Source organism: Leisingera methylohalidivorans DSM 14336 (assembly GCF_000511355.1).
GTDB classification, from domain to species: Bacteria; Pseudomonadota; Alphaproteobacteria; order Rhodobacterales; family Rhodobacteraceae; genus Leisingera; species Leisingera methylohalidivorans.
Genome location: NC_023135.1, coordinates 1,405,969 through 1,632,705, shown reverse-complemented (window position 1 = coordinate 1,632,705; position 226,737 = coordinate 1,405,969). Strand labels below are relative to the sequence as shown.

Sequence of the window (226,737 nt, the reverse complement as noted above, 5' to 3'; positions counted from 1 at the left end):
CATCGAACAGATCCTGCGGGATCTTGCGGGCTATGTCGAAGACGACTTCAAACGCTGGGAACTGTTCGACAAGACCCCGCGTGTTGCCAGCCATTCTGATGTCGGTGTGATTGAGCTGATGCCAACCTCGGATGGCGAGGCTTATGGTTTCAAATACGTGAACGGTCATCCAAAGAACACATCCGAAGGCCTGCAAACTGTTACCGCCTTCGGCCTGCTGGCAGATGTCTACACCGGATACCCGGTGCTGCTGACCGAGATGACCATGCTGACCGCTCTCCGTACCGCGGCAACCTCAGCAATGGCGGCCAAGTATCTGGCGCCTAAAGGCTCAACCACGATGGCGATGATCGGCAACGGCGCCCAGTCGGAGTTTCAGACACTGGCGATGAAGGCGATTATCGGCCTGAAATCCGTGCGTCTTTATGACAAAGACACCGCTGCAACCGCGAAATGTGCTCGAAACCTGGAGGGCTTGGGCGTTGAGGTTGTGTCCTGCAAAACTCCGGAAGAAGCCATTGAAGGCGCCCAGATCCTCACAACCTGCACTGCGGACAAGCAAAACGCCACCATCCTGACCGACAACATGGTCGGTAGCGGTGTGCATATCAACGCGATTGGCGGCGACTGCCCGGGCAAGACGGAATTGGCAGCCGGCATCCTCAGCCGCTCTGACGTCTTTGTCGAATACCCGCCGCAAACCCGCATCGAAGGCGAAATCCAGCAGATGCCGGAAGACTTTTCCGTTACTGAACTGTGGGAAGTGATTTCGGGCCAGAAACAGGGCCGCACCGGCGACCGGCAGATCACCCTGTTCGACAGCGTCGGCTTTGCCATCGAGGATTTTTCTGCCCTGCGCTACATCCGAGACCGCATCAAAGGCACTGACTATTTCATCGAGCTGGACATGCTCGCAGATCCGGACGATCCGCGCGATCTGTTTGGCATGCTCCAGCGCGCGAAAAGCTGACCCAATGCAAAGGCGGCCCGTTACCCTGCGGCCGCCAATACTTCCGGCCTCTCAGTCTGCTCGCCGCCTACTGCGGCGTGTGATGACAGTGTCCCAAGAGATTTGAGCGTCTGCCCTTTCAGGGAAAAAGACATCGGCGGAGAGGCCGGAAACCTTACTTTACAAGTACTTGAACACTGTCCCTCAAGCATCCAACTCAGTGTCCCAATAGAGGAAATCCATCCAGCTGTCGTGAAGATGGTTGGGCGGAAACTTGCGGCCGGTATTCCGCAGCTCTTCTGCGCCCGGCCGCCGCGGCGGTTTGCGCAACGACATACCAGCCCGGTGCAGTGATTTGGAACCCTTCTTCAGGTTGCAGGGGCTGCAAGCTGCCACCACATTTTCCCAACTGGTCACCCCGCCGGCCGCGCGCGGCACCACGTGATCAAAAGTCAGCTCTCCCTTGCTGCCGCAATACTGGCAGTGGAACTCATCCCTCAAGAATAAATTAAAGCGCGTGAAGGCCACGCGCTTTTGAGGTTTCACAAAATCTTTCAGAACCACCACAGAGGGTATTCGGATCTCGGTACTCGGACTGTGCACCACCTCGTCATACTCTGCCACGATAGCCACCCGGTCGAGCCAGGCCGCCTTGACCGCGTCCTGCCAGGACCACAAGGACAATGGGTAATAAGAGAGTGGCCGGTAATCCGCATTCAGTACCAGCGCAGGGTGCTGTTTCAGCGCCCCTGGGGATCTGACAAACTCTGCCCTGAAATCGCCATCCATCGTGAACGTCTTCCTCGCCCTGATCTTCCGTTCTCCGGAACCAGAGCGGGGAACCCGCCCCAGCTTATCTTGACTATATATCGTGGTTAGCGCCTGACAAGCCCTGATGATCCACAATATGTCGGGAGCTGCCTAAGCTGATTCCATGTCAGCGGGGTGACAGTTATCCACAAGCTGCTGCGGCGCGGCCCTCTTGCCTTGCCGCAGCCGGCCGCTTATTGCCCTGCCATGACCCGTCTGATCCGCTTCAACAAACCCTACAACGTGCTGCCCCAGTTCACCGACCGCAGCAGCCAGGACAGCCCGCGGGCCACGCTGAGCGGTTACATTGACTGCCCCGGCGTTTACGCTGCAGGCCGCCTTGACCGCGACAGCGAGGGGCTGATGCTGCTGACCGACAATGGCCGGCTGCAGTCCTGGATCACCGATCCGAAGCACAAGATGGACAAGACCTATTGGGTTCAGGTAGAAGGCATTCCTGACGCTCAAGCTCTCAAGTTGCTTGCGGAAGGTATTGATCTTAAAGACGGAATGACCAAGCCTGCCAAAGTTAGGGTGATCGATGAGCCACCGGGTCTCTGGATCCGGACGCCGCCAGTCAGGGTGCGGAAAACCGTCCCCGACAGCTGGATCGAGCTTACCATTCGTGAAGGCCGCAACCGGCAAGTTCGGCGGATGACGGCAGCGGCCGGTCATCCTACGCTTCGGCTGATCCGCTACAGCATTGGCGCCTGGACACTGGACGGGCTTGCACAGGGAGCATGGAACGATCTTGAACCGCCAAAGGTCCCAGGTCCCCCTAAGCCCTCTCGGAAGCCACCGCGCAAACCCAAGGCATCTGCGCCACGGCCGCCGGCAAGTGACAGGCCGCGGCGGCGCTGATATTCTGTCAGCATGCCATCGCAAGCCCCTGCCCCCAACGCCATTCTGGAAGCTGCGCTTTATGTGAATGATCTGGACGCGGCCGAAGACTTCTACGGCCGGATCCTTGGGCTGGAGCGCATCCAACGGATCGGTGACAGACACGTCTTCTTTCGCTGCGGAACATCGGTACTGCTGATTTTCAACGCTGCGGAAACCGAAAAACCGCCTGGTAATCCGCGCTTGCCGGTGCCGCCGCATGGCGCCCGCGGCCCTGGCCATGTGTGTTTCGCGCAGCCACGCAAAGAATTGCTTCAGATGCGTGCGCGGTTGCTGTCCGCCGGAGTGGAAATAGAGGCCGAGTTCGATTGGCCCAGCGGAGCGCATTCAATCTATTTCCGGGACCCCGCCGGGAATTCCGTCGAAATCGCCGAGCCGTATCTCTGGACCCCCTGAAACGCCGGGCCTCCTGAGATGGCTGCAGGGCACCGGAAAACTCGAATTTTCCGGCTATAATTCTGCGCATGAATGTTGCGGCGCGCCAGCGCCGCCGGACCCGCCCTGTTGCAGCCCCAGCGTTGACGGGGCGGCAACAGGGCGGGCGTGCGCCTGAAGGTTCAGAGCCCCAGCTTATCGCGCATGAACGCCAGCGCCACGCTTAACCCATCGGGAGCTATTCCGTGGCCTGTGCCCTTTTGAATATGGGCAAAGACATCCTGAAAACCGGCTTCCTGCAACGCTTCCGCGGCGTCCGGCAAAGATTGCACCGGCACCACATCGTCCTGATCCCCATGCACCAGCAAGACCGGCATCTTGGACACGGCTTCATCCTGCAGCAGCTCAGGCGCCAGCAAGCGGCCGGAGAAAGCAACAATCCCGGCCACCGCGTCCTCGCGCCGCGGCGCAACTTGCAGGCTCATCATCGTGCCTTGGCTGAAGCCGAACAATACAACCTGTTCCGGCAGCACATCTTCGTCCACCATCAGCGCATCCAGAAAGGCATTCAGATCTTCGGCAGCAGCTTGCATGCCGCGCATACTCTCTTCTTCCGAAGAACCGTCGATCCAGGGGATCGGGAACCACTGAAAGCCCATCGGAGCGCCGGCACAGGCCTCGGGCGCATCCGGGGCAACAAACAGCGTATCCGGCAAATGCTCGCCCAAGGGATCCGCCAGCCCCAGCAAATCGGCCCCGTTGGCGCCATAGCCGTGCAGAAACACCACAATCGAGCGGATGCTCCCGGAAACCGGTTCCTTGCGGCCGGCATTGAGTACACGAGTCATCGGATCCCTTCCCTGTCCTTCGCCACCCGGTAATAGGCCCACAGGATGCGCGCCGCAACCGATCGCCAGGGCGACCAGTCTTCGGTCATTTGCCGCAGCTCTCGGTCCTGGGGGCGGGCCGGAAGATCAAACAAGAGCCGCGCCGCCTCCTGCAAGGCCAGGTCGCCAGGGGCAAAGACATCGGCCCGCCCCAGCGAAAACATCGCATAGATCTCAGCCGTCCAATCACCGATCCCCGGGACTTCAACCAGACGTGCAATCACCTCGGCGTCCGGAATGTCCCGCAAGGCATCGAAATCAATATGTGCCTCAGCCAGCGCACGGGCATAGCGAATTTTCTGGCGGCTAAGGCCCGCTGTGCGCAGATCATCATCCGTGGCGCGCAGAATATTACGCGGACCGGTGAGCTTGGCGTCTTTCATCCGCGCCCAGATCGCCGTGGCGGAGGCCACACTCACCTGCTGGCTCACAATCGCACTCAACAGCTCGGCAAACCCATCCGGCTTGCGGCGCAGCGGTAATGGACCGGTCAGTTTCAATGCATCGGCAAACCGGCTGTCGTGCGCGGCCAGCCATTCGGCGCCCTCGGTCACGCAGGCGTCGCATTGGATAATCCGGCCCACCCCCGGCAGGAATGTCTGTCCGTTTGACGCCACGTTACCCCCTGATTACCGGCAGTTGAAAGAAACCGTGATCACAAGGCCAAGCCCGCTGGCTTGCTCCCGTACATATTCACGGCTACGCATCCCATATGACCATGAGCATGACCACCCCCAGCGACACAGTCGCCAAGAAAAACGTTGCCATCCTGGTGCTGGCCCAGGCACTCCTCGGGGCTCAGATGCCGATGATTTTCATCGTTGGCGGCCTGGCCGGGCAATCACTGGCGTCAAACCCCTGCTTTGCCACCTTGCCGATCTCGCTGATCGTAGCCGGGTCAATGCTGGCGGCCACTCCGGTCTCTGCCGTAATGCAGCGCTGGGGCCGCCGGGTCGGCTTTTTCGCAGGAGCCGCCTTTGGCGCACTGGGCGGGCTGGTCGGGGCTTACGGCCTGTACCTTGGCTCCTTTCCCATCTTTCTGATCGGCAGCCTGCTGACAGGCGTTTATATGAGCGCGCATGGCTTCTACCGCTTTGCAGCTGCAGACACCGCGTCCGAGGCGTTCCGTCCCAAGGCGATCTCCTATGTCATGGCCGGCGGGCTTGCGGCCGCCATCATCGGCCCGCAGGTTGTAAAGGCCACCAGTCAGGCCTTTGTTATTCCATTCTTCGGCACCTACTTGGCTGTGATTGCCGTAAACGTTCTGGGCGCCGCGCTGTTCCTGTTTCTGGACATCCCCAAACCACCGGCCCCCAGTGCGGACAGCCCCAAGGGCCGCAGCCGGTTGGAGCTGTTGAAGACCCCGGTGATTGCCGTCGCGGTGATCTGCGCAATGGTATCCTATGCGCTGATGAATCTTGTGATGACCTCAACCCCGCTCGCGGTGGTTGGCTGCGGTTTCACCGAAGGCAACGCCGCGGATGTTGTCACCTCCCACGTTCTGGCAATGTATGTGCCGTCCTTCTTCACCGGTCATCTGATCGCCCGCTTCGGTGTGGAAAAAATCGTAGCGGCAGGTCTGGTTATCCTTGCAGCTGCGGGCGCTGTCGCCTTGCAAGGCGTAGATATTGAAAACTTTTTCATTGCGCTGGTGCTTTTGGGCGTGGGCTGGAACTTTGGCTTTATCGGGGCCACCACAATGCTGGCCGCTGCCCACGAAAGCTATGAGCGCGGCCGGATGCAAGGGTTGAACGACCTGCTGGTGTTCGGCGGGGTGACAATGGCCTCGCTGGCGTCGGGCGGACTGATGAACTGCTCGGGCGGCAGTCCGGTCGAAGGCTGGAGCGCCGTGAACATGGCGATGACCCCCTTCCTGGTGCTGGCGGGCGGCGCGCTGGTGTGGCTGGTTATGAGGCCCAAAGACGCTTGATATCGGCATCCGCTGCAATGAAAAAGGCGCCTCAGCGGGCGCCTTTTTCATTGCAGCGAGGTTACCAGCGCCCGGTGGCGGCCTGCCACATCAAAGCCGTTCTGCGCCGGAATTCACTTTGTCCAAGGGCGCCGTTCGCAACCCTCTCCGGCTTCCGGATAGCCTGTTTCAGAAACGCCTCAGCCTGCCAGCCTGCCAGCAGTGCCGCCCTGGACGTTTTTGAAACCCCGCCGCTGTTGGAGCGGGAATTATAAATCCTGTCCAAACCCTTACGGGCCAAAGCTTTCACGCCATCCATGGTGCCATCCAGCAAGGGGATCCGCTTTTCCGCCGTCAGTTCGGGGATTGCGCGCAGCCAATTGGCAATACCAGCGCCATAGGCGAACCCGCGCACAACGGCCTCATCTGACTGGCCGAGAGATGCAGCCGCCATCCACATCAAAGACCCGCTGGTTTGGTCGATGTAGCTGTCGAGTTCAGCTTCATCCTCAAAGGGATCCTTGTAGATGTCCCATCTCCGCGCCTCCGCCATGCCGTCGATGCAGGCAGCCAGTTCCGGCTTCAGAAGCTGCCCCAGCGGCGTCGCCACATAGTGGCGGCGGACTGAGCCGCCCCCGGCAATCTCCGCACCGGCATCGCGCCACCATTGCAATCGCATTTCGCAGATCATGGTCTCCTGGCTGGCCCTGGGAGCGCGGGCCAGTTCAATATTGAAGGCATAGAGTGCAAACAGCAGCGGGCGGGCCTGGACCGGTGCCGCCATTGTGGCAAGAAACCGGTCCGGGTCTGATTTTTGCACCAATTCCGCGCAAGCGGTCAGATCGGCATCAAACTGCATCCGCCTGCCCGGCCCTGCCGTCATGGACCAGCTTCCAGCGGATTGCGTCCAGCAGCGCCTCAAACGACGCATCAATGATGTTCGGGCTTACGCCAACGGTCGACCAGCGATGGCCCTGGCTGTCTTCGCTGTCAATAATCACACGAGTCACCGCCTCGGTTCCGCCCTGGGTGATTCTCACTTTGAAATCCACCAGCCGCATGTCTTCCAGCTGCGCGGAATACCGCCCCAGGTCCTTGCTCAGCGCCCGCGCAAGCGCGTTCACCGGCCCGCGGTCACTGCCGGTATCATCCAGTGACTCACTGACGGACAACCGCTTCTCGCCATCCACCTTGACCACAACAACCGCTTCAGAAAGGCTGACCATCCGGTTGTATTTATTCTTGCGCCGCTCGACAGTGACCTTATAGCGCTTGACCTCAAAGAATTCCGGAAGCTGGCCCAGTTCATTGCGCGCCAGCAGCTCAAACGAGGCCTGGGCTGTGTCATAGGAGTAACCTTCCGCCTCGCGCGCCTTGATCCGTTCAAGAATCCGCACCAGCGCTGGATCACCTTTTTCAACGCTCAGGCCTGCATCTGTCAGCCGTTTGCGCAGGTTCGACTGCCCGGCCTGGTTCGACATCGGAATGACCCGCGCATTCCCGACCTTGTCCGGTTCAATGTGTTCATAGGTCGACGGATCCTTGAGAATCGCACTGGCGTGCAATCCCGCCTTGTGAGCAAAGGCCGAAGCCCCCACATAAGCCGCCTGCCGCACCGGAACCCGGTTCAGGATATCGTCAAGCATCCGGCTGATCCGGGTCATTCCGGCAAGCGCCTCAAGGCTCACCCCGGTATCAAACTGGCTGGCGTAGGGTTCTTTCAACAACAGCGTCGGGATCAGCGCGGTCAGATTGGCATTGCCGCAACGCTCCCCCAGACCATTCAGAGTGCCTTGGATCTGGCGCGCTCCGGCCTCCATGGCAGCGAGCGAGCAGGCAATGGCATTCTCTGTGTCATTATGGGTGTGTATGCCAAGTTTCTCACCTGGAATTCCGGCGTTGACGACCGCGCTGACGATCCGCTTCACCTCAGATGGCAGTGCGCCGCCGTTGGTGTCGCACAATACCACCCAGCGCGCGCCGGACTCCAGCGCGGCGCGGCAGGCTGCCAGCGCATAGTCCGGATTGTCCTTGTAGCCATCAAAGAAATGCTCGGCGTCAAACAGCGCCTCGCGACCCTGCGCGACGACATGGGAGACTGAGGCGCGGATATTGTCGAGGTTCTCCTCCAGCGTGATCCCCAGCGCATGGGTCACGTGGTAATCATGGCTCTTGCCGACCAGACAGACCGCTGGAGTTCCTGCGTTCATCACTGCCGCCAGCACATCATCATTTTCGGCAGACCGCCCGGCCCGTTTGGTCATGCCAAAGGCGGTCATGGTGGCGCGGGTCTGCGGCGCTTCCTCGAAGAAAGCACTGTCGGTCGGGTTCGCACCCGGCCAGCCGCCCTCGATGTAGTCGACACCCAGGCCGTCAAGCGCCTGGGCGATCTGCTTTTTTTCTGAGGTCGAGAATTGCACCCCTTGGGTCTGCTGCCCGTCCCGCAAGGTGGTGTCGTAGAGATAAAGGCGCTCCTTGGCCATCAGAGCGCCTCCAGCTTGGCGGGGTCAAAACCCGCACCCGGCACCAGCTCTACGCCGGTCTTGCTCATCCGCACCTCAAGGCCTGCGCTAATAAAAGCAGCTTTCAACCGGTCCACTTCGGAAAAGTCTTTGCTTTGCATGGCTGCTTGACGTGCTTCAAAAAGGCGTTCTTCGTACGCTGACAGTTCGATATCCGGCTGACCTGCCCACGCTGGTATTTCCTTACCCATCAAGCCAAGGAACTGCATCGAAGCGCGCAGTGCCACGACATCGTCGGAATGGGATAGTTGATGCAACTCGGCTATCGCGCCAGCGGTATTAAGATCGTCTGCCAAGGCTCCGATAATACCAGGATGAACTTCACCATTATTTAGAGCTTGCTCCGCTTGAGAATACCATTTCCGCAGCGTTCGTTCCGCTTGTTCAGCCTTGCCCGCAGTCCAGTCCATCGGCTTGCGGTAATGGGTCTGCAGGAATACCAGCCGGATCACCTCGCCCGGGTAGCCCTGATCCAGCAGGTCGCGCACGGTGAAGAAGTTGCCCAGGGATTTGGACATTTTCTTGCCTTCGACCTGCAGCATTTCATTGTGCAGCCAGTACCGTGCAAACTCACCTTCCGGATGGGCACAGCAGCTTTGCGCAATTTCATTCTCGTGGTGCGGGAACATCAGGTCGTTGCCGCCGCCGTGAATATCAAAGGTCTCGCCCAGCAGCTCATACGACATAGCCGAGCATTCAATGTGCCAGCCCGGCCGCCCGCGGCCCCAGGGACTGTCCCAGCCCGGTTGTTCATTTGTGGAAGGTTTCCACAGCACAAAATCCATCGGGTTCTTCTTGTAAGGCGCCACTTCCACCCGGGCACCGGCAATCATGTCATCAACCGACCGGCCCGACAGATTGCCATACAGCGCCTTCCAGCTGTCAACGGCAAACAGGACATGGCCCTCCGCCGCATAGGCGTGGCCCTTGGCGATCAGACCCTCAATCATCGCGACCATCTGGGGGATGTATTCGGTTGCCCGCGGCATATGGTCAGGCTGCAGAGCGCCAAGCTCGCCCATATCGTCCAGGAACCACTGGGTGGTTTCCGCGGTGATGTCCCTGATCGGCCGTCCGGTTTCAGCAGCGCGGGCGTTGATCTTGTCGTCTACGTCCGTGAAGTTCCGCGCGTAAGTCACTTGTTCTGCGCCATAAATCTCTCGCAGAAGCCGGTAAAGCACATCAAACACCACTACCGGCCGCGCATTGCCCAGATGCGCGCGGTCATAGACGGTGGGGCCGCAGACATACATCCGCACGTTGCTGGCGTCGATCGGCTCAAAGACCTCTTTCTTGCGGGTCTTTGTATTGTGCAGCTTGATCACTGTGTCCTTGGCTCCCATACCCGGTTCCTTTCCCATGCCCAGCCACAAACGGCCGGCATCACCCATTGCGCGCAGCGCGGGCTTAGCAACTTGTCAGAGAAATGAAAACGACAGAAACCAGCCCGCTGATATATCAGCAGGTAATGCAGCAGATGGTAATGGGGCATTTATGGTTCATGGAGGCTGCTTAACACGCGACATTCAGCCCGCCAAGAGTTTTGCCTCAAATAGCAAGAGCCGCCCGGTCCGGGCGGCCAAGGGCGCGGCGGAACAGGAGTGCCGCGCCCTAATCTTTGAAAGGCTTAGAACTTGTAGGACGCGCGCAGCGACACCGATGTGGCATCGGCACCCACGCCCGAGTTGCCGAACTGGTCGAACTCATGCTCCAGCACTTCGCCGCCGATCTGCCACTGGTCGGTTACCTGATAGGCAATGCCGGCACCGTAGAACTCGCCGGTTTCGCTGCCCAGAGAGCTGTCAGCTTCGGCCACACCACCGGTCACATATGCAAGCACTTTGCCAAAGTCGTAACCGGCCTTCACCTTGGCTCGGGCTACCGAGTCAACAGTTGCGCCGCCGCCCAGGTTTACGTCGGTTGCATCATATTCCAGTTCGCCCCCCAAGACGAAACGGCCGAAATCATGATTGTAGCCGCCGTGGATACCATAGGACGTATCGTCCCCAGTGGCGCCATTGCTGGCGTCCGCATCAAGCTGGCCGACCTGGCCGCCGAGGTAAAATCCAGTCCAGTCGCCGCCATAGTTGGCAACCGGAACAGGCGCCGGAGCCGGAGCGGGTTCAACCACCGGTTCACTTACATTGCCGGCAAAGGCCGCACTGCCCATTACGGCGGCAATGGCTGTCATAGCTACGAAACGAGTCATTCAGACTTCTCCTTTTTAGCAGTCCGAGCGCAAGCTGTGCGCCGATGACTGCTACAAAAGGTTTCCGCACAGGAACTTCCAGAGCCGCGATGATCACGCCCGCTGAACTGGCAGTGACTGGCCGAAAGCCCCCTGACACATGCGTCTTTCCGCCGAAATCCGGAGACAAGAAATTACCAATCCATTGAAACCCGGCCTCCCCGTTCCTAGGGGCGATCACACTGGGACATATGCAAAGGACAAGCTCAGAACCGGAAAGCGGCACGCACCGACAGGGTCTCCCCGCGCGGGCTGGCACTTCCATCCCTTGGTCCGGCCTCGTGGTGCAGCAATTCCCCGGTCACCTGCAACGCGCGGTTCAGCGGAAAACGCATGCCCAGGCCAAACAATGGACCTTGCCGCGATCCGCTGGACGTTTCCGCCTGCACCCCACCCAGGGTGACAAATCCGGTTGCGGGGCCAAAGTCATAGCCTGCATGCAACCGCAGCTGATGGGTTTCTTCCGCTTGCACGGCTGTTGTGAGAAGTCCTGACTGCTCCATCATTACGGTGCCGGACAGGAACATTCCGCCCAGTTGACGGCCAAATGCAAACTGAAAGGAGCGCGCCGTCCCGGCGGTGCCAGCTGCGGCAGAGGCCTCGCCCGAATATCCGGGCTGCGCTGTGCGCCATTCTTCCGCTGCAGATGTCTGAGCAATCAGGGCCGCCACCGCAAAAACTGCAACTAAAGGGCGTCTGCAATTGGCCGTTTTAACCATCGGCTTAACCATCGGCATGTGGCTGTGCCCTTTTGAAATGCGCTGTTTCAGTGCCCCATCCCTAGGAGATCCAATATAGCCGTTAATGCTTAATATTTGGTTCCCGGCGCCACATTGCCAACAATGAAACAGTCAGCGATGCGTCAAAAATCGAGAATGCGCATTAAAAATACTGACATTTCAGGAAATAACAGACGGCTGTTCAGGCCTCACGGCGCAAATGCTCTCAAATGAAAAACATGTCGCTTTTTTCAGCAAGGTCGCTGTTGTGCTAGAAACGGCGCAAAAGCGTGCCAAGTTGCATGGAGTAGAACAGGAGTCCGCATGCAGGGTGAACGCTGCCATGTCAGCCTTATCTGCCGCACCATCGGTGCGGCAAGGGGCCGTGCGGCAAGGGGCCGGCCGCAGTGAGTTGAAGTTTCAAAGCTCCGTCTCCCATCTCTTGAAAGGCTCACATAATGAACGATCAAACCTCCCCGTCCCGCGCTGGCCGTAGCGGCGGGCGCAACGCACGCCGCGCAGCCCGCGCTGCTGGATTGCCGGAACATCTGCGGCCGGTGCGTCCCGGCATGGAATCCACAGCGCTGAAGCTGCTCAGCCAGGCTGACATGGAAAAAATCCACCAGGCAGCCCTGACCGCGCTGGAAGAAATCGGTCTCGCCGACGCGCCGCAGAGCGGCATCGATTATCTGACCTCTGCAGGCTGCATCCTGGGCGATGACGGCCGGATCCGCTTCCCGCGCGCGCTGGTTGAAGATACGATTGCCAGGGCAAACCGCTCCGTCACCCTCTTCAGCCGGGACGGAAAAACCGACCTGCTGCTGTCGGGCGGCCGGGTTCATTACGGCACCGCAGGCGCTGCGGTGAGCGTTGTGGACGTGAACGGCAGGGAGTACCGCGACTCGACCGTGCAGGATCTGCACGACGCCGCGCGCATCTGCGACCAGCTGGACAATATCCACTTTGTGCAGCGTCCGATGGTGTGCCGCGATATCCCTGACAATCTCGAGATGGACTTGAACTCCATCTATGCCACCACTGCCGGCACCACCAAACATGTTGGTGTCTCCTTTACCGAACCGGATTTTGTGAAGCCGGGCCTGGAACTGCTGCACATGATTGCGGGCGGCGAAGACAAATGGCGCGAGCGGCCTTTTGTGTCGAACTCAAACTGCTTTGTGGTTCCGCCAATGAAGTTTGCAACCGAATCCTGTGGAGTGATGGAGGAATGTATCAAAGGCGGCATGCCGGTGCTGCTGCTGTCCGCGGGCATGGCCGGGGCAACTGCCCCTTCGTCCATCGCCGGCGCCATCACCCAAGCGGTTGCGGAATGTCTCGCCGGATTGGTTTATGTTAACGCTGTAAAGCCTGGTGCCCCAGCAATTTTCGGCACTTGGCCCTTTGGCTTGGATCTGCGCACCGGCGCGATGTCCGTGGGCTCCGGCGAACAGGCGCTGCTCACTGCGGGCTGTGCTCAGATGCACAAATTCTACAACCTGCCAGGCGGCGCCGCAGCTGGTGCATCGGATTCCAAGCTGCCGGATATGCAGGCCGGCTGGGAACAGATGTGCTCTGCTGTCATGGCAGGTCTTTCCGGCCTCAACATGGCCTACGAAGCTGCCGGAATGCATGCGTCACTGCTCGGATTCTGTCTTGAGTCGCTGATCCTGGACAACGATTTGCTGGGTCAGGCGCAGCGGTGCGTGCGTGGGATTGAGGTGAACGACGATACCCTCGCGCTTGATCAGATGCGGGCAACCTGCCTGGGCGGACCCGGTCATTACCTGGGCACCGACCAGACTCTTGGCCGGATGCAGATCGACTATGTTTACCCGGATCTGGGCGACCGGACTTCACCCAAGGAGTGGGTCGAACTTGAGAAACCCGATCTGATCCAAAAGGCGGTTGCGAAGAAGGAGAAGATCCTGTCGCAGCGGGCCGCTGCCCGGTTCGATGCTGCAACAGACATGGCAATCCGGAAAGCATTCAACATCCATCTCCCGGCTTAACTTGCTGCATCATATCAGGCGGACCGGAGTTATCCGGTCCGCTTTTTTTGCGGCCAGCTCAAAAACGAACTGCTCTCCGGCACCTTGGGCAAGTTTGTATTTGAAGAGCACCGCGTTCCTGAGTCGCCTGCTTGTCTCAGCCTCTGCCGTCGCTCGAGCCTGCGTATACCGGCATCCCGTTCCTCGCAGGCTTTCGCTTCGGGGTGCAGAACATCACGATGCAATCGGACACGTGCTGCCTGGCTCCCTTGCGGATCCGATAGGAACGCCGCCTGATCCTCCCGGGCATCAGCAAGTCTAGAAAACTCTCGGCGACGGCGTCATCATGACAACTACCGCGGCGGATCATCAAATCATGAAGTTTTTCGGGATCTCAGGAACGAGGTCCGCTCCATGCTGACGAACTGGCTCCTTCGGTCGAGACGAACTGGAAACTTGTCGTTAGGCTTTCGGCGCCAGCCCGCGATGAGCAGGCCTGAAACATACCCCCCAACCCTCTGCCGGCTCTGCGTTGGCCAGCCGAAAGGATAACGACCTCCATGGCGAAAACCACGTTGACCATCATCGGGCAACCGCCCCGCTGGGGCCGTTTCTGAATCGCTTCAATTCAAAATCACACGCGCCTCTGCGGCACAGGTCAGTTCACGCCATAGGTGCCGGTCCCTTGTGTTTTTCTCGTCGCGTCAAGACACCGAAGCCGTGACCTTCGCCTTCGTGCACAGAGAAGGTGCTGTCTTACCCCGACAGGTTTCGAAGCCTCTTTGACCGGCTCGCCCCGCTCGTAGTCCCCGCGATCGCATTCCGTTTAAAACGGTCGCTGACCTTACCGATTCTCTAGATAGTCACCACGCTTCAAGATCGGGGAAGAAAGCGCCCATGAGCCGTTGGCGCTAGTCGGTAGGCGCCGGACCCATCCGCCAAACAAGTTGAAAAAGTTTTACCAAAACCCTTTTCCTACGCGCCTTGGGGTGATAACCTATTGTTAATAAGACAATTTCGCAAAGATTCCTTACAGAAGCACCCATCCATCAAGCAGAAACTTCATGGTATTTCTGCAATTTGATCTTGCGGAAATGAAAAATCCACGGGGCATCGCTGAAGGTTGGACGCAGTAGTTTTGCGGAAATCTACGATTAAGTGGCTCTCACCCTATCAAGCAATGGCCTGCATCCGCGCAAAAGTAACCCACAAAATCACTGCAAAGATTTGGGAAATTGCAAGGTCACCTTCGTGAAATTAACCAAGGTACACTCCAAAAGTGATTTTCCACTAGAATTCAAGCGCTTAGCTCAGCTGCCGATTAACACTTTTGAATCCAACTTCGCCCCCGTACACCCTGTCAGCCCCTGCCGGTCTTTGCAAAAGCACACGGAGGTTCTGGATTTGCATAGATGCAATTCGGAAATGCGTAAATGCAGCGCGCGGCCAGTTCCCCGCGCTGCCTGGCTTTCTTAGAAAAATGCCTGCAGTCCGGTCTGCGCGCGGCCCAGGATCAAAGCATGCACGTCGTGGGTGCCCTCATAGGTATTCACTGTCTCCAGGTTCACCATGTGGCGAATGACATTGAATTCCAGACTGATTCCATTGCCGCCATGCATGTCCCGCGCCATACGGGCGATTTCCAATGCTTTGCCGCAGTTATTGCGTTTGATGATCGAAATCATTTCCGGCGCCGCGTTGGCGGCATCCATCAGCCGGCCAACCTGCAACGAGGCCTGCAAACCCAAAGTAATTTCCGTCTGCATGTTCGCCAGCTTCAGCTGAAACAGCTGGGTGTTGGCCAGCGGACGACCGAACTGCGTGCGATCCAGGCCATACTGCCGGGCGGCGTGCCAGCAAGCCTCTGCCGCCCCCATCGCGCCCCAGCTGATGCCGTAACGCGCGCGGTTCAAACAGCCGAACGGACCTTTGAGCCCTTGAACATGCGGCAAAAGCGCGTCCTCGCCGACCTCAACGCCGTCCATAACGATTTCACCAGTGACAGACGCACGCAGGCTGGCCTTATTTTCAATTTTTGGCGCACTCAGGCCCTTCAGGCCTTTATCAAGCACAAAACCGCGGATCTTGCCGCCGTGGGCTTCGGACTTTGCCCAGACAACAAAGACATCAGCGATGGGGGCGTTGGAAATCCACATCTTGGATCCGGTCAGCCGGTACCCGCCTTCGGTCTTTTCAGCCCGGGTTTTCATTCCGGCAGGGTCCGAGCCCGCGTCCGGCTCCGTCAGGCCGAAACAGCCGATCCATTCGCCGGTGGCAAGTTTGGGCAAGTATTTCTGGCGCTGTTCCTCGCTGCCGTATGCGTAAATCGGATACATCACCAGCGAACTTTGCACCGACATCATCGACCGGTAGCCGCTGTCAACACGCTCAACTTCGCGGGCGACCAGGCCGTAAGACACATAGCCGCCGCCAAGACCACCGTATTGTTCCGGAATAGTCGTGCCCAAAAGGCCCATTGCGCCCATCTCGCGGAAAATTTCCGGATCTGTTTCCTCGTTTTCATAAGCGCTTAGGATGCGCGGTTGAAGTTTTTCCTGGGCGTAGGCGCGGGCCGAAGCGGAAATCATACGCTCGTCTTCAGTCAGCTGATCCTCGAGCCTCAGCGGGTCTTCCCAGTTGAAGCGGCCCAGGTCCGGGGCATCCTTGGCGCGCAGCGCGGGTTTGTCGTTCACTTTATCACCTCAGTGGTTCGAAACTCTTCCAAACCCTAACGGGAGGTAACCGGAAAAAACAGCGAGACTTTCGCAAGAAACCATGACAAGAACTCATACATGAACGTTCCGCGGAAATTCCTGCCATCAATCTCCTCGCTGCGCGCACTGGAGGCGCTGGACCGGCTAGGCAGCGCCTCTGCCGCAGCGGAGGAACTGGCCCTGACGCAAGGGGCCGTCAGCCGCCAATTGCAGACTTTGGAGCGGCAACTGGGGATGGCGCTGGTGCAGCGCGACCAGAAACGGCTGATGCTGACGTCGGAAGCGCAGGATTACGCGGCCGAGATCCGGCAGGCGTTGAACCAAATCGTGCAATCCACCTTGCGGCTGCAAGCCGCGCCGCTGGCGGGCACGCTGAATCTGGCCATTCTCCCTGCCTTTGGAATGCGCTGGCTGATGCCGCGATTGCCGGAGTTTTCCCGGCTGCACCCGGATGTGACCATCAACATGTCGACCCGGTTGGAGCCGTTTAATTTTGGCTCAGAACTCTTTGATGCAGCTATTCATTTTGGTGACGCATCTTGGCCTGGCACGGACTCTCTGCTGCTCAAGCACGAACAGCTGCTGCCGGTCTGCGCACCGCAGCTCCTGGCCGGGCGGCTAATCAGCGAACCAAAAGAAATTCTGAAACTGCCACTGCTGCATATTCAAACCCGGACTATGGCTTGGCGTGACTGGTTTGGTCAGCACGGCGTCGCTACCAGCGGCGATCTGAGCGGTACGATCTATGATCAATTCGCAACCATAACTCAGGCGGCCTTGCATGGGTTGGGAGTCGCTTTGATGCCGGATTACCTGGTGGAACAGGACCTGGCGACGGGCCGTCTGGTGGCGCTGCACCCGGAACCGGTGGAGACAGAAGGCGCATATTACCTGGTTTGGCCGGAGCGCAAATCAACCGCTCCGGCGCTGAAGAAATTCCGCAGATGGCTGGCTGGCAAGGCGCAGCCAGAGGATCCGCTGCCGCGATAAATTCCGCGGCGAAATCAGGGGACGCCATAACTGAGCCCCCTGTGCACCGCCCCTACACGCCTTGATGAATGATCAGCCGAGCGCATATCCGGCGCCGCGCACGGTGCGCACCGGATCACTGCCGCCATGCTGGGTCAGCGCCTTGCGCAGGCGCCCGATATGGACGTCAACAGTGCGGGTATCGACATAGATGTCTCGGCCCCAGACTCGATCCAGCAGTTGTTCGCGGCTCCATACCCGTCCCGGCTTTTCCATGAAAGTAGAGAGCAGTCGGAATTCGGTGGGACCCAGTTTCAACGGGTGTTCCGAACGGCTGACCTTGTGGGTCTCTGCATCCAGCACGATGTCATCATACTCCAGCCGCACCCCGACAGTGGACGGCCGCACCCGGCGCAGCTGGGTGCGCACGCGGGCCATCAGCTCAACCACTGAATAAGGTTTCACCACGTAATCATCGGCGCCGGTTTCAAGCCCGCGGACCTTGTCCACCTCCTCAGACCGGGCCGACAGCATAATAACCGGAATGTTGCGGGTTTCGGCGCGGGTCTTCAGACGGCGACACACTTCAATACCGCTGAGGTTCGGCATCATCCAGTCAAGGATGATGATATCGGGCGTGTCCTCCTCAACCACCAGCAGCGCTTCCTCGCCATGTTCGGCCCGCAGCACGCGGAAGCCGTCAGCTTCGAGGTTATAGGCCAGCACTTCCCGCTGGGCCATTTCGTCTTCTACAACCAGAACAGTGGGCTGATCGGCAGCCATTGGTCAGATCTCCTGCGGTGTGGTTGAGGTGGTGTCGTATTTCTTGCGGTCTTCTTCCGGCTTTTCGCCGGTGACCAGATAGATCACCTGTTCGGCAATCGAAGTCACGTGATCCCCCATGCGTTCGGTATTTTTTGCGATGAAGTGCAAGTGCATACAGGCCGATATGTTGCGCGGGTCTTCCATCATGTGGGTCAGGAACTCGCGGAACAGGGCATTGTACATCTGGTCCACGTCGCGGTCGCGCTCTATCACGTCCCGGGCCAGCTCCACGTCGCGCTGAATGTAGGAATCCAGCGCGTCCTTAAGCATCCGTTCCACCTCGCGCGCCATCCGGCGCAGGGCAGAGGTGCCTTCGCTGATACTTGGTCCCTGGGCCAGAACCCCGGTGCGCTTGGCCATGTTTTTCGCATAATCGCCAATGCGTTCCAGGTTACCGGCAATCTTCATCACAGAGAGCACCAGCCGCAGGTCCGAGGCGGCGGGGGAGCGCAGTGCGATCAGGCGGGCGGTTTCCTCGTTGATCAGCTCTTCCAGCCCGTCAATCGCCTTATCGCCCTGACGCACGGTCAGCGCCAGTTCCTCATCGCGGGTTTCCAAGGCTTGGGCAGCTTCGCGGATGGCGCTCTCAACCAAACCGCCCATTTTCATGATCCGGGCCTGGATAGCCTCCAAATCGCGGTCGAATGCCGATGCAATGTGCTGTTCTACCATGTTGATATTCCTATAGATCAGCCGATCCGGCCGGTGATGTAGCTTTCGGTGCGCGGATCTTCGGGATTTGTGAAGATCTGGCCCGTGGGGCCGAACTCGACCAAGTTGCCTAAGTGGAAGAAGGCGGTCATCTGGCTGACGCGGGCGGCCTGCTGCATCGAATGGGTGACGATCACCACCGAATAGGAGGCGCGCAATTCGTCGATCAGCTCCTCGACCTGGGCGGTGGCGATGGGGTCGAGTGCCGAGCAAGGTTCGTCCATCAACAGCACCTCGGGTTCGGTGGCGACCGCGCGGGCGATGCACAGGCGCTGCTGCTGACCGCCGGAGAGGCCGGTGCCCGGCGCGTGCAGACGATCCTTCACCTCATCCCAGATCGCACCGCGGCGCAGGGATTTCTCGACGATTTCATCAAGTTCGGCCTTGTTTCTCGCCAAGCCATGGATGCGCGGACCATAAGCCACGTTGTCATAGATGGATTTGGGGAACGGGTTCGGCTTCTGGAACACCATGCCAACCTTGGCGCGCAGCTGCACCGGGTCGACGCGGCGGTCATAGATGTCTTCGCCATCTAGCAGGATGTCGCCCGTGACGCGGCAAATATCAATTGTGTCGTTCATCCGGTTCAGACAGCGCAGGAAGGTCGACTTGCCGCAGCCCGAAGGGCCGATGAAGGCGGTGACGGTGTTGCTCTCGATCGCGACGCTTACGTCTTTGATCGCCTGACTGTCGCCGTAATAGACGTTGACGTTTTTCGCAGCGATTTTGATTGGCTGTGTGTCCACGGTGTGTTCCATCAAGGTCATGTCGTTCATTATTATGCCCCTTTTACCAGCGGCGTTCAAAGCGGCGGCGCAGGATCACGGCCAGCGTGTTCATGGTCACCAGGAAGATGAGAAGGATGATAATGCCGCCCCAGGCGCGCTCGTAGAAGGCCGGGTCGGCGCGTTTGGCCCATTCGTAGATCTGCGCTGGCATTGCCGAGTTCGGCGCCAGCAGACCGTCGGCCAGGGTTTCCGGCGCATTGGAGGCGATGAAGCCGACCATGCCGATCAACAGCAGCGGTGCGGTTTCCCCCAGCGCCTGGGCGAGGCCGATGATGGTGCCGGTCAGGATGCCGGGCGCAGCCAACGGCAGCACGTGGTGGAACACCGCCTGCATCTTGGACGCCCCCACCCCCAGCGCGGCATCACGGATCGACGGCGGCACCGATTTCAGCGAGGCGCGGGTGGAGATGATGATAGTCGGCAGGGTCATCAGCGTCAGCACCAGACCGCCCACCAGCGGCGCCGAGGTCGGCAGATGCATGTAGTTGATGAAGACGGCAAGACCCAGAATGCCGAACACAATAGACGGAACCGCGGCGAGGTTGGAGATGTTCACCTCGATCATGTCGGTGAGCCAGTTTTGCGGCGCGAATTCCTCAAGGTAAATCGAGGCTGCAACACCGATGGGCAGTGCCAGCGCCAGAACCACTAGCATCATGAACAGAGACCCCAGCATCGACACTCCGATACCGGCCGCCTCGGGGCGGGCGTCGGAGGCATCGGCGCCGGTGATGAAGTCGAGGTTGAAGGTCTTTTTCAGCACTCCGTTGTCAGCCAATGCATCAACAAGATCCAGCTGTTCGGCCGAGATGTTCTTGTCGTTGACGATGCTCTCCCGGGTCACCCGGCCTTTCAGATAGCCGTCGACGCGGCCAGAGGCGAGGAAGCGGAACTCCACCGTCTGGCCGATCTGGTCCGGGTTGGCGGTCACGTAGTCGCGCAGTTGGGCGGCGGCGTTTTTAGACAGGATGCCGGCCAGCGCTTTGGGTTTGAGGCTGGTCTCAATCCCCAGCTCCGCAACCGCGGCAGTCATCGCGCCCTTGATGATCGGGGCATAGCCGAAAGTGGTTACTTTTCTGATGTCGGTCAGGTTACGGTTGCCTTTCTTGTCGAGTTTGGATTCCAGCAACTCGACCTGAAGCGTCACAAAGGTCTGCTGAAAGGCACCGGTGCCCTTGCTGACGATAGTGGTCACCAAGACCGCCAGCATAAGCAGGCCCGCAGCGATGGCCGCAATGCCATAAGCCTTGAACCGTGTTTCTGCGGCATTGCGTTTTTGGGTATGCGGGGTTTTCTCCAGCAGCGAACCGCCGTGTTCGCGGGGCGCGGCGGGGGATTGGCTGAGATCGGTCATCAGTCGTACTGCTCCCGGTATTTGCGTACAATATAGAGCGCCAGGACGTTCAGGCAGAGGGTCAGGACAAAGAGGGTCAGGCCCAGAGCAAAGGCTACGAGGGTTTCGGGGCTGGCAAAGTCGGTATCGCCGGTCAGCTGGCTGACGATACGGGTGGTGATTGTGGTCATCGACTCCAGCGGGTTGGCAGAGAACTTGGCGATCGCCCCTGCCCCCATCACCACAATCATGGTCTCGCCGATGGCGCGGGAAGCGGCCAGCAGCACCGCGCCGACGATGCCCGGCAATGCTGCCGGAATCACCACCTGGCGCACGGTTTCCGATTTAGTGGCGCCCAACCCCAGCGAGCCGTCGCGCATCGCCTGCGGCACCGCGTTGATGATGTCGTCCGACAACGACGAGACGAACGGAATGAGCATCACCCCCATCACCAAACCGGCAGTCAGCACAGAAGTGGCGCCCGCCATCCATTCAACGCCCAACAGGCCACCCTTGCCGAACACATCCACCAGCGCAGGCCCAACGGTCAGCAACGCAAACAGGCCGTAGACGATGGTCGGGATGCCCGCGAGGATTTCCAGCAGAGGCTTGGCAAAAGCGCGCACCGTACCGCTGGCGTATTCCGACAGGTAGATGGCGGCAAACAGCCCCACCGGCACCGCAACCAACAGCGCGATGAAGGAGATGTAGAGCGTGCCCCACAGAAGCGGCAGGATCGACAGCTCGCTGTCACCGCGGAAGTTGGGTGCCCAGGTGGTGCCAAAGAAGAAGTCAGCCCAGCTGTGCAGGGTAAAAAAGTTGCGGGTCTCGAACAGCATCGACAACACGATGCCGACGGTGGTCAGGATCGCCAACGAGGCTGCGAGGATCAGCAGCGCCATCACCCCGCGCTCCACTACGTTGCGGGCGCGGAAATCCTTGTGGGTGCGGCTGTAGGCCCAGCCGAAACCGCCAAGCGCCAGCAGGGTGACAACCGCGGTCATGGCAGTCTTGCCGGTGGCTGCGAGGTTGCGGAAGGCCTGCGCGGCAGACAGAACCTCCGGGCGAACGTCAGTGCCAAGCGCCACGCCGACCTCACCCAACAACGCCCGCACATCACCGCGGGTGCTGTCGAGGTTGCGGGCCTCATTGCGCGACAGCAGGCCTTGCTCCACCACCAGATCAAGACCTTCGGCAACCCGCCGCACGTCGCTCATCACCAGCCCCAGCGTGGTGCTCTCGGGAACGGCCTCGGCCGGGATCAGCGCCGAGACACGATTTTCGATCAGCAAGGGTTGCACCAGAAGCCAAACCACCAGCACGGTGATAGCAGGCACAAAGGCCGACAGGGCAACATGGCAGCCATAGTAGGACGGCAGGGAATGCAGCTCTCTGGCATCTCCTCCTGCACTGCTGAGCGCGCGTGCGCGCCCCCAGTAAAATCCTGCTGCGGCCAGCGCAAGCAGGAGAACGACAAGCCAGATCGTAGGCATAGAAGGCTCCGTTGGGTGGTAGCATAAAGGCAGAAACAGTGCCGGGCAGGTAACAAGAGCCGGGGCGGTCGGAACCGCCCCGGCGTCACTGGTTCAGGCGCGGGGCAGGATCAGGAGTTGCCGCCCATCACCGCCTCTTGGGTCACGGATTCCTGGGTGTCTGCCAGCTCCGGGTCAGCAACCAGACCGTATTCGGCCAACGGGCCATCGGGGCCGGCAACCTCATCCGCGACGAAGAACTCGGCATATTCCTTGAGGCCGGGGATCACGCCGATGTGGGCTTTCTTGACGTAGAAGTACAGCGGGCGGGACACCGGGTATTCACCGGTTGCGATGCTCTCGGTCGAAGGAACCACACCGGACATGGTCGCAACCTGCAGCTTGTCGGTGTTGTTCTCATAGAACGCCAGACCAAAGACGCCAACGCCGTCGTTGTTGCTCTCGATGCGGGCCAGGGTCTCGGTGTAGTCGCCGTCGATGTCGACGGATTTGCCGTCGGTGCGCAGGGCAATACAGGCTTTCTCAGCCGCTTTCTTGTCGCCGCCGTTGGCCTCCTTGAAGGCGTCAAAGGCGCCGGTGGCTTCGCAACCTGCGAGGACCACCTTGTCTTCGAACACTTCGCGGGTGCCGTGCTTGGTGCCCGGAACAAAGGCCTGAATGTCCACAGCCGGGAAGTTCGGGTTTACATCGGCCCAGGTCTGGTTCGGGTTGTCGACCAGCTGACCGTCGAGCAGAACTTTGTCGGACAGCGCCAGGAACCAGTCGGTCGGGGTGTACTCGAAGGAGTTGGCGTTGATGTCGGAGGCAAACACAATGCCATCATAGCCGATGCGGACCTCGATGATGTCGGTCACGCCGTTTTCCGTGCAGGCGGCGATTTCCTTGTCCTTGATCTTGCGCGAGGCATTGGCGACGTCGATGGTGTTTTCACCGACGCCTTCGCAGAACCGCTTGAGCCCCGCCGAGGAGCCGCCGGATTCCACGACCGGGGTCGGGAAGTCGAAGTTTTCGCCAAAGGCTTCTGCGACAATCGAGGCATAGGGCAGCACGGTGGACGAACCGGCAACCTGCACCTGATCGCGGGCAGCTGCAGCGGTCGCCGATACGGCGGCGATTGCCAAGGTGGAAGCGGTCAGTTTCACAAAGGACATTTGTGTCTCCAAGAGTTTCAATGGTCGATCACCCCGTCGATGATCTTGTGCCCCCTCTTAGAAGCCGCTGATGAGCCTTTTGTGACGCCTGTGTAACAGCTGCATGACAAACCGCGTTCCTGCAGTAAAAAAGTGACACGAAGAAGAAAACCACCGCCGGGTCGTTCGGCGGCAGCTTGGATCGTTTCCTAGCAGCTTCAGGAGCTTATTCCGGCAGGATGACTGTGAAAACGGACCCTTGCCCTAATTCGCTTTCGACCCGCAGCCGCCCGCGGTGGCGGTTGATGATGTGTTTCACAATCGCCAGCCCCAGCCCGGTGCCCCCCATTTCGCGCGAGCGGTGGCTGTCGGCGCGATAGAAGCGCTCAGTCAGGCGCGGCAGGTGCACGGGATCGATTCCCGGACCGTTATCTATCACCTGGACCCGCGCGGCTGCTGCCCGCACGGCCGGGTCCCTTTCGGACCGGCTCAGCAGCACCCGAACCTCATCGCCGCCGTATTTCACGGCGTTTTCCAACAGGTTGGTGAAGACCTGCTGCAGCTGATCCGGATCACCAGTGACCAAGATGCCGCCTTGCGGTGCCTCCAGGTTCATTGACACGCCGCGAGCCTCGGCAACCGGGGCAAGGGTTTTCAGCGTCGATCCCAGATGGGCGCCCAGATCGACGCTCTGCTTTGGCCGCACCCGTTCTTCGCCTTCAACCCGGTTCAGGGATAGGAGATCCCCGACCAGGCGGTTCATCCGGCTGGCCTCACCCTCCATAATCGCGAGAAACCGGTCGCGGGCAGCGGTGTCGTCCTTGGCCGGGCCGCGCAGTGTTTCGATAAAGCCGATCAGGGCAGTCAGCGGCGTGCGCAGCTCATGGCTGACATTGGCGACGAAATCGCGGCGCATCTGGCCGGCCTGCTCACGCTCGGTCACGTCGTCAAAGCAGACCAGAACCGCGCCGCCGCTGACCGCGCCAATACCCGGCACATAGCGCAGCGTGACATCAAAGGTGGTGTCCTGGGCGCTGTCGTTGGCCAGGTGGCGGGCCGTCCGGGGCTCCCGGTCCCGAAGGCAGGCTTCGATCGCAGTTGCGACGCTGGGCTGGCGCAGAATAGTGGCGAAGTGACGCCCCTTCCCCTCCTGGCCCAGCAAGGCGGCAGCGGCGCTGTTCACGGCGATGAAACGTTCGGTCTGGTCCACCAGCACCGCAGGCATCGGGATCGCCGCCAGAAATCCGTCAATCAGATCAGTTGTCATCAGACCTCCGCGTAAATGTTTACGGCCTGCCTAGCGCTGCTGTGTAAAGCTGATGTGGCGGACCCGCACAACCAGCGCAAAAAGCGGCAGACGCCGGCCTGCTTACAGCGGCTTCAGCCCGGCCCGGAAGCGGCGCATGTTGTCCTGATACAGGAGCGCGCTTTGGGTCAGCTTTTCAGCCAGCGCTTCATCCACCTCGCGCACCACCTTGCCAGGGCTGCCCATCACCAGGGAGTTGTCGGGAATTTCCTTGTTCTCGGTGATCAGGGCGCCGGCGCCGATCAGGCAATTCTTGCCGATCCTGGCGCCATTCAGAATGGTGGCGCCCATGCCGACCAGGGTGTTTTCACCGATGGTGCAGCCATGCAGCATCGCCTTATGGCCGATGGTGCAGTTCCTGCCGATGGTCAGCGGGTAGCCAGCATCAATATGCATCACCACGTTTTCCTGCACGTTGGTGCCCTCGCAGATGCGGATTTCCTCGTGATCGGCGCGAATGGTGACACCGAACCAGACCGACGCGCCTGCCTCCATCACCACCTTGCCGATCAGGTTGGCATCCGGGGCGACCCAGGTGTCTTCGTGAATCTGCGGCTGGTGATCCCCTAGTGCATACAACGTCATGACTGCTCCTCGAACTGGGTTTGCAGGGTGCGGACATGGTCCTGAAGCCGGGGCTGCTGAATACGGCGCATGCGCTCGGCTTCGACAATGGTCTTCAGGCGTGCTTCGGTCTCGTCCAGATCATCGTTGACCAGCACATAATCGTAATAACCCCAGTGGCTGATCTCGTCCCAGCTTTTCTGCATCCGTTTGGAAATCACATCGTCGCTGTCCTGCGCGCGGGTTTCCAGGCGCCGGCGAAGTTCAGGGATCGACGGCGGCAGAATAAAGATCGACAGCGCGTGCTTGCCGAGGTCCGAGTTGCGGATCTGGATTTCGCCCTGCCAGTCGACGTCGAACAGAACGTCCTGGCCTGCCTCGATGGTGTCCTTCACCGGCCCCGCAGGGGAGCCGTAGAAGTTACCAAACACATGAGCGTGCTCCAGCATGCCGCCTTCTGCCACCTTCTGGCGGAACTCGTCCTCAGACATGAAGTAGTACTCACGGCCGTGCTCTTCGCCCGGGCGCGGGGCGCGGGTGGTAGCGGAGACCGAGAATTTGAGGCCCGGATCCCAGGCCATGAGGCGGCGGGCCAAGGTGGATTTACCAGCGCCCGAAGGCGATGAGAGGATGATCAAAAGGCCGCGGCGATCCGCCATCAGGACACTCCTTTTCTTATTCTATGTTCTGCACCTGCTCGCGCATCTGGTCGATCACGGTTTTCAGCTCAAGCCCAACCGCCGTCAAGGCGCTGTGCTGCGCTTTTGAACACAGCGTGTTGGCTTCGCGGTTGAACTCCTGCATCAGAAAGTCGAGCTTGCGGCCCACCGCGCCGCCCTTGGCCAGAAGATCGCGGGCAGCGGCAACATGGGCCCCGAGACGGTCCAATTCTTCGGTGACATCGGCCTTGACCGCGATCAGGGCCAATTCCTGGGCCACCCGGTCCGGATCTGCGCCTTCGGCATTGTCCATAACCCGCGCCAGATTGGCCTTGAGCGTTTCACCCATTTTCAGTTTGCGCTCTTCGGCGCGTTCCCCGGCCTGGGCCGTCAGCGCGGCAACCGCCTCCAGCTGGCTGTTAAGGATTTGGGCAAGCGCTGCACCCTCGGCCTCGCGCATCTGCACGAATTCGGCCACGAGGGTTTCCAATTCCCGGCTCAATCGCTTGACCAGCGGCGCCGGATCATCGTCACCCGAGGACTGCTCCAGGACTCCTTTGAAGTTGAGAACTTCGGCGGCAGAGGCCGGGCGGATATCCACCCGGTTCTGCTTTGCAATGGATTGTGTTTCAGCCAGCGACTTGATCACCGATTGCAGAATGGCAGCGTTTATCTGCATCTGCCCGGCGCCGTCTTCGCTGCGCGTAATGCGCAGGGTAAGCGAGACATTTCCGCGCGCAAGAGCTTTACTCAAGGTTGAACGGACATGGATTTCAAGGCCTTCCAGCCAATCCGGCACCCGAAGGCGCAGATCCAGCCCCTTGGCATTGACTGATCGGAGCTCCCAGCTCCAGCTGTGCTGGTCAGCGCTGCCTTGCTCCGAGGCAAAGGCGGTCATGCTGCGGATGGTCATGGGGCTGGCCCTCTTATCGCTGATTATTGGACAGCTCTACTGTCTCGAAAGTATAGGGTGCAAGTGCAATCGCATAACTGCGGGGCGCACAGCGTGTTAACCATTGCTTAAAGAAGTAGTCCAAATTTGAATTATATTGTGTCATCTTAACTTCAGGGTAACCAAACCGGCCCTAAGAGTTAACGCAGCCACCGGTTGCCGAAACAAAAGGGAAGGCCGGGGTTCGAGGGGATGAAGAGATGATTTTTGGCAGCCGCAGCAGTACTGAAGTGACCACAGGTCAGGACAAGGTTGTTTCCATGAACCGCTTCCGTAAGGGCGGCTCGCCATCGCCGCTGCGCCAAGCCGAAGCCTATTGGACCGCGCTGCGCCGCGGCGATGATGTGCCCAGCCGCTCGCAGATTGATCCGCGCGGGCTTGAGAATATCCTGAGCAATACATTCATTCTGGAACGGATCGCGCCTGGCATTGCCCGATTCCGCCTCGCTGGAACGCTGGTGAATGAAATGGCAGGCATGGAGGTGCGCGGCATGCCGGTGACGGCGTTCTTCACCACCGAGGCCCGAAAACAGCTGAGCTCGGCGATGGAGCACATGTTCGAAACACCCGCCATTGTTGAACTGGAGCTGCAAATCGAAGCGCCGCGCCAGCGCGCGCCGCGCGACGCCCGTATGCTGCTGCTGCCTTTGCGCAGCGATCTGGGAGATATCAGCCGGGTCCTGGGGGTTCTGGTCGCGGATGAGGGGGCGACCGCCACCTCGCAGCGTTTCTCGATCTCGTCGATCGAAATGCGCACGGTCGGCAAAGCCGCTGGCGCTGCCGGGTTCAAAGCCAAACCGCGAGACGCAGCTGCCGACAAGCGTCAGGACGCAAACCAGCCTAATCCGGGTTTCGCGGAGACCCAGGCCCGGTTCAAACCCGAACGTTCAATCCTTGACGAGGCCAAGGCGCTTCTGGAACGCAGCCGCACAGGTAAGCTTGGGGAACCGGCGGATACAGTCGCGGCGGCAACGGCCCCGAATGAAGGTAAGCGAAAGGCCGCTTCGCATCTGCGTTTGGTGGTTAACCGGGACTGACAGGCGGGCGCCGCGATACGCCCGCGGCGCAAAAGTATTATCTTTTCAAGTCCAAGGTCATAGCACTTGAAGTGACTGCGCCCCGCGGGAGAACCCCGGGGCGCTTTTTTTGCATGTGCAGTGACCTGGAAAGCCTCGCGCCGTGACAGCGCGCGCCTACTAAGGCCTCAGCCAGCCTGACGGGTGTTCTGCGAGGCCCGCAAAACAGACAGTTCCTCGGCCACCAGGAAAGCCAGTTCCAGCGATTGGCTGGCATTGAGGCGCGGATCGCAGGCGGTGTGGTAGCGGTCGCTCAGGTCCTCATCAGTCACCGCCCGGACACCACCAGTGCATTCGGTCACGTCCTGGCCGGTCATCTCGAAATGCACGCCGCCCGGGATAGTGCCTTCGGCCTTATGAACGCCAAAGAAGTCACGCACTTCGCGCAGAACGCTGTCGAAGGGGCGGGTTTTGTAACCGGTCGAGGATTTGATTGTGTTGCCATGCATCGGGTCACAGACCCAGGTGACATTGGCGCCCTCTTCCTTCACGGCCTTGACCAGGCGCGGAAGATGCTCGCCGGCCTTGCCTGCGCCGAAACGGGCGATCAGGGTCAGTTTGCCTTCTTCGTTCTCCGGGTTCAGGCGCGACATCAGCACCTTCAGGTCCTCAGCCGTGGTGGTCGGACCGCATTTGAGACCGATCGGATTCAGCACGCCGCGGCAGAATTCCACATGGGCACCGTCAGGCTGGCGGGTGCGGTCGCCGATCCAGATCATGTGGCCGGAACCGGCCAGCCATTTTCCAGAGGTCGAATCTAGCCGGGTCAGCGCTTCTTCGTATTCAAGCAGAAGCCCTTCGTGGCTGGTGTAGAAATCAACGGTCGAAAATTCATGGGTGGTGTCGGCGGTGATGCCGGCGGCAGCCATGAAATCGATGGTGTCCTGAATACGGTTTGCAATCTCGCTGTATTTCTGGACTTCCTGCTCATCCGTAAAGCCCAGGGTCCAGGAATGCACCCGGCTCATATCGGCAAACCCGCCGGTAGAGAAGGCGCGCAGCAGGTTCAGCGTTGCGGCGGCCTGGGTATAGGCCTGCAACATCTTTTGCGGGTTCGGAATGCGGGCGGCAGAGGTGAATTCCAGCTCATTGATGATGTCGCCGCGGTAGCTGGGCAGTTCGACGCCATCAATGGTTTCAGTCGGAGCGCTGCGCGGCTTGGCAAACTGGCCGGCCATGCGGCCCACTTTCACGACCGGCACTTTGGCGCCATAGGTCAGCACCATCGCCATCTGCAGCATCACCATGAAGGTGTCGCGGATCGCATCCGCGCTGAACTGGTCAAAGCTCTCGGCGCAGTCGCCGCCTTGCAGCAGGAAGGCTTCACCGCGCCCTGCAGCACCAAGATGCTGTTTCAGGCGGCGCGCCTCGCCGGCAAAGACCAGCGGCGGGAATTTGGAAAGCTGAGCCTCGACAGCATTCAGCGCTGCCGCATCCGTATAGTCCGGCATCTGAACCCGCGGCTTATTGCGCCAGTCCGTTTTTTGCCATTCGCTCATGACTTTATCTCCGCATCAGAGGTCTTTAATTTGTGTTGGGTGTTCTATACAAAATCCGCACCGGGGTGGCCAGTTTAGAATTGCGCCCACTTGACCCCGGGTCCAAGCTGTGAACACGGTTTCCCGACCTGCCGCGGAGCCTGCTGCCGCGGCCCGACTTGTTTCTTGAAGGACCCTTGCAATGCAGACGCCACGCAAGCCTGCTGTTTCTGGAGTTGAGGCCGGCCAGCCGAAGAGGTTCGTCTTTGTGCTGCTCGATAAGTTCACCATGCTTTCCTACGCATCGGCCGTCGAATGCCTGCGGATTGCCAACCGGATGAATGGCGAGGACAGTTATTCCTGGACTCTGATCGGTGAGGGCGGTGAAACGGTGACCTGTTCGGCCGGCACTACGTTCAATCTGGACGGGGATCTGAACGATCTGCACCGGGATGATGTGGTCATGCTGTGCTCCGGCATTGACGTGCAAGAATCCACCACCAAAAAGCTTTTGGCCTGGCTGCGCCGCGAAGCCCGCAAGGGGCTCACAATTGGCGGGCTTTGCACCGCCTCCTACACACTGGCCAAGGCAGGGCTACTGGACGGCAAACGGGCGACCATTCACTGGGAAAACGCCGACAGCTTTGCCGAGGAATTCGATGAGGTTGACCTGACCAAATCGGTCTTTGTGATCGATGGCAACCGGCTGTCCACCGCCGGCGGCACCTCGTCCATCGATCTGATGCTCAAGCTGATAGCTAATGATCATGGCGAGGAGCTGGCCAATGCGGTGGCGGACCAGTTGATTTATTCTTCGATACGGACCGACCAGGACACGCAGCGGCTGTCGATCCCGACCCGCATCGGAGTGCGCCATCCGAAGCTGTCGATGGTGATCCAGATGATGGAAGCCAATATCGAAGAGCCGATCAGCCCGTCGGTTCTGGCGCAGGATGTCGGCATGTCCACCCGTCAGCTGGAGCGCCTGTTCCGCCGTTACCTGAACCGGTCGCCCAAACGCTACTATATGGAGATCCGGCTGCAAAAGGCGCGGAACCTGCTGATGCAGACGGATATGAGCGTGATCAATGTGGCGCTGGCCTGCGGCTTTGCCTCACCGTCGCATTTCTCCAAATGCTACCGGGCGCATTACGACACAACGCCCTACCGCGAACGCGGCAGCAAGGCGGCAACGTACAAGGTGTGACCCGCGCGGCCTGCCTGCCGGTCAACGGGATAGCCTGAACAGCGCGCCTTCGCTTTCCGAAGCAAACCAAATACTACCGTCGGGCGCCTCCTGCACATCACGGATGCGCCCGGTTTCACCGCTGCGAAGCGTCTCCACTTCTTTCAGCGGCCTCCCTGAGAGCCGGGAAATATAGTCGAATTTCAGCGAGCCCACGAAGATATCTCCGCGCCACTCGGGCCACATCCGGCCGGAATAAATCATTATGCCGGACGGCGCGATGGAGGGATCCCAGTACCATTCCGGCTGCTCCATTCCGGGTTTCGCAGTGCCTTCTCCGATTTTGCCACCCGAGTAATGGCGCCCGTAGGAAATCACCGGCCAACCGTAATTGGCACCCTTGCGGACCCTGTTCACCTCATCGCCGCCTTTGGCACCGTGTTCAGCGACCCATAGATTGCCTTGAAGATCCAGCGCCATGCCTTGCGGATTGCGGTGTCCGTAAGACCAGATCTCCGGCTGTGCGCCTTCCGCGCCCGTAAAGGGGTTGCCGGCGGGTACCGAACCGTCGCGGTTAATCCGCACCACCGATCCCTGGTGGAGCCGCAAGTTCTGTGCACTGCGCCGGTCGCCGCGTTCGCCCAGCGAAATGAACAGGCTTCCGTCCCTTGCTTCCACCACACGGGAGCCGAAATGCCGCCCGCCCAAGGCACCAGGCACAGCTTCGAACAGAACCCGAAGGCTCGTCAGGCGCGTGTTGTCCGGTGTCAGCCGTGCAACAGCCAAGGCGGTGCCGGCGCCGCGCCCCTGACGTTTGGCGAAGGTCAGAAAGATCTCTTGGCTTTGCGCAAAATCCCTTGGCACCATCACATCCAGCAGGCCGCCCTGCCCTTCGGCGGCCACGGGAGGCGCCCCTTCAACACGTTGTTTACGTCCCGCACTGACATGAAATAACTGCCCATCCCGTTCTGTCACCAGCAGGCTGCCATCCGGCAGGAAATCAAATGCCCAAGGCACATCAAATCCATCGGCCATCAGCGTTACAACAAGGTTCCCCTGGCTGGTCGGGAGCTTCTCTGCATAAGACGCCGTGCAGACAATCATCAGCATGGCGGCGGCCGTCAAAAGGCGTGAATACTTCAGCATTGAGGTCTTTTCCTTCTTTTGATTCCCCTGTAAATCCACGCCCGCGCTGCATCCGGGGATGCATATAGAGGTGCCGTATAAACCAAGCGGCCCAGGGAAAACTGTTCCGGTTCAATAAGACTTTTCTTTTTGAACTGGCTTGCCTAGGGTCCGATGTGAACATTTTTGTTCCAACAATGGGAGTTTTCAAATGAAGAAACTGCTGATGGCCACCGCGGCCGCTGCGCTGACGGCTGGCACTGCATTTGCCGGCGGCCATGCCAAGGAAGTGAAGCTCGGCATCCTGTTCGGTTTCACCGGCCCGATTGAATCGCTGACGCCGGCAATGGCCAGCGGCGCGGAATTGGCGATGGAGGAAGTCACCAAGTCCGGCAAACTGCTGGACGGCGCGACCGTCAGCTCTGTACGCGCTGACAACGGCTGCGTCGACAACGGCCTGGCTGTTGCCAACGCCGAGAAAATCATTTCTGAAGGCGTCAACGGCATTGTCGGCGGCGACTGCTCCGGCGTGACCGGTGCAGTTCTGCAAAACGTGGCCATTCCGAACGGCATGGTAATGATTTCCCCTTCCGCCAGCTCGCCCGGCCTGACCACGATGGAAGACAATGGCCTGTTCTTCCGCACCACCCCTTCGGACGCACGCCAGGGTGAAATCATGGCTGAGGTGCTGAAAGAGCGCGGCGTGTCGTCGATTGCCCTGACCTACACCAACAACGACTACGGCAAAGGTCTTGCCGACTCGATCCAGGCTGCGTTCGAGGCGGCGGGCGGCGAAGTCACCATCGTTGCCGCTCACGAAGACGGCAAGGGCGACTATTCGGCTGAAGTTGGTGCGCTGGCCTCTGCAGGCGGCGATGTACTGGTCGTTGCCGGCTATCTCGACCAAGGCGGTCTGGGCATCATCCAAGGCTCGCTGGACAGCGGAGCGTTTGACATGTTTGGCCTGCCCGACGGTATGATCGGGGATTCCCTGCCGAAAAACATCGGCCCAGACCTGAATGGGTCTTTCGGCCAAATCGCAGGTTCGGACAGTGAAGGCTCCAAGATTTTTGCTGAAATGGCCAAGGAAGCAGGCTTTGACGGCACTTCGGCCTACGCACCTGAGTCCTACGATGCAGCGGCATTGTTCCTGCTGGCAATGCAGGCTGCCAATTCAACCGCACCTGCGGACTACATGGGCAAGGTTCTGGATATTGCCAACGCACCGGGCGAACCCATCAATCCGGGTGAGCTGGGCAAAGCACTGGAAATTCTCGCCGCCGGCGGTGAGATCGACTATCAGGGCGCAACCGGCGTTGAGCTGATCGGCCCGGGTGAAAGCGCAGGTTCTTACCGCGAAGTGGAAGTCAAAGACGGCAAGATCGAAACCGTCAAATTCCGCTGATAAGCAACTGAAAATACACAGCGAAAGATCAGCCCGGGTTCCGCCCGGGCTGTTCCAAATTAAAAAGCGCCGCGAAATCGCGGCAGGGGATGAAATGTCATGATCGTCGTCGAGGACTTGCATAAGCACTTCGGCGGGTTCCACGCGGTGGACGGCGCTTCGCTGGAAATCGCTAAGGGGTCCATAACCGGTTTGATCGGCCCGAACGGGGCCGGCAAAACCACTTTATTCAATGTAATCGCAGGAGTTCTGCCGCCGACCTCCGGCCGGGTCACTATGGATGGTGAGGATATCACCGGCCTGCCCCCGCACGAGCTCTTCCACAAGGGGCTGCTGCGCACTTTCCAGATCGCGCATGAGTTCTCTTCGATGACCTGCCGGGAAAACCTGATGATGGTGCCCGGCAACCAGTCGGGCGAAACTCTGTGGAACACCTGGTTCGGCCGCAAGCGGATCGCCAGCGAGGAACGGGCGCTACGGGCCAAGGCCGATGAAGTGCTGGAATTCCTCACCATCAGCCATATAGCCGATCTGAAGGCGGGCGAGATCTCGGGCGGCCAGAAAAAGCTGCTGGAATTGGGCCGCACCATGATGGTGGATGCCAAGATCGTTTTCCTGGACGAGGTCGGTGCCGGCGTGAACCGGACCCTGCTCTACACCATTGCCGATGCGATCAAGCGTCTGAATGAAGAGCGCGGTTATACCTTTGTCGTCATCGAACACGACATGGAATTCATCGGCCGCCTCTGCGACCCGGTGATCTGCATGGCTGAAGGCAAGAAACTGGCCGAGGGCACCTTGGACGAGATCAAGGCGAATGAGCAGGTGATCGAGGCCTATCTGGGCACCGGCCTGAAGAACAAAGACAAGCTGGCCAAGGCTTGATGCCTTGGCGCCGCGTTGCCGCCCGGATAGGGGAACGGAGCATATGAATGTCTGAACCATTTTTGATTGGCGACTGCATGACAGGCGGATACGGCAAAGGGCCGGATATCCTGCATGACTGCACGATCGCCGTGAACCCCGGCGAGATCGCCGTAATAGTTGGCCCAAATGGCGCCGGGAAATCCACTGCCATGAAGGCGGTGTTCGGGATGCTGAACGTGCACTCGGGCACGGTGCGGCTGGGCGGCGAGGATATCACCGCGCTGTCACCGCAGGACCGGGTGGTCAAGGGCATGGGATTTGTGCCCCAGACCAGCAACATCTTCACCTCGATGACGGTGGAGGAGAACCTGGAGATGGGTGCGTTTATCCGCACCGATGATTTTACGGACACGATGGAGCAGGTCTATGAACTGTTCCCGATCCTGCGCGACAAGCGCAGCCAACCGGCCGGAGAGCTGTCCGGCGGCCAGCGCCAGCAGGTGGCCGTGGGCCGCGCGCTGATGACCAAGCCCAAGGTTCTGATGCTGGACGAACCCACAGCGGGCGTCTCTCCCATCGTGATGGATGAGCTGTTCGACCGGATCATCGAGGTCGCCCGCACCGGGCTGCCGATCCTGATGGTGGAGCAGAACGCCAAACAAGCGCTTGAGATCGCGGACAAAGGCTATGTTCTGGTGCAGGGGCGCAATGCCTATACCGGCACCGGGAAAGAGCTGCTGGCTGATCCCGAAGTGCGCAAATCGTTCTTGGGGGGCTGATAGATGGACCTTCTCAACGCCCTCGTGGCGCTCACCAACTTTGTTATTGTCCCCGGGCTGGCCTATGGCTCGCAGCTGGCGCTTGGCGCGCTGGGGGTGACGCTGATTTACGGGATCCTCAGATTCTCGAACTTTGCCCATGGCGACACCATGGCGTTCGGCGCAATGGTCACGATCCTGGTCACCTGGGCTTTCCAGTCGATGGGGATCAGCTTTGGCGTGCTGCCGACCGCATTGCTCGCCCTGCCCTTTGGTATCCTCGGCACAATCGGCCTCGTACTGTTGACCGACCGGACCGTCTATAGGTTCTACCGCCAGCAAAAGGCAAAACCGGTGATCTTTGTGATGGTCTCGCTCGGCGTGATGTTCATGTTGAACGGCATCGTCCGTTTCATTATCGGCCCCGGCGACCAGCGGTTTGCGGATGGCGAACGCTTCATCATCACGGCGCGCACCTTTAAACAGATGACCGGTCTGGACGAGGGCCTGGCGGTCAAAACCACCCAAGGCATCACCGTGATCACCGCGATCATCGTGGTCGCGGCGCTGTTCTGGTTCCTGAACAAGACCCGCACCGGCAAGTCCATGCGTGCCTATTCGGATAATGAGGATCTGGCGCTTTTGTCCGGTATCAACCCCGAACGGGTGGTGATGTACACTTGGATGATCGTGGCGGCGCTGGCGACCATTGCAGGCGTTCTCTATGGCCTCGACAAATCGTTCAAGCCCTTCACATATTTCCAGCTGCTGCTGCCGATCTTTGCCTCGGCCATCGTGGGCGGGCTTGGCAATCCGCTGGGCGCGATCGCGGGCGGTTTCATCATCGCTTTCTCCGAAGTGACGATCACCTATGCCTGGAAAAAGGTTCTGACCTACGGGCTGCCTGACGGCCTCTCACCAGACGGGCTGGTTCAGCTTCTTAGCACCGATTACAAGTTCGCCGTCTCTTTTGCGATCCTGATTGTCGTCCTCCTGTTCAAGCCCACCGGCCTTTTCAAAGGGAAAGCGGTATGACCGAGACCATGAAACATACCCTCCTCTTCGTCTTTGTCGGCGTGATGATCCTGCTGGAAGGCATGACGGACTTCCTGTTCTTTTCCGGCTCCTGGAACTCGGCGCTGGTAATCCTGAACATGGGGCTGATCTCGGCTATCATGGCCATCGGGGTGAACATCCAATGGGGGTTCGCCGGCCTGTTCAACGTCGGCATCATGGGCTTTACCGCGCTTGGCGGGCTGGCTGTGGTGCTGACGTCAACCCCGGTGATCCCCGCGGCCTGGTCTTCGGGCGGCGTCAGTATCTTAATCGCGCTAGTCATGGGCGCCATGACCGTGGCTGCCGGGGTGATGATCACCAAATTCATGGCCCCCGGCAAATTGCGGATGCTGGTGCTGGCCGGCATCATGATTGTTGGCTTCTTTGTTTATCGTGCGATCTTTGATCCTGCCGTGGGTTCGGTGGAAGCCATCAACCCGGCGCTGCAGGGCAACATCGGCGGATTGGGTTTGCCGGTGCTGCTGTCCTGGCCTGCAGGCGGCCTGCTGGCAGCCGGGGCTGCCTGGCTGATCGGCAAAACCGCTTTGGGCCTGCGGTCCGACTATCTGGCGATTGCCACGCTGGGCATTGCCGAGATCATCATTGCCGTGCTCAAGAACGAGGATTGGCTGTCACGCGGCGTCAAAAACGTCGTCGGCCTGCCCCGTCCGCTGCCTTATGAGGTGGATCTGCAAAACGATCCTGGATTTGTGGAAAGCGCCGCAGGACTTGGGCTCGATCCGGTTCTGGCCTCGACCATCTACGTCAAGGCAGGCTATGCGCTGATGTTCACCGTGGTGCTTTTGGCCCTGCTGTGGATGGCGCAGATGGCCCTCAAAAGCCCCTGGGGCCGGATGATGCGCGCGATCCGCGACAATGAAACCGCAGCTGAGGCGATGGGCAAGGATGTGACCCGCCGCCATTTGCAGATCTTTGTACTTGGATCCGCCATTTGCGGCATCGCCGGTGCGATGATGACCACGCTCGACAGTCAGCTGACGCCTGGAACGTATAATCCTCTGCGCTTCACTTTCCTGATCTGGGTGATGGTGATTGTCGGCGGTTCCGGTAACAACTTCGGCGCAGTGCTGGGCGGCATGCTGATCTGGTTCTTCTGGATCAAGGTGGAGCCGATGGGCATCCTTCTGATGGAAGTTGTCACCTCCGGCATGGCTGAAGGCAGCGCTCTGAAGGCGCATCTGGTGGAGAGCGCCTCGCACATGCGGCTGTTCACGATGGGCCTGATACTGCTGCTCGTTCTCAGGTTCAGCCCGCGCGGATTGATCCCTGAAAAATGAACCAAGCGCCGCCCTGGAGATACGGGCGGCGCTTTTTGCTTCCTTCTGGTGGAAAATATTCCCGCCGGAGGCATGGGTTTGGCGACAGCCGAACCCATTTTCGATTGTTCAGCGCCCTTTGAACAGGCTGCCGAGAATGCCGCGGACAATCCGGCGCCCGGTCGTGCCCTTCAGTTCCTTTATCACCGCTTCCGACATTGCCGAGGTGAAACTGTCCTTCTTCCGGGTAGCCTTTGCAGAAGACCGGCTGACCCGGGAACCGGAATACCGGCGGGCCGCGTTGAATTCCCGCGTCATCGGCTGCGGGGCCTCTTCCGCTGCGACCTCGGATGCTTCCGCTTCCTGCGCTGCCGCCGCCGCGCGCTGTGCCAGAATTTCATAAGCTGACCTCCGGTCCAGCGGCTTGTCGTATTTTCCAGCCATGTTCGACGCTTTCAGCATGGCCTCCCGCTCCTGCGCCGTAACCGGTCCGAGTTGAGAACTTGGCGGGCGGATCAGAGTGCGTTCCACTACGCCCGGAACGCCCTTTTTCTGCAGCATTGAGGTGACGGCTTCCCCGACGCCAACCTCGCGAATGGCCTCCCCGGTGGAAAAACGCGGGTTCTCGCGGTAGGTTTCCGCCGCCAGTTTCAGGTTCCTGCGGTCCTTGGCGGTAAAGGCGCGCAGCGCGTGCTGGATGCGGTTGCCAAGCTGGCCGAGGATATCCTCCGGCACATCGGCGGGGTTCTGGGTAATGAAATAGATCCCCACCCCTTTGGACCGGATCAGCCGCGCCACCTGTTCAACCTTGTCGATCAGCGCCTTTGGTGCGTCCTCGAACAGCAAATGCGCCTCGTCGAAGAAAAAAACCAGCCGCGGCTTCTCAGGGTCTCCGACCTCGGGAAGTTCCTCGAACAGTTCGCTCAGCAGCCACAAAAGGAAAGTGGAATAAAGCCCCGGTGCGGCCATCAGCTTGTCCGCGGCCAGGATGTTGATCATGCCTTTGCCAGCTGCGTCACAGCGCATCAGGTCGCTTAGCGCCAGCGCGGGCTCTCCGAACAACAGGTCTCCGCCCTGGTTCTCCAGCACAAGAAGCCGCCGCTGAATGGCCCCGATCGAGGCGGAAGAGACATTGCCATACCGCAGTGACAGATGCGACCGGTTTTCGCCGATCCAGACCAGCAATGCCTGTAAGTCCTTCAAGTCCAACAACGGCAGCGCCTCTTCATCCGCAAGCCGGAAAGCGATGTTCAGTATGCCTTCCTGGGCTTCGCTCAGCTCAAGCAGGCGGGACAGCAGCAGCGGCCCAATTTCCGCAACCGTAGTGCGAACGGGATGGCCCTGGGCACCATAAAGGTCCCAGAAAGTCACCGGGAAGGCGTGATAAACATAGTCCGCAAAGCCGATTTTTTGCGCCCGGCTGATGAAGGCGCCATGCAGTTTGCGCTCGGTCGAGCCGGGTTTGGCCAAGCCGGACAGATCTCCCTTCACATCCGCCAGAATCACCGGCACGCCTGCATTTGAAAATCCTTCAGCCAGAATCTGCAGTGTTACCGTCTTGCCGGTGCCCGTTGCACCGGCAATCAGCCCGTGCCGATTGGCATACTTCAATGCCAGTCCCTGCGGCACGACATAATCCTCACCGCCGCCGCCTAGAAAAATGCTGTCAGCCATGCCTGTCCCCTGCCTGTTCTCTTCCCTGTGGACAACAATACAACGTTAACTTTTCAGTGCGATAGTCAATCTTGCCCGCCCCTGCGAATGCGGTTGCCGTGGCGGACATTTCCTCCCTGTCAGACTGGCCGTGCCTTGTGCACGGCCTTCTTTTTCCCGGAAACTGCTGGGAAACCGGGCATTCAACATTGCAAAATTCCGGCAAACCCAGTGATTTCCAACAAATACGAGCTGCATTGCATTTTTTTGAACTTGCATGTTGACCGATGGCCGGCCCTTTCGTAACGTCCTACACAATAACTAAGTCGGCCAGTCCGACGGGGAGACACAACACGAAAAAGGGGGCCATCGGGTTCCCTTTTTTGTGCGGATACAGTGACTTCCGGGCTTGAAACATATTGGGCGGATTCCCCCCTGATCGTTTGTTATCGGCCTGACACCACCCGGCCGGCGTGGTAGACGCAAAACCAGCGTCTTTAGAAAAATGAGGCATTCATGTTGAAGTCCCTGACCCCGATCACGCTTGCCGCAGTGCTGGCCATGAGCGCCCCGCTGGCGGCGCAAGAAACAGCCGCGGAAGAGACCGCGGGGGCGGAATCCGCTGAGCAGACAGAGCAAACGGAATCTACCGCAGATCAGCTTCTGGACCTGGGCGAACCGGTCGCCGACGGCCCCCGGGCTGGCGAACGCTACTCCAAGGAAAAACACGGTGATTGGGATCTGGCCTGCATCAAAACCGAAAGCGGCACCGATCCGTGCTCGCTTCTGCAGGTGCTGGCAGGCCCGCAAGGCAACCCGATAGCCGAAGTATCGCTGTTCCGTATCGAGCAGCAGGGCGGCCAAGCCGTAGCCGGGGCCACCGTCATCGTGCCGCTGGAAACCTTACTGCCTGCCGCGCTGACCATCTCGATTGATGGTGCGCCGGCCAAACGCTACAACTATTCCTTTTGCAATCCGCTGGGCTGCGTGGCGCAGATCGGCCTGACCCAGGGCGATATCGACGCCTTCCGGAAAGGCAAGGAAGCTATCCTGTCGCTGCGCCCGGCGCCAGCACCGGATCAGGTAGTGCAGATGAAACTGTCTCTGAGCGGCTTCACCGCCGGCTTTGACGTGGTGGATGTGGTCAAGCAATAAGCCGCGTTTTCGGTTAAGTGAAAGAAGACGCCGCGCCCCTTTTGGGCCGCGGCGTTTTGCATGACGGGGTCAGATCTTGCGCAGCGCCAGCACCGCGTTGAGCCCGCCAAAGGCAAAAGCATTGGACAGCGCCACATCAACTTTGGCTTCCCGGGCCTCGTTCGGCACCACATCCAGCGCACATTCCGGGTCGGGTTCTTCATAGCCGATCGTCGGCGCAATCACCCCGTCGCGCAACGCCATTATACAGGCCAAAAGCTCCACCGCGCCGGTGCCGCCAATCAGATGGCCATGCATCGATTTGGTGGAGGAGATCATCAGCCTGTCCGCATGCGGACCGAACACATCTGCCACGGCCGCGCATTCGGTCTTGTCATTGGCCGCTGTGCCGGTGCCGTGGGCATTGATATATCCAACATCCGAGGCATCCGCGCGCGCATCCTGCAGCGCGCCGGAAATCGCTCTGGCGGCCCCCTGTTTGCTGGGCATCACGATGTCGGAAGCGTCCGAGGACATGGCAAAGCCGATGACTTCGCACAGGATTTCCGCACCGCGCGCCCTGGCATGCTCATATTCCTCGAACACGAAAATGCCTGCGCCCTCGCCTTGCACCATGCCATTCCGGTTGGCGCTGAACGGACGGCAGGCATCCTTGGACATCACCCTCAGACCTTCCCAGGCCTTGACGCCGCCAAAGCACAGCATGGATTCAGAGCCGCCGGTAATCATCGCCGGGCTCATGCCCGAGCGCACCATCTGGAACGCTTGCGCCATTGCATGGTTGGAAGAGGCGCAGGCCGTGGACACAGTGAAACTGGGGCCCTTGAGGTTGAACTGCATTGACACATGGCCGGCTGCCGCATTGTTCATCAGCTTGGGCACAACAAAGGGATGCACCCGGTTCTTGCCGTCCTCGTAAACGCTGCGGTAGTTCTCATCCAGCGTCTGCATGCCGCCGCCGGAATTGCCCAGAACCACGCCGGCCTTGGCAGACAGATCGCCATGGAACTCAAGACCTGACTGCTCAATCGCCTCTTTTGCTGCAGTAAGAGTGAACTGAGTGAACCGGTCATAAAGGCTTATCTGCTGCCGGTTGAACCGCCCCTCAGCCTCGAACCCGCGGACCTGGCCACCGATGCGGATCGCCAACCGGTCCACATCGCGGAACTGCAGCTCTCCGATGCCGCAGCGGCCTTCGCGCATGGCTTCCAAAGTAGCGGCAACGGAATGGCCAAGGGCATTGATGGTTCCAGCCCCGGTGATGACGACGCGCTTCATCAGCTATATCACGCTTTTTCCAAGATCAGCTTGTCGATACCTGCGACGATTGCCGCGACATTGGAAATGTTGAAATCACTGTTTTCGGGTTCGTTGGCGTTGAAGGGGATCGAAACATCAAATTCTTCTTCAATGGCAAAGATGCTTTCAACCAGGCCCAGGCTGTCGATGCCCAGATCCTCCAACGTGCTGTCAAGGGTCACATCCGACGGCTCAAGAACCGCCTGTTCAGCAATAATTGCAATGACCTTGTCCTGCGTGCTCATATAGAAACCCCCGACGTTTTAGCTGAGGCAGATGTAGTTATTCCGCCGTTACTTGAAAACAGCCTTTTTTAACAATTCGATGTCACGCATCAAACGCGGCAGGCGGCGCTGTGCTTTGTACATCTCAGTGTGGGTTTCCATTTTGACGCCGGGATAGCCCATGATGACCCGGCCGGCCGGAACGTTTGAGAGGATCTTGGTGCCGCCGCCGGCGATCACCCCGTCACCGATGAAAATATTGTCGACCACGCCGCATTGGCCGCCCAGCACCACGTTGTTGCCAATATCGACCGAGCCGGAGATACCTGTCTGGCCGCAAAGCAGGCAGTCATTGCCGACCCGTGTGTTGTGCCCGACATGCACAAGGTTGTCGAGTTTGCTGCCGCTGCCGATCACCGTGTCACGGATAGTGCCGTTGTCCAGCGTGCAGTTAGAGCCGATTTCCACGTCATCTCCAATGGTGACTGCGCCTAACGAGTGGATACGGACCCAGGCCTGTGCCTTGGCTTCACCCTGATCTCCCAATGTTTTACGGGCGTTTTCAGCGCCGGAGACTTCAGGTGTCACATAGGAAAATCCGTCGCCGCCTACCCGGGCACCGGGCTGGGCACGAAAGCGCTTGCCGATGATCGCACGGGCTCCGACCGAGACCATTTCGCGCAGAATGGCATCCTCGCCAATGACGACATCCGTCCCGATGTAACAGTGCGGACCGATGACCGATCGGGCACCGATTTTCGCACCTGCGCCGATGACAGCCAGCGGGCCCACGGTCACGTCTTCGCCAATGTCAGCCGCCGGATCAATGACGGCCGAGGGATGAATGCCAGGAGGGATGCCCTGCCCGCGGTCCAGCATTGCTGTAACGCCGGACAAGGTCATTCGTGGCCGCGGAGCAAAGATGGCGGCCTTCAACCCAAAAGACTGCCAATCCGCCCCCTCCCATAGCACCGCTGCCTGCGCATTGCCTGTTTGCAGGCCTTCGGCATATTTCGGGGCCATGGCCATGGCGATCTGATCCGCATGGGCATCCTGCGGTTCCGCCGCACCTGCAATTTGCAGATCCAGGTCGCCCTGGGCCTCGGTTCCCAGGGACTCAGCGATCTGGCGGATTGTGAACATGGCAGGCCCTTTCAGAATAATCCTGTGTGGGCCTTGTATTTACCCCTGAACGCCAGGCAGCACCACCCCCGCCCGCTCCAGCGCCGCCCAAACTTTGGCGTCGCGGCCATAGACATCGCGGCGGAACTCAGCGCGGCCTTTGCGCGTCACAACCGCCGTCCGGTAGATAATATGAACCGGCACTTTTTGCTCCAGCGCTACCTTGGTTTCCTTGCCACTGCTCAGGATACGGTGGAAGAAATCCTTGGGGTTTTCGCTCTGCTTCGCCAGCAGCGCGTAAGCAAATTCAAACGGTTGCGCCAGACGGATACAGCCGTGCGAGAAAGCGCGCACTTCGCGGGCAAACAGACTCTTCTGCGGGGTGTCGTGCAGATAGATGTTGTATTTGTTCGGGAACATGAACTTGACCAGCCCCAGCGCATTGCGGCTGCTCGGCGGCTGGCGCATGGAAAACGGGAAGTTGCGCGCGTTGTACTGCGAGAAATCGGCAGAGCCGCGGTTCACCACCCGGCCGCGCCGGTCGGTGATCTGGATATGGCCGACTGCATTGGGGTTGCTCTGCAGCTTGGGCAAATACTCCTTGGTGATGATCGAGCGCGGCACGTACCAGCTCGGATTGATCACCATATGCTCCATCTCATCCGAGAACTCGGGGCTGCGGCGGTCATGCGTGTTCTTGCCGATCACAGATCGCGTCTCGAAGGTCACATCACCGTTGTCAACGATCTTGGCAGTGAAATCAGTCTGGTTAACCAGAATATGCCGCTCTCCGCGGTCAGGTTTAAGCCAGCGCTCGCGCTCCATCGCGACAATGATCGATTTCAAGCGGTTGGAGACGGGTTTGTTTACCTCGGTGATCGTGCCTGCGCCCGCCACGCCATCAGTCTCCAAGCCATGATCGGATTGAAAGTCTTGCACAGCCTTTTCCAGCGCCGCGTCATAGCTGCGTGCAGCACTCCGCTGCAGATAACCCATCGCCATCAGCCGGTTCCGCAGGGCAATGACTGCCGGGCCCTGATCGCCGGGTTCCAGCTTCTTAGCATTGACCGCCGGTCCCCAGCCGCCGGCCGCAAGAATCTGCTCCAGCCGCAGTTTTTCGCGCATCAAGCCACGGTATTGAGGTGACACCGGCACCAAGCTACGCATATAGGCATAAGGCTGTTGATCCCGGATGCCTGCCAAAAAGCCGGAACCGTCAACCGTGTGTTTCTTGCGCACCATGCCACCGTCGATCCGCGACGGCACCAGCAGGCCGGTTTGCAGCTCTGTCGCATAATCCACCAGTGCCTGGCTCAGCGCGGCCTCGATGGAACCGATGTCCCGTGTGGTGCGGACGCCCCGCATCTGCTGCATCAGCGCACTGACTTCGGCCGAGCGGTCCGGCAGCCCGTGGGCGCTGGTTTCGTTCAAGGCTGCCAACAGAGCGTTCCGGCGCTGGCGCGATGCCTCATCCGAGCCAGTCCAAATCGCCTGATATCCGTTTTCACGGTAGAATTTGGCCACAGAATCGCTGCCGGAGGCTGCTTCAGCGACAGCTTGGCGGAAAGCCGCCGAGATTTCAGCCTGCGCCGAACTCGCAACAGTCCCGGCAGTCAGGCCGCCCAATGCCAGGGCAAACAGCCCTGCTTTAATCCCCGGCATAAAGTTTCCTGCGGATGCGCGCGTCATAATATCCGGTCCTTGAGCCGATTTTTTCTAATCTTAGCGGTGCCTACCTGAAATTCTGGTAAATGCCAGCCGGTGTTGTCCATTCACAATCGCGAAAAGTTAACATTGATGCACCGATGCCGCGTCTAAGAAGACCTGTAACGACAGTCTTGGGGAAAAGTTCCCTGACCCTCCCCTTTTGCGCAAGAAATTGCCGAAAAACGGGCGATCCATTGTAGCCCGGCAAAGAAATGTTGGAACCTGAATCAGGCTGTGCCATACATGCCGCACGTTAACTAAGACAGTTGGCGAGCCCGTAACATCGGGCGATTAGGCAGGACTAGAAGCGTACGGGACGGCGCAGTGAAAATGGCGAAAACCACGGGCACGGGGATCTCCCGGCGTTCTCTTTTGGGTGTATTTGCTGCAACCGCAGTGGCAGCAGCCCCGACTTTTTCCAATGCAGCAGGCTTTTTACGCGGCGGCGGCGATATCCGCCGGATCCGCATGTATTCTGGCCGCACTGGCGAACGCCTGGATATGGTTTATTGGATTGATGGCCAGTACATCAAAGATGCAGTAAAAGAAGTCAATCACTTCATGCGCGATTGGCGGACTGATCAAGTCAAAGAGATGGACCTGCGCACCATCGACATCATGGCCGCTTCGCACAATCTGCTGGATGTGAACGAGCCCTATATGCTGTTGTCCGGCTACCGCAGCCCGAAAACCAATGCAATGCTGCGCAGCCGCTCGCGCGGGGTCGCCAAAAACTCCCTGCATATGCGCGGCCAAGCTGCCGATCTACGGCTGGCGTCGCGGTCGGTGTCGCAAATGGCCAAGGCCGCCGAGGCCTGTCATGCCGGCGGTGTCGGTAAATACCAGCGTTCGAATTTCGTGCATATGGACTGCGGCGTTGTCCGTACTTGGCGCGGCTAACCATCGTTTCTTTGCGTTGAATGCAAGCCTGCACATCTTGGTGCGGGCTTTTTTATTTCAATACGCCCGCTGATTTAAGTTGCCTGCAGCTGAGCTCATGAATTTGTAAACAGCCGTTTTTTCCCGTTGCAGAGGCAGCGATGCACGGTTATACCCCGCTTTAACGACGCACCTGTAGCTCAGCTGGATAGAGCGCTGCCCTCCGAAGGCAGAGGCCAGAGGTTCGAATCCTCTCAGGTGCGCCATTTCCCGCATTTCCCGCATTTCGCGCAGGCATCGTGCCGGCAGTTCATATTTGGTTACCCGTTTCGCCTATCAATACCTGATGGACGGCAATATCAGGGTGCGGCTGCATGGCAGCTTCCAGTCCTTACACGAAAAAAAACCAATTCCGATGGCGCCCTGTCTCAGCCGGAACCTGCCGTGTGTGATCAGCCTTACTGATGCTCAGGCCGGAGCACTCCTATACAACATCAGCTACCAGGGGTTTGCAGCCTCCCCCCCGAGGGGCAGAGCACATTTGAACTGGCACAGATGCAAACCGTGACAATTTCAGGTATCGGCGAATTTGCCGTAGAAGCGCGCTGGCGTCAAATGGCGAAAATCGGCTTCGCCTTTTTGAGTAAGCGTGGGGCCCGTTTCCAGCTTGTTGCCTACTTTGCCAGCAGCGGCGAGTACCCTGTCTGAAGCGGGTGACCTGCCGCCTAAATGGCAGCAGGTTTCTCAGTGCCGCAGTGCGGCGGTCAATGCTGCCAGTATTTCGCTTTGCCTCTTGGATTTTCCCAGACCTGGCGGCCAAGTCAGCCAATAGCCGTCAATCGTCGGAAGTTCCGGTGCCGGGGCACATTCCAATTGCCCGGACTGCAGCAGATCTGCGGCCAACGCCTTGGACCCCAATACGGCCCCCATGCCAAGCCGGGCGGCCAGGAGTGCATGCGCCATGGAATCAACGGAAACCGGCCCGGTTTCCGGTTCAGCCTCCCCTGTTACCCGGGCCCATTCCGTCCAGCCCGGCCGCTCGCCCCGCAATTCTATCACTGGCAGCTGCCGCCACTCTTCAGCCCGCCCTTGCGCAGTCATCGGCTGAAGCACCTCATTGGCCAGCAGAACCTCCTTCCGCCGCCCCCAGCCCCCGCGGCCATAACGGACATGCAAAGCGCTGTCGGCAGCGTCGTAATCCAGACGTTTTGGCACCGTTTCGATAACCAAACGCAGATCCGGGCAGGCCTTTGAAAACGCTTCAAGCCGTGGAAGCAGCAGCATTTCCAGATGCGATGGAAGGCCCGCAATTCGCAGTTCGCGGACAGTTTGGCTAAACAGGTTCTCGGTGCCTTGTTCCAGCGCCCGCAGGGAGTCTTGCACCAGCGGCAAGTAACTTTCCCCTTCCACAGTCAGAGAAACTCCACGCGCTGAGCGAAGAAACAGCTGCCTGCCCAGCCAGTGTTCCAGGTTGCGGATCCGTTGGCTGACCGCGGCCTGTGTGGCGCCGAACTCTTCTGCCGCTGCTGTGAAACTGCCAAGCCGTCCAGCTGCTTCAAACACCTTCAACCAGTCGAGCGGCGGTAAGCCCTGTTTGGTTGCCTTCTTAGCCATAAGAAAACCTAACTCTGAAACCATAATTTCCGTCGTACACTTGATGGCTTAGCCTCGATATCAACGCAAGGGAGAACCAAGCCAACCGGAGAGATCCCATGCCCCGTTCCGTAACCGCTGACACTTCCGGCAGTTTTCTGACCCTGACTTTTGAGGACGGCCAAGAGAGCCGCTTTCACGCGATATGGTTGCGCGACAATGCACTGGATCCCGACACCCGCGCACCGGGCAACGGCCAGCGCCTGATCACTATCGGCGACATACCCGTGGACATCAGGATCAGCACTGCATTGGTGGAAAACGACGCCCTGACAGTGACCTTCGCGCCCGAAGGCAAGACCGTGACTTTCCCTGATTTTTGGTTGAAGTCACACGCCTATGACATTGAAAAAGAAACTGGATTTGGCCGCATGGCGCCAGGTGTTGAAACCTGGAGCAGCAGTCAGCCCGCCCCAACCTTCGATTGGAACAACGTACAGACGGATCCGGAAATCAAACGTGACTGGCTGGACGCCATCGCCCGGTTCGGCTTTGCCAAGCTGGTGAACGGTCCGGTGGCCGAAAGCGCGGTGATCGACTGTGCTTCGATGTTCGGCTTTGTCCGCGAGACCAACTACGGCAAGTATTTCGAAGTCCGCACCGAGGTAAACCCGACCAACCTCGCCTTTACCGGCCTCGGGTTGCAGGCGCATACCGACAACCCCTACCGCGACCCGGTGCCGTCCCTTCAGATCCTTTACTGCTTAGAGAACTCTGCTGAAGGCGGTGACAGCATTGTGGTAGACGGTTTCCGCGCCGCTGAACGCCTGCGCGAAGAAAACCCCGAAGGCTTTGCCCTGCTGGCCGGCTACCCGGCGCGGTTCGAGTACAAGGGCTCTGATGGCGTGCATCTGCGCTCGCGCCGCCCGATGATTGAATTGTCGCCTGACGGCGAGATGATCGGTATGCGGTTCAACAATCGGTCTTCGGCCCCGTTTGTGGATGTGCCGTTTGAGAAGATGGAGGCTTATTACACAGCCTACCGCCGGCTGGGCGAGCTCATTGACGATCCGGACATGGGCGTTTCCTTCAAGCTGGAACCGGGTGAAAGCTTTATTGTCGACAACACCCGCGTGATGCACGCACGCCTTGGCTATTCCGGTTCCGGGTCGCGCTGGCTGCAGGGATGCTACGCCGACAAGGATGGGCTGCTGTCAACCTTGAATGTCCTGAACGCCCGGTCGGAGGGTTGAACAATGAGCAAGCCGGATTTCAGCACGCTGACCCAGGACAACATTGCCGCCTTTATTGGCGACATCTTTGACCGCCGCGGTGATGAGGAATACCTTGGTGAAGCTGTCACCATGACCGAACATATGCTGCAAGGTGCCACCATAGCGGAAGCCAACGGTCAGCCGGAAGAGATCATCGTAGGGGCGCTTCTCCACGATATCGGCCATTTCACAAGCGAGTTCGGAACGTTCTCCATGGACGACACCAAAGACCGGCTTCACGAGCAGGCCGGCGCCAAGGTGCTGGAACAGTTCTTCCCGTCTGTGATCACCGACTGTGTGCGTTACCACGTGGCGGCAAAACGCTATCTCTGCGCCACCAAACCTGACTATTTCAACCGTTTATCAGAGGCTTCCATTCACTCTTTGAACCTTCAGGGTGGACCCATGAATGCAGAAGAGGTGGCGGAAATGCGAAAGAACCCAAACCTCAAGCAGATCATCGCTGTCAGGTATCTGGATGACGCCGGCAAACGTGCTGATATGGAAACGCCCGATTACTGGCACTTTGCGCCTATGGTCCAACGGATGGTCGACAAACACATGGCCGCAGGAGGTTCCGCGAAATGAGCCAGCCTAAGTACAATTTTGAGGCCAGCTCCAAACCCTCACTGCCTTGGCTGTTAATGGCAGCCGTAATCTCTCCATAAGTGGCAATTGAAAGTTCCCCACCCGGCAGCAGCAGCGCCAATTCCAAACTCCATATTTTTGGAACTGGAGCTGTCGCGGGAAACGGGCCCGATGCTCTGATTACCGAGAGTCTTGGGCGGTCAGGTGAAGGGATGAGGGAGATGGTTTTGATCCACGATTTATGAAGACAGGGGCTGAGTTTCTTGGCCATCGCGCGCATGGTTAGTTCCGCGCGCCGACCTGTGCGCAAATATCTGGAACAGGGCCTGCAAGCACACAGCTATAGCCCGCCCCCCTTCAAGATAGCCTTCTGGCCCCCTACCGAGTTTAACTGGATGAGAGGGTTCGGACCTTTCCCGGCCGGTCGACCCGGCGCTTGCTGCGCGAGATCACGTCCATGGGGCATGAAGGCAGCTACTCGGCACTGAAGCCCTTTCTGTGTGAGCTGCACCGGCCCAGGCGCGCGTCCTTTGCGCAGCGGATTGAGACGCCTCCGGGGAAACCCGCCGGATTGATGTCACGCTGAAGACCGCCAAGCTGATGCCAGTCAAAACACTGGAAGGTTTTGACTTCCCCTTCCAGCCCTTACTTGATCAGGAACGGATTGCCGCGCCGGCGCAGCCGGACTTCATTCGCAACACCGGGGTCGTCCACTTGCAGGGTCTGCCTGGTACCTGTCCATTACCCAGTGCGGCGCAATCCAGTTCTTCCAACCGGTGAATGCCCGTTACGAAAAAGGGGCATGATCCTGACCTCCAATCGAGGCATCGCCGAATGAATGATGTTTTTGGCGACCCAGCCGTTGCCGCAGCGCTATTGGAACGGCTGTTGCGTCACGCCGTCGTTGTCCAGACCGAAGGCGCCTGAAACCGCCTGCGCGGCTACACAGAATTGATACCTGAACGCACCCGCACAAACGCCTCCATCACACCGCCTCCACCGCCAAAACGGCGCGGCTATCCGCCAAAAACGGTGCTGCAAGTCACTGAACCGGCTGACAACCGAAACCGCAAAACTGGGGAGTTTTAGCCTGCCCGTTTTGGGAAAATTTGAGATGCCATTGAAATCCGGCATGAGGTGCCGCTGATCCGGGCGGCCGAGGATAGCTTTACAGGCTATAGCTGCCTGGTAGAAGACCCGGACTCCATTGAAGTCGACAGCGTTCAATGGCCCGTCCAGGCCTGGTGTCCGATTGACGAGGGAACCGGGGATGAAGGCGGCTGGGTCAAGGGCACCTTCCGCTGCAAATGGCGCGGCGATGTTCTTTACGGCGAGAACGAAGCGGTCAATGACAGGTATCTGCCGGGCTAGCCGGCCGACCCGCAGCAGGCGCAGCTGAAACGTCCCGCCGCGCCGCGGTACCAGGTGCTGCTGTGGCACATGAACTATCATCCGGACGGCGGGCAAATGTTCTTTCCGCTGGGTAACAAACCCTTCATCGTGCCTGCCGCTCTGCCGGGGGATGATCTGATGACGGACATGGTTGCCGCCTTTTGGCAAGACGGCTCCAAGGGGCCCTATATCCACCTGAATATCTGGCACGAGGGAAGCTTCCTTTCGAGGACAACCAGCGTTTCCGCGACCACTAGGGAAAGGTACATGCCCAGGTCAATTGGGATGTGGGCAAGGAATTTGGCGTCTACCTGTTCTGCCCGCTGCGCGCGGACAAGATCCAAGGCTGACTTAATGCCCCAGAACATAAAACGGCGCCTCCGGAGGCGCCGTTTTCGTCTTGTTGCTTAACAGGATCAGGCAAACAAATCGTGTGCCAGCTCCAGTGCAGCGATCAGCGTGTCGATCTCTTCCTTAGTGTTATAAAGGCCAAAAGATGCGCGACAGGTGGCGGACACACCCAGATGATCCATCAGAGGGCCGGCGCAGTGGTGGCCGGCGCGGACCGCAACGCCCTTTTTGTCGAGGATCGTCGAAATGTCATGCGCATGGGCGGCGCCTTCCATAGTAAAGCTGAAAATCGCTGCTTTGCCAGGCGCTTGTCCCTGCACGTTGATCCAGTTCAGCCCGGTCAGCCGCTCCAGTGCATAGTCGCGAAGCCCGCCCTCGTGCTTGGCAATGTTGTCCATGCCAAGCTCCATCATGTATTCCAGCGCAACGCCGAAGCCGATGGTTTGCACGATTCCGGGTGTTCCGGCCTCGAATTTCATCGGCGGGTCATTGTAGATGACCTGCTCCTTGGAGACTTCCCTGATCATGTCGCCGCCGCCGATGAAGGGTCGCATTTCTGCCATGCGTTCGGGTTTGATATAGATCGCACCCGAGCCGGACGGACCGTAAAGCTTATGGCCAGTGATGGCGTAGAAGTCGCAGCCGATATCCTGCACATCCACCGGCATATGCACCGCCCCTTGCGAGCCGTCGACCAGTACCGGCACCCCCTTGGCATGGGCGCCCTGAGTAATGGCCTTTACATCCACCACAGTGCCCAGCACGTTGGAGCATTGCGTGACTGCAATCAGCTTGGTCTTGGGGGTAATCGCGTCGATAACTTTTTGCGGGTCCAGGCTACCATCATCCGCCACGTCGACCCATTTCAGCACCACACCCTGCCGTTCGCGCAGGAAATGCCAGGGCACAATGTTGGCGTGATGCTCCATCACGGACAGGATGATCTCATCCCCTGCCTCGAACCGCGGCATCGCCCAGCCATAGGCAACCAGATTGATACCCTCAGTTGTGCCCGAGTTCAGTACGATGGTGTTCTCATCACCTGCATTCAGGAACCGGGAAATAGTACCGCGCACGGCCTCATACTTCTCCGTCGCCAGGTTAGAAAGGAAGTGCAAGCCACGATGAACGTTGGAATATTCCTCGGCGTAGGCCCGTGTTACCGCGTCGATCACCACCTGTGGCTTCTGCGCAGACGCACCGTTGTCGAGGTAGGTCAACGGCTTGCCGTTCACCTGCCGTGCAAGGATCGGGAAGTCGGCACGGATTTTGTCCACGTCATACATGTTCGGGAAGTCCCAGATTGGCTGGACCGATCAGGCCCACGATAAAGAGAAGGGCAAACACCAGGATCATGCTGGCCATCAAAACGACCCCAAGCGACCGCCAGACAGAGCCGAATTTGTGCGCCGAATTGACGAAGTGCAAGAGGATGAAGAACACCATGATGTTCGCCGCAATGTTCAACAAGGCCGCCAGGGCCGGCAAAACCAGGAGCATCGCAACAACAGCAGCGTTAAGACACGCCTGCAGCAACTGGAGCCAGGTCACCAGTGCAAGCAGGGCTGCCAGATTTCCCTGACCGCCCAGCCATCGGCCGGTGGTTGCAAGCATGGCAATAAAGCTGAGTTGCAGCACCAGGATAACCCCGAAATAGGCACCAGGCGCAAACCGAGGTATCAGAACCTCAGGCGGCAGCGGAAACAGCACTTGCTGCAAAGTATAGACACAAGTGTTCAGCACCACAGACAGCAGAAAGCCTGTCCATAGCGCCTCGCGCGGCCAATCCTGTGCCAGGATCTGCTGCGCAGCATCTCGCGGCGATTTCACCGTCAGCAAGGCAAAGGCGGCCAGTGCGTTCATTGATTTACCCAATACCCTTGGATCATGCCGGACACCCAAAACCACAGAAAGACTGCAAACCACAGCGCCCCCACCAGGTTCAAGGCGGGTCCCGCTCCGATAAACCCAGCGACCAGCCCATTCAGCAGCATCAGCGGACTGGCTGCCAGAAAGGCCCAGAACAGTGCCAGCCGTGCGCAATAGGCCTCACCCTTCCCGCCTGCAGCGCGGGCGATCCAATGCGCGGCCAATGCCAGAACGTATAAGATCAGCGGCGCGATAAAGACGATGCCCAGCAGTGACCCGCCCAAAAGCATATTCAGGTCCTGGCCGCTTAGATGCGCCTCGCGCGCCAGCCGCGGCATCTGCGCCACAAAGGTCAGGACGCAGCCGCTGAGCACAAAAATCAGCAGCCGGTCTTCACGCGCGCCCATGTCCAGAAGCCGCGCAAACACCTTGCGCGGCCCCTTATAGGTCGCCGGGATATCCATGGTGACGGACATCAGCGCCGCCGGGCCAGCCAGCCTTCGAGGCGGGAAACGATGTCGGCCGCGATTTCCGCGTCCTCGATCTCTTCCACTGCTTCGGCCAGGAAGGCCAGCGTCATCAGATCGGTCGCCTCGGCGTGCGGAACACCGCGCGAGCGCAGATAGAACAGACCTTCTTCGTCGATCGCGCCAGAGGTCGACCCGTGCGAGCAGGCGACGTCATCAGCATAGATCTCCAGTTCCGGCTTGGCCAGAAACTGGCTGTCTCCGTCCAGCAGCAAGGATTGGGAAATCTGATACCCATCCGTCTTTTGCGCGCCTTCTTTTACCAGGATCTTCCCCTGGAACACGCCGGTTGCACCGTTGCGCAGCACCTTTTTGAAAACCTGGCGGCTTTCGCAATTCACCGCGTCATGGGTAATGAAAACCGTGTCGTCGTGGTGGAAATCGCCATCGCCCACGCATGCGCCTGCAATATGCGCGACCGCGTCATCGCCGGTCAATTCAATCACCGCCTCGTCGCGGGTCAGCACGCCGTTCACGGTCAGAGTGAAAGACTTGAACACAGACTCGGTGCCAAGGCGGGCAAACAGATGCGTTGCCGCACGGCGCTCGTGGTCCCGGCCTTGCGCACGTACAAGATGCAGCTTGCCGCCGTCCGCAATGTCGATCTCCGCGCACTTGTTAAAGCGCGAGGCCGCAGGGCCATTTTCCAAGATCGTCACTTCGGCACCCGTTTCGACGCGAACCACGTGATGCAGGATCGCGTCAGAACTCTCATCCGAGTGCACATAGGTGAAGTTGATCGGCTTAGAGACCTTGCCGGTTACCCGGATGGCAATGCCATCCGTGGCAAAGGCCGTGTTTAAAGCCGCCAGCGGGCGTTCCACCGGGGTTTGCCCACGCGCCTCAAGAACTCCATACAAGTCCTTGGCCCAATGGATATCTTTGCAGCAGATATCCTCAATCCGGTCGATGGTCACACCTTCCAGCGCCAAATCATCCGAGGCTTCAGCGTCAAAGACACCATCGACAAAAACAATGTTCAGACGCTCAAAATCGCTGAACATCGGTGTCTCATCCGCAGCAAACACCGCGGCTTTGACTGCCTCAGCCTGAACCAGCGTTTCGGGACGGGTGTATTTCCAGTACTCATCACGGCGGCTGGGCAGTCCCATGGTCTGGACCCGCGACAGCGCTGCCTGCCGAGCTGCCGTCAGGCAGCCGCTTTCCGGCAGGGTCAGCGCGGACAGCCGCGCCTCTGTTGCGCTTTGCTTGACTTCGGGCAGGGCCATTTACGCCTCCTCTGCCAGGATGCCGGCATAACCGTTGTTCTCGACTTCCAGCGCCAGCTCAGGACCGCCGGTCTTGACAATGCGGCCGCCCGCCAGAATGTGAACCACGTCCGGTTTGATGTGGTCCAGAAGACGCTGATAGTGGGTGATCACCAGGAAGCCGCGGCCCTCGTCGCGCAGGGCGTTCACGCCTTCGGCCACCAATTTCATCGCGTCCACGTCGAGGCCCGAGTCTGTTTCATCAAGGATGCACAGCTTCGGCTCCAGCATCGCCATCTGCAGGATCTCGTTGCGCTTCTTCTCACCGCCGGAGAATCCGACATTAACCGGGCGCTTCAGCATTTCGGCGTCGATCTTTAGAGTCTTGGCCTTGGCGCGGATGATTTTCAGGAAATCGGAGGCCGACAACTCTTCCTCACCGCGGGCTTTGCGCTGTGCGTTCACCGCGGTGCGCAGGAAGGTCATGTTGCCGACGCCGGGGATTTCCACCGGGTACTGGAACGCCAGGAACATGCCGGCTGCGGCACGCTCTTCCGGTTCCATCTCCAGGATGTCCGCGCCTTCCAGCTCAGCTGAGCCGTCAGTGACTTCATAGCCGTCACGGCCCGATAGCACATAGGACAGGGTGGATTTGCCCGAACCGTTCGGCCCCATGATGGCATGCACCTTGCCTGCTTCGACTTTTAGGTCGACGCCCTTCAGGATTTGCTTATCCTCATCTTCAAGCTTGACGTGCAAGTTTTTGATTTCGAGCATTTTTGCCTCTCGCATAGTACTGTTCCGGCAGCCGTTGGCGCCTAGAAGGTTTTTGTGTAAAGCGTCAGGATCTGTGTCAGATCCCGGCGCGGAAGTTGATTGGGAAGCAGTTCGAACCGGGCCATACGGCCGCGGATCTCAACCGGCTTCATCCATTTTTCGACCTGATTGTACAGCGCCCGTCCGGCATAGTCGTCAAACAGCACGGTTACAGGCTTCTCCGTCCGCAGCATGACAGTCAGGAAGCAGGCAGCCCGGAACCGACCGTCAATCAGCACCAGGTCCGGTGCCTCGAAGTGCGGCTGGTCCCAGATCGTATTAGGATACTGATGGAACCGGCGCCACATATCGTTATTTAACGGCCTGCCCCATTTGCCGGTCTTGCCGACATTGGCATGGTGCAGATGCACTTCAGACTTGCTGCCAGCCTGGCGCAGGTACCGCTTCATCATGCGGTACCACATTTTGTCGGACTCGACGGAAAAGATTTTCTTCCCGCTCAGCTCAGACGCCAGAACGGTCGAGCCACCGCTGCCATACTCCAGAATGACACCTGCATCCCGGTAATGACTGCGAACCCACTCGGCCTCTTCAGGCGGCAGAGTAAGCTGCGGGCGCTCGATGATCTGTTCGTCTTTTGCCATTGACCGGCCCCTTAGCCCAGCACCACAGCGGTGCCGCTGGCCGAAACCATAAGCATGGACTGCCCAACCACTTCGTAGTCCAGATCCACGCCCACAACGGCATTGGCGCCCTTGTCCCGGGCACGGTCTTCCAGCTCGGCCAAGGCAGTTTCGCGGGCATCCTGCAGCTTGCTTTCATACGCGCCGGAGCGGCCACCGACGATATCGGTGATCGATGCAAAAACATCGCGCACCACATTGGCGCCCATGATCGCCTCGCCCACCACGATGCCCTTGTATTCGGCGATCTGGTAGCCTTCGACGTTTGGTGTGGTTGTGACGATCATGCTGTTGCTTCCTTGTGACGACACCCCAAGGGCCGGCCTTTAGCCGACCGAGCCTTCGAGCGAGATCGCAACCAATTGCTGCGCTTCCATGGCGAACTCCATCGGCAGCGCCTGCAGCACGTCTTTGCAGAAACCGTTGACCACCAAGGCCACCGCCTCTTCCTCGTCCATGCCGCGCTGCCGGCAGTAGAACAGCTGGTCGTCATCCACCTTGGACGTCGTCGCCTCGTGCTCCACGCGGGAGGAATTATTCTTGACCTCGATGTAGGGAACCGTGTGGGCGCCGCATTTATCGCCGATCAGCAGCGAGTCGCACTGGGTGTAGTTGCGGCTGTCCTTGGCCTTGGGGTGCATCGACACCAGACCGCGGTAGGTGTTCTGCGCCTTGCCGGCAGAGATCCCCTTGGACACGATCCGGGATTTGGTGTTTTTGCCAAGGTGCACCATTTTAGTGCCAGTGTCGGCCTGCTGCATGTTGTTGGCGATGGCGATCGAATAGAACTCGCCCTGGCTTTCATTGCCGCGCAGGATGCAGGACGGGTATTTCCAGGTCACGGCGGAACCGGTTTCAACCTGGGTCCACATCACCTTGGCGCGGTCGCCGCGGCAATCGGCGCGTTTGGTCACGAAGTTGTAAATGCCGCCCTTGCCGTTCTCATCGCCCGGATACCAGTTCTGGACGGTGGAGTATTTCACCTCGGCATCTTCTTCGATGATGATTTCGACCACTGCGGCATGCAGCTGGGCGATATCGCGTGCCGGTGCGGTACAGCCTTCCAAGTAGCTAACATAGCTGCCTTTATCGGCGATGATCAGCGTACGTTCGAACTGGCCGGTGTTTTCCGCATTGATGCGGAAATAGGTCGACAGCTCCATCGGGCAGCGCACGCCCGGCGGCACATAGACAAAAGAACCATCCGAGAACACGGCGGAGTTCAGAGTGGCGTAGAAGTTGTCGGAAACAGGAACCACGGTGCCGAGGTACTTTTTGACCAGCTCGGGATGTTCGCGGATGGCTTCGGAGATCGAGCAGAAGATAACGCCCGCTTCCTTCAGCTCTTTCTGGAAGGTGGTGCCAACAGAAACCGAATCGAAAACAGCATCCACGGCTACTTTGCGGCCCTCGGCGGGCGCATTTTCAGCGCCTTCGACGCCTGCCAGAATCATCTGTTCTTTCAGAGGGATACCCAGCTTTTCATAGGTCGCCAGAAGCTTGGGGTCGACCTCATCCAGCGACTTGGGCTTCACTTCCATCGATTTCGGGCGGGCATAGTAATACTGATCCTGGAAATCGATTTCCGGATAGTCGACCATCGCCCAGGTGGGTTCTTCCTTTTGCAGCCAGCGCTCGTACGCCTCCAGCCGCCAGTTCAGCATCCATTCGGGCTCTTCGTTCTTTTCAGAAATCAGCCGGATAATATCTGTGGTCAGCCCTTTGGGGGCGTATTCCATCTCGATATCGGTTTCCCAACCGTATTTGTAAGCACCGCCAACCTCGCGGACTGCGTCCACGGTTTCCTGGTCAACACCTTCCTTGACTTGGGTCTGGTCCAAAGCGGCCATTGTCATCTCCTCACTCACGCCGCGCGGGCGCGATGTTTCTTTTCTTTTTGCAGCCACGCATCGGCAAAGCGCAGTACGTCTTCTTCTGTTGTTTCCGGCCCCAGCGACACGCGGATTGCGCTTTGTGCCGTGGCCTCGTCATATCCCATTGCGGTCAGCACCGCGCTGGCGCGCACCTTGCCGCTGGAGCAGGCGCTTCCCGCGCTGATGGCAAATCCCGCCAGATCCATCTGCATGACCTGGGTTTCGCCCTTCCAGCCCGGGGTCGCAAAACACAGGGTGTTCGGCAACCGCTTCTGATCCTTCCCGACAAAAATAGTATGGCTTGCGCCAGACACAAGCGCCTTTTCTAGAATATTTCTAAGTTCTGCAACCCTGTCCCAGACACCATTTGCCAGATCTTTTTCCGCCGCTTCAGCTGCAGCACCGAAGCCCGCGATTCCAATGACATTTTCGGTGCCCGACCGGCGGCCCATTTCCTGGCCCCCACCCTTGATCCGGGCTGGCAGATCCGTGCCGCGTTTCATCACCACGGCGCCGGTCCCCTTGGGGCCGCCCAGCTTGTGCGCTGAAATCAGCGCCATTTGGACGCCCAGCCAGTTGAAGGCTACCGGCAACTTGCCAAAGGCCTGGGTCGCATCCGTGACCGCCAGCCCTTCCGGCAGGTGCTGCGCTATACCGGTTTCGGAATTGGCCAATTGCACTGTGCAGGCTGCGGGATCGGTGACCCTGACCGTCCCTTGAGCGCTTACATCAAGATCTTCCACGGTCCAGGCCCGCACCGCATCATGCTCCACTGCGGCACCATGCAGTCCGCGGCCTGCCAAAGCCAACGAGGCACCTTCGGTTGAGCCGGAGGTAAACACAATATCCGCACCGTCCGCACCAAAAGCCGCAACCACCTGCGCCCGCGCCTTCTCAACCAAAGCCTTGGCGGCCCGGCCTTCAGCATGCACAGACGACGGATTGCCGCAAACATCCATCGCCGCAATCATTGCAGCCCGCGCCTCGGGACGAAGGATAGCGGTGGCGTTGTGATCAAGATAAACGCGAGTCATAGAGTCATCTTTTTGCGGATCGCTGCCGCCTCATACGCTGCCCCGCAGCACTTCGCAAAGCTTTCCCGCGTAAATTGTGCGGTATCCACGCCGAGACCGGACAGACGAGGAAGGCGTATTCTTAGCACCTCAATCATCCACCACGGCAAACAGGTTGGGCACAGCCGGGCATGGCGCCAGATCGTTCTTGATGACATCAGACAGGCGGGTCTGGTGCAGAAATACATAGACATGCGCGCTCAGCCCCTCCCACAAGCGGTTGGTTAGAGATTGCGCCCGGCTGCCGGACAACGCGCCCGAAGCTCCCGCCCCCTTGTGCATTGCATCAACCGTTTCATCCACGGCAGACAGCACATCGACCACCCGGATCTCAGACGGTATCATCGCCAGCCGGTAACCGCCGCCAGGGCCGCGCACCGACTCGACCAGCCCCGCACGGCGCAGCTTGACAAACAACTGCTCCAGATACGGCAGCGAGATATCCTGGCGCTTGGAAATGTCTCCCAGCGGCACCAAATTGCCCTGCGGCTGCAGCGCGATATCCGCCAGCGCGACCATTGCATAGCGCCCTTTGGTGGAAAGCTTCATAATTTACCCCTCGAAACCAGGGCGCGAGTGCGAAAACATTGACCTTGCCCGCGTCTGTGCGTATCTCAGCCTGACGGTGCATGGCGAGGCCAGCGCCCTTGATTAGAACTGTTCTAAGATGCCCGACGGAACCCGTCAAGTTTTCTGCCGGCAGTCCCGAGAACGAGAGTAGGATTTGAACCACCCATGCCCGAGGTCATCTTTCCTGGACCCGAAGGCCGCCTCGAAGGCCGCTATCACCCGCAAAAAGAAAAAGACGCCCCGATCGCCATCGTGCTGCACCCGCACCCGCAGTTCGGCGGCACCATGAACAATAAGGTGGTCTACAACCTCCACTATGCGTTCTACAACATGGGCTTCACCGTTCTGCGGTTCAATTTCCGCGGTGTCGGCCGCAGCCAAGGCGAATACGACCAGGGCGTGGGCGAACTGTCGGATGCGGCGTCGGCGCTCGACTACCTGCAGTCGATGAACACCAATTCCAAGCATTGCTGGGTTGCGGGCTTCTCCTTTGGCGCCTGGATCGGCATGCAGCTCTTGATGCGCCGTCCGGAGATCACCGGCTTCATCTCGGTTGCGCCGCCGGCCAATATGTATGATTTCTCCTTCCTGGCGCCCTGCCCGTCTTCCGGCCTGATCATCAACGGTACCTCTGACCGTGTGGCGCCGCCTGCGGATACCGCCAATCTGGTTGGCAAGCTGCATGAGCAGAAAGGGATCACCATCACTCACAATGAGATCGAGGGTGCGGATCACTTCTTCCAAGAGCCGCATATGGACACAATGATCAGCGATGTGTCCGATTATGTGAAGCGCCGCCTGACGGAGAACACCCGCTGATGAGCACGATCGAGACGCTGGCCCAAAAACTGGCGGTCGATACGATCAAGGTGCAGGACGCCAGCGGCGAAGACCGGTTGTATGTGGAGGTGGGCCAGGTTCTGGGCGCCGCCTCCCAGTCGCTGGAAGAAGCGTTCCTGACAGAAATGCGCGTGCGTCTGGCCGAACGCAAGGCGCGCGAGTTTCTCAATCAGAAAATCAGCAAAATTCAAGCGCAGCTTGAAGCGAATGGCGAAGCATGAGCGCCCGGCTGGACGCGCAATTCGCCTTCCTGCTGGAAGCAGACAAGCTTCGCCGCATTGACCGCCAAAACCTGATCATTGATTGCAGCCGACGCGAAAATTCGGCGGAACACAGCTGGCATCTGGCGCTTTATGCGCTGGTCCTGGCCCCGTTTGCATCGCCGGACGTGGATATTTTCCGCGCGGTCCGGATGCTGCTGCTGCATGATCTGGTCGAAATTGACGCAGGCGATCACCCGATTACAGATAATGTCGATTGGGACGCGGTAGCACAGGCAGAGCAAGCCGCTGCCAATCGCCTGTTTGGATTACTGCCCGCGGATCAGGGCGCTGAATTCCTGGACCTATGGCAGGAATTTGAGGCTGCGGACAGCCCGGATGCGAAGTTTGCCAAACAGGTGGACCATTGCCAGCCGATTTTTCAGACGCTCTGCGGAGCCAAACCGCTGGATTGGCATGTCGATGTGGTCCGGCAAAACCTGAACGGCGGGCGCGCTGCAGCGCTGGAGCAGGATTTCCCCGAAGCCTACCACCATGCACTTGCCCTGCTGGATGAGGGGACCGGCTTTGACTGCAGCCGGCTGACCGCCCGCCTGCTTTTCCTGAATGAGGCAGACAAGCTGAAGCTGATCACCCGCGCCTCCATGCTGGGGGATGGGTCCCGGCACGAAAATTCGGCCGAACACAGCTGGCACATCATGCTTTACGCCTGGGTTCTGGCAGAGCACAGCGCCGCCCCGCTTGATCTGGACCGGGTGCTGCAAATGCTGCTGCTGCATGACCTCGTCGAAATCGACGCAGGCGATGCGCCGATCCACGGCGTGATTGATCCCGCAGCCCTCGAGGCGCTCGCCGCCAAGGAAGAAGCTGCCGCAGATCGCCTGTTTGGCCTGCTGCCCGCCGGGCAAGGCATGCCGATGCGGGCCATCTGGGACGAGTTCGAAGCGGCAGAAACCGCTGACGCTGTTTTCGCCAAATCCATCGACCGGGTTCAGCCGGTAATGCTTAACCTGCTGAACGGCGGCGGCAGCTGGGTCGATTATGACGTGAACCTTCCGCAACTCGAGGCGCGGGTTGGCAAAAAGGTCAACCTCGGCGCACCAGGCGTTTGGCGTTCTGTCCGGGACAGGATCGAACCCTGGTTCAGGGAAACCGGTCGCCTTTGACAACAAACTGGGGCAATGCTGCCAGAGAAATAGCGCGCAGGATAATGACCCCCTTCATCCTGCATGGCAACGGATAAGCGCATATGCGGGGTACGGCACCGGCCACGCGTCAGGCTCTCCAGGCAACCTGGCGGCACGTATGACGCAACTTGAAGCAAGCTGTTAACGGGTTCTATTTCCCACCCCGATTGCAAAAATTGGAACGATCTCCTAATACAGCCCAGCGTCAGCGCACCGCGTTTCTTCGCACAGTCATCTGTTCACTGACGCGGCGGCCGAAAACAAGGCATTCTGTGACGCATTAAGACTTCCTGCCTTGCTATGAATACGGTACCGGAGAAAGCAATACCGCTCCGCCAGAGGCTGGGCAAAACGCGCACACGGAGGCAGAGATGCCGGTTCACTACTTCTACCTGATTATCGCGGTTGCAGCAGAAACCATTGGCACTACGGCCCTGCAGGCCAGCCAGCAGTTCAGCAAACTGGGACCGTCGCTGATTGTTCTCGTCGCTTATGCCTTCTCATTCTACATGATGGGGCTGACGCTTAAATTCATGCCGGTCGGTATCGTCTATGCGATCTGGTCCGGGCTTGGCATCCTGCTGATCGCTGTGATCGCTTTCTTTGCCTTTGGCCAGAAGCTTGATCTTCCAGCCGTGATCGGCATGGTGCTGATCATGTCCGGCATCATTATCATTCACCTGTTTTCCCAGTCTTCCACCCATTGATCCGAATTTGCGGCGCCTTTGGACGCATTTCCTCTGGCCTTTATACCGGGTTCGGGCTATGCGCGGCCCAACTTCCTTACAAAGGCGAACTTCATGGACTTGCGCAACATTGCGATCATTGCTCACGTTGACCACGGCAAAACCACTCTGGTCGACGAGCTGCTGAAACAATCCGGCGCCTTCCGCGAAAATCAGGCTGTGGCGGAGCGCGCCATGGACAGCAACGATCTTGAGCGCGAGCGCGGCATTACCATTTTTGCCAAGCCCACCTCGGTCGAGTGGAACGGCACCCGTATCAACATCGTCGACACCCCTGGCCACGCCGATTTCGGCGGCGAAGTTGAACGGATTCTGTCGATGGTCGACGGAGTGGTGCTGCTGGTGGACGCCGCCGAAGGCCCGATGCCGCAGACCAAATTCGTGACTTCCAAGGCGCTGGCCCTAGGCCTGCGCCCGATCGTGGTGTTGAACAAAGTCGACAAGCCGGACGCCGAGCCCGACCGCGCGCTCGACGAATGTTTTGACCTGTTTGCTTCGCTCGAAGCCAACGAAGACCAGCTGGACTTTCCGCACATGTACGCCTCCGGCCGTTCCGGCTGGGCCGACGCGGAACTGGACGGCCCCCGCAAGGACCTGCACGCGCTGTTCAATCTGATCGTTAACCACGTGCCGGAACCGAAGCAGATCAAACAGAAGGACGATGACTTCCGGATGCTGGCCACCACTCTGGGCAGCGATCCCTTTGTTGGCCGCCTGCTGACTGGCCGCGTTGAATCCGGCAAACTGAAGGTCGGCGCAACCGTTCAGGCCCTCACCCGCATCGGCCAGAAGATCGAACAGTTCCGCGTGACCCGCATCCAGGCGTTCCGCGGCCTGGCCCAGCAAGACATCGAAGAAGCGCAAGCTGGGGACATCGTCTCCATCGCCGGCATGGCAAAGGCCACCGTGGCCGACACCATCTGTGCCCTCGCCGTGGATGAACCGCTGGACGCCCAGCCGATCGATCCGCCCACCATCACTGTGACTTTTGGCATCAACGACAGCCCGCTGGCCGGCCGTGACGGCAAAAAAGTCCAGTCGCGCGTCATCCGCGACCGCCTGATGAAAGAGGCCGAAAGCAACGTCGCGATCAAGATCGCGGACACCCCTGGCGGCGAGGCCTTCGAGGTTTCGGGCCGCGGTGAACTGCAGATGGGCGTTCTGATCGAAAACATGCGCCGCGAAGGGTTCGAGCTGTCGATCTCCCGCCCGCAGGTGATCATGAAGGAAGTCGACGGCGTCCGAATGGAGCCAGTCGAAGAAGCCACCATTGACGTGGACGACGAATACTCCGGCGCGGTGATCGAGAAGCTTACCGGCGCCCGCAAAGGCGAACTGGTCGAGATGAAGCCCGCCGGCGCAGGCAAGACCCGCATCATCGCCCATGTACCCTCGCGCGGCCTGATCGGCTATCACGGAGAATTCCTGACCGACACCCGCGGCACCGGCGTTCTGAACCGCGTGTTCCATGGCTGGACCCCGCACAAAGGTGCGATCCCGGGCCGCCGCGCAGGTGTGCTGATTTCTATGGAGAACGGCACTTCGGTTGCGTTTGCGCTGTGGAACCTGGAAGAACGCGGCAAGATGATGATCGGCGCTCAGGCCGACGTCTACACCGGTATGATCATCGGCGAGCATTCCCGCGAAAACGACCTGGAAGTGAACCCGCTGAAAGGTAAAAAACTGACCAACGTTCGCGCCTCGGGCACCGATGACGCGGTGCGCCTGACAACCCCGGTGACGCTGTCGCTGGAAGAGTCGATTGCCTACATCAACGACGACGAACTGGTCGAGGTGACGCCCAACTCTGTGCGTCTGCGCAAGCGCTATCTGGACCCGCATGAGCGTAAGCGGATGGCTAAGGCCAACGCCTGAGAATAGTCAAACGGCGGCAGAAATTTGTGCCGCCGTTTTCTGTTACGCCTAAATCACAGCTGTGACGCTGTCCCCCAAGACCACGCTGCCCGGCTCGACGACTTCGGCGTACCAGCCGCCATGCCCGCGCATCGCATTATAGCCACCATGGCCCAGCATCCCTTCCATCCGCGAGCAAGGCGGACAAGGGCCGGTCAATTACAAAACCGCGCTGCCAACCTGCAGCTTGGCCTTGCGCAAAGCAGCCAGATTTATCTCTGAAATGACAAGGTTCCGGCGCAGTTGCCCGGGCTGTACGCTGTCTAAGCCGGCCAGAGCCGCAATCACCGGCAGATGCTCGGCCTGAATCATGGTTACAGCGCGCTTGCCTTCTTTGGCATGATCGCCGCAAAGACCCGCTGCCGTTACATCCGCAGTTTCTGAAGTCAGGATTTCTTCCCGCCGCGCAGGCCGCAGCCCGATCCACGCCACCCGGCCCTGGCCGGTGTGGCGTTTCAGCATCTCCGCAAAAACGGTGATCGCTATTCGGAGGTTTCCACCACCATCAGTTCCCGCTCGGACGCCCCGCGCGCGTGGCTCAGCGCCTCCTGGTATTCCGGGCTGTGATAACAATCGACCGCGGCGTCGACACTTGGAAATCTGGCCACCACATTGCGCGGGCGCTCCTTGCCCTCCAGCTGCACGAAACGCCCGCCGCGAGCGACGAAGGTGCCGCCGTGCTTGGCGATGGCCGGCCCCGCCAGTTCGGCATACTTGCCGTAGGCATCAGCATCGGTCACGGTTACATGTGCAATCCAGAGTGCAGGCATCGGAGCCTCCCAAGTTATGATATTTCCGGCAGATTAGGCGATTTGCCGGAAAGACCAAGTGTTTTTTTGACCAAATGGTCAGCCAGTCAATACGGCCTCGGCTGCCTTTATCGCCTCGTCAGCGCCGGAGAAATCCTTGCCGCCGCCCTGGGCCATATCCGGACGGCCGCCGCCGCCTTTGCCGCCCACGGCCGGAACAGCCGCTTTCAGCACGTCCACAGCCGAGATTTCGCCAGTCAGATCGTCGGTCACACCGGCAGCCACAGCGACCTTGCCATCCTCCTCGGCGATCAGCAGGATCACACCGGAGCCGATGTTCTGCTTATGTGCATCAATGAGGCCGCGCAGGTCTTTGCCGGACACCCCCTTCAATGCCTGGGCCAGGAACTTCTTGCCGCCGATCTCCTTGGCATCGGCAGCATTTCCAGAACCGCCGCCCATCGCAACCTGCTGTTTGAGGTTCGAAATCTCGTTCTGCAGCGCCTTGCGCTCATCCATCATCGCCCTCAGACGGTCCATGACATCCGCAGGCTGCGTTTTCAGAGCTGTGGCAATCTCTGCCATACGGCCTGCTTCGCGCTCCAGATGCTCAAACGCTGCGGCACCGGTCAGCGCCTCGATCCGCCGTACACCGGCCGAGGACGCGCTGTCGCCGAGGATCACAAATGTACCGATATCGCCGGTCTGCTTCACATGGGTGCCGCCGCACAATTCTATCGAATAAGTGTCGCCATCGTGGCCCTTGCCAGTTGCCGCCCGCCCCATGGAAACGACCCGCACTTCATCCCCGTATTTCTCTCCGAAGAGCGCCTGCGCGCCTAGGTCCCGCGCATCATCCGGGGTCATGATCCGGGTCGAAACAGGAGTGTTTTGGCGAATGAAGTCATTTACTTCTGCACCAACCTTCATCAGTTCAACAGCGCTCATCGCCTTGTTATGGCTGAAATCAAAACGCAGGCGGTCAGCGGCGTTGAGCGATCCTTTCTGAGCCACATGCTCCCCCAGTGCATTGCGCAATGCCTCATGCAGCAGGTGAGTGGCCGAGTGGTTGGCACGGATCCGGCTGCGGCGCTCGTGATCGACCTCCATGGCGGCACCCAAGCCAACGGCAACTTCGCCTCCCGTCACTTCGGCGATGTGCAGGAACAACCCTTCTACCTTTTTGGTGTCGGTAATACGGGCCGCGCCGCCTTCGACGGTCAGCACGCCGCTGTCGCCAACTTGGCCACCGCTTTCACCATAAAACGGCGTTTGGTTCAGAATGATTTGAACCGTTTCGCCCTTGCTCGCCGATTGAACCTGTGCGCCGTCCTTAACGATTGCTGCTACTTGGCCTTCAGCGTTTTCGGTCTCGTAGCCCAGGAATTCCGTAGGCCCGACTGCATCGAGAATGTCGAAGTAAACCTTCACATCCGCCGCTTCGCCCAGGCCGATGCCGCCAGCTCGGGATTTCTCCTTTTGCGCTTTCATCGCCGCATCGAAACCCTCAGTGTCGACCTCGATTTCCTTTGCACGCAATGCGTCCTGCGTCAAATCGAGCGGGAATCCGTAAGTGTCATAGAGTTTAAACGCAGTTTCGCCGGGCAGGACATCGCCCTTGCCCAAGTCGCCCGAGGCATCATCCAGCAGCTTCAGGCCACGGTCCAATGTCCTGAGGAAACGGGTTTCTTCCTGCTCGAACGTCTCTTCGATCAGCGCCTGACCCTGGCCAAGTTCCGGATAGGCCGCGCCCATCTTCTGAACCAGCGCTGGGACCAGCTTGTGCATCACGGGATCAGCGGCACCCAGCAGCGACGCATGGCGCATCGCGCGGCGCATGATTCTGCGCAGAACATAGCCGCGGCCTTCATTCGAGGGCAGCACGCCTTCGGCAATCAGAAAAGAGCAGGACCGCAGGTGATCCGCGATCACCCGGTGATGCACGTTCTGATCCCCGAACGGTTCCGAGTTGGTCACATTTGCCGAAGCTTCGATCAGCGATTTGAACAGATCGGTCTCATAGTTGTCATGCGTGCCTTGCAGCAGCGCGGCAATTCGCTCCAGCCCCATGCCGGTGTCGATCGACTGCATCTCCAGATCAACCATTGAACCGTCGGCGAACTTCTCGTTCTGCATGAAAACGAGGTTCCAGATCTCGATGAAACGGTCGCCGTCTTCCTCAGCCGAACCCGGAGGGCCGCCCCAGATATGATCGCCGTGGTCATAGAAGATTTCTGTGCAAGGACCGCAAGGGCCGGTATCGCCCATCTGCCAAAAGTTATCAGAGGTTGCAATCCGGATGATCCGGTCCTCCGGCACCCCGATCTTCTTCCAGATTTCAAAGGCTTCATCGTCAGTGTGGTAGACGGTCGTGTAAAGCCTGTCCTTGGGAACGCCGAGTTCCCTGGTGATAAGCTCCCAGGCAAAAGGGATTGCCTCGTGCTTGAAATAGTCACCAAAGGAGAAGTTGCCGAGCATCTCGAAAAATGTGTGGTGGCGCGCGGTATAGCCCACATTGTCGAGGTCATTGTGCTTGCCGCCGGCGCGCACGCATTTCTGCGAGGAGGTCGCGCGTTTGTAATCGCGGCTCTCAACCCCGGTAAAACAGTTCTTGAACTGCACCATGCCTGAGTTGGTGAACATCAGGGTCGGGTCGTTGCGCGGCACCAGCGGGCTGGAATCCACCACTTCGTGCCCCTGTTTGGCAAAGTAGTTCAGAAAGGTTGAGCGGATGTCGTTGAGCGTCGGCATATACAGGATCTCTTGCGGGCTTAAAATAAGCGTTCCGGGCAGGTTTACCCCCCAGCCGGCGCACTGTCTACAGCGCGAAGCAGCGTCTCCCATGAAAAAGGGCGCAGCTTGCGCCACGCCCCCGTTTTTTAAAGATCCGATCAGATTATCCGGCGCTTAGGCCTCAAGGATATCGTCAGTGCCACCCACATCCGGACGGTCGAATTCCAACCCGTGCGAGGCGCGGATCTTGTCTTCGATATCAAAAGCAATCGCCGGGTTGTCCCGCAGGAAGGTCTTGGCGTTTTCACGCCCCTGCCCGATCCGTTCATCCCCATAAGAGAACCAGGCACCGGATTTATTGACGACACCGGCCGCCACGCCCAGATCCAGCAGTTCCCCCATCTTCGAGATACCTTCGCCATACATGATGTCGAATTCCACCTGCTTGAACGGCGGCGCCACCTTGTTTTTCACCACTTTGACACGGGTCGAGTTGCCGACCACCTCGTCCCGGTCCTTGACCGCACCGATGCGGCGGATGTCCAGGCGGACGGAGGAATAGAACTTCAGCGCGTTGCCGCCGGTGGTGGTTTCGGGCGAGCCGAACATAACACCGATTTTCATGCGGATCTGGTTGATGAAAATCACCATGCATTTGGAGCGGCTGATCGAGCCGGTCAGCTTGCGCATTGCCTGGCTCATCAGGCGGGCCTGCACGCCGACACTGCTGTCCCCCATATCGCCCTCAAGCTCGGACTTAGGGGTCAGTGCGGCAACGGAGTCGACAATCACCATGTTGACAGCACCCGAACGCACCAGCGTGTCGGTGATTTCCAGCGCCTGTTCGCCGGTATCTGGCTGCGAAATCAGCAGCTCATCCAGATCGACGCCCAGCTTGGCCGCATACTGGGGATCCAGCGCGTGCTCCGCATCGACAAAGGCGCAAACACCGCCCTTTTTCTGCTGTTCCGCAATGCAATGCAGCGTCAGCGTTGTCTTGCCGGAGCTTTCCGGCCCGTAGATTTCAATAATCCTCCCCATCGGCAGACCGCCGATCCCCAGCGCGATATCCAGCCCCAAAGAGCCGGTCGAGCTGGCCTCGATCTCCTGCAAGGCGGTGCCGTCGCCGAGCTTCATGATGGAGCCCTTGCCGAACTGCCGCTCAATTTGCGCAAGCGCGCTGTCGAGCGCCTTTTGCTTGTCACCGCTTACTTTATTTTTCATGGTCAAAAGATCCGCCATAGTCCCTTGTCCCTTTCTATGTGTCACACACCGGGGCGTGCGGCAATCACTGCTTTGTTCACCTCTTGTTCCTTATGAGTTCAAAAGGAGAACATTGCAACAGAAAACTGGTATACCCACTTCACGGCGCGGGTGTTAAAGATTGGTTTATAGTTAATCCGCAATAAGAAATTTTACCGGGCAGTTGACTGAATGATGATATTTTTCAAGGAACGGCTGGCGCTTCTATCCGTTCCCAAGACCGGCACCACTGCCTTTCAGGCGGCTTTGCGCAGCCAGGCGGATCTCATGATCACCGACCCGCCGGAGCTGAAGCATGCGCCGCTTTACCGCTACAACCGCTGGATCCGGCCGATGTTTGAAAAAGTCTGCAGCGCGGAACTGGAGGTGGCCGCAGTGATGCGGGAACCGGTCAGCTGGCTGGGCAGCTGGTACCGGTACCGGCAACGGCCCGCGCTGGATGGCCAGGCAAACTCGACCAAGGATGTCAGTTTCGATGAATTCCTGCACGCCTATTGCAAGGGAAAGCCGCCCGCCTTTGCCAATGTCGGCAGCCAGGCGAAGTTCCTGGAAGCCCAGCCTAACGGCTGCAAGGTAAGCCATCTGTTCCGCTATGAGGATCAAGATGCACTCAGGAAATTTCTGGAGCAGCGCCTCGACTTGGACATCCGGCTGGAGCGCAGGAATGTCAGCCCTCAGGCAAGGCTGACGTTAAGCCCGGATGCCGAGAGCCATGTCCGGCGAAAACGCGCCGCGGAATTTGAACTTTACGAGTCTATTCCGCTGCGCTGAACATGAAGAAAGCCGCCAGGACCGGCGGCTTTTTCCACGCCTGTGATTTCCAGCCTCAATGAAGTTGTTCGTGAACCGTTTCGGTCAACTGGTTGAGCGAAAACGGCTTGGGCAGGAAAACCGAATTCGGTACATCCGGATCGGCCTCGCCAAAGGCCCCTTCGGCATAGCCGGAGACGAACACCACCCGGGTGTCAGGACGCTCTTTCAGCGCCTGTCGCACCCAGCTGGGACCATCCATACCAGGCATCACCACATCGGTGACGAAGACATCCACCGTCAGGCCGGGATCTTCCAGCGTGCGCAGGGCGTCCTCGGCAGATTCGGCTTCCAGAACCGTATAGCCCCGCATCCTGAGAGCCCGCGACGCAAAGGCCCGCACAGGTGCCTCATCCTCAACCAGCAGCACCACGCCCTCGCCATGCTGGGCGGCGGCAGCTTTCTCCGAGGACTCAGCCGGCTTTTCAGCAGTCGTCTGATCGGCTTGCTGTTTGTACACCGGGAAGAACAGAGTGAACTGGGTGCCGTGGCCCTTCACCGAGTCAACAAAGATGTAGCCGCCTGTCTGCTTGATGATGCCATAGGCAGTGGACAGGCCCAGGCCGGTTCCCTCGCCCGTGCGTTTGGTGGTGTAAAAGGGCTCAAAAACTTTTTGAAGCTTATCCGGAGCAATTCCAACGCCTTCGTCGGACACTTTCACGGTGACCCAATCGCCGGCTGGAACCGTGGCGCGGTTCCGCTCCAGCGGCTTGTCGAGCGCGATAACTTCCGTCTCAACCCGGATTTCGCCGCCCTGCGGCATCGCATCGCGCGCGTTTACCACGAGGTTCATCAGCACCTGTTCCAGCTGCCGTTTATCGGCGCGGATCGACTTCATCACCGGATCATGGCTAAGGGTCAGAGTAACCTTCTCGCCGACCAGCCGGTTCAGCAGATGCGTGAGGTCCGACAGCGTTTCCCTCACATCCAGGGTTTCAGGCTGCAGGGTCTGCTTGCGAGAAAATGCCAGCAACTGGCTGACAAGCGAGGCCGCCCGGTTGGCGTTTTCATGGATCTGGATCAGGTCTCCATAGTCCTGATCACCCTGGTCATGCCGCAGCAGCAAAAGGTCGCAATGGCCGGAAATCGCGGTGAGCAAATTGTTGAAGTCATGCGCAACGCCGCCGGCAAGCTGCCCGATTGCCTGCATCTTCTGGCTTTGCACAAATTGCGCTTCCAGCGTTTTCAGCTCGGTCGCGTCATTCAGAACTGCGATCAGCAACGGGGTGCCCTCTTCCACCACCCGGGTTAGCGTAACCTGGACAAAAACTTCCTTGTCAGATCGTGACAGGCGCAGGAATTCAGACTTGTTCGGCGCCAGCCCATCGGCTGTATCGCGCAGCCAGTCAGACATCGGGCGGCCGAGACCCTCCATCAGCTGGCCAAGTTTAAGATTTGCGCAGCTTTCAACCCCCAACAGGCGCAGGGCCATGCGGTTGCTGGTCAGAATTTCACCTGTAGGAGCAACCTTGAGGAACGGCACCGGCAGCGCCTCCAGCCCGGCTTGGGCGGAGTCGAAATTGCATTCATCCACTTCCATCAGAAACAGCTCGCTGCGGCCCTGAGTCTGGTTTTTCTCGCTGACCAGAACTTGGACCGGGCCCGATTTGGTGCTGAGCGTGTTGATCTGACCGGGCATGACCGGCAGTGCAGGAAACAAACGGTCGGTGGACTTCACCCGTTCACCAATCAGGCTGCGGGCCGCCTCGTTCATGAACAAAACAGCACCGGTCCGGCCAACCGTGATCATCGGAACCGGCATCGTTTCGGCACCGCGCCCATTGCCGCCGCGGTCCAGAATATCCTCAACCCGCCATAAAAAGCTGCCGCCATTCATCTGGTGAACCGCCAGCCGCACCTGGCCGCGGCGGGTCACAATATCCTCGCGCGCGGCGCCATCGACGCGGGCCCGGCTTTGCAGCCGGTACAAGACCGCCGACGGGTTGGCCAGAATCGACCGCAAGGTTCCAGCCAATGTGTCGCGGCTGCCGTCCTGGAACCGTTTCACTGCCGCCCCGTTGCAGGCATGGATCACCCCGTCATCGTCGGTGACAAAGCTGGGTGTCGCATCTTTTTCGATAAAACCGGTCAGCAGGTCGGCCGCCATCGCCCGCGCATTCAGCCGCATCCGGGTTTGGATGACCATCAGCGCCGCCACAGCCGTCAGTGTCAGCCCTACCATGACAAAGCCGCGGCCCATCCAATCGGGCAGCGGCACCAGCCAGGGGCTGAACATCAGCATCAGCGCCAGCAGCAGCGTCGCTGCTAACCGGGCGTGCTCGGGCGCGTAAACCCGCAGTTCCGGAATGGAAGTTTCTTGGCGACCGGGCATTGCGGCTCCATGGAAAGTGCAAAGTGACGCCATAACGCGGCGGTTTTGGTTAAGACCACGTTAAGAAACACAAATGTTTCCCGGCGGAGACCCTAGCAACCACCCTTAGCGCGCGTCAACACGGCAACAAAGAAACCATCGGTGCCGTTCTGCACCTGCCAGCTTTGCTGCGCCGCCAGAGACCAGCCCCTGTTCTCTTGCAGAAACTTTTGAACCTGCTCTGTGTTCTCGCTGTTCAGCATTGAGCAGGTGGCATAGGCCAAAGTTCCGCCAGGCGCCGTCAGGCTTCCCGCTTTACGCAAGATATCTGCTTGGACTTGGTGCAGAGACTGCAGATTTTCAGGTGTCAGCCGCCATTTGCCTTCGGGTGCCCGCCGCCAGGATCCGGACCCGGAGCAGGGTGCATCGCACAGCACCAGGTCAAACGGCCCGCTGCGGTCAAGGTCCGCAGTCAGCAGTTGCTGCACCTGCACACCCGCCCGGGCCGCGCGCTCGGGAAGGTCTTTCATGCGCCTGGGGTCGGCATCATGGACAAACAGCCGGAGTTTCGCCTGCGCTGCCATGGCCAATGCCTTGCCGCCGCCGCCAGCGCAGTAATCCAGCACCTTCATTCCGTTTTGCAACGGCAAAAGCGCGGTTACAGCCTGGCTCGCTGCATCCTGCAACTCAACAAGACCGTCCTGATAAACTTTCGTATTGCGCAGCTTACGGGCACCTTCGGTCACTTCCAGCGCCGTGGCAGCGGCCGGGTGCGGCCGGGTGGCGATGCCTTCAGCGGCAAGCGCCGTTTGCGCCTGCGCAAGTGTCCCGCGGGCAATGTTCACCCTCAGATGCACTGGCGCTCGGCCGCGCAGGGCAAGGGCTGCGGCTTCGGCCTGATCCCCAAGACTGCTGCTGAACTCAGGCCACAGCCAATCAGGAATATCCAATGCCTCCGCCCCTGCGGGCGGAGAAGGCAGCTGACATTCCGCTTCTGTCAAAGGTGCAGGCCCGTATCCCTGTCCGCTAAAGACGTCATCCGGGTCCTGCCCTGCTTCCCGCAGCGCGCCCAGAACCAGCCCCCGTCCGCTGCGCGCGCCGCCAAGGGCTGCGTGCGACCGCTGGCAACGCAGGGCAGAAAATACATGATCACGCACCGCGGCCCGGTCTTTCGAGCCGGCAAACCGGCTTCGGCGGCCCCAGGACGTCAAAGCCTTCTCCGCAGGCTCGCCCTCCAGAATCTGGTCTAGAACCTCGACGGCCGCCTGCAGGCGGGCGGCGGGGGTCATGCCCCTGCCCTTTGATTGCACGCGGCCATCATCGCTTATCCTGCCCGGTAGTTCGGTGCTTCGCGTGTGATCTGCACGTCATGCACATGACTTTCCTTCAGCCCGGCGCCGGTGATACGGACAAAATTGCAGTTCTTGCGCATCTCATCCACAGTCGCACAGCCGGTATAGCCCATTGCTGCGCGCAGACCGCCGACCAGCTGGTGAACGACCGGACCTGCTCCGCCTTTGTACGGGACCTGGCCCTCAATGCCTTCCGGCACCAGCTTGTCGCTGGCGGCATCCTTCTGGAAATACCGGTCAGCCGAGCCGCGTGCCATGGCGCCCATCGAGCCCATGCCGCGGTAGGATTTGAACGAGCGGCCTTGATACAGGATCACTTCACCCGGGGATTCATCCGTGCCGGCGATCATTGAACCGACCATGGCACAGGATGCACCAGCCGCGATCGCCTTGGCAAAATCTCCCGAGAATTTGATGCCGCCGTCGGCGATTACCGGGACATCGCCTGCAGCGTCTGCGCAATCCATGATCGCAGTCAGTTGGGGCACGCCGACACCGGCCACCATGCGGGTGGTGCAGATCGATCCCGGGCCAATGCCGACCTTGACCGCATCGGCACCCGCATCGATCAACGCGCGGGTGGCTTCGGCTGTGGCGACGTTGCCGGCAATCACCTGCACCGCGCCATACTGCGCCTTGATGCGCTTCACCGCGTCGATCACGCCCGCCGAATGGCCATGGGCCGTATCCACAACGACGATATCGACACCGGCGTCGATCAGCGCTTCGGAGCGTTCAAATCCGCTGTCGCCAACCGAACTGGCGGCAGCAACCCGCAAGCGGCCCAGCTCATCCATGCAAGCGGTCGGGTGCAGCACTGCCTGTTCGGTGTCTTTCAGGGTCAGCAGGCCCGTCAGCCTGCCATCCTTGTCAGAGACCAGCAGTTTCTCGATCCGGCGCGCTTTCATCAGAGATTTGGCTTCTTCCAGATCGGCGGGCTCCTGCAGCATCGCCAAATTGTCCGAGGTCATCATCACCGACACCGGTGTGCTGTCGTCAGAGGCAAAGCGCATGTCTCGGTTTGTGACGATACCGACCACGCGCCCTGCGCCGTCCACCACCGGGAATCCGGTCACCCGATAGCGTTCCTGCAGCGCCTTGGCGTCGGCCAGGGTCTGGTCGGCGGTCAGCGTAATGGGGTTATAAACGATACCCGAGATAAAGCGCTTGACCCGGCGCACTTCGCGGGCTTGCTCTTCCACATTCAGGTTTTTGTGGATCACCCCCATGCCCCCGGCCTGCGCCATGGCAATGGCCATGCGGGATTCGGTCACCGTATCCATTGCCGAGCTCAAAAGCGGGATGTTCAACGACACCGACTGCGTCACCCGGGTGCGCGTATCCGCGGTATTGGGCAGCACGCTCGACGCGCCTGGCACCAGTAGAACATCATCAAAGGTGAGAGCCTCACGAATCTGCATTGGTCATCCTCATGCATAACCCCGTTTGGCGGTGACCCTATGGCACAGAACCTTGCGGGTGGAAAGGCCGCGAAGCAAGAATTCCTGCACCGCAGCAAATCTTTGGCAGGCGGCTGATCTGGATCAAGGCGCAGGACGTCGCCACAGCTATCAGGAAAGCTGCAGAAATGATGCAGGATATTGCCATGCCCGCCCCATTGGAAAACATCACTGTTCTGGACCTCACCCATGTTCTGGCTGGTCCTTACTGTTCGATGATCCTGTCGGATCTTGGCGCCAGGATCATCAAGGTCGAACGCCCCGGAACAGGCGACGACACCCGGAATTTCCCGCCGTTCAAGGACGGCGAAAGCGCCTATTTTGCCACGATTAACCACGGCAAGGAAAGCATCGCACTGGATCTGAAGGCACCGGACGATCGGGCGGTTTTTGAGAGGCTGCTGGCGCAGGCCGACGTGCTGCTGGAAAACTACCGTCCCGGGGTAATGCAGAGGCTGGGCTATGGCTGGGAAGATCTGCATGCCAGATTCCCGCGGCTGATCTATGGCGCTGTATCGGGCTTTGGCCACTCCGGCCCCGATGCCCAGAAACCGGCCTATGACATGGTGGTCCAAGCCCGCGGCGGGGTGATGTCGATCACCGGTGAAAAAGACCGCGACCCCGTGCGCGTCGGTGCCTCGATCGGCGATATCGTTGCCGGGATGTTCCTGGGGCACGGCGTCCTGGCAGCCCTTCTGGACGTAGAAAAATCCGGCGAGGGCCGATTTATCGATGTCGCCATGCTGGACAGCCAGCTGGCGCTGCTGGAACACGCCATCGCAATCACATCGGTGACAGGCAAAGCCCCCCAGCCCTCGGGCGCCCGGCATCCGTCGATCACCCCGTTTGAAACCTTTCACGCAGCGGACGGGTTGTTTGTGATTGCGGCTGGCAATAACGCACTGTTTGCCCGGCTCTGCGCCGCGCTGGACTTGCCGCTTGCCGCAGACCCGCGTTTTGCCACCAATCCGGCCCGGTGCGAAAATGCACGCCTACTGAAACGCTTGATCGAAGCGATAACCTTGGGGAACAGCAAAAACCACTGGATCGGAGTTCTGACCGAGGCGGGCATTCCGACAGGGCCGATCCAGACCGTGGATCAGGTAATGAAGGATCCGCAGATCCTGGCCCGTAATATGGTTGTCGAGGTTCTGGGTGAAAACGGCAAATCCGCAAAATTGTCAGCTGGCAATCCCATAAAAATGAGCGGTCTGGCGGACCCGGAAACCCGCGCCCCGGCACCGAAGCTGGATGCGGACCGGGCAGAGATTCTGGCGTGGCTGAAAGAGGTTGAGGCCCATGCCGTTCCCTGACAGCCGGCCCACCCTAAAAACGCATCCCAAAGTCATCAAATATGAGAAAATGGCGCCAGCAGACGGGAAAATGCCGCCCCTTGCCTTTCGTCTGCCGCAAAAGCCCATATGCTCCGCCTAAATTGCGGAATGAGAAGGCTACAGGCATGACTGACGAACCCCTCGTTGTGTTTACCCCATCCGGCAAGCGCGGGCGTTTCCCCGCGGGCACGCCGATCCTCACGGCCGCCCGGCAGCTTGGGGTCGACCTCGACTCGGTCTGCGGCGGCCGCGGGATCTGCTCGAAATGCCAGATCACCCCCTCCTATGGCGAGTTTTCCAAGCACGGGGTGACCGCCGAGGAAGGCGCGCTCAGTGAATGGAACAAGGTCGAACAGCGTTACAAGGACAAGCGCGGCCTGATCGACGGCCGCCGTCTGGGCTGCCAAGCCACCGTGCAGGGCGACATCGTCATCGACGTACCGCCGGAAAGCCAGGTCCACCGACAGGTGGTGCGCAAGCGCGCCGAGGCGCGCGACATTACCATGAATCCCTCCACCCGCCTGTTCTATGTCGAGGTGGAAGAGCCCGACATGCACAAGCCCACGGGCGACATGGAACGGCTGATCGAGGCGCTGGATGCCCAATGGGACCTCAAGGGCGTCAAGACAGATCTGCATATCCTGCATACGCTGCAGCCTGCCCTGCGCAGAGGCGGTTGGAAGGTCACCGTGGCCGTGCATCTGGGTGACGAAAGCCACCCGCCCAAAATCATGCATATCTGGCCCGGGTTCTACGAAGGCACTGTTTATGGCCTGGCGGTCGACCTCGGTTCCACCACCATCGCCGCGCATCTGTGCGACCTGAAGACCGGAGAGGTGGTCGCCTCCTCGGGCATTATGAACCCGCAAATCCGCTTTGGCGAAGACCTGATGAGCCGGGTCTCTTATTCGATGATGAACAAGGGCGGCGATCAGGAAATGACCCGCGCCGTGCGCGAAGGCATGAACGCCCTGTTCACCCAGATCGCGACTGAGGCTGAAATCGACAAGACACTGATCGTGGATGCGGTCTTTGTTTGCAACCCTGTGATGCACCACCTGTTCCTTGGCATCGATCCGTTCGAGCTGGGCCAGGCGCCTTTTGCGCTGGCAACCTCCAACGCGCTTGCCTTGCGCGCGGCGGAACTGGAGCTGAACATCCACCCGGCTGCCCGCGTCTATCTGTTGCCTTGCATCGCCGGACACGTCGGTGCCGATGCTGCTGCGGTCGCCCTGTCCGAGGCGCCTGACAAATCCGAAGATCTGGTGCTGGTTGTTGACGTCGGCACCAATGCGGAAATCCTGCTCGGCAACAAGGAAAAGGTGCTGGCCTGTTCCTCCCCAACCGGCCCGGCCTTTGAGGGCGCGCAGATTTCAAGCGGCCAGCGCGCAGCCCCTGGCGCCATTGAGCGTGTCGAGATCAACCCCGAAACCAAGGAACCGCGGTTCCGGGTGATCGGTTCGGATGTCTGGTCGGACGAGGACGGCTTTGCCGAGGCCATCGCCACCACCGGCATCTCGGGAATCTGCGGTTCCGGCATTATCGAAGCGATTGCCGAGATGCGTCTTGCCGGTGTTCTGGATGCCTCCGGCCTGATCGGTTCAGCGGAGCAGACCGGCTCCGCACGCTGCATCCAGGATGGCCGCACCAATGCCTATATGCTGTGGGACGGCTCCGCCGATGGCGGCCCGACCATCACCGTCACCAACCCGGACATCCGGGCCATCCAGATGGCCAAGGCCGCGCTTTACTCCGGCGCGCGTCTGCTGATGGACAAGTTCGGCGTCGAAACTGTGGACCGGGTGGTTCTGGCCGGTGCCTTTGGTGCGCATATCTCGGCCAAACACGCGATGGTTCTGGGCATGATCCCCGACTGTGTGTTGGACAAGGTCACATCTGCCGGCAACGCCGCCGGCACCGGTGCCCGCATTGCGCTCTTGAACACCGAAGCGCGCGGCGAGATCGAGGAAACCGTCCGCAAAATCGAGAAAATCGAAACCGCCGTGGAGCCTCGCTTCCAGGAGCATTTTGTGAACGCGTCGGCCATTCCGAATTCGGCCGAACCGTTCCCGATCCTGGGCACCGTGGTGACCCTGCCGCAGGTGAACTTCAACACCGGAGGCGGTGATGGAGAAGGCGCTGGCGGAGGCCGCCGCCGCCGCCGCCGCGGCTGACATATCCGCATAAAATACGCTGCAGCGCCTCTTGACCTCATTGGCGCTGCAGCATACTCCTGCATCGCACAGGCGGGTATGATGTAATGGTAGCCTGTCAGCTTCCCAAGCTGAACGCGCGGGTTCGATTCCCGCTACCCGCTCCAAATTCTCAAGAAATATTTCCTTGTCCTTTCAATACCCTGCGCTGAAAATCGGCGCAAAGTCCGGCATTTAATCAAGAAGCAAACTGGGAAAAATCGCGAACAAAACGGAAGCTTCGGGAGCCAGAGTCCCGAGGTAAATCCCAAAGTGTTCTTATCGACCAGGAACCAGGGGCTTTGTTGCACAAATGGCCTGAGGGGAGTGCAGACCGTTTCCCGCCTGTAGCGGTACTCGCCGTCGCCTGCCATTTTAGGATGAGTTTCAATTTCGATCTGAAACCAACAGCAGCAGGTGCGTACCAATTTGTCAATAAAATGACTCAAAACGGGTCACCGAATGAGGCTCCTTTGATCGTCGCCGTACGGTGGCAGGCGGAAACTGGCCGCTACGATTCCACGCCCACTGCTACGCGGACTGCTACACGGCAAGTTACGCGCGAAGCAGTTTCGTAGCAGTAGCAGGATTTCAGCCTGCCCGCACCGTGAGTAAATTTGAATTTATTGATTGTTTTTCAATGTGGTGCGGGTGAAGGGACTTGAACCCCCACGCCTTGCGGCGCCAGAACCTAAATCTGGTGCGTCTACCAATTCCGCCACACCCGCACGTACACAAAGCGCCGCTTTGCGTGCTGCGGTGATTATCAAAGGACAACGGGGGATGCGAGCGGAAAACGCGCCTTCGGATGCCCAGTGCAAAACAGCAACAATCCGTCCGCATAATTGCAACAATGAGCAGGCTTTTGCCGGAAAAGGCTGGGCCTGGAATCCGGTTCCGGCATAGATTCACTCAAAAAGTCTGAGGCAGACAGAGCGAGTAACAAACATGAAACCGTTCGGTAATGCGGGCTTGCGCGCGCAACTGGCGATGCGTGGCCAGGAACAACCCCGGCGGCTGTATCAAGGCAGCCAGAACATCAGCCTGCTGCGCGGCACGATTGTGTTGACCCGCGAGGGCGAGCGCTCGGCAGAGAATCTCAAGGCTGGCGCCAGCCTTATCACCCGCACCCAGGGCATGGCCCAGGTGGATGCAATCCGCACCCGCCGCGCCATGCTGCAAGCCGTCTGCATATCGGCCGGCTCGCTTGGCGACATCCGCGCCGACAGCGATCTTACCGTCCCCTGGAACCAGCGTATCCTGGTGCGCGACTGGCGCGCCAAGGCTATGTTCGGCCAGCCGCAGGCTGTGGTGCCGGCTTATGAGCTGGTGGACGGCGAATTCATCCGCGATCTGGGACTGCAGATGATGGATCTGACGATTCTGGAATTTTCCCGCCCGCATGTGATCTATGCCGGCGGTCTGGAGCTGGCCGCAGCCGCCGCGCTGCAAGAGGACTTGCGCCCGGCGGCTTGAACCGGGCCTTTACAGCCCCAGCCTGCGGAACACGGCGGGGATCTGCTCCGGCAGATCCTCGGCAATCAGGCCGGGGCCGAATTCCAACGCGCATTCCACATGGATATAAGCGGCGGTTTCCGCCGCCTGCATCGGGGAGAATCCGCGCGCCATCAGCCCGGTGATGAAGCCGGCCAGCACGTCGCCTGATCCGGCAGTTGCCAGCCAGGGTGCGGAGCGCTCGTAATGCGCCGAGTTGACCGAGCAGCGCCCGTCCGGTGCAGCGATCACCGTGTCCGGCCCTTTGAACAGAACCACGCAGCCTGCGCGTTTGGCCGCCTCGCGGGTGGCGTCCACCTTGGAATAGGCTGGGCCTGTGGTGGCAGGCGCATTGAGTTTCCCGGCCAGATCCGGGAACAGCCTGGCAAATTCGCCGCCGTGCGGAGTGAGCACGCAATTTTCGTGCAGGGCCTCAAACAGCGCCTCGGGCCTCAGCTCAAACCTTGTGAGCGCATCGGCATCCAGGACGGTTGGCCGCTTTTCCTTCAATGCGGCGAACACCATCGCCTGGGTATCCGCGCCGCGGCCCATGCCGGGTCCAAGGCAAAGGGCGCTGAGACGGTCGTCTTCCAGCAGTTCCGCCAGCCCGTGCGCCCCGTCAATCTGGCGCAGCATGATGGCGGTCAGGTTGGCGGCGTTTTCAAACATCGCTGAGCGCGGCGAGCCGACGGTAACCAGCCCTGCCCCGATGCGCAGCGCGCCGCGGGCGGCAAGGCGTGCGGCACCGGTTTTGCCAGCACCGCCGGAGAGGATGAGGGCGTGGCCGTGGGCGTATTTGTGACCGACCAGCTTTTTCAGGTCAGGCAGGCTTTCTTTAGTAAAAGGCTGAATTCCAGTTTCTGATATCATTTCAGTTTCCAACACACTCAAAGTCCAATGCTCTTCACCACCAGCTTGCCACAAGCTTTCACGCCTTCTCTCATGAGATGCCCCCGCTTCGGCAGATGAAAGGTCACGGTTAGGTCCGCTTCGATTGGAACAAATTCTATCGCCTCCCACATTTCTTTCAGTTCGCACGGTGCAAAATCGACGAAAACTCCAGTATCTGAATGCAAGCCGCTCGGCATATCTACCGCCACGCGCCGTTCTGCACCTGACATCAACTCAATGTCTCTGATAACCTCCCTGAGTTGCTCATCTACCGGCCGGCTCACGCCAGTCCCAAACAGAGCATCAATCAGCACTGTTTCTTGCCAGTGCTCTAATGGTTTGTCTGACCAAGTCCGGGTTTTCTTGTTGTGCCCACCTAACAGTTTCATCTCCCGGCAGCTGAATATGTCGCTTACCGACCCCAGCTCCAGCCACCGCTCATAATTCACCTTCGCATCCGGCGGCAGCTTCTCAGGATCACCATAGAGGAAAACCTCAACGTCCCAACCTCTCTCCTTCAAAATCCGTGCGACAACAAAACCATCGCCGCCATTGTTACCAGGCCCGCACAGGACCACAGATTTCCTGGGCTTATTCGCATCTGTTCTCATATAGCCAGAGGGAGCGGGATCAGAAGCTTCCTCCTCTGCCAGCTCCGGCCACTCCTCGAAGATGGCCTCGACCACCCCCAGCCCGGCCCGCTCCATCAGCTCCAGCCCGGTCACTTCACCGGACTCGATGGCGGCCTGTTCGATGGCCCGCATCTGGGCGGCAGTCAGCAGCTCGGTCATCTTTTGCTCTTTCCCGATTCAGTTTTGCGCAATCCCTGAGCGCAGTGATTAATTTTTAGGCAGAAACGATCAATTCCTGGCCACAATTGCCGCAGCCGCACAGCTCTGCATTGCTGCCTTCATTTAGAAGTGAAATGACACCCCCAACAAGCTTGCGAGGAGCCAAAGCCGATGAAAAAGATCGAAGCCATCATCAAGCCATTTAAACTGGATGAGGTGAAGGAAGCGTTGCAGGACGTCGGCGTGCAGGGCCTTTCGGTGATCGAGGTCAAAGGCTTTGGCCGCCAGAAGGGCCACACCGAACTGTACCGCGGCGCTGAATATGTGGTCGACTTCCTGCCTAAGGTGAAGGTTGAAGTGGTGCTGGACGACGATCAGGTCGATCAAGCCATCGAAGCCATCGTCGACGCCGCCAAGACCGACAAGATCGGCGACGGCAAGATCTTTGTCTCGCCCGTCGAGCAAGCGATCCGCATCCGCACCGGCGAGACCGGCCCGGACGCATTGTAAGAACACCCAAGAAATCTCCAGATACTATCATCAGAAGGACTAAGGGAATGAGCGTAGACGCAGTTCTCAAGACTCTCCGTGAAGACGACGTCGCTTATGTCGACATCCGTTTCACCGATGTGCGCGGCCGCCTGCAGCACGTGACCGTGGACGTGGACCTGGTCGACGAAGACTTCCTCGAAGAAGGCTTCATGTTCGACGGCTCCTCGATCGCCGGGTGGAAGTCGATTGAAAACTCCGACATGAAACTGATGGCCGACACCTCGTCCGCCTATATCGATCCGTTTTACGCGGAAAAAACCCTGTGCCTGCATTGCTCGATCGTTGAGCCCGACACCGGCGAAGCCTATGAGCGCGACCCGCGCGGCACCGCCCAGAAGGCTGAGGCCTACCTCAAGTCCTCAGGCATCGGCGACGTCGCCTATATGGGCCCGGAAGCGGAATTCTTCCTGTTCGACGACGTGCGCTATTCCAACACCATCAACAAGGTGTCCTATGAGGTTGACGCAACCGACGGCTCCTGGAACACCGACGCCGAGTTCGAAATGGGCAACATGGGCCACCGCCCGGGCCTGAAGGGCGGCTATTTCCCGGTCAACCCGACCGACGAGGCGCAGGATCTGCGTTCGGAAATGCTGTCGACCATGAAGCGTCTGGGCATGAAGGTGGACAAGCACCACCACGAAGTGGCGTCCTGCCAGCACGAGCTGGGCCTGATCTTCGACAGCCTGACCAAACAGGCAGACGAGCTGCAGAAATACAAATACGTGATCCACAACGTGGCCCACGCCTATGGCAAATCCGCGACCTTCATGCCGAAGCCGATCTATGGCGACAACGGCTCGGGCATGCATGTGAACATGTCGATCTGGAAGGACGGCAAGCCGCTGTTTGCAGGCGACAAATACGCCGACCTCAGCCAGGAAGCGCTGTATTTCATCGGCGGCATCCTGAAGCATTCCAAGACCCTTAATGCCTTCACCAACCCGTCCACCAACTCCTACAAGCGCCTGATCCCGGGCTTTGAGGCCCCGGTTCTGCGCGCCTATTCCGCCCGCAACCGCTCCGGCTGTGTGCGGATCCCGTGGACCGAAAGCCCGAAGGCCAAGCGCGTCGAGGCCCGTTTCCCCGATCCGGCGGCCAACCCCTACCTGTGCTTTGCCGCGCTTCTGATGGCCGGCCTGGACGGCATTCGCAACAAGATCGACCCGGGCGAAGCCATGGACAAGAACCTGTACGATCTGCCGGCCGAAGAGCTGGAAGGCATCCCGACCGTCTGCGGCAGCTTGCGTGAAGCTGTTGACGCGCTGGCCGCCGACCACGACTTCCTGCTGCAGGGCGACGTGTTCACCAAGGACCAGATCGACGGCTATATCGAGCTGAAGATGGAAGAGGTGCACAAGTACGAGCACACCCCGCACCCGGTCGAATTCGGCATGTACTACAGCTGCTAAGCCGCAGTTTCTGCAAGATGAAGGCGCTCCTTTCGGGGCGCCTTTTTTGTTTGTGCGAAGAGGGATCCCGCCGCCGGGACACCGAAAGCTTACGCTGCGTCAACTTTTATTTGAAACTGTTTCAGGAAAACCGCGCAAGGTATTTTCGCGGCTTCCGTGCAACCCTTTACCCATACACACTGTGATTAAAGGACAAACTGATGCGCAGAAGGACTTTTACCGGGACGCTGATGGCCGCGGGGCTACTGGCCGCAGCACCACTGGCCGCACTGGCAGACGACAGCAAGCTGACGGTGTCGATGCTGCTGGCCGGGCAGATCGACGACAAGGGGTTCATGGAGGCCGGATATAACGGGTTGACCGCAATCCGCGACGAACTGGGCGCCGAGATCAGCTATATCGATGGCATCAAGCCGGAACCGGAGCTTCTGGCCGGCGCCCTGCGCGAGCTGGCCGAGAAGAAGCCCGATCTAGTAATCGCCCACGGCGGCCAGAACAATGAGGCGGCCGAAACCGTGGCGGCGGAGTTCCCGGACGTTAAATTCGTGGTGGTCCAAGGCGCTGTCACCGGCCCGAATCTGTCCAGCTACGAAGTGCTTCAGGAGGAAAGCGCCTGGCTGGCCGGCGCCGCTGCTGGGCTGATGACCAAGACCGGCACCGTCGGCCATATCTCCGGCATCCGGGTCAAACCGGGGCTGAAAGGACGCGGCGGTTTTTACCACGGCCTGATGCATACCAACGCGGACGCCACCTTTCTCACCACCTTTGCCGGCGACCAGGACGACAACGAGCTTTCCTATCGGGTGGCCTCAGATGAAATCGAGAAGGGCGCCGACATCATCTTCACGATGCTGAACGCAGGCCGCACCGGCGCCATCGAAGCGATGCGCGAACACGGCGTGAATCAAATCGGCAACGTGCGCGACTGGTATCCCGACCACCCCGACGTCTTTATCGCCTCGGCCATCGCCAATGTGAGCATCGCCGGGCTGGAAGCCGCCAAGGATCTGGCCGAGGGCGAGTGGCAAGGCGGCAGGATCGTGAAGATTGGCCTGTCCAACCCGGATGCGGTGTCGCTGGCGCTTTCCCCGGACGTGCCGGAGGACGTGCGCACCAGGGTCGATGAACTGCGCCAGAAGATCATTGACGGCGAGATTGAGGTTTCCACCGAATACGATGGTCCCGAGCTCAGCTACTGATCCGCTTGTGTCCCGGAACAATACAGGGCGCCCGCCAGATCGCGCGCCCCAATTGTTTGACCTGCAACCTCACTTCAGCCGCCTCACCGGGGGCTGCCTGCTTGCGATTGCAGTTTCTCCACGTTCCAGAACCGCTTGCTCGGTTTTGCGATAGCCTCGGGGTCTTGGTCCGGCCCGCGCCCGTGAAATTCAGGCCCTGCCCGCGCGACTGGCGGCCAAGAGGGGTAGCAACGCCATGGAAGCGTAGGCTTCCCGAAGGGCGCGCTCCCCTTGGACACCGCTCTTGCGTTTTTAGGCAAGATATTGCCAGTGCTGATCACGGGGGCCAGAACCGGCAATTTCGTTGTGGCTCTTTTGCGGGCGGTCTGCCGGTCACTTTGAAGGTCGGCCTGGAACGGGTGTAACGGTTGATTGCCTCTATAAAGCCCAAGGAACACCGGCCGGAAAAACACCGCTGCCGCATTCGCCCCTCTTGATTTGGTCTCACGCTCCTTGTAGTCAGGCCCGCTCCCGCTGCTGACAGGAGCCTCCATGACCGCACCCAACACCCTTGGTATCGATTTCGGCACTTCCAACTCGGCAGCCGGCATCGCGGTTGCGGGCCGGCCCTGGCTGGTGGAGATGGAGCCGGGCGAGCAAACCCTGCCCACCGCGGTGTTCTTCGAGGACGGCAGCCGTACCATGCGGATCGGCCACAGCGCCACGCGCGCACTGATCGGCGGGGACGAGGGGCGTTTCATGCGCGCCTTGAAAAGCCTGCTGGGTACCCCGCTGCTGCATGAGGAACGGCGTCTGGGCGGCGAGCGGATCAGTTTCGGCACCCTCATTGCCCGCTTTCTGGCAGAGATGAAACGGCGCGCCGAGACGGCCACGCATATGCAGTTCACCCATGCGCTGTCCGGCCGGCCGGTGCGGTTTCATTCCAAGGATGAGGCCCGCAATATCCAGGCCGAAAAGGACCTGCGTGCTTGTTACCTGGAGGCCGGCTTTCAGGATGTGCTGTTCATGTATGAGCCGGAGGCAGCCTTGCGGGCCGCCGCGCCTGCACCGGGCTGCGGGCTGATTGTCGATATCGGCGGCGGCACCTCGGACTTCACCGCCTTTGAACAGGACAAAAACGGCACCACCCGAATCCTGGCCTCGCATGGGGTGCGGCTGGGCGGCACCGATTTTGACCGGCAGCTGAGCATTCATCATGTGATGCCGCTGCTGGGACGCGGCAGCCAGATCCGCAACACCTTCGGCGGCGGCACCCTGCCGGCGCCGAACTGGTTGTTCAATGATCTGGCCACCTGGCAGATGATCCCTTTCCTCTACAGACCGGAAAGCCGCAGGGCAGCTAAGGACCTGGCCGTCAATGCGGTTGAACCGGACAAGCTGGCACGCCTGGTCTCGGTGCTGGAGGATGAACTGGGCCACGAGCTGGCTTTTGCTGTCGAGCGCGGCAAGATCCAGGCCAACACAGCGGGCGGCGCGGCGGCGATCGACCTGAAGCTGCTGCAGCGCGGCCTGTCCGTACCGCTGCCTGCCGCGGAGATGAACCAGACACTGGCAGAGCAGACCGAAGCCATCGGCGATTGCGCGGCTGAGACTCTGGCGCAGGCCGGGCTCAAAGCCGGCAGCGTCGACCGGATCGTGCTTGTCGGCGGCTCTTCGCTGCTGGCGGCGGTCCAAGCCCAAATGCGCAGCATCTGTCCAAACGCCCGCGTCGAAACAGGAAATGCCATGACAGCCGTGGCCGGCGGCCTTGCCCTGGCAGCCGGAACAGCCTTCACTTAGATAAATACGAACCAAGCCCGGTTTTTCCCGTTAGACACCGGCTGCCAGCACGTTAGGCTGCAAGGCACGAGTCACATTTTGAGAGTTCTTTCATGCGCCGGCTGATTGCCCCTGCCCTGATTTCCGCCCTGCTTGCTTCCCCTGCCCTGGCCGTCACCTGCGGCAATACGTCTTCCGGGTTTGAGACCTGGAAGCAGGACTTCCAGCGCGAGGCCAAACGCGCAGGCGTGCGCAAGGCGGGGTTGCAGGCGCTGGCCAATGCGCAATATGCACGCCGCACCATCTCTGCCGACCGTAACCAGAAGAGCTTCAAATACTCGCTGGAGAAATTCATGCAGATACGCGGGTCAGCGACCATTGTGGCGCAGGGCCGCAAGCGAAAGGCACGCAACCCGGAGTTCTATGCCGCACTGGAACGTAAATACGGCGTGCCAGCCGGCGTGCTGATTGCCATCCATGGAATGGAGACCGCATTTGGCAACTATATGGGCGACAGCCAGGTGGTTTCGGCCATCGTGACGCTGACTTACGATTGCCGGCGCTCTGATTTCTTCCGCCCGCATGCGCTCGGGGCGCTGAAACTGGTCGATCAAGGCGCCATCACCACGGCCACTCTGGGCGCCAAACACGGCGAGTTGGGCCATACCCAGTTCCTACCTGGCAATGCGCTGCAATACGGGGTGGACTGGGACGGCAACGGGCGGGTGGATTTCTACAACATGGGGGATGCGATGGCCTCCACTGCGAACTACCTGCGCCAAAAGGGCTGGAAACCCGGCAAAGGCTATCAGCAGGGCGAGCCGAACTACCGGGTTCTGAAGCAGTGGAACGCCGCGACAGTCTATCAGCAGTCGCTGGCAATCATGGCGCGCCAGATCGACCGCTGACCGGGGCCTTTGCCAACGTACGGACGTTATCTGCGCCCGGTCTTTGGCGGGCTGCGGACATAAGCGGCTGACCGTCCCAGGAGCAGTGCAGGTGATTCCCGGATTACTGTAGGCTCTGGGGCATCAATATGTCCGCCCCCCGCCACAGTTGAGCCGTATTCCAGCCCGCAGCGCACGCATAAATCGATAAAGATCGTTTAAAATCAAAATCTTCAAAATCGCCGCATTTCGTGCCCTTCTGTTCAGCCGTTTTCCCTCAGAACCTTAATTCCTGCCCCACTTTGAACTCCTTCAAATTTTACTCTTCTTCCATCGGCACCCTGAATGGAGGATCCGGACGATGGCAGAAACCACACAGCACACAGGCAGGCTGGGCCTGGAGAGCCGCGATACCGGAACTCTTTCGGCTGCGGTTGCCGCGGTTGTGGACACGCTTGAGGATTTCGGCCATCCAGCCGAAACGATCGCCGCCCGCGCCGAGAATACTGCCAGGCTGCAATGCGACCATTATCATGTGACAGTCCGGCTGCGCCGGGTGCCCCTGCGGCGCTCCAGCAAACTGACCAGCAGCATAATGCAGCCCTCGGCGCTCCTGGAATTGTCACTGTCCCCGGTCTTCCCCGGCTATTGCGACCAGGAAATCTCGGAACTGCTGCTGGCGGAAATGCTGCGGCGCCTGCTGCCAGAGGTTGATGCGACCTACGTCGAATGGCTGGAGACCGGAACCGCGCTGACCTGCGAACAGTTCCTTGGTGTGTTTACCGCCGGGAACGGCCAGCCGGAACAACGGAATCCGCCCATCGTTGGCACCGCAAACGCTCTAGCAAGCCAGCCTCGGCAAACCGGGCGGGCCAGCCTGCGCGGCCGTGAACGCTTCACACCGGTTGAGCAAACCGCGCTGGAGCTGGAAGCCCATTGCGACCGGGTCTTCCAGGCCGCCAATAGAAGCCGCGGCCGCAAAACTGCCCCGGCCGGTTTTGCGCGCCTCAGCTGGGGCAGCCAATTGCGGGCGTCAGCCCTGGCCGCAGTCACCCTGGCCGGCACCCGCCGCCTGCGCTTCATCAGCCACCTGTTGCTGCTGACAGCTCTGTTCCTCTTTCTGGAAAGCGCCGGCATGGTTCAGGCCGCGCGTCCGCTGCTGCCCTGACCCCAGGACCGGCCGCCGGATGGCTGTGAAGAGCGGACACAACGGCGTGTGTCTGCAGCAAGCCCGTCTGCGTTTTACTGCGCAGGAAATCCCCCCGGCAGAAGCAGCTCCGGCTTACGGTATCAAAACGCGTTGCAGCGGCACGATGGCCGTCCGGCCAGCACGGCAGTATTTTTTTGCGAAGCGCAGCATGGGGCATGCATGGGTCAGAAACGACTGTAGAACCCGTCGTTTTCTGCAGCGATTCCGCTGGCAGACGCCGCCACATTGGACAGACCTGTGCAGCGACGGAGGCCACGCATGAACGAGCATTACCGCGACACCCGCAAAATCGACCCGACCCGCGGCGCCAACCTGGGCGACAACACGCCGAACAACAATGACCGGGTTGAGATCGGCCCGACCCGGCTGGCTTTCGGCGAATGGGCCGAGGCCGGGCTGCAACTGCCCGACTTGCAGGCAATGCGCAAGTTCCGCTGGGAGCGGCTGACCCGGTTCATCAACGACCGCGGCTATGCCGGCCTTCTGGTGTTTGACCCGCTGAACATCCGCTATGCTACCGACAGCACCAATATGCAGCTGTGGAACACGCACAATCCGTTCCGCGCCCTGCTGATTTGCGCCGACGGCTATATGGTGCTGTGGGACTACAAGCAGTCGCCGTTCCTTAGCGAGTTCAACCCGCTTGTGCGCGAACAGCGCGCCGGCGCCGATCTGTTCTATTTCGACCGCGGCGACAAGGTGGATGCAGCAGCGGATGTGTTCTCCAACGAGGTCCGTAAGCTGCTGGAAGAGCACAGCGGCAGCAACAAGCGCCTGGCGGTAGACAAGATCATGCTGCACGGGCTGCGCGCGCTGGAGGCGCAAGGGCTGGAGATCCTCCCCGGCGAAGAGTTGACCGAGAAGTGCCGCGCGGTGAAAGGCCCGGACGAGATTCTGGCCATGCGCTGCGCCAGCCACGCCTGCGAAACTGCCGTAGCGGCAATGGAGCGGTTTGCCCGCGAACAGGTGCCCGGCGGCAATATCTCGGAAGACGACGTCTGGGCGGTGCTTCACGCCGAAAACATTCGCCGCGGCGGCGAATGGATCGAAACCCGGTTGCTGGCCTCCGGCCCGCGCACCAACCCGTGGTTCCAGGAATGCGGTCCGCGCATCATCCAGAACAACGAGATGATCAGCTTTGACACCGATCTGGTCGGCTCTTACGGGATCTGCATCGATATCTCGCGCAGCTGGTGGATTGGAGACGAGAAGCCGCGCGCCGACATGGTTTATGCCATGCAGCACGGGGTCGAGCATATACGCCACAACATGGAGATGCTGAAGCCCGGTATGAACATTCAGGACCTGTCCAGGGCTTGTCATCCGCTGGATCCGCAGTTCCAGAAGCAGAAATACGGCTGCATGATGCACGGCGTGGGCCTTTGTGATGAATGGCCGCTGGTCGCCTACCCGGATCAGATGGTCGAAGGCGCCTTCGACTATGAACTGGAGCCGGGCATGGTGCTGTGTGTCGAGGCGCTGATCTCCCCCGAGGGCGGCGATTTCTCGATCAAGCTGGAAGATCAGGTGCTGATCACCGAGGACGGCTATGAGAACCTGACCAAATATCCGTTCGACAAGGGCCTGCTGGGCGAAGCCTGATCGCCGCTAGCCAGTCCTTTCTGTCCCGGTCCCTCCTGTTCAGAAGGGGCCGGGATTCCCCGCGGCACCGTCAGGCGCCTGCGCTTAAGAGCAGCGCGCGTTTTTCATGCAGCACCCAGGCCAGCGCATGGGAGCCCCGCGCTAGTCCGCGTTCCTCATAGGCTTCTTTCAGCGCCACAAAGGGAGCGTCGGCAATGCCGTTGTAATGACCGCCCAATTGCAGCCAGAAACCAGCTTCCGGTGATGGGCCGGCAGAACGCGTGTCATGTCCCGCGGCATCGCAAAGGCTGAACCGGTAACAAGGCCCGTCTCAGGATTGCGGCCGAATGGCCAGGGCGCGCGATCGCAAATACCCGCAAACCCCGCCTCATCTGCCCACCGCGTGCCGCTTGCGGCGTGTCGCAGCCATTGCCGTTCGGACTCTTTGCGCTCATCTGCCTTCACCTTCCCGTGACGTTGCAGGCTGCCGCCTTGTTCAAGTCCCAATGAGCGCTCAATCTAGGCGGAACACCCAATAAAGGCCACGCCCATGCCCGCTGAACGCATCACCTTTCCCGGCCATGCCGGAAACACCCTTGCCGCCCGGCTCGACCTGCCCGAGGGACCGGTCCTAGCAACAGCGCTCTTTGCCCATTGCTTTACCTGTTCCAAGGATATCCCGGCAGCGCGCCGGATTGCCGGGCGGCTGGCGGCGATGGGGATTGCAGTACTGCGGTTTGATTTCACCGGGCTGGGGCATTCAGAGGGAGAGTTTGAGAACACCTCCTTCAGCTCCAACGTGGCGGATCTGATTATGGCGGCGCAGTATCTGGCCTCCCGCGACATGGCCCCGTCGCTGCTGATCGGCCATTCTCTGGGCGGCGCGGCGGTGCTGCGGGCACGGGCCGGCATACCGTCTGTCAAAGGCGTGGTGACACTGGGTGCCCCGTTCGATCCCAGCCATGTTTCGCACCACTTCGACGCTGCCTTGCCCGAAATTGACGCCAAAGGCCGGGCGGAAGTGTGCCTGGGCGGGCGGCCTTTCATCATTGGCAAGGAGTTTGTCGAGGACATAAAAGCCGAAGCGCTGGCGCCGGCAATTGCCGGTCTGAAGGCCGCACTGCTGGTGCTGCATGCCCCGCGGGATGAAACGGTGAGCATCGACAATGCGGCTTCGATCTTTACCGCCGCGAAACACCCCAAGAGCTTTGTCACCCTGGATGATGCCGATCACCTGATCACCCGTGCTGCGGATGCGGAATATGCCGCCGAGGTAATTGCGGCCTGGGCCGGGCGCTATGTCGGCATGACCCCGCCCGCGCCGCCGCCCGGTGCGCCCGAAGGCATCCTGCGGGTGACAGAGGCGGACCCGGAGGGTTTCCTGCAAGATGTGCAATCCGGTCCCTATCACCACACTTATGCAGATGAACCGCTGGCCTATGGCGGCACCAACCGGGGCATGTCTCCCTACGGTTTCGTGGCGGCGGGGCTGGGCGCCTGCACCTCGATGACTCTGCGGATGTACGCCCGCCGCAAGGGCTGGCCGCTGGAGGGGATCAGCGTCGATGTGAGCCATGACAAGGTCCACGCCCAGGATGCCCAGCCGACGGGACCGGCCAAAATCGATCAGTTCACCCGGGTGATCCACCTGTGCGGCCCTTTGAGCGGGGAACAGCGGGCCAAGCTGATGGAGATTGCCGACAAATGCCCGGTGCACCGGACCTTGGAAAGCGGCGCCAAGGTGGTGACACACCTGGAAACCTCGACTCAGGCGGCAACTGGGTAACTTAGAAAAATCAGACACCTCCCGCGCCCGGCCTTTGCAGTAAGCCTGCAACGGCAGCGGACTTGGGCCCGGCGCCGGGCCCAACTGTGGCAGGCCTTCGCCAGAAGACCGCAGCGCAGGCGGGAGCACGCACTTGCTGTTAGTCAGAGAAACGGCCAGTGGTGATGCCGCCGCTTTCGCCGACAAAACGCGCAGCCGCTCCATCGCTTTCTATGACAAAACAGGACCATAGGTCCGACGGCGGCCAGGTGGATCAGTATTTTCCATCCCGCACGTCCCAATAGCCCCTGCTGTCACGTCCGGCATTGCACACTGTCCGGCCCGAGGTCCGGAACTCCTGCCAGGCGCTGCTTCCATAAACAAGTTCACGCCCTTTCAGCGCTGCCTGCGCGTCATCTTCGCTCAATGCCCGCCATTCCGGCGCCGCAAGCGGTGAAACGGGCAATGATACCGCAATCATCCGGGCAATCTGCCTCATGTCCGTCTCGCAGCCTTGCTGTCCTGCCGCTCCTGATCTAAGAGGCCGGGCATCTGCTGCACAATCACATAAAGGTGCTTTCGCCATGATCCCCCGCTATGCCCGCCCCGAGATGGTCGCCATCTGGTCGCCTGAGACCAAATTCAAGATCTGGTACGAGATCGAGGCCCATGCCTGCGAAGCGATGGCCAACCTCGGCGTGATCCCGCGCGAAAACGCTGACGCCGTGTGGAAAGCCAAGGACGTGGAATTCGACGTCGCCCGCATCGACGAGATTGAAGCGGTGACCAAACATGACGTGATCGCCTTTCTCACCCATCTGGCTGAGCATGTCGGCAGCGACGAGGCCCGCTTTGTGCATCAGGGCATGACATCGTCGGACGTGCTGGACACCTGCCTGAACGTGCAGCTGGTGCGCGCCGCAGACATCCTGCTGGACGGCATGGACAAGCTGCTCGCCGCGCTGAAAAAGCGCGCGCTGGAGCACAAAGACACTGTGCGCGTCGGCCGCAGCCACGGCATCCATGCCGAGCCCACCACGATGGGTCTGACCTTTGCCCGTTTCTACGCCGAGATGGACCGCAACAAGCAGCGCCTGGCCGCCGCCCGCGCGGAAGTCGCCACCGGTGCGATCTCCGGTGCGGTGGGCACCTTTGCCAATGTCGACCCGGCGGTCGAAGAGCATGTCTGCGAACAGCTGGGCCTGCGGCCTGAGCCGATCTCCACCCAGGTGATCCCGCGCGACCGCCATGCGATGTTCTTTGCCACCCTTGGCGTCATTGCGTCCTCGATCGAAAACGTTGCCGTGGAAATCCGCCACATGCAGCGTACCGAAGTGCTGGAAGGCGCCGAATTCTTCTCGATGGGCCAGAAAGGCTCCTCGGCGATGCCGCACAAGAAGAACCCGGTTCTGACCGAAAACCTGACCGGTCTGGCGCGTCTGGTCCGCATGACCGTTGTCCCCGCGATGGAAAACGTGGCGCTGTGGCACGAACGGGACATCTCGCATTCCTCCGTGGAACGCGGCATCGGCCCCGACGCCACCGTCACCCTGGATTTCGCCCTGCACCGCCTGGCGGGGGTCATCGACAAGATGCTGGTGTTCCCCGAGAACATGCTGGACAACATGAACAAATTCCCGGGCCTGGTGATGTCGCAGCGGGTGCTTCTGGCGCTGACCCAAGCGGGTGTCAGCCGTGAGGACGCCTATGCCATGGTGCAGCGCAACGCGCTGAAAGTCTGGGAAGACCGCGTTGATTTCCGCGAACTGCTGCTGGCGGATGCGGATGTGGTTGCCGCCCTGGGTGAAGAAGCGATCAACGAGAAATTCGACATGGGCTATCACACCAAACATGTCGATACGATCTTCAAGCGGGTGTTTGGCGAGTAAGCCAGCCTGTTTCACCACCTTCAGCGCCCCGCCATCCCGGCGGGGCGTTTTTTTGTTGGCACCAGAAGATTTTCACAAACGCGTTTTTGATATGAAAAAATTGGCCTGCCCGCGGGTTGCAGGGGTACATTGATCACGACCCTATGCACCAGGAGATCACAACATGCGTTTTTTTGCTCTTGCCGCTGCGTTGACCCTGCCGATCACGGCTAATGCCGCAGGCGGCAATGACTGGAACCCGCCGAAGCCCTCCGAAACCACCAAGACCTGCAAGGGCAAGCGGGTCTGGGACGCAAACAAGAAGCGCTGCGTGCGGCCCAAGAAGTCTTCCCTGAACCAGCAGGGCCTGATGGATGCTGCGCGCGAGCTGGCCTATGCCGGCCGCCAGCAAGACGCTCAGGCGGTGCTCAGCGCGATGCCGGACCAGCAGGACTCTCTGGTGCTGACCTACTGGGGCTTTACGCACCGTAAACTCGGGAATCTGGAACTGGCGCAAGCCTATTATGACCAAGCATTAAAGCGGAATCCGAATAATATACTTGCCCGTTCGTACATGGGTCAGGGCCTTGTGGAACAGGGCAAATACGGCGCAGCCCTGATACAGTGGAAAGAGATCAGAGCACGGGGCGGCAACGGCAGCTGGGCCGAAGCATCGCTGCGCAACGCCTTGGAAACAGGTGCATCCTACAGCTACTAGCTTCAGCCTTTCTTTACGGCTTGCGGCGTATCCTGGCCTCCATGATTGAGAAGAATCTTTGGTAGGGTGCGAGAATGCCTCAAGACAACATGCTGGCGCTTCCGATGGCTTCAGGCGGGCCGGTTCTGGGCGGGTTCGGAGCCCCGGCCCCATTGGGCACAGGGGGCGGCAGCGGGCTGAGCGGCAAGGCCAAAGCCGCAATCATCGTCCGGCTGCTGCTGAATGAAGGCGCGGAAATCCCGCTGGAGGAGCTGCCGGACGACCTGCAGCTGGAACTGACCCAGCAGATGGGTAAGATGAGCATTGTCGACCGTGACACGCTGAACGCGGTTGCGGGCGAATTTGCCGATCTGCTGGACAATATCGGCCTGCATTTCCCCAATGGCCTGGCCGGCGCGCTGAACGCGATGCAAGGCAAGATCAGCCGCCACACCCACAGCCGCCTGCGCAAGGAAGCGGGCGTGCGCCAGTTCGGCGATCCCTGGGAACGCTTGAAACAGCTGCCGCCCGAAGACCTGGCCGGGTTGGCCGAGGCGGAAAGCACCGAAGTGGCCGCCGTTCTGCTGTCCAAACTGGACACCGCCAAGGCCGCGCAAATGCTGGTGCATCTGCCCGGCCCGATTGCCCGCCGCATCACCTATGCCGTCAGCCACACCGCCAACGTCACGCCAGACACCGTGGACCGGATCGGCCTGTCGCTTGCCGCTCAGGTCGAAGCCCGGCCCGATCTCGCCTTTGATGAAACCCCGGGCCAGCGTCTTGGCGGCATTCTGACCGAAGCCGCCGCAGCCAAACGGGACGAGGTGCTGACGGCGCTGGACGAAGAAGACGTGGATTTTGCCACCACGGTGCGCAAAGCGATCTTCACCTACGCGTTGATCGGCAAACGGATGCACCCGATCGATGTGCCCAAGTTGATGCGGGTGCTGTCTCAGCCGGATCTGGTCACGGCCATGGCCTTTGCCACCGACGAGGAAGATGTTGCGACCAACGAATTCCTGCTCAAGAACATGTCCAGCCGGATGGCCGATAACATCCGAGAGGAAGTGAGAGAGCGCGGCAGAGTCAAACGCAGCGATGGCGAGGCTGCGTTCAGCATGATCATCTCGGCAATGAGGGATCTTGTGGCCATTGGCGAGTTTGAGCTGAAATCCGACGAGGATGAGGAGGAAGACGGCTAAAGTCCGCCGCTTTTTCCGGCGCGGCAGCTGCGCGGCCCATTCTGCCCGCGCCTGCGAGCTGCTTGTACCTGCCGTTCCGGCTGCGTATGATGCGGGCTTCCGGGCGCATTTCCGCGCCGCAGCCATCCAGACGCCATGCCTGTAGATCCTTCCGAGCTCTCCACCTGGAGCCATGTCAAATATTATGGCAGCAACCTGTTTCTGCGCGGGCTGCTGGTCTGCACGCGGCTGATCCCCTATCGGCTGAGAGTACCCTTGATGGGCCGGCTGGTGACGGTGATGGGCCGGCTGGCCGGGTTCGACAAGCGGGTGCGCACCAACCTGGATCTTGTCAGCCCCGAGCTGTCAGAAATCGATCCGGACACTCTGTACCGCGACGTCAGCAACAATGCGGGCCGGATGATTGCCGAAATCTATGCCGGCGCCCCCTTTCACGACCGCGCCAAGGCAGCACCCATCACCGGCCCTGGCCTGAAAGCGCTGGAAGAGGCCCGGGCGGCAGGGCGCCCGGTGCTGCTGGCGACGGCTCATTTCGGTAATTATGACGCTGCCCGGGCGGCTCTGTTCGCCCGCGGTTTCGAGATGGGCGCGCTATACCGCCGGATGGCCAACCCCTATTTCAATGACCACTATGTTGCCGCCATCAAGGGTAACGGAGAACCCCTGTTCGAGCAGGGCAAGCGCGGCATGGTCGAGCTGGTCCGGCATCTGAAAAAGGGCGGCATCGCGGCCATCGTTACCGATCTGCACGCCCAGGGCGGAGAGCTGATCGATTTTTTCGGCAAGCCTGCAGTCACTTCCACCGTGCCGGCCGAACTGGCGCTGAAATTCGGCGCCGCTGTGATCCCCGTCTATGCGGTACGCCAGGACAACGGTCTGGACTTTGAGATCGTGATGAGCACTGAGATCCCGCATTCCGATCCGCTCACCATGACCAAATCCTTGAGCGCGGATCTGGAAGCCATCGTACGCAAGCACACCGGCCAATGGTTCTGGATCCACCGTCGCTGGAAACCCTTTGTGCCGGTATCCAAACCCGGCAGGAAGGCAAATCCCGAAGCGGGCTGATGCAAGTTGCTACTCGGCGCGGGCAGCGGCAATGATACGGCCAAAGGGCGCCTCTTGCACCAATACGGCAGCGGGCCTGCTTCCCGGCACCGGGACAGATAATTCCAGATCCCCTGCCCCGTCCCATTCCGCAGAGATTTGCCAGTCTTCCACCACATTGGCATAGCTCAAGGTCTTGCCCGCCAGTTCACCGCGGGTGATAGTGACGATCCGTTCGGGCGTGTAGCGCACCAGCTGCACCAGCAGCCTCGCATCCCCCATCTGCACCCGTGGCTGCAGCCGGATCACCAGATCCTCGCCGTTCCGTTCGACCGACAGCGACACCGGGCGCGGCTGCGACTGGTGTTTGCCAATAGCGTCGGCCACCTTCATGGCATCGGCGCCGACCACATCATCCTGGCCCATGATGATCATTTGCGGCGTATAGATCATCCTGCGGCCACCCGCATGCGCATAGCCTTTTTGCCGCTTGGCATGGGACGGCTTGGCGAACTGATCCTTCCAGCCGATGTAATCCCAGTAATCCACGTGCAATGCCAGCGGCAGCACATCCTTGCGCGCAGCCAGCTCATGCAGCAGTGCATCGGCGGGCGGGCAGGACGAACACCCCTGCGACGTATAAAGCTCCACCACCACGGGTTCCGCAGCCGATTGGCCGTATACCGGCAAGGCCAGTGCCAAAGATGCTGCTATCGACGTCAGAATTTTCATGAATCGCCCGCTGCGTTTATTAGGCTTCTGGTCTAATGCTGTGCCTGCAGATACGCTAATCAATCATTGTTGAGCCGGGTTTGAACAATGTAAGCGGCGTTGCACCGGAAAAAATGTGTACTATTGCATACAAAAGTGCCCCCTGCGGCGATTGGGCTATTGAATGCTTAATCGTCCTCATGCATTTAGCTGGCAGCGAATTCCCCGATTTCAAATCCTTGAGGGAGGCCAAACATGCCTATCACCGTCGGACAGGACAATGCCAAAGCGCGCAAAACGCTCAGCGTCAACGGCAAGTCGATCTCTTTTTACTCCATCCCCGCAGCCACCGAAGCCGGCTTTGGCGATTTCTCCAGACTGCCGGCCGCGCTGAAGGTCGTGCTGGAAAACATGCTGCGCTTCGAGGACGGCGGCTTTTCCGTCTCCACTGATGACATCAAGGCGTTCGGTGAATGGGCCGAAAAGGGCGGCAAGAACCCGCGCGAGATTGCCTACCGCCCGGCCCGTGTGCTGATGCAGGACTTCACCGGTGTTCCCGCCGTTGTGGACCTGGCTGCCATGCGCGACGGCATCGTCGGCCTGAAAGGCTCGGCCGCCAAGATCAACCCGCTGGTTCCCGTCGACCTGGTGATCGACCACTCGGTGATGATCGACGAGTTCGGCAACCCGCGCGCGTTCCAGATGAACGTCGACCGCGAATACGAGCGCAACATGGAGCGCTACCAGTTCCTGAAATGGGGCCAGACCGCGTTCGACAACTTCCGCGTTGTGCCGCCGGGCACCGGCATCTGCCACCAGGTGAACCTGGAATACCTGGCCCAGACGGTCTGGACCGACGTCGATCAGAACGGCAATGAAGTCGCCTATCCCGACACCCTGGTCGGCACCGACAGCCACACCACCATGGTCAACGGCGCGGCCGTTCTGGGCTGGGGCGTTGGCGGTATCGAGGCCGAGGCGGCGATGCTTGGCCAGCCGATCTCGATGCTGATCCCCGAGGTTGTCGGGTTCGAACTGACCGGCGAGATGACTGAAGGCACCACCGGCACCGACCTGGTTCTGAAGGTCGTGGAAATGCTGCGTGAGCTGGGCGTGGTCGGCAAGTTCGTCGAATTCTACGGCTCCGGCCTCGACAAGCTGCCGCTGGCCGACCGGGCAACCATCGCCAACATGGCGCCGGAATACGGCGCCACCTGCGGCTTCTTTCCGATCGACGCCGAAACCATCCGATACTTGCGCAACACCGGCCGCGACGAGGACCGCATCGCGCTGGTCGAGGCCTATGCCAAGGAAAACGGTTTCTGGCGCGACGAGACCTACAACCCGATCTACACCGACACCCTGAGCCTCGACATGGGATCCATCGTGCCCGCGATCTCCGGCCCGAAACGGCCGCAGGACTATATCGCGCTGGACGCTGCCGCGGCCACTTTCCACAAATATGTGGAAGGCCAGCGCAGCGCCAAGGACGCAAGCGCCCGCGCCGAGGGCCGCTGGGAGGCCGAGGGCGGCCAGCCCGAGCCGCAGGAAATCCCCGGAAACGAAGGCCACCACAAGCTGGGCTACGTCACCACCGAAAACGGCAATTACCAGCTGCACGACGGCTCGATCGTGATTGCCTCGATCACCTCCTGCACCAACACCTCGAATCCCTACGTGATGATCGGTGCGGGCCTGGTGGCGAAAAAGGCGCACGAACTGGGCCTGACCCGCAAGCCTTGGGTCAAGACCTCGCTGGCACCGGGTTCGCAGGTGGTGTCCGAGTATCTCGAAGCGGCGGACCTGCAGAAGGACCTGGATGCCATCGGCTTCAACCTGGTCGGCTACGGATGCACCACCTGCATCGGCAATTCCGGTCCGCTGGCCGAGGAAATTTCGAAATGCATCAACGATCATGATCTGATCGGCGTGTCGGTGCTGTCGGGCAACCGCAACTTCGAAGGCCGGATCTCGCCGGACGTGCGCGCCAACTACCTGGCCTCGCCGCCGCTGGTTGTGGCCTATGCGCTGGTCGGCGACATGAATGTCGACATCACCACCGCACCGCTGGGCCAGGACAAGGATGGCAACGACGTCTTCCTCAAGGACATCTGGCCGACGCAGAAGGAAATCGCAGATCTGGTCGAGCAGACCGTGACCCGCGAGGCCTTCCAGTCGAAATACGCCGATGTATTCAAGGGCGACGAAAAGTGGCAGGCGGTTGAGATCACCGACGCGGAAACCTATGACTGGCCCGCACATTCGACCTACATTCAGAACCCGCCCTACTTCCAGGGCATGGGCACCGAACCGGGCACCATCTCAAACATCGAGGGCGCCAAGGTTCTGGCGGTTTTGGGCGATATGGTCACCACGGACCACATCTCGCCTGCAGGTTCCTTTGCCACCACCACCCCGGCCGGCCAGTATCTGCTGGAGCGCCAGGTGCAGCCGCGTGAGTTCAACTCCTATGGCTCGCGCCGCGGAAACCACGAGATCATGATGCGCGGCACTTTTGCCAACATCCGCATCAAGAACGAGATGCTGGACGGCGTTGAGGGCGGCTACACCAAAGGCCCCAATGGCGAACAGACCTCCATCTATGAGGCCTCGATGGCGCATCAGGAAGCAGGCACGCCACTGGTGGTGTTCGGTGGTGAACAGTATGGCGCGGGCTCGTCGCGCGACTGGGCGGCCAAGGGCACCGCTCTGCTGGGCGTCAAGGCCGTGATCGCCGAAAGCTTCGAACGCATCCACCGCTCGAACCTGGTCGGCATGGGTGTGATCCCGTTCGAATTCACCGGCGGCGACACCCGCAAGTCGCTGGGCCTCACCGGGGAGGAAACCGTTTCGATCCGCGGTCTGGACACCATCGAGCCGCAGCAGGACGTGCCCTGCGACATCACTTTTGCCGATGGCACCGCCAAGACCATCACGCTGAAGTGCCGGATCGATACCGCGCCGGAGATCGAATACATCGAACATGGCGGCGTGCTGCACTACGTGCTGCGCAACCTGGCCAAGTCGTAAGGCTGTTAAGCCAAAATCTGAAAGGGCGCCCCAACGGGCGCCTTTTTTTACCTCAAGGTTGCAGCGAATAATCCCGGTTATTGCGCGCGAGGGTCTTCTGCGCGGGATCTCTGCAATCGCGCCAGCTGCCTGCAGTTCGGACATCGGCCCGTTGAAGACAACCGGATCAATCACGCAGCCATTCACCATCCCCAGCTGCAGCCGGGAAATCTGTGAATACCTTTCGTACATATCCAGCCCTTGCGGATAGCGCTCGAGGCCGTAGCGGACTGTGTTGGTCTGCAGAAACATCAGCTCTGTAGGGGCCAGGAAGGTCGTGCACTCGGCTGATTTGTTCAACCGAAGGATACCGCCGGCTTCGCGGGCTTTAACTTGCCTGTTAGCAGTTCATGCCAGCGGCACTTCGGCGAACTCAGGCGGCGTTTTGTCTCTCCCCGCCTTCGCTGCACGTGCAATTTTCAGCTGAGCAGAACTGCCTTTTTCCGCTCCCGTATGCCTCATGCTTATGAGCCATCCCCCACTTGCATGGTAGAAACTGCGATTGGATTCCAGCCCTTTAACGGCAAGGTACGCCCACAATCCAGGCGATACTCTCCTGGCGGCAATACCTGCTGTACCACCCGGTCCAGACATGTAAATAATAGTCCTGGATGCACCTTTTATCCCACGCGACAGCACTTCAGAGGCCGGGCTTGAAGACATGAAAGAAGCCGTGATAACAGTCGTTTACCCGGATGCGGACACATTTGACGAACATGTCGAGGCGGTTCTGAAGATGCTTCCGGATACCCGGTGCTTTCCTGGCTGCATCGAAGCCCATGCCGGCATTAACCGCGAGCGTTTTGAAATTGCTGTTTTCCACCTATGGGAATCGAATGACCATTTGGAGCGCTACTTGACCTGGCGTGCCGAACGCGGCGATTTGGATGCCCGCAGCGCCACCATGCGGCGGGAACAGGATTTCAGAACTTTCTCGGTGCCATGAGAGGCCGCCCCTCGCTTTGACAGTTTGTCATCGTCCCCCGCGCCGCCGGGTTCAGCCTTGCGCTGCACAGGGGCTGTTCGCAATCTGCTGATTGCCTTGCACAGTCGCACCGGAAATAATGGCGGAATGAAACACACAGACAGCATCACCGGCTATCACGCCCACATCTATTTTGATGAACACACCGCTGCCCAGGCCCGCGCGCTTTGCCAGCATGCCGCTGAGCTCTTCGGCGCGGAGATGGGGCGCATGCATGAAAAACCTGTCGGGCCGCATCCCAGGTGGTCTTGCCAACTGGCGGCCAGCCCGGAGCAGTTTTCCAAGCTGCTGCCTTGGCTGGCATTAAACCGCGATGGCCTGATCGTCTTTGCCCATCCGGAAACCGGCGACGCCTTGGCGGATCATCGGGATCACGCCATCTGGCTGGGAACAGGTCTCACTCTGGACCTCAGCATTTTCAGCTGACGCTTCCGTGAATTTTCCGGAGGTTTCCAAAGGCCCGTCAAGCTGGCCCTGCCTGCTGCTTATCGAGCTTTTGTGGCGGAAGCCAAGATCATTCAATTGCACCCGCTGCCCGGTAAATATAACGGGCAGACCGGCATTATGAAAAGACGGTGGAGCAGTGCGAAGGCTTTCAGCGGGTATTTGTTGCGGCCTTCCAGGCAGAAAGAGCTCCAGCTTTTCTATGCACTATTGTCAATGGAGCCGGGCGTCCGCGGCATCGCCCTGCATGACCCTGGCTAAAGTGCTGACGCCCGTCTACTGACCCGCCGCCTTTTCCATCGCCGGACGCAGGGTGTTTTCGATCACCCGCTGGGTGATCGGACCGGCCCAACGCAGCACGATCTTGCCTTCGCCGTCCACCACATAGGTTTCCGGCACGCCGTACAGGCCCCAGTCGATCGCCATTCGGCCCTTCTCATCCCGGCCGATCGCTGTGTAGGGATCGCCGAGCTCGTCCAAAAAGGACGCGGCGTTGGCCAGCTGATCCTTATAGTTGACGCCATAGACCGGGACACCTTCCTTGGACAGCGCCTCCAGGTTCGGATGCTCGGCCCGGCAGGGCGCGCACCAGCTGGCCCAGTAATTCACCAGCTTCACATTGCCATCGCGCAGGGTAGCGTCGCTGAACAACTCCTTGCCCGGGAATTCTTCCAGCACCACCGGCGGTGCAGTCTGGCCTTCGCGCGCGGACGGCAGGCTGTCGGGATCCTCGCGGAACATGCCCACCAGGGCGAGACCGACAAAACCGGCGAACACAACTCCGGGGACCGCCATCAGCGGTGAGATTTTAGCCATTGCGTTTCACCCGGCTTTCCAATGTTTCCATCTCCCGGCGCACCTTTCGGCCGCGCAGGATTGTCAGCACCACCAGCGCCAGCAGCAGCAGCAGCGAGGCGCTATAGGCCGACAGCACAGTATCGGCGTATTTTCCAAGATCGGGCATCAGGCCTCCAGCCGTTCACGCGCCATCAATGCCTTGATGCGGCGGGCGCGGATTTCAGTTCCGGTGCGGTAGAACACCAAGGCGATGAACAACAGCACAAATCCTGCCATGCAGACATACAGCGGGTTGGAAAACGCATCGGCCACGTTCTCCTTTTTGTCGAGCGACAGCGATGCGCCCTGGTGCAACCCCTGGTTCCAGAAGTTGACAGCATAGCGGCTGAGCACGGCAAAGACCGAACCGACCAGACACAGGATTGAGGTGAGGTCAGCCGCAGTGTCAGGATTGTCGATCGCCTCCCACAGGGCGATGTAGCCGAGGTAAAACAGGAACAGCACGAGGAAGGACGTCAGCCGCGGATCCCAGGCCCACCAGGTGCCCCACATCGGCTGGCCCCAGATCGCGCCGGTGATCAGCGCGATCACGGTCATGACAATGCCCACAGGGGCGGCGGCACGGGCGGCCAGCGCGCTGACGTGGTGGCGGCGGATCACCCAGACCAGCGAAGTGACCAGCATCATGAACCAGGCGTTTATCGCCATCAGCGCCGAGGGTACATGCAGGAAGATGATCTTGACGGTGGAGCCTTGGCGGTAATCGTCAGGCGTGAAGAAAAATCCCCAGATCAACCCCGCAGCAATCAGTACCGCTGAGCTGACCCATAAGGCCGGCATCACCTTTTCTGTGGTGGCCAGGAACTTCTTCGGGTTGGCGTATTCCCAGATCGACATGTTGGCTATTTAGCTCTTGTTCTCGGGTTTCTCAATTCACGGGGCAGGCATTCGGTCAGCGCAAATTGACGCGCAGCACGGCGGCGCTGGCGAACGGCAGCAAAGCGATGGAGGCGGCGGAGATTCCCGCCAGCATCAGAAGCGGTGTCTGTACTGTCATTCCTTCCGCCCCGCGGCGGGCCACTTCGGAGCCGAATATCAGCGTCGGCACGTACAGCGGCATCACCAGCAATGACATCAGCAGGCCGCCGCGCTTCAACCCCACGGTCAGAGCGGCGCCAAAGGTGCCGATCACGCTCAGCGCCGGGGTGCCCAGCAGCAACGAGACCACCAGCCACAGGAACCCCGAAACAGGCAGGCTCAGCAGCAGCCCCAGCACCGGTGCTGCCATCACCAGCGGCAGGCCGGTTGTGATCCAATGGGCCAGCGCCTTGATTGTCACGGTGCTTTCCAGCGGCAGCGGTGCAGTGGCCAGTAGGTCGAGCGAGCCGTCCTCCCAATCCAGCGCCAGAAGCCGGTCCAGCGACAAGAGGCAGGCCAGCAGCGCGCCCAGCCACAACACACCCGGCGCAATACGGGCCAGAAGCTCGGACTGCGGGCCAACGGAAAACGGCACCATGACAGTCACGATCAGGAAGAACGCAAGGCCCAGCCCAAAGCCGCCGCCCGCGCGGAAAGCGAGCTTCAGATCCCGCATCAGAAGCGCAATCACAGGAAGCCTCCGTCAAAATCGTCAATGTCGTGCGGCTTGGCTTTGTAGGGGCCGACATCCATCACCTCAGCCTCCAGCCCCAGATCGATATGGGTGGCAATTAAGGCAGATCCGCCCTGCCCCAGATGCGCCCGCACAACGTCCGCGAACGTCTCAACCGAAGATTTGTCAAGACTTACCGTCGGTTCGTCCATGATCCAGATGGGCCGCCCGGTGACCAGCATCCGGCTGAGGCCCAAGCGGCGTTTCTGCCCGGCCGACAGCGCCCCCGCCTGCCGGTCACGCAATCCTTGCAGATCAAACCCGTCCAGCGCCTGTTCGATCCCATTGCGGCCAAAGACGCTGGCCCAGAAGGTCAGGTTCTCGGCCACTGTCAGCGTCGGCTTCAGCCCGTCGGAATGTGCGGCATAGGCGATCTGATCCTCGGCCCCCTCGACCCGGCCTTTCAGCGGCGGCTGCAGCCCGGCGACGGTGCGCAGCAGCGTGGTCTTGCCAATGCCATTGGGGCCGCGCAGGATCAGCGCCTTGCCGGAATCCAGCGCAAAGTCCACGGACTCCAGCACCGGAATGCCGCCGCGCGCCACGCTCAGATCCGTTACAGTCAATGTCATGAAGTTCGCTTATCCCGTTGTGCCCGCGCATCAAAAACCATTCAGCCGCAGCCCGCTTTGCGGCAGGTAAAACACATCTTCAGAAAGTCAGACCGCCAGCGCCGCCATGGCAATCCGGCGCCCCTCGGACAGCAGCACATTATAGGTGCGGCAGGCCGCAGGGGAGTTCATCACCTCGACCCCCAGACCGGCCCCCTCCAGCGCCTTGCGCAGCTCCGCCGGGATATGGGCAATCTCCGCGCCGGTTCCTATGAACAGCACGTCGATCTCCCCTGCCAGCGCCAGCAACGGCTCGGCATCCGCATAACCGCCCCAAGCCGCAGTCCCCGCGGCCGAGGTCAGCACCGCCCCCTGATGCACCTTCCCGCCGATGCGGAAGAACCCTGCACCATAGCCATCAACCGGCTGTGCGTCCGTATAGCTCACTTCATTCAAGCGCATTCGGGGATCCTTTCAGTCAAACACCGGGAGGCTGGATAACACGGCCAGCGCAATCACGGAATAGGAGGCAAAGCGGTAGAGCTTTTCCAGCCTAGGATCAAACAGCGCCTTGCCGGTCAGAGTGGTGATCATGTAAGGCACGCCCAGCAGAGCGGCCAGAATGACCGCCTGCAGGCTGGCCAGCCCGCCAAAGATCAGGTTAACCGCAATCACCACATCAAGGGCGGCCAGAAACACAATCGTATTGGCCCTGACCCGCGCCACATCGCGCACATTTGCCAGGTAAAAGACGATGACCACCGGTCCTGTCAAACCGGTCATGCCGCCGACCATGCCAGCCGCCCCGCCGATGCCAAACCGGCCGGGCCAGCCCAGCCGCCCCTGCCAGCGCCAACCGGAGACCACAGCCGCCAGTGTCACCCCGATTACCCCGGCGGCAAGCCAGCGCAATGTTAGCGGATCCATCTGCGACATCACCCAGAGCCCAGCGGGAACTGTAACCGCAGCGGCCATCGCCAGCGCGCCGACCTCGGCCTTGTCGGCTTGGCGCCAGGCCTGCGGGAACAGGGTGATGGTGGAAAACACCCCCATCAGCACCATCAAAAACACCACATCCGCCGACGGCAGGAATTGCGCCCCCACAGGAACAAAGATCATGGCGGTGCCAAAACCAGTGAAGCCGCGGACAAGACCCGCGGCTCCGATGGTGACCAGCAGCCAGAACAGCCCCGGTGTGGCCAGGGCTGCCTGACAGGCCTCAAGCATCGATGTTAGAGAACTGATTGCCGGTGGTGTTCGCCTGTTTCGACCAGTCGCGCTTCACTCCCAGCTTAAGCAGGATGGTGGAAGCTACGAACACGGACGAATAGGTCCCGACCAGAACACCCCAGATCATTGCAAAGACAAAGCCGCGGATCACGTCGCCGCCAAGCACATACAGGGAGACCAGCGCCAAGAGCGTGGTAACCGAGGTCATCACCGTCCGGCTGAGGGTCTCGTTGATCGAGATGTTCAAAACCTCGGCCAGATCCTTCTTCTTGTAGCGGCGCAGGTTCTCGCGCACCCGGTCGAACACAACCACCGTATCGTTCAGCGAGTAGCCAACGATGGTCAGCAGGGCTGCGATGATGGCAAGGTCGAACTTGATCTGCAGTTCAGAGAACACGCCGATGGTCAGCACCACGTCATGCACAAGTGCCGCCACGGCGCCCAATGCGAACTGCCACTCAAACCGCAACCAGATGTAAACAAGAACAGCAGCAATCGCGAGTGCCACGGCCAGCACTGCAGTCTGGATCAACTCGCCCGAGACCTTGGGGCCGACCGATTCGACCGAGACAAACTTGATGCCCGGCGCCACTGCGTCCAGCGACTGTTTCAGTGTCTCGACCATACCGCCGGTGATCGCCTCGCCGTCCTCCTGCGCCTGAATGCGGATCATCGCGACATGCTGGTCGTCCTCAAACGTGGGGTCGAAGACTTCGGTGATGGAGACATCGCCCAGCTCATGCAACGCCAGCGCGTCGCGGTAGGCGCCGACGTCCACGGATTCGGATGCCTCGGTTCGGATGGTGGTGCCGCCGCGGAAATCGATGCCGAAGTTCAACCCCTGCATGAAGAAGGAGACCAGCGCAACCACCATCATCAGGGCGGAAATCCCCAGCCACAGCTTGGAAAGTTTGAAGAAATCGAAAGAGGTTCCTTCGGGAACTAGTTTCAGCCGCATCTTACACCTCAATCGTTTTCGGACGGCGCCGTTCAAACCACATAATGACGATCAGGCGGGTGACAAAGATCGCGGTGAACACCGAGGTCAGAATGCCAAGCCCCAGAGTGATCGCAAAGCCGCGCACCGGGCCGGAACCCATGGCGAACAGGATCACCGCAGTGATGAACGTGGTGATATTGGCGTCAAGGATGGCGCTCAGCGCCTTGGAGTAGCCCTCGTCGATGGCACGGGCCGGGCCGCGGCCAGCCTTCACCTCTTCGCGGATACGTTCGAAGATCAGCACGTTGGCGTCAACCGCCATACCGACCGTCAGCACGATACCCGCGATGCCCGGCAGCGTCAGCGTGCCGCCGATCAGGCTGAGCATCCCGAAGATCAGCGCGATGTTCAGGATCAGCGCCACATTGGCAAAAAGGCCGAATAGGCCATAGCTGAGCCCCATGAACACCAGCACTGCAATGAAGGCAACGATGGTAGCGATTTTGCCCGCGTCGATGCTGTCCTGGCCCAGTTCAGGGCCGATGGTGCGTTCTTCCAGGAATTCCAGCCCAGCCGGCAGCGCGCCTGCGCGCAGCAGAACCGCCAGATTGGTGCTTTCCTCAATGCTGAAATTGCCGGTGATGATGCCGGAACCGCCCGGAATATGCGATTGGATCACCGGGGCAGAGACCACCTCGTCGTCCAGTACGATCGCAAAAGGCGAGCCGATGTTTTCCGCGGTGTAGTCGCCGAACCGGCGCGCACCCGAGGTGTTGAAGCGGAAGGTCACCGCTGGACGGCCGTTCTGATCGAAGGACGGCTGCGCATCCACCAGGTCCTCACCAGTCACGACTGCGGCGGCTTCAATGGTGTAGTAAATGCCGCTTTCATCCAGCGACGGGATGATCTTGTTGCCGATCCCCGGTGCTGCATTTGCATCGCTGCCACGGCCGACAACCGGATTGAAAGTCAGTTGCGCAGTGGTGCCAATGATCGCCTTCAACTCAGAGGCAGAGCCAATGCCCGGCACCTGGATCAGGATGCGGTCGGCGCCCTGGCGCTGAATGGTCGGCTCGCGGGTTCCGACCTCGTCGATCCGGCGCCGCACGATCTCCAGCGCCTGCCGCACGGTGCGGTCGTCCGAGGCGATCTTTTCTGCCTCGCTCAAGCGCACCACCAACATGCCAGCCTCGGCGGAAACCTCGATGTCGTTGGCGCCCACTCCGGTTAATGTGGTAATCGGATTGGCCAGTTCACGCACGACGTCCAGCGCACGGGCCATGCCTTCGGGCTTGGTGATTTTCACCCGAATCTCATCCGCTTTGCCCGGCTGGCGGCGGAACGTGCCAACGGTGCTGCGCTCGGGCCGTAATGCATCGCGCACCTCCGGCCACAGCGCATCCATCCGCGCCTCATAGACGTCACTGACCTGTACCTCGGCCAGCAGGTGTGCGCCGCCCCGCAAATCGAGACCCAGGTTCACCAGCCCTGACGGCAGGAAGGACGGCCATTGGCCGACCGTTTCAAGCCGCTCAGGTGTTTCACCCTTGGCGGCGATATCCGCCGCGGCGTCGTTGGCCTGTTCGACGCGGGTGTAAAATCCGTTTGGCAGGGCAAGCATCAGGCCGGCTGCACACACCAGCCAGATCAGCACCCTCTTCCAGAGATCAATTTGCAGCATTGCCCTGCCTTTTCAGTTTGTTAGCGGTCTGAGCTTACGACACGGGATCGGTTTTGCTCAGCACTTGGGCAATGGTCGCCTTGATGACGCGCACTTTCACACCGTCGGCGATTTCAACTTCGATTTCGCCGTCTTCCTTGACCTTGGACACCTTGCCGATCAGGCCGCCCTGGGTCACCACTTGGTCGCGCACCCGCAACTGGTCGACCATCTTCTGATGCTCTTTCACCTTCTTCTGCTGCGGACGGATCAGCAGAAAGTACATGATCGCGAAGATCAGAATAAGCGGGAGAAATTGGGCGATTGCGCCACTGTCCATGGGATATTCCTTCTGTCAAAGCGGCATGAGGTTTCACACCGGAATTTTGCAGCGGAACCTATGCGCTGGGTGGATAGGTTGCAAGGCTGGCGCACTGCAAAAGCGCAGCCGGGATAAGCCATCGCAGGTTTGCCTTGGCGCCGTACCGGGAATGGCGCTCCAATACGCTGCCGCAGTTCCGAAAAATCCCAAGTTGCACATAGACCGTGCGCACCCCTTCCCCTTTGTTCACCCTTGCGTCATAGGATGGGCCTACTGATTCAAATCATCATTCAACGCTAGGAGAGACTCTCATGCATGACATCCGCGCTATCCGCGAGAACCCTGCCGCATTCGACGCCGCTGTGGCGCGGCGCGGGGATGCGGGCGTGTCATCCGAGATCCTGGCACTGGATGAGTCGCGCCGCGCCAAAATCCAGGCGGCAGAAACCGCCCAGGCCCAGCAGAACAAGGCCTCCAAGGAAGTCGGCGCAGCCAAGGGCCGCGGCGACGAGACCGAGTTTGAACGTCTGCGGGCGCTGGTGGCCGAAAAGAAGGCCGAAGTCGCCAAGATGAACGCCGAAGCCAAGGAGCTGGATCAGCAACTGACCGATATGCTGATGACCATCCCGAACCTGCCGTTTGACGACGTGCCGGACGGCAAGGATGAAGACGACAATGTCGAAATCCGCCGCTGGGGCGAACCAAAGGAACTCGGCTTCGAGGCCAAGGAGCATTTCGAGATCGAAGGCGTGAAGCCCGGCATGGATTTTGAGGTTGCGGCCAAACTGTCCGGCAGCAGGTTTGTGGTGCTGTCGGGTGCAGTCGCCCGCATCCATCGCGCCCTGGCGCAGTTCATGATCAACACCCATGTGGACGAGAACGGTCTTACTGAGGCCTGGACCCCGGTTTTGGTGCGCGAAGAGATGATGTACGGCACCGGCCAGCTGCCCAAGTTCGGCGAAGACAGCTATAAAACCACCGACGGCTGGTGGCTGGTTCCGACTGCCGAGGTCACGCTGACCAATATCGTCAACGGCATGACAGTCGAAGAAGGCTACCTGCCCCGCCGCTATGTGGCGCACACCCAGTGCTTCCGCTCCGAGGCCGGTTCGGCCGGCAAGGACACCTCCGGAATGCTGCGCCAGCACCAGTTCGAAAAGGTCGAAATGGTTTCGGTCACGCATCCTGACAAAAGCGGCGATGAGCATGAGCGCATGACCCGTTGCGCAGAGAACATCCTGGAACGGTTGGGCCTGCCCTACCGCACCATTGTTCTGTGCACCGGCGACATGGGGTTCGGCGCCAGAAAGACCCACGACATCGAGGTCTGGGTGCCCGGCCAGAAGACCTATCGCGAGATCTCTTCGGTTTCGGTCTGCGGCGACTTCCAGGCCCGCCGGATGAATGCGCGCTTCAAGCCCGCAGATGGCGGCAAGCCGCAGTTCTTGCACACGCTGAACGGATCCGGTCTGGCAGTGGGCCGCTGCCTGATCGCAGTGCTGGAGAACGGCCAGCAGGCGGACGGTTCGGTCACGCTGCCAGAGGTTCTGGCACCTTATCTGGGCGGCAAGCTGACCCTGACCGCGGATGGCGCACTGGCCTGACACACACGCAAAAACGATACAGAAAACGGCGCCCAAGGGGCGCCGTTTTTATTGCTCAGAGCGTTAAGGCTATTTCTTCAGCTTCTTCTTCCCGCCCCCCTTGGCTTCAAGAATTGACTGAGCTTTTGCCTTTTCCTTTTCAATAGCTTTTTTTGCCTTCGCTTTGACCTTCTTCGCCTTTTGCTTGGCTTTCATTCTTGCTGCTGCAAAATCCACCGCCAGCTGCGCCGCTTTTCGCTTGGCCTTCCGCGCCTTGGCCTGCGCCTTAGCGGCCTTTTCCTCGGCTGCCCGGCGCGCGGCCTCGGCAGCTTCCAGTTTGGCGTTCAGCTCGTCCTGCAATGCATCAGTTGCTTTATCTGCCGGTGGGTTTACCACTTTCTTGCCTGGCGTCTTTCCAGTCACGGGCCGGGTCTCCTTCTTTCCAAATACGGCCGGGCTGGCGGCCTCAGCCCTCTGATCCTTTTCAGCCTGCAGCAGCATCACCGCAGGTCTGGTTCCGGCACTGGGGATGCTGTGCAGCTGCGGTTTCCCGTTTCACCCTGATCAGATGCCCTCGAGCGCCGGTGCTGCCCGCCGCCCGTTCCAACAGAGGAAGACCTCAGCTTGGAAAGGGCACCAGGCATTTTTTGTCCTCGTCCCACAACTTCAGCGTCAGCGCCCGGACCGCTTCGCCAAATTTAATCCGGCGCAGCCCCAATTCCGGCGGCAGGCTGTAGTGGCACTGGCGCAGCCGGTACGACGGGATGCGGGCATTATAATGGTGGATATCATGCAGGGTGATATTGGCCACCGCCATGTCGAAGGCCCAGCCGAAATCCAGGCAGGAAGACCCCTGCAGCGCTGCAACCTGCGGGTTTAGGTCCGGACGGCGGTCCCAATAGGTGTCCTCAAAATTATGCTGCAGATAAACCAGGAACACTCCGATCATGCCGCCAAGGAAAGAAAACACCAGCCAGACCCAGATCCCGGTCATCCCAGCCACCCGGTAAAGAAGGCCCAGCAAGGCCACGATCACAAGATTGTGCAGGATCACCCCCACCGCACCAAAGCGCCGGGTATTCTTGGGCCAGCGATAGCGGATGAAGTAAGTGAACGCCGCACCCAGCGGCACCAGCACAAACGGATTGCGGTACAGACGGTAGCCGAGCCGGTCCCAGACCCCGGCCTTGGCCCACTCCCGCACGGTCATGGTGTGGATCTCCCCCGTCTCGCGGTGTTCCAAGTTGCCGATGTTGGAGTGATGCAGGTTGTGGTTCTGTTTCATAACCTCAAACGGCGCAAATGTGAAAGGAGACAGCACATGGCCGGCAATCTCGTTCTGGAGCCGGGTTTCAAACAAGGAATGATGCCCGGTGTCATGCTGCAGCACATAAAGCCGCACTGCGGCAAAGGCAAAAATCACGCCTGCCGGCAGCATCAGGAACCACTGGTCCGCATAGGCAACAGCCACGGCAAGCGCTGCAAAATAGACCGCAAAAGTGCCGAAATAGCTGAGCAAGGCCAGCCGGTTGTCCTGTCGTGCGAATTGACGCGTATGTGCCCTCAGATCCATGACCCCGTCCCTAAAGCCGATGCGTGACAGCTATGCCAAGCGCGCATTCCGTCCTAAGTAATTTTCCAGATAACCCGGCCTTGTTCAAAAACAAGATTATCACCGGTTAAACCATTCAACTTGAAGGGTAGCAATCTGCAGCGGTGAAGCAAATACAGGCAAGAGATGCTGGGCAAACGGCAGGCAAAAGACCGCGCAACCCCGCGCAACGCAAAAGCGCCGCCCTAAAGGGCGGCGCCGGGCCCAACGGGCCAAGGTATTCTTTCGGGAATGCCGCAGGACCAGCGGGAGCACCGCGGTCTTACCGGATCAGCCGCCGCGCTTGTTCAAATGCTTGGCCAAAGCGCCGGCATTCTTGGCGCGCTTGCCCTTATAGGGGTTCTTGTCGCCCTGGCCGCGCATATAAAGCCGGATCGGCGTGCCCGGCATGTCGAAATCCTCGCGCAACCCGTTGACCAGATACCGGGTATAGCTTTCCGGCAGTTTATCGGGATGCGAGCACATCACCACAAACCCCGGCGGGCGGCTTTTGGCCTGGGTCATGTAACGCAGCTTGATCCGCTTGCCCTGGGGCGCTGGCGGCGGGTGCTGCTCCAACATGCCAACCAGCCAGCGGTTCAGCGCCGCGGTCGGCACCCGGCGGTTCCACACACGATAGGCCCGCATGATCGCGTCATGCAGCCGGTCCAGCCCTTTGCCGGTTTTGGCCGAAACCGTCACCAGAGGCGCGCCGCGCAGCTGCGGCAGCAGGCGGCCGAAGGCTTCCTTCAAATCGCGCAGCTTTTCCTGCTTGTTGTCTTCGATGTCCCATTTGTTTACCGCGACAACAACCGACCGGCCTTCGCGTTCGGCCAGGTCGGCAATCCGCAGGTCCTGCTGCTCAAACGGGATATCCGCATCCAGCAGCACCACCACAACCTCGGCGAATTTCACCGCGCGCAGGCCATCGGAAACGGACAGCTTTTCCAGCTTTTCCTGCACCTTGGCCTTCTTGCGCATGCCTGCAGTGTCAAACACCCGCATCGGCACGCCATTCCAATTCATCCGCAGCGAGATCGCGTCGCGGGTGATCCCTGCCTCAGGTCCGGTCAGCAGCCGGTCCTCACCCAGGATCTTGTTGATCAGCGTCGACTTGCCCGCGTTGGGACGGCCCACAACAGCAACCTGCAGCGGCTTGGCATCGGTCGGCTCTGGGATGCTCTCGACCTCGTCCTCGCCGATCTCCTCGTCCAGCACCACATCTGTGACCGGCGAATGATCCACAGCTTCGGATTCAAACTTCTCCGCCAGCGGCATCAGGACCGAATAAAGATCCGGCATTCCCTCGCCATGCTCTCCGGACAAGCGCAGGGGCTCGCCCAGACCCAGGCTATAGGCCTCCAGCACACCGGCTTCGGCGGCGTTGCCTTCGGCCTTGTTGGCGACCAGGATCACATGGGCGGATTTGCGGCGCAGAATGTCGGCAAACAATTCATCGGTCGGCGTCACACCGGTGCGCGCGTCGATCATGAACATGCAGATATCGGCCATATCCACCGCCCGCTCGGTCAGGCGCCGCATGCGGCCCTCCAGCGAGTTGTCGGTGGCATCTTCCAGACCCGCGGTATCAATCACCGTGAACCGCAAATCGCCCAAACGCGCCTCGCCTTCGCGCAAATCGCGCGTGACGCCCGGCTGGTCATCGACCAGGGCCAGTTTTTTGCCCACAAGGCGGTTGAACAGGGTGGACTTGCCCACATTGGGGCGGCCCACGATGGCGAGGGTAAAGGACATCAGACCAGCTTTCTGCGATTCAGACGCGGCTCATAACGCATCCGGGCGGTATCCGCCACCCGGAAACACTGCTCAGCGGTATGCCAGCAATTCACCCTTGGAGGAAACCACGTAAAGCGTGCGCCCTGCAACAACCGGTGCGGTGGTGGCGCCGCCCGGCACCTCGGCGGTTCGGATCAGGCCGCCATCCTGCGGGTTGAAGAAGCGCAGAAGCCCGTCATTGGAGGCGACAACAATCTGCCCGCCTGCCAGCACCGGCCCGTAATGCACATGGATCCGGCCGCGCTTGCCCGGCTTGTCTTTCAGGAACCCCGGAAGATCAACCGCCCAGATCACTTCGCCGCTGCCCGCATCCAGGCGCAGCAGCTGGTTGAGGTCGCTGACCTGGAACAGGCTGCCGCCCGCAGGCCATGCGGTGCCGGCGGCGCCTTCGCGTGCGGTCCACAGCCGGTCGCCGCTGTCGAGATCGATCGCGACAGTGCGGCCGGAGTGGTTGCCGGCATACAGCCGCTTGCCCGAAACCACCGGTGCGCCGGTCAGATCGCTGATCCGCGACAGGGTCAGGCCGGTGCGCTGGCCGGAGACCGACGCGCTCCAGCGGCGCAGGCCGCCGCGGCGGAAAGTGGCGATCAGATCCCCGGACCCAAAAGCAAAGACCGCCAGATCATTGGTCACAACAGGTGCAGGCGCCCCCAGGATATTCGACGCAGAGGGCGAAGCTTCGATCTGCCAGGCAATGCGGCCATCCTTGGTCCTGACAGCCCAGCCGGTGTCATCCCCGGCCACCAGATAGACCAGGCCGCCGCTGACCCGCGGCTGGCCCGAGCCAGTGGCGTCCAGTTCCTGACGCCAGATCAGACTGCCATCGGCAGCATCCAATGCCGTCAGCACGCCATAGCCGGAGGAGACGTAAAGAACGCCATCATCATAGGCGAGACCACCGCCAGTGGCCTGGCCCTCCTCATCTGCTGCCGGAATCAGCGTGCTGCGCCACAAGACCTGTCCCTGCGGCGACACCGCCGAAACCTGTGCGGCGCTGTCCAGCGCGTAAATGCGCCCGCCGCCGACTACCGGCGTTGCGGTGATGCGCTGACGGCGCCCGTCGCCGCTTCCGATGGAAGCGGACCAGATCCGCAGCGGCGCCGCTGCCAGTGCAGGATGCGCTGTGCGTCCGGCCTCGGCGCCATGGCCCTGGGCCCAGCTTGCATTTACCACTTGCTTGGGCAGAGAAATCGGGCGGGATTGGTTGACCACCTCAACTGCGGTCTCCGGACGGATGTCCTCGCGTTCTCCGCGCAGGATAACCTCCTCCTCCGCACAGGCGGCCAGAATTGCCACCGCCGCGGTGCCGCACAAAAAAGCCCGTGCCCGGGAGAATGTTCTGCTTTTTGTCATTGCCCTGCCCTGTCTGCCGTTCGTGTTCCGCAAGTTCCCATCTGCGGAGCGCCTTACCCCTCAGGCGCAGAGGCGTCCTCCATGGAGCCGCCAAGCGCCACAATCAACTGAGTTGCGCGTTCTTTCAAGTCTGCACTCACAGAAGCATCCGCGGCAATCTCCCGGAGCCGCCCGATTGCGGCCGGGGTGTTACCCGCTTCAATATCCAGCAGCGCCAGCTGTTCGGACGCCAGCAGTCCCAGCGGTGCGCCCGGCTGGGCCAGCGCCTCATATTGCAGACGCCGGTCGTCGGCGCTCAGGGTTCCGGCCTGCAAAGCCAGCGCCTTGAAGCTGGCAATATGGCGGTAGATCAGCGGCAGCTCACCATTGACCGCCACAGCCTCCAGCCGGGCGACCGCCTCCGCAGGCTTGCCCGCATCCGCCAGCGCACCGGCTTCAAGCATTTTCAAAACGGCTGCGCCGCCGGCGCTTTCGGCGGAAACCGCAGCCAGCGCTTCGGATTGGCTGCTGCTGCCGTCAATTTCCAGCGCGGCGGTGATCGCATCCCCCAAGGCCTCGGCCGCGGCCTGGTCCTGTGCCTTGCTGTACTCTCGGAGCGCGGCACCGCCGACGATCAGCGCCACCACAGCGCCGCCAATCCAGCCGTAGCGTTTCAGCATCAGGAATAGCCGGTCACGGCGGACCTCTTCGGTCACCTCATCGATAAAACTGTCGGTATCGCTCATGAAAAGCCCCTGATGTGCGCGGCCCGGGCGATCCGCCCAAACCGGTAATAAATGCGTTGCGCCCCTCTTAACCCGGCTCAAAGGCCAAGCCAAGTGGCCCGTTTGCACCAGAAACGCCGGCTATTACCCCAGAAAAGAAAGAAATGTGAACTAAACCACTTAGTTTAGAATGGACATCTCCTATATCAGGCTTATCACATACGCGCGACTCCCATAGTAAGCAGGCCCCGCCATATTCCGGTCATGGGGCATTTTGCACCTGTGACCCGGCAGGAAACAAGAAAGGCCCGACATGCGTATCATTCCGATGCTGACTGCTGTGTTTGTGACAGCTGGCCTCTATATGGTGATAATTCAGCGTGATGATCTGATTGCCTTTGCCCGGGGCGAGGACGCGCCAGAGGTCGGCCAGACCGGGCCGGAAACGCTTGAAAGTCCGCAGCTTGCAGAAGCCTCGGACAAGCGAGTCGGCGTAGTGGCTCTGCAAAGCAAGGCGCGCACCATTGACAGTGCGGTCATCCTGCGTGGCCAGACGCAGGCGATCCGCCAGGTCGACGTTCGGGCCGAGATCACTTCGACCGTGATTTCCGAGCCTTTGCGCAAAGGAGCCCAAGTGAAGAAGGGTGACTTGCTGTGCGAACTCGACCCTGGCATCCGCCCGGCCATGCTGCTTCAGGCGCAGGCCCAGTTGAAAGAAGCCAGGATCAATCTGACCGCCGCGGCGAAACTGTCCCAGGGCGGTTACGCCTCGGAAACCCGGCTGGCCTCTTCGGAAGCTGCGGAACGGACGGCCTTGGCCGCCGTGGCGACTGCAGAAAAAGAACTCGGCCACCTGACCATTACAGCACCTTTCGACGGCCTGCTGGAAAGCGACACCGCCGAGCTGGGAAGCCTGCTTCAGCCCGGCAGCCTGTGCGGCACAGTGATCCAGCTCGACACCATCAAGCTGGTTGGCTACGTGCCCGAGGCCGAAGTGAACAAGGTGACCCTAGGCGCCACGGCCGGGGCCGAACTGGCGACCGGACAGCATGTGCAGGGTGAGGTCACCTTCGTCAGCCGTTCCGCCGATCCGAACACCCGCACTTTTGAGGTGGAAATCACCGTTCCCAACCCGGATCTCAGCATCCGTGACGGCCAAACTGCCGATATAGCGATTTCTTCAGCCGGCCGGCTCGCGCACAAGCTGCCGCAATCGGCGCTGACCTTGAACAACGAAGGCAAGCTGGGCGTGCGCGTTGTCGGTTCTGACAGCACTGTGGTATTCTACCCGGTGCAGCTCCTGCGGGATGAGGCCGACGGCGTCTGGCTCGGCGGCCTGCCCGAAACCGTTGATGTGATCGTGGTGGGGCAGGACTTTGTGACCGAAGGAGTCGCCGTGGCGGCCACCTACCGGGAGACTGAACAGTGATTGGCATCGTCGATTGGGCCGCCGGCCGCGCGCGGATGATCCTCGCCTTCATCGCGATCTCGCTGCTTGTCGGAGGCGTCGCCTATTCGATGCTGCCCAAAGAGGGCGAGCCAGACATCGAAATCCCTGCCCTGTTCATCTCAGTCCCCTTCCCCGGCATTTCCGCCGAAGACGCCGAAACCCTGATGGTCAAGGTGATGGAAACCGAGCTGGCCGATCTCGACGGGCTCGACAAAATGACCTCCACCGCTGCGGAAGGCTATGCCGGCGTGGCGCTGGAATTCGACTTCGGCTGGGACAAGACCGCGATCATGGCCGACGTCCGCGACGCCATGGATAAGGCCGAGGCAGAGTTTCCCGAAGGCGCCGAGAAGTATTCGATCACCGAAATCAACTTTTCAGAGTTTCCCATCGTCATCGTCAACCTGACCGGTGCGGTGCCGGAACGCACGATGGCGCGCATTGCCAAGGACTTGCAAGACGACCTTGAAGCGCTGGACGCGGTTCTGGAGGCCGGGATCGCCGGCAACCGCGACGAAATGGTCGAGGTGCTGATCGACCCGCTGCGACTGGAAGCCTATAATGTCACAGCACTTGAGCTGATCAATGTTGTGCAGAACAACAACCAGCTGATTGCGGCAGGTGAAGTGACGACTGCGCAGGGCACCTTTGCTGTCAAGATCCCCTCCTCCTTTGACGAGGTGAAGGATATCTATCAGCTGCCGGTCAAAACCAACGGCGACCGTGTGGTTACCCTTGGGGAACTGGCGCAGATCAATTTCACCTTTGAAGACCGGATCGGCACCGCCCGGTTCAACGGCGGCGACACGGTGGCGCTGCAGGTGGTCAAGCGCAAGGGTTACAATGTTATCGACACCGTCAACCTGGTGAAAGAGACGCTGGAAGCCTCTAAATCCAAATGGCCGCCGGAACTGCAGGCCGCGGTAAAAGTCGGCACTTCCAACGATCAAAGCCGCGTCGTCGGCTCGATGGTCAGCCAGCTTGAAGGCTCGGTACTGACCGCCGTGGCGCTGGTGATGATCGTCGTTCTGTCTGCGCTTGGCAGCCGTGCTGCGCTGCTGGTCGGCTTTGCGATCCCGACCTCGTTCCTGCTGTGCTTTGCGTTTCTGGCGCTAATGGGCGTCACCATTTCCAACATGGTGATGTTCGGACTGATCCTTGCCGTGGGCATGCTGGTGGATGGCGCCATTGTGATCGTTGAATATGCCGACAAGCGCATTAAGGAAGGCACCGGCCCGATGCACGCCTATGTCGAGGCTGCACAGCGGATGTTCTGGCCGGTGGTCTCCTCCACCGCGACCACGCTCTGCGCCTTTTTACCCTTGCTGTTCTGGCCCGGCGTGCCTGGCGAATTCATGGGAATGCTGCCGGTCACCATGATCTTTGTGCTGTCAGCCTCGCTGGTGGTGGCGCTGATCTACCTGCCTGTCATGGGCGGAGTCACCGGCCGTATCAGCCGCACGTTTGAGGGCGCCTCCCGCGCGCTGCGCATGGTCGCGCCCTGGTGGCTGCGCGCCGTTTTGGTGCCGGTTGCCATGTGGGGCATGTTTGCAGGCGCCATGCAGATGCTGAACCCGTCTTACCTGCTGGGAGGCGGGTCCGGCGGATTGGGCGGCGTGCTGTTTGGCGGACTGGTCTTCACGCTTTCCTCTTTTGCCGCCTCCATCACCCTTAGCGCGGTTAAGATTGAGCGTGAGCAGAAGGAGGTCGCCGCCGGTTACCATCACACGCCCTTTGGCCATGTGATCAAGTTCATCGCAGGCAATCCAGTGATGCCGGTGGTGACCATCGTCGCGGTCGCGTTCTCCATCATGATGGTGTTCAAGACCTTTGGCGAAAACAACCTTGGCGTTGAATTCTTCGTGGATTCGGAACCTGAACAGGCCTCCGCTTACGTCCGCGCCCGCGGCAACATTTCGTTGCAGGAAAAAGACGAAATGGTCCGCGCCGCAGAAGAGATCATTTTGCAGCACCACGCGGTGATCAATGTCTTCTCCTTTGCCGGCGACGGTGGGTTGAACACCGACAGTTCCGGTGCGCAACTGCCACCTGACACCATCGGCCAGGTCCAGTTCGAGATCATCCCCTGGGAAGACCGCCCCACCGACAGCGAACCCCTGGATGGCTGGTTCGGGGGGGTGCTGAGCAAATACCTGGGCTTTGAAAAGGAACTGATCGCCGAGGAATACGACGGTAACACGGTCCTGGACGAGCTCAACGCCGAAATGGCCAAGCTGCCCGGTTTCGAGGTTGAGGTCCGCGCCCTGGCGCAAGGCCCGGCCACCGGCAAGCCGGTGCACTTGCGCCTGCGTGGCGACAACTGGGAGGATCTGACGTCCGCTGCCCTGGCCGCACGGGAGCATTTCGAGACCACCCCCGGCCTGATCCTGATCGAAGACAGCCTGCCGCTGCCGGGCATCGACTGGCAGATCGACGTCGATGTCGAAAAGGCCGGCCGCTACGGCGCCGATGTGGCCACCGTGGGCGCGATGGTGCAGCTTGTCACCCGGGGCATCCTGCTGGACACCATGCGGGTCGACAGCTCGGACGAGGAGATCGACATCCGCGTCCGGCTGCCGGAACAGGACCGGGTGCTGTCGACGCTCGACAACCTCAAGGTCCGCACTGCCGGCGGGCTGGTGCCGCTGTCGAACTTCATTACCCGCCAGCCGGTGCCGAAACTGGCGCAGATCAACCGCATCGGCCAGGAGCGCTACTATGACGTCAAGGCCGATGTAACGGCAGGGCTGAGCAAGGCGGAGACCGTGGATCCGGAAACCGGCGAAACAACCCGCCTCGCGCTGCTCAAGGAAATGCCGGAAGGCACTGCGGCAACCGGCGAAACTGTTTCCGCGCCGAACGGCAAGACCCTGCAGCTGGTGCAGCTGACCGGTGCCGAAAGCCTGGACGCCCTCCAGGCCGCGCTGGACGGCGGCGGCAGGGTCAGCCCGGTGAACCCGAATGAGCGGATCGCCGTCCTCACCGAATGGCTGGAGACCGACCCGCTGCCGCGCAGCATTTCCTGGGAATGGACCGGCGACCAGGAAGAGCAGGCGGAATCCGGCGCCTTCCTGTCCAAGGCATTTGCCGGCGCGCTGGCGCTGATGTTCGTGATCCTGCTGGCCCAGTTCAACAGCTTCTATAATTCAGCGCTGGTGCTGCTGGCGGTGGTGCTGTCCACCACCGGGGTGCTAATCGGCATGATGGTGATGCAGCAGCCGTTCTCGATCATCATGACCGGCACTGGAATCGTGGCACTGGCGGGGATTGTGGTGAACAACAACATTGTGCTGATCGACACCTATCAGGAGTTCAGCCAGCAGATGCCGCGGATCGAGGCGATCATCCGCACCGCCGAGGCACGTATCCGCCCGGTCCTGCTGACCACCATCACCACGATGGCCGGCCTCACCCCGATGATGTTCGGCGTCAGCCTCGACTTCATCAACGGCGGCTACTCCATCGACAGCCCAACCGCGCTGTGGTGGAAGCAGCTGGCAACCGCCGTGGTCTTTGGCCTTGGCATCGCCACTGTGCTGACCCTGGTTGTCACCCCCTCGCTGCTGGCAATCCGGGTGTGGTTCGGCACTTACATGCGCGCCCTGGGCCGGGTACTGTCGCGGATCACCCGCGGCCGCTCCAGCCGCATCGCGCAGGACTCCAGGCTGTTCAAGAAGGCCCGCCACCTGCCGACCACCGAAATCCAGTGGGTCGAAGATGCAGCGCCTGAAAAAGCCGGCGGGCAAGGCGAGGAGGACGAGCCGCAACCGCCCGCTCCGCAGGGCCGCTTGCGCGCTGCTGAATAACCCGGTCATCAAAAAGCCCCTCTTTAGCGGGGCTTTTTCTTTCCGGCTGACCGGACTTACCGGCCAGCTGCGGGATCAGTCGGTAAAGGTGTATCCACCCATTTCACAGAGATCGAGCCCGTAGTCTTCAGCCTCGGAACCATCTGAAAAGCTGCCGCGGATGTCATAGACGCAGGTGGTCGCCCCATCAGCGATCAGCACGCCGATCTCATAGCCTGGGGCCAGATAGCCTCCTTCCAACAGATTGCTTTCCCAGCTGTCCGAGGACGCAGACGACACGTTGAATTCGACCAGATCGGCACTGCTGTCATTGATTAACTGGAATTGCAGGTCCTCGGCATAGGCAGGTGCCTGAAAAGCAAACACAGCAGCCGCGGCGGCGGCAGTCAGAAGAGGCTTCATCAATATATCCTTATATGCGGGCCAGCCGGCGCCAATGCCGCTGCCTCCCGGAGTAAAGATACTTTAGGCACCGCGCTTTGCGGGTCAATGGGAACCCCGGGATGGACTGCCCCGGGCGGTGTTTATCGATCACCTGTCATGCCGCGTCCTGGTCCGCCTGCTGGCGCTGCCACAGCTGCGCATAGCGGCCGTCTTTGGTGAGCAGTTCTTCGTGAGTGCCGGTTTCGGCAATCTCCCCCTGCTCCAGCACCACGATGCGATCGGCCTCGGCGATGGTGGACAGCCGGTGCGCGATGGTGATCACCGTGCGCCCCTGCCCGGCCCGCGCCAGGGCGCCCTTGATCTCCTGCTCTGTATCGCTGTCCAGCGCCGAGGTCGCCTCGTCCAGCAGCAGCACCGGCGGATTTTTCAGCAATGTGCGGGCAATGCCAACCCGCTGCTTCTCGCCGCCGGACAATTTCAAACCGCGCTCGCCAACCTGAGTGTCGTAGCCCTCTGGCAGCGCCGCGATGAAGTCATGGATCTGCGCGTCGCGCGCCGCTTGCTCCACTTCTTCCTGGGTGGCTCCGTCACGGCCATAGGCAATGTTGTAGCGGATCGTGTCATTGAACAGAACCGTATCCTGCGGCACCACGCCGATCGCCTGATGCAGGCTTTTCTGGGTCACCTCGCGCACGTCCTGCCCATCGATTTTCAGCGCACCGCCTGTGACGTCATAAAAGCGGAACAACAGCCGTCCGATGGTGGATTTGCCCGACCCGGTGGAGCCGACAATGGCCACCGTCTGGCCGGGTTCAGCCTCTAGCGAGACGCCTTTCAGAATCTCCCGCCCTGACTCATAGGAAAACCGTACATCCTCCAGCGTGATCCGGCCGCCATTGACCTGCAGCTCAGCAGCGCCCGGGCGGTCGCTCACATCGGCGGGCTGCTCCAAGAGATCAAACATCTCGCCCATGTCCACCAGGCTCTGGCGGATTTCGCGGTAGACGGTGCCAAGGAAGTTCAATGGCACGGTGATCTGGATCATATAGGCGTTGACCATGACGAAATCGCCGACAGTCAGTTCGCCCCGTTCCACACCGATCGCGGCCATCACCATGACACCGATAAGGCCCGCAGTTATGATCATACTCTGGCCGAAATTCAGTGCTGCCAGCGAATAGGCTGTTTTCAGCGCCGCCTGCGCATATCCCCGCATCGCGCCGTCATAGCGCGCCGCCTCGCGCTCCTCGGCGACGAAATACTTGACCGTCTCGTAGTTCAGCAAGCTGTCGATGGCTTTTTGGTTGGCGTCGGTGTCCTGCTTGTTCATCTCGCGGCGCAGCTTCACCCGCCATTCGGTCACAGCAAACGTGAACCAGACATAAAGGGTGATAGTTCCGGCTACGACTGCCAGATACCAGGCGTCGAAAAGAACCGTCAAGATCACCGCAACCAGGGTCAGCTCCAGGATCAGCGGCCCGATGGAAAACAGCATGAAACGCAGCAGGAACTCGACACCCTTCACGCCGCGCTCGATGATCCGGCTGAGCCCCCCGGTCTTGCGGGTGATGTGATAGCGCATCGATAACCGGTGGATATGGGCGAAGGTCTCCAGCGCCAATCGGCGCAGGGCTCGCTGCCCGACCGGGGCAAAGATTGCATCGCGCAACTGTTGAAAGCCAATGGTCAGGACGCGCGACATGCCATAGGCCACCGTCAGCCCGACGGCGCCTAGTGCCAGCGGCGGCACACCCTCCCCCGCGAGACTGTCGACTGCGTCTTTGTACAGCATCGGCGTATAGACCGCGATCAGCTTGGCCAGAACCAGCACCGCCAGAGCCAGCACCACCCGGACCTTCACTGCGCGGTTATCCTTGGGCCACAGATACGGTCCCACCTTGCGCAGTGTGCGCAGGCCGGAACGGCGTTCGTCTTCGGCGGTAAGGGCTGGCGGCGGCACGGCGGCCTGATCTGTCTGGGTCATGATGGTTCCTGGCTTGACGCCCTCAGATATTCACCTGTTCACGGATTTGCGAGGGGCGAACAGGAAAAACGCGCCGCAGGGGCGCGGTTCTCTGCTGTTACTCCGGTACGGTAAAGACTTGCCCCGGATAAATCAGATCCGGATCGCGGATCGCACCGCGATTGGCTTCAAAGACCCGGACGTACAGAAAGCCGCTGCCGTATTTCTGTTGCGAGATGGCCCAGAGCGTATCGCCCTTCTGCACCGTTACCGCCCGAACCAATGGCACCGGCTGATCCGGAGTTGCATCCTCCCCAGGCTGCGGCAGCGTCCCGGGTGATTCGCGTTTGAACGGGGTTTCCAGACGGCTGACCACAGCTCCGGTTGCCGGTTCGATCTCATCCAGGCGCAGGGTATAAATGCCAGGTGCCACATCCTCAAGCCGTCCGCTCCAGCGACCGTCTGCCGCGGCGCCCAGCTCTGCCACAGGCCGGTTGTCGACATAGACCCGCACCTGCGATTGCGGCTGCGCCCGGCCCGACAGCTCGACCCCGCCGCTGCCATTGTAGCTGATTGAATCCAATGCCACTTCGTCGTTCAGCTCCGGATCGGCAGGACTTGCGGGCTGCACAACCTCAATGCCCTCCGCATCTGCCCGCAGAACGGCCATAGCCTGCCCCTGCGGTTGCGGCGCTTCCGGTTCGCCGGCGGTTTCCGGGTCTGTTGACGCTGCCGGAGCCCCTGCTGCGAAGGTGCCCGCCGCCTGACCGGTGCTGGCAACACCATTGTCTGGGTCCGCCGTTCCTGTAACTGAGTCTGCGGCTGGATCCAGAGCCGCTGATGCTGTTTCGATTGCAGATTGTTCCGCCACGGCATCCTCTGCAGCTTCGGGCGCGGCAACCTGTTCCGGATCCTGCGCGATGACTTCACGGTCCGCACCCGCTGCCTGCGCCGCCCCAGTTTCTGCAAACTGCGCCGCACCCTGGCTGACCGGCGTCAGGATAAAGAACGCCCCCGAGGCTTTTTTCCGGCCATGATGTTCAGCCAAAAGCGACACCACGCGTGCATCGGTGCTTGGCGCAATCGTGGTCAAAGAAACAAATTCACCGCCCGTCGGCACTTCCAGCTGTTCCAGCACTTCGCCGTCAAGCAAGACCGAAATGCGCACCCCTGCCTGCGCGCGTCCGGCAATCACTGCTGCGCCCTCATTGTCGACCCGCACCAGGTCCAGTTCGGGGGCTTCCAGAACAAAGGTATCTTCCGCGGACGTTGGCGCCTCATCTACAGGATCTGCCAAGGCAATCTGTTCCGGCGGCGAACCCACCCTGGCAGTTTGATCCTCTGTAGTAAAATTTTCGTTATCAGTTCCGATAGTTACAGGCAGATCCTCATGTGAAATCTGATCTTCAACAGTCATTGTTTCAGCAGATTTTTCTGCCGCGGCTGCCCCCGGTGCCGGCACTGCCGCCGGATCTTCAATTGACCCGGCTGCTACAGGCGCAGCAGGTTCAGCCCTAGGCCCGCCGGTATCAGAAACAGCGGCCGCGAATTCAGATTCCGCACTATCGTCTTTGGTTCGGGCCTGGTTCTGCAGCGGCTGGCCGGATTCGTCGCCATCCCCCGTGAATGCGTCAGCCCCGTTTGCCACCTGGCTGCCCGTCTGCCCGTCCGTCGCCCCGTCGCCTGGCTGGCCGCTGCCGAAAACCCCAAGCTGGTACAGCGCCACGCCGCCCAGCACCACGGCCACGCCGGCAATACCGCCAATTGTGAGAGCCCCCAGACCCCCGCTTCCAGATGCTTCCGCCATTTCGATCCCTTCGGAAATTGCGGAATGTTGCCTTCCGCTTAGTTGAGCAAACCTACCAATCCCGCTATCACGGGTCAAAACACCAATTGCGTTCCACCTTGAAATTCAACGGAAAGGCTGGCCGATGAGCATCAAATCCGTCTGTGTCTATTGCGGCTCCCGCGCTGGTGTCCTGCCCGCCTATACCCAAGCTGCACAGGATCTCGGCACCGTACTCGCCGAAAACGGGATGCGGCTGGTCTATGGTGCCGGAGATGTGGGACTGATGGGAGAGGTCGCCCGCGCCGCTCAGGCTGCAGGGGCAGAAACCTTCGGCGTGATCCCCGGCCATCTGGAAAAGCGGGAAGTCGGTAAATCCGATGTCAGCACCTATGTCGTCACCGAGACCATGCATGAGCGCAAAAAGGTCATGCTGTGGAACGCCGATGCGGTGGTTCTGCTGCCCGGTGGCGCCGGGTCGCTGGATGAGCTGTTCGAGGCGCTCACCTGGCGCCAGCTAGGCCTGCATGACAAGCCGATCGTGATCCTGAACACTGCAGGCTACTGGGACAAGCTGCGCGACCTGCTGAACCATATCGTCAGCCAGGGTTTTGCCGGTCAGGACACAGCGGATTATCTGATCTGGGCCGACACTCCGGTGGCGGCCATTGCCGCTCTGCGCGACGCCCGCTCCTGACGCAGAGCCGAGAACGAAAACACCGCAACCGCGCTCCAGATCAGTGCAAAGGCGGCGCTGTGCCAGGGGGTGAACGGCTCGGCAAAGACCAGCACCGCCACTAGGAACTGCAGCGTCGGGTTCAGATACTGCAGCACCCCAATGGTGCCCAGCCGCACGCGTTTGGCGGCATAGCTGAACAGGATCAGCGGCAGCCCGGTCAGGATACCGGAAAACGCCAGCATTGCCGCGTCCGCAGTACTGCCCAGGAATCCAGCGCCGCCTGTCAGCCAGATCACCGCCAGCGCCACCGGAAGGATCAGCAGGACCTCGGCCGTGACCGAAACCACCGGGCCCAAAGAAAGCTGTTTTTTAGCAACGCCGTACAGGGCAAAGCTGCCACCAAGAACCAACGGGATCAGAGGCGCCGCCCCCAATCCGAATGACAGCACCGCAACCGCCAGCGCCGCCAACCCGACAGCCGCGCCTTGGGTCCGTGTCAGCCGTTCACTGAACACCAGCCGCCCCAGCAGCACGCTCAGCAAGGGGAAGATGTAATAGCCTAGGCTTGCTTCGGTTGCGTGGCCCGTCTGTACCGACGAAATGAAAACAAACCAGTTGAGCGAGATCATTGCCGTTGCGAGGACCAGAAACATCGCGTTGCGCCTGCTGCTCAGCGCTGTGCCCAAGACGCCGATCCGGCCCTGGAACAGCAGCACGCCCGCAAAGAACAGGAACGACCACAGCGCCCGGTGCGACAGAACCTGCTCTGGCGGCACATGCGACAGAGCCTTGTAATAGATCCCCGACAGGCCCCAGACCAGGCAGGCTGCGATCATTGCCAGAATGCCCTTGCCGGCGTCACTCATCTTTACCTCCCAGCGTCAGCTTCCCGCCGTCAGCCTGTTGTGCGCTATGCGCCCCGGCCGCCCGGCGAAACAAGAAACGCCCGGTCGGATGACCGGGCGTTCCTGAAGTCGATCTGCCTGCAGATTACATCCGCGAGGCGACGTTCTCCCAGTTCACCAGATTGTCCAGGAAGTTGGTCAGATAGGCCGGGCGCTTGTTGCGGAAATCGATGTAGTAGGAGTGTTCCCACACATCGCAGCCCAGAAGAGCAGTCTGGTTGAAGCACAGCGGGTTGACGCCGTTTTCGGTTTTGGTCACGGCCAGCGAGCCATCGGCATTCTTGACCAACCAGGCCCAGCCGGAGCCGAACTGGCCGGCGCCTGCAGCGGAGAACTGCGATTTGAAATCGTCAACCGAGCCGAATGACTCCACCAGCGCCTTTTCCAGCTCGCCTGGCATTGCGCTGTCGCCCGGGCCCATCATTTCCCAGAACTGATTGTGGTTCCACAGCTGTGAGATATTGTTGAAGATACCGTTCTGGGCAACTGAACCGGCGTCATAGGTGCCTTTGATGATTTCTTCCAGCGACTTACCGTCCCACTCGGTACCGGCGATCAGCTTGTTGCCGTTATCGACATAGGCCTTGTGGTGCAGGTCGTGGTGATACTCCAGGGTCTCGGCCGACATGCCTTTGGCGGCCAGGGCGTCGTGTGCATAAGGAAGATCGGGAAGTTCAAAAGCCATTTGGGCCCCCTGTAAAATAAGATTACGTTCCTGATCAGATACATGCTGTGCGGCGGGTTTCAGGTCAAGTGCCAAGGCCCCATTTCCCTGCAAGGTTTATGCGTACAAAAGCTGTCCCTGACCGTTCCGGCTGGCGCGATGCTGACCTCAGTCTCTCCTAACTATACATTTATTGCTGCCGCGCGGCGCGTTGTGAGTTCCCCCCGAAATTCGGACACTGACCTAAGCTGCGATTTGCAGTCAGCTGATCCTCAACACGAAGGAAATCAGTGATGCCAGAACGGAAGCTACATCACCCAGCTTTCAACACTAAGGTCGCGTTGGAAGCGTTGAAGGGCGAGCAGACGGTCTGCGATCTGGCCAATCTGTTCGGCGTTCATCCAGCGATGATCCACCAATGGAAACGGCCTTTGCTTGCAGGTGCATCGGGAGTGTTCGGGCGTGCTGGCCGAAAGACGCCGGAAGTTGACGAAGAACAGGTCAAGGACCTGCACCCGAAGATCGGGGATTGAGCCTTTGTCCGCCATTGGTCCGAGGACAATGGGCGAATGCCGTCGCCAACGGTTTTTTGGCCAGAAAGCTCAATCCCTGGACCGGCAAGTGAGGCGAAAGACGATTGAGCCAAACCTGCATGGTCTATCAGTGGACAAACAATGCGCTTTGCTGTCGATCCCGCGGTCCTCATTTTGCTATGAGCCCAAGGGGAAAAACGAAATGAACCTCGATCTGATGCGCGTGATCGACAAACAGGTTTTTAAAACGGCGTTCTATGGCATGCGGCAGAAGACCTGGCATCTGCGTAATGAAGATCAATTGGTCAATGAGTAGCGTATCCGGCGCCTTATGCGGCTGATGGGCCTAATGCCGATCTACCAGATGCCCAACACCAGCAAGGCGGAGAAGAGCCACAAGGCTTACCCGTATTGGCTACGTGGTCAGCGGGTAGGCCGCCCGGACCAGGCTTGGGCGGCTGCCATAACTTATTTGCCGAAGTGACACGGGTTTCTCTATCTGGCCGCGATCATGGACTGGCACCCCCAGAAGGTCTTGCCCCCCAGTCGTGGTCTATTGGCTGAGAACAGGCAAAACCCAATCCGGTCAGCAGGTACAGAGAGTATCTTAAGTTACGCCGTAAATTATCCAAAGATCAGAGAGTAGCTCATTGTCGTGTCCGTTGACAGCACCCCGGATCGACTGTGTTTTGCTTCATATCAATCACGGCAGCTTTGGTCCGGGCGTTGCCGACAGGAATACCGCTAAGACTCCACCCTAAAGTATAGGAAGTCTCAGTTTTTTTTCGACAGTTGCCGGGACAAGTCAGCCTGCTAGCGTGTGGATATGACCGTCGTTGATCATCGCCGTTCGTGACTGCGCATTCCCCAAGACAAATACTCGCGGTGCTATCCAGCCATTGCTGGTGAAACCTTTTTTCCGCAGCCCTACGAGGTAATGCTTCTTCCTTCCGCCGCTGCGGCGGACGAGGTTGCCAGCAGAATGGGCGCAGCCAGCAGCAATCGTTTCATTCAGGTTGTACCATTCTGCATGCCGCGCATGTGATTCAAGCACGCCAGTACCGATGCGATTGCAATCAATGGATGCACCGCAAACATTACATTGCCCCTTTCAGGATCTGGCAGGCGCCTAGTTCCACCCGACGCGGTTCTGGGCCAACAGTGACAAAGACGCCTCCCTGCGGCATGTCCCCCAACCGCGCGGCGGCTGCATTGTGCTGCCGGCGCGGATTGATTGAATGCTCATCTTCAGGTTTGCAGTGTTCAGCGCGGCCCGGAAGCGCGGCTTTGCCCGTCCGCTGTTCGTCAGCACAGGCAACGACCAGCTAAGCGCATAGGTTGTCGCGCTGCGCTGCGAAACCTTGGCTGATACAGACACCCCAAACGCCGCATCGGTGACCATTGCAGTCGTGAAGTCATCAGAAAATCGCACGTTGATACGACTAGGTATCCATGATGCGCGGGAGATCGGTTTCAGGTTGCATTGAAAGCTGTCTTCCGCCAAGGCGCCCGCCCCGGATAACGTAAAAACCAGTGCTAGAATTCCGCATGCAGGCACGCTCATATGCCGCTCCCTGAAACTTTTTTAAACAGCCGCCCCATCCACCGTGAAAAGGCTTTAAATTCAACCAATTGCAATCAGTTCTAAGGAACGATTCCATGGGTGCTCAAGTGCAAAAAAACGGTGCCCTGGAAGGTCTCCAAGGCACCGTAAATGACGCATCATAGCGTCACAAGCAGAAAGCGAGTTAAAATTTTAGTAAACACCCACTTTACTTTGTGGATGTGCCGCTGTGCTCAGAAGTTTAAACACATATTCGCCAACAGAGCGGAAGCAGACGATGTAAAAACTGCCGTCTTCGTGCAACCAGAAAGCGCCTGCCACTTGCGCCAAGCGCGAGCGGCGGAACTGGCCTGCCTTAAAGGCCGCCGCGTCAAAGTCCACCGGGCTTACTTTGCCCAGCACCTCGCGCGCACCTTCACCCGAAACACGGAAGAAGGCACGGGCGTCAGAGACGTTCACCGCAAGCGCATGCTCGCCGGCCAGTGCCGCGGTCACTTCCGCGGTTTTGGCGACTGCATCCTCATAGGGCACCAGCAGCAGCAGCTCATCCGGCGACATCCAGGCAGCGGCGCCGCTTTCGGCAACCAAGATGCTGCCCTGGTCCGGAACCTCGGCGCCGGTGGCGGCTTTGACAGCCGCCTTCAGCGCGGAAGACCCCAGATCGCCACGCAGGGTGATCATCCCCTGCAGGCCCGCGTCCTCGACCTTGGCCAGGCCGGAGAAATGCGCGCCGTTCAGTACGGAAACAGCCTTAGACATTCTGCTTCTCCCCTTCCTTGTCATAGAAGACCGGATCAACGATCTTGGCCTTGTAGGTCTTGCCGTCAGTGCCCGGGAATTCAACCACTTCGCCCATCCGCTTTGGACCGTGCTTGATCAGTCCCATTGCGATGCCGCGCCCCAAGGTCGCGGAATAGTAGGTTGAGGTCACCCGGCCGATCATGTTGCGTTGGCCGTTAGCATTAACACCTTCACCCAATGCATAGGCGCCGTCCGGCAGCACCGATCCGTCCACTGTCTCCAGGCCGACCAGCTGCCAGCGGTCCGGGTCCGCCATGTGGTTGCGCTGCTGGGCGCGCTTGCCAAGGAAGTCTTCCTTCTTCTTGGAGATCGCCCAATGCAGTCCCAGATCCTGCGGGATCACGGTGCCATCGGTCTCGTCGCCGATCATGATGAAGCCCTTTTCGGCCCGCAGGATGTGCAGGGTCTCGGTGCCGTACGGCATAACGCCGAATTCCTTGCCCGCTTCCATCAGCGCATCCCAGAACGCCTGGCCTTCGGAAGCCGCAACCGCGATCTCGTAGGACAGCTCGCCCGAGAAGGAGATCCGGAAAGCACGGGCATCAAAGCCGCCGATCTGCCCCTCACGCCATTCCATGAACGGCAGCGCCTCTTTCGACAGATCCATGCCCCCGCCAGCCTGCGCGTTCAGTTTCTCCAGCACCTTGCGCGCATTGGGGCCGACCACGGCAACCTGGGCGTACTGCTCAGTCACGTTGGCAACATAGACCTTCATGTCCCACCATTCGGTCTGCAGCCATTCTTCCATGTGGCCATGGATGCTTTCGGCACCGCCGGTGGTGGTGTGGCAAAGGAACGTGTCCTCGTCGATGCGGGCAACAACGCCGTCGTCGATCAGGAAGCCGTTTTCCGAGCACATCAGGCCATAGCGGCATTTGCCGACCTTCAGCGTGGACATCATGTTGGTATAGAGCATGTCCAGGAACTTGCCTGCGTCCGGCCCTTTGACAATCAGCTTGCCCAGGGTCGAGGCGTCCAGCAGGCCGAGGTTTTCGCGGGTATTTTTCACCTCGCGGTTCACCGCGGCATGACGGTCCTCACCCGGTTGGGTGATGGCAAACGGGCGGCGCCACTGGCCAACCGGTTCCCAATCCGCACCGTTCTTGTCCATCCAGTCATAGATCGGCGTCTTGCGCACCGGCTGGAAGATTTCAGCCCGAGCCTCGCCAGCGATCGCACCGATGGAGATCGGGTGGTACGGAGGACGGAAGGTGGTGGTGCCAACCGACGGAATTTCCGAGTTCAGCGAGTCCGCAAGGATCGCCAGACCGTTGATGTTGGACAGTTTGCCCTGGTCGGTAGCCATGCCCAGCGTGGTGTAACGCTTGGTGTGCTCTACGCTTTCGTAGCCTTCGCGCGCAGCCAGCTGCACGTCGGAGACTTTCACGTCGTTCTGGTAGTCAAGCCAGGACTTCATGCGCAGTTTGATGTCCGCCTTGGCCGGCATCAGCCAGACCGCTTCCATCTGAGCTTCTTCTTCGGACACACCCTTGGCAGCCGCCACGGATTTTGCCGGGAAGCCGGCAGCTTCTGCCGCTTTGGCACCGGCAGCTGCAGCGTCTTCCAGCAGCGCACCCAGGCCGAATTCGCCGTTCGCGGCACCAGCCGGCACCACAAATCCCTGACCGCTGTCACCCAGAGGCGGGCGGGAGGCGTCGGGGCGGAAGTTTGCGTTCTTCTCATCCCAGATCAGCTTGCCGCCGCAGTGGGACCACAGGTGGACCACCGGTGACCAGCCGCCGGACATGGCAACCGCGTCTGCTTCGACCTCTTCACGGGCGCCGCCTTCACCGTTCTGGGCGCAGATGGAGACCTGGGTCACGCATTTGCCGTCCTTCACCTTGGCGATGGCACGGCCCAATTCGACCCGGATACCCTTTTCGCGAACGGCTTCCATCAGCGCGCCGCCGCCGGTTTCGCGGGTGTCGACCACACGCACCACTTCGACCCCGGCCTCATGCAGCACCAGTGCGGTGCGGTAGGCGTCGTCGTTGTTGGTGGCAACCACAACCTTCTGGCCCGGGTTCACCCCCCAGTTCACCACATAGTCGCGCATCGAACCGGCCAGCATCACGCCCGGCACGTCGTTGCCCGCAAAGGACAGCGGCCGTTCAATGGCACCGGTTGCGGTGATGATCTGGCTGGCGCGGACCCGCCACAGGCGGTGGCGGGGACCGCCCTGGCCCGGCGCGTGGTCGGTCAGGCGCTCATAGCCCAGGGCATAGCCGTGGTCATAGACGCCTGAACCCATGCAACGGTCGCGCAGGGTGACATTATCCATCGCTTCCAGCTCAGCCAGGGTCTTGGCGATCCAGGCATCAGGGGTTTCACCGTCGATGGTGCCACCATCAACCGGAGCGCGGCCGCCCCAATGGTTGTTCTGCTCAATCACCAGAACCTTGGCGCCGGTGGCCGCTGCCGCCTTGGCCGCCTGCAGGCCGGCAACGCCGCCGCCGATGACCAGCACATCCGCAAAGAAGTAGAAGTGCTCGTAGGTGTCAGCGTCTTTCAGTTCCTTGTCGGGGGCTGCGCCCAGACCTGCGGACTTCCGGATGATCGGCTCATAGACGTGCTTCCACAGCGGGCGCGGGTGGATGAACATCTTGTAATAGAAGCCGGCGGTCAGGAACCGGCTCAGCTTGTTGTTGATCGACAGCACGTCGAACTCAAGGCTCGGCCAATGGTTCTGCGAATTTGCCGACAGTCCCGAAAACAGCTCGGTGGTGGTGGCGCGCTGGTTCGGCTCGTAACGGTCACCGGTTCCCAACTGCATCAGCGCATTGGGCTCTTCCGAACCGGATGCAACAACACCACGGGGGCGGTGGTATTTGAACGAGCGGCCCATCATCACCTGGCCGTTAGCCAAAAGAGCGGAGGCCAGGGTATCGCCGGCAAATCCCTTCATGGATTTGCCATTGAAAGTGAAGGCGATCTGTTTGGAGCGGTCGATCAGCCGGCCGTGCTTGGCAAGACGCGTGCTCATGTGCGCAGACCTTTCAAAGGAAAAGCAGGTGTTTCAGTCAGGCGGCGGATCATTTCTGACCGTCCGAGAATTCGCGCCAGGTCCAGCCCGGGCGTTTGGCAGTGATCTTGTCCATGATCTCCTGCGTCGGCACGCTGGTCTGGGCAGTGTAGGTGCCAAAGACCTCCAGCGTCATGGTGCAGCGGGCAGCGTGGAACCACTTTCCGCAGCCATTGGCATGGCGCCAGCGTTCAAAATGCACGCCTTTGGGGTTTTCGCGCATGAACAGGTAGTCATGAAACTCATCATCCGAGGAGCCGGGGCCAAAGCGCTTCAGATGCGCTTCACCGCCCGCGGCCAGTTCGGTTTCTTCGGCTTTGACGCCGCAATAGGGGCATTCAAGGATCAGCATGGTGCTTGCTCCGTAAAATTGAATTTTGCAGCGTTAGTGCGCCACACCGGCAGCGACGCTCTCGTCGATGAACTTGCCTTCCTTGAAGCGCATCATCGAGAACTCCTCGGTCAGCGGCGAATGGCCGGTGGCCATCAGTTCCGCCATTGCCCAGCCCGAGCCCGGGATCGACTTGAAGCCGCCGGTGCCCCAGCCGCAGTTGACAAAGCAGTTCTGCACCGGGGTTTTCGAGATAATGGGTGAGCGGTCGCCGGTCACATCCACAATCCCGCCCCACTGGCGCAGCATCTTCAGACGGCTGACCATCGGGAAGGTTTCGACCAGTGCGCGCACGGTTTCCTCGATATGGTGGAACGAGCCGCGCTGGGTGTAGTTGTTGAACCCGTCGGTTCCGCCGCCAATGACCATCTCGCCCTTATCGGACTGGGACATATAACCGTGCACGGTGTTGGCCATCACAACCACATCCATGCAGGGTTTGATCGGCTCGGAAACCATCGCCTGCAGGGCTACGGATTCCATCGGCAGACGGAAACCCGCCATTTCCGAAAGGACCGAAGCATTGCCTGCAACCAGCATCCCCAGCTTGTCGCAATCAATCGGGCCTTTGGTGGTGTCGACACCTACAGCGCGGCCGTTCTCGGTGCGCACGCCGGTGACTTCGCATTTCTGGATGATGTCCATGCCCATGTCGGAACAGGCGCGTGCATAGCCCCAGGCCACCGCATCGTGACGGGCGGTGCCGCCGCGTTCCTGCCACAAGCCGCCCAGAACCGGGTAACGGGGGCCGTGCAGATTGATGATCGGCACCAGTTCCTTCACCCGCTCCGGGCTGATCCACTCGGTCGGAACGCCCTGCTGCAGGTTGGCGTGCGCCGTCCGCTTGTAGCCGCGGATCTCATGCTCGGTCTGGGCCAGCATGATCACGCCGCGCGGGCTGAACATCACGTTATAGTTCAGATCCTGCGACATCGTCTCATAGAGGCTGCGCGCCTTTTCATAGATCGCAGCGGACGGATCCTGCAGGTAGTTCGAGCGGATGATGGTGGTGTTCCGGCCGGTATTGCCGCCCCCCAGCCAGCCTTTCTCGATAATTGCGACATTGGTGATGCCGAAATTCTTGCCCAAGTAATAGGCAGTGGCAAGGCCATGCCCGCCAGCCCCGACGATGACAACATCGTAATGGCGCTTGGGTTCAGGCGAGCGCCAGGCGCGCTCCCATCCGGTGTGATAGCGCAGGGCTTCCCGCGCGACGGCAAAAGCTGAATAGCGTTTCATAAGCGAATCCGATGGTTCGTGTCTGCTAGCGGGTATGCCTGAAACGCATGGCAGACCAGTGCCGTTTATCGTCCCCTTTCTGCGCTATTGCGACATATGCAGCGATCGCATTCCGACAGGCGGTGTCCGGGCGCGGCAGTTTGACCCTTTTGTTCGCCCGCCCCCGGATATAGATGAACACCAAACCACGGAGACGGCATGATTTTCTGGACAGTCACCGCCCTGATCGCGTTCTCGGCAGCCTTTTTGCTGGCTATGATCCTTATTCGCGCCCGCACTGCGGGTGAACCCGCCGCGGCCTACGACTTGCGCGTCTACCGCCAGCAACTGCGGGAGGTGGACAGGGATCTTGCCCGCGGCGTCATCAACGCAGGCGACGCCGAACGGATCCGCACTGAGATTTCCCGCCGCATTCTGGCCGCCGACGCGCAGATGCAACAAGCGCAGTCAGGCCGCTCGCAGCCCCGGACCCTGTCGCTGGTCACTGGAACAGCCACGGCGCTGCTGATCACTGGCGGCACCCTGGGCATTTACTGGCAGCTGGGTGCGCCCGGTTATGGCGATCTGGGCTTGAAGGACCGTATCCAGATGGCGGGCGAACGCGCCGAAAACCGCCCTTCACAATCCGAAGCTGAAGCCGAAGTGCCCGCCCTGCCCAAGCCCCAGGTTGAAGAAGGCTACGTTAAACTGGTGGAGCAGCTGCGCAAAACCGCGGGCCAGCGCGACACCGACGCCCAGGGCCAGGCCCTGCTGGCCCAGCACGAGGCCAACCTCGGCAACTTCAAGGCCGCCTATGCCGCCAAGACCAACTACATCCGGCTGGCGGAGGGCCAGGTCAACGCCCGCGACTTCACGGAGCTGGCCGAGCTGAAAATCATGGCTGCCGCCGGCTATGTCTCTCCCGAGGCCCAGACCGACCTGCAAAAGGCACGCGCTATTGATCCCGCACACGGGCCGGCCCGCTATTACTGGGGCCTGATGCTGGGTCAGATCGGCCGCCCGGACCTCGCCTACCGCGAATGGGCTGCAACCCTGCGTGACGGCCCGGCGGAAGCCCCCTGGATCAAGGGCATCCAGGGCCAGATCGAGGAGATGGCCTTCCGCGCAGGTGTTGAATACCAGCCGATCCCCCCCGGCGGCGGCATCGCCCCCGCCCTGCCCGGCCCCAGCGTCGAAGATATGGCGGATGCCAGCGGGCTCAGCCCCGAAGACCGGCAGGAGATGATCCGCGGCATGGTCACCCGCCTGTCCGACCGGCTCGCATCCGAAGGCGGCTCGGCAGAGGAATGGGCCCGGCTGATCGGCGCCCTCTCGGTGCTCGGCGACAGCGCACGTGCCCGCACCGTCTATGACGAAGCCCGCGGCGCCTTTGCCGCCGACCAGGACGCACTGGTGCTGTTGGAAACCATCGCCGCCCAGACAGGGATTGCAGAATGATCCACGACGTTTTCGAAGAATTTGCCGCTGCCCTGCCGCCGATGAGCGCGCTGATCGGGCTGGATCTCGGCACCAAGACCATCGGTGTTGCCGTTTCCGACCGCATAGGCGCGGTAGCGACTCCGCTGGAAACCGTGAAGCGCAAGAAGTTCTCAGCCGACGCCGCCCGCCTCCTGGAGATCACCCAGGCACGCGACATCAGCGGCATCCTGCTGGGCCTGCCGCGCAACATGGATGGAAGCGAAGGCCCCCGCTGCCAATCCACCCGTGCCTTTGCCCGAAATCTGGGGCAGCTCACTGATCTCCCAATCAGTTTCTGGGACGAGCGTCTCAGCACCGTAGCGGCAGAAAAAGCGCTTCTTGAGGCAGATACGACACGCAAACGCCGCGCAGAGGTTATCGACCACGTCGCGGCCTCCTATATCCTCCAGGGTGCATTGGACCGGATGCGGCATTTGAAGAACGGGTGAATGATGACTGACGACGTATGGAAACGGGATGAGATTCAGTCCCCCTGCATCAAGATCTGCGTCGTCCACCCCGAGGCGCGCATCTGCACCGGCTGCTACCGCTCTATCGACGAAATCCGCGACTGGTCGAAAATGTCGAACGAGGAACGCGCCGGCATCATGAATGACCTGCCCGCCCGCGCCAGCAAACTGGTCAAGCGCCGCGGCGGCCGCAGTGCTAGGTTGAAACGCAGCTAACGCGGCGCGTGGCAGGGTAAGGCTCTGCAAATCTTGCCGAATATTTCCTGCCCCATTTTGAAGATGTGCGCCCTGTCGATGGAGCGCTATCCGGAGCTGGTTCCAGTTTTAGCACTAAAGGGCGCGGCACGTTACAACCATCTGAAATCGCGCCAAAACCACTCAAACGAGACAGCTTGCGGTCATGTCCTTCGCGGAGGTGTAACAGCGGGTATCGCCCTTGATTGCGTCCGCGCCCGCCAGGGGGCGCCGTAGGGCGCCATCAAGGGCGCGGCGGTCATCGGGGAATTTCCGGCAGTTCGGGTTGCTAAAGCAAACCTGGACCGAAGGAAAACCCCGATGACCAAACCCATGATGGACCTGAGAGAGCTGGTGGAGAAGAATGCAGATGCTGATCTGCTGCGTGAGAGGATCGGTTTTCGCCGCCGAACAGTTGATGGAGCTGGCGGCGGGCGCGAAAACCGGCGCCGGCTGTCATCAGGAGATCCCGAAGTGCAAAGCGCAAAGGAATGGCTATCCCGAACGGGACTGGCGGACGCGGGCTGGAGACATGGAACCGCCCCCCCCCAGGACTGCGCACTGGCAGCTACTTTCCCTCCTTCCTGGAGCCACGGCGAGCGGCGGAGAAGGCCCGGACCACGGTCATCCAGGAGGCCTATGTCCACGGCGTCTCGACCCGCCCTATGGACGCGACCTATCTCAAGGTCCGGCAGGGCGGCCGTATCGTGTCTGTTGCCGACACCATCGCTGTTGGCGTCTTCATGAACGGCCGCCGCGAGGTCCTGGGCATGGCCATCGGCCCGTCCTAGGCCGAAATCTTCTGGACCGAGTTTCTACGGAATGTGGTGCGGAGCGGACTGTGCGGCGTGAAGCTCTTCATCAGCGATGTCCACGAAGGCATCAAGGCCTCGGTCGCGCGGGTGCTGAAACTCTCCGGTCTTATGGATGAGGCTGAAGAAGACTGCGCGCCTACATGACGTTTCCTCCGCAGCATCGGACGAAATTGCATTCCAAGAATCCGATTGAACGTTTGAACGGAAGGATCAAGCGGAGGACCGGCGTCGCCGGTATCTTACCCAACGAGGCTGCCAAACACCGTCTCGCCGGCGCCATCCTCATGGAGCGGACCGAGGAATGGACCGAGCAGCATGCGCGATACATAACGCTGGAAACCTTGGCGCCGGTCAGCGATGATCCTGTCATCAGCCTGCCTGCAACTCTGACAGAATGATCTGCCCGGCTCGCCAATAGCGCCAGGCCAGCCATGAGCTACACCACTGCACGGGACATGATCGGCAAACGCGGTGTCCCGACGATTGGTTTAGCTTCTGCTTTTAGTGCGGACCCAGCGGCGTCTTCGCGAAGCGAAGCCCGCGCGGATCGCTTGGCGGCCACGAATGTTCTTCGGCTAAGGTATGGTTCACCGGCCTAACTTTGAGCAAGGACAGCCTATCAGAGATTGCGGCGCTTCATGCACTTGCGTCGGAGATGCCCGACACTCACTGGCTGGCCGGGATGCCCGCGTTCGCTGGCTGTCTCATGGGGCTGGATGCGGCCAGCTCTGCAGAGTCAGGGCGCACGGCCGCATGGCCGAGCGGATGAACCGCCGCGACGGTTACTGGTCCCGAGGCTGGGAGACGCGCGCCGGATCGGTCGGCGTGAAGTACCTAAAACTGCGCAAGGCTCCCTGTTTCCCCTTGCTTTTGAAGCCCCGCGGGGCGGCGGAGAAGGCGATGACTGTGGTAATTCAGAAGGTGCCCGCTTAGGGCCTCTCAACACATTCGGTGCAGGATCTGGTCAAAGCCGTGGGGATGACCAGCAGGGTCAAGAGGCATTTGTCAGATACCGTAATGGGGCCTGGCCCGAAACTGCGCCGTTGTGGCTTGCTGAAGGTTTGGCGTTGAGGTGTCGTTGACCTTGCTACAAATATCGCCAAAGAGGATTCCCTGTGTGAAACCTGACGGTTAAGTCAGACACATACCGAAGCCTTCTCCGTCCCGCTGCCGCACGACCAACTGGTCCAGCTGCACCGCCACGCTGCGCATTTGAGGCGCGCCGTCAACCTGAACAAGCGCCGCGGCGGCCGCAGTGCAAGGTTAAAGCGCAGCTAACGCAGCGCACGGCGGGGTAAGGCTCTGTAAATCATGCGGAATAAGCACTGACCCAATGTTTCGCGCGCGAAACATTCAGGCAGGAATGCTGACCTATCCACAAAGGGCGCGCCTCCGGCTTGTTCCGGGCATACAGACACAATCTAGTTTCGGGAAATGACCTTCTTCACGTCATAGACTACGGCTCCTGCTAGCACAGGCAGAAATAACCACACCATACTTGGGACAAGGTATCTCGATTTACTTTGAAGATAGTAATCCGGCTCGTAAACTACGTAGTAAACCAAACCAATTTCTACAGCTGCGGCAAAGAAAACGAGCTTCGCAAGCCACGGCAGCCCACCCTTGATCTTCAGGTATTCAGCAAACCCAGCCTGGCTTGGCATCGATAACCTTACTTCTACAATTCGCCTAACGCCGGCGCGAGGACCCCGCGCACTTTCACCATGCTTAGCAGGCGGCTGATTGCTGCTGCAAGAGACAACAATCCTACCCCTCCGCCAGCCACCCATTGGTCCAATCTGCCAGCTCCGGGCGGAAATAGGCGATCATGCGGCCCTCTTCCGGCGCGTATGCCCCCTCGCCACAGGGCGCAACCCCATGCAGGCACAGCCGGTGCATCAGATAGGACTCACCGGGCTTGGCATGCACGGTGATCCGCGGGCAGGTCTCAAACACTTCGGCACGCGCAGCGGTATAGGCACCGGTCACATCAACATCCGCCCAGTCCGCCTGCGCCACGCCCTCAAACGCGGCGGCAAAGGCGCGGCGCATGATCCTGTGGCTGCCCTCCCAGATCACCAGCGGCGCGGCATCGGGGCTGCTTTCGTTCAGCGGGATGCCCAGCACCCAGGCATGCGGCTCCTCCACCTTGCGGCGGCGGTGCACGCCATAGATTTTCACCCCGTCCACATGCGCCGCATCGCGCTTGACGCGGTAGCGGAAGGCGGCCTCGCCCTCGCCCGGACGCGGGCGCGGGTAGCCTGGAAACACCGAGGACACCTGCGCCCGGTGCAGCTCCGGAACGGGGCCGATGTGCCTGGTGATGAAGTCCACCGGCGCGCCGGACAAGGGCGGTCCGCCGGACAGACGGCCCGCGGCATCATTGGGCAGGGCATCAACGCCAATGAACCACGTGCGCTCACATTGGAACCACTCAGCGCAGGCCGGGTCGTCCAGCGCGGCCACTCCGTGCGTCAGAGCATCCGCCGCCCAGGCCGCGACCTGCGGGTCATGGCCGAACCGCACCCAGCCCCTGTCCTGATACTGTGCAAACGGATCTTGCATGACGCCCCCTCAATGTCCAAATGCCTTGCGCAGCATATTGAGCGCCACCAGCACCAGAAAGGCCCCGAACACCCGTTTCAGCGGTTTCGGGTCCATCGCGTGGGCCAGCTTCACCCCCCAGGGCGCGGTTATCAGCGTCATTGCTATCACAATGAAAAACGCCACCAGATTAACCGCTCCGATGGTGAACGGAGGCCGCACGGCAGGGTCCAAATCCAGCAGCAGGAAGCCAGCAACTGACGGCACCGCAATGATCACGCCAAAGCCGGCAGCCGTCGCCACCGCGCGGTGCACCGGCACCCCGTGCAGAGTCATCAGCGGCACGCCAAAACTGCCGCCGCCAATGCCCATCAGTACCGACAGAAACCCGACCGCGGGCGACAACGCCAGCCGCTTAACACCCTTGGGCATCGCCTCAGCCAGCCGCCAGTTCGCGCGGCCCAGACCCAGATAGCAGCCAATCACCAGCGCCAATCCGCCAAACACGCCTTGCAGCACGGATGAACGCAAAGAGGATGCTGCCAGCACCCCGGCAATGGCCCCCAGCGCAATGCCGATGCCCCAGCCGCGCAGAATCTGCCAATCCACCGCGCCCTTCTTGTTGTGGCTCAGGACTGATCGCACAGAGGTCACAATAATTGTCGCCAAAGAAGTCGCCAGACACATCTGCATAAGCTGATCGCCGCCATAGCCAAGGGTCTGAAAGGCATAGAAAAACGCCGGCACCAGGACGATACCGCCGCCAACACCCAGAAGTCCCGCCAGCATCCCGGCGAATGCGCCGATCACCAGCAGCAGCCCCGCCATCTGCATCAGCAATGCAGGCTCCGGCCACAGGGCGGCAGTCATGGCAGGATCAGTCATGCGGGGCACCTCCGACTTGGCTTCACCGGCAAAGGGTTAGCGGTCGGAAACTGATTGCACAAGCCGATAGCCTGCGATGCGCCGCGTCACGCGGCCGCGCGATCCGCCACCTGCGCCAGGGCCTGCTCCACCAGTTCCGGCCCGGCTCCTGCTCGGCAGGCGCCCTCAGAGAGCGTCCGCCGCCACTGCCGCGCGCCCGGCTTGCCGGCAAACAGTCCGAGCATATGCCGGGTGATCTGGTTCAGCTTGGCCCCTTCGCCCAGCCGCGCCTCGATATACGGCAGCATTTGCCGCACGGCCTGGCAAGGCTCACTAACACTGCCGGTCCCGTAGATCTCCGGATCTGCGGCGCAAAGAACATCGGCAGGCTGGTGATATGCCGCACGCCCCACCATCACACCATCAAGGCCCCGGTCCAGATGCGTCTTGGCCTCAGACAGCGTGGCAATACCGCCGTTTATCGAGATATGCAGATCCGGGAATGCGGCTTTCATCTTATGCACCAGATCATAATCCAAGGGCGGGATATCGCGGTTTTCCTTGGGGCTCAGCCCCTGCAGCCAGGCCTTGCGTGCGTGAATCGTCACCCGTCGGCAGCCCGCCGACCGGATCTTGTCCAGGAAGTCCGGCAGCACCTTTTCCGGCTCCTGATCATCAACACCGATCCGGCATTTAACGGTAACCGCGGCCTTTACGGCTTCACGCATGGCAGCGACGCAATCCGCCACCAGTTCCGGCGTCTGCATCAGCACCGCGCCAAAGGCGCCCGATTGCACCCGGTCACTTGGACATCCGCAGTTGAGGTTGATCTCGTCATAGCCCGCTTCCGCCCCCAGCCGGGCGGCCTCTGCCAGCTCTACCGGGTCCGAACCGCCCAGCTGCAAGGCTACCGGATGCTCGTCGGTGTGAAACTCAAGCAAGTGCAGCGCCCCGCCCCGCACCAGCGCAGGCGCGGTCACCATTTCTGTGTAAAGCAGCGTCTCCCGGCTCAGCAGCCGGTGCAAAAACCTGCAATCGGATGTCGTCCAATCCATCATCGGTGCAATGGATAGGCGTGCCGCCCGCCTAACCTCGGAAAAACCTGATTTTTCTTGGTTTTTCGAATCCATCATCTTCACCGTTTTCCTCGTTTTGGCCCGATTTAGCCCCGTTTTTGGATGCGGTGCTACAGAATGTAGCACCGACGGCGCCGTGTAGCACTTTTTTCGCCCCAAGTTCCAGCACTCCGGTTCGAGCACTGCCGGGCTGCCATCCTCCTCCATCAGTTCTGCCCTATTCGGCTCGATCCCCCCCGATTCGGGTTTCAAACCCAGTCAAACCCGCTTCCCAAAAATTCAAACGATCAGATGTCCCGGCCATGGAAAACCCGTGACTGAAAGGAAATCCCATGGGAACTATAACAGAACGCCTCAAGACCAATGGCAAACCGAGCTTCACCGCCCAGATCCGCAAGAAGAAAAACGGCAAGGTCATCCTCAACCTGGTCGAGACATTTGCATCGGAACAAGCTGCAAAAAGCTGGTTGAAACGTCGTGAAGACGCATTGATAAAGCCGGGCGGCCTGGAGCGCGCCGTGAATACAAAGGCACGCAAAAGCGTTGCTGATTGCATCAGCGACTACATCGATACCTCCCTGGAAGGTTTCGGCAAATCCAAGTCCCAGATGCTGAGCTTTTTTCAGCGACTGAATTTTGGCGCGTCTGCCATTGAAGATCTTTTAGCACGGGATTTCGTGAAAATCGCAATCGAGCTTCTGTCCGGGCTTCAAGCACGCCCCGTTGATCCGCGAAAGGACACAACCGCACATTACACGTTCAAACCTCGCGAACCGCAAAAGGTCAATGGATACATAGTGACCTTGGGCATGCTCATCCGTTTTGGTGGGCCAACCTGTGGCGTCACAATGCCGCGTGCTGAATTCGAGGAGGCCATGCGCACCCTTCAACATCAGAAGATCGTTACGAAATCAGCGCAACGAACCCGCAGACCCACTTTCGATGAGCTCGACCTTTTGATGTACCATTTCGTCAACGGATACCGCGAAAATCCCCGAATGGTCCCCATGCACAAAATCGTGGCGGCAGCTATCTTCGAAACCCGTCGCCAGGGAGCCATTCTGTCGCAATCCTGGGCGGACTATGACCTGGAGAATGAAGAGATCACCATTCGCGACATGAAGCACCCCAGACAGACCCAGGGAAACGATGTGACTTTGTCCCTTCAGGAAGAAGCACGGGCGATCATCGAGTCCATGCCTCGCACTGACGGCAGGATTTTTCCCTACAACAGCGATGTAGTCAGCCGGCGGTTCACCTATGCATGTAAACTTCTCGGGATCGAAGACCTGCATTTCCACGACTTACGCCATGAGGGAATTTCCCGCTTGTTCGAGATGGGGCTGACCATTCCCCAGGTTGCGCAGATCTCGGGTCATCAATCCTGGCAATGTCTCAAGCGCTACACGCAGATCAAACAGCGGGGTGATAAGTATGAAGGCTGGAATTGGTGGGCTGTGGTGACATCCTAAATAGGATTCTCTGACCGCTTTCGCGCCAGCCAAGGCTCGCAAGCGGATCAGATGTTCACTTAAATGACATCACTTCCCAGTCACCTGGCGAGGAGTTCACCAAAGCGGCATAAGGATAGGTTTTCATAATTAGCTCAAATTCGCCCATAACACATATCAAGACATTTTCGACTGATGCACAAAAATCCAAACTTGATTGGAGGCGATTGGGTTGCATGACATGTCGATTTCTAGGCTCAGGATGCATTGATTTCCGGTGGGTGGCGTGATTCACGGTTCGAAAAATGAGCGGTGATATGTCTGATCTTTTCTGGCTGACGGACGCGCAGATGGCCCGTCTTGAGCCTTATTTTCCGAAGTCCGACGGCAAGCCGCGTGTTGATGACCGGCGTGTTCTGAGCGGAATTATCTTCATCAATCGCAATGGCTTGCGCTGGCGTGATGCTCCCAAAGATTACGGCCCGCACAAAACGCTCTACAGCCGATGGAAGCGTTGGAGCGAGAAAGGCATCTTTGCGCGGATGATGGTCGGGCTGGCTGCCGAACACGGCGAAGAGAAGACCGTGATGATCGACGCGACCTACCTGAAGGCGCATAGGACTGCGACCAGCATGGCCGCTAAAAAAGGGGGCGCGGTCGCCTGATCGGTCGCACCAAGGGCGGCATGAACACCAAACTGCACGCAATCTGCGACAGCTTGGGACGACCGATCAACCTGTTCATCACCGCCGGGCAGGTCAGCGACTATACCGGAGCGCGGGCGCTGCTCAGCAGCCTGCCGAACGTCAATTGGCTGCTCGGGGATCGCGGCTATGACGCTGATTGGTTCAGAGAAGCGTTGCAGGACAAGGGGATACGCGCCTGCATTCCCGGCCGAAAGCAGCGGAAGACGCCGGTCAAATACGACAAGCGCCGCTACAAGCGGCGAAACCGCATCGAGATCATATTCGGCAGGCTCAAGGACTGGAGGCGCGTGGCAACCCGCTATGACCGTTGTCCTAAAGTCTTCCTCTCAGCCATCGCCCTCGCGGCAACCGTCATCTACTGGTTATGAATCCTGACCCTAAAGATCGCCGCACTAAACGCAGGTGGGATGCCCAATATGCCCATCCAGCGCCTTGGCCGGTTCAAAACGAAATAGACCAGAACGGCAGCAGTAACCGGCATCAGGAAATCGCTCACCCAAACGATCGTCTAAATTGATAGAAAAAATCAAACCGAGATTCCGGCGAATCGAGTTCCGCGAATGACAGTGATCATGACCACGTTCATCAATGGGTGTTTCGTCTTCTTCGCCGGACATCTAACTGCCTTTATCACCACTTATTGAAACAACCGCCTCCATTGGAAAATGATCAGAACCTATGTTCCGCTTACGTTGAAATGAGATCAGGTTAATGCCTTGCGTGAGGTACAGTTGATCAATCGGGAACTTCAAGACCGGGTGATTGGCGTCAAAGCTTGACAACATACCGCGACCGACACGGGGATCGAGAAAGTTTCCGTGATGCTTGAAGCGTTTGGCGGTCCATGACCAGGCGACGTCGTTAAAGTCACCCATCGCGATGACCGGCAAGTCCGAGTGTTTTGTCAGCGTGGCGGCACGCCTGATCTGGGCATCCCTTTCTTCAGTATCATTGCCCGGAACCGGTGGGCGGGGATGCAACCCGATGAAGTGAAAACCGGCGCCGTCCGCCCCCCGCATTTCAGCAAGCAGGGTTGGGGTGTTGTCCTCCGCAAGAAAGACGATTTGGGCGTCAATGACCTCAATATTTGTCGCGAATACCACCCCGTAATGGTTCTCTAAAGGATGGGTCACCACCGTTTTATAACTGGCAAGTGTACTTTCCAGTGCCTGAACCCATTGCGCATTCGTTTCCATCAGGAATAAAACATCAGGAAAATCCTCCTCAATCAAAGCGATCAGTCGTTCATACTCTCTATTCTGCATGAGCACGTTAGCCGCCAGAAACGAAATTGCCGGCTTGTTCGTTCTTGTCGACATTTCAATTTCCACTGACGCCAGAGGTGTATAGGGTAAGATCATTCTACCCTGATACGCAGCGCAAACGACAAGAATCAGGACGATGACAATAGACTGAGTTCGAAGAAGCAACGCAGCGATGAGGGCCAGCGACACCGAGATGACGAAGATGTGCGCGCGAGGAAAATCCCACATCCTGACCCACCACTCACGCGATCCGGAAAGCGGCAAGACGGTGACGGTAAGAACACTTAACGTCGCAAGCCAGATCAGGACTTTGAGGACTTTTAAAAGCAACGTGCAAGCCTTTCAGATCGAATTTCACGGATGCCGCGCGTCTCAAGCTATCGTTTCAGCAGCGCAACTCTCCAGTTTCTGAACTTGAAGAACAAATAGAATAGATCGCCAAGCAGGAGCATTGCGGCGATCGATTATCCATAGCCGTGTTGAGTGCCATGCGCGCGATTGTGCGTCTGTGAGCGCTGCAGACATGGCAATTGCAGCACAGCCAGACAGCCGGAAAAACAACGGCAGCATCGCCGACACCTTGAACGGAGCCACGGTTCGTATCCAAGCCGAAGCGCACATTCATTGCGGGAGAACAAAATCTGCCGCCCTGAAGATTTGATACGCTTTCCAGATTCTGTATATCACGCGGCATGACAACGATCATTTCTTTGCGGCAATATAAACGGCGTGACAATGCCCGGGCATACACGCGAAAAGCGACAGAAGAAAGTAGAGCAAGTAATGGTTCCGCAGCGCAAACGTCGTGAATACGTCGAGCGGCGGAATGATCACGGGCGGAATTAAGCGAATAAGGTCCATTTCTTGCTCCTTTTGTCACTTGCCCAATGCTGCGACCAGTTTCACGCTCTGTGGGCTTCCCCCAATTTGTCCGCCTTTACGGCGTCGCGATTGCCCATCTCCCGATCCTTGCCCACTGTTGTGTCGTAACGCGTCTGCGCCTCCATCTCGGCGTTCAGTTCAGCACCAAGAAGGATGACGAACGCAGATATCCAGAACCACATCAGCAATACGACTATACCCGCAAGCGAGCCGAAGCTTTCGTTATAGGATCCGAAGTTACCGACGTAGAAGGCGAACCCGGCAGAACCAAAAATCCAAAACACACAGGCAGCGACTGCGCCGGGTGATACCCACTGAAACTCAGCAGCATCCCGCGAGGGTGCGTAGCGATACAAGACAGCCAACCCGAAAAGAGTAAGCAGAATGAGCAAAATCCAGACCCCGACCGTCACCAGCGCTTCGTTCATCCACCCCGCATCAAAATAGGCGATGATCGACGGTACGGCCAAGGTTGCCGCGAGCCCAAGCACCAGCCCGACCATCAGAAAAACCGTAAGAGCCAAAGTGACGGCGGTTTTCAGGATGAACCCGCGCGTCTCTTTCTCGTCATAGGCAACATTCATACCTTCAATCAGACTCGCCATTCCCTTGGAGGCTGAATAAATGGCAACCAGCAGGCCAATGACCGCGGCCAGACCCAATCCACCCTCGCGCGACCCTGCAACCTTGGTTGCCTGATCGCTGATGATTGTCATCACTTCATCCGGGACGATCCCCGAGAAGGCCGAAAGCTGATCGACGATTTGATTAGGTTCAATCAGAATGCCTCCGATCGCGAGAACCGCAGTGATGGCCGGAAAAAGCGCAAGCAGGCCATAGAAGGCAACACCTGCCGCAATCAATCCGATGTGATCCTCTGCGATTTCATCCTTCAACCGGAACGCAATGTCTTTCCAGCCTGGTGCAGGAATTTCACTTGGATTGGTTGCCGTTCGTCCGCGTGCCATGCTTTCCTCCACCATGCGAATTTGGGTGCGTACCGTGAAAATCGGTCACCGATCGATTTCGGTATGCTCTCATGTGTAGTCCAACCCCCCGAACGCCAATATGGTTCCGGTATGGTCCCGAATAATTGCTTTTGCCTGGCCAGTCCGAGCTCTGCAGGGGATCCCGAATAGAGCCAGTCAGCGACCGTTCCTGCGGGATGCAAAGGCGTGTCTGTTGCACAACACGGACTGAGTACACATAGTGAACACACAGTTAAACACACCCTAGAATCAAAACTGGCAATCCTCAGTGACGCGGCAAAATACGACGCATTGTGTACGTCGTCCGGACCGACCAAACGTGATACGCGCGACGGCTAAAGGCTGGGGTCCAATGAAGGCAGCGGGATTTGCCATTCCTATGCGCCGGACGGTCACTGCATCTCGCTGCTAAAAATACAGATGACAAACTTTTGCATCTATGATTGCGAAAATTGCGTGAACCGTGTGTCGTTGAATGTGCCGCGTGCACGCTTCAATGTCGAGGAAGTCCTGAAACTGACGATCGAATTTTATCGCCGCAACTATATCGAAGGACTTTTCCTGTCGCCCGGGATCATATGCTCGCTTGACGCGACGATGTCAGACATGGTGCAGATCGCACACAAATTGCGGCATTAAGAAAATTTCCGCGGCTATGTCCTCCTGAAAACCATTCCCATTGCCGCGCCTGAGCTGATTAAAGAAGCGGGCCTGTTGGCCGACGGGTTACCGATAAATGTTGAGCTTCCGACCTATGCAGCTGTGATGCAGCTCGCCCCCGAAATGGAGCTCAGCCAGATCCGAAAGAGTATGGCCCATGGTCGCCTTCAATGGAAAGCAAGCGGCGATAGGCGGCCTGCTCTCAGGATCGTTGTCAAGCCTTTGTTTCATGACCTTTTCCTCCGGCAGGACTGGATACGGACGGCTGGAGATGCACAGGGTGGGAGACGGAACTGAGACGACGGTTGAGCAAGCTCTCATGCGCGGTCTGGCTACCGCATTACCGTGGTTTCGTCCTGGGGCTGCCTCGCTCTAGATAGCGAGCGTCGGCTCGGCCGGCTCATAACAGGGCTCGAGGGTTCCCTACCGCATTCCGCCCCCGACCCTCTGCATCGGAGGTAGCAGTTTGGCCGTTAACTTGCGGGGACGTCACAGGCCGGCGCTGGAGCGTCCTCGCATGAAATAACCCAAATGAACCCGACCATTTCCCGCGCGACCGCGGTTGGCCAGCATCACGCCATCGCGACGGTCTGTCTTTACCCGGTCTCCAACCTTCATTGGCACCAGAGAGGGCGCATCCACGTCACAGGCATGGGCGGGCCCGGTAATCTCCCGGTGCAGGCCATATCCGCACGGACCCGCTTCATAGCAGAAATGCAGCTGCCAGGCTGTTCAACTGAGCCTCTCGACGAGCTTGCCGTTATGATCGGGCCGGTTGGGAACGTTTCCCCAGGCCGATGTATACGATGAGCCGCGAGCGCGTGGTAATAGCCGGCCGCTTCTGCGGCGCGTCGGGTTGCGCCGAGCGCGCGAATCCGCAGGTGCCGTGCCGCCCGCCGCTCCCGCTTTTGTCACTGGCAAGGGAGGCGCGCATGCGACGCGTGATCAAGGCGACCGGAAACTGCATGGCAGTGTCCCGGATCCTGTCGCCCCATGTGAATCTGGTGGTGATTGCCAAGCCGCTTCAGGTCGAGGCAATCGCCCATGCCCATGTGAAGACCGGCAAGGTCGGTGCAGGCACATTGGCCAGCCTGTATGCGGCCGGTTGCCTGCCGGAAATCCGGCCCCCGGATGCAGCCACAGAAGGGATGCGCAGGCTTGTCGCGCGCCGCTATCAGGTTGTCCGGCACCGGACCCGGGTCAAGAGCGAGGTGCATGCCATCCTGCCCCGCGCATCTGATCCCCAAATGCCCGCATGCCGATCTCTTCAACAAGCGCGGCCGCGACTGGCTGAACGGCCAGCCGGTGCCGGAGGACGAACGGGCAGCGATTGCGCGTCATATCCGGGAGCCGGCCCGGCTCGGGGCAGATCTCGCCCAACTCGGCCGCGACATCGCCCAGGACGCGCTGGAGGACGAACCGTTCCGGAGGTTGCTGGCTATTACGGGCGTCAATCCGACGGTGGCTTCCGGGCTGATGGCGGCGATCATCAGCATCGCCCGGTTCGCCTCTCCCCAGAAACTGGTGAGCTATTTCGGGCTGAACCCGCGGGGGCGCCAACCCGGTTTGGAGCCCGCCCAACATAGCCGGATCAGCAAGGCCGGGCGCAGCCATGCCCGCGCGATGCTGGCCGGGGCAGCCTGGGCCGGGGCAAAGGCACTGGCTCCGCTCCACGCCTTCTTTGTCCGGATCCGGGCCCACCGCGGCCACCAGATCTCCGCCGTTGCCGAGGCGCGAAAGCTCGCCACGCTCTGCTGGCACATGCTGACAAAAGCCAAGGACTATCGCTGGGTCCGGCCTAGCCTGCTCGCGCACAAGCGCCGCCCCGGCCTTAACGGCCGTGCAGACCGCCTTCAGAGTCGCGGCGCCGGCCTTGCGGTCCTTGTCGCTGGCAACGCTCATGGAATGGCGCAGCAGATAAACGGGACAGGTCTGGACCTGGGTTTCGGGGGAAGGCCGCCTTGATGGCTTAAAGTACGCTCTTAAGCCGGTCCACGGCGGAGATCAGGATGTCCTAAAACCTGCGGTTGCGCAGACCGCCCGGCACCTTGCCCCCCTCATTGGCCTGGAACCATAAGCCCAGAACGTCCCGTGCCCCGTCCGGCAGGTTGCCAGGGCCACGAAGGCCGCTGTGTTAGTGACTGCGCCGTCGCTGCGGATATTGACCCTGATGGAGGCCATGAAGACGACCGGATAGCAGGGCCCCAGGGAGCGGTTCTGCCAGACCGTTACCTCTTGCATCACGGTGCCGGTGATCGCCGGAAACAAGCTGAGAGACGCTTTAAAGCCGTAGATCTCCTCGATATGGCCCGTTCGCCATTGTGCTCGAACCGATGACTCACTTTCCCGGGCCGTCAAGCCGCGGGCGTACATTCTCCCTCCCGGGACATTGCTGCGCAATTCCCTGCCGGGCAGTGGATGATCTTGGTGCCGAACTCCGGAAAGCGGCACTGATACTTAGCGACCCAAACCGGGTCAAAGATCCCGTCCCGGTCGTGCGGAATGTCAGAACCACCTTGCTAGAGTCCGTCGCCACAGTCTTCTGGTTGCTGCCATTGCGGCAATTGGCGGGCTGGTTTCGGCCTTCAGGCGGCTCCTTCGCGCTCTTCTCTGAGATGTACGTCCAACTCGGTGCTCAGCGCACGTTCCGCAAGCACCTTGGTCAGTTGGGAAAGGATGCCCCCCTTGCCAAAAAAGTCGCCGGGCGAACGCCCTTCCATAAGCCGGTCCAGCTGGTCTTTGACTATGCTCACACTTGGATCTCCTCAGAATTGAGCGCCCCCGCCAGGACACAAAACTCAGGATAGTGCCCCGCTAGGGCCGTTCACGATCTCGGACACCACCATCAGGAGAACTCAGGACATCTCGAGCAACCGTTTTCAGCGATAGCAAGATGGAAAACCAATCCCAATAGCGCGCTCGCATGGAAAACCAACAGTGCAATTAACCAGGAACTGCGGCCACAGATGTTTTAGCGGGATATCGTCATCAACTCCACAGAAACATACTGCTCTGCATTGAACCGTAAGCAAGAACGCGTCTGCAAGCCTGTCCCAGAAAAGGACTTCTTCATCGGTTTTCAAGCCAACACGTAGAAACTCCCTGTTTTGCATCATACATTCAATGAAGCACAGCTTCGCGATCCGATCAGGACGGACGCTACATGTGTGCTACGCCCAAATTGGACGGTAAAAAAGTATTACGAAACGACAATTGCACTCAGCCATGCAAATCCTACATCGGGACCGCCAGCAGCCGGGCCGCGTGTTGCAAGGGCCGAAATCACTTGCGCCGCGCCCCATAGGCCTGCGCCGCCGCCTGCCAAGCCGGTCCGGTTTTGTGAGCCCTGAGCCCGCTCCCAGCTAGCCAGCCAATGACGGCAGGTACAGAACAATCCCCGGGAAGGCGACCAGCAGCGCAATTGTTACGGCGTCGGCAATGAAAAACGGCGTCACGCCCTTGAACACATCCTGCACGCTCAGGTCATCCCGAACGCCGGCAACCACGAAACAGTTCAGCCCGATTGGCGGGGTGATGAGGCAGAACTCGGCCATCTTCACCACCAGAATGCCAAACCAGATCGCGCACATCGTGCCGCTCATGCCAAAGGCGCTGTCGGCAGCGGCAACGCTTTCGCCGCCGTTCAGCGCCATCACCGCAGGGTAGACCACCGGCAACGTGAGCAGCAGCATTCCGATGGCATCCATGAACATGCCCAGCACCGCATAGGCCAGAAGGATGCAGATCAGGATTACCATCGGCGACATTTCCAGCGAGGTGATCCAGTCAGAAAACGCCCCAGGCAAGTCCGCAAACCCCAGAAAGCGCACATAGATCAGCACTCCCCAGATGATGGTGAAAATCATCACCGTCAGTTTCGCTGTTTCCAGCAGGGCAGACTTCAGCTCCGCCCATTTCATGCCTTTGAGCACCGCCATGCAAAAGACCACAAAGGCCCCCAAAGCCCCGCCTTCGGTCGGTGTCCCCCAAGCATCGCCGCCAAAGGGGTTGTAGACAAAGCAGATGATGATCACGACCACAAAGATAATTGGCAGCGCGCCTGGCAGCGCAGCAAAGCGCTGCCCCCAGGTGAAACCTTTGACCGGCGGGCCGACCGATTTGAAAACCACCGCGATGCCGACAATCAGCAGGCCGTAAATCACTGCCGAAAAAGCTCCTGGGATGAATCCCGCCAGCAGCAGCTTGCCGACGTCCTGTTCCACGATGATCGCGTAAATCACCAAGATCGCCGAGGGCGGAATCAGCGAGGCCAGCGTGCCACCAGCTGCCACCACACCGGCGGCGAATTGCTTGTTGTAGCCGATCTTGAGCATCTCCGGAATGGCAATGCGGGCAAAGACGGCAGAGGTGGCGACAGAGGCGCCCGATACCGCGGCAAAGCCCGCGGTGGCAAAGACGGTGGAAACCGCCAGCCCGCCCGGCAGCCAGGCAATCCAGCGCTTGGCTGCCTCGAACAAAGCGCGTGTCAGGCCCGCGTAATAAGCAAGATAGCCAATCAGGATGAATGTCGGGATCAGCGACAGCGCCTGACTGGAGACCTTGGAGTGCGGCACCTGCCCCGCGATCTTGACCGACACGGTCAGCGCCTTGCCGAATTTATCCGGGCTGTAGCCGAACTTGGCCCAGAAGATCCAGACGAGGCCGATGAGGCCCGCAAGACCGGCGGCGAAGGCCACCCGCATCCCCAAGACCACCATCACCAGCAGGCCGCCGGTGACCCACAGGCCGATTTCAATGGGTTCCATGTATCTTATCCCTGCCCGCTGCTGTTCGTGTCATGGCCTTCCAATTGATCCGCCTCTGCCGCGGCCTGCTCCGCGGCGCTTTGCACCAGCGGCACCGCCACCGGCGTCTCCAGCCCCAGAACCAGCGCCCGGCCATAGCCCCAGATCTGCAGCATCAGCCGAAGGCCCAGCACCGCAAAGGCCACCGGAGCCAGCAGTTTGGCGGGCCAGATCGGCAGGCCGATGTCGATGGAGCTGTCGCGGCTCCACCAAGGCGCGGCAAAATCAAAGGAGCGCAGGAAATGCGACCAGCTGCCCCAGACCAGCGCTGCAATCAGCAGCAAGATCAGAATGACCGAGATCATCTCAAACAGCCACATGGCCCGGCCGCTAAGGGCGCCGATAACGATGTCCATGCGGATATGGCCGCCATTGCGCTGCACATAGGCGATGCCCATGAAGGCGATCAGCGGCATAATCTGTTCGATCCAGTCGACGTAACCGGGCAAGGGCGCATTGGCCGCATTGCGCCCACCGACCGAGACCACCGCCAGGATCATCAGCGAAAATACCGCTATGCCGCTCAGAAGCGCCAGTAGGCGCTCTGCTTTCAATAGCCGCTGGTCCAGCCTGCTGATCAGGCTTCCGTCCTCCAGCACTGCTGCGCTGCCTGCCATGCCCGCCCCCGTCGTTCAGTATCGTCAAAGAAAAAAGGGGCCGGGCCTGATCAGCCCGGCCCTATGTGTTTCGTCCGGCTCAGCTGCCTGAGCGGTGATCGCTAAGAGTCTTCTGCACCAGATCATAAAGCTCCTGCGCCGGCAGGCCCTGGGCGGTCATATCCTCGATCCACTGAGCGCGGATCGGGTCGGCGGCCACTTTGTGGAACTCGGCCAGCTGGTCGTCAGAGATGGTGATTTTCTCGACCCCTTTCTCGGCCAGCACGCTGTCCCACTTCTCCAGCAGAGCACCGTAGTTGGTCAGATAGTGGTCGATCGCCTCTTCAACGGAGCTGTCGAGTGCCGCACGCTCGGCGTCGCTAAGGGCCTCATAGGCATCGGTGTTCACCACCACCGGGCAGTTCACGGTGCCGGGGTTCAGGTTCGCGGTCCACCAGTCAGCGCGATTGATGGTGCCAAAGGCCAGATGCGCGTGCTGGGCAAAGGCGACGGTGTCCACGACGCCGGATTCCATTGCATTGTATGCTTCCGTCGCGGTCACCGAGGTCGGCACTGCGCCGACAGCCGAGAACGCCTTGCCGATGCCGCCAGTGGCACGGACCCGCATGTCCTTGAACTCTGCCAGCTCATCGCGCGGCTCACCTGTGCCCACGATATTGTACTGCGGCATTGGGGAGGTCATAAGAAGCTTGGCATTCCAGCGCGCCAGATCCGCCTGCACCGCCGGGTGCGCGTACACCGCATTTGCCACGGCCACTTCTTCGTCCAGCGTGTTCACGCCCAGGAACGGCAGTTCCAGCACGGTAATCGAAGGGTTCTTGTCACGGTGGTAGCCGGCACAGAACTGCGCCATTTCAAACGCACCGATGGAAATGCCGTCGAGGTTTTCCTTGTTCTTGGACAAGCCGCCATAGCTGATGTTCAGGGTGAACTCGCCGCCGGTTTTCTCCGCCACCAGCTCGGCCAGTTTTTCCACATGTTCAGTGAACGCGCGGCGCTTGCCCCACAGCGACACGTTCCATTCGGTCGCGGCGGCCTCGCCTGCCATTGCTACGCCAGCAGTTGCCGCCACAGCGGCCGTCAGAAATCTATTCATGATGTAACTCTCCCGAATTGCGCCCTTTTCGATCCGGCATCTGACCGGAGTGGAGCGCTTAACAGGCAGGCTAGCGGCACAGATAGGCGCTGCCAAGCCCCTCGAAGGGAAAGGTGACGCAGCGACTCGCGCCGTCCTCGAAGCGAAAGTTCCGCCGCACAGGCACAATATGCCGCAGGTGCTAAGCTGCCGGAAGGTGCGGCAGTACGCCGCTCCTAAGCCCATTGCAGCGATTGAGGCAGCAACAGGCCGCTGGCGAAATTTACAGAAAAGCCTATGAAAACAGACCGCCGCATCCGCTTGCACGCCACTTTATTTACAAGAAAATCTGAAATCCTTAAATTAGTTGACAGGTAAAGCCTTTGATATCGGTACCTTATTCACAAATTTTCAAACTGCGGTATTGTTTGACCCTAGGAGGAAACGGTTTGACAGCCACGGCACAGCGTTGTCGTTTGTCTTGCCAATAAAATTCTGGGAGGAAACCGAATGAACGCGTTGCACGCAGACGCTGTCTATCCGCCGTCCGACGAAACCGTTGCCCGTGCGCATGTGACTGCCGCCAAGTATCAGGAGATGTATGACGCCTCGCTGACCGACCCTGAAGGGTTCTGGGGCGAACAAGGCAAGCGCATCGACTGGATCAAGCCCTTTACCCAGGTGAAGGACGTGAACTATGATTTTGGCAATGTTTCGATCAACTGGTACAGCGACGGCACCCTGAACGTCAGCGCCAACTGCATCGACCGCCACCTGGAAAACCGCTGCGATCAGACCGCGATCATCTGGGAACCGGATAGCCCGGAAGAACCTGCGCAGCACATTACCTATAAGGAACTGCACCGCCGCACCTGCCGGATGGCCAACATCCTCGTGTCGATGGGGGTGCGCAAAGGCGACCGCGTGGTGATCTACCTGCCGATGATCCCCGAAGCGGCCTATGCCATGCTGGCCTGCGCCAGGATCGGCGCCATCCATTCCATCGTGTTTGCCGGATTCTCCCCCGACGCGCTGGCGGCCCGGGTCAACGGCTGCGACGCCAAAGTGGTCATTACCGCCGATGAGGCCCCCCGCGGCGGCCGCAAGACCGCCCTGAAGTCGAACGCCGACGCGGCGCTGCTGCACACCAAGGACAGCGTTAAATGCCTGGTGGTCAAACGCACTGGCGGCCAGACCACCTGGGTCGACGGGCGCGACTTTGACTACAATGAAATGGCGCTGGAAGCGGATGATTACTGCGCCCCCGCCGAGATGAACGCCGAGGATCCGCTGTTCATCCTCTACACCTCCGGCTCCACCGGCCAGCCCAAGGGCGTTGTGCATACCTCCGGCGGCTATTTGGCCTATGCCGCGATGACCCATGAGATCACTTTCGATTACCACGATGGCGACATCTACTGGTGCACCGCGGATGTGGGCTGGGTCACCGGCCACAGCTATATCGTCTATGGCCCGCTGGCCAACGGCGCCACCACGCTGATGTTCGAAGGCGTGCCGACCTATCCCGATGCCTCACGCTTTTGGCAAGTCTGCCAAAAGCACAAGGTGAATCAGTTTTATACGGCCCCCACAGCGCTGCGCGCACTGATGGGTCAGGGTAACGAATGGGTCGAAAAATGCGATCTCAGCGATCTCAAGGTGCTGGGCACGGTGGGTGAACCGATCAACCCCGAGGCCTGGAACTGGTACAATGAGGTTGTCGGCAAGGGCAAATGCCCGATCGTTGATACCTGGTGGCAGACCGAGACCGGCGGCCATCTGATGACCCCGCTGCCGGGCGCCCACGCAATGAAGCCGGGCGCCGCGATGAAACCTTTCTTTGGTATCCAGCCGGTGGTTCTGGACCCCACCAGCGGCGGCGAGATCGAGGGCAACGGCGTGGAAGGCGTTTTGTGCATCAAGGACAGCTGGCCGGGTCAGATGCGCACCGTCTGGGGCGACCATGAGAGGTTCGAGAAGACTTATTTCTCTGACTACAAAGGTTACTACTTCACCGGCGACGGCTGCCGCCGCGACGAGGACGGCGATTACTGGATCACCGGACGCGTCGATGACGTGATCAACGTCTCCGGCCACCGCATGGGCACAGCCGAGGTTGAAAGCGCGCTGGTGGCCCATACCGCCGTAGCCGAGGCCGCCGTGGTCGGCTACCCGCATGAGATCAAGGGCCAGGGCATTTACTGCTACGTGACCCTGATGAACGACCGCGACCCTTCGGATGAACTGCTGAAGGAGCTGCGTACCTGGGTGCGGACCGAGATCGGCCCGATTGCCTCGCCCGACGTGATCCAGTGGGCGCCGGGCCTGCCGAAAACCCGCTCCGGCAAGATCATGCGCCGCATCCTGCGCAAGATCGCAGAGAACGACTTTGGCAGCCTTGGCGATACATCGACTCTTGCCGATCCGTCGGTGGTCGACGACCTGATTGCAAACCGCGCGAACAAGGGGTGATAAACAGATGAACATGGCAGTCATGACCCGCCCCGCCGTCTTGATCCTGCTGGGGCCTCCGGGCGCCGGCAAGGGCACCCAGGCGCGGATGCTGGAGGAAAAATTTGGCTACGTGCAGCTGTCGACGGGCGACCTGCTACGCACCGCAGTGGCCGCGTGCACGCCTGCGGGCCTGGCTGCCAAAGCGGTGATGGAAGCAGGCCAGCTGGTCAGCGATGAGATCGTGATCAACATCCTGCGCGACCGTCTGGCAGAGCCGGACTGCGCCAAGGGCGTGATCCTTGATGGCTTCCCCCGCACAACCGTGCAGGCCGAAGCGCTGGACGGCCTGCTGGCCGAGACTGGCCAGAAAATCAACGCCGCGATCAGCCTCGAGGTGGATGATGCGGCGATGGTCGAGCGGATCTCCGGCCGCTACACCTGCGGCGGCTGCGGCGAGGGCTATCACGATAGCTTCAAGCAGCCCGCCGAGGCCGGTAGATGCGACAAATGCGGCGGCTCTGAAATGAAGCGGCGTGCTGACGATAACGCAGAAACCGTTGCCAGCCGGCTGGAGGCCTATCACGCGCAGACCGCGCCGCTGATCGCCTATTACAGCGGCAAAGGCGTTCTGCAATCCACAGATGCCATGGGCGGCATCGACGACATCGCCCATGAAATGGCGGCCATCGTAAGGACGGCCACCAGCTAACGACCAAGAAACGGGGCCGGTGCGAACCGCGCCGGACCCCGTCTTATCCGAAATGAAAATACCCGCTGGAACCGGCAGGCCCCGTGCCCGCCGGACCGGAGGTTGCATGCCTGCACGCCCTGAACCGGCGCCGGGTCAACGGAGACCGTGTGCCCAGCCCCAGGCCGGGCCGCACAGGAGAGGAAGAAGGAGGAACCGCTGATGGCGGAACAAACCACACACTCTGCGCAAACTGCCGAGTCCGACAAGGGCTATTGGGCGGCAAACGTGCGCATCATTCTTGTCAGCCTGGTGATCTGGGCTGTCGTCTCGTTCGGATTTGGCATTCTGCTGCGCCCGATGCTGTCCGGCATCAAGGTAGGCGGCAGCGATCTGGGCTTCTGGTTCGCTCAGCAGGGCTCGATCCTGGTGTTCCTGGGGCTGATCTTTTTCTACGCGTTCCGGATGAACAAACTGGACCGCGAATACGGCGTGGAGGAAGAATAAGATGGACCAGTTCACCATCAATCTGATGTTCGTGGGCGCGAGTTTTGCGCTTTATATCGGCATCGCCATCTGGGCCCGGGCGGGCTCCACCTCGGAATTCTATGCCGCCGGCCGGGGTGTTCACCCGGTCACCAACGGCATGGCCACCGCGGCCGACTGGATGTCGGCGGCTTCCTTCATCTCGATGGCGGGGCTCATCGCCTTTACCGGCTATGACAACTCGACCTTTCTGATGGGCTGGACCGGCGGCTATGTGCTGCTGGCGCTGCTGCTGGCCCCCTACCTGCGCAAGTTCGGCAAGTTCACCGTGTCCGAGTTCATCGGCGACCGGTTCTACTCCCCGACCGCGCGCATCGTCGCGGTGATCTGCCTGATCGTGGCCTCGACCACCTATGTGATCGGCCAGATGACCGGCGTCGGCGTTGCCTTCGGCCGTTTCTTGGAGGTTTCCAACACTACCGGCCTGCTGATCGGCGCCTGTGTGGTCTTTGCCTACGCCGTGTTCGGCGGCATGAAGGGCGTGACCTACACCCAGGTGGCGCAGTACTGCGTGCTGATCATGGCCTACACTATCCCGGCGATCTTCATCTCACTGCAGCTAACCGGCAACCCGGTTCCGGCCCTGGGCCTGTTCGGCGACCATGCCGCTTCGGGTGAGCCGCTGCTGGCCAAGCTGGACGCAATTGTCCGCGAACTGGGTTTTAACGAGTATACCACGCATCATTCCGACACCTTCAACATGGTGCTTTTCACCTTGTCGCTGATGATCGGCACCGCGGGCCTGCCCCATGTGATCATGCGCTTCTTCACCGTACCGCGCGTCGCTGATGCGCGCTGGTCGGCAGGCTGGGCGCTGGTGTTCATCGCGCTGCTGTACCTGACCGCTCCGGCAGTTGGCGCTATGGCGCGCCTCAATATCACCGAGATGATGTGGCCCAATGGCGGCATCGAAGGAGGCGCCGTGACCGTGCAGCAGATCGAGAACGATCCGCAGTACGACTGGATGGCGACCTGGCAGAAAACCGGCCTCCTGGCCTGGGAAGACAAGAACGGCGACGGAGCAATTCAGTACTACAACGACCAGAACGCCGATCTGCAAGCAACTGCCGAAGCCAACGGCTGGGCTGGCAATGAGCTGACCAAGTTCAACCGGGACATCCTGGTTCTGGCCAACCCGGAAATCGCCAACCTGCCCAGCTGGGTGATCGGCCTGGTGGCTGCCGGCGGTCTGGCGGCGGCGCTGTCGACCGCGGCGGGCCTGTTGCTGGCGATCTCCTCGGCCGTTTCGCACGACCTGATCAAAGGCTCGATCAACCCGCAGATCTCGGAAAAGGGCGAACTGCTGTCGGCCCGCATTGCCATGGCCGTGGCGATTGCGGTGGCGACCTATCTGGGTCTGAACCCGCCCGGCTTTGCGGCACAGACCGTGGCGCTGGCCTTTGGCCTCGCCGCTGCCTCGATCTTCCCGGCGCTGATGATGGGCATCTTCACAAAGGTGAACAACAAGGGCGCCGTGGCCGGCATGCTGGCAGGCTTGATCGTGACCCTGGTCTACATCTTCCTGCACAAGGGCTGGCTGTTCATCCCGGACACCAACTCCTTCACCGATGCGGATCCGCTGCTGGGCACCGTCAAATCCACCTCCTTCGGTGCGATCGGCGCAATGGTCAATTTCGCAGTCGCCTTCATCGTCTCCAAATCGACCGCGGCCATTCCTGCCGAGATCGAAGAGCTGGTGGAAAGCGTCCGCATCCCGCGCGGCGCAGGGGCCGCACAGGACCACTAACCTCCCCTGGCGGGCCGTTCTCCCTGCGGCCCGCCTCTTTCCTCATGGTCCCGTCCGGTTCACACTCGGCGGGACCATTTTTCTTGATGTCACGCAGGTATGATCATGCCCCTTTCCGACGCCGCCCTGCTCCGCTTCCTGTCCTCTGTTCATCCCTACGACAGCCTCGACCCGGCGCTACTGCAGGAGCTGGCACCCAGGTTCCGCCAGATTGAGACTGCCGCAGACGCCCCCGTCTATGTGCTGAACGCGGAGCTGGACGGCCTCTACCTGGTCCACAGCGGCGAGGTGGAGGTTCGGGATGAAAACAACATCCCCGTCTCGATCCTTGGCCCGCTCAATTCCTTTGGCGAGCGCGGCCTGACCCGCGGCGGTCGCGCTGTAACTTCGGCACGGGCAATCACCGACAGCCTGCTGCTGTTGCTGCCAACAGGAGATTTCCACAACCTGATGGCCAGCCAGCCGCAGGTCGCGAGGTTCTTTGACCGGCGCCGCCCCGGCAGCGTCGGCAGCAACAGCCTCGCCACCACGCGGGTCGAGGCAATCATGACCCGCGCGCCCGTCACCTGCTCCAGCGGGCTGACGTGCCAGGGCGCGGCGCAGCTGATGCGGGATCACGGCATATCCTCGGTCTGCGTCACCGATGGCGACCAGCTGCAAGGCATACTGACCACCCGCGACCTGACCGCCAAGGTTCTGGCTGCGGGCAAACCCATTTCGACCCCTGTTGCCGCCATGATGACCCCGGACCCGCTGACACTGGATGCGTCGGCTATTGGCTCGGACGTGTTGCACCTGATGATGGAGCACGGCATCGGTCATATCCCGGTTATGCAGCGCGGCGTGCTGGCAGGCATTGTCACCCAGACCGATCTGACCCGGTTCCAGGCTGTCAGCTCAGCTGAGCTGGTATCAGCCCTGACCCGCGCCACCAGTGCCAAGGACATGGCCCGGGTCACCGCCGAGATCCCCCGTCTGCTGGTGCAGCTGGTGGCCGCAGGCAACCGCCATGAAATCGTCACGCGGCTGATAACCGACATCGCCGACATCGTGACCCGCCGCCTGCTGGCGCTGGCCGAGAAGGCACTGGGTCCGCCGCCGGTGCCCTATCTGTGGCTTGCTTGCGGATCACAGGGGCGGCGCGAACAGACCGGCGTGTCCGATCAGGACAATTGCCTGATCCTGTCCGACGATCTGGCGTCCGGCGATGAGGTCTATTTCGCGCAGCTTGCCGGTTTCGTCTGCGACGGGCTGAATACCTGCGGCTACGTCTACTGCCCCGGCGACATGATGGCGTCGAATGGCCGCTGGCGGCAGCCCTTGCGCGTTTGGCGCGATTACTTCCGCGGCTGGATCGCCAAACCTGATCCCGAGGCGCAGATGCTGGCCTCGGTGATGTTCGACCTGCGCCCGATCGGCGGCGAGGCCGCGCTGTTTGCCGGTCTTCACCAGGAGACCCTGCAGGCCGCCAGCGCTAATTCGATCTTCACCGCGCATCTGATCGCCAATTCGTTGAAGCACACGCCGCCGCTGGGTCTCTTGCGCGGGCTGGCCACCATCCGCTCGGGCGAACACCGCAATACGCTGGATATGAAGCACAACGGCGTGGTGCCGGTGGTCGACCTGGGCCGGGTCTATGCGCTGCAGGGCAAGCTGCCCGTAGTGGACACCCGCGCCCGGCTGGAGGCGGCAGAAGCAGCGGGCGTGCTCAGCCCCTCCGGTGCGCGCGATCTGCTGGACGCCTACGATCTGATTTCCCAGACCCGGCTCGAGCATCAGGCCGCACAGATCCGCAGCGGCCAGGCGCCGGACAATTACCTGGCGCCGTCCGATCTTTCGGATTTTGAGCGAAGTCATCTGCGCGACGCCTTTGTTGTGGTAAAGACGATGCAATCGGCGGTTGGGCACGGCAAAGCCATGCTAAGCTGACACCTCCGCCTGTCGGCAGCGCGGGAGCGCGGGAGCTTACGGCGCAAATATTTGGACAAAAAAGAAGCGGCCTTGGGCCTGCGGGGAGTTGAGATGTTTCTGGAATTGATTGCGGTGATCTTTGCCGGTATTGCTGCAGCTGGCGTTGTCATGCTGCTGGGAAAATTCATGCGCGGTCGCCTGCCGCGCTGGCTGGCGCCGGTGGCGGCGGGACTAGCGATGATCGCGGCTACCATCGCTTCGGAATACGGCTGGTACCCGCGCACCGCCGCAGCCTTGCCAGACGGGCTGGTCGTAGCGGACACAGTTGAAAACCAAAGCTTCTACCGGCCCTGGACCTATGCCGTGCCTTACATCGACCGCTTTGCCGCGCTGGATACTGCGACAATGAAAAGCCACCAGGCGCACCCTGAGGTCTATCTGGCCGAGATCTATTTCTTTGGCCGCTGGGCACCGGTCAACAGCCGGCCCGTGGTGCTGGATTGCGGCAAATGGCGGCGGGCGCTGGCAGCAGGCACTATCGTGTTTTCCGGCAGTGGCCTGCCCAAGGGGCTTGACTGGGTGGCGGGCACTCCGGACGATACTATTCTGACAACCGCCTGCGGAGGGTAGCCATGCACGCGCGCCTCAGCTTGCGTTTGCGCATCTTCCTGTTTTTCTGCGCCTTGGCGCTTGGCGGCATTGCGGTCACCACAGGCGCGCTGTGGCTGGGCTACAGCCGCGCTGGACAGCCCGGACTGACGGATGCCTTCGTCTTTTCCGGCCTGCTCAGCGGTTTTGCCATCCTTGGTCTCTGCGCCGCGGTTTGGCTGCTGTTTGACGAAAACGTCGCCAAACCAATCGAGCGGCTGGCGGCCGGCATGCGCGCCCGCGCCCATGCCGGCGTATCGCGGGCGCTCGACACCCATGGCGCGCAATATCTCGGTGATCTGGCAGCCGCAGCGGAGGGGTTGGCCGGGCAATTGGGAGACTCGGCGCTGTCCGCGGCTGAAGCAATAGCCCGCGAAACCGAGCATCTGGAGGCCGAAAAAAACCGCCTCGCGGCCTTACTGACGGACATCCCTATTGCCACCGTGATGGTTAACCCTTCCCATCAGATCGTGCTCTACGACGGCCAGGCCGCCGCGGTGCTGGCACAGGAGGCCCCGCCGCGTCTGAATGCGCCGCTGTCCGATTACCTGGACCTCACCGGTCTGGAGGCCGCCTATGGCCGGCTGATACGAAGCGGGACGGAAGTGCAGGCCGAAGTCAAAAGCGCCAGCGGCACCCAGGTGTTTGACCTGCGGCTGAAACCCTTGGGCGGCGCTCCAGGCTACATCATTCTGTTCGAAGGGAGCCATGCGGAACTCGCCCCGGGAGACTCCCGGCCCTTGGTCTATGACTTCGCGCTGCTGGAAACGGACCACGCCGAGCTGGACAGCCGCAAGCTCAGCAATCTCAGCTATGTGGTGTTTGACACCGAAACCACCGGACTGCTGCCGCATAAGGACGAGATTGTGCAGATCGGCGCACTGCGGATTGTCCGGGGCCGTATTATCGAAAGCGAGTCGTTTGAAACCCTTGTGGATCCGGGTCGGCCAATCCCTGCTGCTTCAACCAAAGTGCATGGCATCAGCGATGCCCTGGTGCAGGGCGCGCCGGTGATTTCCGACGCCGCCCGCGCCTTTCACCAATTTGCCTCGGACGCCGTGATCGTGGCCCACAACGCGCCCTTTGACATGGCCTTTCTGCACCGCCACGCCAAGCGCACGGGTTTCAGTTGGGACCAGCCGGTGCTGGACACCGTGCTGCTGAGCGCAGTACTGTTCGGCGCCTCGCAGAACCACACGCTGGACGCGCTATGCGAACGGTTGGACGTCGCCATCCCTCCGGCCCTGCGCCACACCGCGATGGGGGACGCCCGCGCCACCGCTGAGGTATTCTGCAAGATGCTGCCGATGCTTGAGGCACGCGGGCTTGCCACCTTTGGCGCGGTGCTGGAAGAATCCCGCAAGCACGGACGCCTCATGAAGACATGAACGTGGTAGACAATCGCCGCCATGCGTGGCACGTCACTGCCCGGAACGGATAAAAGGCGCGCAACATGGCCGACACCAGCTTCATCCCCGGGCCGGAGACCGCCCGGGACTACCGCGATGCGCTCGGCTGCTTTGGCACCGGGGTGACGGTAGTTACCACCATGACAGCGCGCGGCCCCCTGGCCATTACCGTCAACAGCTTTACCTCCGTGTCACTGGATCCGCCTTTATTGCTGTGGTGCCCGGCCAAAGCGTCCCTTCGCCATGATGCCTTTGTAATGGCCGAGAATTTCGCCATTCACGTGATGGCGGAGGACCAACTGGGCCTGGCCAAGCATTTCGCGGCCCGCGGCGAGGACTTCAGTGCCGCAGCATGGCAGCCCAATGGCCAGGGGGCGCCGGCCTTGAACGGGGTGATTGCCCGCTTTGACTGCCGCCGCTTTGCCGCCCATCTGGCGGGTGACCACACCATCATCATAGGTGAAGTGGCCAGCGTAACCACCCGTCCCGGCAAAGGCCTGATCTTCAAACGCGGCCAGTACGGCGGCTTCCTGGAGCAGAGCTGAAAAGGCCAGTCTCAGGTCAGGCCCCTGGCCCCCGGCATACCCCAATGCCCGGCACCACGGCACTTGCGAAGCCTGGAACCCAAACCTACTCCGCCAGACCAGGGGCTTCTGCATCTTCCGCGCCTTGCCCCGCCAGCAGATGCGGCAACACGGCAGACGCGGACAGATTCATCCCTGCCTCCATGCTGAGCGCCCGCTGCGGACAGATCGAAACGCACAGGCCGCATTGAAAACACATGGCTTCCACAAAGCTTAGTGCGCCGCCGTCTTCGGTCAGGCTCAAGGCATCCGACGGGCAGACCCACACGCAGCTGCTGCATTGGTTGCACTGGCCTTCATCCAGGCTGACGGCGCCGTATGGCGCCTGTTCCGGCAAGACTACATGGTCCTCACTGGCCGGCAGCAGCGCTGCGGCGCTGGCCCGTGCGGTATCCCTGCGGCTGCCCACCGCCACTATGTCCGGCGCAACCGAAGGAAACGGGAAAATACCCGCTGCCAGCCGTCGTGCAAGAGTCTCGGCCCCGTCAAACAGCAAGACCCGGCCCAGCCCGCCCAGAACCTGCACCAGTTCAACTTCCTGCTGCTGATGCAGCCTGTCAGCTGAGCTGGCGCAGACCTGCACGTGAATGACATCAAAACCGCAGGCCAAGGCGTGCAGCAAATCAGTGTGGGTAATCTGTTGCAGGCAGCAGACCGAAACCGGAATCACGTCAACCTGCCAAGTCGCCGCCAGCTCCAGCCCCAGCGGCTCCACTTCGTAAAGCAACAGAATCTGGGCCCGTCCGGTCTCCAGCTTGCGCTGGTGCGCCGTCTGGCAGAGATCCATCAGCGGCAGTTCGCAGCTTCTGCTGGCGACATCCAGCAATGCAGGCCTTCCGTGCGCTGCAGACCGTGCATGGCACGCAATATCGTCTGGCTGAGGGCAAAGGCACAAGTATTGCGGCGGGTATCCGGATTGCTTTTGCCGATCAGGGATATGAGCACGCATCTCTCCCATAAGGCAACTCTAACACAAAAACAGACACCTCAGGGATGTATTTTAATATTGCCAGAGAATTGTTGGGATTTTGTCAATATTGCGCGGGGATCAAACGGAAGATCCGCCGGCATCAAAACCCCGGCGGATCTTCAAGGTCTATGGCTTATCTATTTCAAAGCCGCATCGGTGATAGCGTGGGTCCAAGCGCCTTCCGGGACTTTGGTTATGACCGGGTCCGAGCCACCGCCCATTAGCGTTGAAACCGTCCGCTCATAATCCGCCGGATTCAGCGCACCATTGCTGCCCGCGGTCAGTTTGGCAATCTCGCCCATCATGCGTTTCTGGTGGGTCTCGGTCTGGGCACCGGACGCATCATTGTCGAGTACAATTTCCGCCGCCTCGTCCGGGTTTTCCTCAGCGTATTTCCAGCCCTTCATCGAGGCCCGCACAAAACGCTCCATCTTGTCAACGAACTCCGGATCGTCGAGGTTTTCTTCCAGCACATACAAACCGTCTTCCAGCGTCGCCACACCCTGATCCTCGTACTTGAAAGTGATCAGCTCATCCGCACCAACACCAGCATCAAGGATCTGCCAGTATTCATTATAAGTCATGGTCGAGATGCAATCCGCCTGGCGCTGCAGCAGCGGATCGACGTTGAAGCCCTGCTTCAATACCTCAACGCCCTCCTCGCCTTTGCCTTCGGTGGAAATCCCCAGCTGACTCATCCAGCTCATGAAAGGAAATTCATTGCCAAAGAACCAAACGCCCAGGGTGCGGTTGGCAAGGTCCGCAGGTGCGGATATTCCTGTGTCCTTCCAGCAGGTCAGCATCATGCCCGAAGATTTGAACGGCTGCGCGATATTAACCAGCGGCAGGCCCTTTTCACGTGCTGCCAGCGCCGCGGGCATCCATTCCACCGTCACATCGGCGCCGCCGCCGGCAATCACCTGGGTCGGCGCAATATCAGGGCCGCCAGGCAGGATGGTGACATTCAGATCCTCTTCCTCATAGAACCCCTTGTCAGCGGCAACGTAATAACCGGCGAACTGAGCCTGGGTCACCCATTTCAGCTGCAGCGTCACGTCATCCGCCGCCTGCGCCGCACCTGCGGTGCCCAGTGCCAGCGCTGCCGCCGTCATCAGATGTTTCATATCCTGTTCTCCCTGTTGATTATGATGTTAAGCTTGCCCGGGTTTGACCATTCGTTCAAAGTTTTTTCTTTTTGGGTCGGTCCTTTGCCGGGCACCAGCGCAAGATTTCCGCAAAACCGCCCCGCACGCGGCGGAGCGGCTGTTCCCTCACCCCCGTTGCGACGGGTGCCAGAAAGTCAGTGTTTTCTCAATTAGTGCCATCAGCCCGTAAAAGGCCGATCCTGCCAGTGCTGCCACCACAATCTCTGCCCAGACCATGTCCAGCGCCAGCTGGCCCACGCTGGTAGAGATACGAAAGCCCATCCCAACAGTGGGCGAGCCAAAAAACTCCGCCACAATCGCACCGACTAGCGCCAGGGTGGTGGAGATCTTCAGCCCATTGAAGACAAAAGGCAGCGCCGCCGGCAAACGCAGCTTGAAAAATGCCTGCCAGTAACTTGCTGCATAGGTTTGCATCAGATCGCGCTGCATGGCCGAGGTTTCCCGCAAGCCCGCCACCGTGTTTACCAGCATTGGAAAGAACACCATGGCGACAACAACGGCGGCCTTGGAATGCCAGTCGAAACCGAACCACATCACCAGGATCGGCGCGGTGCCCACAATCGGCAGCGCGGCAACGAAATTCCCCACCGGCAGGAGCCCGCGCCGGAGGAAGTCGCTGCGGTCGACCAGGATCGCGGTCAGGAACGCCGCGCCGCAGCCGATCACATAGCCGCCGAGCGCCCCCTTCAGGATGGTCTGGGCAAAGTCCTGCCACAGGATCGGCATGCTGGAGGCAAAGCGCACAGCGATAACCGAGGGTGCAGGCAAGATCACCAGCGACACCTCCAACCCGCGCACCAGCAGTTCCCAGACCACCACCACGGTGACGCCGAAGACGGCCGGAACCAGCAGCTGCACCGCGCGGGTATGCGCAGCTGGACCCTTGGCCAGGCGGCTGTTCAACCACCAGCCCAAACACCAGACCAGCACCGCAAGCAGAACCATCACCATGCCGCGCCCTCCTGCTTCTTTCTGGGCCAAATACTCCGGGTGAGCCGCGCTGCGGCGAGGGCCGAGCCCCTATTCCATAAGCCAGTCATGCCTGCACCCCCATCCGCTTCAGCACCAGTTTCTCCATCAGCCCCAACAGCGCGACCAAGGCGGCAGCCAGAATCGCCGCCGCAAAAAGCGCTGACCAGATCTGCACGGTCTGCCCGTAGTAACTTCCGGCCAGCAAGCGCGCGCCAAGGCCCGCAACCGCTCCGGTCGGCAGCTCCCCCACGATGGCCCCCACCAGCGATGCCGCAATGCCGATCTTCAGCGAGGCAAACAGATAGGGCATCGACGACGGCAACCGCAGTTTCCAGAACCCCTGATTAGTATTGGCGTTATAGGTCTTCAGCAGATCCAGCTGCATCGCATCCGGCGCCCTGAGACCCTTCACCATCCCCACGACAACCGGGAAAAAGCTGAGGTAGGCCGAGATCACCGCTTTGGGAATGATCCCCTGCACTCCAATAGAGTACAGCACCACGATGATCATCGGCGCCAGCGCGATGATCGGGATGGTCTGGCTGACAATCGCCCAGGGCATCACCGACATATCCATCACGCGGGAATGCACGATCCCCACCGCCAGCAGAATGCCCAGCCCGGTGCCGATGGCAAAGCCCAAAAGCGTCGCCGAAAGTGTCACCTGCGCATGATAGATCAGGCTGCGTTTGGAAGTGATCTTCTTCTCGGCCGTGGTCTGCCACAGCTCCACAGCCACCTGATGCGGGGCCGGCAGGCGCGGGCGCTCCTGCACCCAGGTTTCACCAACGGCAAAGGTGTTTTTCGCCACCAGCCCGATCTCACTCATATGCCGGCGCGCCTTGGCGGTAGCCGGGCTGACTTCCACGCCTGCCCGCTCGGCTGAATCCAGAACGCCCTTGATGTTCATCGGCACACAGGCCGCGTACCAAAGGGCGATGATGGCGGTGAGCACGGTGAGGACTGCAACAAGGCTTTTCATGACACGCCCCCTTCCCGCGCTAATTTTCTTCGAAGAAAATTGGCCAGAAAACTCGAACTTTCCGGAGCCTCTGCCGGGCTCTTTTCTATTGTCCGTTCCTGCAATTTCCGATTGATAGGATCAATCATCACTATGCCCCGCCCGCAGCCCTTCACGCACCCTGTGGGCAATCTCTATGAACTCAGGACTGTCACGGATATCCAGCGGCCGCTCCTTGGGCAGGGTGCTGTCGATCACGTCATGGATCCGTCCGGGGCGCGGCGACATCACCACGATCTTGGTCGAAAGATACACCGCCTCGGGGATGGAATGGGTAACAAAGCCGATGGTCTTGTTTGTCCGCGCCCAAAGCTTCAGCAGCTGCTCGTTCAGATGGTCGCGCACGATCTCATCCAGCGCCCCGAAAGGTTCATCCATCAACAGAATATCGGCGTCAAAGGCCAGCGCCCGCGCGATGCTTGCCCGCTGCTGCATCCCACCGGACAGCTGCCAGGGGAATTTGGCACCAAAACCTGACAATTCAACAAGTTCCAGAACCTGATTAACGCGCTTTTCCTGCTCCGCCTTGGAGTATCCCATGATCTCCAGCGGCAGTTTGATGTTCTTGGCAATGGTCCGCCACGGGTACAGCCCCGCCGCCTGGAACACATAGCCATAGGCCCGGTTGCGGCGCGCCTCGTCCGGCGTCATTCCATTAACGCTCAGGCTGCCGCCGGTGGGTGTTTCCAGTGCTGCGATACATCGCAAAAACGTGGTCTTTCCGCAGCCCGATGGGCCGATGAAGGAGACAAACTCGCCCTTGTGGACCTCAAGACTCACATCCTTCAGCGCATGCACCGGCCCGTCGTTTGTCTCAAATGTCAGATCCAGATTGCGGGCTTCGATCACACAGTTTGAGGGGACTGTTTCGGAAGCGGCGGCCTCGGGTCGGATTGCCTGGGTGGTCGTTTCCATGTTCATATCTTCGCCTTAAATTCACACAGGAAAACGGGCCGCCGATTTCGGCAGCCCGTTCCTGGATTTATACACCTGTTGCCGGGATGCCGGCGCGTTCCACCGGGCGCGGCGCGGTCAGCTCTTTCCAAGTGCTGAGCGCCTTGTTGACCGTCGTATTGGCCTCTCGAGCGACAAACTTCCCGTGTCCCTCCCGACAGCGGATCTCGCCGTCATGCACCGCCACATGACCGCGGGTCAGGGTAAAGCGCGGCAAACCCTTCACCTCATGCCCCTCGAACACATTGTAGTCGATCGAAGACTGCTGGGTGCCTGCGGATATGGTTTTGGTCTTTTGCGGATCCCAAACCACCAGATCGGCATCGGCGCCAACCAGAACTGCACCCTTTCTCGGATAACAATTCAGGATCTTGGCGATGTTGGTCGAGGTAACTGCCACGAATTCGTTCGGAGTGATCCGCCCGGTTTCAACGCCATGGGTCCACAGCATCGGCATCCGGTCCTCCAGACCGCCGGTCCCATTGGGAATCTTGGTGAAATCCCCCACGCCATTGCGTTTTTGCTCAGTGGTAAAGGCACAATGATCCGTCGCCACCACTGACAAGGATCCAGACTGCAGACCGGCCCATAGGCTGTCCTGATGCTGCTTGTTGCGGAAGGGCGGCGACATCACCCGGCGCGCAGCATGGTCCCAGTCCTTGTTGAAATACTCGCTCTCGTCCAGCGTCAGATGCTGGATCAGTGGCTCACCCCAGACCCGCTTGCCCTGCATCCGCGCGCGCCGGATCGCCTCGTGGCTGTCCTCGCAGGAGGTGTGCACCACGTAAAGTGGTACACCGGCCATGTCAGCGATCATGATGGCGCGGTTGGTAGCCTCGCCCTCCACCTGCGGGGGACGGGAGTAGGCGTGCGCCTCGGGGCCGGTGTTGCCCTGCGCCAGCAGCTTGGCCGACAACTCGGCCACCACATCGCCGTTTTCGGCATGCACCATAGCTATGCCTCCCAGCTCCGCCAGGCGCTGGAACGAGGCATAAAGCTCGTCATCATTCACCATCAGCGCGCCCTTGTAGGCCATGAAGTGCTTGAAGGTGTTGATGCCGCGTTCCTCGATCACGGTCTTGATGTCGTCAAAGACCTGCTCGCCCCACCAGGTGACCGCCATATGAAAGGAGTAGTCGCAATTGGCGCGTGTCGACTTGTTGTCCCAGCGCTTCAGCGCATCCAGCAGGCTTTCGCCCGGGTTCGGCAGCGCGAAGTCCACCACCATGGTGGTACCGCCCGCAAGGCCTGCACGGGTGCCGCTCTCGAAATCATCCGAACTGTAGGTGCCCATGAAGGGCATCTCCAGATGGGTATGCGGATCAATCCCGCCCGGCATCACATAGCAGCCGGTGGCGTCTAGCTCCTCATCGCCTTTCAGATTGGGGCCAATCTGCGTGATCACCCCGTTTTCAACCAGAACATCTGCCTTATAAGTCAGATCAGCGGTCACGATAGTGCCGTTTCTGATGACTTTACTCATGCTTGCAACTCCCTGTTCGGGGCGTATTTTCACGCCTCCCATTATCTCTTCCGCTGTCTGGCGCAGCTGTTATCATCTTTCCGGACACACTCCGGGAGAGCAGCCCGCCGGGCCGCGGGGGGCGCGCCCCTTATTCCACGATTTCCGCCGTCTCGACCACCGCATGGAACAGCACATTGGCACCGGCTTCGGCCCATTCCTTGCTGATCTCTTCGGCCTCGTTGTGGCTCAGGCCATCCACGCAAGGGCACATCACCATCGCGGTCGGCGCCACCCGGTTGATCCAACAGGCGTCATGGCCTGCTCCGGATATCAGATCCTGATGCGAATATCCCAACCGCTCTGCCGCGTCGCGCACGGCTGTGACACAGCCCGCGTCAAAGGCCACGGGATCAAAGCCGCCGACTTTCTCAAACTCGATCTCGACCTCCATCGCCTCGGCAATCTGGGTAGCCTTTTCATGCAGCTGGTTTTCCATATCGGCAATCACCTCCAGCTCCGGGCTGCGGAAATCGACGGTGAAAACCACCTTGCCCGGGATCACATTGCGGGAGTTCGGGTAAACGTCGATATGCCCCGCCGCCCCGACCGCATGCGGTGCGTGCCCCCAGGCGATTTCATCCACCGTTTCCAGAATGCGTGCCATCGCCAGGCCGGCATTGCGGCGCATCGGCATCGGGGTGGAGCCGGTGTGCGCATCCTTGCCAGTGACCGTCACCTGGGTCCAGCTCAGGCCCTGCCCATGGGTCACCACACCGATGTCTTTGCCCTCGGCCTCCAGGATCGGGCCCTGTTCGATATGCAGTTCAAAAAAGGCGTGCATTTTCCGCGCACCGGTCTCCTCTTCACCGCGCCAGCCGATGCGCTTCAATTCGTCACCGAATTTTTTGCCCTCGGCATCCTCACGGTCATAGGCCCAGTCCTGCGTGTGAATGCCCGCAAACACGCCCGAGGACAGCATCGCTGGCGCAAAGCGTGTGCCTTCCTCATTGGTGAAATTGGTCGCCACAATCGGATGTTTGGTCTTGATATTCATGTCATTGAGCGAGCGGATCAGCTCCAGCCCGGCCAGCACCCCCAGCACCCCATCATATTTGCCGCCTGTCGGCTGAGTGTCCAGATGCGAGCCAACGTAGACCGGCAGGGCCTCCGGATCCGTGCCTTCCCTGCGGGCAAACATATTGCCCATCTGATCCAGCCCCATAGTGCAGCCGGCATCCTCGCACCATTTCTGGAACAGGGCGCGGCCTTCACCATCTGCGTCCGTCAGCGTCTGACGGTTGTTGCCGCCGGCGACACCCGGGCCGATTTCGGCCATCTCCATCAGGCTGTCCCACAAACGGTCACCGTTGATCTTCAGGTTCTGTCCAAGCGACGTCATCACGAGCTCCCTTCCCTGTGCGCCCGTCTGTGCAGGCTTCATCCGGCATTACGCCGTTGAGGTGGCGTTAAGTGCTGGCCGGTTCACAGTGCCGGCTCTCTTGATCCCGGTCAATGATTTGACCAACTGGTCAAACTCACGCTATCACGGGTTCGCTATCAGTCAAGAAATTGCCGCACAGCCCTTGAAAAAATCGGTTCTTTCACTGGAAACAGGTGAAATTCCGCGCGTCAGCTGGCAAAAGGCGGCAGAAACAGACAGGGACGGACATGCCCGCAGACCGCGCGCCAACCCGAATTCAGAGAAAGAATCGCGCCGCCATTCTGGAGGCTGCGCTGGATGTGTTCTCCAGCCACGGATTCCGCGGCTCCACAGTGGATCAGATCGCCAAGGCGGCCGGACTGTCAAAGCCGAACCTGCTTTACTATTTCGCCTCCAAAGAAGCGATCTTTAACGAACTGATGTCAGGCTTGCTGGATACCTGGCTTGACCCGCTGCGGGCACTGGACCCGGAAGGCGAACCATTGGACGAAATCCTCGCCTATGTGCAGCGCAAACTGCAGATGAGCCGGGATTTCCCGCGCGAAAGCCGGCTTTATGCCAATGAGATTGTACAGGGGGCACCTCGGCTGCATGACGTGATTGCGGCAGATCTGAAAGTGCTGGTGGAAGAAAAGGCTCGACTGCTGCAAGACTGGATGGATGCCGGGCGGATCAACCGCGCGCACCCGAAACATTTGCTGTTTTCGATCTGGTCGCTAACCCAGCATTACGCCGATTTTGACGCCCAGGTGCGCACGCTGATGGGGGAAGAGGACCCCTTTCACGCAGCGCCGCAATACCTGGAAACCGTGTACCGGCGTATGCTTACACCCAAAAGCTGATCTCCCTCGTTAAAAGGTCGGCCCAACCGGGCCGCTTCTTTTCTTTTGCCCGAAACACCCCCGCCGGAGGCACGGCCCTAAAGGGTGCAACAGTGTTACTCCGCCGCCGTTGCCGACGGGTTGTTCGGATGGGTGGTCCAGTTGGCATACTCGCCGGAAACCACCTCGCCGGTGCGCTCGTCGATCTGTCCAGCAGCCACTTCTTCCATCGTGATGCAGCCTTCAACCGGGCAGACATTCACGCAAAGGTTGCAGGCGACGCATTCGTCGTCCTTCACCGTGAACACCCGATCCTCGCTCATCGCGATGGCCTGGTGCGAGGTGTCCTCGCACGCCGCATAGCAGCGGCCGCATTTGATGCAATCGTCCTGGCTGATCCGCGCCTTGGTCACGTAGTTCAAGTCCAGATATTGCCAATCGGTCACATTCGGCACCGCCATGCCGATGAAGTCCTGGGTGGAGGTGAAGCCTTTCTCGTCCATCCAAGTGGACAGGCCCGAGATCATTTCCTTCACCACATTGAAACCATAGGTCATTGCCGCGGTGCAGACCTGCACGTTGCCGGCCCCTAACGCCATGAACTCCGCCGCATCGCGCCAGGTGGTGACGCCGCCAATGGCAGAGATCGGCAGGCCCCGTGTCTGGGCGTCACGGGCGATTTCAGCAACCATATTCAGCGCAATCGGTTTCACCGCCGGGCCGCAATAGCCGCCGTGAGTGCCCTTGCCGCCAATCGTCGGCTCCGGCGCCATGCTGTCCAGATCCACCGAGGTGATCGAATTGATGGTGTTGATCAGGCTGACCGCATCGGCCTTGCCTGCATTCGCCGCCCGCGCCGGCTGGCGGATGTCTGCGATATTCGGGGTCAGCTTCACGATCACCGGCTTGGAGTAGTATTTCTTGCACCACTCGGTGACCATCTGGATGTATTCCGGCACCTGCCCGACGGCCGAGCCCATTCCGCGCTCGGCCATACCGTGCGGACAGCCGAAGTTCAGCTCAATCCCGTCGGCGCCCGTGGCCTCGACCTGCGGCAGAATATCTTTCCAGGCCTGCTCCTCGCACGGCACCATGATCGACACGATGATGGCCCGGTCCGGATAGTCATTCTTGACCCTTGTGATTTCCTCCAGATTGGTCTGCAACGGCCGGTCGGTGATCAACTCGATGTTGTTGAGGCCCAGCAGGCGGCGGTCGGCGCCCCAGATCGCGCCGTAGCGCGGGCCGTTCACGTTGACCACCGGCGGGCCCTCGGCGCCCAGCGTCTTCCAGACCACGCCGCCCCAGCCGGCCTCAAAGGCACGGCGGACATTGTACTCCTTGTCAGTCGGCGGCGCAGAGGCCAGCCAAAACGGATTGGGGGATTTGATCCCCAGAAATTCGGTTGTCAGATCAGCCATTTGATCTCTCCTCTTCAGGCTAGCTCGGAACGGTTTCCCGTTCCTGACTGGCTCAGCCCATCAGGCTGGAGTGAATGTCCATTGCAGCATCGCGGCCCTCGGCCACGGCGGTCACGGTGAGGTCTTCGCCGCCAGAAGCACAATCGCCCCCGGCCCAAACCCCCGCCACCGAGGTTCGGCCCGTATCGCCGACTTTGATTTTGCGGCCCTCCAGTTCCAGCGCGTCAGGCTGGCCTGCCAGTGTCTGGCCAATGGCCTTGAATACCTGATCGGCGGCCAGCCGCACGGTTTCGCCGGTGCCGGAAACCTTACCGTCTGCAGTCTTAGTATACTCCAGTTCGATCTCAGCGGCAGCACCATTGCCATGCACGGCCTTTGGCATGACATTGAACATCAGCTTAACGCCTTTTGAAGCCGCCAGATCCTGCTCAAACCGGCTGGCCCCCATGGCGTCGCGGCCGCGGCGGTAGGCGATTGTAACGTTCTCAGCACCCAAGAGCTTGGACTGAACCGCAGCGTCCACCGCGGTCATACCTCCGCCGATCACCACCACATTTCGGCCCACCGGGAGCGTGGTCAGGTCGTCTGCCTGGCGAAGTTCAGCAATGAACTCCACTGCGTCGCGCACACCGTCCTTGTCTTCACCCGGCGCCCGCAAGGCGTTGACACCGGCTAAGCCGATCGAGAGGAACACTGCGTCATAGCCGGATTTCAGACCATCCAAAGACAGGTCCGCGCCCAGTTTCTTGCCGTAATCCATTGTAATGCCGCCGATTTGCAGCAGCCAATCCACTTCTCGCGCGGCAAAGTCATTGGTGGATTTGTAAGCGGCAATGCCGAATTCGTTGAGGCCGCCTGCTTTGGCATTCGCATCATAGACCACCACGTCATGGCCCAGCATCGCCAGCCGGTGCGCGGCAGCCAGACCGGCCGGACCTGCACCCACAACAGCGACATTCCTGCCAGTCGCCTTGGCGCGGGTGAATGGGTGAACGCCCTTATCCATCAGCGTGTCAGTGGCGTAGCGCTGCAAGCGGCCGATTTCCACAGGCTTGCCCTCTGCAGCTTCCCGGACACAAGCCTCTTCGCACAACGTTTCGGTCGGGCAGACCCGCGCGCACATGCCGCCCAGGATGTTCTGCTCCAGAATGGTTTTGGCCGCGCTTTCGGCATGGCCCGCCTGGATTTCCCGGATGAACTGGGGAATGTCGATGCTGGTTGGACAGGCGGTCATGCAGGGCGCGTCGTAGCAAAAATAGCAGCGGTCTGCTGCCACGGCTGCCTCATGCGCGTCATAGGCTGGGTGCAGGTCCGAGAAATTCTCCGCAATCCCGGCAGCGTCCAATCGCGCTGCCTGAATGCCGGATGCCTGATGGCTGGTCGCCATTGGGTGTCTCCCTGATTGTCTGTTTTTCTTACTTATCAGAGTGCCACAGTCTTATTTTTTATCAACTGGTAAAATTTTGATGCCGGCAAAAAAAATGGCGCCCTTTGAAGAGCGGCTTGCAAGCAACTGAATTTGTGCAGAAACTGTTGCGGCAATTTAGCCCGTCAATTGCGCAAGATGCCCGGTTTTCATCCAAACTTTGGCGCCATTGATGCCAGCTGTCGCCTCCAAACAGCTGCCCGGCGGCATCCGCAGCCAGTCCCAGCGGCTGAATTCTTCCCTGCTCTCGATGTAGCTGCCGTCCATAACAAAAACCTCGGCGCCGCCGGGAACCTCCAGGCTGACTGCCTGACCCGGCGCCCAAGTTTGCAAAGTCACGGTTTCAATTCTGTCCTGAAACAGCTGCTGCTGCGCCGCACCGCCTGTGATGCGGGTTTTCACCTCGGTCCTGTCCGCCGGGTCGAACTGATGCAGCTTCACCAGGATCACTGCGCCCTCCGCCGCAGCTGGCGTGTGGCTGGTGGTGGGCGGGTTGCGGATATAGGAGCCTTTCGGGAAATCCCCGTGTTCGTCCTGAAACACGCCGTCCAGCACCAAAAATTCCTCGCCGCCGTCATGCACATGGCGCGCAAAGGCAGAGCCCGGCGCAAACCGGACGATGGTGGTGGCTCGGGCCACCTCCTCTCCTATGCGGTCCAGCATTTTCCGCTCCACCCCCGGCGCCGGGCTTGCCACCCAAGGTGTTTCATCAAAATGCACCGCAACGCGTTTGGTGAAATCAGCGTTGATCCGCATATCGCTCTCCCTTGTTCCACAGGAATATGTGGCCGCTTAGGGCGGTCTGGAAAAGAGCCTTCACCGAACCGTGTAACGCTTGGTTCAGTCCGGAAGAACCGCAGTAGCTTCGATTTCGATCTTGGCCTGATCCTCGATCAAGGCGGAAACAACCACCATCGTCATGGCCGGAAAGTGATAGCCCATCACTGCGCGGTAAGCTTTTCCCACATCCGCCTGATGGGCAAGGTATTCGGTCTTGTCCGTTACAAACCATGTGAGCCGGGTGATATCCTGCGCGGATCCGCCTGCGGCCTTGACCACCTCCAGAATATTCTGCAGCGCCTGGCGCATCTGGCCAATGAAATCCTGCGCCTCAAACACCTGATCCGCGGTCCAGCCGATCTGGCCGCCGACAAAGAGCAGCCTGCCCTCCGCCACCATGCCGTTTGCATAACCTTTGGCGGGCTTCCACCCTTCGGGTTGCACGCTGATGGCTGGCATGACGGAACTCCTTTGCTGATGCGGCCTGCCAGCGACCATACCGCCGCCTCAGCATTTACTTCAAGCTTAAAACTTATCAGACTGAAACACATCCTTCAGAAGCCCATGGCCGCACGCGCAAATGTCCGCACGGCCAGCCACCTAGCACCGGGAAGGGAGGCCTATGATCACTGCAATATTAGCAAAGAGCCTTCTAAGGTTCGGATAAAGGGGAATCCACCGCCCTAGGGATCTGCCCCGCCCCTCAGCTTCGGACTTCCGCCCAAGGGCGTTTCCGGCCACTACAGAAAAGCTCGCCGCCATAGCTGCCGGGGCGGCGTTTGCAGCCGGTCCGCACCACCGCGATCAGTTCACGGACAACAAAACTGGCGCAGGCAATCAGGCAAAGGGCTTCCCGGCTGAAACCGCCAATCACGGCCAGAACACGGTTCGTCGTGAGGCACCAAAGCAGCGCTGTCTGTCGCCGCCTGCTCGAACCAAGACCGCTTTAATGGTTCACAATCAGGTTTTACCCAGCAGAACTTTCACAACCACGTTCGCCAATGTCTCCCAAGCTATTGGGGCCACATTGGCGATCGCCAGCATTGGACCGGCCAGAAGCCGCTTTTACGTGGAGAACGCGGCCGAACCACCCCGTGCCGTCGGCGTGCCTTCTTACTGTTCCTGGATCACCCGGATTATCTGCGCCTCGGCAAAACAGCTTTTTCGCATTCGCTGCTTTTTCAATGCGGGCCAGACTCTGCATCATGGTGAGGGATTTCGCGGGCGGCAGATCAGCGGCAATATCCTTGCCTCCGCAATCAACCGCTTTGGTTTCATTGCTGCCGGCCCGGCCAGCATTTTTTTTTGAGGGCGGCGCCCGCCAGAACGACGTATTGCCCTCAGTCCGTCAGAAACCGGTGAACCCGGCTGGTGCTAGTAATACTCTTCTTGATGTTGTTGGTCCCATTCTGAAACTACCCGGCAGTGGAGCTATCTGGCCAGCCCCTGCCAGCCTGTTAAGAAAAGGCTGTCGCCTCCATACAATCAGGGGTGCAAGAAGATGCATGGAATGAAAAATCTACCCAGACATGAATTGACCATGATCAGCTGCCAAACAGGCCGTACGTCAACAACATTCCGGCCTTTGGATGCGGCGGCGGTGATGACATTTGCCATCTCTTCAGGCTGAGCAGTCAGCTTAGCCGGCAGGTCCATGCCTTCAGTCATTTGCGTGGCGAGGAGCCCGGGCAGCAATGTGACAAAATGTGACAACATGAACGCCTTTGCCGGCCAGCCGGTTGCGAACTCCGGACAGGAATGCGGTGAAGCCTGCTTTGGCAGCCCCGTAAACATAGTTGGGTGCCCCGCCGTGCTCACCGGTGACTGGACTTAGGCCGACCAGCGTGCCGTTGCAGCGCTGCTCGAACCGGTTGGCGAGGACTGCCAGAATACTCGCCGCCCCCTCAACATTGCTGCGCAGCACCCGGGCCGCTTGCTGGGGGTTCATTTCGCTTTCCGCCTGATCGCCCATTTAGCCGACAACGCAAACCGCTATGCCCGGCAGCTCAGGCAGCTCAGGCAGTGCATCAACGAAAGCCTCGTGATCTTCCAGCGCCAAGGCAAAGGCATCAAAATAATGCAACCTCACCGGCACGCTGTGGCGCAGCGCCAGATCCTTTTTTCAGCCGGAAGTCTGCCGCATTCCGGAGAACCCCGCCGCCTTGGAGTCGGCTGCAGCAAGGCGTCCGCGCCCATCCGGCTGTCCTTGGCCAGGTATAACCGGCCGCCGTGGGCAAAGGTGATCCGGTCCAGCTCCTCCAGCAGTTGCAGGCCGCGGGGATTGACCGGGTAAACCAGCGCCAGCGTGTAGCCGTCCATCAGAAAGGAAAACGGGCTGTTCTGCGGCCCCAGCCGGTTGAACACCGCCAGGAAAGATCCCTGCCCGGCTGCCGAAATCACCTGCAGCAGCCCGCGAAGGCCGGACCCGGTGCCGTCGAGCGGCAGCACGCATTGAAACTGGGCAAAGCCCTTGCGCCCATAAGTCCGATTCCAGCCAAGCAGTGCGTGAAGCGGGAAGAAATTTCGGTTGTAGCCGGCAATCAGCTCTCCGGGCTTGCGGGCAGCTGCCCAATTGTATGCGGAATTGAAGGCCTGGACACTGATGCGGTTCAGCAGAAAGGAGGGAAACACCGGCGGCACCTGCCAGGCCTTTTCACCGCCGATGGCACAGGGGGCGGCCGATTGTTGCGCGCTCAGGTCCCGCAACTCCGCATGTTCACCCAGCATGACCAGCGAGCTGGCCAAGCTTGCTGCCTTCCGACAGGCAATCGATCCATGCAACCGATTAGGTCGCGCTGGCCGGCTGCTCGAAGATCTCGATTGCGGCATCCAGGATTGCGGCCGGATCCAGGCCGACGGCATAGGACGCAGCCTGATGGCAGCCCTGGAAATGATTCCGGTTAGCAACATGCCGCCAGCAGTCCAGCCGAACAAATCGCTGTTTTCCTGCGCCGAACAGCGGCGGATCTGTACCGTCCCGTCCCATGACATCCCCCAGTCCAGACAATTGCGGAAACTGCCGTCCCTATGGTGGTTCTTGCCATGCACATCCGCCGCGATTGCCCCGCGTAGGGTTACGAACTTGCTGCCCGGCACCACTTCCGGAAACCAGCCGCGCAGCAGGAAGGCTGAGATGACATCGCCCAGCAATACCCCGCTTTCGGCAACCAATGCAAAGTCATAGCGCGCTGCTCCGGACCGAAACCGTCAGGACGATCGGAGTACTTAGCTGGCTGATGCCTCACCGGCATCGGCTGAGAGACCGGCATGATCTTGAGACATGCTGCGGCCGCGCCGCCTGAAAATAATCCGCGCCGCCCCCCCCTGCGACAGCGCAATTGCCGAGGTGAACGGGCTTTTCCTATCCCTCCTGAAAGGAGACCAGAAGCTTTCATACAGAGCGTTGCTGCGCAGCAGAGTACTATCAAAATCGAGGGCAAACATACTGGGCTGACCGGTCACAAACTATGAACCTGCCGTAAAATAAAATCAACCAAAGGATGCTAAATCCTGGTCCTATTTCTACCAGCGCCATCCCGTCTTGCCAGGTGTCAAACTGACTGCGTGATGCCCGGCTTTGTCCTGCAGTATGTGCAGAGAATTTCAAACAGCGCCGGTTTCACCTGTAAGGGCATCAAAAAACACAGAGGACGGACGAGAACTTCATTCGTGTCCTTCCGCCGAACCAGCCGCACGCGCAACGGACAGCACTGCGCAGCCGCGTGAGGCAGTGCTCTTTGCGCTGGCGGCAACCGTCATCAGCCTGGCCTCCAGACTGCTGGCAGCCGGCCAGCTGGCTATCCGCCCCGACCCCATTTACTTGGACGGTTCCTGCCTGCATCTCCCGGTGCAACAGCTGCATGACGGTTTGCTGAATCCTCTCCCTACCCTGCATTCCCAGCCGCCGTTCTGGAATTTTCTGCTGGGGATCGCCGCCAAGGCTTGCAGCGCTCAGGATGCCTGAATGATCCAGCGGATCTGAAGCAGCCACCTGGTGCTGCGCACCCTGACCGCCGCCTGTATGCATACGGCGCTGAACCTGTTCGCGCTGATCGCACTGGCGGAACTTGCCCGCCAGGATCGGGACCATACACGCTAGGCCTTTTTCAGGTGATGCTGCTGTCGGTAGTGCTGGTCTTGGGCCTGGCCCATGCGGTGAACAGGCCGGAACAGGAACGTATGAGATACACACTGCACCCGTTGTTTGGGGGGCTTTATTCAGTGGTGTTCCAGGAGGCCGGCCGCCGAGCAGGGCGGCTGACCTGCTGCGCCCGCCTTAAGGCCCCGCCACAGGCTGGCAGCCCACAACAGGCAATAACAATCCGCATCGGCAGGCTGGTGCCGGACGCGGGTTTTCCCCTCCGCCACCAGCGCGAACTCTCGCGGGGCCGCGGCCCCGCGGGGCTTACATGCCCAAGGCTTCCTTATACATTTCCAGCACCGCTTCTTCTTCGTCGATGTCGTTCTGGTCGCGCTTGCGCAACGCGATGATCTTACGCATGACCTTGGTGTCGTAACCGCGCGCTTTGGCTTCGGCCATCACCTCTTTCTGCTGTTCGGCGATGGTCTTCTTTTCTTCGTCCAAACGCTCGAACCGTTCGATGAACTGGCGCAGTTCGCCAGCGGTAACACGGTAGTTTTCGCTTTTTTCGTCTTCGGTGATATCCATCTGCGGCTCCGTCGGCACATGCTGTCAATTGCTGTCGGAGCAAGGGGATAGCGCCCTGCCCGCTGCGCCGCAAGCAAGGAAAACCGCAGCGGTGCGCAGAGCGGCAAAAACCGGCACCTTGCCCCCCGTGCGGCTTGCGCGCAAAGCCCGGATCGGCTAGGCGCGGCGCAGCGCGAAAACCGCAGGAGCACGCTTATGTTCGAACTCATTGTCTGGGCCGGAGCCGCCTTGTCCATTGCCGGTCTGCTGGGCTTGGTCTGGTGCATCGTCCGGGTCGCGCGGGCACGCCGCCAAAAACTGGACGACGAAGCCCTGCGCGCGGTTGTGCAATCGGTGCTGCCCTACAATCTGGGCGCCCTGCTGCTGTCAGTTCTGGGACTGATGCTGGTTATGACGGGCATTTTCCTGGGCTAGACCTAAGGCGCCTTGCCTGAAAGACCGGTCAGACCGGCATGTTGTCAAACATCTCCTCCACCGCTTCCTCGCACAGCGCGGCTTCCAAACGGCGGAAGCGGCCCGGCACCGCAGCGCCCGTCTTGCGCATGTGATCCAGCAATCGGATGAACTCAGGCCGCATTGCAAGCCGGGCAGTACCGGTCTCTCCAAGAATCCGGATTTCCAGATTCTCGACAGTATGCAGCAGATCGTCATGTGTCATTGGCAGTCCTCCCTGGATCATGATGAGGTTATGCTGGTATTTCACAACAGCTGCGTGAAGGCCCGCAGAATTTAGGCACGCGACCGCTTATTCGTGAAGCTTTACCGGCCGTTTGACGGTTTTGCGCTGCCCCGCACGCCTGTTAAGCATACCGCAACGCGGCATTGCCCTGCCTTGACACAGGACAATGGGCTGCGATGATTTCAAAGGCAGAAACGGTTTCCACACCGGCATTCTTTTCCACACCGGCATCCTTGAAACACATTCTTAAATTAATATATGATTATCCAAACTCATGGGAGAGTATCAGATGAGCCCCGCCGTCAAGGCCTTCTTCGACGAAGCCACCAACACCGTTTCTTATGTGGTGCATGAGCCTGCCGGCTCCGCCTGCGCCATCATCGACTCCGTGCTGGATTACGATCAGGCTGCCGGGCGCACCTGCACAGAATCGGCGGATGCCATCATCGCCTGGATCAAGAAGGAAGGCCTGCGGACAGAGTGGATCCTGGAAAGCCACGTTCATGCCGACCACTTGTCTGCCGCGCCTTACCTCCAGGAACGGCTGGGGGGCAAGATCGGCATTGGCGACCAGATCACCGTGATCCAGGACACTTTTGGCAAGATTTTCAATGAGGGCACCGAATTTCAGCGTGATGGCAGCCAGTTCGACCGGCTGTACCAAGAAGGAGACGCCTTCATGATCGGCCAGATGCGCGGTGAGGTGCTGCACACGCCCGGTCACACGCCCGCCTGCCTGACCTATGTGATCGGCGACGCGGCTTTTGTCGGCGACACGCTGTTCATGCCTGACTTCGGAACTGCGCGCTGCGACTTTCCCGGCGGATCCTCAGCCGATCTGTATAACTCGATCCAGAAAATCCTGGCGCTGCCCGACAGCACCCGCATCTTTGTCGGCCATGATTACAAGGCACCGGGCCGCGATGATTACGCCTGGGAAACCACCGTCGGTGAACAAAAGGCGCTGAACGTGCATATCGGCGCAGGGCGCAGCATCGAGGAATTCACCCGAATGCGCGACGCCCGTGATGCGACCCTTGGCATGCCGCGTCTGATTCTGCCGTCGTTGCAGGTGAACATGCGCGCGGGCCAGATGCCGGAACCGGACGACCAGGGCGACATCTTTCTAAAGATCCCGGTCAACAAAATCTGACCGAAACAGGCGGAAGGCGATCATGGAAACGGATTGGATTCAAGGGTTGGCAGGCGGTGTGCTGATCGGACTTGGCGGTGCCGTCTATCTTTTGGGCAACGGCCGTATAATGGGCGCCAGCGGCATCCTGGGCGGGCTGCTGGATGGCAGCGGCCGCAGCTCTGCAAAGGAACGGCTGGCCTTTATCGCAGGCGTGATTGTCATGCCGCTGCTGATTGGGCTGTCGGCCGGCTCGCCTGCTACCCATGCCACCAGCAACGCTGCCATACTGATTGCCGCAGGCGTGCTCGTCGGCCTTGGCACACGGATGGCCAACGGCTGCACATCCGGTCACGGGGTCTGCGGTGTTTCCCGGCTGTCCTTGCGTGGTATCACCGCGACGGCAGCTTTCATGCTGGCAGGCATCCTGACGGTGGCCATTCTGCGCCAGGTTCTGGGAGCCATCTGATGCTGCGGATTATTCTGGCGCTGATTGCAGGCAGCCTGTTTGGCGCAGGGCTGATGCTGTCGGGCATGACCGACACCGCAAAGGTACAAGGATGGCTGGATATTTTTGGCCATTGGGATCCCACGCTGGGCTTTGTGATGGGCGGTGCGCTGCTGCCGATGGCACTGGCTTGGCGGCTGGCAGAAGGACGCAAGCCTGCCGCCGGGGGCAGCTTCCCCGCCCTGCCGCGCGCAGGGCCGGACCGGCGGCTGATCCTCGGATCCATTCTGTTCGGCGCGGGATGGGGCCTGGCGGGGTTTTGCCCCGGTCCCGCAATGGCCTCGCTCAGCTACAACGGCTGGCAGGGCGCGCTGTTCCTATCGGCGATGGCTTGCGGCATGATAGCTGCTCCCAGGATCAGCCGGCATCTGGACCGCCGCGCAGCAAACGCGTAAAGACTCGGGATATGGATGCACGCGTAATCACCCCCCGCTATTCGGTCTCGCCGCAGATATCGGCTGAAGACCTGCCCGCCATTGCCGACGCCGGCTACAAGACGGTGATCTGCAACCGCCCGGACACGGAAGTGCCGCCCAGCCATCAGGCAGAGGCGATCCGCACAGCCGCCGAAGCCGCCGGGCTGCGGTTCGAGGTTCTGCCGCTGACGCATCAGACCATGACACCGGAGAATGCCGCCCGCCAGCGGGCGCTGTACGAAGAATGTGACGGTCCTGTGCTGGCCTATTGCGCGTCCGGTACCCGCTGTTCGGTGGTCTGGGCGCTTGGCCAGGCATGCGATATGTCCGCCGATGACATTCTGCAAAAAACCGGAGCCGCCGGCTATCAGCTGGAAGGGCTGCGCCCAGCATTGATCTCCATGGCTGACAGTTAATTCCCCGGAAAATCTGCCTGCCCAATATGTGGCGGGCAAAGAGCCCGTGTCCGGCCACTGTCGCGAAGCGGAATTTGGCCGAAACCGCCCCCGCCTTCTGCGCAGGAACGGATCACAGGTTGCTTCGGACTTGAAAAAGTCGGGCCATGCCGCCTGCGACGCCGGCTGACCCTCGCTGCAATGTCCTAGGCTCCAATTCCCGGATCCTGCTGCGCGCAGAGAAGGCCGTCAGAGCGGAGGGGGTCGTCAGAACGATGCTGTCAGTGGAGTTTCTTCAGTAGATCAGCGGCGTCCAGCCAAGGCGCCATCCAGTCCGGCCAGCTGCGAGATTTCAGCCGCCGCATCCTCGGGGGCAAAATTCCCCAGATCGACAGAAGGCAGATCAGGCAAGTCAGGCAACCCGCCATCCAATCCATCCAGTCCATCCATGCCCAAAGCGCCATCGCCGCCGAGACCAGCTAAGTCCATCGGGTCCACACCGCCCATGCCGCCGTCAAAACCGCCGCCGCCAAGGGCAGGAAGCCCGCCGCTGCCTTCGTCCAGGTCAAATCCGGCGCCACCCAGCCCCGGTGCCGCTTCCAATGCCGGCAAACCCCCATCGTCCATCGGATCCTGCAGCCCTTGTGCCGCAATTCCCATATCGAGTGCCGGAGGCCCGCCGCCCATCAAATCGGTGTTTGCCCCGTCGGAGAACCCCATTCCATCTGCCCCGGCATCACCCGCCAGCCTGGCCCCGGATTGATTCAGCCTGACTGCACGCGCCCCGTTCATCTGGCCCAGCCGCCCCTGTGCAACAGACTGGCCGCCAATGGTCAGCAGGTCGGTTTCATAGAGAAAGGCGGAATCCAGCGGCAGCGAATCACCGACCTTGAGACCAGCAAAATCCCTCAAGGGCACCCGCATCTTGCACAGAACAGCCGTCAGCTCCGCCCGGATAGCGCCCAGGTTGCGGCCCAGTGACGGGCCCTGCGCACCGTTGCCCTGGCCGTCCTGAAGTTCTTCGGCCGTCGGTTCGGGAAGCACCAGCTTCATCACGCCCTGCATGGCGCCGCAGGCGAGGTCCAGGTTCAGCTCGATCACCCGGTAATCCTCAGCCTCCATGCCAAGAACCAGGCTGCGCACATTTTCAACCTGTGCGCCAAAGCGGTAACCGGTGAAGATTGCCTGATCAGCGTGGCCGTCCAGCATCGCGAACACCTTGGCAAAAGTGGTTTCCAGAAACTCCGCCGTCATCACTGCGTCTGTCGGCGTATAGTGACGCTCGTCCGGTGCTTTGCCCATCACCGTGCCAATTGTCTGCTGCTGGATCAGCGCCGTCACCGTGGCCGCATCCATGCTGGCAGCCCCCATCCTGCCATGCGGGCAATCCAGCACAACCAGCAGATCCTTGTCCGACAGCTGGGCAGCCAGGTCTTCGGAAATACGGTTGGACTGCCGCGCCGCCAGTACCGCCACCGGCAAACCGCACAGGTCCGCAGCCGCACGCGCAACCGACCGGCGCAAAGCCTTCAGCGTCAAAGAGCTGGCAAGCGCTCCAACACCTTCCTTTGTCGCTGCCAGCTTGCGTGCAAGCACACCTTGCTTGCCGCTGCCTGCCTCTGCTGCTTCAGTCTCAGACATAGGCTGTTTCAACCTGCCTCTTGCACGTCCCGTTTCCCCGGTTTTAACCGAAAGGGGGTTAACAACTCCTGTATTTCAGGCCGGGTTATGCAGCCTTTTCCCCTGCTGCGGGTAAGGAAACCCGGAACGCGCCGCCGCCGTACCCCGGCAGATAGGAAACATTGCCGCCCAGCCGCTGCATGACCTCCCGGCAAATCGCCAGGCCAAGCCCGGCCCCGCCTGCCCGCTCGGGGCTGACGCGCGAAAATTTTTCAAATATCATCTGTTGGAATTCTGCCGGCACGCCGCTGCCATTGTCAGTGAAGTCGATCTGCAGCCACCCGTTGCTTGCTGTGGCGGAAATGGAAAGTTCCGGTTCCTCGGCATCGCAATATTTCTGAGCGTTGGCGATCAGGTTGATGAACACCTGCGCCAGCCGGTCCAGATCAGAGGAAAGGCGGAACCCTTCCGTTGCAGGATTGCGGCGGACTTTGAGCGGACGGTCCGATCCCGCCAGTGCAGCGGAAACGGCGTGGTCCAGCACGTCCGGCAGGGTGCCCGCGGACATATTCAGGCTCACTTGGCCGTTCTCCAGCACACTGAGGTCCAGAAGATCGTTGAGCAGCCGGGTCAGGCGCAGCGTTTCGTCATGAATGATCCCGGCATAGCGGCGCTGATCCTGCATGCTCAGCTGACCGTCATCGCGCAGAATTTCCGAAAACGCACGGATCGAGGTCATAGGCGTGCGCAGTTCATGGCTGACCTGGCTTAGGAAGGCGTCCTTCTGTTCCGAAATTTGCGTCAGCTTTTCATTTGTTTCCTGCAATTTGCGGGCAGTCGCTGTCAGTTTCGCCGACTGTGCCTCCAAGCGGCTGGAATACTCCAGCATCTGGGCGGTTTCATCCGCAACCGCCAGCAGATCCGCAACCGAAACCGAGGAGCCCCCGGCGATCTGGCCAATCATCGCATGCGCTGCCGCCCCGCCGATGGACGCGCTCAGCTCGCGCTCCAGCCGTTCCAGAAAGGCCGGTGTCGGCTCAGGAAGCGGACCGCGTCCTCCCTGGCGCATCCGTTCCCGCTGGAAAAATGCCTGTGCTTCGGACGCTCCCAGAATGCGCTGCGACATGATCATCAGATCTTCGCATTGCGCCACAGATCCGGTCCAGCCGCGCGGGCCTGCGGAATGATCAAACACATTGACATATTGCGCCACCTGCAGCCGCTCCAGGGGGCTGGGGAAGCTCATCAGAGAGACCAGGCAGAACACCAGCGCATTGAGGCTCATCGACCACATCACGGCGTGCACCGTCGGATCCATCCCCTCGATCCCGAAAAGCGCCTCCGGACGCAGCCAGCTGAGACCGAACAGACCATCGCGCAGGATTTGCTCCGGCAAGAGCCCGCCGCCGAGTGCCGGCAGCAGCATGGTATACAACCAGATGGCAAACCCCACCGAAAGCCCGGCCAGGGCGCCGCTGCGGGTGGCGCCGCGCCAGAACAGCCCGCCGACCAGCGCGGGCAGGATCTGCGCCACCCCCGCAAAAGAAGTGAGGCCGATGGCAGCCAGCGCCGCGGCGCCGCCGGACAGGTGGTAATAGAAATACCCCAGCAGCATGATCACCGCGATCGACACCCGGCGCGACAGCAGCACCACATCGCGCACATCGCCGGAGACCGAGGCCCGGCGGCTTTGCAATCGCAGCCAGACCGGCATAACGATGTGGTTCGACACCATTGTCGACAGCGCCATGGCGGCCACAATCACCATCGACGTGGCCGAAGAAAATCCGCCCAGAAAGGACAGTACCGCCAGCCCTTTCTGGCCCTGCTGCAGCGGCACCGTCAGCACGAACATGTCCGGATTGGCACCCGCTGGCAGCAGCTCCAGCCCCACCGCGGCAATCGGCACCACAAACATCGACATCAGCAGCAGATACAGCGGAAAAGCCCAGCTGGCGATCCGCAGGTGGCGCTCATCTTCGTTTTCGACCACCATCACCTGGAACATCCGTGGCAAACAGACAAAGGCGGCGGCGGCCAGAAAGGTGATCGTGGCCCAGCGGCTGCCATCTACGTTCCATTGGCCGATCTGCGAGGCATCTATTCTTTGCAGTGTCTCCGCAACCCCGCCGGCCACTCCCCAGACGACAAACACGCCAACCGCGAGCAGCGCCGCCAGTTTAACGATCGCTTCCAGCGCCACCGCGGTGACAACCCCGTGGTGGCGTTCATTGGCGTTCAAATTACGGGTCCCGAACAGGATAGCAAACACCGCCAGCCCCGCTCCCACCCAGAAAACGGTATAGGTCTCATTATGACTGCGCAGCGGGTCGGCCTCGGCAAAGATGGCAAAAGACAGGGTGATGGATTGCAACTGCAGGGAGATGTAAGGGGTGACGCCAATCACCGCGAGGATCGTCACGCCGGCTGCCAGCAGGTTCGACTTGCCATAGCGCGAAGACAGAAGGTCCGCGATGGAAGTGATCCGCTGGCTGCGTCCGATCCTCACCAGTTTCCGCAGGCCCCACCACCAACCGATCATCACCAGCGAGGGACCAATGTAGATCGTCACAAACTCCAACCCTGACCGCACCGCATAGCCTACCGCGCCGTAAAAAGTCCAGGCTGTGCAATAGATTGACAACGACAGCGTGTAGATCAGCGGCGAGCGCATCCAGGCAGCGCTTTTGCCGCGGGTTGCCATCCGGTCGGCCCAGAAGGCAATGAAAAACAAAAAAGCCACATAGGCGAGACAGGCAACGGCAAGCATATTGAGGGAGGCCATCAGCTGTCCTCCGCTCCGTCCGGAGCCCCTGTCCCGTCCGGCCCGCCGCCGGTCCAGTGATCGGCCCACCGCTGCACTGCGAGACTAAAGGCAAAACAGGCGCCGATCAGGCCGATCCAGACTGCAAAAACATAGATGAAGGCTGTCGACATGCTGACCCCGTCCCGCGCGGCCGGATGGGTCGAGGCTTCCGGCCACAAAAGCGGCAGCGCCAGCAGCAGTGCGCCCAGAACCGGCAGCAGCCGGGCAATGTCCATCAGCCGGCGGCGGCGGTAGGTCTGGCGTTCCGCGCGGGTGCCCGTCTGCTTTTCTGCGCCGCCGTCCCGGATCATCCCAGCCTTATCCCTGGCCGGCCTGGGCGTGCAGGTCGCGCACCGCCGTCAGCACTTCGGCGTTGGAGAAGGGTTTGGTCATGAAACGCGTCACCCCGGCTTTTTCCGCCATTTCCCGGTCGCGCATCTGGCCCCGGGCTGTCAGCATCAGCACCGGCAAAGCGCCCATGCCGTCCTCCATGCGCAGCTCGCGGACGATCTCCAGACCGCTTTTGCCCGGCAGCATCAGGTCCAGAATCACCAGATCGGGATCTGCACCGCGGATCACCTCCACCGCGGTGGCACCATCGGTATGCGCATCCACGCTCCAGCCGTCCCGCTCCAGCAGAAACCGGATGGCTTCGGTGATATTCGGCTCATCTTCGATCAGAACAACATGCCTGCCCATCAGCAGAATTTCCTCCCGGCGCTGCTTGCCGGCCCGGCCGGCCCGCAGACGCATTCATTTTTGTGCAGGTTAGCCCCGTGCCGGTATGACTGTCAAAACTCTTCCTTCAGGATCGACGGCTCGCGCCGCGCCGGACAGCCCTGGCGCGGGCAGATCCGGCAGCTGGCGCCCACCAGCTGCGGATCCTGTGCATCCTTGACGCCCGGCAGGATCAGCATAACCGCCCGATACTGCGGATCAGCCCCGAAATCCGGCATCTCCTGCGCCCAAGCCACTGCCATGCAGTCAAAGGCTGCCGCGTTGCGCCCCTGCTGCAGCACATTGCGCCGCACGGGAATATTCGGATGCACAAGCGCGGTGTACAACGGCCACAGCGGGCAGGATGCACCGAAACGCGGCATCGCAAATCCGGCCACTGGCTTGCGGAACAAAAGCGTGCCTGAGGCATCGCAGACCACCAGCCCGGCCTCCTGCCCAAGCACCTCCTCCGGAAGCGCAGCGAGACGGCGCAGCACGGCTGGCAGCCCGCATTTGAAACGGCGCGCGATCGTCACCGGGGCAACCCCACCCGCCTGGATTTCCTGCGCCAGCGCCTGCAGCGGCATTGCCCGGGCATCCGCCCGGTATTGAGCCAAGGCTGCCTGTGCCACACTGCGGGCCGCCGGGCTTGTCAAAGCAGAGGCAGTCTGGACCAGCTGCTCGGGCCCGGCGGAACCATCCTCAAGTGCAGGGAAGTGAAACCCGTTTTCCTGAAAGAAGGCCTCGGCTTCTTCCTGCGGCATGCCCCGGCGGCCGTCGCTGCTGTCGCCCTCGTCCAGGAAATTCACCAGCGCCCGGCTGCTCTCCGACAGGCGCAGGGAATCTTCATTGAGGTTTTTGTGGAACCGGTCGCGCCACTCGGGCTCCAGCTCGCCGGTTTCAGCCAGGATCGACGCCGTGGAGCGGATCGCCGCAGCGGTCGACAGCACCTCATGCACCGAGGCCGCCAGGTTCGGGTCATGGGTCAGCCGGTCCGACAGGGTTTCCACCGTGCGTTCCAGCGTGGCAATGCGGCGATGACCGGTTGCCAGCACCTCGGCCCAGCCCGGAAACCGGCCGGCAAATTCATCAACCCGGTCCAGCTCGGCCACCGGCACGCCGCTGTCTGCCGCCGCCTCCCGCAGGGTGGAGACCAGCGCCGCTTCGGCGCCCTCGCTCAGCATCGACGGCTCAACCCCCAGAACACTCGCGATATCAACCAGCAGCTTGCCGCCGATTCTGCGCCGGTTGTGTTCGATCAGGTTGAGGTAGGAGGCGGAAATCCCCGTTTCGCGCGCCAGTTCCGCCTGGCGCATCCCGAGGATCAGCCTGCGTTCGCGGATCCGGCTGCCGGTCAGGGTATCGCGTGCCATTCCGTGGGGTCTCCCAAAACACTGTCTTTTCAACGGCTTTCTGCATTGCAATATAACAAAATTTACAGAACACCACAGAATACTGTTCATTTCTTTACAGAATTTTCAAGCTGTAAAAGGGTATTATTGTCAGAATTTACACATCGCACCCATACTGACTTTGCACAAATTGTGCTGGTGCTGCGCGGAAGTGAGGAGCTGCAAGGCACCATTCATATTAGGGAGGAATACATGTCTGAATTTGACGCATCGCGCCGCAGAGTCTTGAAGACCGGTGCAATCGCAGGCGCCGGTGTGGCGCTGCCGACCATCTTCACCGCCTCTTCCGCCGCGGCCTTTACCAATGAACCGACCGGCGGCACAGTTACCCTGGGCTTCAACGTGCCCCAGACCGGCCCCTACGCCGACGAGGGCGCAGACGAGCTGCGCGCCTATGAATTGGCGGTCGAGCATCTGAACGGCGGCGGCGACGGCGGCATGATGAACACCTTCAGCTCCAAGGCGCTGCAAGGGAGCGGCATCCTGGGCAAGAAGGTGGAATATGTCACCGGCGACACCCAGACCAAATCCGACGCCGCCCGCGCCTCTGCCAAATCGATGATCGAGAAAGACGGCGCAGTGATGATCACCGGCGGCTCGTCCTCGGGCGTTGCCATCGCCGTGCAGGGCCTGTGTCAGGAAGCCGGCGTGATCTTTATGGCCGGCCTGACCCACTCAAACGACACCACAGGCAAGGACAAGAAAGCCAACGGCTTCCGCCACTTCTTCAACGGGTACATGTCGGGTGCGGCGCTGGCGCCGGTTCTGAAGAACCTTTATGGCACCGACCGCACCGCCTATCACCTGACTGCCGACTACACCTGGGGCTGGACCCAGGAAGAATCGATTGCAGCCGCCACCGAGGCGCTGGGCTGGAGTACCGTGAACAAGGTCCGCACACCGTTGGCCGCGACTGACTTCTCGTCCTACATCGCGCCGGTTCTGAACTCGGGCGCAGACGTTCTGGTGCTGAACCACTATGGCGGCAACATGGTGAACTCGCTGACCAACGCGGTGCAGTTCGGGCTGCGTGACAAGGTGGTGAACGGCAAAAACTTCGAAATCGTCGTTCCGCTCTATTCCCGCCTGATGGCCAAGGGGGCTGGTGCCAACGTGAAGGGCATTCACGGTTCCACCAACTGGCACTGGACGCTGCAGGATGAAGGCTCCATGGCCTTTGTGAAATCCTTTGGCACCAAATACGGCTTCCCGCCAAGCCAGGCCGCCCACACCACCTACTGCCAGACCCTGCTCTATGCGGATGCAGTGGAACGTGCAGGCACCTTCAACCCATGCGGCGTTGTCGAAGCACTTGAAGGGTTTGAATTCGACGGCTTGGGCAATGGCAAGACCCTGTACCGCGCCGAAGACCACCAGTGTTTCAAAGACGTGCTGGTTGTGCGCGGCAAGGAAAACCCGACTTCGGAATTCGACCTTCTGGAAGTGGTCGAAGTCACCCCGCGTGCACAGGTGGAATACGCGCCGGACCACCCGATGTTCGCCGGCGGCCAGCTGGGCTCCTGCAACCCGGGCGCCTGAGCCCCGCCACTGGCACCGGAGTTATGCAATAATTCCGGCCCGGATTCTGCACAGGAATCCGGTTGCGCCGCATCGCGGGTCTTCCGGCATTGCCGGAAGACCCCTCCCTGACCTGATGAACGGTGGGACCCATGGACGCCATTCTCCTGCAAATCCTGAACGGGCTCGACAAAGGCTCGGCCTATGCGCTGATCGCGCTGGGTTTGACACTTATCTTCGGCACGCTGGGCGTGGTGAACTTTGCCCATGGGGCGCTGTTCATGATCGGCGCCTTCTGCGCCGTCACCCTGCAGCGCATTCTGAATCTCAGCTTTGAAACCGTCGACGAAACCCAGACCGACTTTCTGGGCAACCCGCTGAAAGTGAAAACCCCTTATGTGGAGGCCTGGTTCGGCCCCGAGTTCGGCGGCTCCATCATCGACTGGGCAGTGCCGCTGGCGATCCTCTTTGCCATCCCGGTCATGATCGGTGTCGGCTATGTGATGGAGCGCGGGCTGATCAAGCATTTCTACAAGCGCCCCCATGCGGACCAGATCCTGGTGACCTTCGGACTTGCCATCGTGCTGCAGGAAGTCATCAAGTATTTCTATGGCGCCAACCCGATCCAGACCCCGGCCCCGGATGCGCTGAACGGGGTGATGAACCTGGGCGCCATCATTGGCATGGACATCATCTATCCGGTCTGGCGGGTGGTCTATTTCTTCTTTGCTGTGCTGATCGTCGGCGGCATCTTTTCCTTCCTGCAATTCACCACCTTCGGCATGGTGGTGCGCGCCGGCATGGCAGACCGCGAGACCGTGGGCCTACTGGGCATCAACATCGACCGCCGCTTCACGATCATGTTCGGCATCGCTGCTGCAGTCGCCGGCTTGGCCGGGGTCATGTACACCCCGATCAATTCCCCCAATTACCACATGGGCATGGACTTCCTGGTGCTCAGCTTCGTGGTGGTGGTTGTCGGCGGCATGGGCTCCCTGCCCGGTGCTGTGCTGGCCGGCTTCCTGCTGGGCATACTCGAAAGCTTTGCCTCGATGAACGAGATCAAATCGCTGATCCCCGGCATCGACCAGATCATCATCTATGTGGTCGCGATCATCATTCTGCTCACCCGTCCGCGGGGCCTGATGGGCCGCAAAGGCGTGATGGAGGATTAAGACATGTTCGGACTGGATAAAAAAGACACCTCTATGCTGATCATCGTCGCCTTCCTGACGCTGTTCGCCCCCTTCATCCTGAACCCCTTCCCCACGGACAGCGCCATGGCGCAGTTCAACGCGGGTTATCCTGACCTGATGCAGCGTTTCGTGATCTTCGGGATCTTCGCGATCGGCTTCAACATTCTGTTCGGCCTCACCGGATACCTGTCGTTCGGCCATGCGGCCTTCCTCGGCGCCGGATCCTACTCGGCCGTCTGGATGTTCAAACTGGTGGGCATGAACGTCATCCCGGCGATTGTTCTGTCAGTCATCGTGGCAGGCCTGTTTGCGCTGCTGATCGGTTTTGTCAGCTTGCGCCGCTCAGGGATCTACTTTTCGATCCTGACACTGGCCTTTGCCCAGATGTCCTTCAACCTCGCCTATTCGGTTCTGACCCCGATCACCAATGGAGAGACCGGCCTGCAGCTGACGCTGGAAGATCCCCGCATCCTGGGTGTGTCCGCCACGGCTGACGGCTCGATCCCGGTGACCAGCCTGTTCGGGCTGGAGATGCGCTCAACCTTCGAGCTTGCCGTTGGCCCCTGGGCCTTTCAGTTCAACGCCGGCTACTACCTGTGCGCGCTGATCCTGCTGGCGGCCTTTTACCTGTCGATCCGCATCTTCCGCTCGCCCTTTGGCATGATGCTGCGGGCGGTTAAGTCGAACCAGCAGCGGATGAACTACACCGGCCTCAACACCCGGCCCTACACGCTGGCGGCCTTTGTGATCTCCGGCATGTATGCAGGGCTCGCAGGCGGGCTGATGGCCTCGATGGACCCGCTTGCCGGAGCTGAGCGGATGCAATGGACCGCTTCAGGCGAAGTGGTGCTGATGACAATCCTTGGCGGTGCCGGCACGCTGATCGGCCCGGTTCTGGGCGCAGGCTTCATCAAATACTTCGAGAACATCTTCTCAAAAATCAACGACAACGTGCTGCACAGCTGGTTCAGCTTCATGCCCGACGGGATGGAGGATGCCGCCGTCTTCCTGCTCCATCCCTTCATCGGCAAAGGCTGGCATCTGACACTGGGCATCCTGTTCATGCTGGTGGTGATCTTCCTGCCCGGCGGACTGGTCGAAGGCGGCCAGCGGATCAAGGGCTGGCTCAGCCGCCGCAAGTCCAAGGACAGCGATACGTCCAGCGAAACCAACCCCGCGGAATAGGGAAACAAAACAATGGGTATCCTTGAAGTCAAAGACGTGGGGAAACGGTTCGGCGGCCTGCAGGCACTGTCCGAAGTGAACCTCAGCGTAAAAGAAAACTCGGTCCACGCGATCATCGGGCCGAACGGTGCGGGCAAGTCCACCCTGCTGAACTGCCTGGTGGGCAAGCTGATCCCCGACACAGGATCCGTGATGTTCGACGGCCAGTCGGTGCTGGGCCGCGCGCCTTACGAGATCAACCAGATGGGCATTTCCCGCGTATTCCAGACGCCCGAGATCTTTGGCGACCTGACGGTGCTGGAAAACATGATGATCCCCTGCTTTGCCAAGCGCGACGGCGCGTTCGAGCTGAACGCCCTGTCGTCGGTGCTGCAGCAGAAGGACATTCTGGAACGCGCCGAAGCGATGCTGGTGGAGATGAACATGGCGGACAAGCGGCACATGCACGCCGCCGCCATGTCCCGCGGCGACAAGCGGCGGCTGGAGATCGGCATGTGCCTGTCACAAGAACCGCGCCTGTTGCTGCTGGACGAACCTACCGCAGGCATGGCCCGGGCAGATACCAACAACACAATCGACCTGTTGAAACAGATCAGCGACGAGCGCGACATCACCATCGCGATCATCGAGCACGACATGCATGTGGTGTTCAGCCTGGCCAACCGGATCACCGTGCTGGCCCAGGGCATGCCCCTGGTCGAGGACGATCCGCAAAACATCCGCGGCAACCCGAAGGTACGCGAAGCGTATCTTGGCGAAAGCGCGTAAAGGAGAAACCGACATGAATGTGAAACCCGATTTCTCCAGAAGCGCCAATGCCGCCACAACCGCGCCGGCCTTCCTGTCGGTCTGGGATGTCCACGCCTACTATGGTGAAAGCTACATCGTGCAGGGCATTAGCTTCAACGTCCACGAAGGTGAAATCCTGGCCCTTCTGGGCCGCAACGGCGCTGGCAAAACCTCAACCCTGCGCTCCATCGCCCGCACCGGCTCCCCCTTGGTGACCCGCGGCGAGATCTGGCTGGATCACAAACCGCTGCACAACATGGAATCGTACGAGGCCGCGTCCGTCGGCCTGGGCCTTGTGCCCGAAGACCGCCGCATCATCCCCGGCCTGACGGTCGAGGAAAACCTGCAGCTGGCGCAGATAGCGCCGCCCGTCGGCTGGTCTCTGGAGCGTCTGTACGACCTGTTCCCGCGTCTCGGTGAACGGCGCAAGCAGGAAGGCGTGACCTTGTCAGGCGGCGAACAGCAGATGCTGGCGATCGCCCGCGCGCTGGCCCGCGACATCAAGGTGCTGCTCTTGGACGAACCCTACGAGGGCCTTGCCCCGGTGATCGTCGACGAAATCGAAAAGACCCTTATCCACATCAAGGAACAGGGCATGACCACCATTATTGTCGAGCAGAATGCGGTCCGCGCGCTGGAACTGGCTGACCGCGCGGTGATCCTGGATACCGGCGGCATCGTCTTTGACGGCACCGCAGCCGAAGTTCTGGAAAACGAGGAACTGCGCTCCGAATATCTGGCGATCTGAAAATTCTTCCCCGTCATGCAGGCCTTTCGCGGGTCTGCACCGGCTGCCTGAAGCCGGCTCTGATCAGGGCCGGCCGATTTCGCCCACTGAGACACTCAAAGGTCCTCCGCCAGACGTTTTCTAAGCTCGGTTTTCAATACCTTGCCATAATTGTTCTTGGGCAGCGCCCCGATGCAGATATAGGCCTTGGGGCGTTTGAAACGGGCGATCCGGCTGTTGCAAAGGTCATCCAGCTCGGCATCCGCTGCCTCCCCTACGACAAAGGCCACAACTTCCTCGCCCCAGTCCGCATGGGGCCGGCCCACCACCGAAACCTCGCGCACCCCAGGATGCAGCAGCAAGACTTCCTCGACCTCACGCGGATAGACGTTGGAACCGCCGGTGATGATCATGTCCTTGGAGCGGTCCTGCAGGGTGAGGTAGCCATCGGCGTCCAAAACCCCCATGTCGCCGGTCATCAGCCAGCCATCGACCAGTGTTGTGGCAGTGGCCTCCGGGTTGTTCCAATAGCCGGGCATCACAACATCGCCGCGCACCATGATCTCGCCGTGGCTGCCAGCGGGCAGGAATTCCCCCTCCGGTGTGCCGATCCGCACCTCAACCACGCTTTGCGCCCTGCCGACACTGGCCAGCCGCTCACGCCAGCGCGGGTGGCTTCGGTCCTGCACATCGTGGCGCGGCAGCGCCGTGATTGCCATCGGGCATTCGCCCTGGCCGTAGACCTGCACGAACTTCGGGCCGAAATGCTCCACCGCCTCCACGATGTCGGTCACATACATCGGCCCGCCTGCGTAAACCACGGTGCGCAGCCCCTCGCCCTTACGGCCCAGCCGCTTGGCTTCCGAGGTCATCCTTGTGATCATCGTGGGCGCTGCAAACATGTGAACACGGCCGAAATGCGCTGCCAGATCCAGAATCTCCGCCTCATCAAATCCGCCCGAAGCCGGGCAGACATGCGCAGCCCCCGCCAGAACATGCTGAATTGCATAAAGCCCCGCCCCATGGCTCATCGGCGCGGCATAGAGCGCCTGATCCGCCGCGCTCACCTGATCAACGTCAGCGAAATAGGCAATTGCCATGGTTGTCAGCATCCGGTGGGTGATCATCACCCCCTTCGGCCGCCCGGTGGTGCCGGAGGTATAGAACAGCCAGGCCAGATCTTCGGGCGCGCGGAAAACAGGTCCGGAAACCGGGGCAGCCTGCATGGCTTCAGCATATTCCGCTCCGGCAGTATCCACACAGCGCAGGTCCGCGCCGGCCCCATTCACCGCCTCAGTCAGTCCGGGCGAGGTGAATACCAGCCTGGCACCGGAGTTCTCCAGAATGAATTTAGCTTCCTTGCCATGCAGCTTGGCATTGACCGGCACCGCCGCCGCACCCGCATACCAAATGCCATAGAGCGCGATCAGGTAGTCCGGGCAATTTTTCATGAAGATGCCAACCCGGTCCCCCGGCTGCACAGCCTGCACCTGCAGCCAGCCGGCCACCGACGCCGCACGGGCGTGAAAATCTGAATAATCCGCAACCTGCTCCCGCCCCAGAAACAATGCAGGCCGCGCCGCGTCCGCCGCCGCCATGCGCTGCAACCATACTGCAATGTTCATCCGTCTATCCCTTCCGGCTTGCCTGCGGCGTGTGTCGCGGCACGCAATCAGCCCCTTCAATTCCGCAGAAAGACCGGGGTAGAAACACCATATGAGCGATCTTGCCTTTGACCATGCCCCTGTGGGCCTTGCCGTGCTGGAACGCCGCGTCATCACGCGGTGCAATCTGCAGTTTGCTGCGACCTTCGGCGGAACAACCGCAGACTACACCGGTTTGCCGATTGCCGACCTCTACCCCAGCCAGGAGGATTTCAACCGCATCGGTGCCCTGCTCCAGCAGCCCGAGGCCAAAAGCGGCAGCTACAGCGACGAGCGCATCATGCGCCGCCGTTCTGGCGCATTGTTCTGGTGCCGGGTGCGCGGTCGCTCGGTCACGCCCGAGGCGCCGTTTCAAACCGGCATCTGGTCGTTCGCCGATATCTCTGAGGACCGCCCCGTGGTCTCGCTCACCCCGCGCGAGCGCGAGGTGGCAATCCTCACCTGCAAGGGTCTGTCGGCCAAGGAAATCGGCCAGCAGCTCGAATTGTCCTACCGCACAGTGGAAAGCCACCGCGCGCATCTGCTGCAGAAATTCGGCGCCCGCAAGCTGCCCGAACTGGTGGCCAAATTGACCGGCATGCCGCTGTGAGATAAAAACCAGTCCGGCAATTGCAAATCCGTCAATCTGCCTTCATGTTACAGCCCGGGTCGACGGTGCTTTCCTTGCGGTAATCCTTGCCCTATAAGCGCCCTAATTTCCGGCCCGCCTGCACTGGCGGGCCTGTCGGACTTGGCTGAGGAAAATATGACAAACAAATCTCACGAAGCGGACGTGGCATTCATCAAGGCGCTGGCGGAACTGCTGCGCGAAAACGACCTGACCGAGCTGCAGGTCAAACGGGACTATGGCGACGACGACAGCCTGAATGTGCGTGTCTCCCGCCAGACCGCGATGGCCGCGCCGATGCAGGTTGCCGTGCCTGCCACTGCTGCTGCTCCGATTGCAGCCGCTGCCCCTGCTGCCGCTGCAGCCCCCGCCGCCGCCAGCGACGACCCGGCCAACCACCCCGGCGCCGTGACCTCGCCGATGGTCGGCACGGTCTATCTGCAGGCCGAACCCGGCTCGCCCGCCTTCATCTCCGTGGGCCAGAAGGTGAGCGAAGGCGACACCCTGCTGATCGTCGAGGCAATGAAGACCATGAACCATATTCCGGCGCCGAAAGCGGGCACCGTGAAACGCATTCTGGTTGAAGACGGCGCCGCCGTTGAATTCGGAACTCCCCTGGCCATCATCGAGTAAGGATCTGCAATGTTTGACAAGATCCTGATTGCCAACCGCGGCGAGATCGCCCTTCGCGTGATCCGTGCCTGCCGGGAAATGGGCATCAAATCGGTTGCTGTGCACTCCACTGCGGATGCCGACGCAATGCACGTCCGCATGGCTGATGAATCGGTCTGTATCGGCCCGCCCTCCGGCAGCCAAAGCTACCTGTCGATACCGGCCATCATCTCGGCCGCCGAGATCACCGGCGCCCAGGCAATTCACCCGGGCTATGGCTTTCTGTCGGAAAACGCCAATTTTGTGCAGATCATCGAAGACCACGGGCTGACTTTCATCGGCCCGTCGGCAGCGCACATTCGCATCATGGGCGACAAGATCACCGCCAAGGAAACCGCCCTGAAACTTGGCATTCCGGTTGTTCCGGGATCCGACGGCGGCGTGCCCGATATCGCCGCGGCCAGGAAAGCTGCCGCAGAGATGGGCTACCCGGTGATCATCAAGGCCACCGCCGGCGGCGGCGGCCGCGGCATGAAAGTGGCCCTGAACGAGAAAGAGCTGGCCTCCGCATTCTCCACCGCACGTTCGGAAGCCAAGGCTGCCTTTGGCAATGACGAAGTCTACATGGAGAAATACCTCCAGAAGCCGCGTCACATCGAAGTGCAGGTCTTTGGCGACGGCAAGGAGACCGGTGTTCATCTGGCCGAGCGCGACTGCTCGCTGCAGCGCCGCCACCAGAAGGTGTTCGAGGAGGCTCCCGGTCCCAGCATCACCCCGGAAGAACGCGCCCGTATCGGCAAGATATGCGCCGACGCAATTGGCAAAATGGGGTATTCCGGCGCCGGGACCGTGGAATTCCTCTATGAAGACGGTGAATTCTACTTCATCGAGATGAACACCCGTCTGCAGGTGGAGCACCCGGTAACCGAGGCGATCTTCGGCGTCGACCTGGTGCGCGAGCAAATCAGGGTCGCCGAAGGATTGCCGCTGTCCTTTACCCAGGACGAACTGGAAATCAACGGCCACGCCATCGAGGTCCGGATCACCGCCGAAAAGCTGCCGAATTTTTCCCCCTGCCCAGGCAAGATCACCCAGTACCACGCCCCCGGCGGATTGGGTGTGCGAATGGATTCGGCGCTTTATGACGGCTATTCGATTCCACCCTACTACGACTCGCTGATCGGCAAGCTGATCGTGCATGGCCGCGACCGGACCGAGGCGCTGGCGCGCCTGAACCGCGCCTTGGGCGAGCTGATCATCGACGGGATCGACACCACCGTGCCGCTGTTCCACGCGTTGCTGCAGGAACAGGATATCCACACCGGCGACTACGGCATCCACTGGCTGGAACGCTGGCTGGAAGATAACCAGCCGGGATAAATTCAGCGGGGCGCGCCATTGGCTGCGCCCCGTTTTACATTTTCCCGCATTTTTCCGGTATACTGCCTTTCACCATGAGCCTGACCGCGGATCTTTTACTGCACGCCTATTCTGCCGGTGTTTTCCCGATGGCCGAACACCGCGACGACCCCGAAGTGTTCTGGGTCGATCCCAAGCGGCGTGGCATCCTGCCTCTGAACGGGTTCCGCATTTCCCGCTCACTGGCCAAACGCATCCGCAACGGCGGCTTTGAGGTCACCGTGAACCGGGATTTCGGCGCTGTCGTGGACGGCTGCGCCGACCGGGCCGAAACCTGGATCAACGGGGAAATCCGCGATCGCTATCTGGACCTGCACCTGATGGGCAACGCGCATTCTCTGGAGGTCTGGCAGGACGGTGTTCTGGCCGGCGGCACCTATGGTGTCTCGCTGGGCGGCGCTTTTTTCGGCGAAAGCATGTTCTCACGCCGCCGGGATGCTTCCAAAGTGGCATTGGCCTATCTGACGGACAGGCTGGTGCAGGCGGGCTACAGGCTGTGCGACACGCAATTCCTGACCCCGCACCTTGCATCGCTTGGCGGGATCGAGGTTACCCGTGCGCGCTACCAGGCCCTATTGCGCGAGGCCCTGAAAACGGATGCCGATTTCACCCGGCCGGCTGTGCCCGGGCCTCAGCTGCTGCTGCAGCGCATGACCCAGACATCGTAGCGGTTGTGATCCAGCGCGTTCAGGGCCGGGCTGGACGCCACCATCCAGCCCTGGAAATGCGTGGCCCCATCGCCGGGGTCCCGCACAGTCAGAAAGGCAAAGGCATCCCCCGTCGGGTTCTCCTTGGGGAAACGGCAGTCCGACACGGTCACCATCAGGCCGAACATTTCCGAACTGGCTCCGATCGCCACTTCCGCATCCATGGTGTGGCCGTTGACCTTGTCCAGCGCTCTCAGAACCGCGGCGCTGCCCTGCGCCGCCGACCGCTCCTGGCCCCAGGCCGGCATGGCCAGCGCGCAGGCCACTGCTGCCGCGGCGAAGCGCATCAAGAACCGCCCTCGCCGCCGCCGGCAACAAACTTGACCAGCAGGGAAATCAGGCTGACCGCACCCTGAGTATCTTCGATCTCATCGCCCGCTTCAAAGGCAAAAGGCGAGCCGCCGGGCATAATCTCAACAAAGTTTCCGCCCAGCAACCCTTCGGAGGAGATCACAACCGCGCTGTCATCGGGGATTTCGATGCCTTCTTTGACAGAGAACATGGTATCCGCGCGGAAGGTTTCCGGGTTCAGGCCGACGCCGGTCACGGTTCCGATCTTGACCCCGGCCAGCCGCACATCGGTGCCGACACTGACCCCTTCCAGCGACCGGAAAGAGGCCTTCAAATCATAGGTCGAACCGCCGCGCGACAGACCGGCTGCCTGGCCGGCATAGACGGCAAAGGCGACAGCAGCAGCCAGCACGACGCCGCCGGCAAAAACTTCGGTAGGATTGTGGGACATGAAATCAGCCTTCTGGCAGATGTTTTACTCGGGCACCCAGGCCTCATAGTCGCGGCGCTCCTTGGGTTCCCCGCCTGCGCGGATCGACCCCGCCGGCGCATAGGCCATCATAGTGCCGGTCAGGTTTTCCTGATGCGGTTTTTCCCAGGGCTTGTGATTCAAGGGCTTCTCGCTCGGCAAATCGTCAAAGGTGCGGTGCAGCCAGCCGTGCCAGTCCGGGCTCACCCGCGAGGCTTCGACTTCACCGTTGAACATCACCCAGCGCTTGCTGTCATCGGCGTTGCGGTAGAACACATTGCCCTGATCATCTTCGCCCACCTTGATGCCTTTGCGGGCGGTGAATATCCGGGTGTTCAGGGTGGATCCGTTCCACCAGGTCACAGCGCTCAGAAGAGTGTTCAGGATTCCCATCGGTGCCTCCGGATTTTTCCGTCTCTGATATGGCCCAATTTCCCGCAAAGGTCCAGTGGCTTGCGCCGTCTCCGAAAGAACCCCGGCGGGAAATGGAAGTTTAGCTTCAAGCGGGTTTAGAGACGCCTTGCAGGATCAGCTTTCCGCCGATGCCAGCGCCGTCACCTCGATTTCGATCCGGAACTTCGGATCAATCAGGTTGCACTCGATCATTGTTGCCGCGGGCGGATTGGCTCCAAAGGTTTCTGCCAGGACCGGCCAGCAAGATTCGAACTCCGCTGCATCCGGCAGGTAATAGTTCACCCGCACCACATCCGCGAAGCTTGCGCCTGCCTTTTCCAGGGCTGCGCCAATGGTGTCCAGCGCCGACCGGCACTGTGCTGCCGCATCATCGCCCTGGCCGACAGTGCCCGCCACATGCACAAACCCGCCAGCCACAACAGCGCGGCAGTAGCCGATTTTAGCCTCAAATTCTCCGCCAGACGAAATCCGTTTGATCACTGTCCTGCTCCATCTTGTTGTCTGAAATATCCTCGGGATTCAGCGGTCTGCCGCTGCGGGGCCAGCGCCCCCATACATCCCGGCTCCAAAAGCAAACGGCGCGGGTAGGACCGCGCCGTTTGCCTTGGATCCTGTGCATTCACCCTGCCGAAGCCGGCTCTTTCTCGGCATCCGCGTGGATCATCAGCGGCTGCGCGTCGGAGGTCACGGCCTCTTCGTTCACAACCACCTTGGTCACGCTGTCCATGCCCGGCAGATCGAACATGGTATCCAGCAGGATATCCTCCATGATCGACCGCAGCCCACGGGCACCGGTCTTACGCTCGATCGCCTTGCGGGCAATCGCGCTCAGCGCCTCTTCGGTAAAGTCCAGCTCGGTGTCTTCCAGCTCGAACAGACGCTGATACTGCTTGACCAGGGCGTTCTTGGGCTGGGTCAGGATGATGACCAGCGCGTCCTCGTCCAGGTCTTCCAGGGTTGCCAGCACCGGCAGACGGCCGACAAATTCCGGGATCAGGCCGAATTTCAGCAGATCTTCTGGTTCCAGTTCCTGGAACACCTCGCCGACGCCGCGGTCGTCATTGTCGCGCACGTCCGCGCCAAAGCCCATTGCCGACCCTTTGCCGCGGGCCGAGATGATCTTGTCCAGCCCGGCAAATGCACCGCCGCAGATGAACAGGATATTGGTGGTATCCACCTGCAGGAATTCCTGCTGCGGATGCTTGCGCCCGCCCTGCGGCGGTACGCTGGCCACAGTGCCTTCCATCAGTTTCAGCAGCGCCTGCTGCACGCCCTCGCCCGACACGTCGCGGGTGATCGAGGGGTTTTCCGACTTGCGGGTGATCTTATCGACCTCGTCGATATAGACGATGCCGCGCTGCGCGCGCTCGACATTGTATTCCGACGATTGCAGCAGCTTCAGGATGATGTTCTCGACATCCTCGCCCACATAGCCGGCTTCGGTCAGCGTGGTGGCATCCGCCATGGTGAACGGCACATCCAGGATCCGCGCCAGCGTCTGCGCCAGCAAGGTCTTGCCGCAGCCGGTGGGGCCGATCAGCAGGATATTCGATTTCGCCAACTCAATGTCCGACCCGGCCTTTTGCGCGTGGTTCAGACGTTTGTAATGATTGTGCACCGCAACCGACAGCACCCGTTTGGCTGTGGCCTGGCCGATCACATAGTCATCCAGAACCTGGCAGATGTCCTTGGGCGTAGGCACACCATCGGTGGCCTTCAGCCCGGAAGCCTTGGTTTCTTCACGGATGATATCCATGCACAGTTCGACGCATTCATCGCAAATGAACACGGTGGGGCCTGCGATCAGCTTGCGCACTTCATGCTGGCTCTTGCCGCAGAAGCTGCAATAGAGGGTGTTTTTGCTGTCGCCGCCTGAATTCGTCGCCATGGTCTACCTTTCAGTCCGCCCGGTCCGCTGCTCCCGCACCGCGGGGCTTCTCAACTTTCTGCCAGCTTAAGCGAGTGCTTAGGCCGCCACAATGTGAAAGTGCGCCCCACACCAAACACGGGGCACACGGCTGTTCACATCCGCAGGCCTTACGCCTGCCCTTCGTCGCCTTTAGCGCGGTTTTCCACAATCTCATCGATCAGGCCGAACTCCTTGGCTTCTTCCGGAGACATGAAATTGTCCCGCTCCAGCGCCTCGACGATCTTGTCGTATTCCTGGCCGGTGTGCTTGACGTAGATCTCGTTCAACCGCTTCTTCAGCTTCAGAGTTTCCTCGGCGTGGATCATGATATCGGTCGCCTGGCCCTGGAACCCGCCAGAGGGCTGGTGCACCATCACGCGGGAATTCGGCAGCGAGAAACGCATGCCTTTTTCGCCAGCAGTCAGCAGCAGCGATCCCATCGAAGCCGCCTGGCCAATCACCAGGGTCGAAACCTTGGGCTTGATGTACTGCATGGTGTCATAAATCGACAGGCCCGAGGTCACAACGCCGCCGGGCGAATTGATGTACATCGAGATTTCCTTGGACGGATTTTCCGCCTCAAGATGCAGCAGCTGCGCCACGATCAGCGAGCTCATCCCGTCATGCACCGGACCGTTCAGGAAGATGATCCGCTCCTTCAGCAGGCGGGAAAAAATGTCATAGGCCCGCTCGCCCCGGCTGGTCTGCTCCACCACCATCGGGACCAGGGTATTCATGTATGTTTCTCTGGGATCAATCATTTCGACCTGCCTGCGTTGCTTATGTCCGGCACCATACCCGACCTTGTGTTACCCGAGTCTTAGTATCGCCACTTTTGACCTGCAAGGGGCGGCAGCCATTTTACGTTGCCGCAAAGCTGCATACTGTGTCGCAATCCGTTGGAACGCTGTCGCTATTCTTGGGCTGCGGCGCGCGGCAGGGCCTTAGGAAACAAACTCAAGTCCGAATTCCACCCGGGGGGCCAAATCCCGGGTGCCACGCTGGGGTTCCGCCATGGCCGATGACAGTTTCGTTCAGAAAGGCGCCGCCGCCAATCTCGCCGTTCCCTTCGAAGGCGAACCGCAGGACTTTTACTTCCTGCTGCTGCCGAAAGCGACGATGCTGCCCGTGGCCGCCGCCATCGAACCTTTGCGCATTGCCAATCAGGTGACCGGCACCCGGCTCTACCGCTGGTACATCATGACCGAAGACGGCCAGCCGCTGCATTGCTCCAACGGCATGGTGATCACACCGGACACGCCGCTTCAGCCCCTGCCCTCGGATTCGCTGGGCTTTGTCTGCGCCGGCGTGGAGCCGCATAACGCAGCCAGCGAGGTCACCCTGAACTGGCTGCGCCGCGAAAGCCGCTTTGGCCGCTCCATCGGCGGCATCTGCACCGGCGCCTTTGCGCTGGCCCAGTCCGGGCTGATCAAGAACCACAAATTCACCCTTCATTGGGAAAACCAGCCGGGCTTTCTGGAGAGCTACCCGAACCTGGAGCCCTCCCCCAACATTTTCGAGATCTCCGGCCCGCTGATGACCTGCGGCGGCGGCAATGCTGCGACCGACATGATGCTGCACCTGATCGAGGAACGCCACGGCAAGCAGCTCGCGATCATCGTCGCCGACATGTGCCTGCACGTGCGCTCGGGCGGTCAGGCCGCACCGCAGAAATCCAACTATGCGGTGGCCATCGGCAGCCGCAACCAGCGGCTGCTGAACGCGCTGCAACTGATGCAGGAATCAATCGAGGAACCGCTGTCGATCGGCGAACTCTGCGACCGGCTCGACATTTCCCGCCGCCAGCTGGAACGGCTGTTCTCGCGCTATCTCAACCAAAGCCCAATGCATGTCTACTTCGACATGCGGCTCAGCCACGCTTTTGCGCTGATGAACGAAACCTCGATGAGCGTCACCGAAATCGCGCTCGCTTCGGGTTTCAACTCAGCCACGCATTTCTCCCGCCAGTTCAAGCGCAAGTTCGGCGCCTCGCCGCATTTCTTCCGCAAGGGCTGGAGCTGACGGGCGGATCGGCCGCCCCGGCTGCCGGCCCCGCAAGAAAAAAGGGCGCCAGCGGCGCCCCCTGTCAGTGTGCAGGCCGTCAGATTCTACTGCGAATAGGACTGCAGATAGGCGATCACGGCTTCGATATCGCTGTCCTTTTTCAGACCCGCGAAGGACATCTTGGTGCCCTTCATGTATTTTCTGGGCTTGGCCAGAAAGGCCGCCAGTTCAGCCTCGTCCCAGACCAGCCCGCCCTCAGCTGCGGTTTTCATCGCCTTGGAATAGCGGAACCCCTCCGCATGGCCTGCAGGGGCGCCGACGATACCGTTCAGAATGGGCCCTGTCTTCGACTTGGCATTGTCCCCGACCTGATGGCAGGCTTTGCACTTCTTGAAGGCCTTTTCGCCTTTTGCGACCAGTTCCGGGTCCGGAACCGCAGTGGTTTCAACAGTTTCGTCAAACACCTGCTCCGCGGCGCTCTCATCCGGCGGCGCAGTTTCTGCAGGTGCTCCGGTGCTGTCCTCCTCCGGCGTCACATCCAGCACCAGGGCGCGCATGGTGATCTCGACACTGTCCTTGCAGTCTGCCATGCAGGGTTCCGGGTTCCAGAAATGCTTTTCCGCCTCCAGCCGGTCATCCAGAATGAACCCATCGGCATTCGGCAGTTCGACATCCATGAAGGTTTCATTCGACAGCACGAACTCCTCATCCACCAGATCATTGGAATAGAGGATATAGGCGGTGATGGCATAGACCTCATCCGCACTCAGCGACTGCGCGTTTCCGAACGGCATCGACCGGTTCACATAGTCCCAGGTGGTCGACAGATACGGCCAATAGCTGCCCACCGTCTTCAGCGGGTCGTCATGGTCCAGCGTGCCCTGCCCGCCTGCCAGCTTGGGCCAGTTGCCGACCCCTTCGGCAAAGTCGCCGTGACAGACCGCGCATTTTTCGGCAAAAACCTCTTCGCCGGCGAACACATCACCCGAACCTGCAGGCAGGCCGGTACCGTCCGGGGCCACGTCCAGATCCCAGGCCGCAACTTCCTCCGGCAGTGCCGGGCGGCCAAGGCCGTATTTCTCTGCCACAGCAGGTGAAACCGCAGCCAATGCAAATGCACCCGCGGCAATAATGCTCCGCCTGGCCACGAGGCCGGGCAACGCCCGCCCCTCCCCGCGGGAAGGTGCTTGTGCGCCCCCCCGGCCTCGGGAGCTGCCCTTAGTGGTTAGCGTCACCGCCTCAGGAAACCTCGACATTTTCCGCCTCCCCGTTTGCCGTGACCCACCAGGTCTGGATGGCGTTGTTGTGATAGATCGAATTCAGCCCACGCACGGCGCGCAGCTGCGCCTTGGTCGGCTGCACATAGCCTGAGGAATCTCTGGCCCGGCTCTGCAGCAGCATCTCCGACCCGTCCCAGTTGATGTCCAGATAGAACCGGGTCAGCGCCTTATCCGTTCCGGGGGCCGCCAGCCGCGCCGCCTGCCAGTTCTTACCGCCGTCCAGCGACACATCCACGCCGGTAATTGCACCGCGGCCCGACCAGGCCAGCCCCGTAATGACCAGCGGCCCTTTCCCGTGCGTAATGGGCGCCTGCGGGCTGGGGCTGGTGATGACGGACTTGGCATCCATCTCCCAGGTCCATTTTCGGCTGACGCCATCGGCCAGCGTGTCGGTGTATTTCGCGGTTTCCTCGCGGCTCTCTACCGGCTGGTCCATCACCTCGATCCGGCGCAGCCACTTGATCCACATGTTGCCTTCCCAGCCCGGCACCACCAGCCGCACCGGATAGCCATGCTCCTTGCGCAGCGCCTCGCCATTGGCCTTGAAGGCAACCAGCACATCGTCCATCGCCTTGTCCAGCGGGATAGAGCGCCCGTTCGAGGACGCATCCGCGCCTTCCACATAGACCCACTTGCCCTCGGGGCTGACGCCAGCCTCTTCCAGCAGGGTCCGCAATGACACACCGGAATATTCCATGTTGTGGATCATGCCATGGGTGAATTGTGCCCCGTTCAGCTGCGCCCCGGCCCATTCCATGCCGGAGTTCGCCGCGCACTCGCAGAAGTAGACGCGGTTCTGCCGCGGGAAGCGCTCCAGATCCGCATAGGTGAACACCAGCGGCGAATCCACCAGCCCGTTGATCATCAGCCGGTAGTCTTCCTTGCGCAGTTCGATGGCACCCGAATGATGCCGCTCAAACGCACAGCCCTGCGGTGTGATCGTCCCGTCCAGCGCGTGGATAGGGGTGAAATTGATCGAGCTGATGGTATCCGCCGTCAGCCATTCAACATTGCGGCGCACCACATCGGATTCAAACTGGATCGGCAGTCCATAGGGCGTGGCATCCACCCCCTCGCCCAAGCCGCTGGCCCAGTCCTGCACTTCGGTAATCAACGGATCAGGCGCGGCGGCTTTGGCGGCACCGGCAGCCACCGCCCCGGCCCCGGCCACCGCCGCCCCGGTCAGGAACTGGCGGCGCGAGGGCGCCAGCCTCTTGGCGTCATCACTCATTTTTCTCATTCCCTCCTTACATAGAAAAATTCACTTTCGTGAATTCAACTGCGCAAATTTTTTTGTCGTATCCCCTGCCGGGGCGGGCGCTGTTAAGCGCCGGCCACCTGGACAGAGGTATTCGGGTTCAGGCTCACAGTGCCCAGCTTGCGGATGTGATCCTCGACCACATCCCAGATCATCGGTCCTTCGGTGCCCTCATTCACGCTGGCCCAGCCGGCCACCACGTAAGATTTCGCCGGATCAATCGCCTCGCCGCTCTTCAGCAGGGTCATATCCGTGATCCGCTCGCCCTGCGGCTTGGTGATGTCGATCCGGTAGCCCATGCCGCCGATCCGCACCATGTCGCCGCCCTGCTGATAATAGGGGTCCGGGTTGAAGATGTTGTCGGCCACATCCTCCAGGATCACCTTGATGAACTCGCCGGTCATCTCCGAGCGATAGGCCTCGCCGTAGGACATCGAGGTGACGTTCCAGATATCCTCTCGCGTGATGTCGTCGCCGGGCACCAGCGACGGCCCCCAGCGCACGCCGGGCGACATGGCGATATCCGCCTCCCGCTCGCTCAGCAGCGCGTCGCAGATCAGATCGTCCCAGGTGCCGTTGAAATTGCCGCGCCGGTACAGCAGCGAGTCGGTCTGGCCGATGACCTCTGTCAGCCGGTCCTTGAACGGCGCACGCTCTGCCTCGATCAGCTGCGCGATGGCAGGATCGGGCGCGATCACATCCGAGAACACCGGGATCAGCTTGTGCCGCAGCCCCATCAGCCGGCCGTCGCGCACGTCCAGATCAACGCGGGAGACAAACTTGCCGTTCGAGCCGGAGGCAATGATATGGGTCTGGCCCACCAGCACCGGTTCCGGCAGCGCGTCATGGGTGTGGCCCGACAGGATCACGTCAATGCCCTGCACTTTGCCCGCCATCTTCTTGTCAACGTCAAATCCGTTGTGGCTGAGGACCACCACCAGATCGGCGCCCGCTGCGCGGACCTCATCCACCATGGCTTGCATATTCTCGTCGCGGATGCCGAATGAATATTCCGGGAACATCCAGCCCGGGTTGGCAATCGGCATATAGGGGAAGGCCTGACCGATCACCGCCACCTTGGCACCGCCGCGCTCAAAGAACTTGTATGGTTTGAACAGCTCGGCCGGCTCGTCCCATTCGGCGTCAAAGATATTCTGGCCAAGCGCAGCAAAGGGCAGCCCCTCGACAATCTCATTCACCCGCTCGCTGCCCAGCGTGAACTCCCAGTGAAAGGTCATCGCATCCGGTTTCAGCGCGTTCATCACGTTGACCATGTCCTGGCCCTGAGTGTGATGGCAGGTGTAGGAGCCGTGCCAGGTGTCGCCCCCGTCAAACAGCAGCGCATCTGGGCGGTCGGATCGGATGGCGTTGATCACCGTTGCCACCCGGTCCAGCCCGCCGACACGTCCATAGGCCTTGGCGAGCGAAGAGAAATCATCATAGGTCAGCGCATAGGCCGAGGGACTGCCATCGGCGATACCATAGGCGCGGCGGAAATCGGCGCCGGTGATATGCGGCACATGGCCCTTATTCGCGCCGACGCCCAGATTGACCGAGGGTTCGCGGAAATGGATCGGCTTCAGTTGGCCGTGAATATCGGTCACATGGATCAGGCTGATGTTGCCAAAACTGTCAAACTCCAGAAGCTGGTCCTGGGTCAGCGACTGCTGCGCGGCCAGCCGCGCCCAATTGCCAAAGCCGGAAGCCCCCACCATGGCCGAGGCGGCCATCGAAACCTGCAGAAAATCGCGGCGCGAGATCATGAGTACCGGTATCCTGTATGCTCACGCGATACATTCGCGCAAATGAATGTTTGTAAAGAGAGACGCCCCGCACCTGCATCCAGGCGCGGGGCGCAAAGTTCAGTTGCGGACGGAAGGTGCTTCGACCGACAGCCCGTTGCCGCGCGAGGCAACATAAAGCTCCAGCGCCACAAACTCAGCCGAGCCGGGCTTGTAGGTTTCAGCGCGGGTGTCACGGATGCAGCCCTTGAACCGCGCGTGCGCCGTGTTCAGCTTGGTGTTCTTCAGCCGGTACACCGGGAAGCCATTGATCTGGCCCTGGCTCAGATGGTCGGCGCGGATCATGTTGCCATAATTGTCTTCATGGCAGTTCGCGCAGGACAGCTCCAGCTGGCCGGTGCGGGTGTAATACATCTCTTTGCCCTTCTCCCAGGTGGACTGGGCCGGGCCGTCGATGGCTACATTCACCGGCATGCCGCGCGACTGGACCGAGATCAGCGCCTCCATCGCGGCCATCTTGCCACCGGAATACTTCCACTTCTCGGCGCCCATCTGGTTTTCGCGGCAGTCGTTGATCTGCATGTTCAGGGTGCGGACCTCGCCTGCGGTCTCGTTCCATTTGGGATAGACCGCGCGCACACCGGCCATGCTTTCCTCCACATCATCGTGGCAGGACGCACAGGATTTGCCTTCGGAGCCTTCGGCGGTGTTCCAAGTGTCGATCGCCTGATCGACAAATATCATCGCCGGGTTCTCGAAATCATCCATCTGCAGGGCCTGGGTTTCATCCTTGCGGAAGTGCCAGCCCGACATCACCTCGTCCAGCACATCCGCCACATGGGCGGGCGCGGCGGTCTTGGTGACCATCTCAATGTCCTCGTTGATCACCAGCGTGTCGTCATCGGGCCCTGCTGCGGCGGCCATCGGCAGTGCCAGCACAGCGGCAATGGCTGTAATTGCCTGTTTGTTCATTCCCTGTCCTCCCTTGGGTGCCTGCCCTGCCCGGTTCAAACCGGACAAGGCGCGTGCCTGAAGATCCGGAACGGATCAGCCGATGGCGATTTTCTTCTTGGTGTCGTAGACCGACCCGTCGTCGTCATACCAGGTGAAGACAAACTCACCGGCTTCCGGGACGGCAGCGTCGAATTCGAAATACGGGTTGGTGGAAATCGCAGGCTCCATCGCCACATCGACAACCGTCTCGCCGTTGAATTCGCAGGTGAAGCGGTTGATGATCGAGCGCGGGATCAGGTTGCCTTCCTTATCCTTGCGCTGACCGCTTTCCATCTTGTGGCTGATCAGGGTCTTGATGGTGACCGCCTCACCGGCGGCAGCAGACTTCGGGACCTTGACGCGGGGTTTAACACCGGATGCCATGTCTTTAATTCTCCTTAAGAATTCGGTTCAGGGAGCGGACAGCCTCAGCCGCCGCAGCCGCCGATGGTCACTTTGACGGTGGCGCTGGCCTTGACAAAGGAGCCATCAGCCAGCTTGGCAACCGCAACCACGTCCTGGGTGCCTGCCAGACGGATCCGGGTCGAGGCCGCCTGCTGCGCCGCACCGGGCCCAAAGTTGAAGGTCGCAACGCCCGGTTCCGGGTTGCCGGTGGCCAGCACCAGGATCGCGGAAGCGCCTTCGGCAGCCACGGACACCGGAACGGTGTTGCCGTTTTCAGCAATTTCCGGCGCGGTCAGGGTGACGCCGCCCTCGGCGACATCCGCACCGCCGGTAAAGGCGGCAATCCGGTCGTCCGCCGCCGCGTTCGCACGGAACGGCAGCACGGTCACCATCGCAGCGCCCAGGCCCATCGCCAGGGTCTCACGGCGTGAGAACTCCATCATATCTCTCCTTTGAATTCTCTGAAGGCTGCGAAGCGCACAAGGCCCCGCCCGCGCCTTACTCTTCTTTCAGAGTCGCAAGGAACGCGACCACATCCTCAATCTCCTGCGCCGTCAGGATCGGCGGCAGCGGCTCGGTTCCGGCTTCGCCGGTATAGGCGTCGCCCGGGCGGATGAAGCCATCGACCTTGTAAAAGGCCGGCATCATGGTGCCCTCGAATGTCATCTTGGCATTAGCCACCAGCCCGCGCAGCTCTTCTTCGGTCCAGCGGTCGCCGGCGCCATCCAGCGACGGGCCGATCTCGCCATGGAACGGCACATCCGCCAGCGCTGTCAGCTGGTGGCAGGCCACGCAGTTACCCTTGGATTTGGTGCCGGCCACCAGCGCGCCATTGACGGCATCGCCCGCAACCCCCGTCAGCGACGCGGCCACTTCGCCATCCTCGCCGTACTGCACCGCTTTCGGAGCAACCTCCCCGGCCCAGACCGCACTCCCGGCCAGGCTCAGCGCCAGTGTCAGAGATGTAAGCTTCATGTGTCCTCCCATCGGCTGCCGCTTTCACCGGGCGGCTTGCTTAGCTGCTGCATACCGTAGGGCACCGCCGGCCCTGCACGCAACAACAAATTCAGTATTATGAATTTTTGCGGATTATGCGCCGGGCCCCTAATCTGCAGATCCATTATTGCGCTCGCGAATCCGTCGCGCGTGATAACGCTGGAAATCTTCACCGCTATCAGCCGCATAGCGCTTTTCATTGACCCATGTAAACATGTCCAGCGTGGTCCCCGCGCCAAAAGCGCCCGGCATCACCGCCACCGCCGCCTCGGGCGCCGTGGCATCGTCCGCCACCGCTTCCGGCAGGAACAGAATCGTCGGTGTGAACAGCAGTCCCCATTTTCGCGCCATCTCTTTTTCCGGCAGCACCTCGCCGTCGAAATCGGTGACCTCGATATCGCCGTGCAGGTTCAGTTGCACGACAAAGAAGTTCTCTGCGATGTACTGGCTGACCTCGGGGCGCGGAAAAGTCTCCTCATGCATCTTGGTGCAATAGATGCAGCCGCGCTGTTCAAAGATCAGCGCCAGCCGCTTGCCCTCGCCATTGGCTTCTTCCAGGTCCTCGCGCAGATCCTTGAAGGTGTCCCGCATCCAAGACGTCTTGTGCAGACCGTCATCGCCCAGCTCCGCCGCCGCGACTCCCACTGCCAAGGGCGTGGATAGAACTACCGCCATTAACACTTTCGCAATATTTCTCAGCATGTTGCCTCCCATACCTCAGTTAGCCGATTGTACTGAAACCCGGCATCCAGCGGATCATCGCATCGGCAATCAGCCGTACCCCGCCAGTGGCGATCAGCACCGCAAACAGCACCAGCATAATGCCCATGCCCTTCTCCACCCAGGCAAAGGCTGCCCGGTGCCGCGCCACCCAGGCCAAAAAGGGCCGAGCAAACAGCGCCGCCGCCACAAAGGGCGCGGTCATCCCCAGCCCGTAAACCAGCAGCAGCAGCCCGCCGCGCCAGATATCCCCCATGCCGGAAGCAATCATCAGGATCGAGGCCAGCGCCGGCCCCACGCAGGGCGTCCAGCCAAAGCCGAATGCCAGCCCCATCAGATAGGCACCCAGCATGCTGGAGGGCTCCGCAGTACTTTCCATCCGCGCCTCGCGGTACAGCAGCGGGATCTTCACCACGCCCAGAAAATGCAGCCCGAACAGCAACAGCAGCGCCGCCGCGCCATAAGACAGAATTTCAAGGTATTGGCCGAACAGCTGCCCCAGCGCGGTGGCCCCCATGCCCATCAGCATGAACACGGTGGTGACCCCGGCGGCAAAGCAGCAGGCCGAGACCAGCAGCCGCCGCTGCGCCCCGGCAGCAATCGCACCGTCGCCGCGCAGCTCGGCCATCGACAGCCCGCCCATATAGGACAGGTAGAACGGCACCATCGGCAGAATGCAGGGGGTGAAAAAGCTCAGCAAACCTGCGATCATGGCGCCAAACAGGGTTATTTCCAGCATCACATCCCCCGCTCGCCCCGCAGCAATGGTATCCGGGGGCGGCTTGTATCATTCACATATTCGAATTATGTTGTTTCAATAGCAACCGTCAACAGATGGAATGACACGTATGCGCCACCTTAGGCAACTGGCCGCAGCTTCAGCGGCGGTCTGCTTGTCCCTGCCTGTCTGGGCGGCAGAGCTGGTGATGGTGGAACAGCCCGGCTGCGAATGGTGCGCCCGCTGGAACGAAGAAATCGCCCCGGTCTACCCGAAAACGGCCGAGGGCGGATTCGCTCCCCTGCGCCGGGTCGACCTGCGCACCCTGCCCGATGATCTGCAGGTTGCCCGCCGGGTCTTGTTCACACCGACCTTTCTGATCGTCGAGGACGGCCGCGAACTGGCCCGGCTCGAAGGCTATCCGGGCGAAGAATTCTTTTGGCCTTTGCTGACAGATTTGCTAACCGCCCATACAGGGTTTGTTGAAAATACGAACACTCAAGACGGCAGCTGACCGCCCGTACGGGGGCAAGAAGGGGAGTGCGGCGCCCGCGCGCCGCTCAGGAGGCAACAGATGGCACTACCGAAGTTTTCCGCCGATATGGATCCGGAAGAAATGGACAGGATGGTGGACAACGCCACCAAGGCCTCCAACTTCCTCAAGGCGATCAGCCATGAAGGGCGGCTGATGATCCTGTGCCACCTGGTCTCCGGCGAAAAATCGGTGACCGAACTGGAAGAGCTGTTGTCGGCCCGCCAGGCCGCTGTCTCCCAGCAACTCTCCCGTCTGCGTCTCGAAGGCCTGGTCATTCCCCGCAGGGAGGGCAAGGCGATCTTCTACCGCCTCGCCGACGACAAACCCCGCCGCATGCTGGAAGTGGTCTATGACCTGTTCTGCAAAGACGGAAGCTGAGGCCTGATTGAAATCCCCGTATGTTTGATCTCCTGACAGAACACCAGCTGGCCGCCTGCATCGGGCTGCTGGGCGGTGTGCTGCTGGGTCTTGCCGCGCGGCTGGGACGCTTCTGCACCCTGGGTGCAATCGAAGACCTGCTGTACGGCGGCTCCTCTCTGCGGATGCGGATGTGGGGTGTGGCCATCGGTGTTTCAGTCACTTCAAGCTTTGCCCTGATCGGACTGGATCTGATTGATGCCGGACAGTCCTTTTACCTCTCGATCCGCTGGATGCCCGCCGCGTCGATCCTTGGCGGGCTGATGTTCGGCTATGGCATGGCTCTCAGCGGCAACTGCGGCTACGGCGCCATCGCCCGGCTGGGCGGCGGCGATCTGCGCAGCTTTGTGATCGTGCTGGTAATGGGCGTCTCCACCTATGTTGTTCTGGCCGGCCCCCTCGCCCCCCTGCGCAACCAGTTCTTCGCGCAGCAGGACGTGACCACCGAGATCCCGCCGGGACTGGCGCATTACGCCGCCGCCTGGAGCGGCCTGCCGGTTGCGGCGATCGGGACGGGTGCCGGCCTGTTGATCCTGCTGGCCTCCCTCGCCAATGCCGAACTGCGCGCCGACAGACAGGCGCTGTTCTGGTCTGCTGCAGTCGGGCTGGCAGTCACCTCCGGCTGGGCGGGCACAACTTATGTCAATGCCGAAGGGTTCGACGCTCTGCCGGTGGTCTCCCACTCCTTCTCCGCCCCCTTGGGCGAAACCATCCTCTGGACCATGACCGGCGGCTTGCGCCCGTTGTCCTTTGCCGTCGGCTCCATCGCCGGGGTCTGGACCGGCGCCTTCCTCGGCTCGCTGATCAAGGGGCATTTCCGCTGGGAGGCCTGCGAGGATCCGCGCGAGCTGCGCCGCCAGATCATCGGTGCTGCGATCATGGGTGCGGGCGCGGTGACCGCAATGGGCTGCACTGTGGGCCAGGGGCTCAGCGCGTTCTCCCTCCTGGCGGTTTCGGCGCCCGTCACCATGCTGGCGATCTTTGCCGGCGCTGCCATCGGGCTGCGCCAGCTGATCGAAGGCTTCCGCCCGGCAGAATAACCCGCTGTCCCCGCGGGGACAGGCAGGCAATTGCAGGCCGCTCCGGCGCATGTGACAGTCTGGCTAATCCGAGTTAACCTGTATGCCGCTGTTACACGCATGCCCATGATGATCCCGGTCCGTCTTGGCTCCGCCGGTCAGCCGGCACGATTAATGTGATTTTTTGGAGCCCGCTATGGACCGCAAGCAGATCATTGACGACCCGCAGACCGGCAACAAGGGTGAAGCCTTTGAAACCTTTGATGATATTCCGGCCAATCCGAACCTGAAACGTACCATCGGCGACGTGATCGCCAGCCGCTATGGCCGCCGGGACATGCTGCAAGGCCTGCTGGGGGTCTCCGCCACCACCGCCCTGTTCGGCGCCGCCGCTCTCTCCGCACCGCGCCAGGCTGCTGCGACCGGCACCGCAGCAAACAGCCGCTATGCCTTTGATGAGCTGGCCTGGGGCAACGACGAAACCCACCACGTTGCCAGGGGTTATGACGCCGATGTCCTGCTGCGCTGGGGCGACCCGATCACTGCGGACGCACCGGATTTCGACGTGATGAACCAATCGGCCGCGGCCCAGCTGCAGCAGTTCGGTTACAACAACGACTATGCCGGCTTTCTACCCCTGAACGCCGAAGGCTCCCGCGGCCTGCTCTGCGTGAACCACGAATACACCAATGAAGAGGTCATGTTCCCGGGCCTCGGCCGCCAGGACAAGGCGGAGTTCGCCGGCATGACCCAGGCGCTGGTGGATATCGAAATGGCCGCGCACGGCGGCTCAGTGGTCGAGATTGCCCGCATAGATGATGGCAAATGGGCCGTGGTCCGGGATGGCAAAATGAACCGCCGGATCACGCCGCTGGACACGGTGATGCGAATGGACGGTCCCGCTGCCGGACATCCCCGGATGCAGACCAGCGCAGACCCAAGCGGCACACAGGTCATCGGCACCCTAAACAACTGCGCCGGCGGCATGACCCCCTGGGGCACCTGGCTGATGGCCGAGGAAAACTTCCACGGCTATTTCTGGACGGACAGGCTGGACGCCGGCGGCAAGCCGGACCTGTCGGATCAGCCCGAAGCGGCCAGGATGAACCGCTATGGCGTGCCGGGCCGCTGGTACGCCTGGGGCAAGTATTACGACCGCTTCAACATCGACAAGGAACCCAATGAGGCCAACCGTTTCGGCTGGGTTGTTGAAGTTGATCCGCGCAACCCGGAGGCCGCGCCGGTGAAACACACCGCCCTCGGACGCTTCCGCCATGAAGGCGCTGAAACCATCACTTCCAAGGACGGCCATCTGGTTGTCTACATGGGCGACGACGCGCGGTTCGACTATCAGTACAAATATGTCTCCAAGGGCGTGGTTTCGGCTGACCCGGCTGCCAATTCAAACCTGCTGCGCGACGGCACGCTGTACGCCGCCCGCTTTGACCCGGACGGCAGTGTCCGCTGGCTGCCGCTGGTGCATGGGCAAGGGCCTCTGACGGCTGAGAACGGCTTTGCCAGCCAGGCGGATGTTCTGATCGACGCGCGGCTTGCCGCCGACGCGCTGGGAGCAACACCGATGGACCGCCCTGAAGATGCCGCCCCGCGCGGCGACGGCACCGCTTATATCATGCTGACCAATAATTCACGGCGCACGTCCGGCCGGACTGACGCTGCCAACCCGCGGGCAAGGTCGGATTTCGGCCATATCATCGAAATCAAGGAAGACGGCGGCGACCATGCCGCCACCCGCGGCCGCTGGTCGATCCTGGTCAAATGCGGCGATCCGGACATTGCCGCCGTCGGGGCGGAATGGAACCCGGAAACCTCGGAGAACGGCTGGTTCGCCTCGCCCGACAACTGCGCCTTTGACGCCGATGGGCGCCTCTGGGTCGCCACCGACCAGGGGCGGAAGTGGAACAAGACCGGCAAGTCGGACGGGCTTTACGGGGTGGAGACCGAAGGGGACTTGCGCGGCCATTCCAAACTGTTCTTCCGCTGCCCGGCAGGCGCTGAGCTGTGCGGACCCTATTTCACGCCGGACGGCGAAACACTGTTCCTGGCGGTGCAGCATCCCGGCACCGACGGCACCATGGCGCTGAAGGGGTTTGAGCGCGCGTCGACTTTTGAAGATCCCGCCACCCGCTGGCCCGATTTCGACCCGGATATGCCGCCGCGCCCGGCGGTGGTTGCAGTGACCCGGCAGGGCGGCGGCAAGATCGCCACCTGACCCGGACCCCGCCTGTTATCAAGCGGAGCGCGCGCCATCCGGGGCGCGCGCAGGTTTCTGCTCTGACGGGCCGGCCGCCGCCTGGCGCACGCGATTGTGAGCCGCCGGCCAGCCTCCTTGCCGCTAGAACAAAGAATAACCACCTGGAGGTCCGTCATGTCTTTGAAACGCCTGACCGCTGCGCTGATCCTTGCAGCCGCAGCCGCAGCCGCCGCAGCCGGAAACATCGCGCCGCGCGACGGCTGGGCAGTGCATGAAACCTCCAAACCCTACGGGCAGCTGATCAATGACGTCAAAGCCGCGGCCAAGGCCGAGGGTATGGGGGTGGTAACCCAGGCAGGTCCCACTGAAGCCGCAGCCGCCCGCGGTATCACCATTCCGGGCAACCGGGTCATCGGCCTGTTCAACAATGATTTTGCGGTAAAGATCCTGGCGCTGTCCACCGCTGCAATGATCGAAGCGCCGGTCCGGATCTATGTGACCGAGGAAGAAGACGGCAGCGCAACCCTTGCCTATAAGCTGCCCTCGCATGTCTTTGCGCCCTACACCGAGGAGGGCGGCGCTGAGCTGAAAGCCCTCGCAGACCAGCTCGACCGCCGTTTTGCACGGATTGCCGAACGAGCGGAAAAATAGCCCTGCTTCTTTCTGGTCAGAAATACTCAAGGCGCCTGACATGCGCCGAAATCCGCCGCAGCATTTCTCACACTGGCGTGAGAGGGCTTGCGCGCCGCCGCATCCTTGGCAATCTGGCGGCAAATCAACGGATTGGGTGGACAAGATGACAGTATCCTCACGTGCAGCTGACGTTCTGGCCCGGCGCCTGTACGAGGCAGGCTGCCGCCATGCCTTTGGCATGCCCGGAGGAGAAGTGCTGACGCTGGTGGACGCGCTGACACGCGCCGGCATTACCTTTCATCTGGCCAAGCATGAAAACTGCGCGGGCTTCATCGGCGAAGGGGTGCATCACGCCGATGGCGCACCGGTCATTCTGGTTGCCACCCTCGGCCCCGGTGCGCTGAACGGCATCAATGTTGTCGCCAACGCCCATCAGGACCGGGTGCCGATGCTGGTGCTGACCGGCTGTGTCGATGCGGCTGAGGAACACAGCTACACCCATCAGGTGCTTGACCACCGCGCAGTGTTCGCTCCGGTCACCAAGGCCACGTTCCGCCTGGACGCGGAATCTGCCGGTCTGATTGCGGACAAGGCGGTCGCCATCGCAACCGAATCGCGCAACGGCCCGGTGCATATCGACGTGCCGATCTCTACCGCCGATGCGCCGGCCAGGGACCGCGGCATCCGCCGCGCGCCTGCAAGCGCAGCAGCGCCAAGCGGCGAATCCTTGGCGCAGGCGCGTGACTGGCTGGCGGCGGCAGAACGCCCGGTCGCGGTAATCGGCCTGGACGCGGTGCAGGAAAACGCCGGCTCCGCCCTCCTCGCCTTTGTGGAGAAACACCGGATCCCGTTTCTTACCAGCTACAAGGCCAAGGGCATCATATCCGAAGACCACCCTCTTTGCCTCGGCGGTGCCGGCCTGTCGCCGCTGGCCGATAAACACCTGCTGCCATTGGTGCAAGCGGCTGATCTGGTGCTCTCCATCGGTTATGATCCGATCGAGATGCGTCCCGGCTGGCGCAACGTCTGGGACGTGAAAACCCAGCAAGTGATCGACATCGCGCCCGTGGCCAATACGCATTACATGCATCAGGCGGGGCTCACCTTCCTGACCGCCATCGCACCGGCGCTGGAGGCCTTTTCCGAAGGCACAGGGCCGCGCGGAACCTGGCCGGATGGCCGCCCCGCTGCTGTGAAGGCGGCCCTGGCTGACGCCTTCCCGCAGGACGACAGCTGGGGCCCGGCGGGCGTGATCGCCGAATGCCGCGCCATTTTGCCGCCGGAAACCCTCGCCACCGCCGACAGCGGTGCGCACCGGATCCTGCTCAGCCAGATGTGGCAATGCCGGGAACCGCGCGGGCTGATCCAATCTTCAGGCCTCTGCACCATGGGCTGCGCGGTGCCGATGGCGATCGGGCGCAAGCTGGCGCAGCCGGACCGGCCGGTGGTCAGCTTCTCGGGCGACGCCGGTTTCCTGATGGTGGCGGGCGAGCTTTCCACTGCAGCCGAAATGGGCGTTGCGCCGATTTTTGTCGTCTTTGCCGATGCCAGCCTGGCGCTGATCGAGCTAAAGCAGCGCCAGCGCCAGCTTGTGAACGGCGGGGTGGATTTTGCCGCGCATGACTTTGCCGCGATAGGCCGCGCCTTTGGCGGCAACGGCGTGACGGTCACAAACCGCAGCGAATTGCGCGCAGCCCTGCAGGACGCGATGCAGGCAGACAGATTCACCGTCATCTCGGCTGTGATCGAACGCGGAGGCTATGATGGCCGGATCTGACCTTCTCCCCCACGGCGCGTTGCACGGCGTCAAGGTTCTCGACCTGTCCCGTATTCTGGCAGGCCCCACCTGCACCCAGCTTTTAGGGGATCTGGGCGCAACGGTCATCAAGGTGGAAAACCCCAAGACCGGCGGCGATGACACCCGCCAATGGGGGCCGCCCTATGCAACTGACGCCGACGGCAACCAATCCGACCTGTCCGCCTATTTCATGGCCGCCAACCGCAACAAACGCTCGGTTGCCATTGATATCGCTGCAAAAGACGGCCAGCAGGCCATCCGCCGCCTGGCGGCTGAGGCGGATATCCTGATCGAGAATTTCAAACCGGGCGGGCTGGCTAAGTACGGGCTGGACTATGCCAGCCTCAAGGATGATCTGCCGGGCCTGATCTACTGCTCGATCTCCGGCTACGGCCAGACCGGCCCCAACAGCCACAAACCCGGCTATGACATCATGGCGCAGGGGTTCGGAGGCATCATGTCGCTGACCGGCGAACCGGAGGGCCAGCCGATGAAGGCCGGCGTCGGCATCGCCGATGTGATGTGCGGCATGTATGCCTGTATCGGCATCCTGTCGGCCCTGCATCACCGCGAAAAGACCGGCGAAGGCCAGCAGATCGACCTGGCGCTGGTGGACGCTCAGATCGCCTGGCTGATCAACGAGGGCACCGCCTATCTGAACACCGGGCAGATCCCCGAACGCCGCGGCAACCAGCATCCCAGCATTGTGCCCTATGGCGTCTATGAAACCGCGGACGGCCATGTGATCCTGGCGGTGGGAAACGACAGCCAGTTCCGCCGCTTCATGGAATTCCTCAGGCTCGAAGGCCTGGCAGAGGATGCCCGCTTTGCCACCAATCCGGCCCGGCTGCAGAACCGCGACGCGCTGAACGGGGTCCTGATCCCTTCGGTGCAGCGGTTCACCACCGAGGAGGTTCTGAGCGCGATGGAGGCCCGCAAGGTTCCCGCAGGACCGGTGCAGGATCTGGAGACGCTGTTTGCCACCGATCAGGTCGCGGCCCGTGATATGGCCATCGGCATGGACAGCGCGGCCGGCCCGGTCAAACTGCTGGGCAACCCGCTGAATTTCTCCCGCACGCCTGTAACATACCGGCACCCGCCCCCCGTCTGCGGCGAAGCGACGGAGGAGATCCAGGGTGCCAGCGACCCCTTTGGGCAGCGCTAGGCGCCGTCATTCGCGGCGGCTTTCCGCCAAGTGTTACAGTTCCCGGCAAAGCACCGCCAAAACGGCGGTGCTATCGCGGCGCGCAATCCCTTCCGCTTGCATAAATTTCCCCGGAAATCCTACACATCCGGCGTATTTTGCAACCAGACACACACAGGCCTTCACCAAACCGCGAGCGGGGTTCGCCCGGACTGACCCGATGGACTACTCTTTCATCAGGACACCGAACCCGCGCTTTATTTGAGAAAGATTGGACCCCCATGACGCATGATATTTTCGGCCAAGACAGCAGCCTGACCGATGCAGCGGCGCTGCGGGATTGGAATGCCGTGCAGATGGGGGTTCTGGCCCACGCCGCAGCGACTGCCGATCACCTGGGTGCCGTGCTGAAATCGGCGCCTGACTTTGCCTTGGCTCATGCGGTTAAGGGACTGTCTCTGCTGATGCTGAGCCGCCGGGAGCTGCTGCCGGCCGCGCAGGCGGCCCTGCGCGACGCCAAGGCGCATTACGAAACTGCCCTGCCGCGCGAGCGTAAATACGCCGATGCGCTGGAAGCCTGGCTGGCGGGCCGGCCCAGCCAGGCGATCCGCCGGATGGAAGAGGTTCTGGACGCCTTCCCGCAGGACACTCTGGCAATGAAGCTCAGCCACGGCATCCGCTTTATCCTTGGCGACCCGGAAGGAATGCGTGCCTCCGTTGAAAGAGTGATGCCCGCTTACACTCCGGATCACGCGGGCCGCGGCTACCTTCTGGGCTGCCACTCCTTTGCACTGGAGGAAACCGGCGAATTCGAGCGCGCGGCCAATGCCGGCCGCCAGGCGCTGTGGATGGCCCCGGATGATGCCTGGGGCCTGCATGCCGTGGCTCATGTGCATGACATGACCGGCAATGCCAGATCAGGGCTGGATTGGCTGCACGGCCGCGAGGAGGCCTGGGCCCATTGCAACAACTTCCGCTACCACGTCTGGTGGCACAAGGCGCTGATGCATCTGGACCTGGGCCAGATGGACGAGGCGCTGGCGCTGTATGACACCGAGGTGCGCAAGGACAAGACCGACGATTACCGCGACATCTCCAACGCTACCTCATTACTGGTGCGGCTGGAGCTGGAAGGCGTCGATGCCGGTAACCGCTGGGAGGAACTGTCAGAGCTTTGCGCCAACCGGACCGAGGACGGCAGCCTGATTTTTGCCGACCTGCACTATCTTCTGGCGCTCACCGGCCACCGCAGGGAGGACGCCCATAAGCTGGTCCAACGGATCCACGCCGACGCCGGAGAGGGCGGGTCCGAGGCCCGTGACCGCATGGCCGATCCGGGCTGCGCGGCAGCCGATGGCCTGGAAGCCTTCGGCGACGGCAACTACCGGTCCGCCTTCAGGCATCTTGCTGCTGCCCGCGGCAGCATGCAGCTGGCCGGCGGCAGCCACGCGCAACGCGATGTATTTGAACGCATTACCATAGACGCGGGAATCCGCTCAGGCCAGCTTGACGCGGTCGAAGCAATCCTGGATGACCGCCGGATCAAACGCGGCGGCACCGAGGACAATTACGCGCTCGCCCGCCGCATCCTGATCGCCGAAGGCCGGAACCCGCCCGGTGCTGCCAGCGTCCCCGCAGAATAAGACCTTCAAGGACCAAAACCACAGATGTCCAGTGTTGCGCCCTTCCCCGGGCCTCAGAAAGACCCCAGCGCTGCCAACCGCGCAGCGCCCCCGCCGCAAGCGGCCAAGCCGCCTGTGCGCGATCCGCGGCTCGATTTCTACCGCGGCATTGCCATGTTCATCATCCTGGCGGCCCATATCCCGGGCAACCGCTGGACCGGCTGGATCCCGGCCCGCTTCGGGTTCTCGGATGCGACCGAGATCTTTGTGTTCTGCTCCGGCATGGCCTCGGCCATCGCCTTTGGCGGCTCCTTTGCCAGGCAAGGCTGGGGGCTGGGCACCGCCCGTGTTCTGTTCCGCTGCTGGCAGGTGTTCTGGGCCCATATCGGCCTGTTTGTCTTCATTGCCGTCTCAGTGGCTGCCATCGACCTGTATGGCGGGTTCGAGAAAAGCTATGTGAACTCTCTGAACCTTGGCCATTTCTTCAAGGATCCGATGACCCAGCTGGTGGGGCTGTTCACCCTGACTTATGTGCCGAACTATTTCGACATTCTTCCGATGTACCTGGTGGTGCTGATGCTGATGCCGCTGATGATGGGGCTGGAGAAGATCGGCCTGTGGGCCGTTGCAATGGCCTCTGTCCTGATCTGGCTCACTGCCAACCCCTATATGATCGGGCTTGGCCCCGATGGCCTGTCGCTGCCCGCAGAACCCTGGTCGGAGCGCGAATGGTTCTTCAACCCCTTCGGCTGGCAGCTGCTGTTCTTCACCGGCTTTGCCTTCATGAAGGGCTGGCTGCCGAAGCCGCCGGTCTCCAAGCTGCTGATCGTGCTGGCCGCCGCCTTTTTGATCCTGTCGGCGCCTTATGGCTCGTGGAAAGTCTTTACCTGGGTCAAATCCGCCAGTCCGGAGCTGGCCGACCTGATCTTGCCGGGCCGCGATGCCATCGGCGAATGGCGCGAAAAGACCGACTTCGGCCTGCTGCGCTATGCCCATTTCCTGGCCCTGGCCTATCTGGGCTGGGTCGCCGCGGGGGAAGGCGGCAAGCGTCTGATCGCCTCCGGCTCCTCCGCCGCCGCCCGGATCTGGTCGGTGTTGCTCCAGGTCATCACCAAGGTCGGCCAGCAATCGCTTGCAGTGTTTGTCTTCTCGATGGCGCTGGCCCGGTTCATCGGCTTTGCGCTTGACCAGACAGACCGCGCGGTTATGACCACGGCATTCGCCAATCTGTTTGGCTTTTTCCTAATAATTGGTTGCGCTTACGGCGCCGCCTGGTTCAAGTCTCAGCCATGGAGAGCCAAGAAATGAGCTCTTTCTCCCGCCGTTCCTTTCTCGCCGCCGCGCTTGGCAGCACCGCCCTGGCTGCGCTGCCGGGCCGTGCCAGTGATGCGATGCCCTTTACCCGCGATACGGTGGTGGCCAAGGCCCGCGCACTGGCCGCAAAGCCCTATGCAGAGCGCCCGGCGGTGCCGCAGGATTGGCTTGACCAGTCTTATGATGACTATAAATCCCGCTGGTTCCGCAGCAAGGACGCCCTGTGGTCCAAGACCGACCGCAGCTATAACGTCGATTTTTTCCTGCCGGGGCTTTATTTCCCGCGCGCGGTCCAGATCAACACGGTGACCGGCGGCGTGGCGGAACGGATTGGTTTCGACCTGTCGCTGTTCGACAAAACCGACAAGGCGCCTGACCTGACGACCGAAGGCAGCCTTGGCTATTCCGGCCTGCGCCTGCGCACCGAACTCGCCGATCCCGGCAAGAAAACCGAATTCTGCGTGTTTCAGGGCGCCAGCTATTTCCGCGCCATCGGCACGGGCAACGCCTATGGGCTGTCAGCCCGCGGGCTGGCGCTGAAAACCGCAGATCCCGAGGGCGAGGAATTCCCCGAATTCATCGAGTTCTGGCTTGAAGCCCCGGCCCCCGGCCAGCGCTCGATGGTGGTGCATGCGCTGATGGATTCACCGTCTGTCACCGGCGCCTACCGGTTTACCATCACCCCCGGCAGCAGCGCCGTAATGGATGTGGAAGCGACGCTGTTCGCCCGCGCGGAGCTGAGCCACGCAGGCCTTGCGCCGCTTACCTCCATGTTCCTGTTCGATGCCACCAACCGCAGCCGGTTCGACGACTTCCGCCCGGCGGTGCATGACAGCGACGGCCTTCTGGTGCTGAACGGCAATGGCGAAACCCTGTGGCGCCCGCTGGCCAATC

At 60.6% G+C, this 226,737-nt stretch carries 220 protein-coding genes, 3 tRNA genes and 5 pseudogenes (2 of these 228 cut by a window edge); 100 read left to right on the top strand and 128 right to left on the bottom strand.

Going from position 1 to position 226,737, the window contains the following annotated elements; translation table 11 throughout:
* Positions 1–970: the 3' portion of an ornithine cyclodeaminase gene (locus METH_RS08120; protein ID WP_024089958.1), read on the top strand. Its footprint begins 77 nt before the window's first position; 970 of the gene's 1,047 nt are visible here — the last part of the coding sequence; the start codon falls outside the window, past its left edge; the stop codon is at positions 968–970.
* 183 nt (positions 971–1,153) lie between these two features.
* On the opposite strand, the gene METH_RS08115 is transcribed toward METH_RS08120, so the two are convergent.
* Positions 1,154–1,738: an HNH endonuclease gene (locus METH_RS08115; protein WP_024089957.1), complete on the bottom strand. Its 585-nt coding sequence runs from the start codon at positions 1,736–1,738 to the stop codon at positions 1,154–1,156.
* 228 nt (positions 1,739–1,966) lie between these two features.
* Between METH_RS08115 and METH_RS08110 the strand changes: the two genes are divergently transcribed.
* The gene (locus METH_RS08110) at positions 1,967–2,620 is read left to right on the top strand and encodes a pseudouridine synthase (protein WP_024089956.1); all 654 of its coding nucleotides are present in this window, start codon (positions 1,967–1,969) and stop codon (positions 2,618–2,620) included.
* 12 nt (positions 2,621–2,632) lie between these two features.
* A complete protein-coding gene (locus METH_RS08105; RefSeq protein WP_024089955.1) occupies positions 2,633–3,055 on the top strand; it encodes a VOC family protein in 423 nt (140 codons plus the stop codon).
* A gap of 161 nt (positions 3,056–3,216) precedes the next feature.
* Here the strand turns inward: METH_RS08105 and METH_RS08100 are convergent, their stop codons facing one another.
* On the bottom strand, positions 3,217–3,882 hold the full coding sequence (locus METH_RS08100; RefSeq protein ID WP_024089954.1) for an alpha/beta hydrolase: 666 nt from the start codon (positions 3,880–3,882) through the stop codon (positions 3,217–3,219).
* Complete coding sequence (locus tag METH_RS08095; protein WP_245602968.1) at positions 3,879–4,538, bottom strand: DNA-3-methyladenine glycosylase family protein; 660 nt, start codon at positions 4,536–4,538, stop codon at positions 3,879–3,881. Before METH_RS08095 ends, METH_RS08100 begins: the two co-directional genes overlap by 4 nt.
* 95 nt (positions 4,539–4,633) lie before the next feature.
* Between METH_RS08095 and METH_RS08090 the strand changes: the two genes are divergently transcribed.
* On the top strand, positions 4,634–5,851 hold the full coding sequence (locus METH_RS08090; RefSeq protein ID WP_024089952.1) for an MFS transporter: 1,218 nt from the start codon (positions 4,634–4,636) through the stop codon (positions 5,849–5,851).
* Between the two features lie 61 nt (positions 5,852–5,912).
* Here the strand turns inward: METH_RS08090 and METH_RS08085 are convergent, their stop codons facing one another.
* From METH_RS08085 to METH_RS08065, 5 genes are all read right to left on the bottom strand, one after another.
* A complete protein-coding gene (locus METH_RS08085) occupies positions 5,913–6,689 on the bottom strand; it encodes a squalene/phytoene synthase family protein (protein ID WP_024089951.1) in 777 nt (258 codons plus the stop codon).
* Complete coding sequence (gene cimA / locus METH_RS08080; protein ID WP_024089950.1) at positions 6,679–8,313, bottom strand: citramalate synthase; 1,635 nt, start codon at positions 8,311–8,313, stop codon at positions 6,679–6,681. Before cimA ends, METH_RS08085 begins: the two co-directional genes overlap by 11 nt.
* A complete protein-coding gene (gene cysS, locus METH_RS08075; RefSeq protein WP_044008602.1) occupies positions 8,313–9,695 on the bottom strand; it encodes a cysteine--tRNA ligase in 1,383 nt (460 codons plus the stop codon). Before cysS ends, cimA begins: the two co-directional genes overlap by 1 nt.
* A 284-nt stretch (positions 9,696–9,979) precedes the next feature.
* Positions 9,980–10,561 (bottom strand): outer membrane protein, encoded by a 582-nt coding sequence (locus METH_RS08070; RefSeq protein WP_024089947.1) that lies wholly within the window; start codon positions 10,559–10,561, stop codon positions 9,980–9,982.
* Positions 10,562–10,806: 245 nt separating this feature from the next.
* Positions 10,807–11,271 carry a hypothetical protein gene (locus METH_RS08065; RefSeq protein WP_156927463.1) on the bottom strand — a complete coding sequence of 155 codons (465 nt, stop codon included), beginning with the start codon at positions 11,269–11,271 and terminating at the stop codon, positions 10,807–10,809.
* A gap of 506 nt (positions 11,272–11,777) precedes the next feature.
* Here METH_RS08065 and METH_RS08060 point away from each other — a divergent pair.
* On the top strand, positions 11,778–13,328 hold the full coding sequence (locus METH_RS08060; protein WP_024089945.1) for a trimethylamine methyltransferase family protein: 1,551 nt from the start codon (positions 11,778–11,780) through the stop codon (positions 13,326–13,328).
* Between the two features lie 1,451 nt (positions 13,329–14,779).
* Here METH_RS08060 and METH_RS08050 read toward each other — a convergent pair.
* Positions 14,780–16,000: an acyl-CoA dehydrogenase gene (locus METH_RS08050; RefSeq protein ID WP_024089944.1), complete on the bottom strand. Its 1,221-nt coding sequence runs from the start codon at positions 15,998–16,000 to the stop codon at positions 14,780–14,782.
* Positions 16,001–16,099: 99 nt separating this feature from the next.
* On the opposite strand from METH_RS08050, the gene METH_RS08045 reads away from it, so the two are divergent.
* A complete protein-coding gene (locus METH_RS08045) occupies positions 16,100–17,011 on the top strand; it encodes a LysR substrate-binding domain-containing protein (RefSeq protein WP_024089943.1) in 912 nt (303 codons plus the stop codon).
* Positions 17,012–17,083: 72 nt separating this feature from the next.
* On the opposite strand, the gene phoB is transcribed toward METH_RS08045, so the two are convergent.
* The 10 genes from phoB to METH_RS07995 form a co-directional block, all read right to left on the bottom strand.
* Complete coding sequence (phoB, locus tag METH_RS08040; RefSeq protein ID WP_024089942.1) at positions 17,084–17,773, bottom strand: phosphate regulon transcriptional regulator PhoB; 690 nt, start codon at positions 17,771–17,773, stop codon at positions 17,084–17,086.
* Positions 17,774–17,776: 3 nt separating this feature from the next.
* Complete coding sequence (phoU, locus tag METH_RS08035) at positions 17,777–18,487, bottom strand: phosphate signaling complex protein PhoU (RefSeq protein WP_024089941.1); 711 nt, start codon at positions 18,485–18,487, stop codon at positions 17,777–17,779.
* A 17-nt stretch (positions 18,488–18,504) separates the two neighbouring features.
* Positions 18,505–19,302 carry a phosphate ABC transporter ATP-binding protein PstB gene (pstB, locus tag METH_RS08030; protein WP_024089940.1) on the bottom strand — a complete coding sequence of 266 codons (798 nt, stop codon included), beginning with the start codon at positions 19,300–19,302 and terminating at the stop codon, positions 18,505–18,507.
* Between the two features lie 13 nt (positions 19,303–19,315).
* Complete coding sequence (gene pstA, locus METH_RS08025; RefSeq protein WP_024089939.1) at positions 19,316–20,668, bottom strand: phosphate ABC transporter permease PstA; 1,353 nt, start codon at positions 20,666–20,668, stop codon at positions 19,316–19,318.
* Positions 20,668–22,140: a phosphate ABC transporter permease subunit PstC gene (gene pstC / locus METH_RS08020; protein ID WP_024089938.1), complete on the bottom strand. Its 1,473-nt coding sequence runs from the start codon at positions 22,138–22,140 to the stop codon at positions 20,668–20,670. Before pstC ends, pstA begins: the two co-directional genes overlap by 1 nt.
* Positions 22,141–22,250: 110 nt before the next feature.
* Positions 22,251–23,291, bottom strand: coding sequence for a substrate-binding domain-containing protein (locus METH_RS08015; protein ID WP_024089937.1), 1,041 nt, complete (start codon positions 23,289–23,291; stop codon positions 22,251–22,253).
* Between the two features lie 205 nt (positions 23,292–23,496).
* Positions 23,497–24,537 carry a sensor histidine kinase gene (locus tag METH_RS08010; protein ID WP_024089936.1) on the bottom strand — a complete coding sequence of 347 codons (1,041 nt, stop codon included), beginning with the start codon at positions 24,535–24,537 and terminating at the stop codon, positions 23,497–23,499.
* A 102-nt stretch (positions 24,538–24,639) separates the two neighbouring features.
* Positions 24,640–25,161: a gamma carbonic anhydrase family protein gene (locus METH_RS08005; RefSeq protein WP_024089935.1), complete on the bottom strand. Its 522-nt coding sequence runs from the start codon at positions 25,159–25,161 to the stop codon at positions 24,640–24,642.
* Entirely contained in the window at positions 25,158–25,799 is a 642-nt protein-coding gene (gmk, locus tag METH_RS08000; RefSeq protein WP_024089934.1) for a guanylate kinase, read from the bottom strand. Before gmk ends, METH_RS08005 begins: the two co-directional genes overlap by 4 nt.
* A gap of 16 nt (positions 25,800–25,815) precedes the next feature.
* Positions 25,816–26,712, bottom strand: a complete 897-nt coding sequence (locus METH_RS07995) for a YicC/YloC family endoribonuclease (protein ID WP_024089933.1) — start codon at positions 26,710–26,712, stop codon at positions 25,816–25,818.
* A gap of 239 nt (positions 26,713–26,951) precedes the next feature.
* On the opposite strand from METH_RS07995, the gene METH_RS07990 reads away from it, so the two are divergent.
* Complete coding sequence (locus METH_RS07990) at positions 26,952–27,788, top strand: PAS domain-containing protein (protein ID WP_024089932.1); 837 nt, start codon at positions 26,952–26,954, stop codon at positions 27,786–27,788.
* A 167-nt stretch (positions 27,789–27,955) separates the two neighbouring features.
* Here METH_RS07990 and METH_RS07985 read toward each other — a convergent pair whose 3' ends face one another.
* Positions 27,956–29,326 (bottom strand): class II 3-deoxy-7-phosphoheptulonate synthase, encoded by a 1,371-nt coding sequence (locus METH_RS07985; protein ID WP_024089931.1) that lies wholly within the window; start codon positions 29,324–29,326, stop codon positions 27,956–27,958.
* A 181-nt stretch (positions 29,327–29,507) separates the two neighbouring features.
* On the opposite strand from METH_RS07985, the gene METH_RS07980 reads away from it, so the two are divergent.
* Entirely contained in the window at positions 29,508–30,512 is a 1,005-nt protein-coding gene (locus METH_RS07980; RefSeq protein ID WP_024089930.1) for a GlxA family transcriptional regulator, read from the top strand.
* Positions 30,513–30,533: 21 nt separating this feature from the next.
* On the opposite strand, the gene METH_RS07975 is transcribed toward METH_RS07980, so the two are convergent.
* On the bottom strand, positions 30,534–31,637 hold the full coding sequence (locus METH_RS07975) for a PQQ-dependent sugar dehydrogenase (protein WP_024089929.1): 1,104 nt from the start codon (positions 31,635–31,637) through the stop codon (positions 30,534–30,536).
* Positions 31,638–31,827: 190 nt separating this feature from the next.
* Between METH_RS07975 and METH_RS07970 the strand changes: the two genes are divergently transcribed.
* From METH_RS07970 to METH_RS07950, 5 genes are all read left to right on the top strand, one after another.
* Positions 31,828–33,021 (top strand): ABC transporter substrate-binding protein, encoded by a 1,194-nt coding sequence (locus METH_RS07970; protein ID WP_024089928.1) that lies wholly within the window; start codon positions 31,828–31,830, stop codon positions 33,019–33,021.
* A gap of 99 nt (positions 33,022–33,120) precedes the next feature.
* Entirely contained in the window at positions 33,121–33,906 is a 786-nt protein-coding gene (locus METH_RS07965) for an ABC transporter ATP-binding protein (RefSeq protein WP_024089927.1), read from the top strand.
* 47 nt (positions 33,907–33,953) lie between these two features.
* Positions 33,954–34,667: an ABC transporter ATP-binding protein gene (locus METH_RS07960; protein WP_024089926.1), complete on the top strand. Its 714-nt coding sequence runs from the start codon at positions 33,954–33,956 to the stop codon at positions 34,665–34,667.
* Between the two features lie 3 nt (positions 34,668–34,670).
* Positions 34,671–35,681, top strand: a complete 1,011-nt coding sequence (locus tag METH_RS07955) for a branched-chain amino acid ABC transporter permease (protein WP_024089925.1) — start codon at positions 34,671–34,673, stop codon at positions 35,679–35,681.
* On the top strand, positions 35,678–37,000 hold the full coding sequence (locus METH_RS07950; protein ID WP_024089924.1) for a branched-chain amino acid ABC transporter permease: 1,323 nt from the start codon (positions 35,678–35,680) through the stop codon (positions 36,998–37,000). Before METH_RS07955 ends, METH_RS07950 begins: the two co-directional genes overlap by 4 nt.
* A 108-nt stretch (positions 37,001–37,108) precedes the next feature.
* Here the strand turns inward: METH_RS07950 and METH_RS07945 are convergent, their stop codons facing one another.
* Entirely contained in the window at positions 37,109–38,653 is a 1,545-nt protein-coding gene (locus METH_RS07945) for a helicase HerA-like domain-containing protein (protein ID WP_024089923.1), read from the bottom strand.
* 495 nt (positions 38,654–39,148) lie between these two features.
* Here METH_RS07945 and METH_RS07940 point away from each other — a divergent pair, with 495 nt between their 5' ends.
* The gene (locus tag METH_RS07940) at positions 39,149–39,787 is read left to right on the top strand and encodes an invasion associated locus B family protein (protein WP_024089922.1); all 639 of its coding nucleotides are present in this window, start codon (positions 39,149–39,151) and stop codon (positions 39,785–39,787) included.
* A 69-nt stretch (positions 39,788–39,856) separates the two neighbouring features.
* Here METH_RS07940 and METH_RS07935 read toward each other — a convergent pair whose 3' ends face one another.
* Genes METH_RS07935 through METH_RS07920 form a run of 4 tightly spaced genes read right to left on the bottom strand, consistent with a single transcriptional unit; the run spans position 39,857 to position 44,121 of the window.
* Positions 39,857–41,065 carry a beta-ketoacyl-[acyl-carrier-protein] synthase family protein gene (locus METH_RS07935; RefSeq protein WP_024089921.1) on the bottom strand — a complete coding sequence of 403 codons (1,209 nt, stop codon included), beginning with the start codon at positions 41,063–41,065 and terminating at the stop codon, positions 39,857–39,859.
* A gap of 8 nt (positions 41,066–41,073) precedes the next feature.
* Complete coding sequence (locus METH_RS07930) at positions 41,074–41,331, bottom strand: acyl carrier protein (RefSeq protein ID WP_024089920.1); 258 nt, start codon at positions 41,329–41,331, stop codon at positions 41,074–41,076.
* A gap of 48 nt (positions 41,332–41,379) precedes the next feature.
* Positions 41,380–42,453: a UDP-3-O-(3-hydroxymyristoyl)glucosamine N-acyltransferase gene (gene lpxD, locus METH_RS07925; protein ID WP_024089919.1), complete on the bottom strand. Its 1,074-nt coding sequence runs from the start codon at positions 42,451–42,453 to the stop codon at positions 41,380–41,382.
* Positions 42,454–42,492: 39 nt separating this feature from the next.
* On the bottom strand, positions 42,493–44,121 hold the full coding sequence (locus METH_RS07920; RefSeq protein ID WP_024089918.1) for a L,D-transpeptidase family protein: 1,629 nt from the start codon (positions 44,119–44,121) through the stop codon (positions 42,493–42,495).
* Between the two features lie 348 nt (positions 44,122–44,469).
* Here METH_RS07920 and mepK point away from each other — a divergent pair, with 348 nt between their 5' ends.
* The 3 genes from mepK (at position 44,470) to METH_RS23850 (ending at position 45,726) form a co-directional block, all read left to right on the top strand.
* Positions 44,470–45,039: a peptidoglycan L,D-endopeptidase MepK gene (gene mepK, locus METH_RS07915; RefSeq protein WP_024089917.1), complete on the top strand. Its 570-nt coding sequence runs from the start codon at positions 44,470–44,472 to the stop codon at positions 45,037–45,039.
* Between the two features lie 168 nt (positions 45,040–45,207).
* Positions 45,208–45,284 (top strand) — tRNA-Arg (locus METH_RS07910).
* 289 nt (positions 45,285–45,573) lie between these two features.
* Positions 45,574–45,726, top strand: a complete 153-nt coding sequence (locus METH_RS23850; RefSeq protein WP_024089916.1) for a hypothetical protein — start codon at positions 45,574–45,576, stop codon at positions 45,724–45,726.
* 36 nt (positions 45,727–45,762) lie between these two features.
* On the opposite strand, the gene METH_RS07905 is transcribed toward METH_RS23850, so the two are convergent.
* Entirely contained in the window at positions 45,763–46,632 is an 870-nt protein-coding gene (locus tag METH_RS07905; protein WP_024089915.1) for a LysR family transcriptional regulator, read from the bottom strand.
* A 98-nt stretch (positions 46,633–46,730) separates the two neighbouring features.
* On the opposite strand from METH_RS07905, the gene tmpA reads away from it, so the two are divergent.
* From tmpA to METH_RS24755, 5 genes are all read left to right on the top strand, one after another.
* The gene (gene tmpA / locus METH_RS07900; RefSeq protein ID WP_024089914.1) at positions 46,731–47,864 is read left to right on the top strand and encodes a 2-trimethylaminoethylphosphonate dioxygenase; all 1,134 of its coding nucleotides are present in this window, start codon (positions 46,731–46,733) and stop codon (positions 47,862–47,864) included.
* A 3-nt stretch (positions 47,865–47,867) separates the two neighbouring features.
* Positions 47,868–48,473 carry a (R)-1-hydroxy-2-trimethylaminoethylphosphonate oxygenase gene (tmpB, locus tag METH_RS07895; protein ID WP_024089913.1) on the top strand — a complete coding sequence of 202 codons (606 nt, stop codon included), beginning with the start codon at positions 47,868–47,870 and terminating at the stop codon, positions 48,471–48,473.
* A gap of 600 nt (positions 48,474–49,073) precedes the next feature.
* A complete protein-coding gene (locus METH_RS25140) occupies positions 49,074–49,253 on the top strand; it encodes a hypothetical protein (protein ID WP_281173419.1) in 180 nt (59 codons plus the stop codon).
* 357 nt (positions 49,254–49,610) lie between these two features.
* Positions 49,611–49,844, top strand: coding sequence for a hypothetical protein (locus METH_RS24760; RefSeq protein ID WP_024089912.1), 234 nt, complete (start codon positions 49,611–49,613; stop codon positions 49,842–49,844).
* A 69-nt stretch (positions 49,845–49,913) separates the two neighbouring features.
* A complete protein-coding gene (locus METH_RS24755; RefSeq protein ID WP_342667091.1) occupies positions 49,914–50,276 on the top strand; it encodes an ureidoglycolate lyase in 363 nt (120 codons plus the stop codon).
* 5 nt (positions 50,277–50,281) lie between these two features.
* Here the strand turns inward: METH_RS24755 and METH_RS07885 are convergent, their stop codons facing one another.
* The 10 genes from METH_RS07885 to iscR all read right to left on the bottom strand — a co-directional run bounded on the left by METH_RS07885 (position 50,282) and on the right by iscR (position 58,776).
* Positions 50,282–51,502: a cysteine desulfurase gene (locus tag METH_RS07885; RefSeq protein WP_024089910.1), complete on the bottom strand. Its 1,221-nt coding sequence runs from the start codon at positions 51,500–51,502 to the stop codon at positions 50,282–50,284.
* Positions 51,495–52,046: a YIP1 family protein gene (locus METH_RS07880; RefSeq protein WP_245602984.1), complete on the bottom strand. Its 552-nt coding sequence runs from the start codon at positions 52,044–52,046 to the stop codon at positions 51,495–51,497. The genes METH_RS07885 and METH_RS07880 overlap by 8 nt, the downstream gene beginning before the upstream one ends.
* Positions 52,047–52,075: 29 nt before the next feature.
* Positions 52,076–52,561: a YIP1 family protein gene (locus METH_RS07875; RefSeq protein WP_024089908.1), complete on the bottom strand. Its 486-nt coding sequence runs from the start codon at positions 52,559–52,561 to the stop codon at positions 52,076–52,078.
* Positions 52,561–53,841, bottom strand: coding sequence for a SufB/SufD family protein (locus tag METH_RS07870; protein ID WP_024089907.1), 1,281 nt, complete (start codon positions 53,839–53,841; stop codon positions 52,561–52,563). Before METH_RS07870 ends, METH_RS07875 begins: the two co-directional genes overlap by 1 nt.
* Positions 53,842–54,597 carry a Fe-S cluster assembly ATPase SufC gene (sufC, locus tag METH_RS07865; protein ID WP_024089906.1) on the bottom strand — a complete coding sequence of 252 codons (756 nt, stop codon included), beginning with the start codon at positions 54,595–54,597 and terminating at the stop codon, positions 53,842–53,844.
* A gap of 41 nt (positions 54,598–54,638) precedes the next feature.
* On the bottom strand, positions 54,639–55,241 hold the full coding sequence (locus METH_RS07860; protein ID WP_024089905.1) for a hypothetical protein: 603 nt from the start codon (positions 55,239–55,241) through the stop codon (positions 54,639–54,641).
* Between the two features lie 11 nt (positions 55,242–55,252).
* A complete protein-coding gene (locus tag METH_RS07855) occupies positions 55,253–55,567 on the bottom strand; it encodes a heavy metal-binding domain-containing protein (protein ID WP_024089904.1) in 315 nt (104 codons plus the stop codon).
* 39 nt (positions 55,568–55,606) lie between these two features.
* Positions 55,607–57,130: a Fe-S cluster assembly protein SufB gene (gene sufB, locus METH_RS07850; protein WP_024089903.1), complete on the bottom strand. Its 1,524-nt coding sequence runs from the start codon at positions 57,128–57,130 to the stop codon at positions 55,607–55,609.
* 14 nt (positions 57,131–57,144) lie between these two features.
* The gene (locus tag METH_RS07845) at positions 57,145–58,188 is read right to left on the bottom strand and encodes a cysteine desulfurase family protein (protein ID WP_024089902.1); all 1,044 of its coding nucleotides are present in this window, start codon (positions 58,186–58,188) and stop codon (positions 57,145–57,147) included.
* A gap of 129 nt (positions 58,189–58,317) precedes the next feature.
* Positions 58,318–58,776 carry a Fe-S cluster assembly transcriptional regulator IscR gene (gene iscR, locus METH_RS07840; RefSeq protein ID WP_024089901.1) on the bottom strand — a complete coding sequence of 153 codons (459 nt, stop codon included), beginning with the start codon at positions 58,774–58,776 and terminating at the stop codon, positions 58,318–58,320.
* A 186-nt stretch (positions 58,777–58,962) separates the two neighbouring features.
* On the opposite strand from iscR, the gene METH_RS07835 reads away from it, so the two are divergent.
* From METH_RS07835 to typA, 5 genes are all read left to right on the top strand, one after another.
* Positions 58,963–59,616: an alpha/beta hydrolase gene (locus METH_RS07835; RefSeq protein ID WP_024089900.1), complete on the top strand. Its 654-nt coding sequence runs from the start codon at positions 58,963–58,965 to the stop codon at positions 59,614–59,616.
* Positions 59,616–59,858, top strand: a complete 243-nt coding sequence (locus METH_RS07830; protein WP_024089899.1) for a hypothetical protein — start codon at positions 59,616–59,618, stop codon at positions 59,856–59,858. Before METH_RS07835 ends, METH_RS07830 begins: the two co-directional genes overlap by 1 nt.
* Complete coding sequence (locus METH_RS07825) at positions 59,855–61,024, top strand: HD domain-containing protein (RefSeq protein ID WP_024089898.1); 1,170 nt, start codon at positions 59,855–59,857, stop codon at positions 61,022–61,024. Before METH_RS07830 ends, METH_RS07825 begins: the two co-directional genes overlap by 4 nt.
* A gap of 392 nt (positions 61,025–61,416) precedes the next feature.
* Entirely contained in the window at positions 61,417–61,752 is a 336-nt protein-coding gene (locus METH_RS07820; RefSeq protein ID WP_024089897.1) for a DMT family transporter, read from the top strand.
* 93 nt (positions 61,753–61,845) lie between these two features.
* The gene (typA, locus tag METH_RS07815) at positions 61,846–63,666 is read left to right on the top strand and encodes a translational GTPase TypA (protein ID WP_024089896.1); all 1,821 of its coding nucleotides are present in this window, start codon (positions 61,846–61,848) and stop codon (positions 63,664–63,666) included.
* 198 nt (positions 63,667–63,864) lie between these two features.
* On the opposite strand, the gene METH_RS25255 is transcribed toward typA, so the two are convergent.
* The 4 genes from METH_RS25255 to recA all read right to left on the bottom strand — a co-directional run bounded on the left by METH_RS25255 (position 63,865) and on the right by recA (position 68,429).
* A complete protein-coding gene (locus tag METH_RS25255; protein WP_342667090.1) occupies positions 63,865–64,017 on the bottom strand; it encodes a hypothetical protein in 153 nt (50 codons plus the stop codon).
* 170 nt (positions 64,018–64,187) lie between these two features.
* Positions 64,188–64,475, bottom strand: a complete 288-nt coding sequence (locus tag METH_RS07805) for a DUF1330 domain-containing protein (protein WP_024089895.1) — start codon at positions 64,473–64,475, stop codon at positions 64,188–64,190.
* Positions 64,476–64,553: 78 nt separating this feature from the next.
* The gene (gene alaS, locus METH_RS07800) at positions 64,554–67,205 is read right to left on the bottom strand and encodes an alanine--tRNA ligase (protein WP_024089894.1); all 2,652 of its coding nucleotides are present in this window, start codon (positions 67,203–67,205) and stop codon (positions 64,554–64,556) included.
* 156 nt (positions 67,206–67,361) lie between these two features.
* The gene (gene recA / locus METH_RS07795; RefSeq protein ID WP_024089893.1) at positions 67,362–68,429 is read right to left on the bottom strand and encodes a recombinase RecA; all 1,068 of its coding nucleotides are present in this window, start codon (positions 68,427–68,429) and stop codon (positions 67,362–67,364) included.
* Positions 68,430–68,621: 192 nt separating this feature from the next.
* Here recA and METH_RS07790 point away from each other — a divergent pair, with 192 nt between their 5' ends.
* Positions 68,622–69,221: a hypothetical protein gene (locus METH_RS07790; protein WP_024089892.1), complete on the top strand. Its 600-nt coding sequence runs from the start codon at positions 68,622–68,624 to the stop codon at positions 69,219–69,221.
* A gap of 55 nt (positions 69,222–69,276) precedes the next feature.
* Here METH_RS07790 and METH_RS07785 read toward each other — a convergent pair whose 3' ends face one another.
* The 3 genes from METH_RS07785 to guaB all read right to left on the bottom strand — a co-directional run bounded on the left by METH_RS07785 (position 69,277) and on the right by guaB (position 74,344).
* Positions 69,277–71,592 carry an ATP-binding response regulator gene (locus METH_RS07785; protein WP_024089891.1) on the bottom strand — a complete coding sequence of 772 codons (2,316 nt, stop codon included), beginning with the start codon at positions 71,590–71,592 and terminating at the stop codon, positions 69,277–69,279.
* A 92-nt stretch (positions 71,593–71,684) separates the two neighbouring features.
* On the bottom strand, positions 71,685–72,860 hold the full coding sequence (locus METH_RS07780) for an RsmB/NOP family class I SAM-dependent RNA methyltransferase (protein WP_024089890.1): 1,176 nt from the start codon (positions 72,858–72,860) through the stop codon (positions 71,685–71,687).
* Between the two features lie 35 nt (positions 72,861–72,895).
* Positions 72,896–74,344 (bottom strand): IMP dehydrogenase, encoded by a 1,449-nt coding sequence (gene guaB / locus METH_RS07775; RefSeq protein WP_024089889.1) that lies wholly within the window; start codon positions 74,342–74,344, stop codon positions 72,896–72,898.
* A gap of 185 nt (positions 74,345–74,529) precedes the next feature.
* Here guaB and METH_RS07770 point away from each other — a divergent pair, with 185 nt between their 5' ends.
* From METH_RS07770 to METH_RS07760, 3 genes are all read left to right on the top strand, one after another.
* A complete protein-coding gene (locus METH_RS07770; protein ID WP_024089888.1) occupies positions 74,530–75,696 on the top strand; it encodes a CaiB/BaiF CoA transferase family protein in 1,167 nt (388 codons plus the stop codon).
* Positions 75,697–75,842: 146 nt separating this feature from the next.
* Positions 75,843–77,891, top strand: coding sequence for an ASKHA domain-containing protein (locus tag METH_RS07765; protein ID WP_024089887.1), 2,049 nt, complete (start codon positions 75,843–75,845; stop codon positions 77,889–77,891).
* A 72-nt stretch (positions 77,892–77,963) separates the two neighbouring features.
* A tRNA-Gly gene (locus METH_RS07760) sits at positions 77,964–78,037 on the top strand.
* 515 nt (positions 78,038–78,552) lie between these two features.
* On the opposite strand, the gene METH_RS07755 is transcribed toward METH_RS07760, so the two are convergent.
* Positions 78,553–78,637: transfer RNA gene (locus METH_RS07755), tRNA-Leu, on the bottom strand.
* A gap of 220 nt (positions 78,638–78,857) precedes the next feature.
* Here METH_RS07755 and METH_RS07750 point away from each other — a divergent pair.
* The gene (locus METH_RS07750; protein ID WP_024089886.1) at positions 78,858–79,385 is read left to right on the top strand and encodes a Hint domain-containing protein; all 528 of its coding nucleotides are present in this window, start codon (positions 78,858–78,860) and stop codon (positions 79,383–79,385) included.
* Positions 79,386–79,394: 9 nt separating this feature from the next.
* Here METH_RS07750 and METH_RS07745 read toward each other — a convergent pair.
* A pseudogene (locus METH_RS07745) lies at positions 79,395–81,085 on the bottom strand (NAD(P)H-hydrate dehydratase).
* Between the two features lie 171 nt (positions 81,086–81,256).
* On the opposite strand from METH_RS07745, the gene METH_RS07740 reads away from it, so the two are divergent.
* The 7 genes from METH_RS07740 (at position 81,257) to dddP (ending at position 89,705) form a co-directional block, all read left to right on the top strand.
* Complete coding sequence (locus METH_RS07740) at positions 81,257–81,595, top strand: P-II family nitrogen regulator (protein WP_008554830.1); 339 nt, start codon at positions 81,257–81,259, stop codon at positions 81,593–81,595.
* 47 nt (positions 81,596–81,642) lie between these two features.
* The gene (glnA, locus tag METH_RS07735; protein WP_024089885.1) at positions 81,643–83,049 is read left to right on the top strand and encodes a type I glutamate--ammonia ligase; all 1,407 of its coding nucleotides are present in this window, start codon (positions 81,643–81,645) and stop codon (positions 83,047–83,049) included.
* A gap of 200 nt (positions 83,050–83,249) precedes the next feature.
* Positions 83,250–84,248, top strand: a complete 999-nt coding sequence (locus tag METH_RS07730; RefSeq protein ID WP_044008361.1) for a BMP family protein — start codon at positions 83,250–83,252, stop codon at positions 84,246–84,248.
* A 531-nt stretch (positions 84,249–84,779) separates the two neighbouring features.
* Entirely contained in the window at positions 84,780–86,027 is a 1,248-nt protein-coding gene (locus METH_RS07725) for an Hsp70 family protein (protein ID WP_024089883.1), read from the top strand.
* Between the two features lie 92 nt (positions 86,028–86,119).
* Positions 86,120–86,914 (top strand): lytic murein transglycosylase, encoded by a 795-nt coding sequence (locus tag METH_RS07720; RefSeq protein ID WP_024089882.1) that lies wholly within the window; start codon positions 86,120–86,122, stop codon positions 86,912–86,914.
* A 340-nt stretch (positions 86,915–87,254) separates the two neighbouring features.
* Positions 87,255–88,061, top strand: coding sequence for a hypothetical protein (locus METH_RS07715; RefSeq protein ID WP_024089881.1), 807 nt, complete (start codon positions 87,255–87,257; stop codon positions 88,059–88,061).
* 300 nt (positions 88,062–88,361) lie between these two features.
* On the top strand, positions 88,362–89,705 hold the full coding sequence (gene dddP, locus METH_RS07710) for a dimethylsulfonioproprionate lyase DddP (protein WP_024089880.1): 1,344 nt from the start codon (positions 88,362–88,364) through the stop codon (positions 89,703–89,705).
* 70 nt (positions 89,706–89,775) lie between these two features.
* Here dddP and METH_RS23845 read toward each other — a convergent pair whose 3' ends face one another.
* Positions 89,776–89,922: a hypothetical protein gene (locus tag METH_RS23845; protein WP_024089879.1), complete on the bottom strand. Its 147-nt coding sequence runs from the start codon at positions 89,920–89,922 to the stop codon at positions 89,776–89,778.
* 312 nt (positions 89,923–90,234) lie between these two features.
* Here METH_RS23845 and METH_RS07700 point away from each other — a divergent pair, with 312 nt between their 5' ends.
* The gene (locus tag METH_RS07700; protein ID WP_024089878.1) at positions 90,235–91,470 is read left to right on the top strand and encodes a bifunctional alpha/beta hydrolase/OsmC family protein; all 1,236 of its coding nucleotides are present in this window, start codon (positions 90,235–90,237) and stop codon (positions 91,468–91,470) included.
* Positions 91,471–91,723: 253 nt separating this feature from the next.
* Here the strand turns inward: METH_RS07700 and METH_RS07695 are convergent, their stop codons facing one another.
* Entirely contained in the window at positions 91,724–91,876 is a 153-nt protein-coding gene (locus tag METH_RS07695) for a hypothetical protein (RefSeq protein WP_156927462.1), read from the bottom strand.
* A 157-nt stretch (positions 91,877–92,033) separates the two neighbouring features.
* On the opposite strand from METH_RS07695, the gene purB reads away from it, so the two are divergent.
* From purB to METH_RS07675, 4 genes are all read left to right on the top strand, one after another.
* Positions 92,034–93,338 carry an adenylosuccinate lyase gene (gene purB / locus METH_RS07690; RefSeq protein ID WP_024089876.1) on the top strand — a complete coding sequence of 435 codons (1,305 nt, stop codon included), beginning with the start codon at positions 92,034–92,036 and terminating at the stop codon, positions 93,336–93,338.
* Between the two features lie 163 nt (positions 93,339–93,501).
* Positions 93,502–94,035, top strand: a complete 534-nt coding sequence (locus tag METH_RS07685) for a tetratricopeptide repeat protein (RefSeq protein ID WP_024089875.1) — start codon at positions 93,502–93,504, stop codon at positions 94,033–94,035.
* Positions 94,036–94,109: 74 nt separating this feature from the next.
* Entirely contained in the window at positions 94,110–95,216 is a 1,107-nt protein-coding gene (locus tag METH_RS07680) for a flagellar motor switch protein FliG (RefSeq protein WP_024089874.1), read from the top strand.
* Between the two features lie 135 nt (positions 95,217–95,351).
* Complete coding sequence (locus METH_RS07675) at positions 95,352–96,284, top strand: lysophospholipid acyltransferase family protein (RefSeq protein WP_024089873.1); 933 nt, start codon at positions 95,352–95,354, stop codon at positions 96,282–96,284.
* 9 nt (positions 96,285–96,293) lie between these two features.
* On the opposite strand, the gene METH_RS07670 is transcribed toward METH_RS07675, so the two are convergent.
* On the bottom strand, positions 96,294–96,995 hold the full coding sequence (locus METH_RS07670) for a DUF1223 domain-containing protein (protein ID WP_024089872.1): 702 nt from the start codon (positions 96,993–96,995) through the stop codon (positions 96,294–96,296).
* A gap of 234 nt (positions 96,996–97,229) precedes the next feature.
* Here METH_RS07670 and acnA point away from each other — a divergent pair, with 234 nt between their 5' ends.
* The 4 genes from acnA to METH_RS07650 all read left to right on the top strand — a co-directional run bounded on the left by acnA (position 97,230) and on the right by METH_RS07650 (position 101,733).
* Complete coding sequence (acnA, locus tag METH_RS07665) at positions 97,230–100,004, top strand: aconitate hydratase AcnA (protein WP_024089871.1); 2,775 nt, start codon at positions 97,230–97,232, stop codon at positions 100,002–100,004.
* Positions 100,005–100,704: 700 nt separating this feature from the next.
* Positions 100,705–100,989 (top strand): antibiotic biosynthesis monooxygenase, encoded by a 285-nt coding sequence (locus tag METH_RS07660; protein WP_024089870.1) that lies wholly within the window; start codon positions 100,705–100,707, stop codon positions 100,987–100,989.
* Between the two features lie 126 nt (positions 100,990–101,115).
* The gene (locus tag METH_RS07655; protein WP_024089869.1) at positions 101,116–101,454 is read left to right on the top strand and encodes a DOPA 4,5-dioxygenase family protein; all 339 of its coding nucleotides are present in this window, start codon (positions 101,116–101,118) and stop codon (positions 101,452–101,454) included.
* Positions 101,455–101,526: 72 nt separating this feature from the next.
* Positions 101,527–101,733 (top strand): hypothetical protein, encoded by a 207-nt coding sequence (locus METH_RS07650; protein ID WP_024089868.1) that lies wholly within the window; start codon positions 101,527–101,529, stop codon positions 101,731–101,733.
* 15 nt (positions 101,734–101,748) lie between these two features.
* Here the strand turns inward: METH_RS07650 and METH_RS07645 are convergent, their stop codons facing one another.
* The 10 genes from METH_RS07645 to yajC form a co-directional block, all read right to left on the bottom strand.
* A complete protein-coding gene (locus METH_RS07645; RefSeq protein ID WP_024089867.1) occupies positions 101,749–102,288 on the bottom strand; it encodes a DsbE family thiol:disulfide interchange protein in 540 nt (179 codons plus the stop codon).
* Complete coding sequence (gene ccmD / locus METH_RS07640; protein WP_044008360.1) at positions 102,281–102,436, bottom strand: heme exporter protein CcmD; 156 nt, start codon at positions 102,434–102,436, stop codon at positions 102,281–102,283. Before ccmD ends, METH_RS07645 begins: the two co-directional genes overlap by 8 nt.
* Positions 102,436–103,167: a heme ABC transporter permease gene (locus METH_RS07635; protein WP_024089865.1), complete on the bottom strand. Its 732-nt coding sequence runs from the start codon at positions 103,165–103,167 to the stop codon at positions 102,436–102,438. The genes ccmD and METH_RS07635 overlap by 1 nt, the downstream gene beginning before the upstream one ends.
* A gap of 55 nt (positions 103,168–103,222) precedes the next feature.
* Positions 103,223–103,879 carry a heme exporter protein CcmB gene (gene ccmB / locus METH_RS07630; RefSeq protein WP_024089864.1) on the bottom strand — a complete coding sequence of 219 codons (657 nt, stop codon included), beginning with the start codon at positions 103,877–103,879 and terminating at the stop codon, positions 103,223–103,225.
* Positions 103,876–104,490, bottom strand: coding sequence for a heme ABC exporter ATP-binding protein CcmA (gene ccmA, locus METH_RS07625; RefSeq protein WP_024089863.1), 615 nt, complete (start codon positions 104,488–104,490; stop codon positions 103,876–103,878). The genes ccmB and ccmA overlap by 4 nt, the downstream gene beginning before the upstream one ends.
* Positions 104,491–104,577: 87 nt before the next feature.
* On the bottom strand, positions 104,578–104,931 hold the full coding sequence (locus METH_RS07620) for an Mth938-like domain-containing protein (RefSeq protein WP_024089862.1): 354 nt from the start codon (positions 104,929–104,931) through the stop codon (positions 104,578–104,580).
* Between the two features lie 12 nt (positions 104,932–104,943).
* Positions 104,944–105,696: a sulfite exporter TauE/SafE family protein gene (locus METH_RS07615; RefSeq protein ID WP_024089861.1), complete on the bottom strand. Its 753-nt coding sequence runs from the start codon at positions 105,694–105,696 to the stop codon at positions 104,944–104,946.
* Positions 105,689–106,657, bottom strand: a complete 969-nt coding sequence (gene secF, locus METH_RS07610; protein WP_024089860.1) for a protein translocase subunit SecF — start codon at positions 106,655–106,657, stop codon at positions 105,689–105,691. The genes METH_RS07615 and secF overlap by 8 nt, the downstream gene beginning before the upstream one ends.
* 1 nt (position 106,658) lies before the next feature.
* Positions 106,659–108,320, bottom strand: a complete 1,662-nt coding sequence (secD, locus tag METH_RS07605) for a protein translocase subunit SecD (protein ID WP_024089859.1) — start codon at positions 108,318–108,320, stop codon at positions 106,659–106,661.
* A gap of 34 nt (positions 108,321–108,354) precedes the next feature.
* The gene (yajC, locus tag METH_RS07600; protein ID WP_024089858.1) at positions 108,355–108,639 is read right to left on the bottom strand and encodes a preprotein translocase subunit YajC; all 285 of its coding nucleotides are present in this window, start codon (positions 108,637–108,639) and stop codon (positions 108,355–108,357) included.
* A gap of 293 nt (positions 108,640–108,932) precedes the next feature.
* On the opposite strand from yajC, the gene serS reads away from it, so the two are divergent.
* On the top strand, positions 108,933–110,225 hold the full coding sequence (gene serS / locus METH_RS07595) for a serine--tRNA ligase (protein ID WP_024089857.1): 1,293 nt from the start codon (positions 108,933–108,935) through the stop codon (positions 110,223–110,225).
* A 69-nt stretch (positions 110,226–110,294) separates the two neighbouring features.
* On the opposite strand, the gene METH_RS07590 is transcribed toward serS, so the two are convergent.
* The 5 genes from METH_RS07590 to METH_RS07570 all read right to left on the bottom strand — a co-directional run bounded on the left by METH_RS07590 (position 110,295) and on the right by METH_RS07570 (position 115,670).
* The gene (locus METH_RS07590) at positions 110,295–110,705 is read right to left on the bottom strand and encodes a hypothetical protein (protein ID WP_084013776.1); all 411 of its coding nucleotides are present in this window, start codon (positions 110,703–110,705) and stop codon (positions 110,295–110,297) included.
* Positions 110,706–110,823: 118 nt separating this feature from the next.
* The gene (locus METH_RS07585) at positions 110,824–111,777 is read right to left on the bottom strand and encodes a fatty acid desaturase (protein WP_024089856.1); all 954 of its coding nucleotides are present in this window, start codon (positions 111,775–111,777) and stop codon (positions 110,824–110,826) included.
* Positions 111,778–112,086: 309 nt separating this feature from the next.
* Positions 112,087–113,550, bottom strand: a complete 1,464-nt coding sequence (gene der / locus METH_RS07580; protein WP_024089855.1) for a ribosome biogenesis GTPase Der — start codon at positions 113,548–113,550, stop codon at positions 112,087–112,089.
* A 72-nt stretch (positions 113,551–113,622) separates the two neighbouring features.
* Complete coding sequence (locus METH_RS07575) at positions 113,623–114,945, bottom strand: PQQ-like beta-propeller repeat protein (RefSeq protein ID WP_024089854.1); 1,323 nt, start codon at positions 114,943–114,945, stop codon at positions 113,623–113,625.
* Positions 114,946–114,998: 53 nt separating this feature from the next.
* Positions 114,999–115,670 carry a hypothetical protein gene (locus tag METH_RS07570; RefSeq protein WP_024089853.1) on the bottom strand — a complete coding sequence of 224 codons (672 nt, stop codon included), beginning with the start codon at positions 115,668–115,670 and terminating at the stop codon, positions 114,999–115,001.
* Positions 115,671–115,962: 292 nt separating this feature from the next.
* On the opposite strand from METH_RS07570, the gene METH_RS07565 reads away from it, so the two are divergent.
* Both METH_RS07565 and METH_RS07560 read left to right on the top strand, forming a co-directional pair.
* On the top strand, positions 115,963–117,078 hold the full coding sequence (locus tag METH_RS07565) for an efflux RND transporter periplasmic adaptor subunit (protein ID WP_024089852.1): 1,116 nt from the start codon (positions 115,963–115,965) through the stop codon (positions 117,076–117,078).
* The gene (locus METH_RS07560; RefSeq protein WP_024089851.1) at positions 117,075–120,905 is read left to right on the top strand and encodes an efflux RND transporter permease subunit; all 3,831 of its coding nucleotides are present in this window, start codon (positions 117,075–117,077) and stop codon (positions 120,903–120,905) included. The genes METH_RS07565 and METH_RS07560 overlap by 4 nt, the downstream gene beginning before the upstream one ends.
* 75 nt (positions 120,906–120,980) lie before the next feature.
* Here the strand turns inward: METH_RS07560 and METH_RS07555 are convergent, their stop codons facing one another.
* The 3 genes from METH_RS07555 to METH_RS07545 all read right to left on the bottom strand — a co-directional run bounded on the left by METH_RS07555 (position 120,981) and on the right by METH_RS07545 (position 124,549).
* Positions 120,981–121,307, bottom strand: coding sequence for a hypothetical protein (locus METH_RS07555; RefSeq protein ID WP_024089850.1), 327 nt, complete (start codon positions 121,305–121,307; stop codon positions 120,981–120,983).
* A gap of 136 nt (positions 121,308–121,443) precedes the next feature.
* Positions 121,444–123,273: an ABCB family ABC transporter ATP-binding protein/permease gene (locus METH_RS07550; protein ID WP_024089849.1), complete on the bottom strand. Its 1,830-nt coding sequence runs from the start codon at positions 123,271–123,273 to the stop codon at positions 121,444–121,446.
* Between the two features lie 97 nt (positions 123,274–123,370).
* Positions 123,371–124,549, bottom strand: coding sequence for a LysM peptidoglycan-binding domain-containing protein (locus tag METH_RS07545; protein ID WP_245602967.1), 1,179 nt, complete (start codon positions 124,547–124,549; stop codon positions 123,371–123,373).
* A 634-nt stretch (positions 124,550–125,183) separates the two neighbouring features.
* On the opposite strand from METH_RS07545, the gene METH_RS07540 reads away from it, so the two are divergent.
* Positions 125,184–125,735, top strand: coding sequence for an LOG family protein (locus METH_RS07540; protein WP_024089847.1), 552 nt, complete (start codon positions 125,184–125,186; stop codon positions 125,733–125,735).
* On the opposite strand, the gene rarD is transcribed toward METH_RS07540, so the two are convergent.
* Complete coding sequence (gene rarD, locus METH_RS07535) at positions 125,672–126,583, bottom strand: EamA family transporter RarD (protein WP_024089846.1); 912 nt, start codon at positions 126,581–126,583, stop codon at positions 125,672–125,674. The two genes, METH_RS07540 and rarD, sit on opposite strands and share 64 nt — an antisense overlap.
* Before the next feature lie 124 nt (positions 126,584–126,707).
* Positions 126,708–127,307 (bottom strand): superoxide dismutase, encoded by a 600-nt coding sequence (locus tag METH_RS07530; RefSeq protein ID WP_024089845.1) that lies wholly within the window; start codon positions 127,305–127,307, stop codon positions 126,708–126,710.
* A 272-nt stretch (positions 127,308–127,579) separates the two neighbouring features.
* Here METH_RS07530 and METH_RS07525 point away from each other — a divergent pair, with 272 nt between their 5' ends.
* Together METH_RS07525 and METH_RS23840 are read left to right on the top strand one after the other, a co-directional pair.
* Positions 127,580–127,819 (top strand): transposase, encoded by a 240-nt coding sequence (locus tag METH_RS07525; protein WP_052348683.1) that lies wholly within the window; start codon positions 127,580–127,582, stop codon positions 127,817–127,819.
* 28 nt (positions 127,820–127,847) lie between these two features.
* Positions 127,848–128,135, top strand: a complete 288-nt coding sequence (locus METH_RS23840; RefSeq protein WP_156927461.1) for a hypothetical protein — start codon at positions 127,848–127,850, stop codon at positions 128,133–128,135.
* A 489-nt stretch (positions 128,136–128,624) separates the two neighbouring features.
* On the opposite strand, the gene METH_RS23835 is transcribed toward METH_RS23840, so the two are convergent.
* From METH_RS23835 to METH_RS07495, 6 genes are all read right to left on the bottom strand, one after another.
* A complete protein-coding gene (locus tag METH_RS23835) occupies positions 128,625–128,873 on the bottom strand; it encodes a hypothetical protein (RefSeq protein ID WP_156927460.1) in 249 nt (82 codons plus the stop codon).
* 75 nt (positions 128,874–128,948) lie between these two features.
* Positions 128,949–129,383, bottom strand: coding sequence for a hypothetical protein (locus METH_RS07515; RefSeq protein ID WP_044008359.1), 435 nt, complete (start codon positions 129,381–129,383; stop codon positions 128,949–128,951).
* A 192-nt stretch (positions 129,384–129,575) separates the two neighbouring features.
* Positions 129,576–130,142, bottom strand: coding sequence for a sarcosine oxidase subunit gamma (locus METH_RS07510; RefSeq protein ID WP_024089841.1), 567 nt, complete (start codon positions 130,140–130,142; stop codon positions 129,576–129,578).
* Positions 130,135–133,167, bottom strand: a complete 3,033-nt coding sequence (locus METH_RS07505; protein WP_024089840.1) for a sarcosine oxidase subunit alpha family protein — start codon at positions 133,165–133,167, stop codon at positions 130,135–130,137. Before METH_RS07505 ends, METH_RS07510 begins: the two co-directional genes overlap by 8 nt.
* 49 nt (positions 133,168–133,216) lie before the next feature.
* Entirely contained in the window at positions 133,217–133,558 is a 342-nt protein-coding gene (locus METH_RS07500) for a sarcosine oxidase subunit delta (RefSeq protein ID WP_024089839.1), read from the bottom strand.
* A gap of 33 nt (positions 133,559–133,591) precedes the next feature.
* A complete protein-coding gene (locus tag METH_RS07495) occupies positions 133,592–134,836 on the bottom strand; it encodes a sarcosine oxidase subunit beta family protein (protein ID WP_024089838.1) in 1,245 nt (414 codons plus the stop codon).
* 198 nt (positions 134,837–135,034) lie between these two features.
* On the opposite strand from METH_RS07495, the gene ccmI reads away from it, so the two are divergent.
* From ccmI to METH_RS25365, 5 genes and pseudogenes are all read left to right on the top strand, one after another.
* Entirely contained in the window at positions 135,035–136,273 is a 1,239-nt protein-coding gene (gene ccmI, locus METH_RS07490) for a c-type cytochrome biogenesis protein CcmI (RefSeq protein WP_024089837.1), read from the top strand.
* Positions 136,270–136,743 carry a Holliday junction resolvase RuvX gene (gene ruvX / locus METH_RS07485; protein ID WP_024089836.1) on the top strand — a complete coding sequence of 158 codons (474 nt, stop codon included), beginning with the start codon at positions 136,270–136,272 and terminating at the stop codon, positions 136,741–136,743. The genes ccmI and ruvX overlap by 4 nt, the downstream gene beginning before the upstream one ends.
* A 3-nt stretch (positions 136,744–136,746) precedes the next feature.
* Complete coding sequence (locus tag METH_RS07480; RefSeq protein WP_024089835.1) at positions 136,747–136,980, top strand: DUF1289 domain-containing protein; 234 nt, start codon at positions 136,747–136,749, stop codon at positions 136,978–136,980.
* 339 nt (positions 136,981–137,319) lie between these two features.
* A pseudogene (locus METH_RS07475) lies at positions 137,320–138,211 on the top strand (transposase).
* Between the two features lie 184 nt (positions 138,212–138,395).
* Positions 138,396–138,746, top strand: a complete 351-nt coding sequence (locus tag METH_RS25365) for a transposase (protein ID WP_156927459.1) — start codon at positions 138,396–138,398, stop codon at positions 138,744–138,746.
* A gap of 834 nt (positions 138,747–139,580) precedes the next feature.
* On the opposite strand, the gene METH_RS07460 is transcribed toward METH_RS25365, so the two are convergent.
* The 3 genes from METH_RS07460 to dusA all read right to left on the bottom strand — a co-directional run bounded on the left by METH_RS07460 (position 139,581) and on the right by dusA (position 142,354).
* Entirely contained in the window at positions 139,581–140,378 is a 798-nt protein-coding gene (locus METH_RS07460; protein ID WP_024089831.1) for a hypothetical protein, read from the bottom strand.
* A gap of 9 nt (positions 140,379–140,387) precedes the next feature.
* The gene (locus tag METH_RS07455; protein WP_024089830.1) at positions 140,388–141,242 is read right to left on the bottom strand and encodes a sulfite exporter TauE/SafE family protein; all 855 of its coding nucleotides are present in this window, start codon (positions 141,240–141,242) and stop codon (positions 140,388–140,390) included.
* A gap of 86 nt (positions 141,243–141,328) precedes the next feature.
* Positions 141,329–142,354: a tRNA dihydrouridine(20/20a) synthase DusA gene (gene dusA / locus METH_RS07450; protein ID WP_156927458.1), complete on the bottom strand. Its 1,026-nt coding sequence runs from the start codon at positions 142,352–142,354 to the stop codon at positions 141,329–141,331.
* A gap of 275 nt (positions 142,355–142,629) precedes the next feature.
* Here dusA and METH_RS24750 point away from each other — a divergent pair, with 275 nt between their 5' ends.
* The gene (locus METH_RS24750; protein ID WP_024089828.1) at positions 142,630–143,769 is read left to right on the top strand and encodes a site-specific integrase; all 1,140 of its coding nucleotides are present in this window, start codon (positions 142,630–142,632) and stop codon (positions 143,767–143,769) included.
* Between the two features lie 296 nt (positions 143,770–144,065).
* A protein-coding gene (locus tag METH_RS23080) for an IS5 family transposase (protein WP_156927457.1) occupies positions 144,066–144,823 on the top strand; the annotation gives its coding sequence in 2 pieces (ribosomal slippage) (positions 144,066–144,402 and positions 144,402–144,823; 759 coding nt in all).
* A 24-nt stretch (positions 144,824–144,847) separates the two neighbouring features.
* Here METH_RS23080 and METH_RS23825 read toward each other — a convergent pair.
* The 5 genes from METH_RS23825 to METH_RS07425 form a co-directional block, all read right to left on the bottom strand.
* Complete coding sequence (locus tag METH_RS23825; RefSeq protein WP_156927456.1) at positions 144,848–145,072, bottom strand: hypothetical protein; 225 nt, start codon at positions 145,070–145,072, stop codon at positions 144,848–144,850.
* The gene (locus METH_RS07430) at positions 145,073–146,050 is read right to left on the bottom strand and encodes an endonuclease/exonuclease/phosphatase family protein (protein WP_024089826.1); all 978 of its coding nucleotides are present in this window, start codon (positions 146,048–146,050) and stop codon (positions 145,073–145,075) included. It lies immediately after the preceding gene.
* A 55-nt stretch (positions 146,051–146,105) separates the two neighbouring features.
* Positions 146,106–146,345: a hypothetical protein gene (locus tag METH_RS25360; protein ID WP_425412329.1), complete on the bottom strand. Its 240-nt coding sequence runs from the start codon at positions 146,343–146,345 to the stop codon at positions 146,106–146,108.
* A gap of 77 nt (positions 146,346–146,422) precedes the next feature.
* Entirely contained in the window at positions 146,423–146,581 is a 159-nt protein-coding gene (locus METH_RS23075) for a YqaE/Pmp3 family membrane protein (protein WP_024089825.1), read from the bottom strand.
* Positions 146,582–146,622: 41 nt separating this feature from the next.
* Positions 146,623–147,570, bottom strand: a complete 948-nt coding sequence (locus METH_RS07425; RefSeq protein WP_024089824.1) for a YihY/virulence factor BrkB family protein — start codon at positions 147,568–147,570, stop codon at positions 146,623–146,625.
* 228 nt (positions 147,571–147,798) lie between these two features.
* Here METH_RS07425 and METH_RS24745 point away from each other — a divergent pair.
* Positions 147,799–148,443, top strand: a pseudogene (locus tag METH_RS24745) (radical SAM protein); the annotation flags it as partial.
* Between the two features lie 372 nt (positions 148,444–148,815).
* Here the strand turns inward: METH_RS24745 and METH_RS24740 are convergent.
* Positions 148,816–148,971 (bottom strand): annotated as a pseudogene (locus METH_RS24740) (IS110 family transposase); the annotation flags it as partial.
* 77 nt (positions 148,972–149,048) lie between these two features.
* On the opposite strand from METH_RS24740, the pseudogene METH_RS25530 reads away from it, so the two are divergent.
* Positions 149,049–149,423, top strand: a pseudogene (locus METH_RS25530) (hypothetical protein); the annotation flags it as partial.
* A gap of 43 nt (positions 149,424–149,466) precedes the next feature.
* Positions 149,467–150,216 (top strand): transposase, encoded by a 750-nt coding sequence (locus METH_RS07415; protein WP_197538827.1) that lies wholly within the window; start codon positions 149,467–149,469, stop codon positions 150,214–150,216.
* Positions 150,217–150,255: 39 nt separating this feature from the next.
* Here the strand turns inward: METH_RS07415 and METH_RS22620 are convergent, their stop codons facing one another.
* From METH_RS22620 to METH_RS07395, 5 genes are all read right to left on the bottom strand, one after another.
* Complete coding sequence (locus METH_RS22620; RefSeq protein WP_024089821.1) at positions 150,256–150,624, bottom strand: transposase; 369 nt, start codon at positions 150,622–150,624, stop codon at positions 150,256–150,258.
* 212 nt (positions 150,625–150,836) lie between these two features.
* The gene (locus METH_RS23815) at positions 150,837–151,004 is read right to left on the bottom strand and encodes a hypothetical protein (RefSeq protein WP_024089820.1); all 168 of its coding nucleotides are present in this window, start codon (positions 151,002–151,004) and stop codon (positions 150,837–150,839) included.
* A 609-nt stretch (positions 151,005–151,613) separates the two neighbouring features.
* Positions 151,614–153,017, bottom strand: a complete 1,404-nt coding sequence (locus METH_RS07405; protein ID WP_024089819.1) for a TRAP transporter large permease — start codon at positions 153,015–153,017, stop codon at positions 151,614–151,616.
* A 5-nt stretch (positions 153,018–153,022) separates the two neighbouring features.
* Positions 153,023–153,673 carry a TRAP transporter small permease subunit gene (locus METH_RS07400; RefSeq protein ID WP_024089818.1) on the bottom strand — a complete coding sequence of 217 codons (651 nt, stop codon included), beginning with the start codon at positions 153,671–153,673 and terminating at the stop codon, positions 153,023–153,025.
* A 79-nt stretch (positions 153,674–153,752) separates the two neighbouring features.
* A complete protein-coding gene (locus METH_RS07395) occupies positions 153,753–154,769 on the bottom strand; it encodes a C4-dicarboxylate TRAP transporter substrate-binding protein (RefSeq protein ID WP_024089817.1) in 1,017 nt (338 codons plus the stop codon).
* 489 nt (positions 154,770–155,258) lie between these two features.
* Here METH_RS07395 and acs point away from each other — a divergent pair, with 489 nt between their 5' ends.
* The 8 genes from acs to METH_RS07355 all read left to right on the top strand — a co-directional run bounded on the left by acs (position 155,259) and on the right by METH_RS07355 (position 164,696).
* Complete coding sequence (acs, locus tag METH_RS07390) at positions 155,259–157,220, top strand: acetate--CoA ligase (RefSeq protein WP_024089816.1); 1,962 nt, start codon at positions 155,259–155,261, stop codon at positions 157,218–157,220.
* Positions 157,221–157,227: 7 nt separating this feature from the next.
* Positions 157,228–157,911: an adenylate kinase gene (locus METH_RS07385; protein ID WP_024089815.1), complete on the top strand. Its 684-nt coding sequence runs from the start codon at positions 157,228–157,230 to the stop codon at positions 157,909–157,911.
* A gap of 201 nt (positions 157,912–158,112) precedes the next feature.
* Positions 158,113–158,397: a DUF4212 domain-containing protein gene (locus METH_RS07380; protein ID WP_024089814.1), complete on the top strand. Its 285-nt coding sequence runs from the start codon at positions 158,113–158,115 to the stop codon at positions 158,395–158,397.
* Position 158,398: 1 nt separating this feature from the next.
* Entirely contained in the window at positions 158,399–160,183 is a 1,785-nt protein-coding gene (locus METH_RS07375; protein WP_024089813.1) for a sodium:solute symporter family protein, read from the top strand.
* Positions 160,184–160,288: 105 nt separating this feature from the next.
* Entirely contained in the window at positions 160,289–162,112 is a 1,824-nt protein-coding gene (locus tag METH_RS07370; RefSeq protein WP_024089812.1) for a DUF294 nucleotidyltransferase-like domain-containing protein, read from the top strand.
* A 93-nt stretch (positions 162,113–162,205) separates the two neighbouring features.
* On the top strand, positions 162,206–162,724 hold the full coding sequence (locus METH_RS07365) for a hypothetical protein (RefSeq protein ID WP_024089811.1): 519 nt from the start codon (positions 162,206–162,208) through the stop codon (positions 162,722–162,724).
* Positions 162,725–162,726: 2 nt separating this feature from the next.
* Positions 162,727–164,130, top strand: coding sequence for a 3'-5' exonuclease (locus METH_RS07360; RefSeq protein ID WP_024089810.1), 1,404 nt, complete (start codon positions 162,727–162,729; stop codon positions 164,128–164,130).
* Between the two features lie 65 nt (positions 164,131–164,195).
* Positions 164,196–164,696, top strand: coding sequence for a flavin reductase family protein (locus METH_RS07355; RefSeq protein WP_024089809.1), 501 nt, complete (start codon positions 164,196–164,198; stop codon positions 164,694–164,696).
* A gap of 85 nt (positions 164,697–164,781) precedes the next feature.
* On the opposite strand, the gene METH_RS07350 is transcribed toward METH_RS07355, so the two are convergent.
* From METH_RS07350 to METH_RS07320, 7 genes are all read right to left on the bottom strand, one after another.
* The gene (locus tag METH_RS07350) at positions 164,782–165,522 is read right to left on the bottom strand and encodes an ATP-binding protein (protein ID WP_245602966.1); all 741 of its coding nucleotides are present in this window, start codon (positions 165,520–165,522) and stop codon (positions 164,782–164,784) included.
* 320 nt (positions 165,523–165,842) lie between these two features.
* Positions 165,843–166,829, bottom strand: a complete 987-nt coding sequence (locus METH_RS07345; protein WP_024089806.1) for an ABC transporter substrate-binding protein — start codon at positions 166,827–166,829, stop codon at positions 165,843–165,845.
* 147 nt (positions 166,830–166,976) lie between these two features.
* Positions 166,977–167,822, bottom strand: coding sequence for an ABC transporter permease (locus tag METH_RS07340; RefSeq protein WP_024089805.1), 846 nt, complete (start codon positions 167,820–167,822; stop codon positions 166,977–166,979).
* 85 nt (positions 167,823–167,907) lie between these two features.
* Complete coding sequence (locus METH_RS07335) at positions 167,908–168,825, bottom strand: ABC transporter permease (RefSeq protein ID WP_024089804.1); 918 nt, start codon at positions 168,823–168,825, stop codon at positions 167,908–167,910.
* Positions 168,826–168,945: 120 nt separating this feature from the next.
* Positions 168,946–169,785, bottom strand: a complete 840-nt coding sequence (locus METH_RS07330; protein WP_024089803.1) for an ABC transporter ATP-binding protein — start codon at positions 169,783–169,785, stop codon at positions 168,946–168,948.
* A gap of 61 nt (positions 169,786–169,846) precedes the next feature.
* Positions 169,847–171,301 (bottom strand): dihydropyrimidinase, encoded by a 1,455-nt coding sequence (hydA, locus tag METH_RS07325; RefSeq protein ID WP_024089802.1) that lies wholly within the window; start codon positions 171,299–171,301, stop codon positions 169,847–169,849.
* 130 nt (positions 171,302–171,431) lie between these two features.
* Positions 171,432–172,682 carry a Zn-dependent hydrolase gene (locus tag METH_RS07320; protein WP_024089801.1) on the bottom strand — a complete coding sequence of 417 codons (1,251 nt, stop codon included), beginning with the start codon at positions 172,680–172,682 and terminating at the stop codon, positions 171,432–171,434.
* 269 nt (positions 172,683–172,951) lie between these two features.
* Between METH_RS07320 and METH_RS07315 the strand changes: the two genes are divergently transcribed.
* Positions 172,952–173,566: a TetR family transcriptional regulator C-terminal domain-containing protein gene (locus METH_RS07315; protein WP_024089800.1), complete on the top strand. Its 615-nt coding sequence runs from the start codon at positions 172,952–172,954 to the stop codon at positions 173,564–173,566.
* A gap of 95 nt (positions 173,567–173,661) precedes the next feature.
* Here the strand turns inward: METH_RS07315 and preA are convergent, their stop codons facing one another.
* The 4 genes from preA to METH_RS07295 all read right to left on the bottom strand — a co-directional run bounded on the left by preA (position 173,662) and on the right by METH_RS07295 (position 177,631).
* Positions 173,662–174,966, bottom strand: a complete 1,305-nt coding sequence (gene preA / locus METH_RS07310; protein ID WP_024089799.1) for an NAD-dependent dihydropyrimidine dehydrogenase subunit PreA — start codon at positions 174,964–174,966, stop codon at positions 173,662–173,664.
* Between the two features lie 52 nt (positions 174,967–175,018).
* Entirely contained in the window at positions 175,019–176,353 is a 1,335-nt protein-coding gene (locus tag METH_RS07305) for an NAD(P)-dependent oxidoreductase (RefSeq protein ID WP_024089798.1), read from the bottom strand.
* A gap of 156 nt (positions 176,354–176,509) precedes the next feature.
* Positions 176,510–177,148: a cupin domain-containing protein gene (locus METH_RS07300; protein WP_024089797.1), complete on the bottom strand. Its 639-nt coding sequence runs from the start codon at positions 177,146–177,148 to the stop codon at positions 176,510–176,512.
* Positions 177,149–177,232: 84 nt separating this feature from the next.
* Positions 177,233–177,631, bottom strand: a complete 399-nt coding sequence (locus METH_RS07295) for a RidA family protein (RefSeq protein WP_024089796.1) — start codon at positions 177,629–177,631, stop codon at positions 177,233–177,235.
* A 490-nt stretch (positions 177,632–178,121) separates the two neighbouring features.
* Between METH_RS07295 and METH_RS07290 the strand changes: the two genes are divergently transcribed.
* The gene (locus tag METH_RS07290) at positions 178,122–178,481 is read left to right on the top strand and encodes a hypothetical protein (RefSeq protein ID WP_156927454.1); all 360 of its coding nucleotides are present in this window, start codon (positions 178,122–178,124) and stop codon (positions 178,479–178,481) included.
* A 176-nt stretch (positions 178,482–178,657) separates the two neighbouring features.
* Here the strand turns inward: METH_RS07290 and METH_RS24735 are convergent, their stop codons facing one another.
* The 3 genes from METH_RS24735 to METH_RS22600 form a co-directional block, all read right to left on the bottom strand.
* Positions 178,658–178,840 (bottom strand): hypothetical protein, encoded by a 183-nt coding sequence (locus tag METH_RS24735; protein WP_052348681.1) that lies wholly within the window; start codon positions 178,838–178,840, stop codon positions 178,658–178,660.
* Positions 178,833–179,144, bottom strand: coding sequence for an SDR family NAD(P)-dependent oxidoreductase (locus METH_RS24730; protein WP_052348680.1), 312 nt, complete (start codon positions 179,142–179,144; stop codon positions 178,833–178,835). The genes METH_RS24735 and METH_RS24730 overlap by 8 nt, the downstream gene beginning before the upstream one ends.
* Before the next feature lie 113 nt (positions 179,145–179,257).
* Positions 179,258–179,899: a hypothetical protein gene (locus METH_RS22600; protein ID WP_156927453.1), complete on the bottom strand. Its 642-nt coding sequence runs from the start codon at positions 179,897–179,899 to the stop codon at positions 179,258–179,260.
* Here METH_RS22600 and METH_RS23810 point away from each other — a divergent pair.
* Positions 179,898–180,356, top strand: a complete 459-nt coding sequence (locus tag METH_RS23810) for a hypothetical protein (protein WP_156927452.1) — start codon at positions 179,898–179,900, stop codon at positions 180,354–180,356. The genes METH_RS22600 and METH_RS23810 overlap by 2 nt on opposite strands.
* Before the next feature lie 41 nt (positions 180,357–180,397).
* On the opposite strand, the gene METH_RS07275 is transcribed toward METH_RS23810, so the two are convergent.
* The 3 genes from METH_RS07275 to METH_RS07265 all read right to left on the bottom strand — a co-directional run bounded on the left by METH_RS07275 (position 180,398) and on the right by METH_RS07265 (position 181,841).
* Positions 180,398–180,616, bottom strand: coding sequence for a hypothetical protein (locus METH_RS07275; protein ID WP_044008357.1), 219 nt, complete (start codon positions 180,614–180,616; stop codon positions 180,398–180,400).
* 190 nt (positions 180,617–180,806) lie between these two features.
* Positions 180,807–181,262 carry a hypothetical protein gene (locus METH_RS23805; RefSeq protein ID WP_156927451.1) on the bottom strand — a complete coding sequence of 152 codons (456 nt, stop codon included), beginning with the start codon at positions 181,260–181,262 and terminating at the stop codon, positions 180,807–180,809.
* Between the two features lie 315 nt (positions 181,263–181,577).
* On the bottom strand, positions 181,578–181,841 hold the full coding sequence (locus METH_RS07265; protein ID WP_024089791.1) for a DUF2312 domain-containing protein: 264 nt from the start codon (positions 181,839–181,841) through the stop codon (positions 181,578–181,580).
* A 195-nt stretch (positions 181,842–182,036) separates the two neighbouring features.
* Here METH_RS07265 and METH_RS07260 point away from each other — a divergent pair, with 195 nt between their 5' ends.
* Entirely contained in the window at positions 182,037–182,255 is a 219-nt protein-coding gene (locus METH_RS07260) for a hypothetical protein (RefSeq protein WP_024089790.1), read from the top strand.
* Positions 182,256–182,283: 28 nt separating this feature from the next.
* On the opposite strand, the gene METH_RS07255 is transcribed toward METH_RS07260, so the two are convergent.
* On the bottom strand, positions 182,284–182,499 hold the full coding sequence (locus METH_RS07255) for a hypothetical protein (protein ID WP_024089789.1): 216 nt from the start codon (positions 182,497–182,499) through the stop codon (positions 182,284–182,286).
* 310 nt (positions 182,500–182,809) lie between these two features.
* Between METH_RS07255 and METH_RS07250 the strand changes: the two genes are divergently transcribed.
* The 4 genes from METH_RS07250 to METH_RS07235 are packed head-to-tail and all read left to right on the top strand — an operon-like array spanning position 182,810 to position 184,992.
* Positions 182,810–183,673, top strand: a complete 864-nt coding sequence (locus tag METH_RS07250; protein ID WP_024089787.1) for an MBL fold metallo-hydrolase — start codon at positions 182,810–182,812, stop codon at positions 183,671–183,673.
* Between the two features lie 22 nt (positions 183,674–183,695).
* Positions 183,696–184,121: a YeeE/YedE family protein gene (locus METH_RS07245; protein WP_024089786.1), complete on the top strand. Its 426-nt coding sequence runs from the start codon at positions 183,696–183,698 to the stop codon at positions 184,119–184,121.
* Complete coding sequence (locus METH_RS07240; RefSeq protein ID WP_197538826.1) at positions 184,121–184,555, top strand: DUF6691 family protein; 435 nt, start codon at positions 184,121–184,123, stop codon at positions 184,553–184,555. Before METH_RS07245 ends, METH_RS07240 begins: the two co-directional genes overlap by 1 nt.
* 11 nt (positions 184,556–184,566) lie before the next feature.
* Entirely contained in the window at positions 184,567–184,992 is a 426-nt protein-coding gene (locus METH_RS07235) for a protein tyrosine phosphatase family protein (RefSeq protein ID WP_024089784.1), read from the top strand.
* A 282-nt stretch (positions 184,993–185,274) separates the two neighbouring features.
* On the opposite strand, the gene METH_RS07230 is transcribed toward METH_RS07235, so the two are convergent.
* From METH_RS07230 to METH_RS07210, 5 genes are all read right to left on the bottom strand, one after another.
* Positions 185,275–186,612: a FliM/FliN family flagellar motor C-terminal domain-containing protein gene (locus METH_RS07230; protein WP_024089782.1), complete on the bottom strand. Its 1,338-nt coding sequence runs from the start codon at positions 186,610–186,612 to the stop codon at positions 185,275–185,277.
* Positions 186,613–186,697: 85 nt separating this feature from the next.
* Positions 186,698–189,376: an ATP-binding protein gene (locus METH_RS07225; protein WP_024089781.1), complete on the bottom strand. Its 2,679-nt coding sequence runs from the start codon at positions 189,374–189,376 to the stop codon at positions 186,698–186,700.
* Entirely contained in the window at positions 189,376–189,708 is a 333-nt protein-coding gene (locus METH_RS07220; RefSeq protein ID WP_024089780.1) for a hypothetical protein, read from the bottom strand. Before METH_RS07220 ends, METH_RS07225 begins: the two co-directional genes overlap by 1 nt.
* A 7-nt stretch (positions 189,709–189,715) precedes the next feature.
* On the bottom strand, positions 189,716–190,096 hold the full coding sequence (locus METH_RS07215) for a response regulator transcription factor (RefSeq protein WP_024089779.1): 381 nt from the start codon (positions 190,094–190,096) through the stop codon (positions 189,716–189,718).
* Positions 190,097–190,188: 92 nt separating this feature from the next.
* Entirely contained in the window at positions 190,189–191,487 is a 1,299-nt protein-coding gene (locus METH_RS07210) for a helix-turn-helix domain-containing protein (RefSeq protein WP_024089778.1), read from the bottom strand.
* A 231-nt stretch (positions 191,488–191,718) separates the two neighbouring features.
* Here METH_RS07210 and METH_RS07205 point away from each other — a divergent pair, with 231 nt between their 5' ends.
* From METH_RS07205 to METH_RS07185, 5 genes are all read left to right on the top strand, one after another.
* Positions 191,719–193,065 (top strand): substrate-binding protein, encoded by a 1,347-nt coding sequence (locus METH_RS07205; RefSeq protein ID WP_024089777.1) that lies wholly within the window; start codon positions 191,719–191,721, stop codon positions 193,063–193,065.
* Positions 193,066–193,196: 131 nt separating this feature from the next.
* Complete coding sequence (locus tag METH_RS07200; RefSeq protein WP_024089776.1) at positions 193,197–194,219, top strand: branched-chain amino acid ABC transporter permease; 1,023 nt, start codon at positions 193,197–193,199, stop codon at positions 194,217–194,219.
* Positions 194,220–194,222: 3 nt separating this feature from the next.
* On the top strand, positions 194,223–195,425 hold the full coding sequence (locus METH_RS07195; RefSeq protein ID WP_024089775.1) for a branched-chain amino acid ABC transporter permease: 1,203 nt from the start codon (positions 194,223–194,225) through the stop codon (positions 195,423–195,425).
* A 12-nt stretch (positions 195,426–195,437) separates the two neighbouring features.
* The gene (locus METH_RS07190) at positions 195,438–196,193 is read left to right on the top strand and encodes an ABC transporter ATP-binding protein (RefSeq protein WP_024089774.1); all 756 of its coding nucleotides are present in this window, start codon (positions 195,438–195,440) and stop codon (positions 196,191–196,193) included.
* Positions 196,194–196,206: 13 nt separating this feature from the next.
* Entirely contained in the window at positions 196,207–196,962 is a 756-nt protein-coding gene (locus tag METH_RS07185) for an ABC transporter ATP-binding protein (protein WP_024089773.1), read from the top strand.
* A 95-nt stretch (positions 196,963–197,057) separates the two neighbouring features.
* Here METH_RS07185 and METH_RS07180 read toward each other — a convergent pair whose 3' ends face one another.
* Positions 197,058–198,566 carry a class I adenylate-forming enzyme family protein gene (locus METH_RS07180; RefSeq protein ID WP_024089772.1) on the bottom strand — a complete coding sequence of 503 codons (1,509 nt, stop codon included), beginning with the start codon at positions 198,564–198,566 and terminating at the stop codon, positions 197,058–197,060.
* 91 nt (positions 198,567–198,657) lie between these two features.
* Between METH_RS07180 and METH_RS07175 the strand changes: the two genes are divergently transcribed.
* The 4 genes from METH_RS07175 to aat all read left to right on the top strand — a co-directional run bounded on the left by METH_RS07175 (position 198,658) and on the right by aat (position 201,911).
* Entirely contained in the window at positions 198,658–199,194 is a 537-nt protein-coding gene (locus METH_RS07175; RefSeq protein WP_024089771.1) for a LuxR C-terminal-related transcriptional regulator, read from the top strand.
* A gap of 156 nt (positions 199,195–199,350) precedes the next feature.
* Positions 199,351–199,845 carry an acetyl-CoA carboxylase biotin carboxyl carrier protein gene (accB, locus tag METH_RS07170; RefSeq protein WP_024089770.1) on the top strand — a complete coding sequence of 165 codons (495 nt, stop codon included), beginning with the start codon at positions 199,351–199,353 and terminating at the stop codon, positions 199,843–199,845.
* Positions 199,846–199,854: 9 nt separating this feature from the next.
* The gene (gene accC / locus METH_RS07165) at positions 199,855–201,204 is read left to right on the top strand and encodes an acetyl-CoA carboxylase biotin carboxylase subunit (RefSeq protein WP_024089769.1); all 1,350 of its coding nucleotides are present in this window, start codon (positions 199,855–199,857) and stop codon (positions 201,202–201,204) included.
* Between the two features lie 74 nt (positions 201,205–201,278).
* On the top strand, positions 201,279–201,911 hold the full coding sequence (aat, locus tag METH_RS07160; protein ID WP_024089768.1) for a leucyl/phenylalanyl-tRNA--protein transferase: 633 nt from the start codon (positions 201,279–201,281) through the stop codon (positions 201,909–201,911).
* On the opposite strand, the gene METH_RS07155 is transcribed toward aat, so the two are convergent.
* From METH_RS07155 to METH_RS07130, 6 genes are all read right to left on the bottom strand, one after another.
* Positions 201,875–202,237, bottom strand: coding sequence for a DUF2155 domain-containing protein (locus METH_RS07155; protein ID WP_024089767.1), 363 nt, complete (start codon positions 202,235–202,237; stop codon positions 201,875–201,877). The two genes, aat and METH_RS07155, sit on opposite strands and share 37 nt — an antisense overlap.
* Positions 202,237–202,692 (bottom strand): outer membrane lipid asymmetry maintenance protein MlaD, encoded by a 456-nt coding sequence (mlaD, locus tag METH_RS07150; RefSeq protein WP_024089766.1) that lies wholly within the window; start codon positions 202,690–202,692, stop codon positions 202,237–202,239. The genes METH_RS07155 and mlaD overlap by 1 nt, the downstream gene beginning before the upstream one ends.
* Positions 202,693–202,716: 24 nt before the next feature.
* Entirely contained in the window at positions 202,717–203,103 is a 387-nt protein-coding gene (locus METH_RS07145; protein WP_024089765.1) for an NADH:ubiquinone oxidoreductase subunit NDUFA12, read from the bottom strand.
* Positions 203,104–203,238: 135 nt separating this feature from the next.
* Positions 203,239–203,604: a RidA family protein gene (locus METH_RS07140; protein ID WP_024089764.1), complete on the bottom strand. Its 366-nt coding sequence runs from the start codon at positions 203,602–203,604 to the stop codon at positions 203,239–203,241.
* A gap of 139 nt (positions 203,605–203,743) precedes the next feature.
* Complete coding sequence (clpX, locus tag METH_RS07135) at positions 203,744–205,012, bottom strand: ATP-dependent Clp protease ATP-binding subunit ClpX (RefSeq protein WP_024089763.1); 1,269 nt, start codon at positions 205,010–205,012, stop codon at positions 203,744–203,746.
* Between the two features lie 149 nt (positions 205,013–205,161).
* Positions 205,162–205,794: an ATP-dependent Clp protease proteolytic subunit gene (locus tag METH_RS07130; RefSeq protein ID WP_024089762.1), complete on the bottom strand. Its 633-nt coding sequence runs from the start codon at positions 205,792–205,794 to the stop codon at positions 205,162–205,164.
* A 253-nt stretch (positions 205,795–206,047) separates the two neighbouring features.
* On the opposite strand from METH_RS07130, the gene METH_RS07125 reads away from it, so the two are divergent.
* Positions 206,048–207,055 (top strand): GlxA family transcriptional regulator, encoded by a 1,008-nt coding sequence (locus tag METH_RS07125; RefSeq protein ID WP_024089761.1) that lies wholly within the window; start codon positions 206,048–206,050, stop codon positions 207,053–207,055.
* An 86-nt stretch (positions 207,056–207,141) separates the two neighbouring features.
* Here the strand turns inward: METH_RS07125 and METH_RS07120 are convergent, their stop codons facing one another.
* The 9 genes from METH_RS07120 to METH_RS07080 form a co-directional block, all read right to left on the bottom strand.
* Positions 207,142–208,146, bottom strand: a complete 1,005-nt coding sequence (locus tag METH_RS07120; protein WP_425412327.1) for a c-type cytochrome — start codon at positions 208,144–208,146, stop codon at positions 207,142–207,144.
* 130 nt (positions 208,147–208,276) lie between these two features.
* On the bottom strand, positions 208,277–209,548 hold the full coding sequence (gene soxC / locus METH_RS07115) for a sulfite dehydrogenase (RefSeq protein WP_024089759.1): 1,272 nt from the start codon (positions 209,546–209,548) through the stop codon (positions 208,277–208,279).
* A 92-nt stretch (positions 209,549–209,640) separates the two neighbouring features.
* Positions 209,641–211,338: a thiosulfohydrolase SoxB gene (gene soxB, locus METH_RS07110; protein ID WP_024089758.1), complete on the bottom strand. Its 1,698-nt coding sequence runs from the start codon at positions 211,336–211,338 to the stop codon at positions 209,641–209,643.
* 99 nt (positions 211,339–211,437) lie between these two features.
* Complete coding sequence (gene soxA / locus METH_RS07105) at positions 211,438–212,289, bottom strand: sulfur oxidation c-type cytochrome SoxA (protein WP_024089757.1); 852 nt, start codon at positions 212,287–212,289, stop codon at positions 211,438–211,440.
* Between the two features lie 75 nt (positions 212,290–212,364).
* Positions 212,365–212,694, bottom strand: a complete 330-nt coding sequence (gene soxZ / locus METH_RS07100) for a thiosulfate oxidation carrier complex protein SoxZ (protein ID WP_024089756.1) — start codon at positions 212,692–212,694, stop codon at positions 212,365–212,367.
* Between the two features lie 44 nt (positions 212,695–212,738).
* Positions 212,739–213,155, bottom strand: coding sequence for a thiosulfate oxidation carrier protein SoxY (soxY, locus tag METH_RS07095; protein WP_024089755.1), 417 nt, complete (start codon positions 213,153–213,155; stop codon positions 212,739–212,741).
* 58 nt (positions 213,156–213,213) lie between these two features.
* Positions 213,214–213,690 (bottom strand): sulfur oxidation c-type cytochrome SoxX, encoded by a 477-nt coding sequence (gene soxX / locus METH_RS07090; protein ID WP_024089754.1) that lies wholly within the window; start codon positions 213,688–213,690, stop codon positions 213,214–213,216.
* 129 nt (positions 213,691–213,819) lie between these two features.
* Entirely contained in the window at positions 213,820–214,386 is a 567-nt protein-coding gene (locus tag METH_RS07085; RefSeq protein ID WP_052348762.1) for a thioredoxin family protein, read from the bottom strand.
* A gap of 46 nt (positions 214,387–214,432) precedes the next feature.
* Complete coding sequence (locus METH_RS07080) at positions 214,433–215,170, bottom strand: cytochrome c biogenesis CcdA family protein (protein WP_024089752.1); 738 nt, start codon at positions 215,168–215,170, stop codon at positions 214,433–214,435.
* A gap of 109 nt (positions 215,171–215,279) precedes the next feature.
* Here METH_RS07080 and METH_RS07075 point away from each other — a divergent pair, with 109 nt between their 5' ends.
* The 10 genes from METH_RS07075 to METH_RS07030 all read left to right on the top strand — a co-directional run.
* Positions 215,280–215,663: a thioredoxin domain-containing protein gene (locus METH_RS07075; RefSeq protein ID WP_024089751.1), complete on the top strand. Its 384-nt coding sequence runs from the start codon at positions 215,280–215,282 to the stop codon at positions 215,661–215,663.
* A gap of 60 nt (positions 215,664–215,723) precedes the next feature.
* The gene (locus METH_RS07070; RefSeq protein WP_024089750.1) at positions 215,724–216,062 is read left to right on the top strand and encodes an ArsR/SmtB family transcription factor; all 339 of its coding nucleotides are present in this window, start codon (positions 215,724–215,726) and stop codon (positions 216,060–216,062) included.
* A gap of 20 nt (positions 216,063–216,082) precedes the next feature.
* Positions 216,083–217,141 (top strand): YeeE/YedE family protein, encoded by a 1,059-nt coding sequence (locus METH_RS07065; protein ID WP_024089749.1) that lies wholly within the window; start codon positions 216,083–216,085, stop codon positions 217,139–217,141.
* 175 nt (positions 217,142–217,316) lie between these two features.
* Complete coding sequence (locus METH_RS07060; protein WP_024089748.1) at positions 217,317–219,350, top strand: PhoX family protein; 2,034 nt, start codon at positions 217,317–217,319, stop codon at positions 219,348–219,350.
* 156 nt (positions 219,351–219,506) lie between these two features.
* Positions 219,507–219,983 (top strand): DUF302 domain-containing protein, encoded by a 477-nt coding sequence (locus tag METH_RS07055; protein WP_044008356.1) that lies wholly within the window; start codon positions 219,507–219,509, stop codon positions 219,981–219,983.
* 145 nt (positions 219,984–220,128) lie between these two features.
* A complete protein-coding gene (locus tag METH_RS07050) occupies positions 220,129–221,742 on the top strand; it encodes a thiamine pyrophosphate-binding protein (protein WP_024089746.1) in 1,614 nt (537 codons plus the stop codon).
* A complete protein-coding gene (locus tag METH_RS07045) occupies positions 221,726–222,928 on the top strand; it encodes a CaiB/BaiF CoA transferase family protein (protein ID WP_156927450.1) in 1,203 nt (400 codons plus the stop codon). Before METH_RS07050 ends, METH_RS07045 begins: the two co-directional genes overlap by 17 nt.
* 260 nt (positions 222,929–223,188) lie before the next feature.
* Positions 223,189–224,550 (top strand): tetratricopeptide repeat protein, encoded by a 1,362-nt coding sequence (locus tag METH_RS07040; protein ID WP_024089744.1) that lies wholly within the window; start codon positions 223,189–223,191, stop codon positions 224,548–224,550.
* 24 nt (positions 224,551–224,574) lie between these two features.
* Positions 224,575–225,837 carry an OpgC family protein gene (locus METH_RS07035; protein ID WP_024089743.1) on the top strand — a complete coding sequence of 421 codons (1,263 nt, stop codon included), beginning with the start codon at positions 224,575–224,577 and terminating at the stop codon, positions 225,835–225,837.
* Positions 225,834–226,737, top strand: the 5' portion of a protein-coding gene (locus tag METH_RS07030; RefSeq protein WP_024089742.1) for an OpgD/OpgG family glucan biosynthesis protein. Its footprint extends 605 nt past the window's final position; only the first 904 of its 1,509 coding nucleotides appear in the window; the start codon lies at positions 225,834–225,836; its stop codon lies beyond the right edge, outside the window. Before METH_RS07035 ends, METH_RS07030 begins: the two co-directional genes overlap by 4 nt.

Coding starts and splice junctions, on each gene's coding strand:
- alaS (WP_024089894.1), bottom strand. CDS start 67,205: ATGCCGACGCTCAACGACATCCGCTCAACCTTTCTGAACTACTTTGCC.
- secD (WP_024089859.1), bottom strand. CDS start 108,320: ATGCTGCAAATTGATCTCTGGAAGAGGGTGCTGATCTGGCTGGTGTGT.
- METH_RS07065 (WP_024089749.1), top strand. CDS start 216,083: ATGTTTGATCTCCTGACAGAACACCAGCTGGCCGCCTGCATCGGGCTG.
- METH_RS23850 (WP_024089916.1), top strand. CDS start 45,574: ATGCAAACCGTGACAATTTCAGGTATCGGCGAATTTGCCGTAGAAGCG.
- METH_RS07040 (WP_024089744.1), top strand. CDS start 223,189: ATGACGCATGATATTTTCGGCCAAGACAGCAGCCTGACCGATGCAGCG.
- METH_RS07045 (WP_156927450.1), top strand. CDS start 221,726: ATGATGGCCGGATCTGACCTTCTCCCCCACGGCGCGTTGCACGGCGTC.
- soxB (WP_024089758.1), bottom strand. CDS start 211,338: ATGATCTCGCGCCGCGATTTTCTGCAGGTTTCGATGGCCGCCTCGGCC.
- METH_RS07780 (WP_024089890.1), bottom strand. CDS start 72,860: ATGACCCCCGCCGCCCGCCTGCAGGCGGCCGTCGAGGTTCTAGACCAG.
- METH_RS07725 (WP_024089883.1), top strand. CDS start 84,780: ATGACCGCACCCAACACCCTTGGTATCGATTTCGGCACTTCCAACTCG.
- METH_RS07260 (WP_024089790.1), top strand. CDS start 182,037: ATGTTCGAACTCATTGTCTGGGCCGGAGCCGCCTTGTCCATTGCCGGT.
- METH_RS07655 (WP_024089869.1), top strand. CDS start 101,116: ATGAAACACACAGACAGCATCACCGGCTATCACGCCCACATCTATTTT.
- METH_RS08045 (WP_024089943.1), top strand. CDS start 16,100: ATGAACGTTCCGCGGAAATTCCTGCCATCAATCTCCTCGCTGCGCGCA.
- METH_RS07720 (WP_024089882.1), top strand. CDS start 86,120: ATGCGCCGGCTGATTGCCCCTGCCCTGATTTCCGCCCTGCTTGCTTCC.
- METH_RS07245 (WP_024089786.1), top strand. CDS start 183,696: ATGGAAACGGATTGGATTCAAGGGTTGGCAGGCGGTGTGCTGATCGGA.
- METH_RS07715 (WP_024089881.1), top strand. CDS start 87,255: ATGGCAGAAACCACACAGCACACAGGCAGGCTGGGCCTGGAGAGCCGC.
- METH_RS07195 (WP_024089775.1), top strand. CDS start 194,223: ATGTTCGGACTGGATAAAAAAGACACCTCTATGCTGATCATCGTCGCC.
- METH_RS07550 (WP_024089849.1), bottom strand. CDS start 123,273: ATGACCCAGACAGATCAGGCCGCCGTGCCGCCGCCAGCCCTTACCGCC.
- METH_RS24735 (WP_052348681.1), bottom strand. CDS start 178,840: ATGACTGAAGGCATGGACCTGCCGGCTAAGCTGACTGCTCAGCCTGAA.
- METH_RS07460 (WP_024089831.1), bottom strand. CDS start 140,378: ATGCAAGATCCGTTTGCACAGTATCAGGACAGGGGCTGGGTGCGGTTC.
- METH_RS07700 (WP_024089878.1), top strand. CDS start 90,235: ATGCCCGCTGAACGCATCACCTTTCCCGGCCATGCCGGAAACACCCTT.
- gmk (WP_024089934.1), bottom strand. CDS start 25,799: ATGGCGGATCGCCGCGGCCTTTTGATCATCCTCTCATCGCCTTCGGGC.
- METH_RS07985 (WP_024089931.1), bottom strand. CDS start 29,326: ATGAGCGAATGGCAAAAAACGGACTGGCGCAATAAGCCGCGGGTTCAG.
- METH_RS25140 (WP_281173419.1), top strand. CDS start 49,074: ATGCCAGTCAAAACACTGGAAGGTTTTGACTTCCCCTTCCAGCCCTTA.
- METH_RS07295 (WP_024089796.1), bottom strand. CDS start 177,631: ATGCCAGCCATCAGCGTGCAACCCGAAGGGTGGAAGCCCGCCAAAGGT.
- METH_RS23075 (WP_024089825.1), bottom strand. CDS start 146,581: ATGGACCTTATTCGCTTAATTCCGCCCGTGATCATTCCGCCGCTCGAC.
- METH_RS08085 (WP_024089951.1), bottom strand. CDS start 6,689: ATGCAGTTTGATGCCGATCTGACCGCTTGCGCGGAATTGGTGCAAAAA.
- recA (WP_024089893.1), bottom strand. CDS start 68,429: ATGGCGGATCTTTTGACCATGAAAAATAAAGTAAGCGGTGACAAGCAA.
- METH_RS07970 (WP_024089928.1), top strand. CDS start 31,828: ATGAAGAAACTGCTGATGGCCACCGCGGCCGCTGCGCTGACGGCTGGC.
- METH_RS07945 (WP_024089923.1), bottom strand. CDS start 38,653: ATGGCTGACAGCATTTTTCTAGGCGGCGGCGGTGAGGATTATGTCGTG.
- METH_RS23805 (WP_156927451.1), bottom strand. CDS start 181,262: ATGGTCCCGATCCTGGCGGGCAAGTTCCGCCAGTGCGATCAGCGCGAA.
- METH_RS23840 (WP_156927461.1), top strand. CDS start 127,848: ATGGGCGAATGCCGTCGCCAACGGTTTTTTGGCCAGAAAGCTCAATCC.
- METH_RS07145 (WP_024089765.1), bottom strand. CDS start 203,103: ATGGGAATCCTGAACACTCTTCTGAGCGCTGTGACCTGGTGGAACGGA.
- METH_RS07540 (WP_024089847.1), top strand. CDS start 125,184: ATGAGCATCAAATCCGTCTGTGTCTATTGCGGCTCCCGCGCTGGTGTC.
- METH_RS07670 (WP_024089872.1), bottom strand. CDS start 96,995: ATGAAAATTCTGACGTCGATAGCAGCATCTTTGGCACTGGCCTTGCCG.
- METH_RS07530 (WP_024089845.1), bottom strand. CDS start 127,307: ATGGCTTTTGAACTTCCCGATCTTCCTTATGCACACGACGCCCTGGCC.
- METH_RS07835 (WP_024089900.1), top strand. CDS start 58,963: ATGCCCGAGGTCATCTTTCCTGGACCCGAAGGCCGCCTCGAAGGCCGC.
- accB (WP_024089770.1), top strand. CDS start 199,351: ATGACAAACAAATCTCACGAAGCGGACGTGGCATTCATCAAGGCGCTG.
- METH_RS07265 (WP_024089791.1), bottom strand. CDS start 181,841: ATGGATATCACCGAAGACGAAAAAAGCGAAAACTACCGTGTTACCGCT.
- METH_RS07340 (WP_024089805.1), bottom strand. CDS start 167,822: ATGGTGATGGTTCTGCTTGCGGTGCTGGTCTGGTGTTTGGGCTGGTGG.
- METH_RS07935 (WP_024089921.1), bottom strand. CDS start 41,065: ATGAAGCGCGTCGTCATCACCGGGGCTGGAACCATCAATGCCCTTGGC.
- METH_RS07035 (WP_024089743.1), top strand. CDS start 224,575: ATGTCCAGTGTTGCGCCCTTCCCCGGGCCTCAGAAAGACCCCAGCGCT.
- METH_RS07660 (WP_024089870.1), top strand. CDS start 100,705: ATGAAAGAAGCCGTGATAACAGTCGTTTACCCGGATGCGGACACATTT.
- METH_RS07525 (WP_052348683.1), top strand. CDS start 127,580: ATGCCAGAACGGAAGCTACATCACCCAGCTTTCAACACTAAGGTCGCG.
- METH_RS07290 (WP_156927454.1), top strand. CDS start 178,122: ATGGTTCACAATCAGGTTTTACCCAGCAGAACTTTCACAACCACGTTC.
- soxA (WP_024089757.1), bottom strand. CDS start 212,289: ATGAACAAACAGGCAATTACAGCCATTGCCGCTGTGCTGGCACTGCCG.
- METH_RS07060 (WP_024089748.1), top strand. CDS start 217,317: ATGGACCGCAAGCAGATCATTGACGACCCGCAGACCGGCAACAAGGGT.
- METH_RS07400 (WP_024089818.1), bottom strand. CDS start 153,673: ATGGCAGGCAGCGCAGCAGTGCTGGAGGACGGAAGCCTGATCAGCAGG.
- METH_RS22600 (WP_156927453.1), bottom strand. CDS start 179,899: ATGCTGGGTGAACATGCGGAGTTGCGGGACCTGAGCGCGCAACAATCG.
- aat (WP_024089768.1), top strand. CDS start 201,279: ATGAGCCTGACCGCGGATCTTTTACTGCACGCCTATTCTGCCGGTGTT.
- METH_RS07770 (WP_024089888.1), top strand. CDS start 74,530: ATGCCCGCCCCATTGGAAAACATCACTGTTCTGGACCTCACCCATGTT.
- ccmI (WP_024089837.1), top strand. CDS start 135,035: ATGATTTTCTGGACAGTCACCGCCCTGATCGCGTTCTCGGCAGCCTTT.
- METH_RS07315 (WP_024089800.1), top strand. CDS start 172,952: ATGCCCGCAGACCGCGCGCCAACCCGAATTCAGAGAAAGAATCGCGCC.
- ccmD (WP_044008360.1), bottom strand. CDS start 102,436: ATGCCCGATCTTGGAAAATACGCCGATACTGTGCTGTCGGCCTATAGC.
- mepK (WP_024089917.1), top strand. CDS start 44,470: ATGGCGAAAACCACGGGCACGGGGATCTCCCGGCGTTCTCTTTTGGGT.
- lpxD (WP_024089919.1), bottom strand. CDS start 42,453: ATGTTCACAATCCGCCAGATCGCTGAGTCCCTGGGAACCGAGGCCCAG.
- METH_RS08015 (WP_024089937.1), bottom strand. CDS start 23,291: ATGTCCTTTGTGAAACTGACCGCTTCCACCTTGGCAATCGCCGCCGTA.
- phoU (WP_024089941.1), bottom strand. CDS start 18,487: ATGGTAGAACAGCACATTGCATCGGCATTCGACCGCGATTTGGAGGCT.
- METH_RS07855 (WP_024089904.1), bottom strand. CDS start 55,567: ATGATCGTCACAACCACACCAAACGTCGAAGGCTACCAGATCGCCGAA.
- METH_RS07125 (WP_024089761.1), top strand. CDS start 206,048: ATGGCCGATGACAGTTTCGTTCAGAAAGGCGCCGCCGCCAATCTCGCC.
- rarD (WP_024089846.1), bottom strand. CDS start 126,583: ATGAGTGACGCCGGCAAGGGCATTCTGGCAATGATCGCAGCCTGCCTG.
- cimA (WP_024089950.1), bottom strand. CDS start 8,313: ATGGCCAAGGAGCGCCTTTATCTCTACGACACCACCTTGCGGGACGGG.
- METH_RS25365 (WP_156927459.1), top strand. CDS start 138,396: ATGGTTCACCGGCCTAACTTTGAGCAAGGACAGCCTATCAGAGATTGC.
- preA (WP_024089799.1), bottom strand. CDS start 174,966: ATGGCTGATCTGACAACCGAATTTCTGGGGATCAAATCCCCCAATCCG.
- METH_RS25255 (WP_342667090.1), bottom strand. CDS start 64,017: ATGATTCAGGCCGAGCATCTGCCGGTGATTGCGGCTCTGGCCGGCTTA.
- METH_RS07620 (WP_024089862.1), bottom strand. CDS start 104,931: ATGCGCTTGAATGAAGTGAGCTATACGGACGCACAGCCGGTTGATGGC.
- METH_RS07275 (WP_044008357.1), bottom strand. CDS start 180,616: ATGTTTGCCCTCGATTTTGATAGTACTCTGCTGCGCAGCAACGCTCTG.
- METH_RS07875 (WP_024089908.1), bottom strand. CDS start 52,561: ATGTCCGTCACCATGGATATCCCGGCGACCTATAAGGGGCCGCGCAAG.
- METH_RS07510 (WP_024089841.1), bottom strand. CDS start 130,142: ATGTCTAAGGCTGTTTCCGTACTGAACGGCGCGCATTTCTCCGGCCTG.
- METH_RS07215 (WP_024089779.1), bottom strand. CDS start 190,096: ATGGGCAGGCATGTTGTTCTGATCGAAGATGAGCCGAATATCACCGAA.
- METH_RS07750 (WP_024089886.1), top strand. CDS start 78,858: ATGAAACCGTTCGGTAATGCGGGCTTGCGCGCGCAACTGGCGATGCGT.
- METH_RS07920 (WP_024089918.1), bottom strand. CDS start 44,121: ATGACGCGCGCATCCGCAGGAAACTTTATGCCGGGGATTAAAGCAGGG.
- METH_RS07805 (WP_024089895.1), bottom strand. CDS start 64,475: ATGCCTGCACTCTGGATTGCACATGTAACCGTGACCGATGCTGATGCC.
- METH_RS07505 (WP_024089840.1), bottom strand. CDS start 133,167: ATGAGCACGCGTCTTGCCAAGCACGGCCGGCTGATCGACCGCTCCAAA.
- soxZ (WP_024089756.1), bottom strand. CDS start 212,694: ATGGCATCCGGTGTTAAACCCCGCGTCAAGGTCCCGAAGTCTGCTGCC.
- sufC (WP_024089906.1), bottom strand. CDS start 54,597: ATGCTCGAAATCAAAAACTTGCACGTCAAGCTTGAAGATGAGGATAAG.
- METH_RS07050 (WP_024089746.1), top strand. CDS start 220,129: ATGACAGTATCCTCACGTGCAGCTGACGTTCTGGCCCGGCGCCTGTAC.
- METH_RS08115 (WP_024089957.1), bottom strand. CDS start 1,738: ATGGATGGCGATTTCAGGGCAGAGTTTGTCAGATCCCCAGGGGCGCTG.
- METH_RS07555 (WP_024089850.1), bottom strand. CDS start 121,307: ATGAAGCCTCTTCTGACTGCCGCCGCCGCGGCTGCTGTGTTTGCTTTT.
- METH_RS07305 (WP_024089798.1), bottom strand. CDS start 176,353: ATGGCGACCAGCCATCAGGCATCCGGCATTCAGGCAGCGCGATTGGAC.
- METH_RS07785 (WP_024089891.1), bottom strand. CDS start 71,592: ATGCCCGGTCGCCAAGAAACTTCCATTCCGGAACTGCGGGTTTACGCG.
- pstB (WP_024089940.1), bottom strand. CDS start 19,302: ATGAACGACATGACCTTGATGGAACACACCGTGGACACACAGCCAATC.
- METH_RS07175 (WP_024089771.1), top strand. CDS start 198,658: ATGAGCGATCTTGCCTTTGACCATGCCCCTGTGGGCCTTGCCGTGCTG.
- tmpB (WP_024089913.1), top strand. CDS start 47,868: ATGAGCAAGCCGGATTTCAGCACGCTGACCCAGGACAACATTGCCGCC.
- METH_RS24755 (WP_342667091.1), top strand. CDS start 49,914: ATGAACTATCATCCGGACGGCGGGCAAATGTTCTTTCCGCTGGGTAAC.
- METH_RS08110 (WP_024089956.1), top strand. CDS start 1,967: ATGACCCGTCTGATCCGCTTCAACAAACCCTACAACGTGCTGCCCCAG.
- METH_RS07240 (WP_197538826.1), top strand. CDS start 184,121: ATGCTGCGGATTATTCTGGCGCTGATTGCAGGCAGCCTGTTTGGCGCA.
- METH_RS07405 (WP_024089819.1), bottom strand. CDS start 153,017: ATGGAACCCATTGAAATCGGCCTGTGGGTCACCGGCGGCCTGCTGGTG.
- typA (WP_024089896.1), top strand. CDS start 61,846: ATGGACTTGCGCAACATTGCGATCATTGCTCACGTTGACCACGGCAAA.
- METH_RS07210 (WP_024089778.1), bottom strand. CDS start 191,487: ATGGCACGCGATACCCTGACCGGCAGCCGGATCCGCGAACGCAGGCTG.
- METH_RS07495 (WP_024089838.1), bottom strand. CDS start 134,836: ATGAAACGCTATTCAGCTTTTGCCGTCGCGCGGGAAGCCCTGCGCTAT.
- METH_RS07740 (WP_008554830.1), top strand. CDS start 81,257: ATGAAAAAGATCGAAGCCATCATCAAGCCATTTAAACTGGATGAGGTG.
- soxX (WP_024089754.1), bottom strand. CDS start 213,690: ATGAAGCTTACATCTCTGACACTGGCGCTGAGCCTGGCCGGGAGTGCG.
- soxY (WP_024089755.1), bottom strand. CDS start 213,155: ATGGAGTTCTCACGCCGTGAGACCCTGGCGATGGGCCTGGGCGCTGCG.
- METH_RS07320 (WP_024089801.1), bottom strand. CDS start 172,682: ATGACGTCGCTTGGACAGAACCTGAAGATCAACGGTGACCGTTTGTGG.
- METH_RS07230 (WP_024089782.1), bottom strand. CDS start 186,612: ATGTCTGAGACTGAAGCAGCAGAGGCAGGCAGCGGCAAGCAAGGTGTG.
- acs (WP_024089816.1), top strand. CDS start 155,259: ATGAACGCGTTGCACGCAGACGCTGTCTATCCGCCGTCCGACGAAACC.
- METH_RS07905 (WP_024089915.1), bottom strand. CDS start 46,632: ATGGCTAAGAAGGCAACCAAACAGGGCTTACCGCCGCTCGACTGGTTG.
- yajC (WP_024089858.1), bottom strand. CDS start 108,639: ATGGACAGTGGCGCAATCGCCCAATTTCTCCCGCTTATTCTGATCTTC.
- METH_RS07350 (WP_245602966.1), bottom strand. CDS start 165,522: ATGGATCTCTGCCAGACGGCGCACCAGCGCAAGCTGGAGACCGGACGG.
- METH_RS24730 (WP_052348680.1), bottom strand. CDS start 179,144: ATGGGCGATCAGGCGGAAAGCGAAATGAACCCCCAGCAAGCGGCCCGG.
- METH_RS07960 (WP_024089926.1), top strand. CDS start 33,954: ATGTCTGAACCATTTTTGATTGGCGACTGCATGACAGGCGGATACGGC.
- METH_RS07385 (WP_024089815.1), top strand. CDS start 157,228: ATGAACATGGCAGTCATGACCCGCCCCGCCGTCTTGATCCTGCTGGGG.
- METH_RS07500 (WP_024089839.1), bottom strand. CDS start 133,558: ATGCTGATCCTTGAATGCCCCTATTGCGGCGTCAAAGCCGAAGAAACC.
- METH_RS25360 (WP_425412329.1), bottom strand. CDS start 146,345: ATGAATGTGCGCTTCGGCTTGGATACGAACCGTGGCTCCGTTCAAGGT.
- METH_RS23810 (WP_156927452.1), top strand. CDS start 179,898: ATGACCAGCGAGCTGGCCAAGCTTGCTGCCTTCCGACAGGCAATCGAT.
- mlaD (WP_024089766.1), bottom strand. CDS start 202,692: ATGTCCCACAATCCTACCGAAGTTTTTGCCGGCGGCGTCGTGCTGGCT.
- hydA (WP_024089802.1), bottom strand. CDS start 171,301: ATGAGTAAAGTCATCAGAAACGGCACTATCGTGACCGCTGATCTGACT.
- soxC (WP_024089759.1), bottom strand. CDS start 209,548: ATGAGTGATGACGCCAAGAGGCTGGCGCCCTCGCGCCGCCAGTTCCTG.
- METH_RS07080 (WP_024089752.1), bottom strand. CDS start 215,170: ATGCTGGAAATAACCCTGTTTGGCGCCATGATCGCAGGTTTGCTGAGC.
- METH_RS07345 (WP_024089806.1), bottom strand. CDS start 166,829: ATGAAACATCTGATGACGGCGGCAGCGCTGGCACTGGGCACCGCAGGT.
- METH_RS07765 (WP_024089887.1), top strand. CDS start 75,843: ATGACTGACGAACCCCTCGTTGTGTTTACCCCATCCGGCAAGCGCGGG.
- METH_RS07255 (WP_024089789.1), bottom strand. CDS start 182,499: ATGACACATGACGATCTGCTGCATACTGTCGAGAATCTGGAAATCCGG.
- METH_RS07190 (WP_024089774.1), top strand. CDS start 195,438: ATGGGTATCCTTGAAGTCAAAGACGTGGGGAAACGGTTCGGCGGCCTG.
- METH_RS07380 (WP_024089814.1), top strand. CDS start 158,113: ATGGCGGAACAAACCACACACTCTGCGCAAACTGCCGAGTCCGACAAG.
- clpX (WP_024089763.1), bottom strand. CDS start 205,012: ATGGCGACGAATTCAGGCGGCGACAGCAAAAACACCCTCTATTGCAGC.
- METH_RS07980 (WP_024089930.1), top strand. CDS start 29,508: ATGCAGACGCCACGCAAGCCTGCTGTTTCTGGAGTTGAGGCCGGCCAG.
- METH_RS07365 (WP_024089811.1), top strand. CDS start 162,206: ATGTTTCTGGAATTGATTGCGGTGATCTTTGCCGGTATTGCTGCAGCT.
- METH_RS07680 (WP_024089874.1), top strand. CDS start 94,110: ATGCCTCAAGACAACATGCTGGCGCTTCCGATGGCTTCAGGCGGGCCG.
- METH_RS07395 (WP_024089817.1), bottom strand. CDS start 154,769: ATGAATAGATTTCTGACGGCCGCTGTGGCGGCAACTGCTGGCGTAGCA.
- tmpA (WP_024089914.1), top strand. CDS start 46,731: ATGCCCCGTTCCGTAACCGCTGACACTTCCGGCAGTTTTCTGACCCTG.
- METH_RS07575 (WP_024089854.1), bottom strand. CDS start 114,945: ATGACAAAAAGCAGAACATTCTCCCGGGCACGGGCTTTTTTGTGCGGC.
- METH_RS07200 (WP_024089776.1), top strand. CDS start 193,197: ATGGACGCCATTCTCCTGCAAATCCTGAACGGGCTCGACAAAGGCTCG.
- METH_RS07870 (WP_024089907.1), bottom strand. CDS start 53,841: ATGGCCCTGCCCGAAGTCAAGCAAAGCGCAACAGAGGCGCGGCTGTCC.
- METH_RS08070 (WP_024089947.1), bottom strand. CDS start 10,561: ATGACTCGTTTCGTAGCTATGACAGCCATTGCCGCCGTAATGGGCAGT.
- METH_RS07130 (WP_024089762.1), bottom strand. CDS start 205,794: ATGATTGATCCCAGAGAAACATACATGAATACCCTGGTCCCGATGGTG.
- METH_RS07565 (WP_024089852.1), top strand. CDS start 115,963: ATGCGTATCATTCCGATGCTGACTGCTGTGTTTGTGACAGCTGGCCTC.
- METH_RS07860 (WP_024089905.1), bottom strand. CDS start 55,241: ATGGCAAAAGACGAACAGATCATCGAGCGCCCGCAGCTTACTCTGCCG.
- METH_RS07685 (WP_024089875.1), top strand. CDS start 93,502: ATGCGTTTTTTTGCTCTTGCCGCTGCGTTGACCCTGCCGATCACGGCT.
- METH_RS07885 (WP_024089910.1), bottom strand. CDS start 51,502: ATGTATGACGTGGACAAAATCCGTGCCGACTTCCCGATCCTTGCACGG.
- METH_RS07730 (WP_044008361.1), top strand. CDS start 83,250: ATGCGCAGAAGGACTTTTACCGGGACGCTGATGGCCGCGGGGCTACTG.
- METH_RS07830 (WP_024089899.1), top strand. CDS start 59,616: ATGAGCACGATCGAGACGCTGGCCCAAAAACTGGCGGTCGATACGATC.
- METH_RS22620 (WP_024089821.1), bottom strand. CDS start 150,624: ATGTACGCCCGCGGCTTGACGGCCCGGGAAAGTGAGTCATCGGTTCGA.
- METH_RS08090 (WP_024089952.1), top strand. CDS start 4,634: ATGACCATGAGCATGACCACCCCCAGCGACACAGTCGCCAAGAAAAAC.
- METH_RS07585 (WP_024089856.1), bottom strand. CDS start 111,777: ATGGATCTGAGGGCACATACGCGTCAATTCGCACGACAGGACAACCGG.
- pstA (WP_024089939.1), bottom strand. CDS start 20,668: ATGACCGATCTCAGCCAATCCCCCGCCGCGCCCCGCGAACACGGCGGT.
- METH_RS07480 (WP_024089835.1), top strand. CDS start 136,747: ATGACTGACGACGTATGGAAACGGGATGAGATTCAGTCCCCCTGCATC.
- phoB (WP_024089942.1), bottom strand. CDS start 17,773: ATGGCTGCCGATCAGCCCACTGTTCTGGTTGTAGAAGACGAAATGGCC.
- METH_RS07645 (WP_024089867.1), bottom strand. CDS start 102,288: ATGGCTAAAATCTCACCGCTGATGGCGGTCCCCGGAGTTGTGTTCGCC.
- METH_RS07425 (WP_024089824.1), bottom strand. CDS start 147,570: ATGGCACGCGGACGAACGGCAACCAATCCAAGTGAAATTCCTGCACCA.
- METH_RS07220 (WP_024089780.1), bottom strand. CDS start 189,708: ATGATCCGGGACGGCGGCGCAGAAAAGCAGACGGGCACCCGCGCGGAA.
- glnA (WP_024089885.1), top strand. CDS start 81,643: ATGAGCGTAGACGCAGTTCTCAAGACTCTCCGTGAAGACGACGTCGCT.
- METH_RS08100 (WP_024089954.1), bottom strand. CDS start 3,882: ATGACTCGTGTACTCAATGCCGGCCGCAAGGAACCGGTTTCCGGGAGC.
- METH_RS08010 (WP_024089936.1), bottom strand. CDS start 24,537: ATGACAACTGATCTGATTGACGGATTTCTGGCGGCGATCCCGATGCCT.
- METH_RS07375 (WP_024089813.1), top strand. CDS start 158,399: ATGGACCAGTTCACCATCAATCTGATGTTCGTGGGCGCGAGTTTTGCG.
- METH_RS07360 (WP_024089810.1), top strand. CDS start 162,727: ATGCACGCGCGCCTCAGCTTGCGTTTGCGCATCTTCCTGTTTTTCTGC.
- METH_RS08005 (WP_024089935.1), bottom strand. CDS start 25,161: ATGACGTTGTATGCACTAGGGGATCACCAGCCGCAGATTCACGAAGAC.
- METH_RS08060 (WP_024089945.1), top strand. CDS start 11,778: ATGAACGATCAAACCTCCCCGTCCCGCGCTGGCCGTAGCGGCGGGCGC.
- METH_RS07085 (WP_052348762.1), bottom strand. CDS start 214,386: ATGGCGGTAGTTCTATCCACGCCCTTGGCAGTGGGAGTCGCGGCGGCG.
- METH_RS07995 (WP_024089933.1), bottom strand. CDS start 26,712: ATGACCATCCGCAGCATGACCGCCTTTGCCTCGGAGCAAGGCAGCGCT.
- iscR (WP_024089901.1), bottom strand. CDS start 58,776: ATGAAGCTTTCCACCAAAGGGCGCTATGCAATGGTCGCGCTGGCGGAT.
- dusA (WP_156927458.1), bottom strand. CDS start 142,354: ATGATGGATTCGAAAAACCAAGAAAAATCAGGTTTTTCCGAGGTTAGG.
- METH_RS08105 (WP_024089955.1), top strand. CDS start 2,633: ATGCCATCGCAAGCCCCTGCCCCCAACGCCATTCTGGAAGCTGCGCTT.
- METH_RS07845 (WP_024089902.1), bottom strand. CDS start 58,188: ATGACTCGCGTTTATCTTGATCACAACGCCACCGCTATCCTTCGTCCC.
- METH_RS07455 (WP_024089830.1), bottom strand. CDS start 141,242: ATGACTGATCCTGCCATGACTGCCGCCCTGTGGCCGGAGCCTGCATTG.
- METH_RS07335 (WP_024089804.1), bottom strand. CDS start 168,825: ATGAAAAGCCTTGTTGCAGTCCTCACCGTGCTCACCGCCATCATCGCC.
- METH_RS07955 (WP_024089925.1), top strand. CDS start 34,671: ATGGACCTTCTCAACGCCCTCGTGGCGCTCACCAACTTTGTTATTGTC.
- METH_RS07235 (WP_024089784.1), top strand. CDS start 184,567: ATGGATGCACGCGTAATCACCCCCCGCTATTCGGTCTCGCCGCAGATA.
- cysS (WP_044008602.1), bottom strand. CDS start 9,695: ATGGGAGCCAAGGACACAGTGATCAAGCTGCACAATACAAAGACCCGC.
- METH_RS07515 (WP_044008359.1), bottom strand. CDS start 129,383: ATGAGCGTGCCTGCATGCGGAATTCTAGCACTGGTTTTTACGTTATCC.
- METH_RS07790 (WP_024089892.1), top strand. CDS start 68,622: ATGATGATATTTTTCAAGGAACGGCTGGCGCTTCTATCCGTTCCCAAG.
- METH_RS07155 (WP_024089767.1), bottom strand. CDS start 202,237: ATGCGCTTCGCCGCGGCAGCAGTGGCCTGCGCGCTGGCCATGCCGGCC.
- METH_RS07370 (WP_024089812.1), top strand. CDS start 160,289: ATGCCCCTTTCCGACGCCGCCCTGCTCCGCTTCCTGTCCTCTGTTCAT.
- METH_RS07055 (WP_044008356.1), top strand. CDS start 219,507: ATGTCTTTGAAACGCCTGACCGCTGCGCTGATCCTTGCAGCCGCAGCC.
- METH_RS23825 (WP_156927456.1), bottom strand. CDS start 145,072: ATGTCCGGCGAAGAAGACGAAACACCCATTGATGAACGTGGTCATGAT.
- METH_RS07930 (WP_024089920.1), bottom strand. CDS start 41,331: ATGAGCACGCAGGACAAGGTCATTGCAATTATTGCTGAACAGGCGGTT.
- METH_RS07415 (WP_197538827.1), top strand. CDS start 149,467: ATGCCATCCTGCCCCGCGCATCTGATCCCCAAATGCCCGCATGCCGAT.
- METH_RS07590 (WP_084013776.1), bottom strand. CDS start 110,705: ATGCTGCTGCAGGCTGAAAAGGATCAGAGGGCTGAGGCCGCCAGCCCG.
- METH_RS07330 (WP_024089803.1), bottom strand. CDS start 169,785: ATGAACATGGAAACGACCACCCAGGCAATCCGACCCGAGGCCGCCGCT.
- METH_RS07075 (WP_024089751.1), top strand. CDS start 215,280: ATGCGCCACCTTAGGCAACTGGCCGCAGCTTCAGCGGCGGTCTGCTTG.
- der (WP_024089855.1), bottom strand. CDS start 113,550: ATGTCCTTTACCCTCGCCATCGTGGGCCGCCCCAATGTGGGCAAGTCC.
- ccmA (WP_024089863.1), bottom strand. CDS start 104,490: ATGACATTGACTGTAACGGATCTGAGCGTGGCGCGCGGCGGCATTCCG.
- METH_RS07615 (WP_024089861.1), bottom strand. CDS start 105,696: ATGCTTGAGGCCTGTCAGGCAGCCCTGGCCACACCGGGGCTGTTCTGG.
- sufB (WP_024089903.1), bottom strand. CDS start 57,130: ATGGCCGCTTTGGACCAGACCCAAGTCAAGGAAGGTGTTGACCAGGAA.
- METH_RS07300 (WP_024089797.1), bottom strand. CDS start 177,148: ATGCGGATCAACGCTGATTTCACCAAACGCGTTGCGGTGCATTTTGAT.
- METH_RS07635 (WP_024089865.1), bottom strand. CDS start 103,167: ATGTCGATCTGGGAATACGCCAACCCGAAGAAGTTCCTGGCCACCACA.
- METH_RS07355 (WP_024089809.1), top strand. CDS start 164,196: ATGGCCGACACCAGCTTCATCCCCGGGCCGGAGACCGCCCGGGACTAC.
- METH_RS07675 (WP_024089873.1), top strand. CDS start 95,352: ATGCCTGTAGATCCTTCCGAGCTCTCCACCTGGAGCCATGTCAAATAT.
- METH_RS07990 (WP_024089932.1), top strand. CDS start 26,952: ATGATTTTTGGCAGCCGCAGCAGTACTGAAGTGACCACAGGTCAGGAC.
- METH_RS07820 (WP_024089897.1), top strand. CDS start 61,417: ATGCCGGTTCACTACTTCTACCTGATTATCGCGGTTGCAGCAGAAACC.
- METH_RS07185 (WP_024089773.1), top strand. CDS start 196,207: ATGAATGTGAAACCCGATTTCTCCAGAAGCGCCAATGCCGCCACAACC.
- purB (WP_024089876.1), top strand. CDS start 92,034: ATGATCCCCCGCTATGCCCGCCCCGAGATGGTCGCCATCTGGTCGCCT.
- METH_RS07825 (WP_024089898.1), top strand. CDS start 59,855: ATGAGCGCCCGGCTGGACGCGCAATTCGCCTTCCTGCTGGAAGCAGAC.
- METH_RS07180 (WP_024089772.1), bottom strand. CDS start 198,566: ATGAACATTGCAGTATGGTTGCAGCGCATGGCGGCGGCGGACGCGGCG.
- secF (WP_024089860.1), bottom strand. CDS start 106,657: ATGCGGCTGAAACTAGTTCCCGAAGGAACCTCTTTCGATTTCTTCAAA.
- METH_RS07975 (WP_024089929.1), bottom strand. CDS start 31,637: ATGCTGAAGTATTCACGCCTTTTGACGGCCGCCGCCATGCTGATGATT.
- ruvX (WP_024089836.1), top strand. CDS start 136,270: ATGATCCACGACGTTTTCGAAGAATTTGCCGCTGCCCTGCCGCCGATG.
- METH_RS07965 (WP_024089927.1), top strand. CDS start 33,121: ATGATCGTCGTCGAGGACTTGCATAAGCACTTCGGCGGGTTCCACGCG.
- METH_RS07940 (WP_024089922.1), top strand. CDS start 39,149: ATGTTGAAGTCCCTGACCCCGATCACGCTTGCCGCAGTGCTGGCCATG.
- accC (WP_024089769.1), top strand. CDS start 199,855: ATGTTTGACAAGATCCTGATTGCCAACCGCGGCGAGATCGCCCTTCGC.
- METH_RS07570 (WP_024089853.1), bottom strand. CDS start 115,670: ATGAGCGATACCGACAGTTTTATCGATGAGGTGACCGAAGAGGTCCGC.
- METH_RS07250 (WP_024089787.1), top strand. CDS start 182,810: ATGAGCCCCGCCGTCAAGGCCTTCTTCGACGAAGCCACCAACACCGTT.
- METH_RS24750 (WP_024089828.1), top strand. CDS start 142,630: ATGGGAACTATAACAGAACGCCTCAAGACCAATGGCAAACCGAGCTTC.
- dddP (WP_024089880.1), top strand. CDS start 88,362: ATGAACGAGCATTACCGCGACACCCGCAAAATCGACCCGACCCGCGGC.
- METH_RS07950 (WP_024089924.1), top strand. CDS start 35,678: ATGACCGAGACCATGAAACATACCCTCCTCTTCGTCTTTGTCGGCGTG.
- acnA (WP_024089871.1), top strand. CDS start 97,230: ATGCCTATCACCGTCGGACAGGACAATGCCAAAGCGCGCAAAACGCTC.
- METH_RS07205 (WP_024089777.1), top strand. CDS start 191,719: ATGTCTGAATTTGACGCATCGCGCCGCAGAGTCTTGAAGACCGGTGCA.
- guaB (WP_024089889.1), bottom strand. CDS start 74,344: ATGCAGATTCGTGAGGCTCTCACCTTTGATGATGTTCTACTGGTGCCA.
- METH_RS07225 (WP_024089781.1), bottom strand. CDS start 189,376: ATGGCCTCCCTCAATATGCTTGCCGTTGCCTGTCTCGCCTATGTGGCT.
- pstC (WP_024089938.1), bottom strand. CDS start 22,140: ATGCCTACGATCTGGCTTGTCGTTCTCCTGCTTGCGCTGGCCGCAGCA.
- serS (WP_024089857.1), top strand. CDS start 108,933: ATGCATGACATCCGCGCTATCCGCGAGAACCCTGCCGCATTCGACGCC.
- METH_RS07070 (WP_024089750.1), top strand. CDS start 215,724: ATGGCACTACCGAAGTTTTCCGCCGATATGGATCCGGAAGAAATGGAC.